Annotated in this window: 219 protein-coding genes, 2 pseudogenes, 2 riboswitches and 2 other annotated features (2 of these 225 running past the window's edge); of the genes and pseudogenes, 137 read left to right on the forward strand and 84 right to left on the reverse strand. The window is 45.3% G+C overall.

What is annotated here, in order from left to right; genetic code table 11:
- The 3 genes in view from ABSY64_RS01720 to lepB are tightly spaced (at most 50 nt apart) and all read left to right on the forward strand, a layout consistent with a single transcriptional unit that may run on beyond the window.
- Positions 1 to 1,154: the 3' portion of a PBP1A family penicillin-binding protein gene (locus ABSY64_RS01720; RefSeq protein ID WP_349641335.1), read on the forward strand. The gene continues 925 nt to the left of window position 1, outside the view; only the last 1,154 of its 2,079 coding nucleotides appear in the window; its start codon lies off the left edge, out of view; the stop codon is at positions 1,152 to 1,154.
- Positions 1,155 to 1,185: 31 nt separating this feature from the next.
- Positions 1,186 to 1,539 carry a YlbF family regulator gene (locus ABSY64_RS01725; protein WP_349641336.1) on the forward strand — a complete coding sequence of 118 codons (354 nt, stop codon included), beginning with the start codon at positions 1,186 to 1,188 and terminating at the stop codon, positions 1,537 to 1,539.
- A gap of 50 nt (positions 1,540 to 1,589) precedes the next feature.
- Complete coding sequence (lepB, locus tag ABSY64_RS01730) at positions 1,590 to 2,237, forward strand: signal peptidase I (protein WP_349641337.1); 648 nt, start codon at positions 1,590 to 1,592, stop codon at positions 2,235 to 2,237.
- Positions 2,238 to 2,270: 33 nt separating this feature from the next.
- Here the strand turns inward: lepB and ABSY64_RS01735 are convergent, their stop codons facing one another.
- Genes ABSY64_RS01735 through ABSY64_RS01745 form a run of 3 tightly spaced genes read right to left on the reverse strand, consistent with a single transcriptional unit; the run spans position 2,271 to position 5,737 of the window.
- Positions 2,271 to 3,626 carry an aspartate kinase gene (locus tag ABSY64_RS01735; RefSeq protein ID WP_349641338.1) on the reverse strand — a complete coding sequence of 452 codons (1,356 nt, stop codon included), beginning with the start codon at positions 3,624 to 3,626 and terminating at the stop codon, positions 2,271 to 2,273.
- A gap of 18 nt (positions 3,627 to 3,644) precedes the next feature.
- The gene (thrB, locus tag ABSY64_RS01740; protein WP_349641339.1) at positions 3,645 to 4,517 is read right to left on the reverse strand and encodes a homoserine kinase; all 873 of its coding nucleotides are present in this window, start codon (positions 4,515 to 4,517) and stop codon (positions 3,645 to 3,647) included.
- Complete coding sequence (locus ABSY64_RS01745) at positions 4,514 to 5,737, reverse strand: homoserine dehydrogenase (protein WP_349641340.1); 1,224 nt, start codon at positions 5,735 to 5,737, stop codon at positions 4,514 to 4,516. Before ABSY64_RS01745 ends, thrB begins: the two co-directional genes overlap by 4 nt.
- A 113-nt stretch (positions 5,738 to 5,850) precedes the next feature.
- Between ABSY64_RS01745 and thrC the strand changes: the two genes are divergently transcribed.
- On the forward strand, positions 5,851 to 7,302 hold the full coding sequence (gene thrC, locus ABSY64_RS01750; protein WP_349641341.1) for a threonine synthase: 1,452 nt from the start codon (positions 5,851 to 5,853) through the stop codon (positions 7,300 to 7,302).
- 44 nt (positions 7,303 to 7,346) lie between these two features.
- On the opposite strand, the gene lexA is transcribed toward thrC, so the two are convergent.
- Entirely contained in the window at positions 7,347 to 7,985 is a 639-nt protein-coding gene (lexA, locus tag ABSY64_RS01755; RefSeq protein WP_349641342.1) for a transcriptional repressor LexA, read from the reverse strand.
- A 167-nt stretch (positions 7,986 to 8,152) separates the two neighbouring features.
- Here lexA and ABSY64_RS01760 point away from each other — a divergent pair, with 167 nt between their 5' ends.
- On the forward strand, positions 8,153 to 8,374 hold the full coding sequence (locus ABSY64_RS01760; protein WP_349641343.1) for a YneF family protein: 222 nt from the start codon (positions 8,153 to 8,155) through the stop codon (positions 8,372 to 8,374).
- A 9-nt stretch (positions 8,375 to 8,383) separates the two neighbouring features.
- Here the strand turns inward: ABSY64_RS01760 and ABSY64_RS01765 are convergent, their stop codons facing one another.
- Positions 8,384 to 9,019 carry a lysophospholipid acyltransferase family protein gene (locus ABSY64_RS01765; RefSeq protein ID WP_349641344.1) on the reverse strand — a complete coding sequence of 212 codons (636 nt, stop codon included), beginning with the start codon at positions 9,017 to 9,019 and terminating at the stop codon, positions 8,384 to 8,386.
- Positions 9,020 to 9,080: 61 nt separating this feature from the next.
- On the opposite strand from ABSY64_RS01765, the gene ABSY64_RS01770 reads away from it, so the two are divergent.
- From ABSY64_RS01770 to ABSY64_RS01815, 10 genes are all read left to right on the forward strand, one after another.
- On the forward strand, positions 9,081 to 9,845 hold the full coding sequence (locus tag ABSY64_RS01770; RefSeq protein ID WP_349641345.1) for a tRNA1(Val) (adenine(37)-N6)-methyltransferase: 765 nt from the start codon (positions 9,081 to 9,083) through the stop codon (positions 9,843 to 9,845).
- Positions 9,833 to 10,126: a GIY-YIG nuclease family protein gene (locus ABSY64_RS01775; RefSeq protein WP_349641346.1), complete on the forward strand. Its 294-nt coding sequence runs from the start codon at positions 9,833 to 9,835 to the stop codon at positions 10,124 to 10,126. The genes ABSY64_RS01770 and ABSY64_RS01775 overlap by 13 nt, the downstream gene beginning before the upstream one ends.
- A 147-nt stretch (positions 10,127 to 10,273) precedes the next feature.
- Positions 10,274 to 11,053: a 30S ribosomal protein S2 gene (rpsB, locus tag ABSY64_RS01780; protein WP_349641347.1), complete on the forward strand. Its 780-nt coding sequence runs from the start codon at positions 10,274 to 10,276 to the stop codon at positions 11,051 to 11,053.
- 108 nt (positions 11,054 to 11,161) lie between these two features.
- Complete coding sequence (gene tsf / locus ABSY64_RS01785; protein WP_349641348.1) at positions 11,162 to 12,046, forward strand: translation elongation factor Ts; 885 nt, start codon at positions 11,162 to 11,164, stop codon at positions 12,044 to 12,046.
- 97 nt (positions 12,047 to 12,143) lie between these two features.
- Positions 12,144 to 12,869 (forward strand): UMP kinase, encoded by a 726-nt coding sequence (gene pyrH / locus ABSY64_RS01790; RefSeq protein WP_349641349.1) that lies wholly within the window; start codon positions 12,144 to 12,146, stop codon positions 12,867 to 12,869.
- The gene (gene frr, locus ABSY64_RS01795; RefSeq protein ID WP_349641350.1) at positions 12,869 to 13,414 is read left to right on the forward strand and encodes a ribosome recycling factor; all 546 of its coding nucleotides are present in this window, start codon (positions 12,869 to 12,871) and stop codon (positions 13,412 to 13,414) included. Before pyrH ends, frr begins: the two co-directional genes overlap by 1 nt.
- 209 nt (positions 13,415 to 13,623) lie before the next feature.
- Complete coding sequence (locus tag ABSY64_RS01800) at positions 13,624 to 14,967, forward strand: DUF2130 domain-containing protein (RefSeq protein ID WP_349641351.1); 1,344 nt, start codon at positions 13,624 to 13,626, stop codon at positions 14,965 to 14,967.
- 11 nt (positions 14,968 to 14,978) lie between these two features.
- The gene (gene glyQ, locus ABSY64_RS01805) at positions 14,979 to 15,923 is read left to right on the forward strand and encodes a glycine--tRNA ligase subunit alpha (protein ID WP_349641352.1); all 945 of its coding nucleotides are present in this window, start codon (positions 14,979 to 14,981) and stop codon (positions 15,921 to 15,923) included.
- Positions 15,923 to 17,980 carry a glycine--tRNA ligase subunit beta gene (gene glyS / locus ABSY64_RS01810; RefSeq protein WP_349641353.1) on the forward strand — a complete coding sequence of 686 codons (2,058 nt, stop codon included), beginning with the start codon at positions 15,923 to 15,925 and terminating at the stop codon, positions 17,978 to 17,980. The genes glyQ and glyS overlap by 1 nt, the downstream gene beginning before the upstream one ends.
- 141 nt (positions 17,981 to 18,121) lie before the next feature.
- Complete coding sequence (locus ABSY64_RS01815; RefSeq protein WP_349641354.1) at positions 18,122 to 19,867, forward strand: DUF262 domain-containing protein; 1,746 nt, start codon at positions 18,122 to 18,124, stop codon at positions 19,865 to 19,867.
- Between the two features lie 77 nt (positions 19,868 to 19,944).
- On the opposite strand, the gene ABSY64_RS01820 is transcribed toward ABSY64_RS01815, so the two are convergent.
- On the reverse strand, positions 19,945 to 21,582 hold the full coding sequence (locus ABSY64_RS01820) for a subtype B tannase (RefSeq protein WP_349641355.1): 1,638 nt from the start codon (positions 21,580 to 21,582) through the stop codon (positions 19,945 to 19,947).
- Between the two features lie 158 nt (positions 21,583 to 21,740).
- On the opposite strand from ABSY64_RS01820, the gene lepA reads away from it, so the two are divergent.
- From lepA to ABSY64_RS01870, 10 genes are all read left to right on the forward strand, one after another.
- Entirely contained in the window at positions 21,741 to 23,594 is a 1,854-nt protein-coding gene (lepA, locus tag ABSY64_RS01825) for a translation elongation factor 4 (protein WP_349641356.1), read from the forward strand.
- 17 nt (positions 23,595 to 23,611) lie between these two features.
- Positions 23,612 to 24,688 (forward strand): zinc-binding alcohol dehydrogenase family protein, encoded by a 1,077-nt coding sequence (locus ABSY64_RS01830; RefSeq protein WP_349641357.1) that lies wholly within the window; start codon positions 23,612 to 23,614, stop codon positions 24,686 to 24,688.
- Positions 24,685 to 25,566, forward strand: coding sequence for a 50S ribosomal protein L11 methyltransferase (gene prmA, locus ABSY64_RS01835; protein WP_349641358.1), 882 nt, complete (start codon positions 24,685 to 24,687; stop codon positions 25,564 to 25,566). Before ABSY64_RS01830 ends, prmA begins: the two co-directional genes overlap by 4 nt.
- Positions 25,566 to 26,306, forward strand: coding sequence for an RsmE family RNA methyltransferase (locus tag ABSY64_RS01840; RefSeq protein WP_349641359.1), 741 nt, complete (start codon positions 25,566 to 25,568; stop codon positions 26,304 to 26,306). The genes prmA and ABSY64_RS01840 overlap by 1 nt, the downstream gene beginning before the upstream one ends.
- Before the next feature lie 47 nt (positions 26,307 to 26,353).
- Positions 26,354 to 26,752: a hypothetical protein gene (locus ABSY64_RS01845; protein ID WP_349641360.1), complete on the forward strand. Its 399-nt coding sequence runs from the start codon at positions 26,354 to 26,356 to the stop codon at positions 26,750 to 26,752.
- A gap of 79 nt (positions 26,753 to 26,831) precedes the next feature.
- Entirely contained in the window at positions 26,832 to 28,457 is a 1,626-nt protein-coding gene (locus ABSY64_RS01850) for an ABC-F family ATP-binding cassette domain-containing protein (RefSeq protein ID WP_349641361.1), read from the forward strand.
- A gap of 14 nt (positions 28,458 to 28,471) precedes the next feature.
- A complete protein-coding gene (locus tag ABSY64_RS01855) occupies positions 28,472 to 29,635 on the forward strand; it encodes a hydroxymethylglutaryl-CoA synthase (protein WP_349641362.1) in 1,164 nt (387 codons plus the stop codon).
- Positions 29,636 to 29,646: 11 nt separating this feature from the next.
- On the forward strand, positions 29,647 to 30,090 hold the full coding sequence (locus ABSY64_RS01860; RefSeq protein ID WP_349641363.1) for a nucleoside 2-deoxyribosyltransferase: 444 nt from the start codon (positions 29,647 to 29,649) through the stop codon (positions 30,088 to 30,090).
- Positions 30,091 to 30,107: 17 nt separating this feature from the next.
- Entirely contained in the window at positions 30,108 to 30,377 is a 270-nt protein-coding gene (locus tag ABSY64_RS01865; RefSeq protein ID WP_349641364.1) for an ACT domain-containing protein, read from the forward strand.
- A 13-nt stretch (positions 30,378 to 30,390) separates the two neighbouring features.
- Complete coding sequence (locus ABSY64_RS01870) at positions 30,391 to 31,734, forward strand: PFL family protein (RefSeq protein ID WP_349641365.1); 1,344 nt, start codon at positions 30,391 to 30,393, stop codon at positions 31,732 to 31,734.
- 37 nt (positions 31,735 to 31,771) lie between these two features.
- Here the strand turns inward: ABSY64_RS01870 and ABSY64_RS01875 are convergent, their stop codons facing one another.
- Positions 31,772 to 32,011, reverse strand: coding sequence for a hypothetical protein (locus ABSY64_RS01875; protein WP_349641366.1), 240 nt, complete (start codon positions 32,009 to 32,011; stop codon positions 31,772 to 31,774).
- Between the two features lie 143 nt (positions 32,012 to 32,154).
- Here ABSY64_RS01875 and xerC point away from each other — a divergent pair, with 143 nt between their 5' ends.
- Complete coding sequence (gene xerC, locus ABSY64_RS01880; RefSeq protein WP_349641367.1) at positions 32,155 to 33,084, forward strand: tyrosine recombinase XerC; 930 nt, start codon at positions 32,155 to 32,157, stop codon at positions 33,082 to 33,084.
- A gap of 53 nt (positions 33,085 to 33,137) precedes the next feature.
- Positions 33,138 to 34,016: an aldose 1-epimerase family protein gene (locus ABSY64_RS01885; RefSeq protein WP_349641368.1), complete on the forward strand. Its 879-nt coding sequence runs from the start codon at positions 33,138 to 33,140 to the stop codon at positions 34,014 to 34,016.
- Positions 34,017 to 34,067: 51 nt separating this feature from the next.
- Here the strand turns inward: ABSY64_RS01885 and ABSY64_RS01890 are convergent, their stop codons facing one another.
- Complete coding sequence (locus ABSY64_RS01890) at positions 34,068 to 35,528, reverse strand: catalase (protein WP_349641369.1); 1,461 nt, start codon at positions 35,526 to 35,528, stop codon at positions 34,068 to 34,070.
- A gap of 446 nt (positions 35,529 to 35,974) precedes the next feature.
- On the opposite strand from ABSY64_RS01890, the gene aroE reads away from it, so the two are divergent.
- The 10 genes from aroE (at position 35,975) to ABSY64_RS01940 (ending at position 44,828) form a co-directional block, all read left to right on the forward strand.
- Complete coding sequence (gene aroE, locus ABSY64_RS01895) at positions 35,975 to 36,820, forward strand: shikimate dehydrogenase (protein WP_434063049.1); 846 nt, start codon at positions 35,975 to 35,977, stop codon at positions 36,818 to 36,820.
- On the forward strand, positions 36,817 to 37,809 hold the full coding sequence (gene aroF / locus ABSY64_RS01900) for a 3-deoxy-7-phosphoheptulonate synthase (RefSeq protein WP_349641370.1): 993 nt from the start codon (positions 36,817 to 36,819) through the stop codon (positions 37,807 to 37,809). Before aroE ends, aroF begins: the two co-directional genes overlap by 4 nt.
- Complete coding sequence (gene aroB / locus ABSY64_RS01905; protein ID WP_349641371.1) at positions 37,806 to 38,864, forward strand: 3-dehydroquinate synthase; 1,059 nt, start codon at positions 37,806 to 37,808, stop codon at positions 38,862 to 38,864. The genes aroF and aroB overlap by 4 nt, the downstream gene beginning before the upstream one ends.
- A 14-nt stretch (positions 38,865 to 38,878) precedes the next feature.
- Positions 38,879 to 40,057: a chorismate synthase gene (gene aroC / locus ABSY64_RS01910; RefSeq protein ID WP_349641372.1), complete on the forward strand. Its 1,179-nt coding sequence runs from the start codon at positions 38,879 to 38,881 to the stop codon at positions 40,055 to 40,057.
- A 13-nt stretch (positions 40,058 to 40,070) separates the two neighbouring features.
- Positions 40,071 to 41,378: a 3-phosphoshikimate 1-carboxyvinyltransferase gene (aroA, locus tag ABSY64_RS01915; RefSeq protein WP_349641373.1), complete on the forward strand. Its 1,308-nt coding sequence runs from the start codon at positions 40,071 to 40,073 to the stop codon at positions 41,376 to 41,378.
- Positions 41,375 to 42,244, forward strand: coding sequence for a prephenate dehydrogenase (locus tag ABSY64_RS01920; RefSeq protein WP_349641374.1), 870 nt, complete (start codon positions 41,375 to 41,377; stop codon positions 42,242 to 42,244). Before aroA ends, ABSY64_RS01920 begins: the two co-directional genes overlap by 4 nt.
- On the forward strand, positions 42,241 to 43,050 hold the full coding sequence (locus ABSY64_RS01925; RefSeq protein ID WP_349641375.1) for a shikimate kinase: 810 nt from the start codon (positions 42,241 to 42,243) through the stop codon (positions 43,048 to 43,050). The genes ABSY64_RS01920 and ABSY64_RS01925 overlap by 4 nt, the downstream gene beginning before the upstream one ends.
- Positions 43,047 to 43,601: a hypothetical protein gene (locus ABSY64_RS01930; RefSeq protein WP_349641376.1), complete on the forward strand. Its 555-nt coding sequence runs from the start codon at positions 43,047 to 43,049 to the stop codon at positions 43,599 to 43,601. Before ABSY64_RS01925 ends, ABSY64_RS01930 begins: the two co-directional genes overlap by 4 nt.
- A gap of 7 nt (positions 43,602 to 43,608) precedes the next feature.
- Positions 43,609 to 44,496 carry a type I 3-dehydroquinate dehydratase gene (locus ABSY64_RS01935; protein WP_349641377.1) on the forward strand — a complete coding sequence of 296 codons (888 nt, stop codon included), beginning with the start codon at positions 43,609 to 43,611 and terminating at the stop codon, positions 44,494 to 44,496.
- 227 nt (positions 44,497 to 44,723) lie between these two features.
- Positions 44,724 to 44,828 carry a putative holin-like toxin gene (locus ABSY64_RS01940; RefSeq protein WP_434063050.1) on the forward strand — a complete coding sequence of 35 codons (105 nt, stop codon included), beginning with the start codon at positions 44,724 to 44,726 and terminating at the stop codon, positions 44,826 to 44,828.
- Between the two features lie 149 nt (positions 44,829 to 44,977).
- On the opposite strand, the gene ABSY64_RS01945 is transcribed toward ABSY64_RS01940, so the two are convergent.
- Positions 44,978 to 45,832 (reverse strand): N-acetylmuramoyl-L-alanine amidase, encoded by an 855-nt coding sequence (locus ABSY64_RS01945; RefSeq protein WP_349641378.1) that lies wholly within the window; start codon positions 45,830 to 45,832, stop codon positions 44,978 to 44,980.
- A 116-nt stretch (positions 45,833 to 45,948) separates the two neighbouring features.
- On the opposite strand from ABSY64_RS01945, the gene ABSY64_RS01950 reads away from it, so the two are divergent.
- The 10 genes from ABSY64_RS01950 (at position 45,949) to menC (ending at position 57,746) form a co-directional block, all read left to right on the forward strand.
- Positions 45,949 to 47,838 carry an ABC-F family ATP-binding cassette domain-containing protein gene (locus ABSY64_RS01950; RefSeq protein ID WP_349641379.1) on the forward strand — a complete coding sequence of 630 codons (1,890 nt, stop codon included), beginning with the start codon at positions 45,949 to 45,951 and terminating at the stop codon, positions 47,836 to 47,838.
- Between the two features lie 44 nt (positions 47,839 to 47,882).
- The gene (gene dprA / locus ABSY64_RS01955) at positions 47,883 to 48,773 is read left to right on the forward strand and encodes a DNA-processing protein DprA (RefSeq protein ID WP_349641380.1); all 891 of its coding nucleotides are present in this window, start codon (positions 47,883 to 47,885) and stop codon (positions 48,771 to 48,773) included.
- 3 nt (positions 48,774 to 48,776) lie between these two features.
- A complete protein-coding gene (locus tag ABSY64_RS01960) occupies positions 48,777 to 49,400 on the forward strand; it encodes a pyridoxamine 5'-phosphate oxidase family protein (RefSeq protein WP_349641381.1) in 624 nt (207 codons plus the stop codon).
- 129 nt (positions 49,401 to 49,529) lie between these two features.
- Positions 49,530 to 51,614 carry a type I DNA topoisomerase gene (topA, locus tag ABSY64_RS01965; RefSeq protein ID WP_349641382.1) on the forward strand — a complete coding sequence of 695 codons (2,085 nt, stop codon included), beginning with the start codon at positions 49,530 to 49,532 and terminating at the stop codon, positions 51,612 to 51,614.
- Between the two features lie 28 nt (positions 51,615 to 51,642).
- Entirely contained in the window at positions 51,643 to 52,191 is a 549-nt protein-coding gene (locus ABSY64_RS01970) for a hypothetical protein (protein ID WP_349641383.1), read from the forward strand.
- Positions 52,178 to 52,981: a bifunctional hydroxymethylpyrimidine kinase/phosphomethylpyrimidine kinase gene (gene thiD / locus ABSY64_RS01975; protein ID WP_349641384.1), complete on the forward strand. Its 804-nt coding sequence runs from the start codon at positions 52,178 to 52,180 to the stop codon at positions 52,979 to 52,981. The genes ABSY64_RS01970 and thiD overlap by 14 nt, the downstream gene beginning before the upstream one ends.
- Before the next feature lie 58 nt (positions 52,982 to 53,039).
- Complete coding sequence (locus tag ABSY64_RS01980) at positions 53,040 to 54,233, forward strand: isochorismate synthase (protein WP_349641385.1); 1,194 nt, start codon at positions 53,040 to 53,042, stop codon at positions 54,231 to 54,233.
- Entirely contained in the window at positions 54,226 to 55,815 is a 1,590-nt protein-coding gene (menD, locus tag ABSY64_RS01985; protein ID WP_349641386.1) for a 2-succinyl-5-enolpyruvyl-6-hydroxy-3-cyclohexene-1-carboxylic-acid synthase, read from the forward strand. Before ABSY64_RS01980 ends, menD begins: the two co-directional genes overlap by 8 nt.
- Entirely contained in the window at positions 55,808 to 56,629 is an 822-nt protein-coding gene (gene menH / locus ABSY64_RS01990) for a 2-succinyl-6-hydroxy-2,4-cyclohexadiene-1-carboxylate synthase (RefSeq protein ID WP_349641387.1), read from the forward strand. Before menD ends, menH begins: the two co-directional genes overlap by 8 nt.
- Complete coding sequence (gene menC / locus ABSY64_RS01995) at positions 56,616 to 57,746, forward strand: o-succinylbenzoate synthase (RefSeq protein WP_349641388.1); 1,131 nt, start codon at positions 56,616 to 56,618, stop codon at positions 57,744 to 57,746. The genes menH and menC overlap by 14 nt, the downstream gene beginning before the upstream one ends.
- 45 nt (positions 57,747 to 57,791) lie before the next feature.
- On the opposite strand, the gene ABSY64_RS02000 is transcribed toward menC, so the two are convergent.
- A complete protein-coding gene (locus tag ABSY64_RS02000; protein ID WP_349641389.1) occupies positions 57,792 to 58,577 on the reverse strand; it encodes a glucose-1-dehydrogenase in 786 nt (261 codons plus the stop codon).
- 75 nt (positions 58,578 to 58,652) lie between these two features.
- Complete coding sequence (locus ABSY64_RS02005) at positions 58,653 to 59,207, reverse strand: helix-turn-helix domain-containing protein (RefSeq protein ID WP_349641390.1); 555 nt, start codon at positions 59,205 to 59,207, stop codon at positions 58,653 to 58,655.
- Between the two features lie 171 nt (positions 59,208 to 59,378).
- On the opposite strand from ABSY64_RS02005, the gene ABSY64_RS02010 reads away from it, so the two are divergent.
- From ABSY64_RS02010 to pepT, 11 genes and pseudogenes are all read left to right on the forward strand, one after another.
- Positions 59,379 to 60,650, forward strand: a complete 1,272-nt coding sequence (locus tag ABSY64_RS02010; protein WP_349641391.1) for a tetratricopeptide repeat protein — start codon at positions 59,379 to 59,381, stop codon at positions 60,648 to 60,650.
- Between the two features lie 20 nt (positions 60,651 to 60,670).
- Positions 60,671 to 61,894: a CCA tRNA nucleotidyltransferase gene (locus ABSY64_RS02015; protein ID WP_349641392.1), complete on the forward strand. Its 1,224-nt coding sequence runs from the start codon at positions 60,671 to 60,673 to the stop codon at positions 61,892 to 61,894.
- On the forward strand, positions 61,881 to 62,375 hold the full coding sequence (locus tag ABSY64_RS02020) for a dihydrofolate reductase (RefSeq protein ID WP_349641393.1): 495 nt from the start codon (positions 61,881 to 61,883) through the stop codon (positions 62,373 to 62,375). Before ABSY64_RS02015 ends, ABSY64_RS02020 begins: the two co-directional genes overlap by 14 nt.
- A gap of 8 nt (positions 62,376 to 62,383) precedes the next feature.
- Entirely contained in the window at positions 62,384 to 63,235 is an 852-nt protein-coding gene (locus ABSY64_RS02025; protein WP_349641394.1) for a DegV family protein, read from the forward strand.
- A 29-nt stretch (positions 63,236 to 63,264) separates the two neighbouring features.
- On the forward strand, positions 63,265 to 63,837 hold the full coding sequence (locus ABSY64_RS02030) for a YpmS family protein (RefSeq protein ID WP_349641395.1): 573 nt from the start codon (positions 63,265 to 63,267) through the stop codon (positions 63,835 to 63,837).
- Positions 63,830 to 64,057 carry a YozE family protein gene (locus ABSY64_RS02035; RefSeq protein ID WP_349641396.1) on the forward strand — a complete coding sequence of 76 codons (228 nt, stop codon included), beginning with the start codon at positions 63,830 to 63,832 and terminating at the stop codon, positions 64,055 to 64,057. Before ABSY64_RS02030 ends, ABSY64_RS02035 begins: the two co-directional genes overlap by 8 nt.
- Before the next feature lie 9 nt (positions 64,058 to 64,066).
- Positions 64,067 to 64,912, forward strand: a complete 846-nt coding sequence (gene ylqF / locus ABSY64_RS02040) for a ribosome biogenesis GTPase YlqF (RefSeq protein ID WP_349641397.1) — start codon at positions 64,067 to 64,069, stop codon at positions 64,910 to 64,912.
- Complete coding sequence (gene rnhB / locus ABSY64_RS02045; RefSeq protein ID WP_349641398.1) at positions 64,905 to 65,666, forward strand: ribonuclease HII; 762 nt, start codon at positions 64,905 to 64,907, stop codon at positions 65,664 to 65,666. The genes ylqF and rnhB overlap by 8 nt, the downstream gene beginning before the upstream one ends.
- A 24-nt stretch (positions 65,667 to 65,690) precedes the next feature.
- Entirely contained in the window at positions 65,691 to 66,392 is a 702-nt protein-coding gene (locus ABSY64_RS02050) for a tRNA (adenine(22)-N(1))-methyltransferase (RefSeq protein ID WP_349641399.1), read from the forward strand.
- Positions 66,389 to 67,174: a Nif3-like dinuclear metal center hexameric protein gene (locus ABSY64_RS02055; protein WP_349641400.1), complete on the forward strand. Its 786-nt coding sequence runs from the start codon at positions 66,389 to 66,391 to the stop codon at positions 67,172 to 67,174. Before ABSY64_RS02050 ends, ABSY64_RS02055 begins: the two co-directional genes overlap by 4 nt.
- 16 nt (positions 67,175 to 67,190) lie before the next feature.
- Positions 67,191 to 68,311 (forward strand): annotated as a pseudogene (gene pepT, locus ABSY64_RS02060) (peptidase T).
- A 24-nt stretch (positions 68,312 to 68,335) separates the two neighbouring features.
- On the opposite strand, the gene ABSY64_RS02065 reads toward pepT, so the two are convergent.
- Positions 68,336 to 68,533, reverse strand: a complete 198-nt coding sequence (locus ABSY64_RS02065; protein ID WP_349641401.1) for a YjzD family protein — start codon at positions 68,531 to 68,533, stop codon at positions 68,336 to 68,338.
- A gap of 114 nt (positions 68,534 to 68,647) precedes the next feature.
- On the opposite strand from ABSY64_RS02065, the gene ABSY64_RS02070 reads away from it, so the two are divergent.
- The 14 genes from ABSY64_RS02070 (at position 68,648) to brnQ (ABSY64_RS02135) (ending at position 83,623) form a co-directional block, all read left to right on the forward strand.
- A complete protein-coding gene (locus ABSY64_RS02070) occupies positions 68,648 to 71,980 on the forward strand; it encodes a DNA polymerase III subunit alpha (RefSeq protein ID WP_349641402.1) in 3,333 nt (1,110 codons plus the stop codon).
- Between the two features lie 95 nt (positions 71,981 to 72,075).
- Positions 72,076 to 73,497, forward strand: a complete 1,422-nt coding sequence (gene pyk, locus ABSY64_RS02075) for a pyruvate kinase (protein ID WP_349641403.1) — start codon at positions 72,076 to 72,078, stop codon at positions 73,495 to 73,497.
- Positions 73,498 to 73,586: 89 nt separating this feature from the next.
- Complete coding sequence (locus ABSY64_RS02080; protein ID WP_349641404.1) at positions 73,587 to 74,573, forward strand: PhoH family protein; 987 nt, start codon at positions 73,587 to 73,589, stop codon at positions 74,571 to 74,573.
- Complete coding sequence (gene ybeY, locus ABSY64_RS02085) at positions 74,573 to 75,055, forward strand: rRNA maturation RNase YbeY (RefSeq protein WP_349641405.1); 483 nt, start codon at positions 74,573 to 74,575, stop codon at positions 75,053 to 75,055. The genes ABSY64_RS02080 and ybeY overlap by 1 nt, the downstream gene beginning before the upstream one ends.
- Positions 75,033 to 75,428 (forward strand): diacylglycerol kinase family protein, encoded by a 396-nt coding sequence (locus tag ABSY64_RS02090; RefSeq protein ID WP_349641406.1) that lies wholly within the window; start codon positions 75,033 to 75,035, stop codon positions 75,426 to 75,428. Before ybeY ends, ABSY64_RS02090 begins: the two co-directional genes overlap by 23 nt.
- A gap of 14 nt (positions 75,429 to 75,442) precedes the next feature.
- Positions 75,443 to 76,354 (forward strand): GTPase Era, encoded by a 912-nt coding sequence (gene era, locus ABSY64_RS02095; protein WP_349641407.1) that lies wholly within the window; start codon positions 75,443 to 75,445, stop codon positions 76,352 to 76,354.
- Positions 76,355 to 76,369: 15 nt separating this feature from the next.
- Positions 76,370 to 77,158 (forward strand): DNA repair protein RecO, encoded by a 789-nt coding sequence (gene recO / locus ABSY64_RS02100; RefSeq protein ID WP_349641408.1) that lies wholly within the window; start codon positions 76,370 to 76,372, stop codon positions 77,156 to 77,158.
- On the forward strand, positions 77,155 to 78,117 hold the full coding sequence (locus ABSY64_RS02105; RefSeq protein ID WP_349641409.1) for an asparaginase: 963 nt from the start codon (positions 77,155 to 77,157) through the stop codon (positions 78,115 to 78,117). The genes recO and ABSY64_RS02105 overlap by 4 nt, the downstream gene beginning before the upstream one ends.
- 42 nt (positions 78,118 to 78,159) lie before the next feature.
- Positions 78,160 to 79,392: a serine hydroxymethyltransferase gene (gene glyA / locus ABSY64_RS02110; RefSeq protein ID WP_349641410.1), complete on the forward strand. Its 1,233-nt coding sequence runs from the start codon at positions 78,160 to 78,162 to the stop codon at positions 79,390 to 79,392.
- A gap of 48 nt (positions 79,393 to 79,440) precedes the next feature.
- Positions 79,441 to 79,968: a 5-formyltetrahydrofolate cyclo-ligase gene (locus ABSY64_RS02115; RefSeq protein WP_349641411.1), complete on the forward strand. Its 528-nt coding sequence runs from the start codon at positions 79,441 to 79,443 to the stop codon at positions 79,966 to 79,968.
- Between the two features lie 90 nt (positions 79,969 to 80,058).
- Positions 80,059 to 81,390 (forward strand): Y-family DNA polymerase, encoded by a 1,332-nt coding sequence (locus ABSY64_RS02120; RefSeq protein WP_349641412.1) that lies wholly within the window; start codon positions 80,059 to 80,061, stop codon positions 81,388 to 81,390.
- The gene (locus ABSY64_RS02125; protein WP_349641413.1) at positions 81,383 to 81,766 is read left to right on the forward strand and encodes a hypothetical protein; all 384 of its coding nucleotides are present in this window, start codon (positions 81,383 to 81,385) and stop codon (positions 81,764 to 81,766) included. The genes ABSY64_RS02120 and ABSY64_RS02125 overlap by 8 nt, the downstream gene beginning before the upstream one ends.
- Complete coding sequence (locus ABSY64_RS02130) at positions 81,759 to 82,019, forward strand: hypothetical protein (RefSeq protein WP_349641414.1); 261 nt, start codon at positions 81,759 to 81,761, stop codon at positions 82,017 to 82,019. Before ABSY64_RS02125 ends, ABSY64_RS02130 begins: the two co-directional genes overlap by 8 nt.
- Positions 82,020 to 82,285: 266 nt before the next feature.
- The gene (gene brnQ, locus ABSY64_RS02135) at positions 82,286 to 83,623 is read left to right on the forward strand and encodes a branched-chain amino acid transport system II carrier protein (RefSeq protein WP_349641415.1); all 1,338 of its coding nucleotides are present in this window, start codon (positions 82,286 to 82,288) and stop codon (positions 83,621 to 83,623) included.
- A 31-nt stretch (positions 83,624 to 83,654) separates the two neighbouring features.
- Here the strand turns inward: brnQ (ABSY64_RS02135) and ABSY64_RS02140 are convergent, their stop codons facing one another.
- Both ABSY64_RS02140 and ABSY64_RS02145 read right to left on the reverse strand, forming a co-directional pair.
- The gene (locus ABSY64_RS02140; RefSeq protein WP_349641416.1) at positions 83,655 to 83,852 is read right to left on the reverse strand and encodes an SHOCT domain-containing protein; all 198 of its coding nucleotides are present in this window, start codon (positions 83,850 to 83,852) and stop codon (positions 83,655 to 83,657) included.
- A 69-nt stretch (positions 83,853 to 83,921) separates the two neighbouring features.
- Positions 83,922 to 85,004 carry a PTS sugar transporter subunit IIC gene (locus ABSY64_RS02145; protein WP_349641417.1) on the reverse strand — a complete coding sequence of 361 codons (1,083 nt, stop codon included), beginning with the start codon at positions 85,002 to 85,004 and terminating at the stop codon, positions 83,922 to 83,924.
- A gap of 355 nt (positions 85,005 to 85,359) precedes the next feature.
- Between ABSY64_RS02145 and spxB the strand changes: the two genes are divergently transcribed.
- The 16 genes from spxB (at position 85,360) to ABSY64_RS02225 (ending at position 107,995) form a co-directional block, all read left to right on the forward strand.
- The gene (spxB, locus tag ABSY64_RS02150; protein WP_349641418.1) at positions 85,360 to 87,183 is read left to right on the forward strand and encodes a pyruvate oxidase; all 1,824 of its coding nucleotides are present in this window, start codon (positions 85,360 to 85,362) and stop codon (positions 87,181 to 87,183) included.
- Positions 87,184 to 87,468: 285 nt separating this feature from the next.
- On the forward strand, positions 87,469 to 88,815 hold the full coding sequence (gene brnQ, locus ABSY64_RS02155) for a branched-chain amino acid transport system II carrier protein (protein WP_349641419.1): 1,347 nt from the start codon (positions 87,469 to 87,471) through the stop codon (positions 88,813 to 88,815).
- 437 nt (positions 88,816 to 89,252) lie between these two features.
- A complete protein-coding gene (locus ABSY64_RS02160; RefSeq protein ID WP_349641420.1) occupies positions 89,253 to 90,047 on the forward strand; it encodes a 2-keto-4-pentenoate hydratase in 795 nt (264 codons plus the stop codon).
- Between the two features lie 99 nt (positions 90,048 to 90,146).
- On the forward strand, positions 90,147 to 90,869 hold the full coding sequence (locus ABSY64_RS02165) for a 2,3-bisphosphoglycerate-dependent phosphoglycerate mutase (RefSeq protein ID WP_349641421.1): 723 nt from the start codon (positions 90,147 to 90,149) through the stop codon (positions 90,867 to 90,869).
- A 206-nt stretch (positions 90,870 to 91,075) separates the two neighbouring features.
- Entirely contained in the window at positions 91,076 to 93,436 is a 2,361-nt protein-coding gene (locus ABSY64_RS02170) for a GbpC/Spa domain-containing protein (RefSeq protein ID WP_349641422.1), read from the forward strand.
- Between the two features lie 212 nt (positions 93,437 to 93,648).
- On the forward strand, positions 93,649 to 94,815 hold the full coding sequence (locus tag ABSY64_RS02175) for a hypothetical protein (protein ID WP_349641423.1): 1,167 nt from the start codon (positions 93,649 to 93,651) through the stop codon (positions 94,813 to 94,815).
- A 214-nt stretch (positions 94,816 to 95,029) separates the two neighbouring features.
- Positions 95,030 to 97,213 (forward strand): GbpC/Spa domain-containing protein, encoded by a 2,184-nt coding sequence (locus ABSY64_RS02180; protein ID WP_349641424.1) that lies wholly within the window; start codon positions 95,030 to 95,032, stop codon positions 97,211 to 97,213.
- 219 nt (positions 97,214 to 97,432) lie between these two features.
- Positions 97,433 to 99,844, forward strand: coding sequence for a GbpC/Spa domain-containing protein (locus tag ABSY64_RS02185; protein WP_349641425.1), 2,412 nt, complete (start codon positions 97,433 to 97,435; stop codon positions 99,842 to 99,844).
- A 428-nt stretch (positions 99,845 to 100,272) separates the two neighbouring features.
- On the forward strand, positions 100,273 to 101,466 hold the full coding sequence (gene trpB, locus ABSY64_RS02190) for a tryptophan synthase subunit beta (protein WP_349641426.1): 1,194 nt from the start codon (positions 100,273 to 100,275) through the stop codon (positions 101,464 to 101,466).
- Positions 101,459 to 102,484, forward strand: coding sequence for an anthranilate phosphoribosyltransferase (trpD, locus tag ABSY64_RS02195; RefSeq protein WP_349641427.1), 1,026 nt, complete (start codon positions 101,459 to 101,461; stop codon positions 102,482 to 102,484). The genes trpB and trpD overlap by 8 nt, the downstream gene beginning before the upstream one ends.
- Positions 102,481 to 103,281, forward strand: coding sequence for an indole-3-glycerol phosphate synthase TrpC (trpC, locus tag ABSY64_RS02200; protein WP_349641428.1), 801 nt, complete (start codon positions 102,481 to 102,483; stop codon positions 103,279 to 103,281). The genes trpD and trpC overlap by 4 nt, the downstream gene beginning before the upstream one ends.
- Positions 103,278 to 103,853: a phosphoribosylanthranilate isomerase gene (locus ABSY64_RS02205; protein ID WP_349641429.1), complete on the forward strand. Its 576-nt coding sequence runs from the start codon at positions 103,278 to 103,280 to the stop codon at positions 103,851 to 103,853. The genes trpC and ABSY64_RS02205 overlap by 4 nt, the downstream gene beginning before the upstream one ends.
- Positions 103,850 to 104,620, forward strand: coding sequence for a tryptophan synthase subunit alpha (gene trpA, locus ABSY64_RS02210; protein ID WP_349641430.1), 771 nt, complete (start codon positions 103,850 to 103,852; stop codon positions 104,618 to 104,620). Before ABSY64_RS02205 ends, trpA begins: the two co-directional genes overlap by 4 nt.
- On the forward strand, positions 104,613 to 105,980 hold the full coding sequence (gene trpE / locus ABSY64_RS02215; protein ID WP_349641431.1) for an anthranilate synthase component I: 1,368 nt from the start codon (positions 104,613 to 104,615) through the stop codon (positions 105,978 to 105,980). Before trpA ends, trpE begins: the two co-directional genes overlap by 8 nt.
- A complete protein-coding gene (locus ABSY64_RS02220; protein ID WP_349641432.1) occupies positions 105,977 to 106,552 on the forward strand; it encodes an anthranilate synthase component II in 576 nt (191 codons plus the stop codon). Before trpE ends, ABSY64_RS02220 begins: the two co-directional genes overlap by 4 nt.
- A gap of 69 nt (positions 106,553 to 106,621) precedes the next feature.
- The gene (locus ABSY64_RS02225; RefSeq protein WP_349641433.1) at positions 106,622 to 107,995 is read left to right on the forward strand and encodes an AbiH family protein; all 1,374 of its coding nucleotides are present in this window, start codon (positions 106,622 to 106,624) and stop codon (positions 107,993 to 107,995) included.
- A 28-nt stretch (positions 107,996 to 108,023) separates the two neighbouring features.
- On the opposite strand, the gene ABSY64_RS02230 is transcribed toward ABSY64_RS02225, so the two are convergent.
- The gene (locus ABSY64_RS02230; protein ID WP_349641434.1) at positions 108,024 to 108,239 is read right to left on the reverse strand and encodes a hypothetical protein; all 216 of its coding nucleotides are present in this window, start codon (positions 108,237 to 108,239) and stop codon (positions 108,024 to 108,026) included.
- A gap of 178 nt (positions 108,240 to 108,417) precedes the next feature.
- Between ABSY64_RS02230 and ABSY64_RS02235 the strand changes: the two genes are divergently transcribed.
- Complete coding sequence (locus tag ABSY64_RS02235) at positions 108,418 to 109,074, forward strand: nitroreductase family protein (RefSeq protein ID WP_349641435.1); 657 nt, start codon at positions 108,418 to 108,420, stop codon at positions 109,072 to 109,074.
- Between the two features lie 9 nt (positions 109,075 to 109,083).
- Positions 109,084 to 109,740: an SDR family oxidoreductase gene (locus ABSY64_RS02240; RefSeq protein WP_349641436.1), complete on the forward strand. Its 657-nt coding sequence runs from the start codon at positions 109,084 to 109,086 to the stop codon at positions 109,738 to 109,740.
- 23 nt (positions 109,741 to 109,763) lie between these two features.
- On the opposite strand, the gene ABSY64_RS02245 is transcribed toward ABSY64_RS02240, so the two are convergent.
- Positions 109,764 to 110,453 carry a YjjG family noncanonical pyrimidine nucleotidase gene (locus tag ABSY64_RS02245; RefSeq protein WP_349641437.1) on the reverse strand — a complete coding sequence of 230 codons (690 nt, stop codon included), beginning with the start codon at positions 110,451 to 110,453 and terminating at the stop codon, positions 109,764 to 109,766.
- 190 nt (positions 110,454 to 110,643) lie between these two features.
- Between ABSY64_RS02245 and ABSY64_RS02250 the strand changes: the two genes are divergently transcribed.
- From ABSY64_RS02250 to ABSY64_RS02265, 4 genes are all read left to right on the forward strand, one after another.
- Complete coding sequence (locus ABSY64_RS02250) at positions 110,644 to 111,225, forward strand: TetR/AcrR family transcriptional regulator (RefSeq protein ID WP_349641438.1); 582 nt, start codon at positions 110,644 to 110,646, stop codon at positions 111,223 to 111,225.
- Between the two features lie 96 nt (positions 111,226 to 111,321).
- Positions 111,322 to 112,314: a YeiH family protein gene (locus ABSY64_RS02255; RefSeq protein ID WP_349641439.1), complete on the forward strand. Its 993-nt coding sequence runs from the start codon at positions 111,322 to 111,324 to the stop codon at positions 112,312 to 112,314.
- 109 nt (positions 112,315 to 112,423) lie between these two features.
- A complete protein-coding gene (locus ABSY64_RS02260; RefSeq protein ID WP_349641440.1) occupies positions 112,424 to 113,629 on the forward strand; it encodes an AMP-binding protein in 1,206 nt (401 codons plus the stop codon).
- Positions 113,619 to 114,767 (forward strand): acetyl-CoA C-acyltransferase, encoded by a 1,149-nt coding sequence (locus ABSY64_RS02265; protein ID WP_349641441.1) that lies wholly within the window; start codon positions 113,619 to 113,621, stop codon positions 114,765 to 114,767. Before ABSY64_RS02260 ends, ABSY64_RS02265 begins: the two co-directional genes overlap by 11 nt.
- Before the next feature lie 25 nt (positions 114,768 to 114,792).
- On the opposite strand, the gene ABSY64_RS02270 is transcribed toward ABSY64_RS02265, so the two are convergent.
- Positions 114,793 to 116,073 carry an adenylosuccinate synthase gene (locus ABSY64_RS02270; RefSeq protein WP_349641442.1) on the reverse strand — a complete coding sequence of 427 codons (1,281 nt, stop codon included), beginning with the start codon at positions 116,071 to 116,073 and terminating at the stop codon, positions 114,793 to 114,795.
- 218 nt (positions 116,074 to 116,291) lie between these two features.
- On the opposite strand from ABSY64_RS02270, the gene purB reads away from it, so the two are divergent.
- From purB to ABSY64_RS02340, 14 genes are all read left to right on the forward strand, one after another.
- Positions 116,292 to 117,587 (forward strand): adenylosuccinate lyase, encoded by a 1,296-nt coding sequence (purB, locus tag ABSY64_RS02275; protein ID WP_349641443.1) that lies wholly within the window; start codon positions 116,292 to 116,294, stop codon positions 117,585 to 117,587.
- 236 nt (positions 117,588 to 117,823) lie between these two features.
- Positions 117,824 to 118,321: a 5-(carboxyamino)imidazole ribonucleotide mutase gene (gene purE, locus ABSY64_RS02280; protein ID WP_349641444.1), complete on the forward strand. Its 498-nt coding sequence runs from the start codon at positions 117,824 to 117,826 to the stop codon at positions 118,319 to 118,321.
- Entirely contained in the window at positions 118,308 to 119,423 is a 1,116-nt protein-coding gene (gene purK / locus ABSY64_RS02285) for a 5-(carboxyamino)imidazole ribonucleotide synthase (RefSeq protein WP_349641445.1), read from the forward strand. Before purE ends, purK begins: the two co-directional genes overlap by 14 nt.
- A gap of 3 nt (positions 119,424 to 119,426) precedes the next feature.
- Positions 119,427 to 120,173: a phosphoribosylaminoimidazolesuccinocarboxamide synthase gene (gene purC, locus ABSY64_RS02290; protein WP_349641446.1), complete on the forward strand. Its 747-nt coding sequence runs from the start codon at positions 119,427 to 119,429 to the stop codon at positions 120,171 to 120,173.
- Positions 120,174 to 120,182: 9 nt separating this feature from the next.
- On the forward strand, positions 120,183 to 120,446 hold the full coding sequence (gene purS / locus ABSY64_RS02295) for a phosphoribosylformylglycinamidine synthase subunit PurS (RefSeq protein WP_349641447.1): 264 nt from the start codon (positions 120,183 to 120,185) through the stop codon (positions 120,444 to 120,446).
- Positions 120,443 to 121,105: a phosphoribosylformylglycinamidine synthase subunit PurQ gene (gene purQ, locus ABSY64_RS02300; RefSeq protein ID WP_349641448.1), complete on the forward strand. Its 663-nt coding sequence runs from the start codon at positions 120,443 to 120,445 to the stop codon at positions 121,103 to 121,105. Before purS ends, purQ begins: the two co-directional genes overlap by 4 nt.
- Before the next feature lie 12 nt (positions 121,106 to 121,117).
- Entirely contained in the window at positions 121,118 to 123,343 is a 2,226-nt protein-coding gene (purL, locus tag ABSY64_RS02305) for a phosphoribosylformylglycinamidine synthase subunit PurL (protein WP_349641449.1), read from the forward strand.
- Positions 123,340 to 124,851: an amidophosphoribosyltransferase gene (purF, locus tag ABSY64_RS02310; protein WP_349641450.1), complete on the forward strand. Its 1,512-nt coding sequence runs from the start codon at positions 123,340 to 123,342 to the stop codon at positions 124,849 to 124,851. Before purL ends, purF begins: the two co-directional genes overlap by 4 nt.
- A 24-nt stretch (positions 124,852 to 124,875) precedes the next feature.
- Entirely contained in the window at positions 124,876 to 125,925 is a 1,050-nt protein-coding gene (gene purM, locus ABSY64_RS02315; protein ID WP_349641451.1) for a phosphoribosylformylglycinamidine cyclo-ligase, read from the forward strand.
- The gene (gene purN, locus ABSY64_RS02320) at positions 125,919 to 126,518 is read left to right on the forward strand and encodes a phosphoribosylglycinamide formyltransferase (protein WP_349641452.1); all 600 of its coding nucleotides are present in this window, start codon (positions 125,919 to 125,921) and stop codon (positions 126,516 to 126,518) included. Before purM ends, purN begins: the two co-directional genes overlap by 7 nt.
- Entirely contained in the window at positions 126,515 to 128,041 is a 1,527-nt protein-coding gene (gene purH / locus ABSY64_RS02325; protein WP_349641453.1) for a bifunctional phosphoribosylaminoimidazolecarboxamide formyltransferase/IMP cyclohydrolase, read from the forward strand. Before purN ends, purH begins: the two co-directional genes overlap by 4 nt.
- A gap of 9 nt (positions 128,042 to 128,050) precedes the next feature.
- On the forward strand, positions 128,051 to 129,301 hold the full coding sequence (purD, locus tag ABSY64_RS02330) for a phosphoribosylamine--glycine ligase (protein ID WP_349641454.1): 1,251 nt from the start codon (positions 128,051 to 128,053) through the stop codon (positions 129,299 to 129,301).
- 73 nt (positions 129,302 to 129,374) lie between these two features.
- Positions 129,375 to 129,752, forward strand: a complete 378-nt coding sequence (locus tag ABSY64_RS02335) for a TetR/AcrR family transcriptional regulator (RefSeq protein ID WP_349641455.1) — start codon at positions 129,375 to 129,377, stop codon at positions 129,750 to 129,752.
- Entirely contained in the window at positions 129,742 to 130,092 is a 351-nt protein-coding gene (locus tag ABSY64_RS02340) for a PH domain-containing protein (protein WP_349641456.1), read from the forward strand. The genes ABSY64_RS02335 and ABSY64_RS02340 overlap by 11 nt, the downstream gene beginning before the upstream one ends.
- Positions 130,093 to 130,116: 24 nt before the next feature.
- Here the strand turns inward: ABSY64_RS02340 and ABSY64_RS02345 are convergent, their stop codons facing one another.
- The gene (locus ABSY64_RS02345) at positions 130,117 to 130,593 is read right to left on the reverse strand and encodes a DUF2798 domain-containing protein (RefSeq protein ID WP_349641457.1); all 477 of its coding nucleotides are present in this window, start codon (positions 130,591 to 130,593) and stop codon (positions 130,117 to 130,119) included.
- Between the two features lie 144 nt (positions 130,594 to 130,737).
- Between ABSY64_RS02345 and proB the strand changes: the two genes are divergently transcribed.
- From proB to ABSY64_RS02395, 11 genes are all read left to right on the forward strand, one after another.
- Complete coding sequence (gene proB / locus ABSY64_RS02350) at positions 130,738 to 131,532, forward strand: glutamate 5-kinase (protein ID WP_349641458.1); 795 nt, start codon at positions 130,738 to 130,740, stop codon at positions 131,530 to 131,532.
- On the forward strand, positions 131,525 to 132,766 hold the full coding sequence (locus tag ABSY64_RS02355) for a glutamate-5-semialdehyde dehydrogenase (protein ID WP_349641459.1): 1,242 nt from the start codon (positions 131,525 to 131,527) through the stop codon (positions 132,764 to 132,766). Before proB ends, ABSY64_RS02355 begins: the two co-directional genes overlap by 8 nt.
- On the forward strand, positions 132,766 to 133,110 hold the full coding sequence (locus ABSY64_RS02360) for a GNAT family N-acetyltransferase (RefSeq protein WP_349641460.1): 345 nt from the start codon (positions 132,766 to 132,768) through the stop codon (positions 133,108 to 133,110). Before ABSY64_RS02355 ends, ABSY64_RS02360 begins: the two co-directional genes overlap by 1 nt.
- Positions 133,065 to 133,208, forward strand: a complete 144-nt coding sequence (locus tag ABSY64_RS02365; RefSeq protein ID WP_349641461.1) for an N-acetyltransferase — start codon at positions 133,065 to 133,067, stop codon at positions 133,206 to 133,208. The genes ABSY64_RS02360 and ABSY64_RS02365 overlap by 46 nt, the downstream gene beginning before the upstream one ends.
- A gap of 355 nt (positions 133,209 to 133,563) precedes the next feature.
- Positions 133,564 to 133,668, forward strand: a complete 105-nt coding sequence (locus tag ABSY64_RS07605) for a putative holin-like toxin (RefSeq protein ID WP_350339477.1) — start codon at positions 133,564 to 133,566, stop codon at positions 133,666 to 133,668.
- Between the two features lie 537 nt (positions 133,669 to 134,205).
- Entirely contained in the window at positions 134,206 to 135,201 is a 996-nt protein-coding gene (locus ABSY64_RS02370) for a uroporphyrinogen decarboxylase family protein (protein ID WP_349641462.1), read from the forward strand.
- A gap of 14 nt (positions 135,202 to 135,215) precedes the next feature.
- Positions 135,216 to 136,064 (forward strand): transporter substrate-binding domain-containing protein, encoded by an 849-nt coding sequence (locus ABSY64_RS02375; protein ID WP_349641463.1) that lies wholly within the window; start codon positions 135,216 to 135,218, stop codon positions 136,062 to 136,064.
- 11 nt (positions 136,065 to 136,075) lie between these two features.
- On the forward strand, positions 136,076 to 136,801 hold the full coding sequence (locus tag ABSY64_RS02380) for an amino acid ABC transporter permease (protein WP_349641464.1): 726 nt from the start codon (positions 136,076 to 136,078) through the stop codon (positions 136,799 to 136,801).
- Complete coding sequence (locus tag ABSY64_RS02385; RefSeq protein ID WP_349641465.1) at positions 136,798 to 137,511, forward strand: amino acid ABC transporter permease; 714 nt, start codon at positions 136,798 to 136,800, stop codon at positions 137,509 to 137,511. Before ABSY64_RS02380 ends, ABSY64_RS02385 begins: the two co-directional genes overlap by 4 nt.
- A gap of 10 nt (positions 137,512 to 137,521) precedes the next feature.
- Positions 137,522 to 138,280, forward strand: a complete 759-nt coding sequence (locus ABSY64_RS02390) for an amino acid ABC transporter ATP-binding protein (protein ID WP_349641466.1) — start codon at positions 137,522 to 137,524, stop codon at positions 138,278 to 138,280.
- 355 nt (positions 138,281 to 138,635) lie between these two features.
- A complete protein-coding gene (locus tag ABSY64_RS02395) occupies positions 138,636 to 138,743 on the forward strand; it encodes a putative holin-like toxin (protein WP_349641467.1) in 108 nt (35 codons plus the stop codon).
- Positions 138,744 to 138,955: 212 nt separating this feature from the next.
- Here ABSY64_RS02395 and ABSY64_RS02400 read toward each other — a convergent pair whose 3' ends face one another.
- Positions 138,956 to 140,284: an MFS transporter gene (locus tag ABSY64_RS02400; RefSeq protein ID WP_349641468.1), complete on the reverse strand. Its 1,329-nt coding sequence runs from the start codon at positions 140,282 to 140,284 to the stop codon at positions 138,956 to 138,958.
- A gap of 575 nt (positions 140,285 to 140,859) precedes the next feature.
- Here ABSY64_RS02400 and ABSY64_RS02405 point away from each other — a divergent pair.
- The 3 genes from ABSY64_RS02405 (at position 140,860) to ABSY64_RS02415 (ending at position 142,103) form a co-directional block, all read left to right on the forward strand.
- Complete coding sequence (locus tag ABSY64_RS02405) at positions 140,860 to 141,165, forward strand: hypothetical protein (protein WP_349641469.1); 306 nt, start codon at positions 140,860 to 140,862, stop codon at positions 141,163 to 141,165.
- A gap of 173 nt (positions 141,166 to 141,338) precedes the next feature.
- The gene (locus ABSY64_RS02410; RefSeq protein ID WP_349641470.1) at positions 141,339 to 141,626 is read left to right on the forward strand and encodes a hypothetical protein; all 288 of its coding nucleotides are present in this window, start codon (positions 141,339 to 141,341) and stop codon (positions 141,624 to 141,626) included.
- A 189-nt stretch (positions 141,627 to 141,815) separates the two neighbouring features.
- Complete coding sequence (locus tag ABSY64_RS02415) at positions 141,816 to 142,103, forward strand: YrdB family protein (RefSeq protein ID WP_349641471.1); 288 nt, start codon at positions 141,816 to 141,818, stop codon at positions 142,101 to 142,103.
- A 111-nt stretch (positions 142,104 to 142,214) separates the two neighbouring features.
- On the opposite strand, the gene ABSY64_RS02420 is transcribed toward ABSY64_RS02415, so the two are convergent.
- Both ABSY64_RS02420 and ABSY64_RS02425 read right to left on the reverse strand, forming a co-directional pair.
- The gene (locus tag ABSY64_RS02420; RefSeq protein WP_349641472.1) at positions 142,215 to 144,512 is read right to left on the reverse strand and encodes an ABC transporter permease; all 2,298 of its coding nucleotides are present in this window, start codon (positions 144,510 to 144,512) and stop codon (positions 142,215 to 142,217) included.
- Positions 144,509 to 145,210 carry an ABC transporter ATP-binding protein gene (locus tag ABSY64_RS02425; protein ID WP_349641473.1) on the reverse strand — a complete coding sequence of 234 codons (702 nt, stop codon included), beginning with the start codon at positions 145,208 to 145,210 and terminating at the stop codon, positions 144,509 to 144,511. Before ABSY64_RS02425 ends, ABSY64_RS02420 begins: the two co-directional genes overlap by 4 nt.
- Positions 145,211 to 145,337: 127 nt before the next feature.
- On the opposite strand from ABSY64_RS02425, the gene ABSY64_RS02430 reads away from it, so the two are divergent.
- Positions 145,338 to 145,661, forward strand: a complete 324-nt coding sequence (locus tag ABSY64_RS02430) for a winged helix-turn-helix transcriptional regulator (RefSeq protein ID WP_349641474.1) — start codon at positions 145,338 to 145,340, stop codon at positions 145,659 to 145,661.
- A gap of 61 nt (positions 145,662 to 145,722) precedes the next feature.
- Here ABSY64_RS02430 and ABSY64_RS02435 read toward each other — a convergent pair.
- Positions 145,723 to 146,638 (reverse strand): annotated as a pseudogene (locus tag ABSY64_RS02435) (aminotransferase class IV).
- 531 nt (positions 146,639 to 147,169) lie between these two features.
- Here ABSY64_RS02435 and ABSY64_RS02440 point away from each other — a divergent pair.
- From ABSY64_RS02440 to ABSY64_RS02450, 3 genes are all read left to right on the forward strand, one after another.
- Entirely contained in the window at positions 147,170 to 148,468 is a 1,299-nt protein-coding gene (locus ABSY64_RS02440) for a nucleobase:cation symporter-2 family protein (protein WP_349641475.1), read from the forward strand.
- Between the two features lie 14 nt (positions 148,469 to 148,482).
- Positions 148,483 to 149,067: a xanthine phosphoribosyltransferase gene (locus ABSY64_RS02445; protein WP_349641476.1), complete on the forward strand. Its 585-nt coding sequence runs from the start codon at positions 148,483 to 148,485 to the stop codon at positions 149,065 to 149,067.
- A gap of 225 nt (positions 149,068 to 149,292) precedes the next feature.
- On the forward strand, positions 149,293 to 150,249 hold the full coding sequence (locus ABSY64_RS02450) for a GMP reductase (RefSeq protein ID WP_349641477.1): 957 nt from the start codon (positions 149,293 to 149,295) through the stop codon (positions 150,247 to 150,249).
- Positions 150,250 to 150,280: 31 nt separating this feature from the next.
- On the opposite strand, the gene ABSY64_RS02455 is transcribed toward ABSY64_RS02450, so the two are convergent.
- The 8 genes from ABSY64_RS02455 to ABSY64_RS02490 form a co-directional block, all read right to left on the reverse strand.
- On the reverse strand, positions 150,281 to 150,826 hold the full coding sequence (locus ABSY64_RS02455) for a cadmium resistance transporter (RefSeq protein WP_349641478.1): 546 nt from the start codon (positions 150,824 to 150,826) through the stop codon (positions 150,281 to 150,283).
- 79 nt (positions 150,827 to 150,905) lie between these two features.
- Positions 150,906 to 151,826 carry an NAD-dependent epimerase/dehydratase family protein gene (locus ABSY64_RS02460; protein WP_349641479.1) on the reverse strand — a complete coding sequence of 307 codons (921 nt, stop codon included), beginning with the start codon at positions 151,824 to 151,826 and terminating at the stop codon, positions 150,906 to 150,908.
- On the reverse strand, positions 151,823 to 152,500 hold the full coding sequence (locus tag ABSY64_RS02465) for a type 1 glutamine amidotransferase domain-containing protein (RefSeq protein WP_349641480.1): 678 nt from the start codon (positions 152,498 to 152,500) through the stop codon (positions 151,823 to 151,825). The genes ABSY64_RS02460 and ABSY64_RS02465 overlap by 4 nt, the downstream gene beginning before the upstream one ends.
- Positions 152,497 to 152,835, reverse strand: coding sequence for an ArsR/SmtB family transcription factor (locus tag ABSY64_RS02470; RefSeq protein WP_349641481.1), 339 nt, complete (start codon positions 152,833 to 152,835; stop codon positions 152,497 to 152,499). The genes ABSY64_RS02465 and ABSY64_RS02470 overlap by 4 nt, the downstream gene beginning before the upstream one ends.
- A gap of 140 nt (positions 152,836 to 152,975) precedes the next feature.
- On the reverse strand, positions 152,976 to 153,137 hold the full coding sequence (locus tag ABSY64_RS02475; protein ID WP_349641482.1) for a hypothetical protein: 162 nt from the start codon (positions 153,135 to 153,137) through the stop codon (positions 152,976 to 152,978).
- Positions 153,138 to 153,149: 12 nt separating this feature from the next.
- Positions 153,150 to 155,921: a cation-translocating P-type ATPase gene (locus tag ABSY64_RS02480; protein ID WP_349641483.1), complete on the reverse strand. Its 2,772-nt coding sequence runs from the start codon at positions 155,919 to 155,921 to the stop codon at positions 153,150 to 153,152.
- Positions 155,922 to 156,073: 152 nt separating this feature from the next.
- On the reverse strand, positions 156,074 to 156,235 hold the full coding sequence (locus ABSY64_RS02485) for a hypothetical protein (RefSeq protein ID WP_349641484.1): 162 nt from the start codon (positions 156,233 to 156,235) through the stop codon (positions 156,074 to 156,076).
- Between the two features lie 170 nt (positions 156,236 to 156,405).
- Positions 156,406 to 156,567 carry a hypothetical protein gene (locus ABSY64_RS02490; RefSeq protein ID WP_349641485.1) on the reverse strand — a complete coding sequence of 54 codons (162 nt, stop codon included), beginning with the start codon at positions 156,565 to 156,567 and terminating at the stop codon, positions 156,406 to 156,408.
- A 119-nt stretch (positions 156,568 to 156,686) separates the two neighbouring features.
- On the opposite strand from ABSY64_RS02490, the gene ABSY64_RS02495 reads away from it, so the two are divergent.
- A complete protein-coding gene (locus ABSY64_RS02495) occupies positions 156,687 to 158,237 on the forward strand; it encodes a multicopper oxidase family protein (protein WP_349641486.1) in 1,551 nt (516 codons plus the stop codon).
- 46 nt (positions 158,238 to 158,283) lie between these two features.
- Here the strand turns inward: ABSY64_RS02495 and ABSY64_RS02500 are convergent, their stop codons facing one another.
- Positions 158,284 to 159,342: a YdcF family protein gene (locus tag ABSY64_RS02500; protein ID WP_349641487.1), complete on the reverse strand. Its 1,059-nt coding sequence runs from the start codon at positions 159,340 to 159,342 to the stop codon at positions 158,284 to 158,286.
- Between the two features lie 61 nt (positions 159,343 to 159,403).
- Between ABSY64_RS02500 and ABSY64_RS02505 the strand changes: the two genes are divergently transcribed.
- Positions 159,404 to 159,934, forward strand: a complete 531-nt coding sequence (locus tag ABSY64_RS02505) for a GNAT family N-acetyltransferase (protein ID WP_349641488.1) — start codon at positions 159,404 to 159,406, stop codon at positions 159,932 to 159,934.
- 33 nt (positions 159,935 to 159,967) lie between these two features.
- On the opposite strand, the gene ABSY64_RS02510 is transcribed toward ABSY64_RS02505, so the two are convergent.
- Complete coding sequence (locus ABSY64_RS02510) at positions 159,968 to 161,287, reverse strand: replication-associated recombination protein A (protein ID WP_349641489.1); 1,320 nt, start codon at positions 161,285 to 161,287, stop codon at positions 159,968 to 159,970.
- Between the two features lie 131 nt (positions 161,288 to 161,418).
- On the opposite strand from ABSY64_RS02510, the gene ABSY64_RS02515 reads away from it, so the two are divergent.
- A complete protein-coding gene (locus ABSY64_RS02515; RefSeq protein WP_349641490.1) occupies positions 161,419 to 162,159 on the forward strand; it encodes a DUF1003 domain-containing protein in 741 nt (246 codons plus the stop codon).
- Between the two features lie 12 nt (positions 162,160 to 162,171).
- On the opposite strand, the gene ABSY64_RS02520 is transcribed toward ABSY64_RS02515, so the two are convergent.
- A complete protein-coding gene (locus tag ABSY64_RS02520; protein WP_349641491.1) occupies positions 162,172 to 163,005 on the reverse strand; it encodes an alpha/beta hydrolase in 834 nt (277 codons plus the stop codon).
- A 16-nt stretch (positions 163,006 to 163,021) separates the two neighbouring features.
- Positions 163,022 to 163,894 carry an aldo/keto reductase gene (locus ABSY64_RS02525; RefSeq protein ID WP_349641492.1) on the reverse strand — a complete coding sequence of 291 codons (873 nt, stop codon included), beginning with the start codon at positions 163,892 to 163,894 and terminating at the stop codon, positions 163,022 to 163,024.
- A 106-nt stretch (positions 163,895 to 164,000) separates the two neighbouring features.
- Between ABSY64_RS02525 and ABSY64_RS02530 the strand changes: the two genes are divergently transcribed.
- Positions 164,001 to 164,441: a MerR family transcriptional regulator gene (locus ABSY64_RS02530; protein ID WP_349641493.1), complete on the forward strand. Its 441-nt coding sequence runs from the start codon at positions 164,001 to 164,003 to the stop codon at positions 164,439 to 164,441.
- Positions 164,442 to 164,467: 26 nt separating this feature from the next.
- On the opposite strand, the gene ABSY64_RS02535 is transcribed toward ABSY64_RS02530, so the two are convergent.
- Positions 164,468 to 165,100, reverse strand: coding sequence for an NAD(P)H-binding protein (locus tag ABSY64_RS02535; protein WP_349641494.1), 633 nt, complete (start codon positions 165,098 to 165,100; stop codon positions 164,468 to 164,470).
- A gap of 110 nt (positions 165,101 to 165,210) precedes the next feature.
- On the opposite strand from ABSY64_RS02535, the gene ABSY64_RS02540 reads away from it, so the two are divergent.
- A complete protein-coding gene (locus ABSY64_RS02540) occupies positions 165,211 to 165,519 on the forward strand; it encodes a heavy metal-binding domain-containing protein (RefSeq protein ID WP_349641495.1) in 309 nt (102 codons plus the stop codon).
- 50 nt (positions 165,520 to 165,569) lie between these two features.
- Here the strand turns inward: ABSY64_RS02540 and brnQ (ABSY64_RS02545) are convergent, their stop codons facing one another.
- From brnQ (ABSY64_RS02545) to ABSY64_RS02585, 9 genes are all read right to left on the reverse strand, one after another.
- Positions 165,570 to 166,937, reverse strand: a complete 1,368-nt coding sequence (gene brnQ, locus ABSY64_RS02545) for a branched-chain amino acid transport system II carrier protein (RefSeq protein WP_349641496.1) — start codon at positions 166,935 to 166,937, stop codon at positions 165,570 to 165,572.
- Positions 166,938 to 167,193: 256 nt separating this feature from the next.
- On the reverse strand, positions 167,194 to 168,354 hold the full coding sequence (locus ABSY64_RS02550) for an amidohydrolase (RefSeq protein ID WP_349641497.1): 1,161 nt from the start codon (positions 168,352 to 168,354) through the stop codon (positions 167,194 to 167,196).
- A 931-nt stretch (positions 168,355 to 169,285) separates the two neighbouring features.
- Positions 169,286 to 169,768 carry a GNAT family N-acetyltransferase gene (locus ABSY64_RS02555; protein ID WP_349641498.1) on the reverse strand — a complete coding sequence of 161 codons (483 nt, stop codon included), beginning with the start codon at positions 169,766 to 169,768 and terminating at the stop codon, positions 169,286 to 169,288.
- Positions 169,769 to 169,848: 80 nt separating this feature from the next.
- The gene (locus ABSY64_RS02560; protein ID WP_349641499.1) at positions 169,849 to 170,700 is read right to left on the reverse strand and encodes an alpha/beta hydrolase; all 852 of its coding nucleotides are present in this window, start codon (positions 170,698 to 170,700) and stop codon (positions 169,849 to 169,851) included.
- 60 nt (positions 170,701 to 170,760) lie between these two features.
- Positions 170,761 to 171,276, reverse strand: coding sequence for a flavodoxin family protein (locus tag ABSY64_RS02565; protein WP_349641500.1), 516 nt, complete (start codon positions 171,274 to 171,276; stop codon positions 170,761 to 170,763).
- Positions 171,277 to 171,293: 17 nt separating this feature from the next.
- Positions 171,294 to 172,127, reverse strand: coding sequence for an SGNH/GDSL hydrolase family protein (locus ABSY64_RS02570; RefSeq protein WP_349641501.1), 834 nt, complete (start codon positions 172,125 to 172,127; stop codon positions 171,294 to 171,296).
- A gap of 25 nt (positions 172,128 to 172,152) precedes the next feature.
- Positions 172,153 to 172,983, reverse strand: a complete 831-nt coding sequence (locus ABSY64_RS02575; protein ID WP_349641502.1) for a MetQ/NlpA family ABC transporter substrate-binding protein — start codon at positions 172,981 to 172,983, stop codon at positions 172,153 to 172,155.
- 254 nt (positions 172,984 to 173,237) lie between these two features.
- Positions 173,238 to 173,801, reverse strand: a complete 564-nt coding sequence (gene thiT, locus ABSY64_RS02580; protein ID WP_349641503.1) for an energy-coupled thiamine transporter ThiT — start codon at positions 173,799 to 173,801, stop codon at positions 173,238 to 173,240.
- A 46-nt stretch (positions 173,802 to 173,847) separates the two neighbouring features.
- Positions 173,848 to 173,949: riboswitch (TPP riboswitch) on the reverse strand.
- 55 nt (positions 173,950 to 174,004) lie between these two features.
- Complete coding sequence (locus tag ABSY64_RS02585; protein ID WP_349641504.1) at positions 174,005 to 174,631, reverse strand: ECF transporter S component; 627 nt, start codon at positions 174,629 to 174,631, stop codon at positions 174,005 to 174,007.
- A gap of 117 nt (positions 174,632 to 174,748) precedes the next feature.
- Here ABSY64_RS02585 and ABSY64_RS02590 point away from each other — a divergent pair, with 117 nt between their 5' ends.
- Positions 174,749 to 175,279, forward strand: a complete 531-nt coding sequence (locus ABSY64_RS02590) for a methylated-DNA--[protein]-cysteine S-methyltransferase (RefSeq protein ID WP_349641505.1) — start codon at positions 174,749 to 174,751, stop codon at positions 175,277 to 175,279.
- A 26-nt stretch (positions 175,280 to 175,305) separates the two neighbouring features.
- Here ABSY64_RS02590 and ABSY64_RS02595 read toward each other — a convergent pair whose 3' ends face one another.
- From ABSY64_RS02595 to ABSY64_RS02615, 5 genes are all read right to left on the reverse strand, one after another.
- The gene (locus ABSY64_RS02595) at positions 175,306 to 175,920 is read right to left on the reverse strand and encodes a response regulator (RefSeq protein WP_349641506.1); all 615 of its coding nucleotides are present in this window, start codon (positions 175,918 to 175,920) and stop codon (positions 175,306 to 175,308) included.
- Complete coding sequence (locus tag ABSY64_RS02600; RefSeq protein WP_349641507.1) at positions 175,901 to 177,112, reverse strand: sensor histidine kinase; 1,212 nt, start codon at positions 177,110 to 177,112, stop codon at positions 175,901 to 175,903. Before ABSY64_RS02600 ends, ABSY64_RS02595 begins: the two co-directional genes overlap by 20 nt.
- A gap of 34 nt (positions 177,113 to 177,146) precedes the next feature.
- Positions 177,147 to 179,336 carry an MMPL family transporter gene (locus tag ABSY64_RS02605; RefSeq protein ID WP_349641508.1) on the reverse strand — a complete coding sequence of 730 codons (2,190 nt, stop codon included), beginning with the start codon at positions 179,334 to 179,336 and terminating at the stop codon, positions 177,147 to 177,149.
- Between the two features lie 126 nt (positions 179,337 to 179,462).
- On the reverse strand, positions 179,463 to 180,932 hold the full coding sequence (locus ABSY64_RS02610) for a PH domain-containing protein (RefSeq protein WP_349641509.1): 1,470 nt from the start codon (positions 180,930 to 180,932) through the stop codon (positions 179,463 to 179,465).
- Positions 180,922 to 181,386, reverse strand: coding sequence for a PH domain-containing protein (locus ABSY64_RS02615; protein WP_349641510.1), 465 nt, complete (start codon positions 181,384 to 181,386; stop codon positions 180,922 to 180,924). Before ABSY64_RS02615 ends, ABSY64_RS02610 begins: the two co-directional genes overlap by 11 nt.
- A 190-nt stretch (positions 181,387 to 181,576) precedes the next feature.
- On the opposite strand from ABSY64_RS02615, the gene ABSY64_RS02620 reads away from it, so the two are divergent.
- Both ABSY64_RS02620 and ABSY64_RS02625 read left to right on the forward strand, forming a co-directional pair.
- Entirely contained in the window at positions 181,577 to 183,247 is a 1,671-nt protein-coding gene (locus ABSY64_RS02620; RefSeq protein WP_349641511.1) for a glycoside hydrolase family 13 protein, read from the forward strand.
- A gap of 31 nt (positions 183,248 to 183,278) precedes the next feature.
- Entirely contained in the window at positions 183,279 to 184,508 is a 1,230-nt protein-coding gene (locus tag ABSY64_RS02625) for an MFS transporter (protein ID WP_349641512.1), read from the forward strand.
- A gap of 45 nt (positions 184,509 to 184,553) precedes the next feature.
- Here the strand turns inward: ABSY64_RS02625 and ribH are convergent, their stop codons facing one another.
- From ribH to ABSY64_RS02675, 10 genes are all read right to left on the reverse strand, one after another.
- Positions 184,554 to 185,015: a 6,7-dimethyl-8-ribityllumazine synthase gene (gene ribH / locus ABSY64_RS02630; protein ID WP_349641513.1), complete on the reverse strand. Its 462-nt coding sequence runs from the start codon at positions 185,013 to 185,015 to the stop codon at positions 184,554 to 184,556.
- Between the two features lie 2 nt (positions 185,016 to 185,017).
- A complete protein-coding gene (ribA, locus tag ABSY64_RS02635; RefSeq protein ID WP_349641514.1) occupies positions 185,018 to 186,226 on the reverse strand; it encodes a GTP cyclohydrolase II in 1,209 nt (402 codons plus the stop codon).
- Positions 186,210 to 186,818, reverse strand: a complete 609-nt coding sequence (locus tag ABSY64_RS02640) for a riboflavin synthase (protein ID WP_349641515.1) — start codon at positions 186,816 to 186,818, stop codon at positions 186,210 to 186,212. The genes ribA and ABSY64_RS02640 overlap by 17 nt, the downstream gene beginning before the upstream one ends.
- Positions 186,818 to 187,852 (reverse strand): bifunctional diaminohydroxyphosphoribosylaminopyrimidine deaminase/5-amino-6-(5-phosphoribosylamino)uracil reductase RibD, encoded by a 1,035-nt coding sequence (gene ribD, locus ABSY64_RS02645; RefSeq protein ID WP_349641516.1) that lies wholly within the window; start codon positions 187,850 to 187,852, stop codon positions 186,818 to 186,820. The genes ABSY64_RS02640 and ribD overlap by 1 nt, the downstream gene beginning before the upstream one ends.
- A gap of 113 nt (positions 187,853 to 187,965) precedes the next feature.
- Positions 187,966 to 188,101: riboswitch (FMN riboswitch) on the reverse strand.
- Between the two features lie 44 nt (positions 188,102 to 188,145).
- On the reverse strand, positions 188,146 to 188,925 hold the full coding sequence (locus ABSY64_RS02650) for a pyrroline-5-carboxylate reductase family protein (protein ID WP_349641517.1): 780 nt from the start codon (positions 188,923 to 188,925) through the stop codon (positions 188,146 to 188,148).
- Positions 188,926 to 188,999: 74 nt separating this feature from the next.
- Positions 189,000 to 189,650 (reverse strand): carbohydrate-binding domain-containing protein, encoded by a 651-nt coding sequence (locus ABSY64_RS02655; RefSeq protein ID WP_349641518.1) that lies wholly within the window; start codon positions 189,648 to 189,650, stop codon positions 189,000 to 189,002.
- A 123-nt stretch (positions 189,651 to 189,773) separates the two neighbouring features.
- Positions 189,774 to 191,111, reverse strand: coding sequence for a carbohydrate-binding domain-containing protein (locus ABSY64_RS02660; protein WP_349641519.1), 1,338 nt, complete (start codon positions 191,109 to 191,111; stop codon positions 189,774 to 189,776).
- 157 nt (positions 191,112 to 191,268) lie between these two features.
- Positions 191,269 to 192,909: a glycoside hydrolase family protein gene (locus ABSY64_RS02665; RefSeq protein ID WP_349641520.1), complete on the reverse strand. Its 1,641-nt coding sequence runs from the start codon at positions 192,907 to 192,909 to the stop codon at positions 191,269 to 191,271.
- 244 nt (positions 192,910 to 193,153) lie between these two features.
- Entirely contained in the window at positions 193,154 to 193,519 is a 366-nt protein-coding gene (locus ABSY64_RS02670) for a hypothetical protein (RefSeq protein ID WP_349641521.1), read from the reverse strand.
- Positions 193,520 to 193,653: 134 nt separating this feature from the next.
- Positions 193,654 to 194,988, reverse strand: coding sequence for an amino acid permease (locus tag ABSY64_RS02675; RefSeq protein WP_349641522.1), 1,335 nt, complete (start codon positions 194,986 to 194,988; stop codon positions 193,654 to 193,656).
- A 115-nt stretch (positions 194,989 to 195,103) separates the two neighbouring features.
- Between ABSY64_RS02675 and ABSY64_RS02680 the strand changes: the two genes are divergently transcribed.
- Positions 195,104 to 195,982 carry a LysR family transcriptional regulator gene (locus ABSY64_RS02680; RefSeq protein WP_349641523.1) on the forward strand — a complete coding sequence of 293 codons (879 nt, stop codon included), beginning with the start codon at positions 195,104 to 195,106 and terminating at the stop codon, positions 195,980 to 195,982.
- A gap of 33 nt (positions 195,983 to 196,015) precedes the next feature.
- Here ABSY64_RS02680 and ABSY64_RS02685 read toward each other — a convergent pair whose 3' ends face one another.
- The 21 genes from ABSY64_RS02685 to ABSY64_RS02785 all read right to left on the reverse strand — a co-directional run bounded on the left by ABSY64_RS02685 (position 196,016) and on the right by ABSY64_RS02785 (position 219,361).
- Positions 196,016 to 198,004, reverse strand: a complete 1,989-nt coding sequence (locus ABSY64_RS02685; protein WP_349641524.1) for an ABC transporter ATP-binding protein/permease — start codon at positions 198,002 to 198,004, stop codon at positions 196,016 to 196,018.
- Positions 198,005 to 198,165: 161 nt separating this feature from the next.
- Positions 198,166 to 198,327: a hypothetical protein gene (locus ABSY64_RS02690; RefSeq protein ID WP_349641525.1), complete on the reverse strand. Its 162-nt coding sequence runs from the start codon at positions 198,325 to 198,327 to the stop codon at positions 198,166 to 198,168.
- A gap of 155 nt (positions 198,328 to 198,482) precedes the next feature.
- On the reverse strand, positions 198,483 to 199,391 hold the full coding sequence (locus ABSY64_RS02695) for an aldo/keto reductase (RefSeq protein ID WP_349641526.1): 909 nt from the start codon (positions 199,389 to 199,391) through the stop codon (positions 198,483 to 198,485).
- 105 nt (positions 199,392 to 199,496) lie between these two features.
- Positions 199,497 to 200,234: a 3-oxoacyl-ACP reductase gene (locus tag ABSY64_RS02700; protein ID WP_349641527.1), complete on the reverse strand. Its 738-nt coding sequence runs from the start codon at positions 200,232 to 200,234 to the stop codon at positions 199,497 to 199,499.
- Positions 200,231 to 200,791, reverse strand: a complete 561-nt coding sequence (locus ABSY64_RS02705; RefSeq protein ID WP_349641528.1) for a QueT transporter family protein — start codon at positions 200,789 to 200,791, stop codon at positions 200,231 to 200,233. Before ABSY64_RS02705 ends, ABSY64_RS02700 begins: the two co-directional genes overlap by 4 nt.
- A gap of 77 nt (positions 200,792 to 200,868) precedes the next feature.
- The gene (gene rpoD / locus ABSY64_RS02710; RefSeq protein WP_349641529.1) at positions 200,869 to 202,158 is read right to left on the reverse strand and encodes an RNA polymerase sigma factor RpoD; all 1,290 of its coding nucleotides are present in this window, start codon (positions 202,156 to 202,158) and stop codon (positions 200,869 to 200,871) included.
- 1 nt (position 202,159) lies between these two features.
- A complete protein-coding gene (dnaG, locus tag ABSY64_RS02715) occupies positions 202,160 to 204,019 on the reverse strand; it encodes a DNA primase (RefSeq protein WP_349641530.1) in 1,860 nt (619 codons plus the stop codon).
- Between the two features lie 225 nt (positions 204,020 to 204,244).
- Positions 204,245 to 205,300, reverse strand: coding sequence for an ATP-grasp domain-containing protein (locus tag ABSY64_RS02720; protein WP_349641531.1), 1,056 nt, complete (start codon positions 205,298 to 205,300; stop codon positions 204,245 to 204,247).
- Positions 205,301 to 205,307: 7 nt separating this feature from the next.
- Complete coding sequence (locus ABSY64_RS02725; RefSeq protein ID WP_349641532.1) at positions 205,308 to 206,594, reverse strand: F390 synthetase-related protein; 1,287 nt, start codon at positions 206,592 to 206,594, stop codon at positions 205,308 to 205,310.
- Positions 206,582 to 207,388: an MBL fold metallo-hydrolase gene (locus ABSY64_RS02730; RefSeq protein WP_349641533.1), complete on the reverse strand. Its 807-nt coding sequence runs from the start codon at positions 207,386 to 207,388 to the stop codon at positions 206,582 to 206,584. The genes ABSY64_RS02725 and ABSY64_RS02730 overlap by 13 nt, the downstream gene beginning before the upstream one ends.
- Positions 207,366 to 208,358, reverse strand: coding sequence for an NAD-dependent epimerase/dehydratase family protein (locus ABSY64_RS02735; RefSeq protein ID WP_349641534.1), 993 nt, complete (start codon positions 208,356 to 208,358; stop codon positions 207,366 to 207,368). The genes ABSY64_RS02730 and ABSY64_RS02735 overlap by 23 nt, the downstream gene beginning before the upstream one ends.
- Positions 208,358 to 209,359: a 3-oxoacyl-[acyl-carrier-protein] synthase III C-terminal domain-containing protein gene (locus ABSY64_RS02740; protein WP_349641535.1), complete on the reverse strand. Its 1,002-nt coding sequence runs from the start codon at positions 209,357 to 209,359 to the stop codon at positions 208,358 to 208,360. Before ABSY64_RS02740 ends, ABSY64_RS02735 begins: the two co-directional genes overlap by 1 nt.
- 441 nt (positions 209,360 to 209,800) lie before the next feature.
- Positions 209,801 to 211,183 carry an argininosuccinate lyase gene (argH, locus tag ABSY64_RS02745; RefSeq protein WP_349641536.1) on the reverse strand — a complete coding sequence of 461 codons (1,383 nt, stop codon included), beginning with the start codon at positions 211,181 to 211,183 and terminating at the stop codon, positions 209,801 to 209,803.
- A 3-nt stretch (positions 211,184 to 211,186) separates the two neighbouring features.
- Positions 211,187 to 212,404 carry an argininosuccinate synthase gene (locus tag ABSY64_RS02750; RefSeq protein ID WP_349641838.1) on the reverse strand — a complete coding sequence of 406 codons (1,218 nt, stop codon included), beginning with the start codon at positions 212,402 to 212,404 and terminating at the stop codon, positions 211,187 to 211,189.
- 19 nt (positions 212,405 to 212,423) lie between these two features.
- Complete coding sequence (locus tag ABSY64_RS02755; protein WP_349641537.1) at positions 212,424 to 213,170, reverse strand: amino acid ABC transporter ATP-binding protein; 747 nt, start codon at positions 213,168 to 213,170, stop codon at positions 212,424 to 212,426.
- Positions 213,160 to 214,626: an ABC transporter substrate-binding protein/permease gene (locus tag ABSY64_RS02760; RefSeq protein ID WP_349641538.1), complete on the reverse strand. Its 1,467-nt coding sequence runs from the start codon at positions 214,624 to 214,626 to the stop codon at positions 213,160 to 213,162. The genes ABSY64_RS02755 and ABSY64_RS02760 overlap by 11 nt, the downstream gene beginning before the upstream one ends.
- Positions 214,627 to 214,675: 49 nt before the next feature.
- Positions 214,676 to 214,892: a binding site (T-box leader), on the reverse strand.
- A gap of 106 nt (positions 214,893 to 214,998) precedes the next feature.
- On the reverse strand, positions 214,999 to 215,271 hold the full coding sequence (locus ABSY64_RS02765) for a SemiSWEET family transporter (protein WP_349641539.1): 273 nt from the start codon (positions 215,269 to 215,271) through the stop codon (positions 214,999 to 215,001).
- A gap of 209 nt (positions 215,272 to 215,480) precedes the next feature.
- Positions 215,481 to 216,305 (reverse strand): energy-coupling factor transporter transmembrane component T family protein, encoded by an 825-nt coding sequence (locus ABSY64_RS02770; RefSeq protein ID WP_349641540.1) that lies wholly within the window; start codon positions 216,303 to 216,305, stop codon positions 215,481 to 215,483.
- 5 nt (positions 216,306 to 216,310) lie between these two features.
- Positions 216,311 to 217,945, reverse strand: coding sequence for an ABC transporter ATP-binding protein (locus ABSY64_RS02775; RefSeq protein WP_349641541.1), 1,635 nt, complete (start codon positions 217,943 to 217,945; stop codon positions 216,311 to 216,313).
- A 12-nt stretch (positions 217,946 to 217,957) separates the two neighbouring features.
- Positions 217,958 to 218,512 (reverse strand): ECF-type riboflavin transporter substrate-binding protein, encoded by a 555-nt coding sequence (locus ABSY64_RS02780; RefSeq protein WP_349641542.1) that lies wholly within the window; start codon positions 218,510 to 218,512, stop codon positions 217,958 to 217,960.
- A gap of 3 nt (positions 218,513 to 218,515) precedes the next feature.
- Positions 218,516 to 219,361: an SAM hydrolase/SAM-dependent halogenase family protein gene (locus ABSY64_RS02785; RefSeq protein WP_349641543.1), complete on the reverse strand. Its 846-nt coding sequence runs from the start codon at positions 219,359 to 219,361 to the stop codon at positions 218,516 to 218,518.
- A 55-nt stretch (positions 219,362 to 219,416) separates the two neighbouring features.
- Positions 219,417 to 219,662, reverse strand: a binding site (T-box leader).
- A 188-nt stretch (positions 219,663 to 219,850) separates the two neighbouring features.
- Between ABSY64_RS02785 and ABSY64_RS02790 the strand changes: the two genes are divergently transcribed.
- Positions 219,851 to 221,290: an aspartate ammonia-lyase gene (locus ABSY64_RS02790; RefSeq protein WP_349641544.1), complete on the forward strand. Its 1,440-nt coding sequence runs from the start codon at positions 219,851 to 219,853 to the stop codon at positions 221,288 to 221,290.
- Between the two features lie 54 nt (positions 221,291 to 221,344).
- On the opposite strand, the gene ABSY64_RS02795 is transcribed toward ABSY64_RS02790, so the two are convergent.
- From ABSY64_RS02795 to ABSY64_RS02810, 4 genes are all read right to left on the reverse strand, one after another.
- Positions 221,345 to 222,397, reverse strand: coding sequence for a PTS sugar transporter subunit IIC (locus ABSY64_RS02795; protein WP_349641839.1), 1,053 nt, complete (start codon positions 222,395 to 222,397; stop codon positions 221,345 to 221,347).
- Between the two features lie 361 nt (positions 222,398 to 222,758).
- Positions 222,759 to 223,445 carry an ABC transporter ATP-binding protein gene (locus ABSY64_RS02800; protein ID WP_349641545.1) on the reverse strand — a complete coding sequence of 229 codons (687 nt, stop codon included), beginning with the start codon at positions 223,443 to 223,445 and terminating at the stop codon, positions 222,759 to 222,761.
- Between the two features lie 2 nt (positions 223,446 to 223,447).
- Positions 223,448 to 224,503 (reverse strand): ABC transporter permease, encoded by a 1,056-nt coding sequence (locus tag ABSY64_RS02805; RefSeq protein ID WP_349641546.1) that lies wholly within the window; start codon positions 224,501 to 224,503, stop codon positions 223,448 to 223,450.
- A 136-nt stretch (positions 224,504 to 224,639) separates the two neighbouring features.
- Positions 224,640 to 226,301 carry a formate--tetrahydrofolate ligase gene (locus ABSY64_RS02810; RefSeq protein WP_349641547.1) on the reverse strand — a complete coding sequence of 554 codons (1,662 nt, stop codon included), beginning with the start codon at positions 226,299 to 226,301 and terminating at the stop codon, positions 224,640 to 224,642.
- 226 nt (positions 226,302 to 226,527) lie between these two features.
- On the opposite strand from ABSY64_RS02810, the gene ABSY64_RS02815 reads away from it, so the two are divergent.
- Positions 226,528 to 229,758: the 5' portion of a S8 family serine peptidase gene (locus ABSY64_RS02815; RefSeq protein ID WP_349641548.1), read on the forward strand. The gene runs 1,068 nt beyond the window's last position; only the first 3,231 of its 4,299 coding nucleotides appear in the window; its start codon is at positions 226,528 to 226,530; its stop codon lies beyond the right edge, outside the window.

Consider the following 229,758-nt stretch of genomic DNA (forward strand, 5'->3'; position numbering starts at 1 on the left):
GTTACAAGATCTACACGACCTTGAACCAGACGGATCAGACCAATCTTCAAAACGACTTTAAGAACAACAATCTCTTCGGTAATCAAAACTCAGCACAAGCTGCCTCAATTCTTTTGAATGCCAAAACTGGAGGGGTACGAGCCGTAATTGGTGGTCGAGAAGATCAGCACATTTTCCGTGGTTACAACCGAGCAAACCAGTCAAACTTGCAGCCAGGTTCAATCATCAAGCCAATCGTGGTTTATGCTCCTGCTTTGACAGCCGGTTACACCATTAATTCGAAGTTGCCCAACCACACTTTGACCTTTGGAACCAACGGTTACTCACCGAATAACGCCTTGAACGTTCAGACTGGTGATGTCACCATGTACCAGGCCTTGGAGCATTCTTACAACATTCCAGCAGTTTACTTGCTAAACAAGCTAGGCGTTAACACTGGTTTCCAGAGTGCTAAAAACTTTGGTTTGCCAGTTACAAAGAACGACAAGAGTTTGTCCTTGGCCTTGGGTGGAATGGATAAAGGGGTTTCCCCTCAGCAAATGGCACAGGCCTACACGGCCTTTGCCAACGATGGAACAATGAGTCAGGCTCACTACATTACCAAGATTGTAGATGCTTCTGGCCACGTTGTGGTTAGCCAGCCAAAGTATGACCAAAAGAAGGTTGTATCGGAGAAGGTAGCCAACAACTTGACGCGGATGATGCTGGGAACCTACACCAATGGAACCGGAGCAGGGGCCGCACCAAGTGGTTACACGATTGCGGGTAAGACCGGTACGACCGAAAACCCTAACGATCCGAATAACGCCAACTCTTCCAAGGATTCATGGGCCGTTGCCTACACGCGTGACGTTGTCCAGGTCACTTGGATGGGACTTGAAGGAAATAGTGCGGCTTCCTTGCCAATTGGTTTGATGTCAACGATTGGACGGTACGTGAAGACTTCGATGGGACAGGTTATCCCGAATACGAGCGAGCACAGTTTTAGCGTTACGAATCCCAACCAAACGACAAACGATTCAGGTAGTTCCAACAGTAATTCTAATAACGACTGGATGGCCAATACGCAGCAAGCCATCAACGATGGCGTCGATAAGACGGTTGATGGGGCTAACAAAGTATGGGATACTGTAAAAAGTTGGTTTGGTAATTAAAACAATTTAGAAGCAAAGAAAGGCTTTCATCATGACAGTAAACATTTACGATAACGCCAATCAAATGGCAGAAGTTTTGAAGCAAACAGAACAATACGAAGCTTGGCAAAAGGCTTTTGACGCCGTTCAAGGCGATGCTGAAGCAAAGGACTTGTTCAAGCAATTCCAAGAGATCCAAATGACGGTGCAAAAGATGATGCAATCTCAGCAAAAGCCTGCTCCTGACCAGGAAAAGGAATGGGATGCCGTTGCACAAAAGGTCCAGAGCAACGATTTGATTAAGAACTTGATGGCCTCAGAACAGATTTTGAACAATCTTTTGGGTGAATTGAATGACTTGGTAACGAAGCCAATTTCTGAAGCATACGCTTCTGCCAACAAGTAATAAACAAGTAAAGCAATTCAAGTTGAATTGCTTTTTCTTTGGGGAAAATGATGAAACAATTATCAAATTGGAGCCGCTTGACCGCCTACTATCTAAAAGAATTCGTCCCGACCATTCTTTTGGCCGTTCTGATTGGCTGGGCGATTCACACCTTTCTTTTCACGGGTAGCCGTGTGGTGGGTAGCTCGATGGAGCCGACTTTACAAAATAACGATTACGTCTTTATCCAACGTCAAGCCAAAATTAAACGCGGGGACGTCGTCATTTTTGATGCGCCCAAGGTCGATCCAGATAATCAAGGGCAAAAGTACTACGTCAAACGCGTGATTGGACTGCCTGGCGATAAGATTCGCTTTGATAAAGGCAAGCTCTTCGTCAATGACAAAGCGGTAGCTCAGCCTTACCTGAATGAGGAAGAAGCATATAAAGGGACCGAAGCTGCTTTCGGCGATCCATGGGATTTGAGCTCCTTGTCGAAATCCTCAAGCTGGAATAAAACCAGTCAAAAAACGACAGTGGTACCAGCCAATTCGTACTTTGTTCTAGGCGACCATCGTAGTGTTGCGACCGACAGCCGCTACTTTGGCTACGTCCAAAAGAAATACATGCGTGGTCGGGTGCTTGTACCGTTCTGGAACGGTTCCAAGGCCACCAAGCAAAACGTTAATCATAGCCGTGATCATTTTTTTGACAAATAAAAAAGCCCGTTAAGGGCTTTTTATTTTGTGCTTTTACTTATCAAAGAAGTGGTGGTAGATGGCCTGGACGGCTGCATCGGCATCCTTGGGTTCCAGTCCTAGCATGATTGAGATTTCAGATGCTCCCTGGTTAACCATTCCAAGGGAAATGCCCGCTTCCTTTAGCGGCGTGACGATTTCAGTTAAGGTACCGACACGGCCAACCATTCCCTGACCAACAATCATGATCAAGGCAAAGTTATCGTGCCAAGTCATGGTGTCGGGATGAAATTCATTTTGGATATCAGTCTGGATGCCTTCAATTTGTTCATCATTTAGTTGATCACGGTCAAAAATGATGGTTAAATCATCGACACCAGAAGGCATGTGTTCATAGGAAACGTGGTGTCGGTTCAAAATTTGCAGCAAACGCAAGGTCACGCCAATGCCCTTGTTCAACAAGTAGCGGTGGATGTAAAGCGCGGCAAAGTGCTTCGATGCCGCAATTCCAGTAATTGGTTCTTCCGACTTTTGCTCCTTGCTAGGGCCAATCCAAGTTCCCGGTGCGGACGGATCATTGGTATTTTTAATGTTAATCGGGATTTGGCCCTTAATGGCGGGGATAATAGCTTCATCATGGAAGACGGCAAAACCGGCGTAGGAAAGCTCCCGCATTTCGTTGTAAGACATTGAGTGGATGGCACGGGGATGGTCAACCAAGTTTGGATTAACGGCATAAATGGCAGAAACGTCTGTAAAGTTTTCGTAGACGTCAGCCTTTAAGCCCTTGGCCAAAATGGCACCGGTAATGTCTGAGCCACCACGGTCGAAAGTGACCATGCGACCCTCGTGGTTATAACCGAAGAAACCAGGGAAAATGTAACGGACACCATCTTCGAGCTTGATTTGACCTAAAGCATCATAAGTTGCTTCTTCATCAAGAACAGTGTTGCGGCCTTCGAAGTGCAAGTGGATTTGGCGTGGGTCCATGAAACGGGCATCTTCACCCAAAGCCTTTAAAATCATGGTCAAAAGTTGGGCGTTCAGGTATTCACCGTGAGCTGCAAAAGCAGCGCGCAAATAACGGTAAGTAGGGTAGTGGTGATTATTTAAATCATCAATTTGGGCGTATAAGTCCTGGATTTCCCACTTGTCCACGTGAAAATACTGAGCAATGCTTCCGTAGCGGTTCTTCAAGGCCCGAACTGTTTCACTGAAATCCTCATCCGCAATCGCCTGGTCCGCATACTTCAAAAGCAAGTCGGTCACCTTTACGGGGAATTCCTTTGCTTTTCCTGGAGCAGATGTCACCACGACCTGTCGATCTGGATCAGCCTGCAAAATATCGATGACGCGCTGGAACTGTGGTCCCGTTGCAAGGGAAGAACCACCAAATTTAATAACTTTCATGGAAAACCTTTCTCTGAATTAATCTTTTGTGATTGTGAAGCCGTGTTGGTTGATTTGGAGTAAGCGAATCTGGCCCTTGAGCTTGGCCTTAGCTAGCAGTTCTTCTGCTTTTTGACCCTTACCAGCAGCGACCATGGTGATGATGGTTGGACCTGCCCCGGAAAGGTAGGTTCCCTTAATGTCATTGGCGTGGAAGAGCTGGCGAATTTCGCGCAATTCCGGAACTAACTCGGCCCGGTAGGGTTCGTGTAGCTTATCCTTTTCTAGTAGAACCTGGAAGGCTGCTAAATCCCGGTTCCAACCGGCGTTAATCAAGGCTGCAAGGTGTTGTCCTTGGCTAACGGCGTCCTGATAAGGGATTTGCTTGGGCAAAACAGCGCGGGCCTTCTTGGTTTCCAAATGGTAGTCTGGAATGAAGGTAAGGGCTTCCAGGTCTGGCAGGGGAACTGTCTGACTGGAAACCTGACCATCAAGGATTTGAGCTAACTGCAAGCCCCCATAAATGGCAGGTGCCACGTTGTCGGGATGTCCTTCGATTTGGTTGGCCTCTTCCAATAGCTGTGCCTGATCAATTTCGTCGCCCTTGATTAGGTGTCCGACAAGCAAGCCGGCCACGATAGCTGACGATGAAGATCCTAGTCCACGGGCAAGTGGAATGTCTGATGTAACTTCCAATTGATGCGCTGGCAAATCGGGATGGAGGTCCAGTGCGGTTTTGATAATTAAGTTTCTTTTATCAGAGGGGACGTCGGCACCGTATGGATGCTTGATGGTCCATTCGTCACTGGGGCCAATAATTCTAACCGTTAAGTTCAGGTCCAGGGCCAATCCTAGACAGTCAAAACCTAGTCCTAAGTTCGCTGATGTTGCGGGTACGGTAATGGTCATCATGAGTAGCAAGTAAACTCCTTTACGAGGCTAGCCTTTTGACTGAGTTCAGCCTTAAAGTTACTGTACTGCTTGGCTGTTAGGGCGGAAGTCAAAATGGCCTCGTAATAACGGCCGTCTTTGGCTTGGAAAGAAGAACCCTCTTCAACGAGGTCAGATTTTTCAAAATTATTACCGGTTCCAGCTAGGACGAAGACGTGGGCCTGCTTAGCTGGTTGCTTGAGCTGATAATCCTTTTGGATACTTGGTAAGGCTTGCTTTTGTCCTTGAATAATGGCGACAATATCGGCCAAAACGGCCTGGGCAGTCGCGCGGCCACCAGCACCGGGACCTGCAAAGAGGCTGGTGCCCAGGTTTTTACTTTCAATGGCGATGGCATTGGTTTCGTTTTCGATTGATGCCAAAAGATTCGACTTGGAAAGGGCGGCTGGTGCGACTTGAACCTGGTAATGTCGGTCGTCAAGTTCGCGAATTTCAAAGAGCAGCTTGGTGGTCATCTTGAGCTGGTCAAGGGCTTCAATATCAAAGGGCGTAATGGCTTCAATTCCTTCGATATGGAAGTCTTCCAAAGTAAGGTCCAAGCCGTAAACAGTGCGCGCTAAAATAATCGCCTTGTAAGCCGCGTCAATTCCCGCGACATCGTTGGTTGGGTCACTTTCGGCAAAACCGAGTTCTTGAGCCTGCTTTAAGGCCGTTTCGTAGGCCAAACCCTTGTTAGCCATCTGGCTTAAAATGTAGTTGGTCGTCCCGTTAACGATTCCGGCAAGTCCCGTAATTTGGTCCGAAAAGTAGTAGTTGTCCAAATTGGTTAAAATCGGAATTCCACCAGCAACAGCGGCTTCGTAGCGCAAAGGCAGTTGCTTTTCTTCAGCAAGAGCAATTAACTCCTGACCCTTGCTGGCGATTAAATCCTTGTTGGCCGTGACAACCGCTTTGCCATTTTCCAAGGCCTTCTTCAACCACTGATCCGTGGGTTCAATACCACCGGCGACTTCCACAATAATCTGGATGTCAGGGTCGGTTAGGATGTCATCAACTTGATCGGTTAAGGTGATGGTGCCAGGAACTCCAGGTCGTTTTTTGTCGAGGTTATGCACGAGGGCGCTTTTAACGCTCACGCTTTGACCGAGTTGACTTTGAAACTTTGCGGCTTGTTCGGACAGGATGGTGACTAAGCCACTCCCAACTGTTCCTAAGCCAAGTAATCCAATCTTAACTGTCAAGATAATCTCCTCCGTAATGAATATAGTATTGAGGTGATTTTAACATTTATTAAGGCAAAAAAGAATATTTTTGTTAGAATAATATTAAATACAAATGAGAGGTTGTTTGCACGATGAAATATATTTCAACTCGCGGTCAAAGTCCCGCTGTCGATGCCGCTGAAGCGATTTTGAATGGATTGGCACCCGATGGTGGTCTCTACGTTCCTAACGAATGGCCAGAAGTCGCCCTTAATTTGGCTGACCTGCCCGATATGACTTACCAAGAAGTCGCTAAGCAGATTTTTGCTGCCTTTTTGCCTGACTTTACTGAAAGTGAAATTGAAGATGTTGTCACCTCGGCCTACAACCAGCAGTGGGATGACGAAAAAATCGTGCCCTTAGCAAACTTTGAGCATCTGCACTTGCTGGAGCTCTTCCACGGACCAACCTTGGCCTTTAAGGACATCGCCTTGCAAGCTTTGCCATATTTGGTCGTTAAGGCCATGCAAAAGAAGCACAGTGTCAAGGACGTGGCCATCGTTACCGCTACTTCTGGTGATACGGGTTCCGCAGCCTTAGCTGGTTTTGCGGATGTAGCAAAAACCAAGATTGCCATCCTTTACCCCGAAAAGGGAATCTCTGACATCCAGCGTCAACAAATGGTTTCTCAAACGGGTGACAACGTCACGGTTATCGGCTTGAAGGGAAACTTTGATGATGCTCAAAAAAAGGTGAAAGAATTAATGGGATCGGCCGAATTCAAGGCCTTCTTGGATGGTGAAAACCTTCGTTTGTCTTCCGCTAATTCAATCAATATTGGCCGCTTGGTTCCGCAGATTGTTTATTACTTCTATGGCTATGGCCAGCTAATTGCTCAAAACGCCATTCAAGCAGGGGATGCCATCGACATCGCCGTACCAACTGGAAACTTCGGAAATATCTTAGCGGCCTACTACGCTAGCCAAATCGGCTTGCCCGTACACCGTTTCCGCGTCGCTTCTAACGAAAACCACGTTTTGACGGACTTCTTTGAAACCGGTCGCTACGACCGTAACCGGGACTTCGAGGTAACTAACGCACCGGCCATGGATATCTTAGTTTCATCGAACCTGGAGCGTTTGCTCTACTTTGCGGCCGACCGTGACAGTGCCTTGGTTGCTGAAAAGATGAAGGAACTCAACGAAGTTGGTTACTATCAGGTTGATGAAAAGCTGCGCGCCAACTTGGCGGAGTTCGCAGCTGCTTGGACGACACCCGAACAGGTGGAGGGCGAAATCAAGAAGTTCTTTGACGAACACCATTATTTGTTGGATCCGCACACTGCTGTGGCAGCCTACCAGTATCAAGACGACGGGCACCACACTTTAATGGCTGCCACTGCGTCGCCATTTAAGTTCCCACAGACGGTTTTGCAGGCATTGGGACAACCAGTTGAAAAGGGAGACGCCGCCCTTAAGGCCGTTGCGAAGTTGGCCAACTTACCTGAACCAAAGCCCGTTCGAGACCTCTTTGACAAGAAGGTTTTGCACAAGGCCATCATTGATCCGGCTAAGATTCAAGAATCCATTGAAAAAGCTTGGTAAATTAGAGCATAAAAAAAGCAGGACTTCAAAGTCCTGCTTTTTGCTTAATAAATGGCGTCACGGTAGAGACCGACGACCTTACCTAAAATAGAAACTTCATCTAGAATAATAGGGTCCATATGGTCATTTTCAGGCTGCAAGCGGTAATGACCGGCCTCTCGGAAGAAACGCTTAACCGTTGCTTCGTTATCAGCGTTCATGGCAACCACGATATCGCCATTGTCGGCGTTGCTTTGGCGGCGGACGATGACTTGATCACCATCAAGGATACCAATGTTAATCATTGATTCGCCTCGAACGTTCAACATGAAAAGGGAACCATCGTACTGCGACAAGTTATCTGGAATAGGGAAGAACTCAGTCGCTTCCTGTTCAACCGCTAAAATTGGTTGTCCAGCGGTAACGAGACCCAAGACCGGAATCTTACCGGCATTAGCGGAAACGCCCAAGATATCAAGTCCAGCTGGCGTCACTTCAATGGCGCGGGCACGGGGCTTGCTGACGTCCTTCGAAAGATAGCCCTTCTTAACTAGCCGTTCAATATGGCCATGAATGGTTGAAGAAGAGGAGAGGCCAATTGCTTCTCCAATTTCGCGCACTGTGGGCGGATAACCATTCTTGGACTGCGCATCATGAATGAAACGCAGTACTTGGATTTGTTTGCTGTCTGAACTGTTTACCATATGAATTAAATCCTTTATTGATACACTCATAATACCGAAAATCACTTGATAAATCAAACGTTTGTTCGCTTTTTTAAGAGAAAGTTAATCATAAAGCGAACAAATCTCACAGACAAGTTATGTTATAATTATTTTTAGAATTTTTTACACTAAAGGAGCTGGCGGAAATGATCATTTTAGTTGGTGTGTTGGCCTTGGTGGTTGGTTTAGTAGGTGGATTTTTCATCGCTCGTGGAACGATGAAGTCCTACTTGGCTAAGAACCCACCCATTTCAGAAGACATGATGAAGTCAATGATGATGTCGATGGGACAAAAGCCATCACAAAAGAAGTTGAACCAAATGATGGCTCAAATGAAGAACCAAACACAAAAAGCACAAAAAAAATAAGCCATTGGCTTATTTTTTTTCTTGCTTTGGATCATGGTAAACCCAGTTAGGATCAACTTCGTCATCCAACTTATCAAAGGCAGCTTGCATTTGATCGTTGTACTTTTCAATCATTTCATCGCTAAGTTTGTCCTTGCGGTCAACCACAATCGGTTCGCCGAAGTTGATGGTACAATTATTACGCTTGAAGAGATGGCTGAACTTGACTGGTCCTTGATAAACAGCGGGCACGATAACCTTGCCGGACATCTTGGCAATCAAGACCGTCCCAGACTTCAACTTGCTGGAGTGGCGTGAACCGGAAGGAAACATGATTAGTGAACGTTCTCCGGAGCGGAGCTCCTTAACCGGGTACTTGATCACGTCGGTGCCAACGTTTTTACGGTCAACCGGGAAGGCCCCCAGCTCCGTAATCAACCAGCGCAAGGGGCGGTGCTTGAAGAGCTCGGCTTTGGCCATGAAAATAAACTTCTTTGGGTATGCGGCAAAGGCATACCAAACGGGATCCCACCAAGTTCGGTGAGGGCCAACCAAAATATAGTTATCATCTTCGGGCAGGCGATCCTTATTCATTACCTTAATTCGGCCGGTAATCGACCAAATTAGGGCGCCCCCGAAAATCTTAGTTAATCGATAAATATCCATCTAAATCGTCCTTTCGATGCCTAATCGAATTAATTTTACTTAGTAATAGAAAGAAACGCAAATGACAGAGCCAAAATTACAGCCAGGAGAACGCATTGACGAGCTTCCATCGCAAAAAATTCGCATCATCCAAAATCCGGATATGTTTTCCTATTCTTTGGATGCTGTTTTGTTGGCTCACTTTGCCGGTGTGAAGGGGAAGGGCCGCGGTTTAACGGTTGATTTGGGTGCTGGAACCGGCGCCGTCGGGCTCTTCTATGCCCAGAAGGTGTTGGGACCCATTAAGCTGGTCGAAATTCAAGCTGATTTAGCGGCCATGGCAAAGCGTTCCGTTGCCTTAAACGATTTAACTGAACAAGTTGAAGTAATTCACAGCGACATGAAGACGGTCTTTGATCAAATTCGGCCTGGTTCCGCAGAAACGGTCTTATCGAATCCACCATATTTTCCCGCAGTGGAAACGACCAAGCAAAATTTGGATGAGCACTACAAGATAGCCCGACACGAAGTGGCCATTGATTTGCCTGAACTGGCTCAGGTTGCTAATAAATTATTGAAGAACAATGGAAAGTTTTACCTGGTGCACCGGCCGGACCGCCTAGCCGATATTTTCGCGGCCCTTGAGGGGCGTAAGCTGCGGATTAAGCGCCTGCAATTCGTATACGGTAAAGCGCAGCGGGAGGCTAACATGGTTTTGGTCGAAGCGATTAAGGCTGGCCGACCCGGCGGCGTGCGAATTTTGCCACCGATTGTGGCATACCAGGAAGACAACGAATACACGCCCCAGGTTAACGAGATTTTATATGGTGAACCATGGCAAGCGTAAAGAAATACTATTTTTATGTTTTGTATACGGCCGATGGCTACTTTTATGGTGGATACAGTGACGATGTCTTTCGCCGCTTTAAAACCCATCAAGCGGGGAAGGGAGCCAAGTTTACCCGGGTTAAATCCCGCCATCCACTGCAATTAATTCACTATGAAACCTTTGAGAATCAGCACGATGCCATGCACGCCGAAGCCTCTTTCAAAAAATTGACGCGTTCCAAAAAAGAAGCTTACTTAATTGCCGCCGGTGTGGACGCAAAAATTTGGAAAAAAGCCTAATAAAGCTTGTACTTTGCCAACTTTTCCAGTAAAATAACTTTTGTTGTGAAAACAACACAAAAATACACACGGTAAACGAGAACGCGTTGGTGCACTTGTTGTCACGCGAACCAAGAATTTACCGGAGGATTAACCAGGAGGCCTATAATGGCAGTTATTACTATGAAAGAACTCCTTGAAGCAGGAGTTCACTTTGGACACCAGACTCGTCGCTGGAACCCTAAGATGGCACCTTACATCTTTACTGAACGTAATGGTATCCACATCATCGACTTGCAGAAGACTGTTAAGTTGGTTGACGAAGCTTACAACTTTATGCGTAACGCTTCAGCTGATGGCGCTAACATCTTGTTTGTTGGTACTAAGAAGCAAGCTTCAGACTCAATCGCTGAAGAAGCTACTCGTGCCGGTCAATTCTACATCAACCACCGTTGGTTGGGTGGAACTTTGACTAACTGGAACACGATCAAGACTCGTGTACAGCGCATGAAGGATATCCAAAAGATGTCTGAAGATGGCACTTTCGAACGTTTGCCAAAGAAGGAAGTTGTTTTGTTGAAGAAGCAACACGCCAAGTTGGAAAAGTTCTTGGGTGGTATCGAAGAAATGAAGGATTTGCCTGACGTATTGTTCGTCGTTGATCCTAAGAAGGAAGAAATCGCTGTTAAGGAAGCTAACATGCTTAACATCCCAGTGGTTGCTATGATCGATACTAACGCAGATCCAGACGTTGTTGACGTTAAGATTCCTGCTAACGATGACGCTATCCGTGCCATCCGTTTGATCACTTCAAAGATGGCTGATGCTGTTATCGAAGGTCGTCAAGGTCAAGACCAATCATCTGAAAATGGTGAAATCTTCCTTGATGATAACGGTGACACTGAATCAATCGAAGAAATCACGAACATCGTTGAAAAAGATAACTAATTTTTGAATCGATTTGAACGCCGTTTTACTAGTTAAGACTAGTAAGGCGGCGTTTTTTTATGCTATAATATTTTTCGGAAAACTTTTTTAAATTTAAGGAGATTAACAATGGCAGTTACTGCAAAGTTAGTTAAGGAACTACGTGATAAGACCTCTGTAGGTATGATGGATGCCAAGAAGGCTTTGGTTGAAGCCGAAGGCGATATTAACAAGGCAATTGATTTGCTCCGTGAAAAGGGTATGGCAAAGGCTGCCAAGAAGGGTGACCGTGTCGCTGCCGAAGGTATGACTTACGTTGCCACTGACGGTAACAAGGGTGCCATCATCGAATTGAACTCAGAAACTGACTTCGTTGCCGGTAACGCTGAATTCAACGACTTGCTTTTGGCCGTAACAAACGCCATTGTTACTTTCGAACCAAAGGATGTTGAAGCCGCTTTGAAGTTGAAGATTGACGAATCAGGTCAAACTGTTAACGAAAAGATCATCAACGTTTCACAGATTACTGGTGAAAAGATTACTTTGCGTCGCTTCGCTGTTGTGAACAAGAACGACAACGAAACTTTCGGAGCATACTCACACATGGCTGGTTCAATCTCTGCCTTGGTTGTGCTTGAAGGTGGCGATGAAGAAACTGCACGTGACGTTGCTATGCACGTTGCCGCTATCGCACCTAAGTACGTTTCAGATGACCAAGTTCCTGCCGACGTTGTCGAAAAGGAAAAGCAAGTACAATTGGCCTCTGAAGACTTGAACGGTAAGCCTGACAACATCAAGGAAAAGATGGTTCAAGGACGTATCAAGAAGTTCTTGGCTGACATCTGCTTGCTTGACCAACCATTCGTTAAGAACGGTGACCAGACTGTTGAACAGTTCGTTGCTTCAAAGAACGCTAAGGTTAAGTCCTTCGTTCGTTACCAAGTTGGTGAAGGTTTGGAAAAGCAAACGACTGATTTGGCCGAAGAAGTTGCAAAGCAGTTGGGTACGAACTAATTAATTTTTGCAAAGGAGTGCACCGCCTGTCGATGCACTTTTTTTTCGAATAAAAATCGGGATTTTGCTATAATAATTAGAGATGAAAGAGGTAAACATGACGGACACTAAGTATAAAAGAGTTTTGATGAAGCTCTCTGGTGAAGCGCTTGCAGGTAAGAAGGGTCAAGGAATTGACTTGGAGACTGTTGGTGAAATCGCTCAAGAACTCAAAGATGTTCATGAGATGGGCACTGAAATTGCTGTTGTTGTCGGCGGTGGAAATCTCTGGCGTGGCGAACCAGCTTCAAAGGTGGGCATGGAACGTTCTCGTGCCGATTACACCGGAATGCTCGGAACCACGATGAATGCTTTGGTCTTGCAGGATGCTTTGGAACGTGCAGGTGTTGCTACCCGTGTTCAAACGGCGATTACTATGCAGCAGATTGCCGAGCCTTACATCCGCGGCCGTGCTATTCGTCACTTGGAAAAAGGGCGCATCGTTATTTTTGCGGCGGGAACTGGCTCACCATACTTCTCAACCGATACGACAGCCGCTTTGCGTGCTAACGAAATCAATGCTGATGCCATCTTGATGGCTAAGAACGGTGTTGATGGCGTGTACGACGATGATCCTCGCAAGAATCCAGCAGCACATAAGTTCACCACTTTGACTCACTTGGATATTTTGAAGAAGGGTCTTAAAGTTATGGATTCAACGGCTTCATCACTATCGATGGAAAACAACATGCCTTTGGTTGTCTTTAACTTGAATACACCTGGGAACATCAAGCGCGTCGTCCTTGGTGAACAAATTGGAACTACAGTTACAGGAGATAAATAATGGCTTTTGATTTTACAAATGCTCGCGAACGTATGCAGGGTGCCCAAGACGCATTGAAGCGCGAATTGGCAGACATCCGTACTGGACGTGCAAACCCTAACATTTTGAACCGTGTCGAAGTGGAATACTACGGTGCCATGGTTCCTTTGAACCAAGTGGCTTCAATTTCTGTTCCGGAAGCACGTATGCTTTTGATTACGCCTTTTGATAAGGGTGCTTTGGAAGCCATCGTGACTGCTATTAACATGTCAGACCTTGGTTTGAACCCAGCCTCAGATGGAAACATTGTGCGTTTGGCCATTCCACAAATGACGGAAGAACGTCGTAAGGAATTGGTTAAGGACGTGAAGGCTGAAGCTGAAAAGGCTAAGGTTGCTATCCGTAACGTTCGTCGTGATGTCATGGACGATATCAAGAAGGACAAGGAAATGACCGAAGACCAAGTTCACGATGCTGAAGATCAAGCACAAAAGTTGACGGACGATAACACGAAGGCCGTTGATCAAATCGCTTCTGATAAGGAAGCAGAATTGATGAAGATCTAAAGTTCTTGACCTTTGGGTCAAAGATATTCATAATTAAACCAGTTACTTTTTTGCAATGATCTGGCTTGGCAACCAGGGAGTAAGAAGCACTTTAAGGGTCGGGTTTTTAACCCGGAAATCAGGTGGAACCGCGCGTGAGCGTCCTGATGTCATTTTTTGACATTAGAAGACTGCTCCGGGCGGTTTTTTGATGTCTGAAGGGAGCTTGAATGGCAAAAATCAAATACCACTTACAATCGGACACCGTTCTGATTTTAGATGAAGATGCCCAAAAGGGTGACTTGATTGACTTGAAGGACAAGCAAGAAATTGATGTTAAGCAACTCAGTCAAGATGTGCAGGCCGGCCTTGAAAAGCAAATCCAGAATGCTAAAGCGCAGTGGGAAGCCAATCAAAAGCAACTCGAGCAAGCCCGTCTGAAAGAAGAGCAGCAAAAAGCGGCTTTAGCGGTTGAGCAGGCTAAACGGACACAAGCCGAAGCGGCCCAAAAGGAAAAGCAAGAGCTGCTGGAGAAGTTTAACCAGGTCCAGGCCGATTTGAAGGCCTTGCAATCGGGTCAGGCTGCCCAGCAGGAGTTGGCGCTAACCAAGCAAGAGGCTAGTTTACAAAAGAACTTCCAAGCACAGAAGGATGCCGAAGCCAAGCAGCAACAAGCCCTCAAGGAACAGTTGAATCAGCTGCAAAATCAGCTCCAAAACCAGGATAAGGACCAGGAATTGGCCTTGGTCAAGGTCAAAAACGAGTACGAGGCCCAGCTCAAGGTTGCCCAAGAGCAGGTTGAGCTATACAAGGACTTTAAGGCCCGCCAATCCACCAAGGAAATTGGTGAAAGCCTAGAAGTATATGCCCATCAAGAATTTGAAAAGTGGCGGCCCTATGCCTTTCCAAACGCTTATTTTGAAAAGGATAACGAAGTTTCGAAAGAAACCGGGTCTAAGGGTGATTTCATTTTCCGGGATTATGCCGACGGCATCGAATTCATTTCGATTATGTTTGATATGAAAAACGAGGCGGACGCGACGGAGAAGAAGCATAAAAACTCGGATTTTTTCAAGGAATTGGATAAGGACCGCAAGGAAAAAGGGACCGAGTATGCCGTTTTGGTTTCCTTGCTGGAAGCTGACAACGAACTCTACAACACAGGGATTGTCCAGGTGAACGAATACCCTAAGATGTATGTGATTCGTCCCCAGTTCTTTGTCCACTTCATTGGTCTGCTGCGCAACGCCGCGCTTGATTCCGTCGAGTATCGCAAGCAGCTCGCCATTGAACGAGATCAAAACATCGACATCACGAATTTTGAAAACAATATCAACACCTTCAAGGACAAGTTTGCAAAGAACTATCAGTCCTATTCAAAGAACTTCAGCGAGGCGATTGACCAAATCGACAAGGCCATTGCCCGCATGGAAGAGGTAAAGAAGAAATTGACGACCTCTGAAAACCAGCTGCGTTTGGCCAATAATAAGCTGGATGATGTTACGGTTAAAAAGCTGACCCGTGGCAATCCGACCATGCAGGCGAAGTTTGATGAATTGAATAAGAAGCAGTAAAAGAGGAAATTATGACGGATAAAAAATTATCACTACAAGATATCATTTTGACCTTGCAGGAATTCTGGTCTGAAAAAGGGGCCAATTTAATGCAGGCCTACGACAACGAAGTTGGTGCCGGAACGCAGAGTCCTTACACCTTCTTGCGCGCGAACGGCCCAGAACCATGGAGTGCAGCTTACGTGCAACCTTCACGTCGTCCTGCCGATGGCCGCTATGGCGATAACCCGAACCGACTCTTCCAGCACCACCAATTCCAGGTTGTTATGAAGCCATCCCCAGAAAACATTCAGGAATTGTACCTGGCATCTTTGGAAGCCCTTGGTTTGAATCCTTTGGAACATGACATTCGTTTCGTGGAAGATAACTGGGAAAACCCATCAATGGGTGCCGCTGGTATCGGTTGGGAAGTTTGGCTGGATGGAATGGAAGTCACCCAGTTTACTTACTTCCAACAGGTTGGTGGAATTGAAGTCGATTCCGTTACGGCCGAAATTACCTATGGTTTGGAACGTTTGGCTTCTTACATTCAGGATGTTCCAACGGTTTACGACTTGGAATGGGGCCACGGCGTTTTGTACGGCGATATCTTCAAGGAACCGGAGTACGAACACTCTAAGTATGCTTTTGAAGAATCCAACCAGGACATGCTTTTGCGTCACTTTGATGACTACGAAGGTGAAGCTACTCGCTTGCTGGATTTGGGCTTGGTTCACCCGGCCTATGACTACATCTTGAAGTCATCGCATACCTTTAACCTGCTCGATGCCCGCGGAACAGTTTCCGTTACGGAACGTGCCGGTTATTTGCACCGTATTCGTACCATGGCTCGTAAGGTTTCACGAGTCTTTATTCAAGAACGTGCCAAGCTTGGTTTCCCTTTGTTAAAGGATGAAGAGTTACGTGAAAAGTACCTCGGTCAAAACGGTAAGTACGCACCCAAGGAGGAAAAATAATGGCAAACTTTGTATTAGAAATTGGCTTGGAAGAAATGCCTGCTCACTTGGTGACGAGCTCCGAACAGCAATTGGTAGAACGGACGCGTGATTTCTTGCAGGAACACCGTTTGGCAGTGAAGAAAATTGTGCCATTTTCAACCCCACGTCGTTTGGCGGTCAAGTTGGAAGGGCTAGCCGATGGTTCCGAAAGCATTCAATCGGAAAAGCGTGGTCCGGCTATCGAACGCGCCAAGGATGACGAGAGCAACTGGTCAAAAGCGGCCCAAGGCTTCGCTCGTGGACAGGGTACGACACCGGATCAATTGGACGAACACGACGGCTACGTTTGGTATAACCAAACCATTCCTGGTGAACCAGCCGACAAGATTTTGGCTAAAATTGGGGATGAAGTCGTTACCCAAATGAAGTTCTCAACCTACATGAAGTGGGCTAACTTCGACTTCTTATACATTCGCCCAATCCGCTGGTTAGTGGCTCTTTTGGATGACGAAGTGATTGATTTCTCCATCTTGGATGTTACGACGGACCGCTTTACCCGTGGCCACCGTTTCCTTTCAACCGACCATGTTGAGATTCCAAACGCTGACAAGTATGCCGATACTTTGAAGGAGGCCTTCGTCATGGCTGATGCCGATGAACGAAAGGCAACTATTAGTCAGCAACTTCAGGACATCGCGGCTAAGAATAACTGGCACTTGGACCTTGATAGCGATGCTGCCCAGGACTTGTTGGAAGAAGTTAACAATATCGTTGAATGGCCAACAGCCTTTGCCGGTAATTTTGCGGACAAGTACTTGGCCTTGCCTAAGGAAGTTTTGATTACGTCAATGCGTGAGCACCAGCGTTTCTTCTTCTTGACCGACGGCGATGGTAAGCTTTTGCCACACTTCCTGTCCGTTCGTAACGGAAATGACCAGTACCTGGACAACGTTATTGCCGGAAACGAAAAGGTCTTGGTTGCTCGTTTGGAAGATGCCGAATTCTTCTATCACGAAGACCAGGAAAAGTCGATTGACGACTACATGGAACGCGTGAAGAAGCTGGTCTTCCACGAAAAGATTGGAACTGTTTACGAGCACATGCAACGCGTTGCAGGTCTGGCTAAGATTTTGGGTGAAAAGCTTGGCTTGGACGCTCAAGAGCAAAAGGACTTGGCCCGTGCTGCCCAAATCTACAAGTTTGATTTGATGACCGGTATGGTCGGCGAATTCGACGAATTGCAGGGCATTATGGGTGAGCACTACGCTAAGCTCTTTGGTGAAGACGACGGCGTTGCGCAGGCCATTCGTGAGCACTACTTGCCAATTTCGGCTAAGGGTGAAGTGGCCAAGACCAACGTCGGAGCAGTTTTGGCCATCGCCGACAAGTTGGATTCAATCGACACCTTCTTTGCGGCTGACATGATGCCAACTGGCTCAAATGACCCTTACGGTTTGCGCCGTGCGGCCACTGGAATTGTCCGGACTTTGGAAGCTAAGAACTGGCATTTGAACCTTGATGAAATCATCAGCCAGTACCAGGGTGAAAACGGTGCCGTTACGGAAACGAACCCACAGGGCATCATCGACTTCTTGACGGACCGTGTCCGCAAGCAAGCTCTTGATCAAGGCATCCGTCAGGACATCGTTTCTGCCGGTACCTCAAACATTTTGAAGGGCGACTTTGTTTACGTTGTTGACCGGGTGAAGGTCTTGAACGAACACGCTCAAGACAGCGATTTCCGTGCTGTGATGGAAGCCTTGACCCGTGTTGCTCGTTTGGCCGTTAAGGTGCCCGTTACCGAAGCGGTTGACCCTAAGTTCTTCGCCAACGACGCTGAAAAGGCCCTTTACGAAGCAACCAAGGATTTGCATTTGGAAGACTTGGAAGCCAAGGGTCCCGAAAGCTTGTACAAAGCATTGGCTGCTTTGCGCCAGCCAATCGACAACTATTTCGACAGCACCATGGTTAATGATGACAACGAAGATGTCCGTAACAACCGTTATGCCCAGTTGAACAAGACTTACGTCTTGATTTCAGGTCTTGGTGACTTGGAAGAGATTGTGATTAAGTAATAAAAATCATTGATTGTATAAAAAACCAGCCTTTTTGGCTGGCTTTTTTGTATTAATTAGACAAAATTGAATATTTTGTATTTACTACTTTGTTTATTAATGATCTAATAGAATTAAGGAAACAAGGGAGAGTACATAATAATGAAAATTGATTCAGAACCTCGGAATTTTCGTGAGCTATTTCCAATTGATGGTCCTACGAAATACGTTGTACCAGATTATCAACGTAATTACGCATGGAAAGAAGAACAAATTGAAGCTTTGTATAGTGACATGCGAGCTGAAGATGATGGCTATTACGTTGGTAATTTGTTGATCAGCGAAGAAGATGGGTTTGAAAATATTATTGATGGGCAACAACGGCTAACAACGTTGAACTTAATGTTGCTAGCTTTGTTTGCGAGAATGGAAGAGGAAAGCAAACAGGAAGGTATTTCCGAGGATGTTAAGGAGAAATTAATCCAAGATAAAGGAGATATTAAACGTCGACTTCTTGTTGATGAAGATACTTTCGAGCCAAGGTTAAAACTACTAAAAAAAGATCAGGAAATTTGGGAAAAACTTGTAAAAATCTTGGATGGGAAAACTGAATTACCAAGTAGTTATGGTCGATTTGCTTTCTTTAAGCGTTTTAACTATATACGCGAAACTTTGTTGGGTGATTTAAACGGGCTAGCATTGCATAGTTTTTATGATAAAAAGTTTATGCCCCTGACTTTACTGAAAATATCAGTTCCAGATTTGAATGATGCCTATCAAGTATTTGCTAGCCTGAATAGTAAAGGATTGCCACTTACACCTTTGGATTTGTTGAAAAATATGTATTTAGCTACCGCTGGTTCTTCTCCGGAAAAATGGATGGAACTAACTGAAGTTTTCACAGACGGTGACAATGCTGATAAGCAAAAAATGACGCGTTTTGTTTTGAATAGCTATGATGCATTTGAACAAAAAAGTGCATCAAGTTTGACTAAAGGGAAGATTGTTAAATCTTATCAAAAGCTGTTCAATGAGCATGGTAGTAAGTATATTGATGACCTGATTCAACGTGCTAAAGTTTATCGAACAATTGATTCAGATGATTACGACTACACCTATAGTCTTTCTGGTTTAGCAAAGCTTAATGCGACAACAACATATCCATTCTTACTTAATATGCTGGTTAACAAGGATGAGTATGAGCTCTCAGATGAACAAGTTCAGAAAATGATTGCAATGATTATTAACCTTTTTATTCGTCGTAATTTTGTTCTTAAACCTAAATCATCTAATTTACGAAGCTACTTCAATGGTTGGCGTAAAGAGATTGAGGAAGAGGGATATCGTGGCGATGAACTCATGGCTTTTCTTGAAAAGAAAATTCGGAAAGTTGCACCCGCTGATGACGAATTTATTCGAGCTCTTAAGGATGGTGTTTATGATGTTAATAAACAGACAACCCGTTTTATTTTGATTATGCTAGAGCGTCAAAATGATCATACCTATTTCAATCGAGCCAATCCCGATAACTTAGACGACTTTGAAGGAAATAAACTTCGTTGGACTATTGAACATATCTTGCCTCAAGGAAACTTACCACAAAAGTGGGTAGATGATATTGCTGATGGCGATCCTGAGAAAGCTAAAGACCTCCAGGAAAAGAATGTTCATCGCCTTGGAAATCTTACACTAACTCCTTATAATTCAGGTTTGGGTCAAAGAACATTTGAGGAAAAGGTTAACTATAAAGATGACCAATCAGAAGTCGGGTTTAATCTCCCCATTTTCTTGAACGAATCGATTGACAAAAATGCTGATAAATTCGATATTGAATCAATTAATAGGCGTGAGAAGATTCTAGAAGAAAAGCTGATGGATATGATTTCCTTCACGAATAATTATTCATAATCAATTATAAAAGGCGAGCTCAGCTCGCCTTTTTTCATTCCATAAAAAAAGACCATCCGCAGATAGTCTTTCCAAATTTACTTTGTAATCTTTTCGGCCCACTTGAACATGTCGTCCATGTCGTAATCGCCGGAGTGACCAGTGTCCCACTTGACCTTGTAGTCAACGTCGACACCAGCATTCTTGAGCTTTTGAGCCAGGATAGTTGGGATAGCCACAGAAGTGTTAGCATCCTTACCACCGTAACGGATATAGTAGTGCTTAGCCATGGTAGTACCGGACTTACCAATGTAGTTCATTGGGTTCATCATCTTGATAATTGATGAATCCGCCATGGTTGCACCGGACTTAGTATTGTTCTTCATACCAAAACTGGTGAAGTGCTTAGCCCTTGTTGTACTGGTTCCCATAATCTGGTTTTCCGCAGCGGATAGATCAACGCTATCAAAGGCAGTTGGTGTCTTCATTCGTCCGATAGATGCAAAGTACTTGGTCATATCGACATCCGTGGCCTTGCCATCTTTGATGGTTAACCATGGATACTTCTCGGTCGTCACGCTCGTGCCAGACTTGATGGCAGCATTGGCAGAGTCGATGACTTCTTGTTTAACGAAGTCAGAGAAGGAACCAGTGCCATCCTTCTTCAAGGTCAACTTTTTGCCGTTGTCGTCCTTCAAACCAAGGTTATTGATGTAGGTTACGAAGCTTGACTTAAGTTGCGTCGACATCTTTTTTTGCTTGTCCGTTAATTCGGTCGTTGATGAGGAAGTGCTTGCACCTGGCATACCAGATGAGGTAACGGTGTTGACCCCGTTGAACTCCCATTCATAAGCTGAATCAGCGTTGTCCAGGTTAGTAATTGGGGCAAAGCTATAGGTGGCGAAGATGTTGTCTGAGGTATCGGCTGCCCCAATAGCCTTCAAGTATGGATAGTAATCCTTGTTATTACCAGTACTTGCAAGCAAGGCAGACATGGCACCACCAGCAGAAGTTCCGTCAGCAATAATCTTGTTGGCATCGCCAGCCATCTTCTTGTCGTTGAGCTTTAAGTAACGAACGGCAGCCTTTAAATCGACAACGGTAGCAGGTGCGGCACCTGAATACTTGCCGTTTACCTTGCTATCACGTCCACGTGCACCGGCAGAAACAACGACAAAGCCCTTGGAAAGCGCTTCCTGCATAGCGTTACCTGATGAAGCGCCACCGTTTTGGTTCAAGTTAGCACCGTTACCGGCAGGGGCTTGTGACTTCTTTTGACCAGCATTCGGACTTGGCGTGTTACCGTGGTCGATTGTTGCGGCAGTGGCGGACATGTATCCTCCAACTGTGTTTGGCATGAAGATAGGTGCTGTATCCTTGGTATAGCCGTTAATCTTCTTGTTTTGGAAGTAGGCTTCGGGGATGTAGATATTCATACTCTCGTACTTAGTATCGACTGGCTTGGCCGTGTAAACCACGTTGGTATACTCGCGGACCTTGACCTTCTTATTGTTAATCGTCAGTGTTTTAGTCTTGTACTTCAACTTTGAAAAGTCCAAGTTATAGGTCTTACCAGTTTTTACACCGTTACGGTAATCGGTTGCATCTTTATCCTTGGCATACTTGGCATGGTTAATCGAATTTTCCTGGGCATGGGTGTAATAGGCGGTTGTGCCGACGCCGGCAACAAGGGCCAGGCCCACTACGCCAGAAATGATAGCGGTACTTCGTTTCATAGGGGCTCCTTTTAAATTAAATTCATGATTAAGGAAAGCTTAGTTCAAGCAGATTAAGTCAAAATAAAAGGGGCGACTCAGCTCGAAATCACTTGGTTGGCAGCTCTTTATCAGGTAAAATAGATAGAGAATTTAAACGAATAAAAATCGGGGGCACTATGCCAAAAATTAATTTAGAAGAACTTAAAGAGCGGCAAAAGCGCATTCGTAACTTTTCGATTGTGGCCCACATTGATCACGGAAAGTCGACGATTGCGGACCGGATTTTGGAGCAAACCCACACGGTGGCCGAGCGTGATATGCAGGCCCAGTTGCTTGATACCATGGATCTGGAACGGGAACGTGGCATTACCATCAAGTTGAACGCCGTCGAAGTGCACTACGATGCCAAGGATGGCCAAACTTACATTTTCCACTTGATTGATACCCCGGGGCACGTCGATTTCTCTTATGAAGTGTCACGTTCTTTGGCAGCTGCTGAAGGGGCTATTTTGGTTGTTGATGCGGCACAGGGTGTCGAGGCGCAAACCTTGGCCAATGTTTACTTGGCTTTAGATAACGACTTGGAAATTTTGCCCGTTATCAACAAAATTGATTTGCCGGCCGCTGATCCGGACAAGGTCAAAAAGGAAATTGAAGATGTGATTGGCTTGGATGCTTCCGACGCCGTCTTGGTTTCAGCAAAGAAGGGGATTGGAATTCCTGAGCTTTTGGAACGGATTGTTTCGGACTTTCCAGCACCCTCGGGTGACTTGGAAGCGCCTTTGCAGGCCTTGATTTTTGATTCCCAGTACGACTCTTATCGTGGCGTTGTGGTCAACATTCGTGTCCGCGAGGGAATTGTTAAGCCTGGCGATAAGATTCGGATTATGAACACCGGGGCCGAATACGAAGTTTCGGAAGTCGGGGTGATGTCACCTACGGCGCAGAAGCGCGATTATTTGATGGCTGGGGATGTTGGTTACTTGACTGCTTCAATCAAGGACATTTCCAAGACCCAGTCGGGTGATACCATTACCCTGGTCAATAATCCGGCAGATAAGCCTTTGCCTGGTTATAAGAAGATGACACCGATGGTTTATTCCGGACTTTATCCGTCCGATAACGCCAAGTACGGTGATTTGCGCGATGCCTTGGAAAAGTTGCAACTTAACGATGCTGCTTTGACCTTTGAGCCGGAAACTTCACAAGCCTTGGGCTTTGGTTTCCGTGTTGGTTTCTTGGGACTGCTTCACATGGACGTCATCCAGGAACGTTTGGAGCGAGAATTCGACCTTGACTTGGTGACGACGGCGCCTTCGGTTACCTACCGAGTTACGACCCACGATGGCGAAGTCTTGATGATCGAAAACCCATCTGAATTACCGGAAGCACAAGAAATCAACCAGATTGAAGAACCTTACGTGCACGCTCAAATCATGGTGCCCAATGACTATGTTGGGGCCGTGATGGAATTGGCGCAGCGCAAGCGTGGTGAATTTGACACCTTGGAATACTTGGATGAAAACCGAGTAAACGTTAAGTACTACATGCCACTTTCAGAAATCATCTTTAACTTCTTCGACCGTTTGAAATCATCGACGCGTGGCTATGCTTCGCTTGATTACGAAATTGACGGCTACCGACCTTCCGACTTGGTTAAGATTGATATCCTCTTGAACGGGGATAAGGTCGATGCCTTGTCCTTCATCGTTCACCGTGATTTTGCCGTTGAACGTGGCCGCATTATTACCGCCAAGTTGAAGGAAATCATTCCTCGTCAAAACTTTGAAATTCCAGTGCAAGCTGCGATTGGAAACAAGATTTTGGCCCGCACCAACATCAAGGCCTACCGTAAGGATGTGACGGCAAAGATTCACACGGGTGATCCTGACCGTCGTGCCAAGTTGCTCGACAAGCAGAAGCGTGGAAAGGCCCGTATGAAGGATGTCGGAACGGTTTCCGTGCCACAAGAAGCCTTCATGGCTGTATTGAAGACCGAGGACGACGAAAAGTTTGCCCGCGGTAACTAAGAAAAATAGGAGATATCATGTCATTTTTTAACCGTTTAAAAGAACAACTTACTTTGCCATTCGGACCGAAAATGACCGCCTTGGGTTTGCACCCTCAGCAAACTGGCGATCTGGAAACGATTGTGGCCAAAAAGGTTGCCAAGCCTAAGCCAGCTGATGATGAAATCCTGGTCCGAGTTTTGGCAAGTTCTGTGAACCCCGTTGACGTCAAAATGATGGCGGCCTATCCATTGGATGGACCTTTCCGTACTTTTGGTTTGGACGGCTTGGGGGAAGTTGTGGCTCGCGGTAAGGACGTCAACAACTTTGAAATTGGAGAACGGGTTTTCTATGTCGGACAGCAGCGTAAGCCGGGTGCCGATGCTGAATTTGAAGTGGTCAAGGCTGATTTCGCGGCGCAAGCGCCTGCTAATTTGTCCAACACGGATGCCGTTGCTATGCCGCTTACCTCTGTGACGGCCTACGACATCTTGCATCAAGCCTTTAATTTGGACGTGACGGCAAATGCCGCTTCGGGAAAGACTTTGTTGATTATTAACGGGGCCGGTGGCGTTGGTTCAGTTTTGACTCAATTGGCCAAATACCTTGGCTTGACCGTGATTACAACGGCTGGGAACGCTGATTCAAAGGCCTGGAGCAAAAAGATGGGAGCCGATTTTGTCCTCGACTACCACAAGTCCTTGACCGGCCAGCTTGAAGCTATCGGGCACAGCCAGGTTGACTTCATTGCTAACTTGCAAGACACGGCCGCATATTGGGACTTTATGGTACAAGTTTTGAAGCCCTTTGGCCGCATCGGCGCCATTGTGGGCACTGATGAAAACTTGCCGATTGGTGAGTTGAAAAACATGGGCGCTCAGTTTACTTGGGTCTTCATGCTAGCGCGTGGTAATTTCGACATGCACATGGAAGAACAGGGTCAGATTTTGACGGGAATTTCTGCCATGCTTGAGCAGGGTGTTTTGCATTCCACAACGACGGAAGTCTTTGATGGCTTTGAGCCAGAATCTGTTCAGGCTGCCGCTCAAATGTTAGGACAGGGCCACACCTACGGTAAGATTGTTTTGAACTTTAACAGCGAGGTCGGCCAATGACTTGGCGTTCGCTAGCCTATTTGGTCAATGATTCCGCTGTTGATTTGGTTAATACGACTATAGTCGAAGCCGGCTTATCGGGAAGTGAAATTCTTCCGGCCGAAAACGGGCAGTCCTGGGTTAAAGTTTATCTGGATAAAGATGATGATTACGAGGATAAAAAAGCTGCCTTGAGAGCAGCCTTGGAAGACCTAAGTAGTCGAGCTAATGACCTCGGGCCCTTGACGGTGCAAGAAGCGGACTTAGACCAAAGCGATTGGGATTCCAACTGGAAGCAGTACTACCACGCTGAGCGGATTACCCAGCAATTCACAGTCGTACCAGCTTGGGAAGACTACCAAAAAGAGCAAGCCAGCGAAAAGCTGATTGTCATGGATCCGGAGTTAGCCTTTGGAACGGGCACTCATCCGACCACGCGCTTGATGTTACAAGCCATTGAAACAGTTGTCCGCGGCGGCGAAAGTGTCATTGATGTCGGCACGGGTTCGGGTGTTTTGGCCTTTGCTGCTAAGCTACTCGGTGCTGAAAAAATCTTGGCGACGGACATTGACCAAGAGGCCGTCGAGGTGGCCCAAAAGAACTTGGCCCTTAATCCCGGTGGTGAGGACATTGAAGTTGTGGCATCCGATTTGCTGAAAGACGTGGACTGGCCGCCAGTTGATTTGATTTTGGCTAATATTTTAGCCGATGTCATCACACCCTTGGTGCCACAAGCCTATCAGCAGCTAAAAGTCGGTGGTAAATTCCTGGTTTCCGGGATTTATGACAATGTTGCTGAAGAAATTCGACAGGCGCTAACGGCGGCTGGCTTTACCATTTTGCAAAGTGCGCAGATGGGGGAGTGGCACGCCTACATTGCTGAAAAGAGTCAGGATTAATGCAACGATATTTTCTTAATCAAAAAATTGACCATCAATTTGAATTGCCAGCTGGCAGTGATACTTTCCAACATTTCGGAAAGGTCCTGCGGGCTCGCGAGGGTTCTAAGGCTGAATTCGTCGATGCAGACCAGCGGCTGTATTTGGCTGAAGTAACGGCGGTGACGCCCGATGCGATTGCCTTAAAGGTTTTGGAAGAACGAAAAGCGGACGTTGAGCTGCCTTTTTCAGTTCGAATCGTGGTTTCGCCCATTAAAAACGACCGCAATGACTGGCTCGTCCAAAAGGCGACCGAACTGGGTGTCGACGAAATTGTTTTCACGAAAATGGCAAGGACGGTTGTCGACTGGCGCAAACAGCAGGAAAAGAAATTGACTCGTTTCCAAAAAATTGCCCAAGCAGCCGCCGAGCAATCGCATCGTTTGAAAGTACCAAAAGTGCGTTGGGCGGATGATTTTAAAGAATGTATCGGGCCGGATGACGCCATTCGTTTGGTGGCCTGGGAAGAGTCCGCTAAAGAGGGCGAGCAAAGCACGCTGGTTAAGACGATTGCCGCAACCCAGCCTGGTCAAACCATTGTTTTGTGGTTTGGTCCCGAAGGTGGGTTGACGACAGAAGAAATTGACCGCTTGCAGTCAGTGGGATTTTTGCCATTAGGCTTAGGACCACGAATCCTACGTGCCGAAACAGCACCACTTTATGCCCTTAGTGCAATTTCGACCTTGTCGGAACTAGGCTAAGTCCTTATAATATAAAAGTTAATGGCTTTTAAAGAAGGTTACCAATGATGTCTACTGTAAAAAAGTTTTTGAAGCGCTTTGACGTCCAACAGGGCTTGTGGATTATTTTCCTGGCGTATCTATTACCTCAATTTGCCCAGTGGTTCCACTGGCGCTATCTTTTTATCCTGGTTTGGATTTGCTTTATTATTAACGGCCTTTACGCGCTGTACTTTGGTTACCAAATTCGCCGTCGTGGTCTAGCACCTTGGTGGTTGCTGGCCCAACCACTGCTTTTTGCGCTTTTGACGACTTGGCTTTGTGACCTGGTATCAACGAACTTTGGCTATTATTTCAGTATTTTTTATCTGATTTTGTCTCTTTTCACTTTCTTGGGTGATACTCGAGATGACCCGGATGAAAATCTGATTCCAATCGAAAACGGCTTCCATGATTTGGGAGACTAAGCTTAAAAGCGCCAATTAAGGCGCTTTTTCTGTTAGAATATTAAAAGATGATTTACCCGAAATTAGTGGAGGATAACCAATGATTACTGTTTCAGACATGAGTTTTTCTTTTTCCGGCCATAAGTTGTACCAAGACGTGAACTTGAAGTTGACGCCTGGTCATACTTACGGAATTATCGGTGCCAACGGGGCCGGTAAGTCAACCTTTTTGAAGTTGCTACAAGGGCAATTGGAACCAACTGAAGGTAGCATTCACATTGGCGAAGGCGAACGAATGTCTTCATTGCAACAGGATCACTTTGCCTTTGATGACTTTACGGTGATGGATACCGTTATTCAAGGGCACAAGCGCCTCTACGAGGTTAAAAAAGAAATGGATGCCATCTATGCCAAGCCTGATTTTGGCGACGAAGATGGGGTTCGTGTTGCTGATTTGTCTGCTGAATTCGAAGAACTCGATGGTTGGAATGCTGAAGCGGAAGCAGCCCAGATGTTGACGAAGCTAGGGATTGACGACCAAATGCAGCAGCAAATGATGGGGGACTTGACCGAAAACGATAAGGTTAAGGTCCTCTTGGCCCAGGCCTTGTTTGGTAATCCTGATATCTTGATTCTCGATGAGCCCACCAACGGTTTGGACGTGGCGACGATTTCATGGTTGGAAGATTTCTTGGCCGACTTTCCGAACTTGGTTATCGTGGTTTCCCACGACCGTCACTTCTTGAACGTGGTTTCGACCAATATCTTGGATGTCGATTACGGTAAGATTACGCCCTTCGTTGGAAACTACGACTTCTGGCGTGAATCTGCCGAATTGGCCCAGCGTTTGGCTTCTCAGCAAAATGCTAAGAAGGAAGAACAAATCAAGCAGCTGCAGGAATTCGTGGCTCGTTTCTCAGCCAACGCTTCTAAGTCTAAGCAGGCCACGGCCCGTAAAAAGCAGTTGGATAAGATTACTTTGGATGACATCAAACCATCTTCACGTAAGTATCCTTACATTTCCTTCCCCATGAACCGTGAATTAGGAAACGACTTGATTCGCGTGGAAGGTATTTCAAAGAGCATCGATGGTGAAAAGGTTTTGGACAACATTTCCTTTATCGGCCGTCCGGGCGACAAGATTGCCATTCTTTCCCGTTCTGATTTGGCCGCAACGACCTTGATGAAGATTATTGCTGGTCAAATGGAACCCGATGAAGGCTCCATTACCTGGGGTGTCACGACTTCTCGTTCTTACATCGCCAAGGATTTGAACGATAACTTTGATGACGAAAACGCCGTGGTTTTGGACTGGTTACGTGACTTTGCCGAAGAAGATCAGAAGGATAACACGACTTTGCGTGGCATGCTTGGTCAAATGCTCTTCAAGGGCGATGATGCTCTCAAGCAAATTAAGGTTCTTTCCGGAGGCGAAAAGGTGCGTATCGTCTTGGCAAAGATGATGCTCCTAAAGGCCAACGTGCTTTTGATGGATGACCCAACCAACCACTTGGATTTGGAATCCATTCAATCACTTAACGAAGCTGTTACGGCCTTCAAGGGTTCCGTGATTTTGACTTCTCACGATCACGAATTCTTGGAAACGACGGCTAACCATATCGTCGAAGTTTCAGCTAAGGGCTGTGTTGACCGTGTTGACACGACCTATGATGAATTTATCTCCAGCCCAAGTATTCAAGAAAAGGTCGAAGAGTTGTACAAGTAAAGCGAGGTATCCTGATGGAAGTCGGTATTGATAAAATTGCTTTCTATACGCCCAAGTATTACTTGGACTTGGTCGAATTGGCGCAGGCCCGTGACGTTGACCCGAACAAATTCACGATTGGCATCGGACAAGACCAGCAGGCCGTAATTCCTAACTATGAAGATGCCGTCACGATGGGGGTTAACGCCGCTAATCAGATTTTGACCGATGACAATCGTCAAAGCATCGGGCAGCTCTACTTTGGTACGGAATCCGGCGTTGATAATTCCAAATCAGCGGCTATCTTTGCCGCTAAGCTCTTAAATCTGTCGCCCTATATCCGAGCTATGGAGGTTAAGGAAGCTTGCTACGGCGGAACCTTTGCTTTAATGATGGCTCGCGATTACGTCAAGCTCCATCCGGACCAAAAGGTCTTAGTGCTGGCTGCGGATGTGGCCCGATATGGCCTTGATACACCGGGCGAAGTCACCCAGGGTGGTGGTGGAATTGCTATGCTCGTTTCGGCTCAACCTAAGCTAGCGGTCATTGAAGATGAATCGGTTTTTGCTAGTCGTGACGTTGCTGATTTCTGGCGACCGGTTGACCGAATGGCAGCCTTAGTTGATGGCCATCTTTCCACCGAAATTTACAAGGAAATGTTTGCTGATCTTTGGCAACGTTACCAAAAGCAGACGCAGGCTGAGATTGGTAATTTCGCGGCCTTTGCCTTCCACTTGCCCTACACCAAAATGGGTAAGAAGGCTTTGGATGAAATTATTGACCAAGCGGATGAACAACAGGCCGAGCGCTTGCTTGAAGCGTTAAAGGCGAGTCAAGCCTATGCCCGTCGAGTCGGAAATCTCTACACTGGTTCGCTCTACTTAAGCCTGCTCTCGCTTTTGCAGCAGGACGCAGCGCTGCAAGCCGGCGACCGTTTGGCACTCTTCTCCTATGGATCGGGTGCCGAAGCCGAGCTCTTTACCTTGAAGCTGCAAAAGGACTTCAAGCAAATCATTGCTCAGCAAAAGGTCGAAGAAGCCCTGGACGCGCGTCAGCGCTTGTCGGTGGCGGAGTACGAAGCTGATTTTCAAAAGCAGCTCTATGATTCAAGCCAAAACGTGGAATCGGATTATCCCAAGGATAGTCAAGATGCCGTCTTTACTGGTTGGCGTGATGGCCAACGCATTTACCGAGCCTGAGGAGGTCGAACATGGCAAAGAAAGTTTACTTAGCAGGTCCTTTTTTCAATGATGAGCAGCTGGAACGCGTTGATCGTTTGGAAAAAGTCCTGGCAGCACATCCCCAAATCGGCGATGTTTTTTCACCCCGTAAGCACCAACACGACCAGTTCGAACTCTTTAGTCCGGAATGGCGGGAAGCTGCCTTTAAGAGTGACGTCGACGCCATAGACGGCGCTGACGTTATGGTTGCTTTGATTGACGACCATGACCAGTTTGTTGATGCCGGAACGGCTTGGGAAACGGGCTACGCTTCCGCAAAGGGCGTACCGGTCATCATGATTAAGGAAACCGCCGGTTCCGTTAACTTGATGTTAGCAATGTCTCTGAAAGCTTATTTGACGGACATAGCTGATGTGGCCAACTATGATTTTGATAAGATGCCAAACATGCCTTACACAGGCGATACCTTCTAAAAGGGAAAGGAAGAATAATGATTAAAGCAGTTGTGACCGTTGTCGGTCAAGACCAAACTGGAATTGTAGCAGGCGTTGCCAACACCTTAGCTGACCAAAAAGTCAACATCTTGGATATGGCTCAGACCATTATGGAAAAGACTTTTACCATGTCCATGTTGGTCGCTTTGCCAGATGCTAACGACTTTAACAAGGTACACGATGCCTTGGCTGCCTGTGGTGAAAAGTTGGGTGTAACGATTCACATTCAACGCGAAGAAATCTTTGACGCCATGTCACGCGTTTAAGTAGGGAGTTTTCATGGAAACTAAGCAAATTCAAGAAACGATTCAGATGGTCGCTGATGACCACCTTGATATTCGAACGGTTACGATGGGAATTTCTTTGTTGGACACGGTTGGTGCCAATGTTGAGGAAACTGCCAAAAACGTTTATAAGAAAATTACGCACTATGCCAAGGATTTGGTGGCCGTTGCTCAGCAAATTGAACGGGAATACGGGATTCCAATCACCAACAAGCGGATTTCGGTCACGCCAATTTCCCTGATTGCCGGATCAGCCGATGAAAAGGAAATCTTGGTTTTGGCCCATGCCTTGGACGATGCTGCTGCAGAAGTCGGGGTTGACTTCATCGGTGGTTATTCCGCCTTGGTTCAAAAGGGCTTCTCACACGGCGACTTGGCCTTGATTAAGTCCTTGCCAGCTGCCTTGACAGAAACCAACTTGGTGATGTCATCGGTTAACATCGGTTCTTCCAAGGCGGGAATTAACCTGGATGCTGTTAAGCTGATGGGGGAAACGGTTAAAGCCATTGAAGCCAAGTCGGATACTGCCAACGCCAAGATGGTTATCTTTGCCAACGCAGTTGAAGATAACCCCTTCATGGCGGGAGCTTTCCACGGTGTTTCCGAACCTGACGTAGTCATTAATGTCGGGGTTTCAGGACCTGGAGTGGTTAAGCGCGCACTTTCTAAGATCAAGGGCCAGTCCATCACGGAGGTCTGTGAATTGATTAAGAAGACGGCCTTCAAGATTACTCGCGTGGGTCAATTGGTTGGTTCTTTGGCCGCCGAACGTTTGAACGTACCCTTCGGGATTGTTGACTTGTCCTTGGCTCCTACGCCTGCCCGTGGTGATTTGGTTGCTGAAATCTTGGAAGAAATCGGTTTGGAACAAGTTGGTACCCATGGTACCACGGCTGCTTTGATGCTCTTGAACGATGCCGTTAAAAAGGGTGGCGTGATGGCTTCTCAGCAAGTCGGTGGACTCTCTGGGGCCTTTATTCCTGTTTCTGAAGATGCCGGTATGATTGACGCTGCTAAGGCCGGTACGCTGTCCTTGGCCAAGTTGGAAGCCATGACGGCGGTTTGTTCTGTTGGTTTGGACATGATTGCCATTCCGGGAGACGTTGAAGCCACGACGATTTCAGGAATCATTGCTGACGAAGCAGCGATTGGAATTCAAAATAATAAAACCACGGCCGTCCGCCTTTTGCCTACTGAAGGCGCCAAGGTGGGGGACATGGTTGATTATGGTGGTTTGTTGGGAACTGCGCCAGTTATGCCAGTCGTTGATAAGTCTTCTGCAGACTTCATCAACCGTGGTGGCCACATTCCAGCTCCAATTCATTCCTTTAAGAATTAAATTAAAAAAGACGAGGATTTAATCCTCGTCTTTTTTATTAACGATTTGTACTTTGGAAATCGTAACGATCGTTACTTGCGTAAACACGCTTTGACTTCATGTCGATGAAGCTGTGGTGCTTAGGGACGAACTTTTCGCCCTTAGCGGCAGCAACACGAGCATCGCGGTTGTTCAAAATGTTATCGCGGTAAAGGCTCAAGAAACCAGCGAAACGAAGTTGCGTTTCCATGAAATAGTGGTGCAAGTAATCTGATGTAGAAGATACTGGTAAATTCATCTGTAATACACTCCAATCCTACTTTTCTGTCTGAATACAATATAAGCTTTTCACATCGCGATATGGTGCTACTTTGGGAAATCGTAAGCGACTTTAATGCTTCTTAATACTTTTTATTTTTGCCGAAGATTTATAATGGTCTTATGGCAATTCAGTACGAAAAACTATATCACGACTACCTGCATTCTGAGCGGCAGTATTCGCCTTTAACGATTCAGGCCTACTTAGCCGACATCGAAGAGTTCCGCCATTTCTTAGAGGAAAATGGGGGCTTTAAGGGTTATCCGGCGGTGCAAGCTTTGGATGTTCGGGTTTATTTAGGCCAACTATATGAAGAAGAGCTGGCTCGAACAACGATTAGCCGCAAGGTTTCTAGTCTCCGCATGTTTTACCAATTCTTGCTCAACCAAAAGTACGTCCAAGATAATCCCTTTTCACAAATTGCGCTGCGCAAGCACCAGAATCACTTACCGGAATTCTTTTATGAAGAAGAGATGGACCAACTCTTTCAGTCGGCTTATCAACAAGACAAGCATCCACTTTGGCAGCGCGATGCGGCCTTACTGGAATTTCTTTATGCAACTGGTGCTCGTGTGACTGAAATTGTTGAGCTTGAGCTGAGTCAATTAGACTTTAGTCAACGTTTGGTCTTGATTCATGGAAAGGGGAATAAGGATCGTTTCGTGCCTTTTGGCCACTACGCCCAGCGAGCTTTGCAGGATTATATTCAAAACTTGCGCCCCAAGCTCTTAACGGCCGCCGATCCAGATGAGCAGCGCGTTTTCTTAAATAACCGGGGTAAGCCCTTAACTTCGGCCGGAATTAGTTACATCCTCAACCAGTTGATGAAACGAACTTCTTTAACGGGCAAAATCCATCCCCACATGCTTCGCCATACCTTTGCAACGCAACTATTAAACCGCGGTGCTGACATGCGAACAGTTCAAGAATTATTGGGCCATGCGAATTTGTCAACGACCCAGATCTACACCCACGTTTCCCGGGCGACCTTGCAGAAGAATTATCAGGATTTCTTTCCCAGAGCCAAAAGTGAAAAAGATAATTTATCCTAGTTTCGTAGCGGGATTTGATTGTCTTAGACCCTAAAGGATAGTAGAATAAAAGCATGATTGTTTTAGAAAATGACAAGTTAAAAGTTCAAATTAATGAAGAGGGTGCCGAGCTCACTTCCGTCTGGAATAAGGAAGCCCAGCTAGAATATATTTGGGTTGGGGATCCTAAGTATTGGGGCCGCCATGCACCGAATCTTTTCCCAATTGTAGGCCGTCTGCGCGGTGATCAGTTCACCGTTGATGGCGAAACTTACTATATGAACCAACACGGCTTTGCCCGTAACATGCGCTTTGACGTGATTGAGCAAAGTGACCATGATGTTTTGATGCGTTTGACTGACAGTGAAGCCACGCATCGTATTTATCCTTTCAAGTTCTCCTTTGACGTCCACTTCACTTTGACGCAGGGCGATGACTTGAAGGTTGAATACATCGTCCATAATCCGGACGAAAAGGAGAGTCTATTCTTCTCAGTCGGTGGGCACCCAGCCTTTAACTTGCCGCTTGATGGGGGTAAGTTCTCGGACTATTACTTGTCAATTGAACCCGAAATCGTTTATGACCGTGTCCGTTTGGTCGGACCATATTCGAACCCCAATGTACCGACGCCCTTCAACGCTAACATCCCACTGCGGATGCGCCAGGAGGACTACCATGATGATGCCATCATCTTGAAGTTGGACCGTCAAAAGACTTCCTTCTTGCTTGCCCGTTTGGCTAACCAACACGGGATGAAGATGACCGTTGACAATGCTCAATTCCTCGGAATTTGGACGCCAGCTGGTAAGGAAGCACCCTTCATCGCCATCGAGCCTTGGTGGGGAATCGCTGATACAGTTGATGCCACTGGTAACTTTAAAGAAAAGTTCGGCGTGAATGTTTTGGCGGCTGGTGATACTTTCACTGGGTCATACGATATGAAATTCTTTTAAAAGCAAAATAAAAGAGCTGAACCATTTGGTTCAGCTCTTTTTGTGTGAAGATTACTTCTTTTCAGCAGCCTTGATAGCAGCAATTTTATCTTCAACACGCTTTCCATAATCAGGATCAGCTTGCTTCATCAAAGCAATTTCCTTCTTTTGGTTTTCTTCAGACTTAACGTGTCCAAGTGAATCGGCGATACCTTGCGTCAAGATTTCCTTTTGTTCTTCACTCATGATGCGGTAGAGAGCACCAGGTTGTGAAGTGTAGTCTTGGTCGTAAGCAGGGTAGGCACCAGTCTTACCTGAAACTTCGTCACCAGCGATGTCGCCGCGGTGATCTTCAACAGGTCCACCTTGAGTGTTTGGCTCGTAAACGACTGAGTCACCACCGTTGTCATTGGTCGTCATGTAACCATCGCGTTCGTAAGTGTCAACGTTGACACCCTTCTTTGGACGGTTAACAGGAATGTCTTGGTAGTTAGCACCCAAACGGTAACGTTGCGTATCGTTGTATGAGAAGAGACGACCTTGCAACAACTTATCAGGAGAAGCTTCGATACCAGGTACTAAGTTAGCAGGGGACATAGCGGCCTGTTCAACATCACGGAAGAAGTTGCCAGGGTTGTGATCCAAGACGAATTGTCCGACTTCAATCAATGGGTAATCCTTTTGTGAAACAACCTTGGTAACATCGAAGATGTCGTACTTGTAGTTCAAGCCTTCTTCGTAAGGGATGATTTGAACGTACATGGTCCATGAAGGGAAGTCGCCTTCTTCGATGGCATCGAACATTTGGTGACGGTGCCAGTCGGGATCCTTGGCCATCATAGCCGTAGCATCTTCAGGGCTCAAGTTCTTAACGCCATGGTTCGTCTTGAAGTGGTACTTTACCCAGAACTGTTCGCCCTTGGCGTTGACCCACTTGTAAGTGTGTGAACCATAACCTTCCATGTATGGATAACCATAAGGGAAACCACGATCAGAGAAGAGGATGGTTACTTGGTGAAGTGATTCTGGTGAATTGGCCCAGAAGTCCCATTGCATATCATCGGAACGCAAGCCAGTTTGTGGTTCACGCTTCTGAGAGTGGATGAAATCAGGGAACTTCAATGGATCATTGATGAAAAAGACAGGGGTGTTGTTTCCAACAATGTCATAATTTCCATCATTGGTATAGAAGCGAAGGGCAAAGCCGTGAACATCACGAGCCGTGTCAGGGTAACCCTTTTCACCAGCAACTGATGAGAAACGAGCGAAAGTGTCGGTCACTTTACCTTCACCGTTCAAGAAGTCGGCCTTGGTGTAGGCTGACATATCCTTGGTAAGGGTGAAGTGTCCCATGGCACCGGAACCCTTGGCGTGAACAACACGCTCAGGAATACGTTCACGATCAAAGTGGGCTAATTTTTCAATCAATTGGTAATCTTGTAGTAGGACGGGTCCGCGTTCACCAGCAGTGAGGCTGTGTTCATTGTTGGCAAATGGCTGACCACTACGAGTCGTTAATTTACGATCTGACATATATATCTCCTTTGGTATAGTTGATTATGGTTAAATCTTATCACTCGATAAAGTGAAATGCAAAGGGAAATTCAAATCTTGAATCTTTTGGTGGTGAAAATACATTAACTTTTTTTTAATAGGAAGAAAGGGTAGTTTATTAAAAAATATTTATTTTTCCTTGACTTATCTGAGTTGTTAAATTAGAATTAACTCATCAATTAAAACAAGAAAGATTTAAAGCAATGCAAGATTTGAACTCAACAATTCAAGCCTACTATTACTTCTGGTTTAAGTAGGACCGCCGCCATGTGCGTCGGTCCCCCGATGCACACGGCGACCAGAAATTTTTGAGTTGGTCACTGCGTGTTAAGTAATTTAACCAGTGACCTTTTATTTTGCCTTTATTTTGGCTAGTAGATCGCACTGGGAATATTCTCAGTGCGATTTTTTGTTTAGGAGAGCAAATGCAAGAAAGTCAAAATCAGATAAAAAAATACGGTTTGCTGGCTCATCCAGCCGGTCATTCCTTATCGCCCAGGATGCAAAACGCCATGATGAAGGCAGCGGGAATTGCTGCCCGTTATCAAGCTTATGATTTGAATCCCGAACACTTTGTGGAGGAAATTGAAAACTTAAAAGCAGGCGGTTTGGTTGGTTTTAATGTTTCGACCCCTTTTAAGAAACGGGTGATGGCCGAACTCGACGACTTGAGTCCCCTGAGTCAGAAGTTGCAAGCCGTTAACACGGTTGCTTATCGCAACGGCCGTTGGCAGGGGACTTCGACCGATGGCGATGGTTTTTGGCAGTCCTTGCCACAATCTTCTTATAAGAAAGTGGTTTTGCTAGGGACTGGTGGCGCAGCCCGAGCCGTTATTGCTTCCGCGCCGGAATATGGCGTAAGTGATTTAACGGTCTTTAACCGCAAGGGGAAGACTTGGCAGGATAAAGTTGAAATGATTGGTCTACTAAATTCCCAGGCCGACTTAGAGGATTTGGCAAATACTAGTGGACTAAAGAATCGGCTTGCTGAAGCAGACCTAGTGGTCAACGCCACTTCAGTCGGCATGGACAATGAAGGCAGTTTGCTAGATGAAGCAATGCTGGCTACCTTGCCCAAAGAGGCCTTTGTCGTTGATATGATTTATCGCCAAGCTCAAACACCGCTCCTAAAATTAGCAACTGAAGCAGGGCTAAGTACGCAAAACGGCTTGCCGATGTTAGTTGCTCAGGGGGCCTTGTCCTTTGAATACTGGTTCGGCCAAAAGGCGGACCGTGAACTAATGCAGAAAGCAATTGAGGTAAAACGATGATTATTGTTACAAAAAATGTTGAAAGTGCGAAGAACTTAGCGAGCAAGTTGGATTCTGGTGATCCAATCCATCCGGTTTTCGTCCACGAAAATCGCATCGCCCTGGGAGGCGTTAAGGAATTAGATGCCAAGATGCAGGCTGTGCTAGAAGGGCAAGCAGTCGACTTAATCAAGGACCACCACGGAGCCGTTAAGGCGTCACGTGCCTTTCATCCCGAAGATACGATTATTAAAACCAAGCACAGCGTAATTGGTGGCAAGCATCTGGTTTTGATGGCCGGTCCCGATTCCATTGAATCACCTGAACATGTTTTAGAGATGGGCAAGGACGTTAAAGCTGCCGGCGCAACCATCCTGCGTGGTGGCGCCTTCAAACCCCGGACTTCACCTTACTCCTACCAAGGAAATGGCGAGGAGGGACTAAAGGCGCATCGCGCTGCTGCCGACCAGCTTGGCATGGATATGGTCACCGAAATCTTGGATACGCGCGACGTGGACTTGGTCGATAAGTACACCGATATTTTCCAGGTGGGAACGCGCAACATGCAAAACTTCGCCTTGCTCAAGGCTTTGGGTAAGACTCGTAAGCCGGTTTTGTTGAAGCGGGGCATGTCAGCCACGATTGATGATTTGTTGAACGCTTCGGAATACATCGCCGCTGGTGGTAACGACCAAATCATGCTGATGGAACGTGGCATTCGAACCTTCGATTCGAAGTACACCCGCAATACCTTTGATTTAGGCGCCATTCCGGTTTTGCAAAAGTTGACGCACTACCCGATTATTGCCGATACGTCGCACGCTGCCGGGCATAGTGAGTTCGTCGCACCTTTGGCCCAAGGCGCCATCGCCGCCGGTGCACAGGGCTTGATGACGGAAATCCATAACGATCCCAAGCACGCTTTTGTCGATGGGGCGCAGGCTTTGACGCCGGAGCAATACAGTGCGATGGCAGCGAAGTTGAAAAAGATTCACGAGGTAATTCAATGAAAACCATTCCCGTTCAATTGAAAAGTAAAGACTACGATATTTTGATTGGCCGCGGTTTGAGAGCACAGATCGGAACAGAAGTTGCCAAGGTCTGGTCAAAACGGAAAATCGCCTTAGTTTCCGATAAAAACGTTGCGGAACTCTACCTAAAGGAAGTCCATCAATCACTAGAAGATGCAGGTTTTGACGTCTTAGACTTGGTTGTGCCGGCGGGCGAAAGTTCAAAATCATTGGCGCAGATGGGGGACTTGGTTCAGCAAATGGCTGATGCTGGCTTCACTCGCGCGGATGGTGTGCTTGCGCTAGGTGGCGGTGTCGTTGGCGATTTAGCTGGCTTTACGGCGGCTTCTTACATGCGTGGGATTGCTTTCATCCAGGTGGCCACTTCTCTAACCGCCCAAGTTGATTCATCCGTCGGTGGCAAAACGGCGGTCAACTTAAAAGAGGTTAAGAACATCATCGGGGCCTTTTACCAGCCCGACTTAGTTTTGGTTGATCCGGATTTTCTGGATACCTTATCGGACCGCGACTTGGTGGAAGGCTACGGCGAAGTGGTCAAAACTTCGGTTTTGCATGGACAAGACTTCTTTGCTTTAACTGGTAAAATTAAGTCAGTTCAAGATATACGTGAGCAGGCCGAAGAACTGTCCATCCATTCGATTCGCTACAAGGCCAAGATTGTCATGGCTGATGAAAAGGAAAGTGGGCAACGCCAGTTCCTAAACTTCGGCCATACTTTCGGGCATGCTATCGAATTGCTTTCCCATGGTAGTCTGCGACACGGTGAAGCCGTTTCGATTGGCATGGTGATGATTTCACAGCGCTTTGAAGCTGTTGGAATTACTGAAAAGGGACTGACGGACGAGATTGCGCAGCGCTTAGCAGCTGTTGGACTGCCCATCGATTCAGACTTGGTTGGAACGCCACTTTTCTTTAAGCATATCGTCAACGATAAAAAGAACCGTGGTGGAATTTTGAACTTAGTTGCTGTTAAAAATGTTGGAGAACCCGTCATTGTCGCGAAAGCGCTGGATGACATGCATGATTTTGTTTAATAAAGGAGAACAAGATGCGTTATGTAACTGCTGGTGAGAGCCATGGACCTGAAGAAATTGCTGTTATTGAAGGAATTCCGGCTGGCTTAGCCATTAGCCAAGAAGATGTTGACCGTCAATTGGCGCGTCGTCAACACGGTTACGGCCGTGGTGAACGTCAAAAAATTGAAACGGATAAAGTTAACTTCTTAACTGGGATTCGCCACCAAAAAACCTTGGGATCACCCATTACTTTGAACGTCCACAACGACGACCACAACAACTGGTCCAAGATTATGGCACCCAATGACCCCGCCAACGATGAAAATACCTTGCGTAAGGTCTTGCGTCCTCGTCCTGGCCACGCTGACTTGGTCGGTGGCATGAAGTACCGCCATCAAGACGATTTGCGCAATGTCTTGGAACGTTCTTCCGCTCGTGAAACGACGATGCGTGTCGCCGTCGGTGCCGTTGCCAAGAAGCTATTGGCAGAAATTGGGGTCGACGTACACGGCTTCGTCGTCAATATCGGACCGGCCTTTTCCGACTTGGACCAATTGACGAAGTACAAGAATTTGGATGAACTTCGTGAGGTAACCGAAGGTTTTGCCACCCGTGCCTTGGATGCTAAGGCTGATGAAGCTATGCAGGCTGTTGTGGATGCTGCTAAGAAGGATGCCAACACAGTGGGCGGCCAAGTACAAGTCATGGCCACTGGTTTGCCGGTTGGACTGGGTTCCTATGTTTCGGCTGATGAAAAGTTGGATGCTAAATTAGCCCGGGCCATTGTGGGCATCAACGCCTTTAAGGGGGTTGAGTTCGGTAATGCCTTCGCTAACGCCGATAAGTTTGGTGACCAAGTCATGGATGAAATTTACTGGGATAAGGATCGCGGTTTCTACCGTGGTTCCGATAATCTGGGTGGTTTTGAAGGCGGAATGACGACGGGGGAACCCATCATTGTTCGCGCCGTTGTTAAGCCAATTCCAACCTTGTATCGTCCAATGCAATCCGTCGATATTGATAGTCACGAAAATCACAAGGCTTCCATTGAACGCTCCGATACGACGGCCGTAACGGCGGCAGCGGTGATTGCTGAAGCCATGGTGGCCATCGAATTGGCTAAGGCCGTCTTGGATAAGTTCGATGCCGACAACATCGACCGGATGAAAGAACAAGTTGCCGCTTACCGGCAAGAAATCAAAGAATTTTAAGAGGAGTGACCCCATGCAGGCACTAGCAAAAGCAGGACAAAACGGATTACAGGGTACGGTACAAGTCCCTGGTGATAAGTCGATTTCACACCGTGCCTTGATGTTTGGCGCAATCGCCGCAGGGCAAACCGAAATTCATGACTTTTTACCTTCAGCCGATGTTTATTCCACAATGGCTGCATTGCGCGCCCTTGGCGTTCAAGTCGAGGAAAAGGAACACGATTTGGTTGTGACGGGACGAGGTGGTTTTCAAAATTTCCGTGCGCCTAAACAAGCGCTGGATTTTGGTAACTCGGGCACGTCAACTCGCCTGCTAATGGGTCTTTTGGCGGCTCAACCCTTTGACATGGCGATTGAGGGGGATGCTTCTTTGAGCAAGCGGCCTCTAAAGCGGGTCAGCGAGCCCCTTAACCAGATGGGGGCCCATTTCGACTTACGTGATGGCAATTACCTACCCGGGACAATCCGCGCTAGTGCTGGCTTAAAGGCCATTGATTACGACCTACCCGTTGCTTCAGCGCAGGTTAAGTCCGCCTTGATTTTTGCGGGAATGCAGGCTGAAGGCACGACCCGGATTGTTTCGCCGTTAATTTCGCGGGATCATACGGAACGAATGCTGCGGAAGTTTGGTGGCCAAATCAAGGTTGCAGGTAAGGTGATTGAAATCGCGGCCCAACCGCAATTAGAGGGGCAAGTCATCGACGTGCCGGGCGATATTTCATCAGCAGCTTTCTTCCTGGTTGCAGGCCTAATTACGCCGAATTCGAAGCTTCGTTTGAAAAAGGTGGGGATTAATCCGACCCGTACCGGTGTTATTACCTTGTTGGAACGCATGGGGGCTCAAATTAAATTGGACAAGTTCCAAGATGATGCCGAACCAGTGGCCGATTTGCTAGTCGAAAGCCAACCCTTGCACGGGATTGAAATTGGCGCCGCCGATATTCCAGCGGCAGTCGATGAGCTACCAATTTTGGCTCTGGCAGCTGCCTGCGCCCAGGGGCAAACGATTATTTCTGGTGCCGAAGAATTGCGGGTTAAGGAAAGTGACCGCATTGCCGAAATGGTCAAGGTTTTGCAGAGCTTGGGTGTTGATGTCGAAGAAAAGCCTGATGGCATGGTGATTAAGGGCGGCCGTCCCTTAAAGACCGCCAAGCCTGAAATCGCTTTGTCAGCCAACGGTGACCATCGTTTGGCCATGGTAATTGCTGTGGCTGCCTTGGTTACGGAGGGGCAAGTTAATTTGCTTGATCCGGAAGCCATGCGCGTTTCCTACCCCAATTTTTTGCAAGACTTAACGAACTTAATGAAGGTTAAAGAATGAAAACTTTAGTGCTTGGACTCGGTGAAATGGGGGCCTCTCTGGCTCTTGATTTAAAAAAGAATCCTGATAATCAAATTTATGGTTTGGATGCCAATTCCAGCAGCTTGGACTACGCCTTGGAAAAGGGCATCATTGATCAAGCGGGACAATCTTTAAGCCAGGTGGCGCCCGAAATGGATTTGATTATCCTAGCAACACCGGTTCAAGCCATTATTAACATCCTAAAAGAACTGGCTAACTTGCCCTTAAAGGACGGCCTCATCATTACTGATTTAGGCTCGACCAAGGTTGAAATTATGAAAGTTGCTAAGCAACTTTTTGCAGGAAAGCAGGTCGCCTTTATTGGCGGTCATCCGATGGCGGGGAGCCAAAAGTCGGGTGTGCAAGCTGGCCGAACAAGCCTTTACGCCCAGCAAACCTTTTTCTTGGTTTTAGCTAATAATCCTGTTAGCCGGGCCAGTTTAATGAAGCTTGAAGGCTTTTTACAACCGCTTGATGCTCGTTTTATCGTTTGCCAAGCAGCGGATCACGATCAATGGATGGCAGCTGTTTCGGATAGCCCTCATGTCATCGCTTTCGCTTTGATGAATGCCGCTGTGGCCAGTTTAGGTAAACCCGAAGCGTTTAAAAATTACACTGCTGGCGGTTTCAAGAGCATGACACGGATTGCCGGCAGTGACCCTCAATTATGGACGGACGCCTTGTTAAGCAACCCTGCGGGCACGCTTGCCGAACTAAATCAGTTTAAAGAAGAATTGGACCACTTTTACCAAGCTATCGCCAATGGCGACCGAACAGCACTCTTTCAAATTATCCAGCAGGCTGCAACAGCCCGACAGGAACTTATGTCAGGAGAACAAGAATGACAGAAGAACCACAGACCTTAATCTTAGTTGGCTTCATGGGAGCCGGAAAAACAACGGTAGGACGAGAAATCGCCCGCCAGCATCAGTCCCAATTTTTGGACCTTGACCTTGCCATCGAGCAAAAGGCGGGGATGACCATCCCTGAAATCTTCAAAAGTGAAGGAGAGGCGCACTTTCGCCAATTGGAAGAAGCGGTTGTTAAGGAAAGCGTGACTTTTCCTGGCGTTGTGGCAACTGGTGGTGGCGTCGTTGAAAACGAAAAAAATCGCCAAACCCTAAAGGACAGCGATGCGGTGGTGATTTATTTGCACGGTAATTTGGAGGGAACCATCGGCCGCCTCTTAGCGGATGGTCAACGGCCTTTACTGCAAAAAGAGTCCACGATTTCCTTCTTCAAACGATGGCAAAAGCGCGATCCTTTGTACCAGGAAGTTGCCGATTATGTCGTTGAAACGGTTGGTAAAACCCCGGCGCGAATTGCTGCAGAAATCGTAGCCCTATTTTCCGGGCAGGCCGATGACCTAACCCTGACGACCTTGCGTTCGCAAATTGATGCTCTAGACCGTCAGATTTTTGACACCATCGCGGAACGAATTGGGGTTGTTCGCGCAGTTGCGGCTTATAAGCAAAAGGTTAATCTCGCGGTGCGCCAGCCCGAACGGATGGTTAGTATGAAGGCAAATTTAAAGGCCGACTATCGTCAAAACGATAATATCACGGATGATTTAATTGACGCTCTGATGGCCACCTTGTTGGAATACTCCATGGCCCGCGAAGAGGAAGACATTCAGAAGGGGCAGCTATGAAGATCCATACCTTGGGCCCGGTCGGGACCGATTCCTATCAAGCCGCCCAACATTACCAAACAGACGAGGAAATCGTCTTACATAGTTCTTTTGAAGAGGTTTTAACGAATTTAGCGGCTTACCGAGGCGATCAGGTCTTGTTGCCGGTGGCCTTTCGTTCCAACCAAATCCAGAATTTGAATTTTGCAAACTTCAATTACAACAATTGGGATAAGGTGAAGATTCATACGACCTTTGTCCTGGATTTGATGCCCCTGATTGTTCTCGAAAACACGAAGTATCAGCGGCCCATCGCCACTTTGCACGCTGCAACCGAAACGCTGATGCGTGAATATTTGGCGCAAGTTGGTTTAGATAATATCCGCGGGCCTGAATTGATTTTTGCACCAAGTAAGCCGGAGGCCTTCCGGCGTTTTCGTATTGAGCAAGATTGGTTTACAATTGTATCTGCCCAGCAATATGAAAAAAGCGATCTCGCCGATGACGACCGCTACCAAGTCCGGCAAACATTACGGCCGGAGATGGTCTGGGTCCTATACGATATACTTTGAGGAAATTATGACATTACGCCAACTCTTAAACATTGATCCCACCAACCCCAAGCCTTTAATTGCGGTGCCCATGACTTTGGGACCCAGCGATAAGTTCGGCCCCTTTGCCCAAGCCTTGGACGAACAAAATCCTGATTTAGTTGAATGGCGGGCTGACTACATCGTCGATGCCTTCAGTCAAGACGTCATTTGGCAAGAAGTTAAAGCCGGTGCCCAAGCCGAAGTTCAAGCTAAGGAAGTCTCAACCTTAACGCAAGCAAAGTTGATGTCCGAGCTCGATACGGCCCGGGCCGAGTTCCTAGAAAACTGGCCATTGATGCAAGTCCAAATCGTCAAGGAATTGGTTGCCAACGCCTTTCAAACGGTTAATAACCGGCCCTTGATTTTGACCTACCGTTCTAAGGCTCAGGGGGGCATGGGGGAGTTAGACGAACCTGCCATCGCTTCTTTCTTAGTAACGGCCCTCAAAGCCGGTTTTCACTTTGCCGCCGTCGACTTGGAAGACAGCATGGATGAAGGCCTTAAGGCAAAGGTCATTGAGGCCGCTGAAAAGGTGAAGACGCCCGTCATTTTGTCCTATCACGACTGGCAAAATACGCCGAAAGATTTGGCTGATATCGTTAAGAAAATGAGTCAAGAAGCCGTTCAGGTTTTGAAACTGGCAGTCATGCCTGAAAATGAAAAGGATGTCGACTTTGTCCTTGAAACCTGCCAGCAAATGAATCAGCAAGTTGACCAAGACTTAATTATGATTGCCATGGGAGGCCTTGGGGAACGTAGTCGCATCGAAGGCTATCGCTATGGTTCGCAGTTAACTTTTGCCTCACTTGGTAAAAAGTACGAATCAGCCAGTGGCCAGCTTACGGTCAAAGATTTATTACGTGCCTGGTCCTAATGTGTTACAATATTTTTGACCAACTGGGTAGTATCTATCTACCTACCCGCCATCTTTCGAGGTGGTGTTTTTTTATACAAAAAGGCCCAATAGATATACGAACAAACGTTCCCATATATGCTATAATTTGACTAGCAAACAAGTTAAGACGGTGGCTATCCGGGAACGGGGGGTGGTGTCGATGGTAATCAACTATTAGCACAAATTCTGGGAAAGGAGATGCCTGTGTGTCCGTAGCGGACGCCATACAGCTGATGCTGGCATTTGGGACCTTTGTCCTGACCTTGCTAGCTTTGGTTGTTGAGCTGATCAAAAACAGCAATAAAAAATAACCCTCTTAGCTTTGCAGAGCTGAGGGTTATTTACTATCAAATAATTAAGGCCAGCCACCGTTTCACGGGTTTGCTAGAAGGTCGCAGTCACCGCTGCGACCTTTTCTATTACCCATTATAACACATCCAAGCGTTTTTCAAATCGGCTTTCAGTTATTCTGGCCTAAATAGCTGTTTAAGCCCTGTTTGATGTCTTTGGCAACCTTTTGCTGGTAGGAAGATTGGCGGATGTATCGGAAGTCCTTCTTGCTGTTAATAAAGCCTAATTCGAGCAAGACAGCGGGGCGGCTAACGTCCTTGATAACCAAGTAAGGCATCGTTTCATAACCGCGATTTTCCAAAGGCAAATTGTTCAAAGACTTGTTCATCGCTTTAACCAGGCCTAATGAATTGTGGTTGTAGTAATACTGAGAAATCCCACTAGCGGAGTTATTCTTATCCGATGAATCAAAGTGGAAGGAAATCTGGGCGTCAGCCTGGTATTTTTCGGCCGAGCGGGGAATGTAGAGTAGCGGCACAACCTTGTCACTATCACGAACCATGATGACTCGGGCCCCCGTTTCTTCCAGTGCATCTCGGGTTGCTCGTGCTGTTGCCAAAGTATAGGTTTTTTCGTAATGCTTACGATCAATGGAGAGGGCACCGGTATCGGAACCACCATGGCCAGGATCCAAAACGATGGTGGCTTCGGACAAGCGGGTGGGGGTCTTTAAGGTGGTGTTATTGGCTACCCAGGAAGCAATCCAGCCGACCTGGTCATCGCTACCACGGCGGACCTTCCACCAACCATGATCCTTTTGTAGAACCGTTAACTTGGTGCCGGATTTTAACTTAGTAATTTCGTGGGCGGTCATTTTAGGGCCTTCCCGGAGGGGTACCAAATTAGGTCGGGTTGTTAGTTGGTTCTGGTTCAGCAAGGAAGTAATTAAAACCATGGTTAACAATATGAAGCTAGCGGCAAGGATAATGCCGATGCGATTGTTTTTAATCCAGGGATTTTTCACGCAAATACCTATCGAGTCTTTTCTTATCAATCATTTTATCATGAAAAAACAAGAAACCGCATTCAAATCGCTTGCTTAGGCAGCATTTTACCCTGCTTCCCGGTATAATAAGGACTATGAAACAATTTCGAGTTGAACATTTAAAAAGTATTTACGGCGAAAAGACTTTATTTGACGATATTTCTTTTCTAATTAATGAAGGCGACCGGGTTGGTCTCATTGGCGTTAATGGTTCAGGTAAAACCACCCTGCTAAATGCCATTTCCGGTGACCAGCCGGCCGATTCGGGCCAGATTACTAAGCCCAACGATTATCAGATTGGCTACTTGAAGCAGAATCCAGACTTGGACCCCGAGGCTTTGGTCATGGATGCCATTTATGCTGGGGAACAACCGGTTTTCCAAACCATTCGCTATTACCAACGCGTCCTGGACCGCTACACGCAGCATCCAGATGACGGACAGGCTAGCCAGGATTTGCAAAAGGCTCAAGACGCCATGGACCGCGATGATGCTTGGACCCTGGAATCCCAGATTCGTGCCATCTTGACCCAGTTACATATGCCGGATTTAAACCGCAAGGTGAAAGAGCTTTCTGGTGGACAAAAGAAGCGAGTGGGTTTGGCGCAAGTTTTGATTCAAAATCCTGATTTGTTGATTTTGGACGAGCCAACTAACCACTTGGATTTTGATTCAATTGCCTGGTTGGAGAAGTATTTGAACTCTTACAAGGGTGCTATTTTGACAGTAACCCACGACCGTTATTTTCTGGATTCCGTGACGAACCGGATTTTCGAACTATCCTTTGGCTCCCTTTACGAATATTCTGGAAACTACCAGGACTATGTTGCCGCTAAAGCAGAGCGCATTGAACAAGACAAGTTAGCCGAACACAAGCGTCAAAAGCTCTATCAGCAAGAATTAACTTGGATGAAAAAGTCGGCCCGTGCTCGTACAACTAAGCAAAAGGGCCGTGAAAACGCCTTTGCCAAGTTGGAAGAAAGCTTAGGCCAGGTCAAAGAAGACGATAGCCTGCAAGTTAATTTGGGCCAAAAGCGCTTGGGTAAAAAGGTGATTGAGCTCAAGGATGCTTCACTTCAATTTGGCGACCGTCAGATTTTAAAGGACTTTAACCTCTTGGTTGGGCCAGGCGAACGAATCGGAATTACCGGACAAAATGGGGCGGGAAAATCCTCATTCTTGAATGTGATTGCCGGCCGTTTGCCTTTGACATCGGGAACAATCGAAATCGGAGAAACGGTTAAGCTGGGCTATTACACTCAGGTAACGGAACCCATCCCCGATGACAAGCGGGTCATTGAATACTTAACCGATGTGGCCAGCAAAATCACCGACTGTGATGGCCATGAAATTTCCGTAACGGACTTGCTCGAACAGTTCCTTTTCCCGCCTTTTATGCACGGTACTTTAATTCGGAAACTGTCGGGTGGTGAGAAACGCCGTTTGTATCTATTAAAGCTTTTGTTGGAAGAACCTAATGTGCTTCTGCTGGATGAGCCTACTAACGACCTAGACATTGACACCTTAACGGTCTTGGAGGATTTCTTGACTCGTTTTGCGGGGACCGTTTTGACGGTTTCCCACGATCGTTACTTCTTGGATAAGGTGGCCCGCCAGCTTTATATTTTCCAAGGGGATGCCAAGATTACTCGCTTTGATGGCCATTTTTCCGACTACCTCGATAGCCAGTTAAATCCTGAACCTAAACCTGTTGCTAAAACAGCAAGCAAGTCAAAGGCCACTAACAAGACTGAAAAGCCCAAGAAGCTGACCTACATGGAGAAAAAAGAGTGGGCGGTTATTGAAGATGAGATTGCTCAGTTGGAAAACCGTACCCAGCAGCTTTCCGACCAGATGGCAGCTGAGGGAAGCGACTACCAAAAAGTTGCGGAACTCCAAACTGAAATGGAAGCCGTCGAACAAGAACTCAGCGACAAGATGGACCGTTGGGCCTACCTAAGCGAAATTGTTGAGCAGGAATCATAAGAAAAAGCTTGTGACCTTCGTAAGATTGAGTACGGAGGTTTCAAATGAATTTAAGAACATTTTTACTCGCAATCGCTCATACAGCTGGCATCGGCAAAGTCCGTGCCAATCGAGTTTTAGAAGCAGTTTCGCACCGCTATGCCCCAGATATTTATCCCTGGTCTTGGGATACGCTGACCCACGTTTTAGAGCTTGAGCCCAGGGCGCGTGATTATCAGCAATTAGAGAGTGCTTACCAAGAAGGTTTGCTGCTGGCGCAGCACTTTAAGGGTAAGTTTTTAACCTATTTTGATGAGCAATATCCGGCGGCTTTGAAAGAGATTTACCAGCCACCCTTGGTGCTATTTTACGAAGGGCGTTTGGATGCTTTGCGTTTACCGCCGATTGCCATTGTGGGGACACGAACGGCAACACCTTATGCTTTGAGCGTGCTGCGGGACTTCTTACCCGCCTTAGTTAAGGAAGGGATTGGCATTGTTTCCGGCTTGGCCCGTGGCGTGGACGTCATGGCTCACCAGCTCACTTTTGGCCAGGGTGGGGTACCAATTGCCGTTGTCGGCACAGGACTAGATGTTGCATATCTCGGCCACCATCACCAGCTGCAAAAGCAAATTGGCCAACAAGGTTTGCTGCTGTCTGAATATCCACCCAAAACTGGTCCTCGCCGCCATCATTTTCCGGATCGGAACCGTATTATTGCAGGATTATCCCTGGGAACCCTGGTGGTCGAGGCTAAGGAACATTCTGGTAGTTTAATTACGGCCAATCTTGCCCTACAAGCTAATCGCCAGGTCTTAGCTGTACCGGGATCGATTTTTTCAACCGAATCAACGGGGACTAACCAGCTGATTCAAGCGGGCGCTTTGCCAGTTTTTCATGCCAGTGATATTATTGAGGCAATTAAAGCCCAAATTATTGTGAAGGAAGTAATCTAAGCTATGTATTTCAAGCGTTTTGTTCAGCTCTTTGTGGTCTTTTTAATTACGATTAGTATTTCAGAAGCCTTGGCAGCACTCTTTCATGTGCAGGCCTTGGGCTGGCGGATCCTTTTCATTACCATCGTTGGCTACATCTGCTTAACCATTCCTTTGACCATCATGACGGTCATGAAGAATCGCAAGAAGTTTGCCCAAGCCAAGTCAGGGGACAATAGTTCCAAGTTCCGCCAGGCAATGGAAGAATTACCTAATTTGGTGGCGCTTGCCACTGCTAATACTGCTGGACAAATGTCTGACAACATTATTACCTATAAGCTATCCAGGACTGAGGACAACGTTTTGTACATGGTTTCGGACTGGAAGGCTACTCGTGTAAAGAACTTACAGGCTAATTCGAATGCAGCCTTCACGACTTGGTTTGATGCCGATAAGGGCCTTCGCGTTCATTCCAACCAGCTCCATGCCCAGGTTTTGGACGCTAGCGAAAATGAACGGGAAATCAAGGCCCACCCCGAACTACTCGATTTGTCGGCCAATGCGCAGAATCAAGCCATCATCAAGCTTGAGCTTCAGTCAGCAGTCATTGAATCCTTCCAGGGGGCTCCCGAAGTGATTTCATGGTAAAACAATCGTTACGGCGATTGTTTTTTGACTTTCTGCAGAATTTTTTCTACTATATTAAATTGTATTTTTATTAAGCTTTAATGGGCTGTGCTATAATGCCCCTATAATCAGAAATGTGAGGACTAGTTCTTGGTAGCTACAAAAACTCCAAAAAAGACAACGAAGAAAAAGACTTCAAAGACGCGTAACCAGAAGAAGCTGGTTATCGTGGAGAGTCCTTCCAAGGCTAAAACCATCGAAAAGTATTTAGGTAGCACCTACAAAGTGGTTGCTAGTATCGGCCACGTGCGTGATTTGCCAAAGTCAACCTTAGGGGTTGATGTCGATGATGATTACAAGCCAAAATACATAAATATTCGCGGTAAGGGTCCGGTTATTAAGGACTTACGCAAGGCTGCTAAGAACGCCAAAACTGTCTATCTCGCGAGCGATCCGGATCGTGAAGGAGAGGCGATTGCCTGGCACTTGCAGCATATTTTGGAATTGAACCCTGAAGATGCTAACCGCGTAGTCTTTAACGAAATCACGAAGGATACGGTTAAGAACGCTTTTAAAACACCACGCCAAATTAACCAAGATTTGGTTGATGCCCAGCAGGCTCGTCGTATCATTGACCGCTTAGTGGGTTATTCGATCTCACCAATTCTTTGGAAGACCGTTAAGCGTGGCCTTTCAGCCGGTCGTGTCCAGTCCGTTGCTTTGGGTTTGATTATTGCGCGTGAACGCGAAATCCAAGCCTTCCAGCCAGAAGAATACTGGACGATTGATTCCGACTTCAAGAAGGGCCGTTCAAAATTCCAATCAAGCTTCTACGGCTTCGACGGTAAGAAGCAGGCTTTGCCAGACAATGAGTCTGTTCAAAAAGTGATGGCTCGCTTAGACAAGGATGCGCCTTTTAACATTACTAAAGTGACGGCCAAGGAGCGTAAGCGTCAGCCTCAGGCTCCTTTTACGACCTCAACTATGCAGCAGACGGCCAACACGCAGTTGAAGTTCCGAACGCGTAAAACCATGATGACTGCACAGCAGCTTTACGAAGGAGTCAACCTGGGTAAAGGTTTGGGCCAAGTTGGATTGATTACCTATATGCGTACCGATTCAACCCGTCTTTCATCAACGGCTAAAAACGCTGCGGCGCACTTTATTCACGATACTTGGGGTGAGGAATACTCTCGCCACAAGCCTATTCAACGAGCTTTGCAAGAAGGGGCCCAAGATGCCCACGAAGCCATTCGCCCGACGGATGTTAACCGCACACCAGATAGCATTAAGGATAAACTGACTCCTGATCAATTTAAGCTTTATTCACTGATTTGGTCACGCTTTGTGGCTTCATTGATGACTCCTGAAGTGCTGGATACCATGGCAGTCACGATTGAGCAAAATGGGGTTTTGTTCCACGCTAATGGTTCAAAGACGAAGTTCCCTGGATTTACAAAGGCCTATCCCGCTGCTAAGCAAAAGGATAATGCTTTGCCTGATTTGGCTGAAGGGGATCAAGTTTCTTTGGCGAAAACGAATCCGGAACAGCACTTTACCATGCCACCAGCCCGTTATTCTGAAGCCGCTTTGATTAAGGCTTTGGAAGAAAACGGAGTCGGTCGTCCATCAACTTATGCACCAACGCTGGATACCATCCAACGTCGTAACTATGTTCGTTTGGATGCCCGCAAATTCGTGCCCACTGAACTAGGTGAAATTGTTCAAAATATCGTGGAAGAAAAGTTCCCAGATATCACCAACACCAAGTTCACAGCCCAAGTCGAACATGAACTGGATGAAATTGAAGTGGGGGATGAACAGTGGGTACCCGTTGTTGATTCCTTCTATAAGCCATTTTCTAAGGAAGTTGATTCCGCCGAAAAGACTTTGGAAAAGATTACCATGCATGACGAATTGGCGGGTCAGGACTGTGAAGTCTGTGGTGCTCCAATGGTTATTAAAATGGGCCGTTACGGCAAATTCTACGCTTGTTCACGTTTCCCAGATTGCCGCAATACCAAGGCCATCGTGCAAGAAATCGGCTTGACCTGCCCCAAGTGTAAGAAGGGTCAAGTTGTTGAACGCAAGACCAAACGAGGTCGTAAGTTCTACGGCTGCTCACGTTACCCAGAATGTGACTTTGTAACTTGGGACAAGCCAACTGAAAAGACTTTGGCAGATGGGACCAACCCTGACCAAGATAAAAAGGGCAAGAAGAAGGCCAAAAGCTAATTCAGGTCGATGACGGAAGGATTTTTTTATGAAAGATTATGATAAAAGAGCGCAGGGCCAAAAGCATCTGCGCCGTAATCGCTTTTATATTTTTCTACTGACCCTCGCCATCATTGGTGTGGGCGCTTTAGTGATTTTTAAATACACTGAGGTATCGAATCCTCTTCCTCGTCGGACTGAAAGTAGCAGTAGCGAATCAAAGTCAGAAAAGAACCATAAAAACCACGCAAAGAAGTCTGAAAAGGCCAATCATTCGTCTAGCTCGACTAGTTCGAATTCTTCGTCTTCTTCATCCAGTGCGGCCGATACGGCTGCTGCCGAACAAGCCTTGAAGGGCAAGACTTTGGCTGAAGCCATTGCATGGGCCCAGGCGCATGGTAAGAGCTATACTTATCAGTCAACGGGTAGCTTGAGCGACAACAACATTGTGACTTCCGTGACAGACAATGGCAGCAGTTTGAACATTATTGTTGCCCCTGCAAATGGTAGTGCGACAAGTTCGTCAAGTGCTTCCTCGGCGCCTTCTTCGTCCTCTTCATCATCAGCAAAGGTTAGCTCTTTTAATGACCTCCGCTAAGCTTTTGACAATTGCAGGTTCTGATAGTCTTGCCGGCGGTGGTTTGCAATCGGATTTGGCAACTTTTTCGGAGCTAAATGTTTTCGGGCTAGCAGCTGTTACTGCTGTCGTTAGCATTGGCAAGGATGAAGTGCAGACCGATGCTTTGCCAGTCGAATTTTTAAAGCACCAATTAGCTTCGATTGGGCATGTCGAGGATTTGGCGGCCATTAAGGTTGGTTTTTTAGCCGATTTAGAGCAAGCGGAGGTCGTTGCAGAATTTCTGCAAGCTCATCCCAATTTACCCATCGTCTTGGATCCGGTTTTAAGTTTAAAAGAGGGTTCTTTGGCCGAAAATGAGCGCTTGCTGGATTTTTATCGCCAGCATTTGTTACCAGGAGTAACGGTTATTACGCCTAATGTTGGGGAACTAGCACTCCTAGCCAATCAAGCAGTGGGGGACTATGGCCAAGCCCAACGAGCAGCGAAACAGCTAATGGCCACTGCTGGTCCAGCAATCTGGTTGACCATTGGCGAGCGTTTTAAAAGGGCTTTTCCTGAAGATTTATTTTTATCTGAATCAAGTACGGTTGCCTTTGGGCAGGACAAGCTCTCGGAACCAATTTATAATAATGGTGCCGGTTGTACTTTTTCAGCAGCTTTAGCCGTGAACTTAGCCAAGGGCATGCCAGTTTTAAAAGCTGGTATTATTGCTCAAGACTTTGTTCATGCGGCAATTCGCAAAGGGGTTCCCCTTGGCGCTTATTATGCCGGCGGGTCAGTTTGGCCAGCTGGTCATCGTTTCAATTAGGCTAAACTAAGCAGCAAGACTTCGGATAAGCCTTGCTGCTTTTTTACTGGAGATTCACATGCAAAGCATTCAGCTTAAGAAAAATGAACAAATTATTCAGCAACTAGAAGCAAAGTTTGATCAATACGAAGAGGGCTTTTATTTTGCCAGTTCGGATAATCGAACGGTGCTCTATGCCTTTGAAGCCACCCAAAGCTGGCATAATTGGCCGACCGATTTTGACTCGGCGGAGCTGATTGTTGGTGGGCAAGCCTTCCAAAACTTCACTGGAAATGACACGGTAATGTCATCATTTTGGTTTGCGCCACGAATTTGGGCTGAATTTAAGGCCGAGACGATATCCTTGCACGTTCCTGAAGAATTTGATTGGCAAGAATGGTTAAGCAACGTTTCGACCACAGTCGAAAAAAGTGCAAATTCCATTGTGGCAGTTGACGATGAATCCGACTGGATTAAGCGAGTCGAAGTTCTAATTCAAAAACTAAATCATGATCAAAACCTAGATAAGGTTGTTTTTGGCCGACAGCGGCAAATTGTTTTGTCAAAGCCACTGGAATCAAGTTCTTTGTGGCAGCCATTGTCAGCTTACACATCCAATTACAGGATTGTTTTAAAGAATAAACAGCGTTATTTTGTCTCGGTTACACCGGAACGGCTTTTAAAGGTTGATCTGACTGGTAAGCTTTATACGGCTTCCTTAGCCGGAACCGCACCACGGGGAGAAGATGAAGCTGAAGATGCTAAGCTCGGGTCCGAACTCATGCACAGCCGCAAAAACCGGCTGGAACAGGATTATGTCACGCGCACGATTCGAAAAGCCCTGGGTCCTTACGTCAAGGACTTAACGGTGCCCTTTGTACCGAAATTATTAAAGAATCGCCGGGTTCAACATCTTTATTCACCGATTACCGCACAACTTCTTGAGGGACAAAATCCTTTGAAGGTTTTGCAAAAGCTGCATCCTACACCAGCTCTAGGTGGGATTCCCCGTCAGGAAGCACTCGATTACATCAGCGAAAATGAATGCTATCCGCGCGGCCTTTTTGCGGGTCCAATCGGTTATCTTAAGTCGGATCAAGCGGGAGAATTTGCGGTTGGCATTCGCTCCATGATGGTTGCGGATAATCGGGTTCGTTTGTTCGCAGGCGCTGGAATTTTGGCTGCTTCACAAGCAGAAGCTGAATATGCTGAAACGCAAGTTAAGTTAGAAGAAATGGGTAAAATTTTGGAGGAGGCCTTGCAAAATGACTGATACTTTAACCCTTAATGGCCAGCATTTGATTCTGGCCCTTTATCAGCAGGGCGTTCGTCATTTGGTTTTATCGCCGGGTTCACGGAGCACGCCGCTTGCTTTGCTTTTTGCTGAATTTGAGCGACAGCACGACGACTTCAAACTTTATGTCGACGTGGATGAGCGTTCGGCGGCTTTCTTTGCCCTTGGTTTGATTAAGGGGACTGGAGAACCGGTTGCGTTGCTGGCGACTTCCGGAACGGCCATTTTGGAATATACGGCAGCGGTGGGAGAAGCCTCCTTGTCACACTTGCCCCTAATCATTCTATCCACGAATCGTCCCCAGGAACTGCGCGGCCTGGGCACTCCACAAACTTTGCCACAACAAACAGTTTTTTCAGACTACGTTAAAGAGCAGGTCGAGATTACTTTGCAAGATGGCGAAAAAGATGTCAGCGAATACATTGACTTCAAGCTTCAGACCCTTGTTCAAAGGGCCAAGAATCACCCTGTTGGCCCAGTTCAAGTTGAATTGCCTTTGAGGAAACCCTTAATGCCCGAAATGGGAACGACTTGGCCCGCTATACAGCCAATTCGTTTTTATCAAGGAGAAAATCAAGCCCCACAGCCAATTGAAATCGATTTAAAGGACAAGAAGGTTTTAATTTTGGCAGGTCCAGCTAAAGGCGGGCAGACTGACACGGATTTGCTAGCTTTTGCTCAAGAGCATGACTTGCCGATTTTGACGGACGTACTGAGTCGCCAGCGGGGCGAGGGTGCAATATACGGTTATGATGCCCTATTGAAGGCTAAAAACATTGACGATTCCTACCGGCCGGACCTCGTCTTACGCTTCGGAGCAACACCAGTTTCAGGTCGGATTTTGAATTGGCTGAAGGCTAATCACTGTGAAATTTGGCAAATTGGTCCGGCTACTTACTGGGATCATAGTCGTCAAAGCAGTACCTTTTTTGATATGACCGATGCAGCCTTCTTAAAGGCGGTTCGCTTCAAAAAAGCTATTCAACAGCAGGACTTTAACCAGAAATGGCAAGCGCTAGCCCAGATAAAAGCTTCTAATTCTGCAGCAAAATTAGTTCAGATACTTGACGAAGCAGTTGATGAAGAGACACCGATTTTTGTTGCCAACAGTATGGCGGTTCGCGATTTTGATAATTACTTTACCGGGCGCCATAGTCGTCTCGTTTACGCCAATCGCGGTGCCAACGGCATTGATGGGGAAGTTTCCTCAGCCATGGGATTGGCCGCAGCAAGTGGAAAAAAGACGGTATTTTTTACCGGAGATTTGACTTTCTTTCACGATTTAACCGGTCTCAATCTTGCGAAGCGCTATAATTTGCCCATCGACATTATCGTAGTTAACAACAACGGGGGTAAGATTTTCAGTCATTTGCCTCAGGCCCAGGCCGTAGATTACTTTGAAGAGGTCTTCCAAACACCGCAGGACCTTGATTTTGAAAAAATAGCCGCTGCCTTCTCCTATGATTTTCATAGGCTGGCTGCTCCCGAAGAACTAGCTGAACTATTAAACGAAGCCGCGACAAAGCCCCGTATTTTTCTTTTGGACAGTCAAGATGATTGAAAAACGTATATTAACAGTAAATGGTTATCAGTATGAATTAACTGGCTACCAGGAAAACCCCGGTCAGCAGGTTTGGTTTTGCCTACACGGCTTTATGGGCTCGGGGTCAGATTTTAAGGCTTTGGCGCGCTATTTGCCGGGAACAGTCTGGACTTTGGATTTACCCGGCTATGGCTATCACGCGCCACAAGTATCGCGGCAGCGTTTGACAATGGCTACTCAAATTGCCGACTTAAAAGCTATTTTCAAAGAGATGAACTGGCAGCAATTAAACTTGTTGGGTTACTCGATGGGTGGCCGGCTTGCTCTTGGCCTTAGTTTGGCACTATCCGACGGGGTTGTTCAAAAGCTCATCCTTGAATCCAGTACCGCTGGTATTCAGGAAGTAAAGGGTAGGGAGAGGCGGCAAATTCTGGACCGCCAACGAGCCCTTAAAATCCGACAGGATTATGAGTCCTTTGTTAAAAATTGGGAGAATCTCTCACTTTTTGCTAGTCAAAAAAGGCTGAGCTCTTCCCAGCGTAGTCGGATTCGTCAGCATCGTTTAAATCAAAATCGTGAAAACATGGCACGGTCACTGGAAATGATGGGGACGGGCTTTCAAGATAATTTTTGGCCCCGCCTAAATGAAATCACCATTCCTGTTATTCTACTTACTGGTGAACTGGATTCCAAATTTCGAGCCATTGGAGAATCGATGGTCAAGCAACTGCCCAATGCGCATCAAGTGGTCGTGCCCAATCGCGGCCACAATATTTATTTGGAAGATCCGAAAAGCTTCTGCGAGGTCTTAAAGCGTTATGTATCAGATTAAAAAAATACAGATTCTGCCGTTTGCCTTGCCCTTGCAGGACAGTTTCAATACGGCCCATAGTGCCATGGCGCTGCGCCAACTTAGTTTGCTCACCGTTGACTTCCTTGATCTAGACACTGGCCGCATCGTGTCCGGCTTTGGTGAAATTGAAGCACTCGAGACACCGGGATATGCGATGGAAACACAGGCAACTAGTCGTGAAATTATCGAATCCTATTTGGGACCGGCGCTGATCAAGCAAAGCTTCGCCCAGCCCAAAGACTTGGCTAATTTTTTAAGACAACTGACACCCTTTTATTCCTTTGCTAAAGCCGGCCTTGAACTGGCTTTTTGGGATGCCGTGGGTAAATCAACCGGTCAATCACTGGTCCAGATGCTGGGTGCGCAGCTAAATGAAGTTCCAGTGGGGATTGCCATCGGCACCCAACCTTCCTTTGACGAGCAAAAGAAAAAAGTTCAAGCGGCAATAGAAGCTGGCTACCAACGGATTAAACTCAAGTTTTCTGGCAAAAATTTCAACGCTGAGCAACTAAAAAAGCTATTACATGCTTTTCCTGAACAGCACTTTTCGATTGATGCCAATGCCTCTTTCACTTGGTCACAGGCCCAGCAACTTAATTCCTTGCCCAGCAATCTACTTTTTGTGGAGCAACCTTTTGCTGCCGGGGACTTTGTTGAACATGCTCGTTTCCAAGCCACGAGTCCGAGACCAATTTCGCTGGATGAATCGATTAATAATTTGGATGACCTTAAAACCATGGCTGCTCTGCGGGCTGGCCAGGCGCTGACCCTAAAGTGGTCCAAAATTGGTGGCTTGACCGCTGCTCTGCAGGCCATTCAATACTGCCAGGCTCATCAAATTCAACCCTGGATTTCGGGCATGTTTTCATCGGATATTGGACGAGCCGTTGATTTAGCGCTTTCGGCGACTTTGCCCAATACTTATCCGGCTGATATTTCGGCTTCCGACCGTTATTTCAAAGAAGACATTGCCGATGAAGAATTTGTTGTTGAAGGGGGAAGCATTGCAGTACCACAAATTCCAGGCCTTGGAATTCGTCCCAATCCTACCAAAGTCGAAAAATTCCAAACAGGGGACCGCATCGAAATATTTTAGGCCACAAAAAAAGCACGCCGAAGCGTGCTTTTTGATTTGTGATAATTATCCACGTCCACCTTGGAAGTTGGCGTACAAACTCATACCACCATCGACAAACATCGTCGTACCAGTGACGTACTTTGATTGGTCAGATGCCAACCAAACCGCTGCATCCGCAACATCTTCAGGATCACCAATCTTCAACATTGGAATCATTGATTGAGTCGTTGCGTATTGCTTTGGATCAGCAAACTTCTTAGCGTTGATAGGGGTGTTAATTGCACCAGGTGCGATGTTGTTGACACGAATGTTCTTAGGAGCATACTCCATGGCAATCGTTTCAGTGAACATCTTAACGCCACCCTTAGCAGTTGCGTATGAAGCAAAGGTAGGCCATGGAATCTGTTGGTGAACAGATGACATGTTAATGATGTTACCGGCTTGGTTCTTTTCCAACCAGTAGTTCAAAGCAGTCTTGGCACCCAAGAAAACACCGGTCAAGTTAATGTCGATAACCTTGTTCCAGGATTCCAAAGTAATTTCGTGAGTAGGGGCTTGAGTTTCCATACCTGCGTTGTTAACCCAAATATCCATACCACCGAAGTTCTTGATAGCGGCATCCAAAAGCTTCTTGTTGTCTTCTTCCTTAGAGATGTCGGCTTGGACGGCAACAGCTTCACCACCGTTAGCTTCGATTTCCTTAACGGCCTTATCAGCACCAGCAGCATCGCTGTTGTAGTTGATAACAACGTTCATTTGTTCCTGAGCAAAGCGAAGGGCAATTGCATTACCGATTCCCTTTGAGCCCCCAGTAATGACGGCAACTTTCTTGTTTAAATCTTTAAACATAAATCGTTCCTCCTTGGAAAATTCTTGATTCATCGATTTGCCTATATACTAGACCAATCCAAAATAGAAAGCAAATTATTTTGAATTTGCTTTGCGGTATTGCGCAGCAGTTTGCCCATAATACTGCTTAAAGACAGTGTTGAAATAAGATAAGTTGGGAATCCCAACCTTCAAACCAATTAGCGCTGTGGAAGTGTTTTCCTTCTTGAGCATCTCTTTAGCGTGGTAAAGTCGAACCTTCAATAAGTAGTTCTGAGGGGACTCACCAGATTCCTGCATAAAGGCACGATGCAAAATGCCCGGGCTAATCTGGAAATGCTCACTTAATTGGTCTAGCGTAATGCGTTGACCGTAGTGTTCGGCTAAGTAGCTTTTAATCTTGATGACCAGCTGATCGCGTCCTTCTAACAGTCCAAAGGGTTTGCAGTCAGGGCAGGGATGGAAGCCGTTCATGAGGGCTTCATCCTCGTCTTTGAAGATTTCAACATCACTTTTATTGAAATCTTTTTCATAAGTACAACTTGGCTTGCAAACTCGGCCGTCAGTATCAACGCCATAGATGAAAGTTCCATCAGCGGCCTGGTTGGAATGGATAATTGCGTCCCAACGTTTCTTCGTTAGAGAATACACGGCTAAGCCTCCTTGCGATTACTAGAATTATCGTATGATAACTCCGTAAATTTAATTCTAGCACGAATTGGTCTATTTGAGAAATATGTGATATTCTTCGCGAGAAATTGACCCGCCCTTTAACCGCACTTTACGGTAAAATAAGGACAGTATCTAACGGAAGGAAACACCATGTCTGAAGAAAATACTTCCTATGCAGAGGAAATGTTGGCGGCCATCCATTTGGGGCAATTTGACCAGGCGGACAAGCTCTTTAAAAAAGCATTGGCCCACGATAGCGATGATTTGATTTATAGTCTGGGAGAAGAGCTCTATGCCCAGGGCTTTCTCGATCAGGCAAAAGCAGCCTACCAGCATCTTTTGGATAAGTTCCCACTTGAAGGAAGCTTAAAAGTTGCCCTGGCTGATATCGCCATTGACGAAGGACAGACGGACCAAGCGCAAGAATATTTGGCCGACGTTGAGGAAGACTCACCAGCCTTTTTGCAGGCTTTGATGGTGAAAGCTGACTTGTATCAGTCGGAAGGATTGACAGAATCAGCCGAACACTGTTTGAATGAAGCCCACCGCCTGGCACCTGATGACGATGTGGTTGCCTTTGCCTTGGCTGAATTTAACTTTTCAAACGGTAATTATGCGGCCGCTATCAAGCAGTATCGGGACTTACTCTTGAAGGGACAGCGCCACATTGCTCAGGTCGATATTGTCAGCCGGATTGGAAATGCTTATGCGGCTGTCGGCAATTACGACAATGCCATTGGGTATCTCGAACAAATCAAACCGGAATTACTCGATTTGAACACGAAGTTCCAGTTGGCCTTGCTCTACTTTGAAACTGATCGTACGGATGATGCCATCGACCTATTCAAGGAAGTTTTGGAACAGGACAGCCATTACACCTCCGTTTACCCACTTTTGGGCCAGGCCTACCAGCGTGAAGGTAATGACAAGGAAGCTCGACAAACTTTCCAGTTGGGCTTGTCAATGGATCAAACCAATCCCATTCTTTACCGTCTAGCCGCTCAGGCTGCCCAAAAGGACGGCGATAAAGAAGAAGCCTTGGAAGATTACCAAGCAGCCTTGAAGTTAGATGAATTGGACCCAACGAATTATGATTTGCTGGCGAAGTTCTACCTAGACCAACACGACTTTTCAGCCGTTGTCCAACTTTTGACGGAAGCTGAAGAAAATGACATACACGATGCCCACTTTGATTGGGATTTGGCCCGGGCCTACCATGCTTTGGAAAAGGAAGACTTGGCTCAAGAACGCTGGCAGGCTGCTCAGGCAGAACTGGCAGATGATGCGGCCTTTCTCTTGGATTTGGCTGACTGGCACCATGAAATGGGTCATGTTCACCAAGAAAAGGACAACTTGCAAAAGTATGTCCAGCTAGTTCCGGACGATTTTGAAGCTCAGGAACGCTTGAATGAATTGGATTAAGACGCTAAAGGAGGGCAAAAGTGGTGAAGCTTGATCACTTTCCACCCGAGTTGGAAGAAGCTCGGCCAATTTTAAAAAAACTTGATGATGCAGGTTACGAAGCCTATTTTGTCGGCGGTTCGGTGCGGGATACCTTCTTAGGTGACCCCATCCACGATGTTGACATTGCTTCCAGTGCCTACCCGCAGGAAGTTAAAGAAGTCTTTAAAAAAACCGTGGATACCGGCATTCAACACGGCACGGTCATGGTTTTAGATCACCACATCGGCTATGAAATTACGACCTTTCGAACGGAATCGACCTACACCGATTTTCGTCGGCCGGACAAAGTCACCTTTGTGCGTAGCCTGGAAGAAGATCTGAAGCGCCGTGATTTTACCATCAATGCCTTGGCTTTACGGCAAAATGGGGAAGTCGTGGACCTGTTCAATGGCTTAGGAGACTTAAAAGCCGCCATTGTTCGAGCCGTTGGCGATCCGGTCCGCCGCTTTACGGAAGATGCGCTGCGCATTATGCGAGCCGTCCGTTTTGCCTCTCAACTGGATTTCACGATTGAGGAGCAGACCCAATTGGCCCTTAAAGAATTGGGTCACAATTTGGCCAAGATTGCGGTAGAACGCAATCGGGTTGAATTTGAAAAGCTTTTGCAAGGCCAGGCTGCTGCTAAAGGCTTAAGCTTGACCTTTGAGGCCAATCTTTTACCTTATCTACCCGGTAAAATGGATGAATGGCCAGCTGCTAATTGGCAAAAGATTCAAGCAGAGTTGGATGGTGGTCGGGCTAAAACTGAAATGGCGGCCTGGGGTATTCTAACCATTCTTTCACCAATGGCTGACAATGAAATTGAACCATTCCTGCGCCAGTGGAAGCATTCCAAGCAAATTATGCAGACCTTAGCGGCAATTGCGCCCGTTTTGCGTCAGCACGCAGCCTTGAATAAGTGGAACCTTTATCGTTTATATGCTTACAAAGAAGATTTGTTGGCCTTAACCGATTTGATTTACGGTTCGGATTCGGACTTTAAAAAGCAAATGTTGACGATATTTGCAGAACTCAGTATCCATGACCGTTCTGAGATTGCTTTGAACGGTGGTGATTTGATTAAGGCGGGTCTGGCAAAACCAGGTCCCGCCTTGGGTGAATTGATTCATCAAATTGAATTGGCCGTGGTTAATGACCAAGTTGGCAATGATGCGGATGCCATCAAGAATTGGATTCAGGAGGGACATCATGCAAACGATTAAAATGGTTTGGGCCGAAGATGACCAACATGCAATTGGTCGTGACGGTCAGCTTCCCTGGCACATTAAGGCCGACTTAGCGCTTTTTAAAAAAGAAACGGTTGGTTCCATCATGATTATGGGACGGTCAACTTGGGAAAGCATTGGGCGTCCCTTGCCCAATCGGCAAAGTGTTGTTTTAACCCGACAAAAGGACTTTAAAACCGGATTTGACCAGGTTAAAATTTTTCATTCGATGCCGGAAGTGCTAGCCTATATAAAAGGACAACAGGATATGCCCATCACGATTGCCGGTGGGGCTGCAATTTATCGTGCCTTTATGCCTTATGCAACCGATTTGGTGGTGACCAAGGTTGCTGGCCAACACGATGGGGATACCTTCGTTGATCCGATTAACACCAATGATTTCAAATTAATTAGTCGTCAAGCCCAAGTTGAGGGTGAGTATCATTATCAAATCGAGCGTTACACGCGAGTAAAGTGAGGAAGAAAATGGCAAAGATTCGTATCGTGACCGATTCAGCGGCCCGATTAACTGCAGAAGAAATGGCAAAGTACCAAATCAAAGAAGTTCCTTTGACGGTGCAAATTGATGACACGGTTTATGAAGACGGTGTCACGATTAAGCCCAAGGAATTTTTGGAAAAGATGGCAGCCAGTGAAAGCTTGCCAAAGACTTCCCAGCCATCAATCGGTGCTTTTAAGGAAGTCTATGATGCTATCCATCAAGAAGACCCTGAAGCCGAAATTTTGAGCTTACATATTTCATCTGGCCTTTCTGGAACGGTTGGCGCTGCCAATCAAGCGGGATCACTTTCAAAGGCTGAAGTTGTTGCTTTTGATACCTTGCAAGCCGACCGAGCCGAAGGTTTTGTCGTTTTGGCAGCCGCAGAAGCGGCCCAGGCCGGTAAAAACATGGACGAAGTTCTCGAAGCAGCCAAGCAGGCCCGCTCGGAATCACACATCTACTTGTCCTTCCGTAACTTGAAGAACATGGTGGCCGGTGGTCGTTTGTCAAAGACCCAAGGTTTGATTGGAAACGTTTTGAACATTAAGGTCGGAGCCAAGGTTGATGGCGAAGGTAAGGTTGACGTGGTCTTGAAGGGCCGCGGCATGAAGACAATTACCAAGTTCAATGAAGACGTCATCGAAAAGATGAAGGGTTACAAGGAAATGTTGGCTATCGGTGTTTCCCATGCCGGTATTCCCGAAGAAGCCCAGCAGTTGGCTGACGAACTGAACAAGATTTGGCCGGATATCAAGATTTTGGTATCGACTACGACGCCCATTGTTTCAACGCACACTGGTTTGGGTGCTTTGGCCATCTTGTACCGTGCCCGTTAAGCATTAAGTAAAAAGGAGCATTTAAGACGATGAAAAAGCATTCAGGATTGTGGTTCTATTTATTCTGGCTATTGATTTTAGCTATTTTTGCCGGCGGGTTGTACACGGCTTACTTGGCTTTTGCCCCAACCCAGACAGTGGCCAACACTACTCAAGTTAGTGATGATACGAGTTTTGATATCAACTTGAACCGTGAACAGGTCAACGGTTTGGCTGCCACTTATTTGAATGATACTGGTAACGGTAACTTCCACTTTAAGGTTGGCGAGGAAAACGTAACGGCTTCAGGTGCTATTAGCATCTTGGGTCAAAAGATTAATGCTGTTATGACCATGACGCCAGAAGTAACCAACGACGGTAACATTGTTTTGAAGACCAAGTCCATTTCACTGGGTAAGATTGACCTACCAACGAAGGTTGCCATGGGATACGTCAAGCAGATGTATGATGGCCCCGAATACGTTCAAATCCAACCCGATCAAGAACAAATCACGATTAACATGTCCAAGGTTTCAAAGAACAAGCGGATGAAGTTTAAGGCAAAGCAAATCGACTTGAAGGACAACCAATTCAAGTTTATCGGTGTGATTAATAATGGCTAATAACCATCGCAGCTTTTACCACTGGCTGATGACGCAACGTAATCCGGTGGCTGCAAATGAAATTCAGCAATTTGCCAACAACGCTTTTCTGGACCATTCTTTTCCTAAGCAGAGCGTTGATTTTGATGAGATTTCACATTACTTAGAAGAAAACACAGACTACCTGATGAGTATGACGACATTTGATGATGCCTGGCAGGCTTTTCAGGCAAGTTTATAGGAGTAGACCGTGGCGCAGATTATTCAATGGTTCCCCGGCCACATGGCCAAAGCCTTCCGCTTGATGGGGGAGAATTTAAAGCTAGTCGACATTGTTTTTGAGCTGATTGATGCTCGCGTGCCGGCTTCTTCGCGTAATCCCGAAGTCGATAAGTTGGTGGCTGCCAAACCTCGTCTCTTAATCATGACCAAGGCGGACTTGGCTGACCCTGAACAAACGCGGCTATGGAAGGCGCACTACCAAAAGCTCGGCTATCAAGTCCTTGTTTTGGACACGCGTAACCATAAGACGCCGCAGTTGGTTACCAAGGCTGCCCAAGCTGCCCTCGCGGACCAAATTCAAAAACAGGCTGATAAGGGCATCCATAATCAGCCGATTCGTGCCATGATTACTGGGATTCCCAATGTCGGAAAGTCGACGCTTTTGAACCATTTAGTCATGAAAAATGTTGCCCCGACGGCCAACCGCCCCGGTGTGACGAAAAAAATTGCCTGGTTGAAGACCCCAACGCATTTGGAATTGCTCGATTCGCCGGGCGTTTTGTGGCCCAAGTTTGAAGACCAAACCGTCGGTCTTAAGCTGGCCCTGACCGGTGCCGTAAAAGACACGATCTTTGCCAAGGACGATGCGGCTCTCTTTATGATTAAGTTCTTCCGTGACTTCCGCCCCCAAGCCATTCTTGACCGCTACCATTTGGCCGAGAATGCTTTTGACCAATCCGATGTCGACCTGCTTTTAGACATTACGGCTAGGTTGGGCTTTAAGGATGACTACGACAAAGCTGCTGAGCGAATGTTAAATGATTTGCGCTCGGGTAAGCTTGGTACCTACACTTTGGACCGCCTTGATGACTGACAGCATTGCGACAATTAAAGCAGCCTTGCGCGATATTCAAGCTGACGATGCCCGCCTGAAAGCCTGGCAAGACGATTCCCGTAAGGGTGTTCAGGCGCTTTTAAAGGCTTATCGGCGACGAATCGAAAAGCAAGAAAAGGCAGAAGCGGCCTACCAAAAACGTTTCGCTTATGAACGAGGGCTCTGGCAAGCTGGCTATGCCAATATTGCCGGTATTGACGAAGTTGGCCGAGGCCCTTTAGCCGGGCCCGTTGTGGCGGCTGCCGTGGTTTTACCGCATGATTTTCATGAAGTAGCGGTTAATGATTCGAAGCAGCTATCTCAAACTGAACGTGAACGTTTGGAACCCTTGATTAAAGAAGAGGCACTTGCCTACGGCCTGGGGGTTGTTTCACCAGCTCGGATTGATGAAATTAATATCTATGAAGCTAGCCGCGAAGCCATGTTGCAGGCCTTGAATGCACTTGAAGTTCGCGTTGACCATCTTTTGGTTGATGCCATGGTGGTTGAAACTGAAATTCCCCAAGAGAAGCTGATAAAGGGGGATGCCCACAGCAATAGCATTGCTGCTGCCAGTATCTTAGCCAAGGTCTACCGTGACCGCTTGATGGCTGCCTACGATCAGCAATATCCCGGGTATGGTTTTGCTCATAACGATGGTTATGGCACCGCCGAGCACCTGGCCGCTATGGCTGAAAAGGGGATTACGCCCATCCATCGCCGTTCTTTTGCCCCCGTTAAAAAGTATTGTTAAAACACAGACCTAAGAGGAAATATTATGACTGCACCCGTCCATCTTTCACCCCGACTACAGGCGGTGTCCAATTACGTGAAACCAAAGGCTAGCTTGGCTGATATCGGCTCTGATCACGCCTACTTGCCCGCTTTTTTGCTTAGCCAAAAAGTGATTTCGCACGCCATTGCGGGCGAAGTTGCTTTGGGCCCTTTGGAAAATGCCCGTCGGGAAATTGTTGCGGCTGGGCTGCAGGGGAGCTTAATTGCGCGCCAAGCCAATGGTTTGGATGCCATCACGAGTGCTGATCACGTGGATACCGTTGTCATCGCCGGAATGGGTGGACTCTTGATCGCTGACATTATGGAACGTGACTTCAAGACGCACAATCAACGCCAATTTCCCTACTTAATTTTGCAGCCGAACAACAATGAACGGGCCGTACGTAAATGGTTGATTGAGCACCACTACTGCTTGATGAGCGAAACCATTGTGCAAGAGGATGAACACTACTACGAAATTATCTACGCCGTTCCTGGTCATCAAGAACTCGATCTGCTGGATTTGAAGTACGGTCCCTATCTACGTCGCGAACGTTCTGAGGCTTTCCAGCGTAAGTGGAATGGCGAAGTTAAGCGGATTAATCTAATTTTAGGTCGTTTAGCACAGGCCGAAAAGGAAGATTCAACCCCTTACCGCCAGTGGGCTGCTGAAGTCCGTCAAATTCAAGGAGTTTTGCAAGGATGATTAAAGCGCAAGATTTGATTAACAAAATCGAAGCCTTTGCTCCTTTGAGCATTGCTGAAAAGGGCGATCCAACAGGGCTTCAGTTAGGTAATCCTGACCAAGAAATTCATCGTGTCCTGACGACGCTAGATGTCCGTCCAGAGACTGTGGCGGAAGCGATTGCGGATGGCGTGGATTTTATTTGGGCGCATCATCCCGTTATGTTTCGCCCTGCTAAGAATTTGATTTTGGATAACCCGCAAAACCAAATGTACGCTGCCTTACTTAAGCACAGCATTGTTGTTTATGCCTCCCATACCAATCTTGATGCTGCTAAGGGCGGCCTTAACGACTGGCTTTGTCAGGCCTTTGGCGTGCAAAATGCAGAGCCACTATTGCCAAATGAAGACGGGCAAACCGGTCTCGGCCGGGTCGGTACTCTAGCGCAAAGCATTTCCTTAGCTGATTATGCGCTGCAGATTAAGCAGGCCTGTCAGGTGAAGGAAGTTCGGATTATTGCCAAAGATATCCAAAAGCCCATTAAAAAAGTCGCCATTTTAGGTGGCGATGGGGGACGCTGGTGGCCGGATGCACAAAAGGCTGGTGCGGATGTCTATATTACGGCGGATTTTTACTACCACACCGGCCATGATGTTTTATCAAATGATTTTGCCGTGATTGATCCTGATCACCATATGGAGGCCATTGCTAACAAGCCGATGGCGGCGAAGGTAGTGGACTGGTTCCCTGAAATAGCCGTACAAGTCACCCAAGTCAACACGGACCCCTATCAATATCTCTAAATAAAGAAGGCATAATATGACTGTTAAAGAAGAATTGTTAAATCGTTTTTTGGGCTATGTTAAGGTCAACACGCGCTCTGATGAAAGTTCCAAAACGGTGCCCTCAAGTTCGAACCAAGTCGCTTTTTTGAAGACTCTGGGGGAAGAACTGAAGGAACTTGGCCTAAATAATGTCCGTCACGAAGAGGACGGTTACTTATTTGCTGATTTGCCTGCTAATGAAGCTGATGTAAAGGCACCTAGCTTAGGTTTCATTGCTCACATTGATACAGCTGACTTTAACAGTGAAAATATTCAACCGCAAATCGTAAAGAATTATGACGGTCATTCGGTAATCAAGCTCGGCCAAAGTGGGTATGAATTAAATCCAGCAGTTTTCCCAAGCTTGAAGAAGTATGAGAATCAAACCTTGATTACGACGGATGGTAATACGCTTTTGGGTGCCGACGATAAGGCCGGCGTGACGGAGATCGTGACTTTGGCGCTGATTATGCCTTCACGGTTGATGGGGGACCCCTCGGTGAATTGGAATGGGAAACTTTCAATGCCGCATCGGCTTCAGTTAAGATTCAAGGACAAAACGTCCACCCTGGAACTGCTAAGGGCATGATGGTCAATGCTGGCCAAGTTGCCATTGATTTTCACAACCATTTACCAGCCGATGAACGTCCTGAAAATACCGAAGGACGCCAAGGATTTTGGCATTTGGATAAAATCGCTGGCACACCTGAAGAGGCACAGCTGCACTACATTATCCGTGACCATGATCGTGAACATTTTGAAAGTCGCAAGGATAAGTTGATCCAAATTGCTGACAAAATGAATCGAGATCTCGGCGTTGATCGCATTGTCGTCGATGTGCAGGATCAGTACTACAATATGGGGGATATCCTCGAAAAGGACATGTGGCCCGTTGATTTGGCCAAGAAGGCGATGCTGGAACTCAACATCAAGCCCGTCATTGAACCCGTTCGTGGCGGAACAGATGGTTCCATCATCACTCGACTTGGCCTGCCCACACCAAATCTTTTTGCTGGTGGTGAGAACATGCACGGCCGTTACGAATACGTCTCCTTGGATGTCATGGAACAGGCTTGGCAAACCATCTTAAAGATTGTTGAACTTTCAAATCAATAAAAAAAACGGCTTAAGCCGTTTTTTTTATTTCTCAGTACTTTCCTTTGGAGTTGCCATACCAGACAAGGCTGGAATCGCAATCAAAGCAATCTCACCAAGAATGATGGAAACAATGGCAATGGCCGTTGGATTGTAGCTTACTGAAGTCATCTGAGACACTAAGTAACCAACAATCTCACCAAAGAGGGCTGACCAAAATGCCGCAATAAGATATTTGAACATAAGTTCACACTCCTTTGTTACCTGCCATGATACGCTTTTCCATAAATTTCGCAATGGGGGAAAAGCAATTTTTAAGGTATAATGTGGACAGTTGAAAAGCATTCAGGAGGTCTTATGTACGCACCACTACAAGTTTCAAGTAGCTATAGTCTCCTAAAAAATCCCAATACTGTGCCCGATATCGTCGCGACCGTTAAAGCAGCAGGTTACGAGGCCGTTTCGCTAGCAGATACCAATGTCTTATACGGTACCATTGAGTTTTATTCGGCAGCCCGCAAGGCTCAGATTAAGCCGATTTTCTCACTGCGAGTTGAAATTGCTGGCCTGGTTAACCTAGCGACCACTTTTCCAGTGCTTCTCACGGCAATCACCCAGGAGGGCTACCAAAACCTGACTTGGATTTCTTCCAAGAAGATGGTTAATCCTGAAGAAAAGTTAACCTGGAACGATGTTAAAGGCCATTTGACTGGTCTGGCCATTACTTTACCGACCGACAGCGAGTTGACCCAACTATTAATCAGTCAGGGAACGGATTTGCAGGCCTACTGGGAAAAGCTGCAGGGGATTGTGCCGATTGCCCAGGTCTTCTTAGGGATTCATCCCCGGCTAGCACAGTCAAATCAAGAGGCGATTGCCGCCTTTGCCAAGCAATTTCAAGCTAAATTGGTTGCTCTTGACCGGGTCGATTACCTCCGTTCAGAAGATGCTTTTACCCGCGAAGTCTTGTTGGCCATTAATGCCAATACTCAGATTGATGATTTATCCTTTTTGGCCCAGCAACACGGCCAAAACTACTTGCGACCTGCCGACGAAGTTCGCCAATCTTACCAGGCTAGTCCCTATCTACAAGAGGCTTACGCAAACAACGAAAAGTTAGTTCAAGCTGCCAAAGTTGTCATTGAATTTAAAGATGTGACCTTGCCGGACTTTCCAAAGCCCGCCGGATTGACCTCGGCCCAATATTTGCGCCAACTTTCCGAACAAGGTTTGCAAAGCGTTTTACCCAAGCAAGCGGATCGACAGGTCTATCAGGAGCGACTGAACCGTGAGCTGAATATCATTAACGAACTCGGTTTCTCCGATTACTTCTTAATCGTCTGGGATATCTTAAATTACGCCCACCAAAACAAGATTCAAACTGGTGAAGGGCGAGGATCTGCAGCAGGCTCCTTGGTGGCTTACTGCTTGCAAATTACCGATGTTGACCCCATTGCCTTCGGTTTGCTCTTCGAGCGTTTCTTGAATCCTGAACGTGCCCAAATGCCGGATATCGATATTGATTGGCCGGATAATCGCCGTGAAGAAATCCTGAATTACTTGCACGACAAGTACGGCCAGCAAAACTTTGCCCAAATTATTACCTTTGGAACGCTGGCCACTAAGCAGGCTCTACGCGATACAGGCCGTGTTTTCGGCTTGTCGACCGCCAGTTTGGGACAACTCAGCCGTGCTGTGCCAGCTGGTAAGAATGGCCGTAAAGTTTCCATCGATCAAGCCTTGCAGGCTAGTCCTAAATTAGGCGATTTAATCCGTGACATTCCGCAAGGTGACTTGCTCTTGAGGACGGCTAAGGCGATCGAAGGACTGCCACGTAACTATTCAACCCATGCTGCCGGTGTCGTCTTGAGCCAGAAACCCTTGGTTGAAACGTTGCCCGTTCAAGAGGGGAGTGACGGCCGTTTGCTCACGCAATTTGAAAAAGAACCGGTTGAAGCGCTGGGCCTTTTGAAGATTGATATTTTGGGGCTAACGAACTTAACCATTTTGGCTCAGGCCCTTTACAATGCCCGTAAATCGCTGCCAGAAGATTTCGATATCAAGCGGATTCCACTAAATGACCCGGAAACAATCGCACTCTTTGCTCGTGGTGACACCAGTGGCGTTTTCCAGTTCGAATCGAACGGTATCCGCCATGTTTTAAAAGAGTTGCACCCCACGAATTTTGAACACATCGTGGCCGTCAATGCGCTCTACCGTCCCGGTCCAAGTCAAAATATTCAAAGCTTCGTTAAACGCCGCCACGGTCAAGAACCTGTCGCTATTTTGGACCCAAGTATCAGCGATATCCTGGCGCCGACCTACGGCATCATCATCTACCAGGAGCAAGTCATGCTGGTTGCGCAGCAATATGCTGGCTTTACCCTGGGACAGGCCGATGTTTTGCGCTCTGCCATGTCCAAAAAGAAGCTCGACAAGATGGAGAGCATGAAGCAACTCTTCTTGGCTGGTGCCCAAAAGAAGGGGCACGACCGGGAAGCGGCCGAAAAGATTTTTTCTTACATCGACGAATTTGCTAACTATGGTTTTAACCGTTCCCACGCCGTGGCCTACAGTAAATTGGCTTTCGAATTGGCTTATCTCAAAGCGCACTATCCTTTGGCCTTTTACGCGGCCGTCTTGAACGCCAACCTTGGTCGTTCGGATAAAATCCGCCAGTATATTTTGGAGGCAAAGCGTAAGGGCATTCAGGTTAAGGGACCGAATTTAAACCGCTCCCAGCGCTTTTGGTCAATTGACCACGGTCAACTAAGTATGGGCTTGCATGCTATTAAGGGCCTGCGGACTGACTTTGTTACGGCTCTGCTAGAAGAACGCCGTGCCAACGGAGCCTTCCAGAGCCTGCAATCATTTGTTTACCGTTTACCGGAGAAATTCCGTAATGTCGATACCTTGAAACAATTGGTTTATGCGGGAGCCTTGGATAATTTCGGCTATAATCGGGCCGAATTAATTGCCAACTTGCCCGACCTAATTGAGGCGGCCAATTTCGGGGAACTTATCCTAAAAGAAACTAAGATTAAGCAGCAGGCGGAATTTAGTCTCTCTGAAAAGCTAACCCAGGAAAAAGAGGCGATTGGCTTCAACCTGGCTTCGCATCCCTTGGACGCCTATCAGGAATTGATCAATCAGGAGCAAATTCCTGCCATTTCCGATGTGCAGGCACCCAATTTGCAGGTGAAATTAGTCGGCCTTATTGACCGCATCAAAGTCATTCGAACCAAGAAGGGTGATAACATGGCCTTCGTGACCCTTAGTGATCAAAGCGACCAGATTTCGGTCACGGTTTTCCCCAATCTCTATAAAAAGGTTGAAGGCCTTTTGAAGGCCGGCCAGGTTCTGCTGGTTAGCGGTAAAACGGAAGAGCGGCAGGGCATTTCACTCTTGGCTGCTCGTATTCAGGCCGCTCAAAACCCGCCCAAGCCAGCGCAAGCAAAGGGAACTTGGTTCCTACGAATCGACGAAAAGCATGATCAAGTCGACACTAAAAAAGCTCTCCTAGCGATTCTGGAGAGCACGCCAGGTCCTAATCCTGTTGTGATTTACTGGGAAAAAGATAAGCGTAAGCAAGTCCTTGAAAAATCCTATTGGTTAGGGGAAGAGGACTTAGCGCCACGGCTTGGCCAGCTAATTGGTCCAGACAATGTCGTTTTCCAAGAAAAAGCGTAATTCCGTCTTGTGAATTTGTTCCAATATGTTTACAATGAACTAAGGAATAGGTTGTGCAAACAACTAACCAAGATATCAAAGGAGCTATATTTACCATGAAAAAGACGAAAATCGTCTCAACCCTTGGTCCTTCATCATCTGATGTAGACACCATTGTAAAGTTAATTGAAGCCGGAGCAAACGTGTTCCGTTTCAACTTCTCTCACGGTGATCATGAAGAACACCTTGGCCGCATGAAGAACGTTGCGGAAGCCGAGAAGATTACTGGTAAGACTGTTGGTCGTATGTTGGACACTAAGGGTGCCGAAATCCGTACGACTAAGCAAGCTGATGGCAAGATTGAATTCCACACTGGTGATGTTTTCCGTATCTCAATGGACGCCAGCATCGAAGGAACTCACGACAAGATTGCCGTTACTTACCCTGGTTTGTATGACGATGTTAAGGTTGGCGGACAAGTACTTTTCGATGACGGTTTGCTTGCAACGACTGTTACTGAAAAGGATGACGCTACTCGCGAATTAGTAGTCAAGGCTGAAAACAACGGTTTGCTTGGTTCACGTAAGGGTGTTAACGCCCCAGGTGTTTCAATCAACTTGCCTGGTATCACTGAAAAGGATGCCGATGACATCCGCTTCGGTTTGGATCACGAAATCAACTACATCGCTGCTTCATTCGTTCGTAAGCCTGAAGATGTTTTGGATATTCGTGCCTTGTTGAAGGAAAAGAACATGGAACATGTTCAAATCATCCCTAAGATCGAATCACAAGAAGGTATCGACAACTTGGAAGCTGTTTTGGAAGTTTCTGATGGTTTGATGGTTCCTCGTGGTGACATGGGTGTTGAAATCCCTGCGCAAAACGTTCCTTTGATCCAAAAGGACATGATTCGCAAGATGAACAAGCGTGGTTTGCCAGTTATTACTGCCACTCAAATGCTTGACTCAATGGAAGAAAACCCACGTCCTACGCGTGCCGAAGTTTCTGACGTTGCCAACGCCGTCTTTGATGGTACTGATGCAACCATGCTTTCTGGTGAATCAGCTAACGGTGATTACCCAGTTGAAGCTGTTGCCATGATGGCTGCTATTGATGAAAAGGCTGAATCAGCTTTGACTATCGATGGTCACCACGAAGACACTTTCTACATGAACGATGACCCAGTTGAAGATGTTGCTTCAGCTGCTGCTCGTTTGTCAGACCGCGTTGGTGCTAAGGCAGTTGTTGTTTTGACTGAATCTGGCTACGAAGCACGTATGCTTTCAAAGCACCGTCCAGCTGCTAACATCATCGCTTTGACTGACTCAGTTCGTGTACAACACGGTTTGACTTTGAACAACGGCGTTGTTCCTGTCTTGGCTGACAAGCCAGCCACTGTTGATGACTTGGTTGACCAAGCCAAGAAGGCTGCTAAGGACCAAGGATTGGCCGAAGCAGGCGACAAGATTGTTGTTATGTCAGTTGCACCTATCGACTTCGGTAAGGCAAGCAACATGACTTCAGTTGAAACGCTCTAATATTCAATTTAAGTAAAGAAGACCAGCCTTTGGCTGGTCTTTTTTTGTGTTAAAATGGGATAAGATTAAAGCTTAGAGGTGCTCTTTTTTTGGCAGAACAAACACAAAAAAATTTTACTTTTGACAACATTGAACAAACCAGCAAGTTAACCGGTGTCCAGGATGATTATCTAAAGTTAATCGAGGATGCTCTTGAGGTTAAGCTAAGCCCGCGAGGAACCCAAGTGAATATTAGCGGGGAAGCCGAGCAGGTTTCTTTGGCCTATCAGGTTCTAAAGGCCCTCGTCCAGCTGGTAAAAAAGCAAATTTCGATTTCCGCCGCTGACATCGTTTCAGCAACGACGATGGCCAAGCGCGGTACCTTAGAGTACTTCGCGGATCTCTATTCTGAAACTCTGATTCGCGATTATAAAGGTCGCGCCGTTCGCGTTAAGAACTTTGGTCAGCGCCAATACATTCATTCCATTCGTCAAAATGATGTCACTTTTGGCATTGGACCGGCGGGAACGGGTAAGACTTTCTTGGCCGTTGTAATGGCGATTTCAGCCTTGAAAAAGGGCGACGTGGAACGAATTATTATTACCCGTCCTGCAGTTGAGGCCGGCGAATCGCTTGGCTTTTTGCCCGGTGATTTGAAAGAAAAGGTCGATCCTTACATGCGGCCCATTTATGATGCCATGAACACGCTGGTCGGCAGTGAACACACCGCCCGACTCTTGGAGCGGGGCACGATTGAAATTGCGCCTTTGGCTTACATGCGTGGTCGAACCTTAGATGATGCCTTTATTATTTTGGATGAAGCGCAGAATACCACCAACCAGCAGATGAAGATGTTCCTAACTCGGCTTGGCTTTGGTTCTAAGATGATTGTTAACGGGGATATTTCCCAGATTGACCTTCCCCGAGGAGCTAAGTCCGGCTTGATTTCAGCACAGCGTGTTTTGCGTAATGTTGACCACCTGAATTTCGTCAACTTCTCATCGGGTGATGTTGTTCGTCATCCAGTTGTTGGTCAAATCGTTAACGCCTACGAAGCAGCCGATGCTCGTTTGGCGGAGTTAAAGAAGGAGTCGTAATGGATTTAGCATTAATTGACCAAACCAAAGATGGCGTCAGTCAGTATCATTTGGATTTGGTTAAGTCAGTTTTGAATTATGCCGGGCAGTATTTGCACCTTGCCGACAATACCGAAATGTCTGTAACCTTCATGAATAACGATGAAATTCACCGTTACAACAAGGAATATCGTGGCATTGACAAGCCGACCGATGTTATCTCATTTGCCATTGAAGATGATGGTGATGACTTACCGGTTTTGCCGGATGAAGAAATGGACGCCGAGATTGCTGAAAACATTGGCGATATCTTGGTTTCTGTCGACATTATTGCCTCACAGGCTGAATATTTGGGCCACAGCTATGAACGGGAACTCGGCTTTCTAGTTGTCCATGGTTTCCTGCACTTGAACGGCTATGACCACATGCTGGGCGATGCCGAAGAAAAGGAAATGTTTGATCTGCAAAGGAATATCCTCGATGACTACGGACTCACGCGATAAGCAGCATCAGATCACTAGAAACCACTCTCTGGCCGCTGCCATTAAGAATTCCTGGAACGGAATTTGGACGGTTATCCGGCGAGAACGCAACATGCGGATTCACATTGCTGCAGCGCTTGTTATCGGCATTGCCGCTTTGTTTGACCACTTGAAACCAATCGAATGGCTTCCTTTGATTGCGGCGATTACCTTGGTCATTTGCCTGGAGTTCGTCAATACGATTGTGGAAGCCTTGGTGGACCTAATTGTTGGTCATCATTACGATATCAAAGCCGGTTTGGCTAAGGATGTTGCCGCTGGTTTGGTTTCCTTTGCGGTCTTCATCGAACTCTTAGTGGTCGCCATTGTTTTCTGGTCGCATTTTAAAGGATAAAAAGAGGAATTTTTATGGTAGCAGAAGGATTTAAGTCAGGCTTTGTCGCCATTATTGGTCGCCCCAACGTAGGGAAGTCGACTTTGTTAAACCGCATTGTTGGTGAAAAAATCGCCATTATGTCAAATAAGGCACAAACAACGCGTAACAAGATTCAGGGAATTTATACGACTGATAAGGCCCAGGTAGTTTTCATTGATACACCTGGTGTCCACAAGCCACAAAACTCCCTAGGGGACTTCATGGTTAAGTCCGCCTTTTCGGCCCTGCATGAAGCCGATGCCGTTTGGTTTGTTGTTGATGCTAGTCAGGAACGTGGTCGCGGCGATAACTTCATCATTGACCGCTTGAAGGAAGTTAAAAACACACCGATTTACCTGCTGATTAACAAGATTGATTTGATTGAAAAATCCGAACTTTTCCATGTGATTGAAAGCTACCAAGCCGATGCGCCGGAGTGGACTGAGATTTTCCCAATCTCGGCAACAGAAGGGGATAACGTTCCGGAATTGCTTGATTCGGTTATCGAACACCTGGACGAAGGACCACAGTACTTTGATTCTGACCAGTTGACGGATCACCCGGAACGCTTCGTCATTTCTGAATTGATTCGGGAAAAAGTCTTGCAGTTAACGCAGCAGGAAGTGCCACACTCCGTTGCCGTAGTTATCGATAATATCGAACAAGAGCCCGGCGACAAGGTCCACATTCAGGCTTCCATCATCGTTGAACGTCCGACCCAAAAGAACATTGTCATTGGTAAACAGGGCCAGATGATTAAGCAAATTGGAATTCGCGCCCGCAAGGACATTGAGCGTTTGCTAGGAAGCAAGGTTTTCCTTGAAACCTGGGTTAAGGTCGAACCACGTTGGCGTGATCGTCCGCAGGCCTTGCAATCACTTGGTTACCGTGAAGAAGATTACTAAAATATAAGGTAGATTATGGCCATTATGCACGGGGTCGTTTTATACACCCGCCCTTATCGTGATAATGATTTACTCGTCCGTATGCTAACTCAAGAAGCTGGTTTACGGACCTTTTTAGCACGTGGGGCTAAAAAAAATAATAGTAAATTAGCCGCTGGTGTCCAGCCCTACACGCTTAATTCCTTCGAGGGCAAGCTGCCTAAACAACAAGAGGGTTTGGGCTATCTGAACTCCATTCAAAGTAGTCACTACTTTCGCACGGTGGTCGAAGACTTAAACATTTCGGCCTACGTAGCCTTAATTGCCAAGTTAATTGACCTATCCTTCGAGGAGGGGCAGCCCATCGAAGATTGGTACGACAAGTTTTGCCAAGCTTTAGAGAAGTTAGATCAGGGCTTAGACCCACAAATCATTACCAATATTTTCGAGATTCAACTGCTAAAACCTTTGGGGGTTGAACCGAATTTGCGTGCTGATCCAATTGACGGACAGATGGACGGGCAGTTTGATTACTCGGAAAAATACAATGGCATCATTGCCGAAAACCACTACTATCTGGATGATAACCGCCTCCATCTCGATCAAAAAACAATTTTTTATCTTCGTCAGTTTTCCCAGATAAAGCTCAGTCAGATTAACCAAATTAAGATTTCACCGGCGACTAAGCGGAGTTTGCAGAAGGTGATTGATTACATTTACGATCAGCAGGTCGGTTTGAAACCAAAAGAGAAGGTCTTCATTCAAAGCATGGATCGCTGGCAGAGCGATTTAAGTCGATTGGTTCAAGAAAGGAATTTACCATGAAAAAGATTTTGGTCCTACATACTGGTGGCACAATTGCCATGCACGCTGATGACGATGGTGATGTGGAAACTGGTGCGGTTAACCCTCTCAATAACGTCAACATCGACTTGCCCGAAATGGAACTACAGGTTGAAAACGTTTTTAACTTGCCTAGTGAACACATCGGTCCGGAACACATGTTAAAAATCCAGCAACGCATTTTAGCTGCCGGAAACGACTTTGATGGGGTCGTGATTACCCACGGAACCGATACGTTAGAAGAAACGTCGTATTTCTTGGACGGAACCCTAGACGTTGATTTCCCAATCGTGATGACCGGTGCCATGCGTTCTTCAAACGAATTGGGATCGGATGGCCTTTATAATTACCAATCAGCTCTTCGTGTCGCTTTAGACGATCAATCCGCTGGACGAGGGGTCTTGGTCGTAATGAATGATGAAATTCACGCAGCCCGCTTTGTCACGAAGACCCACACAACCAACGTGGCCACATTTGCTTCCCCAGTTTCTGGAGCAATGGGCTTGATTACGAAGCGTCGTATTATTTATTTATACAATCTACCTGAACAGACGAAATACCCAATTCAGGCCGTTGAAAAGCGTATTCCAGTACTTAAAGCATATGCTGGAATGGATGGACAACTCCTTGAACTCTTATCACAAAGTGGAATTGATGGTATTATTATAGAAGCATTGGGTGCTGGAAATTTGGCGGAAGCCGCCGCACGCGGTGTACAAGTCTTGTTACAAGAAGGCATTCCCGTTGTCATTGTGTCGCGCAGTTTCAAGGGAGTGGCCGAACCGGTCTATGACTACTTAGGGGGTGGGATTCAGCTCGAAAAAGATGGTGCTATTTTCGCTAACGCAATCAACGGCCAAAAGGCGCGTTTGAAGCTCTTAATTGGACTAGAAAACAACCTTAGCGGCCAGAAGTTGAACAGTTTTATGCAGCAATTCTGAGTCTCATAACAGCCGCCTAGCGGTCATTTGAAGGGGGAACCTATGTCGTATCAAGATAACGATCCACTTGTATGGAGCGCAATTCAGCAAGAAGCCGCTCGTCAAAACCGTAACATTGAACTAATTGCCTCTGAAAACTTTGCTTCCCAAGCCGTTCGCGCGGCGCAAGGTTCTGTTTTAACCAATAAGTACGCTGAAGGTTATCCCTACAAGCGTTACTATGGTGGAACGGAATATGTTGATGTCATCGAACAGCTTGCGATTGACCGTTTGAAGGAACTTTTTGGTGCTGAATATGCCAATGTTCAGCCTCATTCTGGTTCCCAAGCCAACGCTGCCGCTTACATGGCTTTCTTGAAGCCTGGCGACAAGATTTTGGGTATGGGACTGGAAGCGGGGGGGCACTTGACCCACGGTGCGAAGGTATCCTTCTCTGGTAAGATGTACGAATCTTATGCCTACGGCTTGAACCCCGAAACGGAAGAATTGGATTACGATGCCATTACGCAGCAAGCACGTGAATTGAAGCCTCAGATGATCGTGGCGGGTGCTTCTGCTTATTCTCGCATTATTGACTTCAAGAAATTCCGCGCGATTGCTGACGAAGTGGGCGCTTACTTGATGGTCGACATGGCCCACATTGCTGGTTTGGTTGCTGCTGGTTTGCATCCTAATCCAGTGGGCATCGCCGACGTCGTCACTTCAACGACCCACAAGACTTTGCGTGGCCCTCGTGGCGGTATTATCTTATCTCAGGAAAAGTACGCTAAGCAGCTTAATTCAGCGATTTTCCCTGGTTCACAGGGTGGTCCTTTGGAACAAGTTATTGCTGCTAAGGCCATTGCCTTTGGCGAAGCTTTGCGTCCCGAATTTAAGGACTACGCTCGCCAGGTCATTGCCAATGCCCAAGCGATGGCGGAAACTTTCAACGCTAGCAAGAACATCCGTGTTGTCGCTGGCGGTACCGATAACCATCTTTTCAACCTCGATTTGACTCAGACCGAACTTAATGGAAAGCAAACGCAAGACTTGTTGGATTCCGTATCCATCACAACGAACAAAGAAGCTTTGCCAAATGAACAACTCAGTCCCTTCGTAACTTCTGGTATCCGTGTTGGAACGGCTGCCATTACCACGCGTGGCTTTAAGGAAGGTGATGCACGAAAGGTTGCTGAATTGATGATTGAAGCGATTGAAAATCCAAACGATGCTAAGGTTCTGCAGCAGGTTAAACGCCAAGCTGAAGAACTATCAATGCTTCATCGTTTTGCTTAATGAATAAAAAGAAAGCTGCTTAGCAGCTTTTTTTGTTAGGATGGATTCATGAATAAGAATGAATTACGGCAGCAGCAAAAGAAAGCGTTGAAGGCGGTCCCGGCTGACCAACGCAAAAGGGCGGAAGAAGCGCTCTATCAGCAACTGTGGCAAAGTGCTCTTTGGCAGGCTAGTCAAAGTGTCGCGCTAACGCTCAGTCTTCCCTTTGAATTAAACACGGAACCACTGATTAGAGCGGCATGGCAGGCTGGTAAACGAGTTTTAGTTCCTAAAATTACGGATGGGGAAATGCACTTTGTTACCATCACGACCGGCAGCGTCTTTGATCCCGGAGTAATGGGCATTGCCGAACCTAGCAGTCAGGATTATCAGGATCCAGCTGGCATTGATTTGGCTATAATTCCTGGTTTAGCCTTCACCAAAACAGGGGAACGGTTGGGTTTCGGTGCCGGCTACTACGACCGCTTCTTAAGCACCTTTCAAGGTCATTCCGTCGCACTGGCCCTGCCGGAACAGGTCCTCACAGAACTACCAATGGAGCCTCATGATCAGCTTGTGGAAGCGATTATTTTTTAAGAGCATTTTAATAAAAGTGCTCTTTTATTTTCTTGTCAAAACGAACAAATGTTCGTATAATATAAATATCAAAAAGAGGAGGTCACGAAGATGACAGGGTCAAGCTTGGCGGATATTTATGCTGACGAAGAACGGCGTGTTATTTTACTCATTGATTCCAAGAGTTTTTACGCCAGTGTTGAATGCGTGGAACGCAATTTGAATCCGCTGAAGGCCTTGCTCGTCGTGATGTCCCACCAGGAAAATGACACGGGTGGTTTGGTGCTGGCCTCTTCGCCGATGGCTAAGAAAACGTTGGGGATTAGCAACGTGACGCGTCAGCGTGATGTGCCCGATTTGCCAGGCTTAATTAAGGCCCAACCGCGCATGAATCTCTACATTCAAGAGAACCTCAAGATTAATAATATCTACCGCCAGTACGTTGATGACGATCACCTACTGCCTTACTCCATCGATGAGTCCATCTTAGACATAACCGATTTTTGGCATTTATTTGGAAAGAGTCCGGTTGAAGTCGCTCGTAAGATTCAGCACCAAGTTCGCAAGGAGACTGGGATTTACCTCTCTGTAGGAATCGGCGACAGCCCGGTTTTAGCCAAGATGGCCTTGGATTTAGATGCTAAGAGCCGCCCCGATTTATTGGCGGTCTGGCACTATGAAGATGTTCCTGAAAAGCTATGGCCAATTGATAATTTCCGTAAAGTCTGGGGAATCGGTTCTCAGACAGCCGCTAAGCTAGAACGCTGGGGGATTCATTCCATGGGTGATTTAGCTCAAAGTGACCCCTATATTATTCGTGATCGGCTTGGTTTAGTCGGTGAACAGCTGTATGCCCAAGCCTGGGGTATCGACCGTTCCCAGTTAGATGAGATCGTTAAGCCGAAGAATAAATCCTATAGTAACTCGCAAGTTTTGCCACGGAACTATCAATCTGCTGATGAAATTCGGGTGGTGGTCAAAGAAATGGCCGACCAAGTGGCCAGCCGGATTCGTGCCCATCATCAGACAACGAGTTTGGTTAGTCTCTACCTGGGTTATGCCAATCGTGGGACCAACTTCGGGAACCGTCACCGTGGCGGCCGGGGATTGCACCAGCAAGTTCGAATTGAACCCACGAATCAGAGTGCCGAATTGATTAAGATCATGAGTGCGATTTTTGACCGCTACTGGACGGGGGAAGCCGTTCGACACGTTGGGGTTAGCTATGATGACCTCCATCTCGAAGCGGCCCAGCAACTCGACTTTTTTAGCAAGAATGAAGTTCGAGAGCACCAAATTCAGATTGATCAAACGATGGACCAAATTCGCCAACGCTTTGGGACTGCCTCGCTTGTTCGAGCGATGTCACTCGAAAGGGGGGCGACGGCCATTAGTCGTGCCAATCTAGTCGGTGGTCATAATGGAGGAAATGCCTATGGATAAGCGCAATGATCCGGAGTTCTTGCGACAGGTAGCCGTTTACTTCAGGGAAGATTACCGTGAACGAGGCAAGATCAAGTGGAATGGTTTCTTTTTGTCAGACCACACGCTCAAAATGAAGGAAGAAAAGCGAGAGCGGCTCACGCATGAGAAGCTTAGTGGCACTTTGACGACAGCTGAAATGATGGCGATTAGTCAACACGCTTGGGCCAATAATCGCCTCATTTGGCTGCAACCGAATGTACAGGATCAAAACGGTAATTTAGCAGCCAGTCAGACTGGCCAGATATCGAGCTTTTCATCGGAAGGACTCGTCCTAAAAAAGACTGCTTGGGCTTGGGACGAGATTCGCTGTATTAAGGAGATTGAACATGGATAGTCAAGAAATCGTCCGGCAAATTGCTAAAGCGGTGGAACCCTTGTTTACTAAAGAAAAAAACACGCTCTATGAAGTCCACATTATCCAGCAATCCTACAGCGGTCGTATCAATGTTTTCTTTGAATGGCATCGCATGGGGCGGGCGACGGTATCGCGTCCCATCACCGTTCTACCTGACGATTACCGCCATAAACTTGATGTTATCGCTCGCCAACTTGAAGATGCTACCCAAATCAAGGTTACGGTTAGTTAAATTAATTTATTGACATATTTTATTTATTATGTTTTAATCAAAACAAGATAAAGAGAGTTTAATATGCAAATTTCAGAAAAGAACAACTTCATGATGATGTGTGCCATGGCTAAAATCCAAAAGGGGTAGTCACTGGTCTTTTCATGTTGTCTACCACCATCAGGCAGCGTAGACGAAGTTACATTTTCTCAAAAGAGGATAGCTGCGATTAGCAGCTATCCTCTTTTTGTGTCTTAGAGCTCATTTTCGAACATAGGAGATGAAATATGAAAGAACATAAATTAACAATTCGAGAACTAATCTTGTTGGCCTCGGTCATCTTTGGGATGTTTTTCGGAGCTGCTAACTTGATTTTTCCAGTTCAACTGGGCCAGGCGGCGGGAAATCATTGGGTTCCAGCCCTGATTGGTTTTCTGGTAACGGGAACAATCGTCCCATTTCTAGCCATGTTGGCGGTCAGCTTGACCAATAGTAAAAGTATTTACGATTTAGCCGCTCCGGTTGCCCCTTGGTTTGGTTTAGCCGTCCTCATTGCGGTTCACTTCACCTTGGGACCGCTAGCAGCCACACCACGTTCTGCCGCAACGGCCTTTGAAATGGGTATTGCGCCTTTACTAAAGAAATCCGATCAACCGTTAGCCATGTTGATTTTTTCGGCAATCTACTTTATCGCTCTTTACTTCTCGACTTTGAAGCAATCTCGCTTAATCAAGCTAATTGGAAAGTATCTCAATCCGCTTTTTCTGATTTTCTTAGCGGTCATTCTCATCTTAGCTTTCGTCTTACCAATGGGAAACGTTCATCATGCCAGCCAGGCCCTTTACCAAAGCCAGCCGCTCTTAAATGGAATTCTTGACGGTTACAACACTTTGGATGGTTTGTGCCTCTTAGGATTAACAATTTCCATCGTATATACGACTAAAAATTTAGGTTTCCATGACAAGGCTATTCCTAAGGCACTGGCGCAAGCCGGGTTACTAAGTATTATTCTAGAAGCCGTTCTTTATGCCGCCTTGGTTTGGCTAGGGGTAACGAGTTTAGGCAGTATCCCCTTGGCGGAAAACGGGGGCATTGCATTTGGCCAAATTATTGGCCATTATCTAGGGAACCTCGGCATCCTCTTCACCGGAATTTTGGTTGTCCTGGCCGTCTTCACGACAGCCATGGGACTATCCGCCTCATTTGGCCAAGATTTACACCGCGCCTTTCCAAAAATCCCATATTCAGTTTGGTTGGCCGTCGTAACAGGTGGCTCCTTTATCACGGCCAACGCCGGTTTAACCAACATCATTAAGTTCACGGTGCCGATTGTCCGCCTGCTTTATCCCTTGGCTTTGGTACTGATTATTCTAGGATTGTTCAACCATTGGATTAAGCAATCACCGATTATCTATCGAGCAGGGATTATCTTGGTAGTGCCAGAAGCCATCTTGGATTTCTTAATTGCGAGTCCTTTCCATAACTTAGGCTTTGTCCAAGATGCAACCAAGTTCTATTACCAGTTTATTCCATTTGCCGAACAAGGTTTTGGCTGGTTTGTGCCCGCAGTGATTGGTATCACAATTGGAATTATTTGGCAGCATAGCAAAGGCAAATTAGCATAATAAAAAGGATTTCCGTTGCTGGAAATCCTTTTTATTCATCATCATCGTCAACAAGTTGATCAAGGCCCCGTTCTTGCAACTTCATTTGGAAGTCTTCCTTGGAAATAGCGCCCTGGTCATACATTCGTTTTAGTTGATTATAATCTCTTTGTTGGCTTTGGGTTAACTGCCAATTACCGTTTGAAAAACTATCTTGGTTGGCTCCGGGCCACCAGCGCGCTTTTAACATCGGACTTGCCTCCGTTTCAATTTGCTTGTATGCAAACATTGTAACGCTTTTGGCCGCTTAGTGAAAAGCTTAGATGATATCAAGATGCAAATCACCAGGCTTTGACCAACCAAAGACACGCATCAAGCGGTAGAAAACAAGTGCGGCAACAACCGGCAATACAACGCCGAACACCGCCACTAAAAGTAGGGAAGTGGGATGGGCTGCCAAAGCGATTGGCGCGATTAAACCGTTTAGGCCCAAACCGGCAATGGTATAAGGAACCTTCAACTGGAAGAAACCAACGGCCAACATGGCTGAAACTCCTGCAATCAATGCAGGCCCAACGAACAACATTGGATTTTTCAAGAGGTTAGGGAACTGGATTTTAGGCGTAACAACAAGGGTAGAGAAGTTCGCCCCCATATCGTTTTGAGTCCAGCCCATCGCCGTGTACATGACAAAGCCGGCGGTCGTTCCAACCATGGCAGCTCCGCCTGAAAGTGGATCAAGGGCAACCGCGATGGCAAGGGCGGCAGAAGAGGCTGGGGTCATCATGAAGAGTAACCAGAATACGGAAACCACGAAAGCGCCCAAGAAGGGGTTAACCTGCATCGTCTCGGCCAACTTTTCAGAAACCCAGTTCAAGAATGGCGTGGTAAATGAAGCCAGGAATAAACCAGCACCCGTTCCAACTAAAGTTGCAAAAAGCGGAACCAGCAACATATCAAACTTCGTCCGGCCTGATAGCCAGTTTCCAACCAGCACGGCAACCAATGCTGCCAAAATTGCTGAAACCGGCTGTCCATTAGTCAAAACGAGTGATCCGGCAGCCTGATTTGCCGCCCAACCAGTAGCCGTGTGTGTAGCTGGCACAGCTGTACTAGTAAAGTAAACGGCGTTTGAACCAACCGTCGAAGCAATTAAGGCTGCTCCAGTCGTTAGCAAATTGGCATTCATCGTGATGGCAATGCCGACACCCAGCGCTGGGGCCAACATCTTTTGGCCCATCAAACCGGCTTGCACTAAGACGGGCACGTGGAACATGTTCCCTAAAGACCCGAGCAATAGTCCCATTCCTAGAACTGACAGAATCGAGTAAGAGATTCCTTGTGATACTTGATAGAGCATCTTTGGCTCATTTTTTTGACGTGGTCCTGCAGTTTCTTCCATAATTTCTCTCCTATGGGCTGTGTAAGGCCAAGAAAAAAGACGCCTAGAACTGGCGTCTTCGTCAAAAACACTGAGAAAGGGCATGCCAGCCTAGAATCAATTAGCTGGCATCCAAAAAGGTGACCAGCATTCGCTAAATAATAGCAATGCTAATCACAATAATTTGATTCAATTGAGTAGTGGTAGTTGTCTTCATTACACTTCTCCTTCAATCGATGGATTAATAATAATTAAATTACAGAAAAATGTCAAGTTTTTAATTTAATTATTTTCGTTCAGGCTGTTACTATAACCGATTTGCGTTATACTGTAGCCAAGAAGTTTTAATATCCTATATAGGAAGAAAGAGGTTTTCATGTCAGAGCAAAATACATTACCTGCCAGTGTGGCAATGCTTCGCGTTTTGGAAGCATGGGGTGTTAAGCACATCTATGGCTATCCTGGTGGTTCCATCAATTCAACTATGGCGGCCCTTGCAAAAGAAAAGGAACGCTTGCAATACATCCAAATTCGTCAAGAACAAGTGGGTGCCTTCGCGGCTTCAGCCGAAGCAAAGCTCACTGGTAAAATCGGGGTCGCCTTTGGTTCTGCTGGTCCAGGAGCAACCAACTTGCTAACTGGTTTGTACGACGCTCGTGAAGACCATGCGCCAGTTTTGGCCATCGTTGGCCAGGCACCAAGTACGGTGATGAACTACAATTTCTTCCAAGAATTGAACGAGGGGCCAATTTTCGATGACGTTTCCGTCTACAACCGCACGGTCATGACACCCGAAAGTCTGCCTCACGTCGTAGATCAAGCCATCCGTGAAGCCTATCAGCACAAGGGCGTTGCCGTAGTCATCATTCCAAACGACTTCGGTTACAAGGAAATTCCAGAAGAAAACTACGCCTCATTCTCACAAACTGATAACAAGCCCAAACCTGAACCAGTCGCTACGGACAAGGAAGTCGAAGAATTCTTGGCCATGGTCCAAAAAGCAAAGCGTCCGGTTATTCACGTTGGCCGTGGAATCAAGGATGGCGGCGACGAACTCGTCAAGCTTTCTAAGAAACTTCAAATTCCATTGGTCATGACCGGTTTGGCTAAGGATAAGATTCCGGACAGTTACGAAGGCAACGTTGGAATTGCCAACCGCGCGGCTTCAAAGGCTGCCGATGAAATCATGGCGGCGACGGATTTGTTGATTACAATTGGGGCTGATTTCCCATTTGCCAACCTAACTTACCAAACGCATCCATTCCAATTTGTTCAGATTGATAACCAGCAAGTTGAACTAGGTCGCCACCACAACGTGGACTTAGCTATCTGGTCGGATGCAACCCGCTTTGTTAAAAAGGCGTTGGAAAAAGCACTCGAACTGCCAGAACGACCATTCTTCCGTGCGGCTGTCGCCGACATGAAGAACTGGAAGGCCTACGAAGAAAAGTTGATGAATCAAGCCTCAGATCCGCTTCAATTCGAAAGCCTCTATAAGGAAATTAATGCCGTTGCAGATGAGGATGCCGCCTTTGCCATTGATGTCGGGGACAACATTATCAATTCCTTCCGTTATTTGAATTTGACGCCTAAGAATAAGTGGGTCATTTCGGCGCTCTTTGCTTCAATGGGAACTGGTTTGCCCGGTGCCTTGGCCGCTCAATTGAACTATCCAAAGCGCCAGGTCTTTAACATTGCTGGTGATGGGGCCTTGTCGATGGTTATGCACGATCTTGTTACCGAAGTAAAGTACAAGCTGCCCATCATTAACATTGTGACCGCCAACAATACCTTGAACTTTATCAAGAGCGAACAAGACGATGCCCCAATGGCCCATTCAGGGATTGATTTGCATCCTATTGATTTTGCCACGGTTGCGCGTGGAATGGGTATGGAAGCTGCCACAGTCACGAAGAGTGCCGATTTGAAGGATGCCTTTAAGCAAGCCTTGGCAGCCCAAAAAGCCGGGAAGCCATTCTTGATTGATGCCAAAATCACGGCCAAGCGTGGTATTCCAGTTGAAGAGCTCCTCATTAAGCACGATAATGGCGAATGGACGGAAAGCATTGCACCTGATTACGATCAGAACTCTGATGACAAGCCAGTTGCCAGCGTGCGTGAATTCTTCGACCGCTACCAGGGTGAGGACTTGAAGACTTTGCCTGAAATCTTTGCCGAATACGGAGTCGCTGCCGACTAATTCATAAAGTTCGCTTGACAGGGACCTCTCATTTTGCTTTAATATAAATAATAAATCACAGGAAGTTATCAAAATGATCAATTTTAATCAGCAATTGAAGCGAGTCGTCGTCAGCGTCACATTCTAAGGATGGACGTTGCTTTTCGCGCTGTCTATCTGCCCAAGAGGATAGACAGCTGATTAAAACTTAGTTTAAGCCAGCTGCTCGAATAGGTAGCTGGCTTTTTCTATGAGCATTTTGATTGTTTCCGTTTTTTATAAAAATCCCAATATGAGGTATGCATTATGCAAACAAAAAAACTCAGTAAGAAGCAACTCTTCTTACTTGCGTCTTTGATCTTCGGTATGTTCTTCGGTGCCGGCAACTTGATTTTCCCGGTTCAACTGGGACAATTAGCTGGTAAAAACTGGTTGCCAGCCACCGCTGGATTTCTTTTGACCGGAACAGTGGTGCCTTTCTTGGCGATGTTGGCCGTTTCCATCACCCGTAGTAAAAGTATTTACGACTTGGCGCGACCAGTTACGCCTTGGTTTGCAGCCATTATTGTGCTTGCCATCCACCTAACCTTGGGACCGCTGGGGGCAACGCCACGTACTGCCGCAACAGCCTTTGCAATGGGGTTTGCACCCTTAGTACCAGCAAGTAGCCAAAATTTGGTAATGTTGATTTTCTCAGCAATTTTCTTCATTTTGGCTTACTTCTTCACGGTAAAGGAATCCAACTTAACTAAGTGGATTGGAAAGTACTTGAACCCAATCTTCATCGTTCTCTTGCTGGTTGTCTTCTTGCTTGCGCTCTTGCTTCCAATGGGTGGCTTGAACCAAACTGTTAGTTCTGCCTATGCCAGTCACCCAACCTTTACCGGGGTGCTTGATGGCTACAACACAATGGACGGATTGGCCTTGCTTGGTTTTGCCGTTTCTGTTATTTATGCCACTCAAAAGTTAGGCTTTTCCGAAGCCCAAACACCAAAGGTTTTGGCCCAGGCCGGAACCATTAGTATTCTTTTTGAAGCCTTCATTTACATTGCCCTGGTTCTCTTAGGTGTTTCTTCCTTGTCAAAGTTTGCGCCTGCAGCAAACGGAGGGGTGGCCTTTAGCCAAATCATCACCCATTATGCCGGAAACTTCGGTATTATTTTGACCGCCATTATTGTTACGCTGGCCGTTTTCACGACGGCCATGGGTCTTGGCGCATCCTTTGCACAAGATTTGAACCGTCTTTTCCCTAAGATTCCTTACCATGCTTGGTTGCTGATTACCTTTGGTTCTTCATTCATCACGGCCAACGCCGGTTTGACCAATATCATGAAGTGGAGTGTTCCGGTTTTGATGCTGGTTTACCCATACGCCTTGACCTTGATTATCTTGGCCTTGTTAAACCCTTGGATCCAAAAGAGTCCCTTGGTTTACCGGACAGCTATGATCTTCATCACGCCAAGTGCTTTCTTGGATGCCTTGGCATCAACGCCTTTTGCTGGTGAAACCCACATCACTTTCATGGCTAAGTTCTACCATGCATGGATTCCACTTGCCCAAGAGGGCTTGGGTTGGATTATTCCCGCCATTATTGGCTTGATCATTGGCTTTATCTTGATGAAGCTGACGCAGAAATCAGCCCAAGCTGCCTAATAAATTAATAAAATCTAATTTATTTATCATTTTTACTTGACCTTTCGAATCGTATCGCTTACACTAAGAGCAATTAATAAAGAGCTACGATGATAAGAAAGGCTTCAGGACTGCTAGTTAAGCGAGTACCGTTTGGTGAAAGGGTACCTAGCCATCCTGATTAAGCTATCCTTCTTTAGTAGGTGAGCTGAACAATAGTAGGTTCCACCGGCTGCGACCGTTATCCTGCCAGTGCATCGCTTTCGAGCCGTGCATAGAGGCTAGTTTTTAACTAGTGTTGTAAGGTGGTACCGCGCAAAGCGCCCTTATTCTCAGAACTGAGAGTAGGGTGCTTTTTTATTTCACATTAAAGGGGGTGATGGCAATGGCCAGTGACATTAGCATTTTACCGATTCAGATTCTAACCATAAGTAACAGTAAATTTAGGAGAAATGATTATGACTACTCAAACCCAAACTTCAACCAAGACCCTTGCCCAAGCCCTCTTCGATGCCTATCAAAGTCGTAAGCCGCTCGACCGTGCGCACTGGGAAGATGAACTCAGCGATGATGACAGGGCCTACCAAACTCAAGACGCTTTGATGAAGCTCAAGAACCAAGGTGTTGGCGGCTATAAGGTTTTCTTGACCAGTAAGGAAACCCAGGACATGTTTGCTTCGAACGAACCATTGTACGGGGCGCAAGTACCGACTCATTTTTTGAAGGCGCCCGCCCGTTTGTCACTAAGCAAGGACTTAATGGATCCTTTGGCCGAAGTGGAATTGGTTTTCCACGCCCGTGAGGACTTAAAGCCAAGCGACACATTGGAAGAATTAGCTACTAAAACCACCGTTGCTGGTGGCTTGGAAGTGCCGGACAGCCGTTTTGCCGACTGGTTCCCAAAGTTGTCCAAGTACCTCGTCATGGCTGATGCCGCTGTCGGTGGCTACGTAGTTTATGGGCCAGAACGTGACAGTACCGACCTTGGCGTCGATAAGATGGCCCAGGTCGAAGCCAAGCTCTTCCACAATGGCGAGCAGGTGGCCGAAGGAAAGTCTTCTGAAGTGCTAGGAAATCCCTTGCTCTCCTTGCAATGGTTGGTCAAGAAGTTGGCCAGCCAAGGCAAGACTTTGAAGGCCGGCCAGCGCGTTTCTTCTGGAACCTTCCTCTTGCCACCAAAGCTAACTGCTGGTGAATGGAAGGTTACCTTCAATCAAGATTTCGACGATTTGGTCTTGGACGTCGTTGAATGACAAATATTTATTAAGAAAACACCCGAAAGGGTGTTTTTTATTTCACATGAAAAAGCTCGCGCGCTACAATATAAGGAAAGCTTTCAAAGGGGATGCGTGATGAGTCATTTAGTATTAATTCGACATGGACAAAGTGAATGGAATGCGGCCAATCGTTTTAACGGCTGGATTGACACGCAGCTATCTCCAACTGGAATTAAACAGGCACAGGCAGCCGGCCAAGCGCTAAAAGAGGAGGGGCTTGCTTTTGATGCAGCCTACTCTTCGGCTTTGTCTCGAACCATTATGACGATTGATGAGGTTCTGACAACCCTAGGACAGCTCTATGTGCCTCAAACAAAGACCTGGCGTTTAAACGAGCGCCACTACGGTTCCTTGCAGGGGGAGAATAAGGACGCTATGTTCGCCAAATACGGCCATGACCAAGTTCAGATTTGGCGTCGATCCTACGAGATTTTACCACCTAAAATTCATGTCTTTGAACCCGAAGTTACAATCGACGGCAAGCGCTATCCTGCTTTTGACCGGCGCTATAACAAGCTAAAATACGGCCAATTACCGGTTAGTGAAAACATCCAATCCACGGTTAAGCGCGTGCTACCCTTATGGCAGAAAAACATTCGCCCTGAACTAGAAGCAGGCAAAAATATTTTGATTGTTGCCCATGGAACTTCAGTACGTGCCTTAACCAAAATTATTGAGGGAACCGCGCCAGCCGACATTGTGAAACTCGAAATTCCGAATGCCGAGCCGATAGTTTACAATTTCGATAACAAATTGAACATTTTAAATAAAAAAGTCTTAAAGCAAAAAAGCCTATGAATAAAGCATTCTAGGCTTTTTTATTACGGTTAAGTAACAAGTGTTGCAGAAATAAAACAGTTTCAATACGTTTGTTCATTTCACTTGTTAAAGATTTTCCTAAATGTTTAAATTTAACTTAAAGAGGGACTATTGAAATTTTAAGCACAGCTCTGATTTTACCAAGATTTTAATCAGCCTCTTTGGACCCGAGGGAGGAATCGAATATGAATAAGGAATTTAATGCCAAGAACTTAAACAACAAGCTTGCCCTAGGTGTCTTTTCGATTGCTGGAATTGCGGCTGGATCAGCATTGTTAAATCAAAACAATGCCTCAGCTGACGATACCACGACGAGCAATCAGGAAAGCCAGGCACAGGCCAATCAGGTCAGTACCGAACAGCAAAGCGTTGTTTTGCCCAGCACAACTGCCGACAAGGTAACGGAAGGTACTTCAACCTTGCCAAGTCCTGCTTTGGATCAAGCGGTTAAGGATGCTCAAGCTGATGGTTTAAAGACTCAGCAAACCGACGGCAACCACTACACTGGTACTGCCGACCAATACGACCAATTTAAGCAGGAATCAGACGCTGATTACGCTAATCAGGTTTCCCAAATTAAAAAGCAAATCCAAAAGGATAAAGCCTACGATAACGACCTGCAATATGCTAAGGAGCAAAACGCTGCCGTTGATAATGCTGCAGCAAAAGCCCAAAGCCAAGGCGTCAACGTTATCAAGGATGCCGACCAAGATGGTCTCTCCTTTAACCAAATCGAAATCGATTCGGCTAAGCAGGTTAATGATTTAAATGCCGCAACAAGTGAACAACTTAAGCGCGCTTCCGAACACGCCCAAACTGATCAAAAGGTTAAGGTTGATAATCAGGAACTGACTGACAAGGCCAAACAAGCCGAAGACGCTGGCGTTACGGTTAAGCAGGCTGCCAACCAAAGTTCGGCCACTTATGCGGATGAATTGGCTGACAAGCAAAAGCAATTGACTGATTTGAACCAAGCCATTGCGGATCAATCAGCAGCCATGACCAAGTATCAAGCCGAAGTTGATCAGGTTAAAAAGGATAACGCTGCTAAGCAAGCCGATTACGAAGCTGCCCAAAGCAAATACGAAGCCGCTAAGGCAAAGAATCAAGAACTTCGTTATCAATTTGACCAAGAAATGTCGGACTACAAGAAGAAGCTTAACGCTTTGGAGAAGCAAGCCCAGGAGAGTGGCTATGCTAGTCAAGTCGTTAACCAGGCCTTGAAGTTGGATTCAGAACCAAACGCTAAGGTAGCTTTGACTGCCAGTCCCGACGTTCAATGGTATTACCAAGGCAAGGCCGACAGTAACGGTCCTACCTTCGATGACACTTTGCACCCCAATTTGAAGACGGCTGATGGCCAACCAACGCAGTGGGCTCAAGCGCATTTGAACGCTGGTCAAAGTATTACGGCAGTTTACACCAACTTGAACAATTCATCCTACGAAGGTAAGCCCATTAGCAAGGTCGTTAAGACCTTTACCTACGAAGAAAACAAGCTGGGTGAAGCCATCGAAGTTGACGTACCTACTGATCCAACCTTGGATGTTTGGTACAACGGTTTGACCGAAGGAGGTCAGCATACCCGTGCCTTGACCGAAGTTGATAAGTTCTACGATGCTGACGGTAAGCAAATTACTTTTGGTAACGATGCTGTCCTTACTATTGGTTCTTTGAACAACTATTACAACGGTCAAAGCAATTCCTACATCGAAAAGTCAAAGATTGACGGTGCTACCTTTATTCCAGTTAACAACGGAACCATCAAGGAACACGCCGATGGTTGGGCCTATGCTGACAAGGACAACACGACTTTCTATGACAACTGGGATAACGACAACAGCTTGGACTTTTACATTGGTTCAGCGATTTACCGCTTGCAGCCTGGTTCAAATGAAGTCACGATTCACTTGCAAACTAATTCAGGACCAAGCGATGGTAACCGCTGGACTTGGTCACAATCTTCAACCTCGGTACCTTTGACTGACATTCCAGCGATGCCTGCTGAACCAAAGTACGAAGCTGAAGTTCAACCGGTGGCACCAAGTTTGACGCCAGAACCAGCCAAGCCAACGACGAACGTGGCTTACCACTTGTACGACAATCCGGCGGATAACCAACCAGTGACGATTCACTATCACAACAACATTGCACCGGATAATGCCGCCTGTGAAGTCGTGCATTACCACTACAACACCGTAACGATTGAAGACAAGACCAAGCCGGTTAATCCGCAACCTAATCCTGTTAACCCTGTAAATCCAGGGGACAAGGAACCATTCCCAGGATCGGGTCCTTTGCCAGATCCTGCGCCAGATGTTGATCCGTTCCCAGGATATGGACCGGGCTACAATAACGTGCCGGGCGCTACTTATCCATTGCCACCAGTTGCTCCTGGTGATTACTCAACCGACATCAACGATAAGGCAGACGACCAAGCTAATACGAAGGCTGATGATCATGCAGATGACCAAGCCAACATTGCCACCAACGATGCCTACTTCGGTGGAATCAGTTCTGGCTTGTCATATTTGCAAGAAATCTAAAATGTTCACATGCTTTTTAGAACCTTTCTTAACTAAATCGGTTTATTTATTAAACTTTTTGAATTAATTAGTATCTATATCCAAATTATACGGTCTATACCGCTTGATAATTAAAAATTTAAAAGCTATATTTGACATATGGATGTTAAGGAATTCTTAATATTCGAACGATTTAGAATCTTTGGAGAGATCTATTTACGAGGGAGAACTCAATGAAAGAACAGACTAACATCGCTGCTAATAACAGCCTTAAAACGAAGTTAGCTCTAGGTGTCTTTTCAGTCGCTGGATTGACGGCTACTGCAGGATTGATGAATAACATCACTGCCAGTGCTGATGACACCACAACTAATGAAAACACTAGTCAAAATCAAGAGACTGCTAACGCAGCCAACACGCAGGCCTACGCACTACCTGCCAGCCAAGCAACTGCTGCACAAGCTGATGTACCAGCTGGTAAGAACATTTTGCCAAGCCCTTCACTTGACGATGCTGTCAAGAAGGCCCAAGATGCTGGAATCAGCACAAAGCAAGTTGACGGAAACACTTACAAGGGTACCCCTGCTCAATACCAAGATATTTTGGATGAATCTGATTCAGATTACGCTGACCAAGTCGGTAACATTCTTGCTCAAATCACTGATTTCAATGGTTACAACAAGAAGGCTGATGCCGCTACTGATCAGTTGGAAGATTTGAACAACTTGGTTGCCAAGGCACAACAATCTGGTGTTGATGTCAACCAAGACCCTCAAACGACTGGTTTGAACTTCACTCAAATCAAGGATGACTACAACGCACAAATCAAAGCATTGCAAGACGCAATCAACGCCAAGCATGCAAACGATTCTGACATTGCCCAAGACAACTACTTGATCGATCAGGCAGTTGCTGCAGCCAAGGATGCTGGTGTAAAGGTAAAGCAAACTGCTGATGTTGCTTTTGATGATTCAGATGCAATGTACAAGGATGTACTTAGCCAATACTCAGCATTGAACGCACCAGCTGGCACTACAGTAACCTTCCATCACTACACGGCTAAGAAGGTTGTCGTTAACTATCACGTTAACCAATTGCCTAAGAACGCTGCTGCTGACACCATCAACTATCACTACAATCAAAGTGATATTGAAGGCGGCGATGTAAAGCCTCAACCAGTTCCAACGCCAGCCCACCATGACAAGCACCACAAGCATGGTCAGCACTTTGCACCCGTTGCGCCAGTTTTCGTTGATGGTCATGGTCATCACGCCAAGTCAGCTTTGCCAGCAACTGCTAAGCAAGCTGAAACCATCTCAAACTCAGCTGCCTACTTCTTCGGAATCAGTGCAGCAATGTCATTGGTTGCTGCCTTCGCACTTCGTCGCAAGGAAAACTAATTTCATAAAGAAAAAACAGGGGATTCCCTGTTTTTTTATTGTTCTAATTCTATTTTAATCGACACATTACTTTTAATTGTTCAATCTTGCGCATTTTAACCAACTAATGCTTGATAAATAATATACTTTAGTCTAAATTATGACTAGGAACATTAAGATTTGTTTAATATTCTTAAGAATTTGGAATAGTACATGTTTTTGAGGGAGAAAATCGATGAAAGAGCAAACCAATGCCGCTGTCAATAACGGCTTAAAAAACAAGTTAGCTCTGGGTGTCTTTTCAATTGCTGGTTTGACGGCAACGGCAGGTATGATGAATACTCTGACAGCCAGTGCTGACGATACCAAGCCAGTTACGAATGTGAACCAGGATGCACAAAATGTAAGCGCAGCTGACGTTCAGCAATATGCTTTGCCTCAGCAAGCAGCTGATTCACAGCAGGGTGCTGCCAATGACGCAGTCCCAACTGGTAAGAATCTGTTGCCAAATTCAACGCTGGATGATGCTGTTAAAAAGGCCCAAGATGCTGGCATTAATACGAAACAGGTCGATGGCAACACCTACAAGGGAACTCCTGATCAATACCAGGATGTCCTTGACGAATCTGATTCAGATTACGCCGACCAAGTTGGAAACATCCTTGCTCAAATCACTGATTTCAATGGTTACAACAAGAAGCTTGATGCTACGAACGGCCAACTAGAAGATTTAAATAACTTGGTTGCTAAGGCACAACAGTCTGGGGTTGATGTGAACCAGGAAGCCCAGCGAAAGGGTCTTAATTTCTCTGAAATCAAGGATGACTACGCTGCTCAAATCCAAATTTTGCAAGATGCAATTAACCAAAAGGATCAAAAGGATTCAACGATTGCACAAGCTAACCACTCTGTTGACCAGGCTGCTAAGGCTGCCAAAGATGCGGGTGTGGATGTTGATCAAAGTGCTGACCAAGCAGGCGATGACATCAATTGGACCAACAACGATGCCAAGAGTCAAGTTGCTGCTTTGGTTGCGGCCAAGACTAAGCGTGACGCCGACATGGCTGCCTATAATAAGGCAGTTCAGGATTGGAACAACAAGTATGGTAACGGTAAGGTTGCCAGCTACACTTCTGAAGCGTTGAGCCAAGCTTTGCATTTGAACGCAGAACCAAACGCAACGGTAACGGTTAATAAAAGCGGCGATGCTGAATGGACGATTTACAGCGGAAGCGCTGATAAGCCTGACACGGTTTCAGATAAGGCAGTTGCCAATCCTACCTATGACAAAGTCGTTGATACCAATGGTAAGCCATTGCTATGGACTCGTGTAAATCTTGGACAAAATGGTACAGCTACCGCCGTTTACACTAACTTGAGCAACTCAACTTACCGCGGTCAAACCATTTCAAAGATTGTTAAAACTTTCAGTTATGATGATGATTCAACTGACCGCAACTTGGATATTGATATCCCGAATGATCCAAGCATGGACGTTTGGTACAACGACAGTTATGACACGATGAAAAACCATCCTTCAGCGCATACCCGTGCTTTGAAGGAAGTTGACCAGTACTTTGATGCCGACGGCAACCAAATTACTTTCGGTCCTGATGCTGTCATTACCATGGGTTCATTGAACAACTATACTTTTGCCGGTAGTCCAGATAATGGTCACATCGAAATGGCGAAGATTGATAATTCTCATTTTGTACCGATTAATAACGGAAATGTGACGATGCATTCCGATGGTTGGGCTTACCATGACAAGGATGATTCTTCTAACGAAAATGACCGAAAGGCATGGGACCAAGTCGGAGGCGATAACTTCTACAAGGGAACTGCAGTCTTCCGTTTGAACGAAGGTACCAAAGACGTTACTATCCACATGGCCACTAAGGTTGGATCAAAGGATGAAAACCGTTGGACATGGGGTCAGAGCTCAACGCTTATCCCAGGTGGTAAGAATGCAGAAGGTCCTGTATATCCTGTACCAGCAAAGATTTCCTTCCACCACTACAAGTCAACTAAGGCTGTAACAGCAAATTATCACGTTGATCAGTTGCCTAAGAATGATGCGGCTAACACAATCAACTATCATTATAACTACAGTGACATTACGCCGGATGGAAATGGCGGACATGGTGGTCACCACGATAACGGTGGCAACGGTGGTCATCACGATCACGGCGATCACCACGATAATGGTGGAAAGCACGGCCATGATCACTTTGATCCAGCAGGATTTAAGCACCTTGCTTTCGACACGAAGAAGGGCGCCAAGAATTCTGCTTTGCCTGAAACTGCTAAGACAGCAGCATCAACGCAAACTATTTCAACAGCAAGTGCCTACTTCTTTGGCATTAGCGTTGCTATGTCATTGGTTGCTGCTTTCGCATTACGTCGTAAGGAACAATAATACTTTCAAAAAACAGGGGAGACCCTGTTTTTTTATTGACTAAAAAGCACATTATAATAAACAAAAACACTAATATTGTTAATTTTTACTCCATTTAACCAACTAATGCTTGATAAATACGAGACATCCTGTAAGATTATGCCTAGGAAGCTTAAGAATCGGTAAATATTCTTAAGATTATAAAGTAGTGCGTGTTTCCATTTTGAGGGAGAATAGTAAATGAAAGAGCAAAATATCCAAGCTGCCAATAACAACTTGAAAAATAAGTTAGCTCTAGGCGTTTTTTCGGTTGCTGGTTTAACGGCAACCGCGGGTATGATGAATACCTTGACAGCCAACGCCGATGATACACAATCCGATGCAAGTGCTAAGCAAAATTCACAAAGCGTTGATTTGTCGCAGATTCAACAGTATGCTTTGCCACAACAAGTGGCAAGCCAGGCCAGCGCCGACAACAATGCTGTACCAACGGGCAAACATCTTTTGCCAAGTTCAACACTTGATGACGCTGTTAAAAAGGCTCAAGATGCCGGCATCGATACCCAGGAAGTCGACGGTAATACCTACCATGGAACTCCTGGTCAGTACCAAGATATTTTGGATGAATCTGACTCTGATTATGCCGACCAAGTTGGTAACATTTTGGCACAAATTACTGATCATAATGGCTACAACAAGAAAGTTGATGCTAGCAATGATCAGCTCGAAGACTTGCTGAATCTTGTTGCCAAGGCGCAACAGTCCGGTGTTGATGTGAATCAGGGTTCTCAAAAGACTGGTTTGAACTTCTCCGAAATCAAGGACGATTACGCCGCTCAAATCAAGGCCTTGCAAGATGCCATTAACAAGAAAAATCAGGGCGATTCTGACGCTGCCCAGAGTAATAACGTTGTTGAACAAGCTGCAAAGGATGCCGAGAATGCTGGTGTCGAGGTTACTCAAGATCCATCCCAAAATAGCAATGACGTCGTCAAGGATGCCCAGGACCAAGTTGCTGCTTTGAAGGCCATTAAAGCTCAGCGTGAAGCTGACCTTAAAAAGTGGCAGGCAGAAGTTGACCAGGTTAAGGCTGACAATGCTGCTGGACAAGCGGACTACGAAGCCAAGTTGAAGGAATACAATAAGGCCAAAGCTGACAACGAAGCGGCTGAAAAAGAATACCAAAAGGAACTTGAAGCTTATCAAAAAGCTGAAAAAGAATGGAACGACGAGAATTCTCATAAAGATGGCTTTACGGAAAAGGGCTTGAGCCAAGCACTTGATTTAAACAATGAACCAACTGCCACCGCCGTTGTGACTACTGCTGGTGACACACAATGGATCAAGAATAATCAAGAAGTCAATCAGGCCTACGCCGATCCAACATTGAACAATCAAGTTACCGACGTTAATGGCCATACGACGAAGTGGACTCGAGTTAAGGTCGGGAAGGGTGGTTCCGTAACCGTGACCTACACCAATCTTTCGAATTCAAAGTACGAAAACCATACTATCTCAAAAATCGTCAAGACCTTTACTTATGACGAAAACTATGATGATCAGCCAATGTACATTGACGTGCCTGATAATCCAAGTATGAATGTTTGGTATAACAGTCTACCGAACGAAACCCATACTCACGAATTCACACGTTCCGTCGTTGAATCGGATTCGTACTACGATAGCCAGGATCGGCAAATCACTTTTAACGATGATGCAATCATCACCGTTGGTTCTTTGAACAATTATTTTGGTAATCTTCCAAATAATGCCCATATTGAAAAGGCTAAGGTCGATAACGCCACCTTTGTGCCAATTAATAAGGGTACAATTAGCGGTCATGCCGATGGATATGCCTATTCCGACAATGACAATACAACGGCTGATTCATCATGGGATAATGGAAATTCGCCATTATTTTACAAAGGCACTGCCGTTTTCCAGTTAAATAATGGTACGAAAAACATTGTTACGCACTTGATTACTCATTCCGGTAAAGAAGATAATAATACCGAAACTTGGGCTCAAAGTTCGACGAAGGTTCCAGGAAGCACCATAAAGCCTGCCAAGCCTTATCCACCAACACCTGATCCAAAGGGTATCGGTGATGCGCCAACACCATATGTTCACAAAGAAGAACCTAAAAAGCCTGTCGAAAAGATTTCATATCATCTCTATAACACCTCGGCCAAGGTAACGGCTAATTACCACATTAACCAGTTGCCAAAGGATAGTACCGATTCGCTCAACTATCACTACAATTATAGTGATATTACGCCTAGCGGTGATGGTGGACATGATAATCACCATGACAACGGTGGCAACGGTGGTCACGACAACCATCATGACAACGGTGGCAACGGTGGTCACGATAATCATCCCGATAATGGTGGTGACGGCGGCCATAATGACAATGGTGGCAATCATGGTCATCCTGATAAGGGCGACAAGGACCGAAAGCACAATCACCATGGCTTTAAGCCCGCTAGCCCCAAGCCTGTGGTAGTTGACAGAAATAAGTCAGTCTTGCCTGAAACTGGCGAGACAGCAGCATCAACGCAAACTATTTCAACAGAGAGTGCCTACTTCTTTGGTATTAGCGCTGCTATGTCATTGGTTGCTGCTTTCGCATTACGTCGCAAGGAACAATAATACTTTCGAAAAACAGGGGAGACCCTGTTTTTTGTTTTTTTTTAATTTTATCCTTGACATATTATTAGGCTCTGGTTAGAATTAACTCGTAAATTAAATCGTCCTAATTAAACCGATGAGATGGAGATCAAACCAATCGTGCGCGCACAGGGAATCCGGGATACTGAGAGCCGGGTCGAACGCAGGTTGGCAAATGGACCATCGAGGGTCCGCTGAAAGCATTCGCAAGTAGGTTGGAACGTAAGACATACGTCAGTTGTCAGGCTTGTGTTGGCAGGTCGTGAGGGCAGTTTTCTGGGAGAGGTCTCTTTCTATCCTCTTTCTAGCAAGCTGAAAACAGGTGGCACCGCGGGAAACCGTCCTGATTTTTGTTTCGACAAATTTCAGGACGGTTTTTTGTCGTAAAAATGAGAAATTGGAGAATAATTATGACAAAGAACAAAGAAGCTTACTTTGGTGAATATGGTGGTCAATTCATCCCCGAACTCTTGATGCCGGCTGTCACGGAAGTTGCGGAAGCTTTCCATCATTACAAAGAAGACCCAGAATTCCAAGCTGAACTCCACAAGCTTTTTACAGATTATGCCAATCGTCCTTCACGACTCTACCATGCCAAGAACATGTCCGATGATTTGGGTGGCGCTCAAATTTACTTGAAGCGAGAAGATTTAAATCACACTGGTGCCCACAAGATTAATAACGTTTTGGGCCAGGCCTTAATCGCTAAGAAAATGGGTAAAACCCGTTTGATTGCTGAAACTGGGGCAGGGCAGCACGGTGTTGCGACCGCCACTGCCGCCGCACTCTTCGGCATGGAATGTGAAATTTTCATGGGGAAGGAAGATACGGATCGCCAAGCCTTGAACGTTTACCGCATGGAGCTACTCGGAGCAAAGGTCAACGCCGTTACCACCGGAACGCAAGTTCTAAAGGATGCGGTTAACGCCACTTTCCAAAACTGGACCCAACGGATTGACGATACTTTCTACGTGCTGGGCTCAGCGGTTGGTCCTTATCCTTTCCCAGAAATGGTGAAGTACTTCCAATCGGTTATTAGCCAGGAAGCGCGCCAACAGTTCCTCGACCAAACTGGCCGCTTGCCCGATGCCGTGTTGGCCTGTGTCGGTGGTGGTTCGAACGCCATTGGTTCCTTCGCTAACTTCGTTGATGACAAGGATGTCCGTTTGATTGGTGTTGAAGCCGCTGGTAAGGGAATTCACACCAGCCAAAATGCCGCAACCATGGCCGGTGGTTCCGTTGGAATTTTCCACGGAATGAAGTCACTTTTCTTGCAATCTAAGGACGGTCAGATTGATCCGGTTTACTCAATTTCTGCCGGACTTGATTATCCGGGAATTGGTCCTGAACATGCTTACTTGCGCGATATCCACCGTGCTGAATATGTTCCAGCCACTGATGATGAAGCCGTTGCCGCTTTTGAATACATTGCTAAAAAAGAAGGCATCATCGCCGCCATCGAATCTTCCCACGCTTTGGCCTATGCCATGAAACTTGCTCCAACCATGCGACCTGATCAACAAATTATGGTCACACTTTCCGGCCGTGGTGACAAGGACGTGGCTGCCATCGCGCGTTACAAAGGAGTTGATATCCATGAGTAATATCCAAACCGCTTTAAAAACTTTGTCCTTGCGACAAGACCTCAGCCAAGATTTGGCCCGAGAGGTCATGAATGACATTATGTCGGGGCAAGTTAAGGATCCTGCCATTTCGGCCTACCTTATGGGTTTGGCCGTTAAAAATGAATCCATCCCCGAAATCACCGGTTCCGCTCAAGCCATGCTAGCCCATACTTTGAAGATTCCTGCCGAACCCAATGCGATTGACATCGTTGGAACGGGCGGGGACATGGCCAACACCTTCAATATTTCAACGACCGCCAGTTTCATTTTAGCGGCCGCTGGCCTACCGGTTTCCAAGCATGGTAATCGCGCGGCATCATCAAAGTCGGGTACTGCCGATGCGCTAGAAGCCTTGGGCATCAAAATCGATTTGAGCCCTGAAGAAGCAACGCAACTGTACAAAAAGGCAGGCCAAACCTTCCTTTTTGCTCGCACCTACCATCCGGCAATGAAGTACGTTGCTGGGGTACGCAAGGACCTGGGAATCCGCACTGTTTTCAACGTCTTGGGTCCTTTGACCAATCCAACCCATCCCAAGCAAATGTTGATGGGGGTCTATAGCCGTCATCTCCTGAAGCCCTTAGCCCAAGTCCTAAAGGAACTCGGTATGGAACGCGCAATCCTCGTTAACGGGGACGATGGTTTGGACGAAGTTTCCCTGACGGGGAAGTCCCACCTAGCTGTTCTAAAGGATGGTCAGATTGAAGAAACAATCTTTGATCCAGCAGACTATGGTTTCAGCTACTGCCAGCTAAGTGACTTAGCTGGTGGCACCCCTGCAGAAAACGCCCAGATTACGGCCGATATTTTAACTGGTAAAATCACTGGACCTAAGCGCGACATCGTCGTTTTGAATGCCGCTCTTGCCATCTATCTCGGCCAAAAGGCGGATAGTGTTGCCGCTGCAATTAAGCTCGCTCAAGAAATCTTGGATTCCGGTGCCGCTGCAGAACAACTCAACAAGGTTCGTCGAATCAGCCAGGAGGTTAGCCAATGATTTTAGATGATTTGGTTGCGGCAACCAAGAAGAACATGGCGACTCGCCAAGCAACTTTGCCCTTCGAAGAATTAAAGAACAAGGTAACTGACTTACCTAAGAAAAATCCAGACGACTTGTTAAAGAATTTACGCGCAAAGGGCATGTCGGTCATTGCCGAAATTAAACAGGCTTCGCCATCAAAAGGTCAGATTGTTCAGCCCGAGAATTTCGATTACAAAGGTATTGCTAAAGAATACAGTACTGCCCAAGTCGACATGATTTCGGTTTTGACAGAAGAGGATTACTTTAAGGGCTCCCTTGAAATCCTAAAAAAAGTAGTTGCCGTGGCGACCCGGCCCGTTTTACGCAAGGATTTCACGATTGATCCTTACATGATTTACGAAGCTCGTTACTACGGTGCCAGCGCCATCCTCCTAATCGTTGCCATTCTCAGTGACCAGCAATTAGCAGAATACTTGGCCTTAGCAAAGAAGTTGGGTTTGGTGGCCATTGTGGAAGCTCACGATGAAGAAGAAGTGCAACGCGCTATCAAAGCCGGTGCTGAAATCATCGGCATTAACAACCGTAATCTCAAGAACTTTACCGTTAACATCCAAAACACTTTGAATCTGGCGGAACACGTACCGAACGACCTCATTTTAATTGCCGAATCTGGCTTGAAGGATGGTCAGGACATTCCGCTACTTGAAAAAGCCGGCGTTAACGCCGTTTTGGTAGGCGAAAGTCTCATGCGGGCCAAGGATAAAGCCGCGCTCATCAAGGAGCTGAAAGGAGCTGAAAGGAGCTTAAAATGACGAAAATTAAGCTCTGTGGCAACTTCCGTCTCGAAGACGTTACTTATCTCAATCAAGTACGGCCTGATTTTGCAGGGATTGTTTTATCACCAGGTTATCGCCGTTCGGTTTCGGCAGAATTAGCAAGGCAAATGCGAGCCACATTAAATCCAGCCATTGCGCTCGTGGGCGTTTTCGTAAATGCCGATTTGGACGAAATTTTAGCTTACCGGGACCTGCTTGATTACGTTCAGTTGCACGGTCAGGAAAGCGAAGAGCTCGTCGCCGACCTACAAAAAAATGGCCTGAAAGTGATTCAGGTCATGCAGGTTGACCAACAAGTACCCACCCGAGCAGATTATCGTTTACTCGATGCAGGTAAGGGAAGTGGGCAGACCTTTGACTGGAAAAAAATAAAGACTAGCAGCACGCCAACCATTCTTGCCGGCGGCCTAAAGCCAACGAACTTAAAAGAAGCCATTGCAACCGTTCAGCCGGATGTTGTTGATATTTCATCTGGTAGCGAAGTCGATGGCCTTAAAAATCTCAAGCAAATGCAAACCCTCGTTTCAATCGCAAGGAGTCAAATATGAAAGATTTAGCAAATAGTTTACAGGGTCATGACCACTTCATCGGCTTTACCGTTGCCGGTGATCCCGATTATGACCAAACCATCCAACAAGTCCTGGCTATGGAAAAAGCAGGGGCCGACGTGGTCGAGTTGGGCATCGCCTTTTCCGATCCATCCGCGGACGGGCCAACCATTTTAGCGGCTGACCAACGGGCCTTGAATAACGGCGCGAACACCGCCGCCTTCTTTCAAATGGTGGCCAAGTTGCGCCAGCAAAGTGACATTCCTTTGGTCATTTTGACCTACACCAACATCGTCTTTAAGTACGGTTACGAAGCCTTCCTAGCCAAGATGAAGGAACTCGACATTCAAGGCATCATCCTGCCGGACTTGCCCCTTGAAGAGCAGGACGAATTCTATTCACTTAGCCAAAAGTACGGCCGTCACTTGATTCAGCTCGTCACCAGCCAATCAAAAGGCCGTCTGCCCGAAATCCTGAAGTCCGCCTCAGGTTTCGTCTACGTCGTTTCCTCACTAGGAATCACCGGAACCCGTGCCGAACTTTCCAACGAAGCCAACGACTTGATTAAAGCCATTCGCCAACATTCCGATATTCCGGTTGCCGTTGGTTTTGGAATTTCCAAGCCTGAACAGGCCAAGCAGTTCCACGAAGCGAATTCCATCATTGTCGGATCAGCCTTAGTCGATATTATTGCCCAGCATCCACATGATTCAGAAAAGTACTTGATGGACTTCATTCACGCCATGAAGGAGGGGAGCCATGCGTAAAAGTAAAACCATTATCGCCGATACGATTACACCAGTCGCCGCCTATCTGCGTTTAAAGAGCAAGCAAAGCTTTATTTTGGAGTCGATGGGCAACCAAGACCAGAAGTCACGCTACTCCATCATCGCCTTGGACCCTGTCCATGATTTCAAAGCAATGGGGCACGAAGTTACGTTGGACGGCAAGGCCTATCAAAGCCAAGACCCGCTCTTAGACTTGCAAAAGCTAGTCGTCAAAACGGACAAAGTCATTCCGGGCTTGCCCTTTCAAGGTGGAGCAATTGGCTATGTCGGCTTTGATACTTTGTCCCTTTACGAAGACTTTGGGCCACAACCCAAGGACGATTTGGGCATGCCCGACATGCACCTTTTCCTATACGAAACTTTTTTGGTTTTCGACCAAGCCGAACAAAAGGTGACCATCGTCGCCGACGACGTTTACTCTGGCCGAAGCGATTTAGATGCCGTTATCGCCAAGATTGAAAAAGTTTTGAGCCAGCCAGTTGCGGCTGAACACGTGGCGCCAAAGCTTAGTCCCATCGAACCAAAATCCAACTTAACTTTGAAACAATTCGAGGACATGGTTCACCGAGCTCAGGACTTGATCAATGCCGGGGATATGTTCCAAATCGTACCATCCCAGCGTTTCTCGTTTGACTTTGAGGAAAATCCATTCGACTTTTACCGTGAATTACGCCGTACAAATCCATCGTCCTATATGTACTACCTCGACTTTGGCCCTTACCAGATTATCGGCGCTTCACCCGAAAGTTTGGTTGCCGTCCGCGAAAACGAAGTCATGACCAACCCAATTGCTGGAACTCGCAAACGCAGCCTGGATCCCGTTAAGGACCAAGAAATGGTGGACGAATTGGCCCACGACGAAAAGGAATTGGCCGAACACCGCATGCTAGTCGACCTGGGTCGTAACGACCTCGGTCGGATTGCTGAATACGGGTCCGTTAAAGTCACCCGTTTGCTGGAAATCGAAAAATATCGCTACGTTATGCATTTGGTTTCTGAAGTGCGGGGTCAGCTTAAGCCCGGTACGGCCGCTATCGAAGCTTTGAAGGCTACTTTACCAGCCGGAACAGTTTCCGGAGCGCCCAAGGTGCGTGCCATTAAGCGATTGTATGAACTCGAACCCGTTAAACGTGGCGTTTACGCCGGTGCCATCGGTTACTTGTCCCAGGACAACCAGCTTGATTTTGCCATTGCCATTCGTACCATGGTCGTCAAGGACGGTAAGGGCTACGTCCAAGCCGGTGCCGGCATCGTCCACGACTCAATTGCCAAAAACGAATACCAGGAAACGAAAAACAAGGCCCGGGCCTTGCTAGCAGTTGGGGGAGGTAAAGCATGATTTTACTCGTTGATAACTACGATTCATTCACCTATAATTTAGCCCAAATCGTTGGCCAGTATGCCGATGTTGAAGTACTCCGTAATGACGATCCCAAGCTTGCTGAAGCCGCAAAGGAGGCGGATGGCATCATCTTTTCACCAGGACCTGGGGCACCTTCAGAAGCGGGTCAGATGGAAGACTTGATTCGCGAACACCAAAATGACAAGGCCATGCTGGGAATTTGCCTGGGTCACCAAGCGATTGGCGAAGTCTTCGGTGGCCGAGTGGACCGAGCCGATGAAATTCGCCACGGGAAGGTTTCCGAAATGAAGACGCAAGGGGGTCAGCTCTTTGGTGGCGTTTCAGAATTACCCATCATGCGCTACCACTCACTAATCATTGACCGTTCGCAGATTCCTGAAGGATTCAAAATCACCGGTTTGTCCGAAGATGACGACGAAATCATGGCCATCGAGCACAAGGACTTGCCCATCTATGGCTTGCAGTTCCATCCTGAATCCATTGGAACACCAAGTGGAGAAGCCATGATTAAGCGCTTTATTGAGATTTGTAAGCAACAACAGGCATAAAAAAACAGCCCAACTGGGCTGTTTTTTTATATCCTAAATTATTTATTTAAACATTGTATAATTATGTTTATGGATAATAATGAAGAATTAAAAGACACTTTGCTGGTCATTGGTAATGGATATGATTTGGCTGCAGGATTAGGCTCAAGCTATTCAGATTTTTACAAAAGCGAGGAATTCAAAAAATTTCCTTCGATTTGGAAAGAAATTATTCCTGCTCCCCGGGACAAGAGTACCACTGAAGATAGATGGGGTGAGAAGCCAGAAAACTGGCGTGATGTCGAGACTGCAATAGAAAATGTTTTAATCGGGGAGAAAAATAATGGATTAGTAAATTTATCTTATGAAGATTACATTGGGTATTTAGATAAATTAAACCAAATATGTAACTCCCTTACAGATGAAGAAGATGTTTTAGTGAATGGTAAATCCGGATTATTCCTTTCGGATATTTCTCCCAAAATTATGCAAGCTCTTCAAGAAAATTTTAATGGGGAAACTGATAAAATCAGTCAATTAGAATACAAACGTTTATTTGAAAAATTGAAAAGTTGTTCTGAACAAGAGAAGACGTTCATCTTAATTTTCTTTTCTTGCTTTCGAGATTCACACCAAACATTTGGACACTCATTCGATGATTTACAAAGTGATTTCGTCCAGTATATAATGCCAAGTATTTTGAATTTAAAGGGTAAAGATACCAAAACTTCTGAAGCAAACAAAATTAGAGTAGATATCGCAAATCATTTTATTAAAATTTTTCCATTTTATATTAAAGCTTTACTAGACGAACTACGTTCATTAGAGAATTCATTCGAATCATTCTTAATTAATCAATGTGAGAATCCATTCTATATGAGCTACCAGTTAGCTAACTGGCCATTAAAAAAATTAGTTAATCCTGACAAACTACATGGTGTTTTGGACTTCAATTACACTCAGTTAGGAAGCATTGAAGGAAAAGTAAAAGTTCGACACATACATGGAAGCTTATCAAACCACGATATTATATTTGGAATAGATTCCCACGAATACGTCGATGATGACAACGATCATAGCAAATATCAATTTGATAGTTCTTTATTACTGCCTTTTACGAAAAATTCACGAAAATTTCGGATTAAACCTACCGGTAATTTTAAAATCAATGATCAAATCAAGACCATCATTTTCTTTGGTCATTCGCTAGGCGATGCAGATTTTTCGTATTTCCGTTACCTTTTCGACGAAGTTAATCTTTACGATTCTGATTGCACAATAATTTTTAATTATTCAGTGTACAACGATTCCAAAAGGCTATTGATTGAAAATGATATTTTCCAAGCAGTTGAACATCTTATGCGTAAATATCAAAGTACTCTTGAAACAAGAAAAGAAAGAGTAAACCTAATCGATAAACTTGAATTTGAACAGCGAATCCGAATCGAAGAAGTTAAACTCTAAAATAAAAACAGCCCAAATTGGGCTGTTTTTATTTTTTCTTTTTCTTATAACCACTAAAAGTCCAGTGGTAGGACAGAATGGCATAGACCAAAAAGAGGGCCATGATGACGGCTGTAATAATAAAGCCCAGGATGGCCCTGTTCAACATAAAGGCAAAAACTTGAACGGGCATTAGCAAAAAGCCTACATAAAAATAGGGGACTGAATGCAGGTAAATCTGGTTACGCTCCTCAATCGGAGTCATTTCTTTTTCTTCATTTTCCATAGGTCTTATTCTAGCAGAAAGTACGAATTATCAAACGATAAGTTACATATATGAAATCAAACTATACCAAAGTGTTACATCCTTGTAATTTTTGTAATAAAAGTTCATAATTGGATAATAGTTTAGAGATAAAAACGCAACCAGCTGGAGGTTACCAATGGATTTTGAAAAAGTAGTTTATGATCGGCGCTCAAGCCGTGGTTTCACGGATCAGAAGATTTCCAATGAAGTCTTGAATAAAATCGTGGAAACTGCTCAGCAGGCGCCATCATGGGTGAACAGCCAACCAGTTCGCGTCCGTATCGCAACTGGTAAGACCCTCGACAAAATCTGTCAGCAACACGGTGAACTCAACGAAGATCCAATGGTTCACACGGATTCAATTATCCCTTACCGTTCCGTTGGCAAGTGGGACCAGGAATCACAAAAGAACATGAATGCCTGGTTTGAAGGCAACATCATGCAGGTCGGCATCGACTGGTCAAATCTTTTGGCCGAAGCAGCTTCCCACTTGTATAACGCCCAAGCAGTCGTTTACTTGACGCTACCGAAGGACTACTCGGAATGGTCTTTGGTTGATTTGGGTTCCTTTGCTCAAACTTTGATTTTGGCGGCAACCAACGCAGGTCTGGGTACTTTGCCAGCCTTCGAATTCGTCAAGTATCCCGAACCATTGGCCAAGAATTTGGATTTACCGGCCGACCGTTTGCCAATTTTTGGTATCGGTCTTGGCTATGTCGATGACGCGGATTCACTCAACAAGATTCACACGCATCGCATGCAAGAAGATGAAATTTTGAAGATTTTAGATTAAGGAGGACCTATGTCTGAAAAAGTCTTAGTAATTGGTGCTCACGGAAAAGTGGGGCGCATTATCGTTCAACAGCTCGGTGAAGCGGGCAAGCAGGTTTTCGCTGGCTTTCGCACGGAAGACCAGTTTGGCGGCGTTACTGGACAAAAGAATGTCACGCCAATTCTCTTTAACTTGCAAATGCTGAAAGAAGAGATGGTCAAGATTTTCAAGAAAAACAATTTCGATGCCATTATCTTTTCAGCCGGTGCTGGTGGTGCAAGTGATGCGTTGACCACCCAAATTGATTTGGATGGGGCCATTAAGACGATGGATGCGGCTGAAGAAGCCGGCATCAAGCGATACCTCATGGTTTCCGCTGCTGGAGCAGATATCCGCGATGTTTGGGTAGGATCCGGAATTTACACTTACTTCATGATGAAGCACTACGCTGATCGTATCTTGAAGGATTCTGATTTGGATTACACCATTGTGCGTCCGTCGACTTTGTCCGATGAAGCGGGTAAGGGCACGGTTAAGAACAACTTCGTCTTTGGCCAAGATGCTAGTTCCATTTCCCGTGAGGATGTGGCAACTTTCGTTACCACGGCTTTGGATGCCAAGACGGCATACCGCAAAATCTATGCCATCACTGCTGGTGATGAACCCATTCAAGAAATTTTCAATTAAAAAAGCGCCCTGAGGCGCTTTTTTTATACATACTTTTCGATGTCGAGTAAGTGATTGACTTCCTGTGTGACCGAAATATTGTCAGGCAGTTTAGCCTGCTTATCGTTAAACCAAATCCGGTCCAAGCCCGCTTTTTGAGCGCCCTGCATATCGGAATTGACGCCATCACCAATCATGACGGTATTTTCACGCGTCATGTCGGGATTTTGCGCAAAGATATGTTCAAAGAAGGCGGGATCCGGCTTGCCCACACCAATTTCATCCGAAATATAGACCTGATCAAAGTACTGGTCCAAACCGGTCCCGGCCAAGCGCGACTTTTGCATATCCGTTTGACCATTGGTACCAGCAATTAAAGTGTGCTGGCCCTGCAAGGCATCAAGCAATTCCTTGGCGTGGGGGAGCAAGCGGAAGTTTTTCACTAATTGCGCATAATAGCGTTCTTCCAGCATCTTACCATCGGCAGCGTCCATCTTCATTTCCTCTAAGGTATCCGGGAAACGGCGCTTAAAAATATCGTGACGGGAAATTTCGCCATCTTCGAAGGCCCGCCAAAGTCCTTGGTTGACTTGATCATAGGTCACAAGAAATTGGTCCAGCTCCGCATCCGAAAGCCCAAAATCCTGCAAAGCAGTCTTCAAGCCAGCATCTTCACCACCTTTAAAATCAAAAAGGGTATCATCAAGATCAAAAATCAAATATTGGTAGGTCATCGTTAGGCTCACTTTCCTGCTTTTTAAACTAAGAAACATTATAACATCTCTTTTCGCCACTCTCATTTTTGGCTCAAAATGGACAGTTAAAGCAGAGATTTTAAACAATTCATAAGGTTAAAGTCTTTAAAATCGGGCGAGAACGGCCTATAATTGGTTACAGTTAGATGAGAATGTTGAGGGCTAAAAAATGGACAAACGAGTAATCAAAACACGGCAGGCAATCCAAAGTGCCTTTATTACTTTGATGAAAGAACGCCCCCTCGATAAAATTACCGTCCAGGAGATTACGCGCCAGGCTGAAATTGGTCGTGGCACTTTCTACTTACACTACAAGGACGTTAATGATTTATACCAGCACATCGCCCAAGAGGCAATGGCGAGTATCGAAGGCGTTTTAGATGCCGATTACACGCAGGGGATTCCCAATCTCGATTTCGTAAGCCTTTGTCAGCAGATTATCGAAAAGGTCCTCGAAAACAAGGACATCTACCAGGGCATTATCAAGTCTGATACCGACAGTTACTACATCAACAATGTTAAAAAGTTCTTCATCAAGAAGATTTGTGAGTTGGAAGGCTTTGACGAAACCAGCGTCGACCACTATGTCGAAGTTGTCTTCTATATTTCTGGAATTGTTGGTTTGATTGAATCCTGGTTACGCGATGATTTGCCCAACTTCACGGCCCATGATATCTCCGCCGGAATCGACCTGCAGTTGAAGAACTCAGTCTTTCTGCGTGCTTCTCAGAAAAATCAGGACAACAAATAAAGACCGATTACCTTTCGGCTTTTTTTATTGCGGAAAAAGTTCTATTGGGCCGGTTCAAAGTGATATAATCAAGGTGCCAATTAAAGGAGAAGAAGAATGCGAATTAAATCAAAAGATTGGTTGGGGCTCATTCTAACCCTAATCTGGTCAATCATTGCGATGGGTCTAGCAAAGTTCCTGCCACAATTTGGTGCTGAAAGTATTGCTATGCTCGGCGGAATTGTCCTTGGAAATACCTTTTTCAACGCTGATAAGTATGCTTCCGGAGTGAAATGGGCCGAGAAATATCCGATTGAAATCGGAATTGCCTTGTTAGGGGCGACTCTAACTTTTTCAACTATCGGAAAATTGGGTTGGCAGGGGATTGTCTTCATTATCCTCAACATGGCGCTAATCATTCTGGTCGTTGATTTGATTGGAAAGTATATTTTTAAAGTGGACCTAAAGAGTCGAATGCTGATGTCCGCTGGAAATGCAGTTTGTGGGTCTTCCGCGATTGCTGGTGTGACACCCGCAATTGGCGCTAATGATAATCAGCGTCGTACGGCAGTTGCTACGGTTTCACTGACAGGTATGCTTTTGCTTTTCACCTTGCCGGAATTGAGCCACTTTCTTTTTGGTTCTAATAACTTCTTGGCCGGGGCATTAATCGGTGGAACGGTTCAATCAGTTGGTCAGGTAGTCGGAACCGCCGCCTTGATGAACCAGTCGGTTGTCACTTACGCCACACTCTTTAAGTTGCTCCGTGTGATTATGCTGGCCGCTGTGGTTGTTTTCTTCGCTTACCGCGCCCGTCGTCAGGGGGGTGAAGAAGTTCTTCAACAAAGCAAAAAGTCGTTGCTGCCTTGGTACATCATCGCCTTCGTTTTCTTGCTCGTTATCAATTCATTTTGGTCCTTTCCAAAATTCATCAACACTTCCTGCCATGAACTAACCGCCTTCTTTGGGGTGGTTAACTTGGCCGGAATTGGTTTGAACCTTAAGTGGGAAACCATTAAGAAGTCCGGAGTAAAGTTCCTATTGTATGGCGCTTTGACCGGTATCTGCCAGGTAATCTTGGCAGTCTGCTTAATCCATATCTTTTTCTAAAACACCTGCGGGTGTTTTTTATTTTTACTATTAGTAACCATTAATAATTATTTTGGTTTACAAATAGCAGAATAGCTTTTAGAATAAAAGAAAAACGAAAGTAAAGACCATGTCCTTTGATTTAAACCAGTTGAATTTTGCCAGTGAAGATAGCTTGGCCTTAGTCCTGCCTAAGGAAAAGCTGACCTATGGCCAGTTAAAAACCGCAGTTCAAAAAAGAATGGGGGACTTTCCGCAAAAGCAGGAGCTTATTTCCGTTCTTGCTGAGGAAGATAAAGGGCTCATTATTTATCTTTTGGCGATTATCCAGTCGGGCAATTATCCAATATTTGGACAGTTAGATTGCCAGAAACAGGAGTGGAATTTTCCTAAGGAGCCGCTTTTCATTGGCCAAACTTCGGGTTCGACCGGCAAAGCGAAACACTACCTGCGTGACTGGGCTTCTTGGGAAGCGGGCTACCAAGCCATGCAAACGGTATTTCCCATTAACGAAGCAGATTTGATTGCTACGGCTTCACCGTTGGCCACTTCGCTAGGCTTACACACGCTTTTCTTAGCCTTGTTTTTAGGCAAGCCCTTTGTCCATTTGAATAAAAAGACACCCAATTGGTCAGGGAAGACAGCCCTTTTTGCTGTTCCAACCTATCTCTTAAAACACTCGGACTGCCCGCTAGATTTGGATCAAATTTACCTTGGAGGTGGCTCTTTATCAGCTTCGGGACTAAAGCGAATTATCGAATACTATCCCGAAGCGGAACTGTTTGAATTTTACGGCGCATCTGAAAGTAGCTTTATCTCCTGGCAAAATCTTAAGACAAGTAAGCCGGCGGGATCCGTCGGTCAACTCTTTCCTCAGGTGCAAATCAACGTTACTGCTGACCATTCACTGACCGTGCGCAGTCCCTATCTTTTTCCGGGTTATTTAGGCCAGACTGAAGCACCAGTTGAATGGCAGCTGGATGATTTGGCGGAATACAAGGAAGGTCTGCTCATCTTGCTCGGCCGGAAGGCTGATTTGATTGATCACGGTGGCAATCAAGTTTCGCCAGCCGAAATCGAAAAGCCCTTGCAAGCGCTTGGTCAAGAAGCGATTGCTTTTGGCATGCCTGACGAACTTTACGGTCAAAAAATTGCGTTATTTTGCATTCAACCACTTGACCTGAAGCGTATTCAAGCTGTTTTATTGAAACTTCCTGCTTACAAGCGGCCAGAGACAATTTATACGGCCAAAGAAGTACCCCTCACTGCTAATCAGAAAGTCTCACGGCACTACCTTGCCCAACTCGCCCAAAAGGGGAAACTCCATGAAATATGATTCCGCAGTCGCCATTTTGTCGGCCAAACGCCTACCAATCGGAAAAATTCACGGGCAATTCGCTGACGAAAGTCCAGAAAATTTGTATGCCGAATTAATTCGAGGACAGTTCCAAGAACTCGAACTTGGACAAGAAAAAATTGAAGGGCTCTATCTAGGAAACGTCACCAATCAGGGTGGTAATTTGGCTCGTCGCGCTGGACTCGCAGCCGCTTTTCCCGTTTCCATTCCGGCCCAAAGCATCGATTGTCAGTGTGGGTCGGGCTTGGCGGCGATTATCAATGCTGCTAATGCCATTAAAGCCGGCGATGCTACTTACCTTGCTGCGGGTGGCATCGAAAGTACTTCGACAGCCCGCCTGGTTCTCGACCAGGATAAGCAGCCTTTGAAACGCTTCCCCATGGCGCCAAATGGCTTTGAAGACCTGGACATGGGCCTCCTGGCGGAACGCGCCGCACTCACTAATGGCATTAGCCGTCAAGCAATGGATCAATACGCTTTAAAGAGCCATCAAAAAGCCAGCCAAGCGATTGCTTCCGGACAAATTGCTGAAGAATTGATTCCTTATAAAGGAATCAATCGTGATGAAACGGTCCGCCCGAATTCCTCATTTGAAACCCTTAGCAAGTTAAAGCCAGCCTTTAAAAAAGAGGGCACGATTACGGCCGGAAATGCCTGTCCAATTAACGACGGTGCTTCGTCCGTGATTTTAGGGTCGCCAACCCAGACAGACTTTCAATCAGCCATCGGTTACTATCTGGGCCAGTCCTCGCTGGGCCTTTTACCCAAAGACTTTCTACTGGGACCAATCCAATCGACGGAAGAACTCCTCAAAAAGTACGAACTCAATCTTGATGAAATTGACTGCATTGAACTAAACGAGGCCTTCGCTGTTCAAGCCATCCTTTTCCAAGAGCACTTTAATTTGGATGATGCCAAACTCAACCAATTTGGTGGAGCATTGGCTTTTGGCCATCCCTACGGGGCAACGGGTGGCATTCTGGTCGCTCGCCTGCTTAACCGTTTAAATCGAATTGATCGGCCCGCACTAGGCATCGCCACTATGTGTGTTGCTGGCGGCATGGGCATTTCCTTACTAATCGCCAACCGTCATTGGCAAAATAAAAAGACAGACTAAGCGTCTGTCTTTTTTAATTTAATGATTACCAAATCTTGGTCAAAATATGAGTTGCTTCACGTTCTGGGCCGACCGCAAAGGTGTGAAGCGGGATGCCAACCAATTCCGAAACCTTATTCAAGTAGTTGCGGGCATTTTCCGGCAGTTTATCAATGCTTTGCACCTTGCTGATGTCTTCTTGCCAGCCTGGCAACTCTTCGTATATCGGTTCGCAGCGGGCGAGGTCACGATTGCTAGCAGGGTAGTGGTCAATTACTTGGCCATCCAAACGATAGGCTGTGGCGATTTTGATGGTCTCAATGCCCGTCAAAACGTCCAAACAGTTCAAGGACAACTGAGTCATTCCCGAAATTCGAACGGCGTGGCGCAAAACAACCGTATCCAGCCAGCCAATGCGGCGAGGACGCTTGGTGACAACGCCGTATTCGTGGGCAACTTCGCGAATGTGATTGCCCGTCTCGTCAAACAATTCCGTCGGGAAGGGCCCTTCACCAACGCGAGAGGTATAAACCTTGGCAACCCCCACGACTTCGTTGATCCGCTTTGGACCTACGCCGCCACCAACAGTGGCACCACCCGCGATGGGATTGGAAGAGGTCACGAAGGGATAGGTTCCCTGGTCAACATCCAACATGCTCCCTTGGGCACCTTCGAAGAGGACCTTCTTGTTGTCATCCAAGGCTTTGTTAATTAAGTAAGAAGTATCCGTTACCATGGGCTTCATACGCTGGCCAAATTCACGGTATTCTTCGTAGAGAGTATCGAAATCAAATGGTTCAGCACCGTATAATTTGGTTAACAATTCGTTTTTTAAGGCAAGTGTTGTTTGCAAACGTTCTTTCAAGGCTTCCGGATCAATCAAATCGCAAACCCGAATGCCGATTCGTTCCACCTTATCCATGTAGGCTGGGCCGATTCCCTTTTGAGTAGTGCCCAGTTTGTGGGCCTTCTTTTCTTCTTGAAGACGGTCCAATAGGCGGTGATAGGGCATGATGACTTGGGCGCGGTCCGAAATTTTCAAATTATCGGCCTTGACGCCATGTTCATTTAAGTAAGCAATTTCCTTAAACAAAGTTTCCGGGTTCAAAACGACCCCGTTTCCAATCACGTTCGTCACCTGGGCTAACAGAATTCCAGATGGAATCAACTGGAGGTGAATTTTTTCATCTCCCAGCATCAATGTATGACCGGCATTGTCGCCACCTGAATAGCGGACGACGTAGTCGGCCTTTTGGCTGAGAAAGTCGGTAATCTTACCTTTACCTTCGTCACCCCATTGACTTCCGACAATAACTGTTGCTGGCATATGTTGAACTCCTCAAAAATATTATCGGCCTCAGCCGACCACAAGTAATCATACAGGTTTTTATCGCTAAGTACAAATTATTTTTATTTATTGTTCGTATTTTCGTCTATTTATAGGGTAATAAAAAGAAATATAAACAAATGAATAAGATTATTGTTCGGAATAAATGTATTTTTTGTTATACTGTCACTATAGTTCGCAACTAAAAGGAGATTGAAATGCTTGATCGTTATAGCCGTCCGGAAATGCGCCAAATTTGGTCCTTGGAAAACCAGTACCAAACTTGGTTGGATGTCGAGATTGCCATCGACGCCGCCTGGTCGAAGTTAGGCCATATTCCTGCCGAAGACGTTGAAAAAATTCGTAAAAACGCGAAGTTTGACGTCGAGGGAATCGCTGAAATTGAAGCCAAGACCCATCACGACATCGTGGCCTTTACTCGTAACGTTTCCAAGTCACTGGGTCCGGAAAAGAAGTGGGTGCACTTCGGCATCACGAGCACGGATGTTGTTGACACGGCTTACGGTGTCCGCCTCAAGCAAGCCAATGCCATCCTTGAAAAAGATCTCGAAAACTTTATTGAAATTCTGGCGACACAGGCCAAGAAGTATAAGGATACGGTGATGATTGGCCGCACCCACGGTGTGCAGGCCGAACCAACGACTTTCGGGCTCAAGCTCGCTCGTTTTTATGCAGAAATGAAGCGCAATAAGGAACGTTTCGCCCGTGCAGCCCGTGGAGTGGAAGCCGGTAAAATTTCAGGTGCAGTGGGTACCTTCGCCAACATTCCACCTCAAATCGAAGAGGACGTTTGTCAGCAATTAGGTTTGCGCGCACAGGACATTTCTTCCCAGGTCTTACCACGTGATTTGCATGCTGAATACATGGCCACCATTGCTTTAATTGCCAGCAGCATGGAATCCTTTGCCATTGAAATCCGTTCTTTGCAACGTTCGGAAATTCATGAAGTCGAAGAACGTTTCGAGCCGGGCCAAAAGGGCTCGTCTGCCATGCCACACAAGCGCAATCCCATTGGCTCCGAAAACATTTGTGGTCTTTCCCGTGTTTTGCGTGGTCACATGGTCACGGCCTACGAAAACATTCCGCTTTGGCACGAACGTGACATTTCCCATTCTTCGGCGGAAAGGATTATTTTGCCCGATTCGACCATGTTGCTTGATTACATGCTGAACCGCTTTGGCCGCATTATCGACCGCTTGACGGTTTTCCCTGAACGAATGAAGGCAAACATGAATCTGACCCATGGCTTGATTTACAGCCAGCGTGTTTTGTTGAAGCTTATTGATGCTGGGATGGCCCGTGAAGCGGCCTACGATACCGTACAGCCCTTGACGGCCAAGTCCTGGGACGAAGGACTGTCATTTCGCAAGCTAGTCGAGGAAGATCCAACCATCACGGCTAAATTATCTCCAGCTGAGATTGCCGATGCCTTTGACTATCATTTCCATCTCCAGCAAGTCGACGAAATTTTTAAGCGACTTGGCTTAGCATAAATCCAAAAGAAAAGAGCAACTTCGGTTGCTCTTTTTTTGTATAAAATTCGAACGATTATTGTTCGGTAACGGCATAAAAGGGTTAATTTAAGAACATTATCATCAAAAAATAAGGGAATTGTTAATAATAACCATACATTATTTTTATTTTTTTGTTATCCTAGCAATATAAACGAACATTGTTAGTGCCAAGAACTTTTCAAATTAAGAAAACACGAACATTTCATGGAGGAACGATGGAAACGAAAGTTGCCGTAGTGATGGGGTCTAAAAGTGATTGGCCTTTGATGCAGGAAAGTGTCAACTTGCTTAAGGAGCTGGGAATCAGCGTGGAGGCGAAGATCATTTCAGCCCACCGTATGCCCGACGAACTCAGTAGTTTTGCCAAGCAGGCCCGCCAAAAGGGCTACGCAGTCATTATCGCTGGGGCAGGGGGCGCCGCTCACTTGCCTGGTATGTTAGCGGCCAATACTGCTCTGCCGGTTATCGGCGTGCCGGTGCCGTCCAAGCACTTACAGGGCATGGATTCCTTACTGAGCATCGTTCAGATGCCGGCTGGTATCCCGGTCGCCACCATGGCCATTGGCAAAGCCGGTGCTAAAAACGCCGCACTCTATGCCGCTTCAATCCTTAGTGACCGTGACCCAATTATTTTACAAGCATTAGAAGGGTACCGAAAGCAGGCCAGCGAAGCGGCGATTGCCAGTCAGGAGGAAATCGATGCAGACATCTAAGCGACCTTTTAGCCGGGTTGGCATCATCGGTGGCGGACAGTTAGGACAGATGATGACTTTCTCAGCCAAAGAAATCGGTTGTGAGGTTACCGTCCTGGACCCAACACCTAATTGTCCCGCCGGCCAGGTTGCCGACAAGCAAATCATCGCTGCTTACGACGATCGATTGGCCTTACAGCAATTAGCCCAGCAGGTCGACTACATCACCTACGAATTTGAAAACGTTAATCAGGAAGCGCTCACTCAGTTAGATTCCAAAAAAATTCCACAAGGCATCGACTTACTTCGGATTACCTCCAACCGACTTTTCGAAAAGAGTTTCATCGCCGAAATAGCACCAGTAACTGAATTTCGCGCGATGAACTCAGTACAGGAACTCAAAGCAGTGGTAAAAGCATTAGGCTTGCCCGGAATTTTAAAAACCACGACCAGTGGTTACGACGGTCACGGCCAATATGATCTTAACTACGAAGAAGATATTGAAAAGCTCGAAAAAAACTGGCCCAATCGGGAAATGATTTACGAAAAGCGGATTAACTTCACCCACGAACTTTCCGTCATGGTCGCGCGAGGGGGAGACGGTGCAATTCACACCTGGCCCGTGGCTGAAAATATTCATGAGCACCATATTTTAAAAGACAGCATCGTGCCGGCAAGGGTGCCAGCCAAAATCCAAGAAAAAATTCAAGCCATTGCCATCAAAATTTGCAAGGCTTTTGGCGTAGCCGGCGTGTTGGGAATTGAATTTTTCTACGATGCCAACAGCAAACAAATTTGGGTCAATGAAATTGCGCCGCGACCCCATAATTCCGGTCACTACACGATTGAAGCCTGTAATCTTTCCCAGTTTGCCGGTCACATTTTATCCATCATGGGACAAGCTTTACCGGAGATTAAGCTGTTCGATACCGCGCGCATGGTCAATCTTTTAGGTGATGAATTACTAAGCGGAAAAAAGGCCTGGCAGCAGCATCCGGATTGGTACTTCCACGATTACGGTAAAAGCGAAATGCGCTTACACCGCAAGATGGGCCACATCACGGCAGTAGGCGCTCAAGCCGTTGAGACACTTACAGAATTTAGTCGAACTTTGGAGGAATAAAGGATGCCAAGCAGCACATACAAGGATGAAGAAATTCAACAAGAGGACCTGCTTTACACGGGTAAGGCTAAGCAGTTGTTTTCCACTAGTAACCCAGATATTTACTGGCTGCACTACTTGGATTCAGCCACGGCCCTCAATGGCAAAGTTAAGGAAGAATACGCGGGGAAGGGCGAACTAAACGCCCAAATTACCCGTCTGCTTTTTCAGGCCCTAGACCAAGCGGGCATCACGCATCACTTGCTCAAAACGGTTTCTCCCAGGGACCAGCTGGTAGAACGCGTCGAAATTATTCCACTTGAGGTGGTGACCCGCAACGTTGCCGCCGGTCACCTCGTCAGCCGTTTTGGTTTGAAGGGAGGCGAAGTCCTGACACCGCCAATCCGAGAGATTTACTACAAATCTGATCCACTTGACGACCCCTTCATGAACGACTCACAAGCCATTTCTCTTAAGATTGCTAGCCAAGAAGAACTCGAAACGCTCTATCAAATGGCTGACCAAGTGAACGACTGTTTAAAAGCAGTTTTTGACGAGATTGGAATCACTTTAGTTGACTTTAAACTTGAATTTGGTCGCCGTAGTCGGGATGGGAAACTGATTTTGGCCGACGAACTATCGCCGGACAACATGCGCCTCGTTGACCATACCAGTGGTCAATCACTGGACAAGGACGTTTTCCGTCAGCATAAAGGTGATTTGCGCGCTGGCTATCGTGAAATTTTGAACCGTTTAGAAAAATTATTCTAGGAGTTGGATATGTACTTAGCAAAGATTTATGTGACCTATAAGCCTTCTATTGTTGACCCCCAGGGGCTCGTGATTAAGTCAGCCTTGGAACGCTTGCATTTTGACGGCATTGAAAAAGTAAACCAAGGCAAGTACTTCCAAATTCATTTGGACGGCGAAAGCGAAGAAGCCGTTAGCCAAACCGTTGAAAAGATCGCCGAGACGGTCCTTATCAACCACAATACCGAAACCTTTACCTATGACATTCAGCAAGTGGAGGGTGACGCACAATGAAGGCTGCTGTGATTACTTTTCCTGGTTCAAACTGTGATTTTGATATCTACCATGCTCTTGAAAATGTTGGGGCCGAGGTTGATTTGCTTTCTGCCGACGTTACGGATTTATCGGCCTACGATGCCATTTTCCTACCTGGGGGCTTTTCCTATGGCGATTACCTTCGGTCCGGCGCTGTTGCCAAGTTCTCACCAGCAATGGCCGCTGTTAAGCAGGAAGTCGCAGCAGGCAAAATCGTTGTCGGCATCTGCAATGGTTTTCAGATTTTAACGGAGGCCGGGCTCTTACCTGGACAGCTAATGGTCAACGAGCAACCCGATTTTATCTGCGATGAAGTGGAATTAACGATTGAAGACTACGACACGCCCTTCACGAATGCCTATGCTCAAGGGCAGAGTATCAAGATTCCGATTGCCCATGGCGAAGGCAACTACACGATTGATGATGCTGGTTTAGCGGAATTAGAGGCCAACCAGCAAATTCTTTTCCGCTATCAGGGCAATGTCAACGGCTCTGATCACCGCATCGCCGGAATATGCAATCGGGCCGGGAATGTCTTGGGCATGATGCCCCATCCAGAACGGGCCACCGAGGCACTAACTGGCAATCTAGATGGCCGCCCGTTTTTTGAAAGTTTACTGAAGCAGCTCACAGTCTGAGGGGAGAAAAGCATGCAACAGTCACAAGAAGCAAGCCCGCAAGAAATCAAAGCTCAAAACCTCTACCAGCAGTGGGGCTTGACCGATGAGGAATATCGCTTAATCTGTGAAAAAATGGACCGCTTGCCCAATTATACGGAAACCGGGATCTTTTCTGGCATGTGGTCTGAGCACTGCTCATACAAAAAATCCAAGTCAGCCTTACGCAAGTTCTGGTCGAAAAACGAACGTGTTTTGCAAGGGCCCGGCGAGGGGGCGGGTATCTTGGATATCGGTGATAATCAAGCCGTCGCCTTTAAGGCTGAGAGCCACAACCATCCGTCCTACGTCGAACCCTATGAAGGAGCTGCGACTGGCGTGGGTGGCATCCTCCGCGATATTTTTTCCATGGGGGCTCAACCGATTGCAACCCTGGATGCCCTCAGCTTCGGTAATCCTAACTTGCCCAAAACTCGACAAATCATGGACGGCGTTGTGGCTGGGATCGCTGGATATGGTAATGCCATTGGAATTCCTACTCTAGGGGGCTCCGTCAATTTTGATGCTTCCTACAATGCTAATCCACTGGTCAACGTTATGGCGGTCGGCTTATTGGACCAAAAGCTCATGCAGGTCGGACAAGCTCAGGGCGAGGGGAACTTGATCCTTTATGTTGGGGCAACAACCGGTCGCGACGGTGTTAACGGCGCCAGTTTTGCCTCCAGTGAATTTTCTTCGGAAAAGGAATCCGACCGTTCAGCCGTTCAAGTTGGCGATCCCTTTCTTGAAAAACTCGTCATGGATGCCACTATCAAGGCCGTTAAAAACTATGGATCTAGTATCGTCGGCATCCAGGACATGGGCGCGGCTGGCATTCTCTCGTCCAGCGCTGAAATGGGGGACAAGGCCGGCAGCGGCATTTACCTCAATTTAGATTTAGTTCCCAAACGCGAAGCGAGCTTAACGCCTTACGAGCTAATGCTTTCGGAGTCCCAAGAGCGCATGTTATTAGTGATTAAGGCCGGTGAAGAAGTTCCAATTATCGAACTCTTCAAGCAAGCTGGCTTGGAAGCCGTTGTGATTGGCAAGGTGACCAACGACGGGCGCTACCGCTTGGATTTTGACGGCAAAGAAGTCACTAACGTCGATATTGAATTCTTGACGCACGCTCCCGAACCTAAATTGGAACAAAAACAACCAGAACGGATTTCCGAGGCCAGCGCCGAGCAATTCCAGCCTCAAATTAAGGATTTAAAAGAAACCTTTCTCGCGATGTTAAAGCAGCCCACCATTGCGTCAAAACGAGCCCTTTTTCGCCACTTTGACAGTCAAGTTCGCGCTGACACGGTCATCAAACCCGGCAGTGATGCCGGGGTCGTCCGGATTCGAGGTAGTAAAAAAGCATTGGCCATGACAACCGACGTCAATAGCCGTTTCGTTTACCTCAATCCCAAACGCGGAGCAGAGTTAGCAGTTGCTGAGGCGGCGCGAAATCTTGTTGTCACTGGAGCAAAACCAATCGGCATGACGGACTGTTTGAACTTTGGCTCGCCCGATAATCCTGAAATCAATTATGAGCTACACCAAAGTGTGGAAGGGTTGACTGAAATGGCTAAGCGTCTTAACACGCCGGTCGTTTCCGGAAACGTCTCCCTCTATAACGAAACCGATCACACGGCCATTAAGCCCACTCCATTGGTTGGCATGGTTGGTCTAATCGAGGATAACCGTTGGATTACACCGGCTGCCTTCCAAAAGGCCGGCGACTTGGTTTACCTCATCGGCAAAACCGAAGATTCCTTCAACGGTTCCGAAATTCAAGTCATGCAAAAGGGTGCCATTGGCGGACAACTTTTTGACTTCAATCAGGAAGAAGAGGCCGCTAATCGGAATTTCCTCCACGCAGCTATCCGCGCCGGATTGATCAGCTCGGCCCATGACTTGAGCGAGGGCGGCCTGGCAGCTGCCCTAAGTGAAGCCCTTCTTTTGAACCACTTCGGCGGACACTTCAACATCCCCCTCAGCGATGCCCTGCTCTTTTCAGAGACTGCTAATCGTTATTTGATTTCCATCCACCCGGAACAACAAGCCGCTTTCGAAAAGTTAGCCCAGGAAAATCGCATTTATGCCCAAGACATCGGGAACGTCATCAACGGCGAAGAAGTTTTCCTAAACACAAAGGACAGCAAGATTCGCCTCAGCCTCTTTAAAATGAGCCAAGCCTACAACGGAAATTGGCAGCAGGGAGAAAGAAAATGAGCAAAGCAATCATGCCAGCTTTTGAAAAGGACAAAAGTCTAAACGAAGAGTGTGGAATTTTTGGTGTTTGGGGACGCGATGATGCCGCTTCCTTAACCTACTACGGCCTACATGCACTTCAACACCGTGGCCAAGAGGGGGCCGGCATCGTTGCCAATAATGCAGGTCGCCTCTGGCAGGAACGTGGCCTTGGCATAGTTGCCGAAGTTTTTCATAATCCCCAACGGTTAATGAACCTTAAAGGGCAGGCTGCCATTGGACACGTTCGTTATGCCACGGCCGGTTCCCACGGAATCGAAAACATTCAGCCTTTAATGGCCAACTTCAGTGACATGCAGCTGGCCTTGGCCCACAACGGTAATTTAACCAATGCTAAAACGCTGAAAAAAGAACTGGAAGACCAAGGGGCTATTTTCCAGTCTTCCTCTGATTCAGAAATTCTTTTACACCTGATTCGCCGCTCAAAAGCGGAAGCCTTCGAGGATAAAATCAAGGAAGCCTTAAACCAGATTCGCGGTGGTTTCGCCTTCCTTCTGATGACACCAACTGCCATTTATGCCATGTTGGATCCGCACGCTTTTCGTCCTTTCGTCATTGGTCAAATGCCAAACGGTTCTTACGTTGTGACTTCGGAAAGTGCAGCCTTAAACGTCGTTGGTGCCAAGCTAATTGAGGATGTTCGCCCTGGCGAACTACTTCGCATTGATGACGAAGGGCTTCACCGTGACCACTTTACCGACAAAACGACGCTGAACTTAGACGTGATGGAATACATCTACTTTGCACGGCCCGACTCCGTCATTTATGGACAAAACGTGCACCAAATTCGCAAAAAATTAGGGGCTAATTTAGCCGCCGAAGATCACCACCAAAATGCTGACATTGTTGTCGGCGTGCCAAATTCTTCGCTTTCTGCCGCTTCGGGTTACGCCGAAGCAGCCGGCCTCCCCAACGAAATGGGTCTGGTTAAAAATCAATACGTGGCGCGCTCCTTCATCGAGCCTAACCAGGACAAACGCGAACGAGCGGTCAAAATGAAGCTTTCCGCCGTGTCATCGGTAGTTAAAGGCCGCAGCGTCATCCTCGTTGATGATTCCCTGGTCCGTGGTACAACCGCCAAGTTTATCGTCCGCATGCTCAAGAAAGCCGGCGCCCGTGAAGTCCACGTCCGGATTGCCTCGCCAGTTTTCAAATTTCCAGCCTTTTATGGCATTGATGTCCAAACCCGGGCCGAATTAATCGGAGCCAATCACAGCCTAGAAGAAATCCGTCAAATCATCGAAGCCGACTCTCTTGAGTTTCTTAGCAATGCTGGACTGCAAAAAAGCATTAACCTAGGTTTGGAAAACGGCCAAAGTGGCTTAACCACGGCCTATTTCGATGGTCACTATCCGAGTCCTATCTACGATTATGAACCCGAACTTGACGAAGATTTTAAAAAGGGACTAGTTACTTTTAGCCCTGAGCCAAGCGGTCCCTTAAGCTCTTGGCCAAGAAACGTTGATTGATTAGGAATAAAAGGAGAGGACTCCATGACGAACAAATCGCAAGCCTATTCCGAGGCAGGAATTGACATCGCAGCTGGTAATGAAGCCGTTGAACTGATGACCGATGCCGTCCAAGCCACCTACACGCCCAATGTCTTATCCGGCATCGGTGGTTTTGGCGCCAGTTATGCCTTACCCCAGGACCTAAAGGAACCCGTTTTAATTAGTGGAACCGATGGCGTCGGCACGAAACTCTTAATTGCTTTGATGGCACAGCGCCACGACACTATTGGCCAAGACCTAGTTGGCATGGTCGTCAACGACATCTTGACTCAGGGGGCATATCCAGCCTTTATGCTGGACTACCTCGCTGTTGAAAAAATGCATCCCCGCCAAGTCCAAACCATCGTAACGGGGATTGCCAAAGCAGCCAAAGAATCCGGTCTAGCCCTGATTGGTGGGGAAAGCGCGGAGATGCCCGATATCTATTCCAAAGGCCATTACGACCTAGCCGCCTTCGCAGTCGGCACGGCAGAACGCTCCCAGCTCTTAAATCCTGAAGACGCACAAGCAGGGGACTACTTACTCGGCCTACCATCATCCGGCATCCACTCCAACGGCTATTCACTGGTGCGGCGAGTTTTCCAATTAGACGAGGAAGGGCAGACATGGCGCGAGCTGGATCAAGAAACTCAAAACGAATTCATCGAACCCACCAAGCTCTATACCCATGCACTATTACCTCTTCTAAAAAGTCATCTCATTCAAAGCGCAGCCCACATCACCGGCGGAGGCTTGCAAGAAAATTTGCCCCGCTCCTTTGGCAAAAATCTACAGGCGGAACTAGAGTGGGGGACTTGGCCCATTCTTCCCATCTTTGACAAAATTCAAGCCCGCGGTCAATTAAGCCTCGATGATATGCTAGAAACCTTCAATCTAGGCCTCGGCATGGTGCTTACCGTCAAACCCGCCGATTTAAAACAGGTCGAGGCCAAGCTGCAGGCACTGGACGAACCCTACTATCGCATTGGCGAACTAAAGTCACGTCCCGAAAACCAAAGCGGCTTAACTTTTAGGGGGCCGGCACCTTGGTAAATGACAAAAAATTGACCCGCCTTGCCGTTTTCGCATCCGGAAAGGGATCCAACTTCTGGGCGCTAAGCCAAGCCATGCAAGCTGATGACTTTCCTGCCGAAATTGTTTTTCTTGTCGTTGACCATCAGGATGCACCCGCTGTTGCCTTGGCCCAGCAACTCAACCTGCCCGTTCATTACTTAAACTATGCGAATTTTAAAAGTCGACAAGCAGCGGAACAATCCCTTTTAACAACCTTACAGGCCTATCGCGTTCAAGGTATTTTACTAGCAGGCTACATGCGAATCCTTGGCGAAACCTTGATTAAGGCCTATCCCGGTCGAATCGTTAACATCCATCCGGCCCTCCTGCCGAATTTTCCCGGACGAGAGGGGATTAAGGATGCCTATGAAGCCGGAGTAGCAGAAACTGGCGTGACCATTCACCTGGTCGATGCCGGCATTGATACCGGACCAATTGTTGCCCAAGCGCCCGTCCGGCGCTATCCCAGGGACAGTTTGGCAGATTTAACCGAACGAATCCACGCAAGTGAACACGAACTATATCCCAAAACTGTTCAACAGTTAGTCGAAAAAGGAGTATTTAACCCATGAAAAAGGCCCTGCTAAGCGTATTTGATAAGACCAATTTGATTCCCTTTGCCCAAGGTTTGGTGGCATTAGGCTATGAACTCATTTCAACGGGTGGCACGCACCGCACCTTGGTTGAAGCCGGGGTTCCGGTCGAGGAAGTTTCTTCAGTAACGCAGTTTCCTGAAATGCTAGATGGTCGTGTCAAAACTTTGCACCCCATCATCCATGCCGGCATCTTGGCCCGTCGTGACAAGGATAGCCACATGGCCACCTTAAAGGAACACGGTATCTCACCGATTGATTTAGTCGTCGTCAACCTTTACCCCTTCAAGGAAACCATCCAAAAAGATGGCATCACTGACGAGGAGGCGATTGAAAACATTGATATCGGTGGCCCAACTATGCTTCGTTCTGCCGCCAAAAACCATGCCGCCGTTCTGCCAGTGGTTGATCCTGCAGATTATGACAAGGTTTTGGCATATCTAGCAAAGGATGAACAGGATTACACCTTTAAGCGCTACCTTGCCGCCAAAGTTTTCGGCCACACCGCCAATTACGATGCCTTGATTAGCCAGTATTTGACCGAAGAAGAATTTCCAAGCGAATTCGCCGAAGCCGGTGAAAAGCTCATGGACCTCCGCTACGGTGAAAACCCACAGCAAAAAGCAGCCGCCTATCGCAGTCCTTTGACTGAAAAATACTCCGTCTTAGAAGCCGAAGTCTTGCACGGTAAGGCATTATCCTATAACAACATTCGTGATGCCGACGCCGCTTTGCGGACCATTGCCGACTACGCCGAAACGACAGTGGTCACGGTTAAGCACATGAACCCGGCTGGTATCGGTCAGGGGGCCACGATTGAAGAGGCATGGGACCAGGCCTCTGCCGCCGATGACATTTCCATCTTTGGTGGCATCGTAGCCTTGAACCGTGAAGTCGATGCGGCCACAGCCGAGAAAATGCACCAAATTTTCCTAGAAATCATTATCGCGCCTAGCTTTAGCAAGGACGCCTTTGAAATCTTGTCCCAAAAGAAAAACTTACGTCTCTTAACCTTGCCTTTTACCAACGAACTAGCTCAAGATCGCGAATTAACATCCGTACTGGGTGGCTTCGTGGTCCAAGACCGCGACCTGTTGACAGAAGGTGCCGACGACTTTGAAGTGGTTTCAAAACAAGTGCCAACACAAGAACAAATCGACGCCATGGTCTTTGCTCAAAAAGCGGTTAAGCACGTCAAGTCCAACGCCATCGTTGTTGCTCGTAAGGGACAAACATTGGGAATTGGTGCCGGTCAGCCCAACCGTATCGACTCCGTCAAAATGGCCATTAACAAGGCCCAGGAAAAAGAGGGTTATGACCAAGCAGTTTTGGCTTCGGACGCCTTCTTTCCAATGGCAGATTCCGTCGAATACGCTGCCCAGCACAACATTAAGGCCATCGTTGAGCCAGGTGGTTCCATCAAGGATCAGGACTCCATCGACAAGGCCAATGAACTGGGCATTGCCCTCGTCTTTTCAAAGCAGCGTCACTTCAAGCACTAAGGAGAAAGTATGGCTCAGGTATTAATTCTTGGCAAGGGTGCCCGTGAGCATGCCTTAGCCCAAACTTTCATTGCCAGTCCCCAGGTTGATCAAGTCTACGTCGCACCCGGCAACAGCGGCATGGAAACAAAGGGCATTCAGATTTTAAGCGACATCGAACTTGATGATTTCGCTGCCATGCTAGCCTTTGCAAAAGAAAAAGCAATTGATTTGACTTTTGTTGGGTCAGAAGAACCTTTAATTGGGGGAGTCGTTGATATATTTCAAGAGGCCGGTCTTAAAATCTTCGGTCCCAGCCAAGCCGCGGCCCAGCTCGAAGGTTCCAAGGATTTTGCGAAGTCGATCATGGCCGCCGCGAAAGTTCCAACGGCGCATCATCGTACCGTCACTTCGCTCCCAGAGGCCCAAGCCTTTCTCACCCAAGCCTCCTGGCCTCTGGTTTTTAAAATCGACGGACTAGCAGCAGGGAAGGGCGTTTCAATTATCGCTGAGGAAGAACAAGCTCGGAATTACTTGCTAGAAGTCTACCGCACGAATCCAGCGCAAAAGCTGGTAATCGAGGAATTCTTACAGGGTCCTGAATTTTCAATCTTCTCCTTCGTTGGACCTGATGGGCAGATTCAGCACGTGCCTCTTGCCCAGGACCATAAACGCCGTTTTGACGGAGACCGGGGACCAAATACCGGTGGCATGGGGGCCTATTCGCCCTTGCCTTGGCTGAATGAAAAGGACAAGAACCGTGCCATTCAGGAACTCGTCTTACCGGTACTTGCTGAAATGAACAAGCAGGGAATGCCATTCACTGGTGTCCTCTACACCGGCGTTATTCTGACAAAAGCAGGCCCAAAGGTCATCGAATTCAACGTTCGCTTAGGCGATCCTGAAGCCCAAGTGGTGCTGCCACAGTTGCAATCTGATTTTTACCAAAACATCTGCGATTTGCTAGCCGGTCGCCCAGCCAACTTTATCTGGCAAAAAGAAGCGTACTATCTTGGCGTCGTACTCGTTTCACCGGCCTATCCGGCCAAGTCAGAAGAAAAGCTACCGGTTCCATATTACAAAGATTTGGCTCCCTTAATCGTCAATTATGCCACGGTTGAAAAAGACGGCGAGCAGCTGGTTTCAGACGGTGGCCGCATCCTGACTGTCGTCGGCCACGAGGCAAATTTGCAAGCAGCGCGAGATGAAGTTTACCGCACCATTTTGGCCAACAATACCGCCTTGGCCTACCGCAAGGATATTGGCCATGCCGCCCTCTAAGTAAAAAAGCCCAGCAGGGCTTTTTTTCTAAAATTATATTTGACTATTTGGTCAATAATTATATACTAAGGGCATGGGACGTAATAAGAAATATGATTCAACCAAAACCCTAGCAGCCATTACCGACGTCTTCATCCAAAACGGCTACAATGGTACTTCCTTAGACGACCTAGTCAAAGCCACCGGGCTGCTGCGAGGCAGCCTGTATAGTCAGTTTGGCTCGAAGCAGGGGATGTTTAACGCCGCCCTTGCCGAGAGTTTAAGACAGCAAAACGACCAGTTATGGGGTCTGCTACTCGTCGCCATGCTAGAAGTCACCAGCAAGAACAAGACGGCTTTTGACCTCGTGCAAAAGTGGTACCAGCATAACCATGATGGTGAAATCGCAGAACAAATCGGACTCGCCCTCATCAAACGATCGGGCATTCAAGGAGATGAAAATGGAAAATAAAGTGACGATTCAAGATCAGAATTTAATTGTCGAACCAACCGGCCTCAGCAAGTTGGCTAGCTTCAAGAACAAGTTCATCATTCCCTTGTCCCACGTTGCCGGTGCAACCGTTGACCCTGGCATCATGAAGGAAAGCGCTGGCTGGCGTAATCCTGGAACCGGACTACCAAACTACCGCGGCGGTACCTTCGAAAAAGACCACGAAAAGTCATTTTTCAACGTTACCACGAAGGAAGAACCGCTGGTCATCCAGCTTAAAGAGGAAAAGTTTATCCGCCTAGTTCTGGGTGTCGAAGACCCTAAGGCTTTGGCCGAAGAAATTAATAATCAGATTAACTAAAAAAAGCAGCCATTCGGCTGCTTTTTAAATTTCAACATCCCCCTGATCAGGCAATTGCCCTTGGAACTTTACCAAAACGAAACGGGCAATTGGGGCCACAACCAATAACTGCAAAGGCAGTGCCACCACAACGTTGAGTAGCCAAGCCTTTGGGTAGGCCGAAAGTGAATTTCCGTTAATTAGGACGCCAAAGAGTGACATCAAGGTTACCATTCCTGCCACCATCAGCAGTGAAATTGTAATTGGAATCCGCAAGCCAGATTTGTTCTTAAAGCGTGGCACAATCACTTTAAAGGCCAAACCCTTGGCAATCGGTCCGACAATCAAACCATCACAGAGCATGGCCACCAGCAAGGCGAGGGGATAGCCGACGATAACTTCAGCCAAGAAGCCAGCCGACATTCCCTTGGCAAGGTAAACGTTGTAAGCCGCCATGCCCAATACCATCAAGCCAGCCATCACCAGCATAAATAACAATTCTTCTTTTAAATTACGAGGCATTTCTTTTCTCCTTTTTCTTCATTTTCAACATAGCACAAAAAATTTTTCTTCATAAGTAAGAATTTGATGAGAAAAAGCGCTAACTTCCTGCTGCGACAGCTTTCTTTCTTGCTATAATAAAAGAAAACAGTTAAGGAAAATAAAATGAAAAATTGGCAACGAATCGTTGTAAAGGTTGGGACGAGTACCATTGTGGACGACAGTGGAAAAGTCAATTATCCCGTCATTAACCGCCTAGCTCAAGTGCTAAGCTCACTCCAACAGGAGGGGCGCGAAGTGCTCTTTGTCACTTCTGGTGCCATTGGCGTTGCCATCGACCAAATGGGCTTGGCTAGCCGTCCTAAGCAAATTCCCGAGCAACAAGCGCTGGCAGCCATTGGCCAGGGATACCTAATGTCGATTTACCACCAAGCCTTTGCCTTTTATAAGCAAGAAGTCGGCCAGGTGCTCTTGACTTATGATGTTTTCGAACAGCCGGCCATGCTGGAACACACCAAGCAGGCGATTCAAGCACTCTTCAATCACCACGTTATTCCCATCGTTAACGAAAACGATGTCATTGCCGTTGACGAATTGGATCACCAACATTCTTTTGGCGACAACGATCACTTAGCTGCCTTAGTCGCTCAGCAAATTGACGCCGACCTCATTATTTTGTCTGACGTTGATGCCCTTTATACCGCCAATCCAAATTTGGACTCAAACGCTAAGCCACTCCACAAGGTAAATAATATTACCGCCGAGATTCGCCAAGCAGCTACTGGTTCAACCTCTGGACTGGGAACCGGCGGGATGACGACTAAATTAGGAGCCGCTGAGTACATGATGCAGCACGGCAAACAAATGGCCCTTATCAATGGTGCTAATCCCGATAACATTCTCGCCGTTATGGCTGGAGAAAAGATTGGAACTCATTTCCAAGGAGAAGCAGATGACTAAAATTGAAGAAATTGGACAAAAAGCCAAGGCCGCTTCACTAGAAGTCGCTCAACTTTCAATCGAGGAACGTAACCGTGTTTTGCGAGCAATGTCGCAAGCCTTAACAGCTAATCAAGCCGCAATCATCAAGGCCAACCAAGCTGACCTGGCCAAGGCTGAAGGCTTGTCAAAACCAATGATGAACCGCCTAACCTTGGACAAAAAAGTTCTCGATGGCATTGCCGAGTCCTTGGAAGCCGTCGCTGAACTCAAGGATCCTTTAGCCGGTCCTTATGAAAACTGGGAACATCCATCTGGTTTTAAAATCATTAAGAAGACTGTGCCACTCGGCGTCGTCGCCATGATTTACGAAGCCCGTCCCAACGTCACAATTGATGCCGCTGCCTTAACCTTTAAGTCAGGAAACGCCGTCATCTTGCGTGGTGGTAAGGAGGCCATTCAATCCAACATCGTTTTGGCGGAAAGCTTGCGCAACTGCTTGAAAGAGCAGGGGCTCAATCCCGATATCATCCAACTTATCGAGGATACCAGCCACGAATCCGTCAATGAGCTCCTGCATCTACGCGAATACGTTGACGTTCTAATTCCCCGTGGTTCGGGTTCCTTCATTGACTTTGTCGTTAAAAATGCCACCGTGCCCGTCATCGAAACCGGGGCGGGGAACACCCATATTTTCGTTGATGAATCAGCAGATTTTGACAAGGCCATTCCGGTCATCGTCAATGCGAAAACTCAAAAACCCGCTGTCTGCAATGCGGCCGAAAAGCTACTTATCCACGAGAAAATTGCTGCTAATTTCCTACCTAAGATTGCTGACGCTTTGCTTGCTAAGGGCGTTGAACTCCGCGGTGACAAGGCTGCCCAAGCAATTGAATCCCGTATCACTACTGCTTCTGAAACCGACTGGGATACCGAATACAACGACCTGATTATGGCCATCAAGATTGTTAAAGATGTTGATGAAGCCATCAACTGGGTCAACGCGCACACCACCCATCATTCCGAGACCATTTTGAGTCAAAACAAGGACAACGTCGCAAAGTTCATGCAGGCCGTTGATGCTGCTGTCGTTTACCAAAATGTTTCCAGCCGCTTCACGGATGGTTTTGAATTTGGCTTCGGCGCTGAAATTGGTATTTCGACTCAAAAGCTACACGCCCGTGGCCCAATGGGTCTGCCAGCCTTAACGACGCTTAAGTACGAAGTCTTTGGTGACGGGCAGGTGCGTTCTTAATGATTCGACCCGCTAAGCTAAGTGACATCAAAGCCTTAAACGCCCTCAACAAAAACGAAATGGGTTATGATTTTCCTTTGGAAGATGCTCGCCAGCAACTAGCCCTCATTCTGGCAGATTCGGAGCACCACGTTCTTGCTGTCTTTGAAGACGAGCAAAGTAGTGCGGTCCGCGGCTACATCCATGCCGAACTCTACCGAGAAATTTACGCAGAGGACGCCTTCAATTTGTTAGCGCTGGCCGTTGATTCCAGCCAACAAGGGCAGGGGATTGGCTCTGCTCTGCATTGCTGGCATGGTTGGAAAAGGAAGCGCAGCAGCGTGGCATCCATTCAATTCGCCTAAACTCTGGCATGAACAGAACAGCCGCCCATCATTTTTACGAGAAAAATGGCTATCAAGAAATCAAAGAACAGAAGAAATTCAGTAAGAAATTAATGTAAAAGAAAAAAGCGAATTTTTCTGAGATCCGCTTTTTGTTTGGATTAATTAATTTGACGCTTATTGGACATCAAGTTAAAAACAACTCTCCCCGTTTTCGCACTTAATGGTTGCGTAATCCAAAATAAGTGTCCGTCACCGGCCAACCTATGTACTTAGTATAGCACTAAATTTAACATATATTTAAATATTATTATTTATTTTGAATAGTTATACTTTCATGGTGAAAAAGTATTATCATGATTTGATATAATTTAATGAGCAAACAAGTGAAGATGGTGGCTATCCCGGAAAGGATGGTGGTTCCTATGGTGTTAAAACTATAGCAGCAACATATCCTAGGAAAGGAGAGGCCCGATGTCCGTAAAGGATGTCATCACGTTGTTGTTAGCGTTTGGGATGTTTATTCTAACGCTGATCATCGTGGTAATTGACTTAATCAAATTAAGCCAAAAAAAATAACCATCTTTGCTTAGCCGGCCTAGGTGATTATTTTTTAAGTAATTAAATTGGGTTAGCCACCGTTTTACGGGTTTGCTAGGAAGGCATCGCAGTTCCAGCTACGATGTCTTTTCTTATGCATTTAGTATAACACTTATATTTGATTTTTGTCTATCTATAGCCGTATATTTTAATAATTTTGATTTCTTGTTTAGTCGTCAAAATTAATATTTTATGATAAATAGTTTACAAAGTACTCATTAATTGTTATAGTCAAAACATTCAATCACGAAATAAGGAGAATCAAGCATATGAAGATGACTTGCATGATGTGTCAAATGTTGAAGGAATAAATGAGATTCGGCGATTATCTCATTTATTCCTTTTGGATAATTAAATGAGATAATCCATATTTGACAAGGCAAGTTCATCCATATAATTGATTAACAATTATAGATAGGCTCTGTGTTGATATGGTTTTACTGTATTAATGCGGAGCCTTTTTCTGTACAAAAAATCCGGATGAACAGGCTGAGTCAGTGAAAAGGGGAAAGAATTATGAATGCTAGTGAATTAATTTTCGATAAAAAAACAAATCAGATTCCAGTTAGTTTTTGGCGCCATTTCGCTGAAAATGAATTAATTGACGGACTTCAACATCCAGAAGTTCAACAAATTAACCTGGACGGCCATAAACACTATCTTGCTGAAACGCAACCAGATTTCGTCAAGCTCATGAGTGATGGTTACTTTAATATTCCGCTCAAAGGCGTTAAGGACGTACTCAACCTAGATGATCTCAACAATATCGAAGCCATTGATGCTGACGACGCCTGGTTAACCGAGCAGATTAGGCTAGTACAACAGCAAGTTGCCTTAGCCGGTAAGCGCAAAACTTTCTACAACATTTTTTCACCAGTTAGCAGCTTAAAGTGGCAGTTGACCTCACACGGCGTTAAAAATCCAGACCATCTTGTTGCTAAGTGGTACCAAGAAAATCCAGAAAAAATCAAACATATCCTAACCGTTTTAGCCAACGACACTATTCAGCAAATTCATGCTGTTGTAAAAGAGGGGGGAGCCAGCGGAATATACTTTAGCACTCAAGAACTACAAGGAACTTCAATCACCGAACAATTCTTCCGAGAAGTTCAAAAAGAAATCGATCAAAAGGTTATTACTGCGATTATTCAAACAGCTAAAATCAATATTCTACATATCTGTGGTTTTGAAGGGGCTACTAACCACCTTGACTGGTTTAAAGATTATGATTTGTCAATCGTCAATTGGTCAGTCAAAGCTGAAAAAATCTCTTTACGAGAAGGGCAAGCTTTATTCTCAAACAAAGTCGTTTTAGGTGGTTTTGGCAATGGTGAAAATGATGTGCTTTATTCCGGTAGCGTTCAACAAATCAAAGAAACAGTCAACGACATTTTAAATGGAATCGACAAAAACCGAATTATTATCGGCGCTGACTGTACCATTCAACGAACGACGCCCATTGAAAATCTAAAGGCTGCAATCGTTGCAGCCAAACAAGTTGTCGCGGAATAAGAGGGGGAAGTAAAATGAATAAAAAGCAAGTTAAAATTACAGCATGGACCGTCGGAATTCTAGTCGTTATTGCGGGTATCCTGGTCATACGTAATCAAAATTCCGGTAAAAGCACATCTGGTCATAAAAGAGTCGTTAACGTCGCCCACACTCAGGATTATGTTCCTTACGACTATGTCAAAGACGGTGTTTCACAAGGCTATGAAGTCGATGTTTTAAAAGCTGTTAACAAGTTATTACCGCAGTATGAATTTAAGTATCATCCGACTTCTGACGAAGATCTACTTGTCGGACTCGATTCTGGCAAGTACGATATTGGAACCAAAGGCGCTTGGAAAACAAAAGAACGTGCTAAGAAGTATATTTTACCAAAGCAAGCTGATGGTGCCTCAATCATAGGTATTACATACCGTAAAGACAGTAATTATCAAAGCTTCGAAGATTTTGCAAAGCAATCCGGTAAATTGGTGCCAATTTCACCGCAAAATGGTCAATATAATGTTATTCAACAATGGAACAAAGACCATCCAAAAGAAAAGATTGACTTGAAGTCCGCTGATCAGTTTACAGTCGGCGATGCCTATAACTGGGTTAAAGAAGGACGCTACGATGCCTATTTAGATGTTAAAGTTAGTTACCAAGAATCCATTAAAAAGAATGAAAGTGATGCCCAACAATTAGCTTACCTGCCTTATAAGGGTATTGAAACGTATCCCATCATTAGCCGCAGTAATCCCAAGAATAAGCAGCTAGCTGACGACTATGACAAGGCCATTGAAAAGCTAAAGAAGAATGGTACCCTTGCCAAGCTTTCACAGAAATACTTCCACGAAAATGTTTGGGATTTTGTTGGTAACAAGTAACAGGAGGAAATATGCCCAGTTTTGATTTTGACTTTTTCAAGAGTAGCTTTTCATACGTTTTACCATTCCTACCTGTAACCCTAACCATTATTTTCTTTTCGATTTTATTCAGCTCTTTATTTGGCCTTATTCTCGCTCGAGCTGAACTAAGGACGAATACCATCGCTGCCAAAATTGCATCCGCCTACGTCTTTGTCTTACGCTCAACACCGCCAATCGTTCTACTTTTCTTAGTATTTTACGGAATCCCAAAGTTATTTTTATTCACATTAAACGTGAATATTAACAGATGGAATCGGACAATTTTTGCTATTCTAGCACTGTCCTTACTGTATGCTTCAAATTTGTCTGAAGTATTTAAATCAAGTTATCTAGCAGTTGGCTCAGCACAATCAGAAGCTGCTGAAATGGTAGGTCTGTCACCCTGGCAAAGCTTCATTCGAATTACCATGCCACAAACAGCAGTCATTGCCTTACCCAACTTTACGAACACAGTTGCCGCGTTGATTAAAGACTCAGCCTTAGCCTACATTATTGGCATCATGGACATTGTTGGCGCAGGGAACAACTTGATCGCACGGAACTATGGCCACTTTGCCTTTGAAACCTACTTAGCACTAGCAATCATTTATTGGGTATTTTTCATTCTTGTCGAACAGGCCGCTAAATTCTCGGAACAAAGACTAAACAAAAAGCAGGCAGCACCAGTAATTTGGAAAAGTGGGGAAACAATATGAACATCGATTTCTTGGTAAAAACCCTTATCAAAGCTTTTCAAGCCATCCCAATTACGCTATTAATCACTGCCGTTGCCTTGTTGATTGGTTTAATCTTTGGCGGATTATTGACTTGGATTAAGATCAAGCGTTTCCCAGTGCTATATCAATTGGCACAGTTATATACAACCATAATCCGAGCGACTCCAATGGTTTTGATTATTCTAATTTTCTACAGCATCTTACCAAGCATGGCCAATGCAGTTTTGAATCAACAACTCCACTGGAAAATTAAAATTTTTGACATTAATCCAATTTTCTACGCTTTTTTGATTTTTGGTTTAATCGCAACAGCCAATCTATCGGAAGTTTTCCGTTCAGCCCTAACAACTGTTGATGAAGGGCAGGGGGAGGCCGCCCAGATGGCTGGCCTTTCCACCTGGCAAAGCTACAAGCGGATTATTATCCCACAGGCATTAGTAGCCGCCATTCCAAATGTCGGTAACTTAACGCTCAACATTATGAAGGGAACTTCCTTAGCATTTTTAATGACTGTTTCAGAAGTTACGGCGGTAGCAAAAATTCAGGCTTCCTATACCTATGACTATACCGAAGCTTACCTGGATATTTTTCTAGTTTACTTTATCCTAGGCGCAATTCTACAGTTCATTTTCAAACTTATGATTAAACACTTTTCAAAAAGTCAGTCTGCTAAACAAGTGGCAGCATAAGGAGGGTCACATGCTAAAAATCCATAATTTTCAGAAAAAATTTAATAATCGTGAGGTACTAAAAAGTATCAACCTTGACGTTGATAAAGGTGAAGTTCTGGCCTTGCTAGGTCCTTCTGGATCAAGGAAAACGACCTTCTTGCGTGGACTTGCTTTCTTAACGCCTGGTGACGCAGGTGAAATCACCATCAATGATAAGCAAATTAACATTGATAAAATTACAAAGGCTGAAATCAAACAGCTGCGTGATAAAATGGGATTTGTTTTTCAGAACTTTAATCTTTTTCAGAACAAAACTGTTCTTCAAAACTTAACAGAAGGGTTGATTTACGGTCACCATTTTTCGAAGGATGAAGCCGAAAAATTAGCAAAAAAAGCGCTCGCTAAAGTAGGATTGTTAAAGTTCATCAACCATTATCCGCATCAGTTGTCAGGTGGCCAAGCACAAAGAGTTGGTATTGCCCGAGCAACGGTTTTAGATCCAGAAATTATTTTATTTGACGAACCAACCAGCGCCCTAGATCCAGAACTCGTTATTGATGTTCTTAAGGTAATCAAGCAGTTGGCTGATGAAGGTAAAACACTAATCGTTGTAACACATGAAATGGCTTTTGCGAAAGAAGTCGCTGATCAAGTCGTCTTCATGGATGGTGGTGTGATTGTTGAAAAAAATCACGCCAAACCATTCTTCGAAGAACCAAAATCACAACGTTTGAAAGATTTTCTTAGTCGAATCGACGTTGCTAAGTCATTGGCAGCAATCCAATAAAGTAAAAGGCCCGTTGGCGCGGGTCTTTTTATACATAAATTTGATTAATCAAATTAAGCCAAAAAAAATAACCATCTTCGCCTGGACGCCTAGATGATTATTTTCCAAAATAATTAAGATGGTTAGCCACCGTTTTACGGGTTTGCTAGGAAGGCATCGTAGTTCCAGCTACGATGCCTTTTCTTATGCACCTAGTATAACACAAACCAAAACAATACTTAATAAATAATAAAGTATTACGTTATTTTGCTACAATTTAAACAGCAAACAAGTGAAGATGGTGGCTATCCTGGAAAGGATGTGGTGCTTATGGTGTAAGTCATAAACAAACAGATTCTAGGAAAGGAGACGCCCGATGTCCGTCGCGGACGCCATCACGTTGATCATCGCGTTTGGAATGTTTATTCTGACGTTTATTGGCCTCGTGATTGAGCTAATCGATAAAATTAGCAATAAAAAATAACCATCTCCGCTTCGCTAGCCTGATGGTTATTTTTAAATAACAAGAATGGGTAGCCACCGTTTTACGGGTTTGCTAGGAAGACATCGTAGTCATCAGCTGCGATGTCTTTTCTTATGCTTTGATTATAACACTAATATTTTATATTTCATCATATTAAAATGATTTTTTTATATTTACCAAAAACCACTTGATACACACTCCAGTTTTCTACCTTAGCGATTGACCGATGCTTCCAGTGCATGCACTTTGCGCTCTTGGAAAACCAAAATAACAAGCAGAACAAGAGCGAAAATAGCAGCGGCATAAATAACATTTGAAGCCATTGACCAGCCATATTGACGAACCAATGAACCAATCACGGCAGTTGCAATCGTTTCCCCAAAAATGTATTGGAAGAAGCCCATAAAGCCAGTCGATAATCCCAAGGCGTAGTTTGGTACCGCTTCATTGACCATTAAGCCAACTAGTGACAACGGTGTATAAATCAGTGTTCCAAGCAAAAAGAGCACAACAACCAAAGTTAAATGACTACTTGTCGTGAAGTAGAGGAAGAGACAAGTTAGCATGCCAAGCACCGATAGCAAGCAAATCATTGCTCGACGACCATTAAAATAATCAGATAGGGCGCCAAGCGCAATGACACCAGGTACGGCAGAAATTTCAAAGATACCAACAAACCATTTTGCCCAGGTAACAGAGAAGCCTTTGGTTGGCAGGTAAGACGGAATCCAAGACAGGATACCGTAGCGGACAATGTAAATCGACATCGAGGTTAGGGTAACCAACCAGACCACCCGGTTTAATAAAATACTGTGAAGGAAAACTTGAACAAAAGACAGGTTAGTCTTGCTTTCGTTGGAAGCATTTCCGTTACCGTCGAGTTCGACATAGCCGGAATAAGTGTTGATATCCGGTAAGCCGACACTTTCCGGAGTATCCGTGTTGATCAGAAGCATCAAGGTTGCAATCAGTGCAGAAAAGACGGATGCAACAACAAAGACCATTGTTAGTGATCCAGAAAAGAGGAAGGTTGCCAACTGAATCGAGGCAACACAGAAGAATGCACCCGCATTATGAGCAGAAGCCCAAATCGAGAAGGTCGTGCCACGCTTTTTCTTTGAAAACCAAAGGGAAATTTGACGTTGGCAAGCCGGTGCTCCCATCGACTGCGTCACCGCAATCAGGAGCATCAAGGCCAAAATGACATAGAAGTTATCCGTAAAGCCAATTAACAAGTTGAAAAAGGCTGACAGATAAAGGCCAATGGCCAAAAACCAACGGGCATTTAGTCGATCCACTAAAGCACCCATGAAGATCTTCGCAATTCCATAGCCAACGCCAAATGTCGACAAAATTAAACCAATTTGCCCAATATCAAAGCCATAAACGTCCATGATACGGACTTGTTCAGTCGTGAAAACTAGTCGAATAATGTAATAGCCGATATAGGAAAAAGAAGTTGCTAGAAGCACTCCAATCTGGCGGCGACGATATTCACTCTTTTGGCTGGTATTCCTCACAGCCCTGTTTGTTCCAAACATATCTAAACCTACTTTCTCTTAAAGAGGCCTGAATTCTGATTTATTTTGAATTAAACCTCTTTGAATATTTTCTTATGGAAACGCTTACATTTTCCATCTGAGCTGATTATATAGAATCTTTAAAAATAAAGTCAAGCAGCAATATGATGGTTTTTGATAAAAATTTTGCCATTAAATGTCAGTACGCATAAAGAATAATTAGAAAGACGAATTTGATTTTTTAATTAGAATAGTCGTCGAATACGGCTGCATTAGCATAGAATTTGGATTGATTTAAGCGATATTCCCAGAAGAAAACTAGTTTACGTCAGGGATAAATTGTAGGAAAAGCATAATTGAATACAAAATAAAAACACCGAGTTGATTCGGTGTTTTCAAGAGAGTGATTAATCATACTTTTTAATTTTTGTATGAGAGAGATATAAATTTAGTTACTGCGTTTCCAGATACATTACTTTCGATAATATATATTATGTAAACTAAATAAAAATGCTTAAACATAAAATATAAAAACCTATGTTAAAATAATGTGTTTCTAAATAAATCAATTTTTTATAAAAGTAAGGAGTGTTTACGTGGAAGATGCAAAAGAAATAATGAAAAAATGGGCTAATCAAGAAACTACTTGGTATCCCACAAGAATTGAAAGTTTCCGAAATTCATTTAAATTGGCTCCCAAATTTCCAAATGGTGCAGATACGTATGATATACAATCTAATTTATCCTATAATTTTCAAAGTTTACAGTACATACTCCTTCAAATTGATGGACTTGTTCTATCAGAAGTCTTAAAAAAAAATTTGATTAAGTCTTTCGTTATTACCGGGATGTCAATTATTGAAGTTTCTTTCTATTCAATTTTAACTAAAAATCAATTTTAACTAAAAAAAATAAGATTCCTACAACTGCACCTGAGTGGATTCCATCCAAAGAAAAATTCAATCATATTGTAGATAAAGACAAAGGTCTGGGATCAATAAAAATCGAAACAACTATTTATATAAAAAACGCAGATACTAAAAATCCAGTTCTAACACCTCCAACGTTAGACTCCATGATTAAAAAAGTAAAAGACCTAAAAAGCAAAAAACAAATCGTCTGTTTGACTAGTGATGATTTTCCTGTCTTAAAAAGATTAAAAAACAAGAGAAACCATGTACATTTACAAGGTGGAGTTGATATTGACACTGATTACAAATCTTTTAATATTGATGACCTAAAACTTATGAAGCGCGTTTTATTCAATTTATTTGGAAAAATTATTGATGAAAAGAATGGTGAATCAGAAATGAGCAATACCCCTTCTTTATTCGACTTTCTTCAAGACGCTGACCCTGAATAATCTTCTAATTGACATTTATAACTGTACGCGAAAATTATTTGTATCATACTGATAAACTTTATATTTTTCACATTGACGATTATCAATGCATCGTCAAAACTTTTATTCAATTCGATATTGCAAGAGAAAATTTATTATCAATCTAAAATTAAGAACATGAAACCTTTCAACGACACAATCCGTTTCCTCATGGAAATTATCACTGATGTTCTGCTCATCATGACCGGGCTATCCTTCAGCAATCCCCTGCTAAAAATCACCTTTGCTGGAATTATTCCCGTTTTACTATTAGTCATCTGGGCCATCTACATGGCACCTAAATCCAACAAGCGCCTTCCCGAAGCGCAACGCTTAGTCGTTGAAATCATAATCTTCGGCTATACAACCATCATGACTTGGCTCTTTTTCGCACCAACAGTGGCCTTGATTTACCTCGTCGTAATAACCATCAACACATATTTCGATCATAAACTATAAAAAGCAGACCCGTTTGGGCCTGCTTTTTACATTAAATTATGCTTTGTCTAGTAAATTATTTGTAAAAAATTAACTCAGATATACAATGAAATTTCCAAGTACGAGTTTTTGTCACTCTATCCCTTTAGTAGCGGCAATCATATCTAAGTTTCTGAGTCGTTTTCCAAACATAAATATTGTTGAAGTAGAAGCCAAAACAACGATTATTGATGAAAGAATAAAACTTATAATACTAATTGACGGATAATAAATTACTTCGGCGGAGTTAAAAGTCGTAATGTATTTTGATAAGAACCAGTAACCGAAAGGAACTCCAATTATCCAACCAATTATCGTAATCGTAAGATTTTCTTCAATAGTTAGCTTTCGAATGTTACGAACTGAAAAACCTAAAATTTCCAAGGTGGCATAACTTCGAGTTCTTTCAGCAAAACTAAGTGAACCGATATTATACAGAATAACAATGGTCAGAAGAATACCAAAAATTTGGATTAATTGGAAAATACTGTTCAGGTTCGTAATCATTTCATTTGCGTTTTTACGTTGTTGACCAATATTTACGATTTTAAGATGATCACCATCAAATTTCTGGTTGATAGTTTCCTTAGATTTTCTTGTCAGAATACTTGTTGCTTTATACTTGAATCCGTGTTTTTGCCAAACAGTTTTTGAAATATAAATGGACTGAGGAGAATTTGTCTTTAAAATACCACTGATCACAAATTTTTCGGAATTATTCGCTAATGAAGGGGAAATTGTGATTTTTTGTCCCTTTTCAAGCTTGAATTCTTTTGCAATTCCTTCCGAAATATAAACACCATTCCCGGAAATTGTTTTATTATTCGACATTCTCATTTTCAAATACTTTTGAGAATTATCATCAAAAATTACAATAGGTTTTTCAAAATTGTGTTTATCTATTTGACCGTAAACCGTTTCAATTGTCCCGGCATTCAAATACCTCACAAGATCAGTAACTTTTTGCTCAGAAACTACTGAATCCAAATTGATTTTATTGCTATAGGTATATTCTCTGCCATAAGTGGTATTAACTTGATTTTGCATCGAATCTTTTGTCCCAAAACCGGTCATAATCAATGCCAAGCCACCGATGATGCCCAACAACCCCATCGACATTTGAATTTTGTTGCCAAAATTATCCCTTATTGACCACTTATTTCCATATGGAATTCTTAACCACAATGAATGGAATTTTTCCAAAAGAACGTGTTGATTCATCTTTTCAGAATTGCCGGACTTAAACAGAGTCGCAGGTGTGCTCCGTTTGGTTTTATTAGTAGCAAAATAAGCCGAAGATGTACAAATTAGAACAACAAATAGTGCAACTAGCAAAGAAATAGGAGTAAAACTAATATTCCAACTAGGCAATGAAAACATTTGTTGCTGCGTATTCATAATAAACTTAGCTAGAAGGGGCGAAAGTACAAGTCCTAAGCTGGCACCACTAATTCCGACAAGCAAACCGTATAAACTGTAATAGAAAGCAATAGAACTTTGTTTCATCCCCAATGAGGTTAATGTGGCAATGTCGTTTTGCTGTTGATTGACCACTTTTTTTATAGTTGTATACATAGCTAAAATCGCAAGCAAAATGAAAATAACAGAAAAAAGAATTGATAAATTACGAATTTGGTTAACTCGATCAAAAGCAGTTGAAACACCAACATTACTATCACGATTTTGAATCGTAATATATTTACTTTGGACAATGTTTCGAATTTGCTTTTTGCTATAGCCACCTTCTTTAATAGTAAAATCAACAACATTATTAATGTCAGGTATAGCAAAATATTTCAACAAAGTTTGGCTGTCAGTGAAGACATAACCATAGTTTTCTGACTCGGGAGCTATGTAGTCAGAGGTTCCGGTGTAATACATTCTATCCGGGGATTCAATCTCGCCAGCAATTTTCAATGTAGCATTTCGTCCATTGACAGAAACGTCTATTTTGTCGCCTTTTTTAAGATTATTTTCTTGAATAAATTTATCATTCAAATAAATATAACCGAGTTTAGAGCTTGGAAGATTCCCATTCGTTTCCAAAACCTTAGACACCTTCTGATTACCAAAAGTATTAATTTCTATATTTTTCTGTTTTCCATCTAACAGTAAATTCCCGTTAACTTTTGTCCTGGCGGAAAGATTTTTAACACCCTTTACATTTGCAATCTCCTCAATCTGTTGGTTAGATAAACCAGTCGTCACAAGTTCTGAATCAGCTAAATTAGATCTTTGCGCATAATTTGAAATATTAACATGCAATCCGTTCCAGACGCCTTCAAGTGCCGTATAAAACAAGACACTTAGCATTGCCATTAAAAATACAGAGAAAAATTGAGTCCAATTTTTTGTTACAGTTCGAACAAGTTTTTTTAGTAAATATTTCATTCCCAATCTATCTCCTCAACTTCAAGGGGATTTGAATTTTCAACTGTTTCTTCAATTCTCCCATCTTTAATTTTAATTACTTGATTAGCGATACCAGCAACAAGTGGGTTGTGCGTCACAATTACAACAGCCGTCTCTGCATCAACACTCTTTTTCAAAATCCCAAACACTCTTTGTGATGTTTGTGTATCAAGTGCACCTGTTGGTTCGTCGCAAAGTAAAAGTTTTGGCTTCTTAGCTAATGCACGTGCAATGGAAACTCTTTGCATTTCACCACCAGATAATTGATCTGGAAAATTATTCCTTCTTTTGTAAACATCAACCTGTTTCATATAATTCGGAACTTCTTTTTCAAATTGCTTTCCACGTAAGCGAGCAGAAATAGCCACATTTTCTTCCACCGTTAAGTTCGAAATCAAGTTATAAAACTGGAAGACAAAGCCAACAATATTTTTTCTATAACTTGTTAAAGCTTTCAAGGAAGATGTTTCAATTCGCTCCCCTTCATAAATAACTTCTCCGGATGACGGATTATCCATTCCACCCAAAATATTTAACGTTGTGCTTTTTCCAGAACCGCTTGGTCCCAAAATAACAGTAAGTTCATTTTTTCTAATGGTTAAATTAATATCTTTAAGAGCGACCGTTACTTCACTACCATTCTTGTATTGTTTGTTGATATTTACTAATTCAAGCACGATATTGTTCCTTTCGATGAATCAAGTTTGTAAAATAAATAATAAAGTTATAATATGATGGTTACTGTGAAATAAAAAGTAGGCTCTTTTTTTACAGATACTGTATTTTTTTAAAGTGAGGATCAACATGACTCCCGAAATTGACCAATTAGAATGTCCTGTAAACCCCTTCATGAACATTATTAATGGGAAATGGACTATCCATATTCTTTGGGAACTTTACCAAGAAAATAATCACTATGGCAGCCTTTTAAAATCCTTACCTGGAATTAGCACAAGGACCCTTTCAACGCGACTTAAAATGTTGGAAAACAACAATATTATTACGAGAAAGGTAATTACGGAAACAAATCCCCCAATGGTTTCATATCCTTTCACAGAAAAAGGATTAAGTTTAGTACCTATCTTAATGTCAATGAAAAACTGGTCGGAAGAATATTCTAAACACTAATTTTGATTTGTTTTTCATGATATATAAAAAGCAGACCCCGCGGTCTGCTTTTTTCTATACATTATTCTTCATCCACATCAACCACCCAGCCTTCGGGTGCTTCCACGTCACCAAACTGGATGCCTGAAAGCTCGTCGTAAAGCCTGCGCGATACGGGTCCAACCTCGCTTTCGAAGTAAAAGACGTGCTTCTTGCCCTTGTATGTTACGGACCCGGCTGGCGAAACAACGGCAGCATTTCCCATCGCTCCAGCTTCGGCATACTTGTCCAATTCGTCGACCTTGACGTCACCTTCTTCAACTTCCAAACCCAAACGATTTTTGGCCAACCACAGCAAAGATTTCTTGGTCACGGATGGCAAAACGGTGTCTGATTTGGGCGTGACAAATTTGTTACTGCCTTTTTCAACAGCGAAGAAATTAGCCGATGAGAATTCATCCACCTTGGTATGCGTGGCGGGATCCAAGTAAAGCACGTCATCAAAACCGGCCTCACGCACCTTCTTAGCTGTAGCCAAAGTTGAAGCATAGTTTGCCGTTGCCTTGATGTTACCAGTGCCGTCAGCGGCTACTCGATCATGGTCGTCATCCACCACGTAATTATGCGGCGCTAAACCACCCTTGTAGAGGGCCCCAACGGGCGTCACGTAAATCGTAAAAAGGTATTCCTCGGCTGCGGACGAACTCCTCGACCGGTACTTCCGGCATCGCCATGCGGCGAGCTCCTACGTTCATTCGCTTGGCAAATTCGTCGGGCCGGAACAAGACAACTCGTCCATCCTTAGTGCCGTAGGCCTTGTTTCCTTCGAAAACACCTTGGCCATAGTTGACGATTGGCGAAGCTTCGCGGACCGGCAACTGCGGATCCGTTTCCAAGCCAGCCTTGTACCACTTACCGTCCTTCCAATAAGCACGCCAGCGATATGGCATCTCAGTATAAGAAAAATCTAATTTATCCCAATCCATCTTCTTTGTCATCATTTCATCCTCCAAAATTATCCTGTCAGTTATGTATTAGAAAAAGAAAAGGCCTCCCACACGCCGATGGGAGGCCTTAAGTCCCATTCAGCTTCAAAATCACGCGTGAATAGGACTTACGATATAACTTCGTTAAAAAATCACGAATTCGTAAAATCCTGTTTATTAATAATAATGATAGTGGTTGATAGTTGCTTATTCATTAGAATATGCTCCTTCTTCTAATCTTTTTATAATCTAACACGGAAGCTGAAGGAAGGCAAGTCTTAATTTCAAAAAACATTACTGCATGATAGGCGAATTTTACTTATCAAGAAAAACAAAAGATACCATTAAACCCGAACAACTGTTATAATTTTTGTATCGTATTGGAGTTATATCCGGTTTTTAATGCTAACCGAGTCTCTACCGTCCGGCAAAAAGGACGACTAACACCAATCTCTTTTAGACGCTTTTCGCGTTCTTTTTGGATGAGACTCTCCGCATTAACTGGATATGGCCATACAATCTTATGCCTTCCAAGGAGATCTCATGGACACACCCAATCAACCCCTACCCAAGTTTCAAGCATTGCTACTGGGTCTGCAGCACGTTCTGGCGATGTATGCCGGATCAATTCTGGTTCCCCTCTTAATTGGAACTGCACTGCATTTTTCACCCAAGCAGCTAGCCTATCTAATTTCTGTTGATATTTTCTGTACGGGTATCGCGACACTCTTCCAGTTAAAGCAAACGCCTTTGACCGGAATTGCCTTGCCTGTAGTTCTCGGCTCTTCCATTCAGGCCGTTTCGCCCTTAATCAACATCGGTTCAACTCTCGGTTGGGGTGCCATGTACGGAGCCACCATCGTCGCCGGGCTCTTTGTCGTTTTAATTGCTGGTTCCTTTGCCCGACTACGCGCCTTATTCCCACCGGTCGTGACTGGTTCTCTTATCACGGTCATCGGACTGAGCTTAGTTCCGATTGTCTTACAAAATTGGGGTGGCGGTAACTTGACTGCCGCTAGCTTCGGTTCCCTACAAAATCTCCTAATTGGCTTTGTGACCGTTGCCATTACCTTGCTTTTGATGAAATTCGCCCATGGCTTTCTGAAAGCCATTGCTGTTTTGCTGGGGATTATTTTGGGTACAATTTTTGCAGCTTTACTCGGCTCGGTTTCGCTAAAACCTGTTAGCGATGCAGCCTGGTTCCACCTACCACAGCCCTTCTTTCTGGGGACACCAAGCTTTTCTTGGTCGGCCAGTCTAACCATGATTGTCATTGTCCTGACGGCCATGGTGGAAGCAACAGGTGTTTACTTTGCCCTTGCTGACTTAACCGGCAAAAAGCTGGAACGAAAGGACCTAGCTCGTGGTTACCGCGCCGAAGGATTGGCCGTCGTTCTTTCTGGAATTTTCAACACCTTCCCCTACTCGACCTTTTCGCAAAACGTTGCCGTTGTGCGTTTGTCGGGTGTTAAAACGAAACAACCCATTTACTACGCAGCCTGTCTCCTAATCTTGTTGGGCCTGTTACCCAAGTTCGGTGCGCTGGCAACCATCATTCCCAGTCCTGTCCTTGGTGGTGCCATGATGGTCATGTTTTCAACGATTGCCATCCAGGGCTTCCAGATCCTTGGTAAAATCAATTTGAATCAGGAAGGTAATTTGCTCACAGCAGGATTATCAATTGGCGCAGGCCTTGGCATTACAGCTGTTCCCAGCTTCTTTGGCCAATTACCAGAGGCGCTGAAGCTCGTCTTTAGCAATGGCGTGGTCGTGACCACGCTAGTTGCGGTCCTCCTAAACCTCCTGCTTAATGGCTGGCCAAAAGAAAATCAAAATATTTAAGGAGCTAAATTCTCATGAAAGAATTAGAAGCACGCATTCAATCGGAAGGCCACGTTCTAGGCGAAGATATTCTAAAGGTCGATTCCTTTTTAAATCATCAAATCGACCCCAATTTAATGCAAGCCATGGGCAATGAATTTGCCCGGCTCTTCGAAAGTCAAGGCGTTACCAAAATCATCACCGTTGAAGCTTCCGGAATTGCCCCTGCCGTCATGGCGGGACTAGCATTGGATGTCCCCGTCGTTTTTGCCCGCAAGAGCAAATCACGTATTCTTTCCGATGAGGCCTTTACGGCAGATGTTTATTCCTATACTAAGCAAACGACTAACCAGATTCGTATCGAAAAGCGCTTTCTTTCGGCCAGTGACCGGGTTTTAATCATTGATGATTTCTTAGCTAACGGCCAAGCCTTGTTGGGCCTCAAAGCCTTGGCCGATGAGGCTGGCGCAAGCATCGTTGGTGCTGGCATTGTCATCGAAAAAGCCTTCCAGCCAGGTCGTAAAGCCGCTAATGAGGCTGGCTTAAATAACATTCAATCCTTAGCGCGCATCGCCGCTTTTGAGGATGGACAAGTCATTTTCGTTGATGAAGAGAAGTAAAAAGAGTTGGTAGAAACCGACTCTTTTTTGTTTGGATTAATGACGAACGAAGGACCGATCATAAAATCTTTTTATTCGGATTATTCGCTTATTTTGGATTAAACCACGACCTATTATTAACATTTTCTTGCATTCATGACCAAAAACACGTATATTATCCTTTGGTTAATTGTTAATTAACTCTAAACACGATTATCCCAATCGAATCGGAAAAGGAAGTACCACATGAAAACATTTGATTACGATGCTATCCGTCTTTTGCCCAAGAAAAGTGTCTTGAAGAGCCGCCGCGAAGCCGATACCAGCGTTATTCTTGGTCAGCACCGTTTCAAGCTACCAGTTATGCCGGCCAACATGGCGACGGTGATTGATGAAAATCTCGCCGAATGGCTTTCAGCACGTGGCTATTTTTACGTGATGCACCGTTTTCAGCCCGAAACTCGTTTTGATTTCGTAAAAAAAATCCAAGCCAAGGGACAAATTGCTTCCATTAGTCTTGGTATTACTGATGATGAATACAAATTAATTGATCAATTCCAGACCAACAATGTTTGCCCAGAATACATCACCATTGACGTCGCCCACGGCCACTCCGACTATGTGATTAAGATGGTTCGCTACATCAAGGAAAAGCTGCCTAACACTTTCCTAATTGTCGGCAATCTTGGTACTCCTGAAGCCATTGTTGAAATTGAGGCAGCCGGTGCCGACGCAAGCAAGGTTGGAATCGGCCCTGGAAAAGCCTGCATCACCAAGGACAAGACCGGTTTTGGTACCAATGGTTGGCAGTTGGCTGCTATCGCTCAGTGTGCCCAAGTCGCCAACAAACCCATCATTGCTGACGGTGGCATTCGTCATAACGGCGACATTGCCAAGTCCATTCGTTTTGGTGCAAGCATGGTCATGATTGGTTCCATGTTTGCCGGTCACGATGAAACTCCCGGTGACATCATTGAGGAAGACGGGCAAACTTATAAGGCCTATTATGGTTCAGCCTCTGCTGCGCAAAAGGGCCACCAGCATAACGTCGAGGGGCGCAGTCTCAAGGTCGAGTACAAAGGCAGCATTCAAAGTACTTTGACCGCCATGGAAGAAGATTTACAGTCCGCCATTTCCTATGCCGGCGGCCGTGATTTGACCAGTTTGAAGACGGTCGACTATGTTGTGCTAACTGATTACTAAAGGAAAAAGCAGACCTTCATGGTCTGCTTTTTTATTCAAAGAATATCCAAATTCCAATCGCAAAATAAATCAGCGCAACTGCCAGATGTTCACGTTTATTGATTACCCGGCGAATGACCGACCAACCGCCGATTTGCTTGCCAATCAACCACCAGAGCGGAATCATCACCACGAAGCCCGATGCAAAAACTAAGGTCTGATCAAGACTTTGTTTGACAATGATTGGGATATAAATGCCCAGATTGTCGGCCCCGCCCGCGATGGTTAAGGCAGCTACCTGAGCAACACTGATTTTACTTCCGGTTGATTCCTTAAGCTTATTTTTCTCAAATAGCTTCTTAAGCGCCAAGATAATCGGCACAATCCCCAACCACTTAACCGGAAAATCAGTGGCGGCCGACAGAAAAGTCGCAATGCAAAAACTGACGAAGAGCAAGGTGAAAACGCCAATGTACTGACCGGCCAAAATGTTGCGCCGATCCTTCTTGCCGGCCGCTTGAGCAAAGAGAACGGTCAAGACCACGATGTCATCCATATTGCTGCTGATGAAGGCAATGATGCTGATTATAATAGTCATGGCATTCCCTGTCCAAGTATCGATTACAAATTTGTTGTTTTTATTTTATCATGTTGAGCAATTCACCTGATAATATGCTTTATTGTTCGAAAATTTTTGCGATTCCTTCTTGAATTGTAGTTACCTTAAAATTCGGAAAAGCATTACGGAACTTCGCATCTGAAAAAATGTTATCCTCTGCGTAACGTGGCAATAACTCCATTAACTCTTTAACCGATTTACTAAAGTGTGAACCAAATTGAAAAATCCAGTATGGTAATACCCGATATGATACTTTGCCTCCGGTAACGTCTTTAATAGCTTCAATTAACTGTTGATACGTCAGTGGACGGTCAACGGGCAAATGCCAAGTCTGGTTATATGCTGAAGCTGTATTAGCTAACAATGCCATCGCTCTACTAGCATCAGGTGTCCAAATTAAAGTCCTTAATTTATCGGCTGACAAAGGAATTAGAGCTTTCTTATCTCGCTTAATACGGTTAAATATCATGGTGTTTGTAATACTTTGCGTTTTGCCCGGTCCATAAAATTCAGGAGCACGACAAATCATAGTATCTAAATCTGAAGAAGTCATTAACTCTTCAATTTGGCTAGCCATTTTTGACCTTACTTCAGATTTAAGACCCTTAGGAGAATATTGCATCTGTTCCGTTTGAATTTCATTATTCTTAGGGTACATATAAGTATTATCGAAGAAAACAAGCTTTGCTCCAGTTTGTTCACAGGCCCGAACAACATTGTTCAACATCGTTGGAAAATCCCTATGCCAGATTTTACCGTCCATTGGTAAGCCGGCCGTAAAATATACAATCTGACTGCCCTTTACGGCCTTCAATGTTTGATCATAATTCGTTAAATTTGCGGGTACAAGCGTATCATCCTCATTAATTTTCTTTGGATGGCGACTTACTAAACGAATATCTTTCGTGTAATTTCGATTCAACTCCTTTGCTAATTCTTGTCCAATTTGTCCATTACTTCCTAATATTGCTTGTGTCATGATAATGCCTCAATAAATTTGTTAGCAACTGCCCGAACAGAAAATGGATTCTGACCAGTAATGAATTGGCCATCTTGCACGGCGAATGAAGCATAAGCACGTTTTTTCTCATATTTACCACCGCGTGCTTCCACCATTTTTTGGTTAAGAAAAGGCACAACCTTACGCTTTCTTGCCAAAATTTCTTCAGTGGCAGTGAAGCCAGTAATCTTTTTATTTTTAATTAAATAATTTCCTTCGGCATCATGTAAATTCAGCAAACCGGCGATTCCGTGACAAACTGACATAACGTAACCATTATTTTGATATATCGCTTCTGCAATTGTCTGCAATTCTTTGTTATCAGGAAAATCCCACATCACACCGTGTCCACCGGTGTAATAAATTGATGCATATTCGCTGGGGGTAACCTGACTAGGCTTCAAGGTATTTACCAGAGCATTATTCACAAAATTATCATCACGATATAGCTTCATCGTGGCATCATCTAAATAAGACATACTACGCGGATCTAAGGGTACAAAACCACCTGATGGACTAGCATAGTCGACTCCGATTCCGTTTTTCTGCATTTCATCAACAAATTCTGCACTCTCACCGAGCCACAATCCTGTTGCTTCATCACGGTTACCATAGCTTTTCACATTGGTCTCAACTACTAATACTTTGGTCATGATTCCTCCATTCGGTCAGTGTATTGAATAACATCGCCGATAAAATTCTGCAATTGTGTTAACTTTTCATTCTTAGGACAAACATAGTAGAAATTCTTCCGTGCTTCAGAACGATAATCAACTAGTTCAGCATCCCGCAAAATCTTTAAATGATGCGAGACCGCCGGCCTCGACAATCCTGTTGCGCTCGTCAGTTCCCCTACTTGCAGTCCAGAACAACTCTCGTCACCCAGCAATTGGATGATTATTTCCTGACGTTTTTCGTCACCTAATGCTTGTAATAAGCCGGAGAGATTCTGAAAATCAGATTTTAGCGCTGAAATATTTTTATCCATGGGACACCTTCTTTATTTATATGGTTTAAATATTTAAACCATTAAAACACAAACCATTTTAAAGAGCAAGATTTTTAATCAAACATTTTTTAATTAATTTCTACAAAAAAAGCAGTCTCACTTAAGGACTGCTTTTTGCTTTACTTATACAAAATCAAGGCTGACAAATGTCGAGCCCAACGGTTGAATTTAACATCAACAATCTCGTGATCTTGGTTTTGGAGGTCTTCCAAAACCTTGTTCAACTCGCTTTCAAAATACTCGTCTGATTTAAAACGGGTCGAAAATAACTTCGTTAACATTTCAAATCTCCCTTAGCTATTACGCTTCAAAAAATACTTCCGCACTACCCACTTACGCAATTCTTCCAAGAGAATCAGCGGAATGGGAATAGCAATCAAGAAGAGCCATTCTTGCACGCCCAGAGCGTGTGTGTTGAAGACACCCTGTAGGAATGGCACGTAGATGATCAAGGAAATCAAAATCACTTCGAAGATGATTCCTGTCACGATGTGCTTGTTACTAAAGAGGCCAATCTTGAAGACGGACGTGTACTTTGTCCGGGCGTTCATCGCCGCCGCAATCTGACAGAAGACGATGGCGGCCAAAGTAATCGTCGTCGCTTCCGCATAAACTGCACCGGATGCTGACAAGGCGTGTTTTGGCCAGCCATAAGCATAGTTGACGAAGAAGTAAGCACCGGCTGAAATAATCGAAGCTACCAAACCATAAAGACCAAAGGCCTTCCAAATAATGGACTTATTGAGCAAGTGCGCCTTGCGTGAACGTGGTGGCTCCTGCATGACACCGGGTTCGCTCTTTTCGGAACCAAGGCCAAGGGCAGGTAGCATATCAGTTCCCAAATCGATGGTCAAAATCTGCATCACCGTTAGTGGCAACGGAATCAAACCACCTGAGAAGAGGAAGAGCACGGATGGAAAGGCTTCCGGCACGTTACTGTTCAAAATGTAGAGAAGGAATTTTTGGATGTTGCTGTATACGGTTCGACCCTCTTCGATGGCCGCAATGATTGAGGCAAAGTTATCATCCGTCAAAATCATGTCTGCCGCTTCCTTGGCAACATCGGTTCCGGTGGCACCCATGGCAATTCCAATGTCGGCCTGTTTCAAGGCAGGCGCATCGTTAACACCGTCGCCTGTCGAAGCCACGATTTCGCCATTGGCCTGGTTAGCCTTAACGATCCGGTACTTCTGTTCAGGGGCAACACGGGCAAAGATAACTTCGCCCTTCACGGCCTGACGCAAGTCTTCATCGGCCATGGCAGACAACTCATCCCCCGTAATCACGCGCGCTTGATCGGAAACCAAACCGATTTTAACGGCTACGGACTTGGCAGTAATCGGACCGTCCCCGGTAACCATGATGATGCGAATTCCGGCTTGGTGAGCCTTCTTGACGGCGGCATAGATTTCAGGACGTGGTGGATCCGCCATGATGGTCAAGCCAACAAAGGTCAAATTCTGTTCCGTGTTGGCTGCCGTCGCTTGGGACAAATCTTCGCTGGCATCCAGGTCCCGGTAGGCAACCGCCAAGGAACGCAAGCCCTGTTTAGCATATTCTTCGTCGGCAGCCTGAATCTGCTTAATATCGTCATCTGTAATGGCGCGAACCTGGCCGTTAACCAAAATCGACTTCGTAATGCTTAAGATACCGTCTAGAGCACCCTTGGTATATAGGGTCAGCTTGCCATCCTGGCCCTTATTGACCGTTGACATGCGCTTACGAACAGAATCAAAAACCAATTCCTTTTGCCGTGGATTGGCATTGGCTAGCTGCTTACTTGCTAATTGGTACTTCTCCGCCAAAATAACCAGAGAAGCTTCGGTCGGTGTTCCCACGATTTTGGCTTGTGCACCCGGTTGGTTGTTCGGGGTAACGGTCGTGTCGTTGTTTAATGAAATCGCCTTCATCAAGAGGTCAAGATCGGCGTTTTGACCGGGCTTAACCGCTGCTTGGCCGTCCATGACTTGGCCATTATTAACGTAGCCTTCTCCGCTGACGGTAAAGACCTTGTCAGGTAGCCAAACATGGTTGATGGTCATTTGGTTTTGCGTTAGGGTTCCGGTTTTATCCGAAGCAATTACGGTCGTTTCGCCCAACGTTTCGACACTATTGAGGTTCTTCACCAAGGCATTTTTCTTGGCCATGCGCTGAACACCTTGTGCCAGTGATAGCGTGACCGTTGGCAGCAAACCTTCTGGAATGAAGGCAACAACCATCCCCAAGGCAAAGATGAAGGACTGAGCGACTGGGTAGTGCACAAAGAAAATTGCAGCTAGGAAGAAAGCAATTCCAATTGAAATCGCGATGATCGAAAGCTGACGGGTCAAGCGGTTCAATTCCAATTCCAAAGGAGAAGGCTTGGCTTGCTGGCTTTGGGTCAAACTAGCAATCTTACCGAACTCGGTGTTCATTCCAGTGCTGAGCGCCACCGCTTTAGCAGAACCCGCAGAAGCAACCGTCCCAGCGTAAATTAGATTTTCCTCGTCGAACTTGCCTTCGCCATGATGGTAGTCCGGTTTCTTATCCGTTAAATCAGACTCCCCCGTTAAGGCCGATTCATCAACTTGAAAGGAATCAGCGGAGATAATTCGTGCATCGGCAGAAATACTATTTCCCGCAGCAATCATCAAAATATCGCCGGGCACAATGTCGGCCGTATCAATCTGCTCCGACTTGCCGTTGCGAATGACAGTTGCCTGCGTTGGCAACATCTTCTTCAGGGCATCGGAAGCCTTGTGAGCTTGGTTTTCCTGCCAGTAAGAGAAAAGACCGTTGATGATGTTGACCGCCCAAATGGCGATTCCCAATTCGACCATCTTGGCAAAAATAGCAATAAATCCGGATACCCAAAGCAAAATCGCCATCAAACTCGTAAAATTCTTTAGGAAGTGCAGCAATTTATTTTCGCCCTTGGCTGCAGTGATGACGTTATCGCCGTACTTCGCTTTCTGGCTTTGTACTTGTTGATCCGTAAGACCATTCGCACTCGTCCTCAAGCTTTGATAGAGCTGGTCGATTGGCATTTGTGCCAGTTGGTCTTTGTCTTGTTTATCTTGCACCATCGCTTTGCTTTCCCTCCAATTAATCGAATGAAATTTCGCCTCAATTATAACACTATTGTGCAATACGCTCAGCGAACTAAAAAAGCCCACAGGACGAGCCAGCATCTTGGGTAAGATGACGAATCATTCTGTAGGTTTTTTCAAATTAATTTTTAGCAACCCTTGCCGTCAAAGATAACGGCATAAATGGCCTGGATGAGCATCCCCACCGCCATGACATACATGGCTGGCATCATTTGCATGGTCGCCACCAAGTAAATGTCAAAAATCCAAACTAATGCCATAATCATGTGAAAAGTTCGATTGAAAGTCATTTTCTACTCCCTTAACGTGATTCTTTTCGTATTCTTGCTTGTTTAAAGCATAACATAAATAATTACCAAATTTAGAATGATTCTTGTATACTACAGATAAAGAAGCACAGGACGAGCCAGCATCTTGGGTAAGATGACGAATCATTCTGTAGGTTTTTTCAAATTAATTTTTAGCAACCCTTGCCGTCAAAGATAACGGCATAAATGGCCTGGATGAGCATCCCCACCGCCATGACATACATGGCTGGCATCATTTGCATGGTCGCCACCAAGTAAATGTCAAAAATCCAAACTAATGCCATAATCATGTGAAAAATTCGATTGAAAGTCATTTTCTACTCCCTTAACGTGATTCTTTTCGTATTCTTGCTTGTTTAAAGCATAACATAAATAATTACCAAATTTAGAATGATTCTTGTATACTACAGATAAAGAAGCAAAGGAGAAAATGATGTCAGAAGCAAAAAAACCAATCTATGACGATTATTTCTTTAATAAGTCGGCATATGACTATCATGATGGTGGCTACATTCCCTTGGAAGTTTACGATGCACCGGCTCAACCGCTCAACATCCCTTCAATCTTGAAGCCGGATAAAGAGACGGACACTGATGTTTGGTTAACGGTCCATGCCCAACCTGGGGAAACGCAAATTGTACCCGGTGCTAAGACCAAGACCTGGGGTTACAATCAAAGTCTATTGGGACAAACTATTGTTTTTCAGAGCGGGAAAACTTATCACGTTACGTTAAAGAATAGTCTGCCCGAATTGACCACTTTCCACTGGCACGGATTGGACGTTCCCGGTCCCTTCATCGATGGTGGCTGCCACGCCCCCGTCTATCCTGGTGAACCCAAGGAAATTACCTTCAAGGTTAACCAACCAGCTGCCACAACCTGGTTGCACGCCCATCCATGTCCTTTGACTGGTTGGGACGTCTGGCATGGTTTGGCTGCCATGGCCTATGTCAAAGACGAGCACGAAGAAAGCTTGCCCATTCCTCATAACTACGGCATTGATGATATTCCGGTCATTTTGCAAGACCGTCGTTTCCATGAAAATAATCAGTGGGATTACGATGCGGACTATGATCCCGATGGGGTCGCTGGCCCAACCGCATTGATTAACGGGACCGTTAATCCTGAATTTGATGTGACGACCCAAAAGCTGCGTGTTCGCTTCTTGGATGGTGCCAACCGCCGCGAATGGCGTTTGCACTTGTCAGACGATTTGGTCATGACGCAAGTCGCTTCCGACGGCGGCCTCTTGCCTAAACCAGTTAAGATGACCAAGTTCATGATTACTTGTGCTGAACGTGCTGAATTCATCCTGGATTTCAAGGACTACAAGGCTGGCGATAAGGTTACCTTGTATTCAGACGACACACCAATTTTGACCTTTAACATCAAGGAATTTGCCGCCGATAACACGGAATTACCTGCTACCTTAGCCGACACTTCTTATCCTGACCCAGAGCCTGACGCTCATATTCACCAAGTCGTGATGTCAGGCACTGATGAAGAAGTCATGTTGAACGGTCGTAAGTTTGGCATGATGCGCATTGATGATCGCCAGGAACTTGGTAAGTCCGAATATTGGGACATCACCAACACCAACGATTGCTGTGGCGGAATGCTCCATCCCTACCACATGCACGGCGGTTCCTTCCAAATCGTTTCCCGTGATGGCAAGGCCCCTTACCCTAACGAATTGGGTTACAAGGACACGGTTAGCGTCAACCCTGGTGAAACCGTCCGAGTGAAGATGCGCTTTAACTACGAAGGTGTCTTCATGTATCACTGCCACATCATCGAACACGAAGATGGCGGTATGATGGCTCAAATGCAAGTTTGGACCAAGGAAGAGCCTGAAAAGAAGTATGATTTGATGGCAATGGATACCTTGATGAACGCGCTCGCAAAAGAACGCGGCTGCAAGGTTGATGAATTGAAGATTAGCAATATGGAGCCCTATAAGAAGATGGGCATGGATATGTGCTAAGCGTATAAGAAAAGCAGGCCAAATGGCCTGCTTTTTTAATTTATTTTTATAGGAAAACACTCAAATTCAAGACAACAATCAAGGCCGCCATCACCATGTGAAAACGCTTATGATTGAGCAAAATGGCAATGTATTCGCGAATCAAAGCATTGGGCAAGAAATAACGGCTGGTCTTGGAACCAATCCCATTAATATTAAGTCCAACCAAGCGGGCATAGCCTGCTGCTCGAAAGACATGATAATCGTTAGTCGTGAAAATACCGTTATTAATATCAATGCCCTTTGCTTCAAGTAATTGCTTTGAAAAAAGCATGTTTTCGTAGGTGTTCTTCGATTTATCATCCACCAAAATATCGTCCGCCGGAACGCCTTGTTGGACAGCATACTCCTTCATGGCAACGCCTTCTGCTAATTTTTCGTCGCCGCCCTGGCCACCGGACATCAAGATTTTCATCGAACGGCCAGTCTTTTCGAACTGGGCAATTTTGAAGTCAATCGCCGCTTGAATTCGAGAAGCAAGCAAAGGTGAAACGGTCGTGCCGTTAATTAAGCCGGCACCTAGGACGATGGCGTAGTCCTTATCATACTTTGGCCGCACAACTTTGGTAATGATAAAGGAAGTCAAAAAGGTCAGCACCCAGAAAACCAAGTAGATCAGGAAGAAAAAGGAAACGTTTTGCAAAAAGATGAAAGGCTTAAAATCCGGCAACCATTGATTTAAGAGCTTAAAGCCAGCCGGAACCAGAATCAACAAGGCCCCAATGATTAGCGTAAGAACATTTCCCAAGGTGTGGCTTTCCCGTCGCCAAACAATCAGGCCATTCAGGATGAAGAGATAAGCCGACATCACAACCAAGATTAAAATTGGAATGGCAATAGCTGCCAGAACAATAAAGTAGACAATCATCACGGTTGGCTGATTAATGGCCACCAAAATGAAAGTCAAAGTCAAAAAATAAGAGATTATGGTTAAATTGGCGACCATTCCGCACAACAAACGGTAGCGGTTCTTTCGAATCAAACCATACGAAAGAAGTGTTAAAATAGCCGAAACCGCCAAGAAGAAAATACTAGTTGCGATTCCAGAGTTAAAATTTTGTGTCATAAGCTCCCCTAACGATACATTACTAAGGGTATTATATAACATCTATCCGTGAGGCCACACCATGTTTCCCTACCAAATCAACGACAAAATCACATTAAAGCTTCCTCAACCCCAAAACGATGCGCCAGCTCTTTTTCACTTAATCGATAGCAGTCGCAAGGAAATGCTGCCCTGGCTTCCTTGGGTTGAAAAAATGACAAACGAACACGAAGAAGCTGACTTCTTAATAAGCGTTTTAAAGCAAACTGCTCTTCAAAAAGCGCTGCACACCGTGATTCATTACGAACATAAGCCAGTAGGAATGCTCTCCTTTAATACCCTTGACCATGAAAAGCATTCCGCTGAAATCGGTTACTGGTTGGGCACACGCTATACCAGCATGGGCATCATGCATACAGCAGTAGAAGCCCTTTGCCGAATTGGCTTTGAGCATTATCAACTCGACACGATCGAAATTCATGCCGCTTCCGACAATTTAGCTAGTAACCATGTCGCTGAAAAAGCCGGCTTCCAACTTGTCGAAGTTCGTCCAAATCAGGAAGATTTGCCAGACGGACATCACGATCAAAATATTTGGTTGCTGAACAAGTAAGCACAAAAAAGAGCAGCAAACGCTGCTCTTTTTTCATCCATGCATTTGATGCCAGTGCTGTATTTCTTCAAGGCGTTCTTTGAAACGACTTTCATGACCTTGGGAGGTGGGTTTGTAATAGCGATGTCCCTCTAGCTTTGCCGGCATCGTTTTCATGTCGGTCAATTTATCTTCAGCATAGTGGGCTAACTGATAATTTTTCCCGTAACCTAAGTCCTTCATTAACTTCGTAGGTGCGTTGCGGATTTGCATTGGAACGGGCTCACTGCCAGTTGCCTTAACATCTTTAGCAGCTGCAAGTCGAGCCTTATAAACGGCATTCGATTTAGGTGCCAAAGACAAGTAAGTCACCGCCTCAACCAAATGAACATCACATTCTGGCATGCCAATCATCTGGCAGGCCTGGAAAACATTGATGGCCACGTTAAGAGCATTGGTGTCCGCCAGGCCAATATCTTCACTGGCAAAACGAACTAGGCGCCGGGCAATGTATATTGGATCTTCGCCACCATCTAACATCCGTGATAGCCAATAGATTGCGGCATCGACATCACTGTTGCGCATCGATTTATGCAAGGCCGAAATGATGTTGTAATGCTCCTCGCCATTCTTGTCATAAAGAACGAACTTCTGACTGATAAGCTGGCTCAAAGTTGCCATTGTAATAACGGTTGTGCCGTCCTTTTCAGGACTGTTCAAAACGGCCATTTCAAGCGTATTCAAAGCCTTACGAGCATCCCCATCCGCGAAGTTCGCAATCGCCTGAATCTCATCATCACCAATTTCAATTTTTTGCTTGCCAAAGCCCGCTGGACTCTGCAAAGTATGATGAAGTAATTCAACCAAATCGCTCGGTTGCAATTCATGCAGCACAAAAACCCGACAACGGGAAAGCAAGGCTGAGTTCACTTCAAAAGATGGATTCTCAGTCGTTGCCCCGATCAAAATGATGCTCCCCTGTTCCACGTAAGGTAGAAAGGCATCCTGTTGGGCCTTGTTAAAGCGATGAATTTCATCAACAAAAACTAGCGTCCGTTGTCCCAGCGCGCGATCATTTTCAGCTTCTTTCATGACCTTTTTGATTTTAGAAATACTGCTGTCCACGGCCGAGAAACTCAAAAATGCCGATTGAGTCTGACGGGCAATAATTTCTGCCAGCGTGGTCTTTCCCACTCCTGGTGGACCCCAGAAAATCAAGGAGGATACTTGGTCATTTTCAATCATCCCACGCAAAATTTTTCCCTGCCCAATCAAATCCTGTTGGCCCACGAATTCATCCAGATTTTGTGGACGAACACGGCTAGCCAAGGGTTCGCTAGCCTGATTATTCTCAAATAGTGATGCTTGCTTCATGGCAGCTCCTTGTGACGAACATTTGTTCCCATTATACATGAATGCAGTTAAAAATCATAGATTCCACCAATCCTATAGGCCAATTTTGCTATAATACACAGTGATTGAATTTTTCCGAAAAGAGAATGAATATGACGAATAACCAAGACAAGCAATTCCAGTGTCTCGTAGACAAAGAAATGTATGCAATGACGGATGGGACCTTCATTCACGAACTCGATCCCGCTATCCGCAAAGAAATTAAGCGCGATTATCCCGATTTGCACAAGGATAACTTCATTTGTAGCGAACACCTCGTGCGTTATCGTTTGAAGCGCATGAATCGAATGATTCGTGACGACTTACATAAGAATGAATTGATCCACGAAAAGATGGCCAACGTTTCCAAAAACGACAACTATCAAATCATTGATGTTGATAAGAAGCTGGAAGAAACATTAACCTTTGGCCAAAAAATCGCGGACGGCGTTGCCCGTTTTGGTGGTTCATGGACCTTCGTCCTTACCTTCGTCGGCTTTATTGTCGGTTGGATTCTCATCAACGGGATGCACCTCTTCGGTGTGCATTTTGACAACTTCCCCTTCATTCTCTTGAACCTCTTCTTATCGATTGTTGCCGCTATTCAAGCGCCATTAATCATGATGAGTCAGAACCGTTCAGGATCATATGACCGCATGGAATCACGAAACGATTACCACGTGAACTTACGATCTGAAGAAGAAATTCGTCTTTTGCATTCCAAGATGGACCACTTGATTCAACAGGATCAACCCGACGTGATGCAGGTACAAAAGATGCAGATGGAAATGTTGGCATCCATCAACGAACAACTTGCCATTGTCATGAAACAGCAAAAAAAAGATGAGGAATAATCCTCATCTTTTTTATTTGGTCAAGAAATCATAGATAGCTTGATCAACTTCCTTGTTTTCATGGAGCTTGGAATGTTGGGCCTGCTTACCAGTAATAAGCTTTTCTTGGTAAGTTGAAGGCTGGCGCACAAAGTAACGCAATGACTTCGATGAATTGTTGGGAACGGTCGTGTCCGAACCATTGCCGGTACTGTCACCGTAGATGTTTAATACCTTGGTTTTGTTATTCTCGTAGTACTTTTCTAGACCGGCCAAACTGCGGTAGCTATCAGTTTCCTTGCTTGGCATGCCGTTGGCTTCGAGTCCAGCGCTGGCATCATTTTGGAATCGCAAACCATTAAAGTGGCCGGCGATGTCAATCGTGCGTTCCACGCGCGGCAAGTTATCCGGATACTGACTGTGACTCTTCAAATAGTAAACAATGGCCATGTTGCCCATGGAATGCCCAATCAAGTTCACTTTCGTAATTCCTTGCTCATGTAACTGGGTCATAATGGTGTCCACCCAGTCCGTCGTCTTAGCAAAATCAGTGTTGCTGTTGTCGTTGAACTGAACCAAGTAGATTGGGTGCTTATCCCCTGCTGCAGCTTTGCGATTGAAGCTAACCTTGCTATCTTTTGAAACCGTCACATTAATTCGGCGGTTAGAATAGCCCTTGTCAACAAGGTAACGGCTCATGCTCTGTTCGGCGTTGCGCGAAGAGCCGTATCCGTGGAAAAAGACGGTAGCCTCAGTTGGTTTCACATCGGTCTGTCCACTGGCTTTTTTATAAGTAACAAGCGCCAAAGCAATCACGACAATCGCGACCAGAACCGCTAAAACCGTATATATTGTTTTTGGTTTCATATTTATATTTCTCCAATTAGTCCAGACTGGTTACGACCGGATTATTCAAATAATCATAAAGTCGTTCGACTTCGGAAAGTTTGTTTGTATCTAACATTGATGGACGTTTACGATCAAGCTTACTAATTGCTTCGAATTCATCAGAACTAAGCTCAAAATCCCAAATATCAGCATTTTCTTGCATACGGTTTTCATGAACAGACTTTGGAATAACACTGATACCTTGCTGCACATTCCAACGTAAGATAACCTGAGCAACAGATTTACCATGCTTCTTGGCAATTTCCTCGAGGGTTGGTTCTTCAAACATGCCATTCATTCCTTCTGCAAAGGGTGCCCAGGCTTCAGCATGAAGACCCCTTTCCGCCATTAACTTCAATAATTCAGGTCGCTGGAAATGAGGATGATGCTCAATTTGATTAACCTGAGGAATAAAGTCGAAATTATAAAGCAAATCCGTTAATTTAGAAGCATCAAAATTACTAATTCCAATCGCACGTACTTTACCAGCCTTATACAAATCAATCATAGCGCGATAAGCACCATAATAGTCGCCCAATGGCATGTGGATTAAGTACAGGTCAATATAATTAAGACCTAATTTATTTAAAGATTGATAGAAAGCTTGAATCGTACGCCGATAGCCCATTTCATTGACATAAGCCTTAGTCGTCACAAATAATTCCTCTCGGGGAATATCTGATTCTGAAATGGCAGCACCAACAGCTTCCTCGTTCTTATATGATGAAGCAGTATCCAACATACGGTAGCCATTTTTCAATGCTAATTTTACTGCTGTTTTTGCTTCGTCTAAATCCGAAACCTGGAAAACACCAAAACCTTCAAGAGGCATCTCAATATCATTATTTAATCGAATTGTCTTTTGCATAAATATCTCCTTCATTTTCTATCTGCGAACAAAATTGCTTTGTCCACTAATTGATGCTAAACTCATCTTACAATCTAAACCTAACTTTAAGTAAAGGAAGAATTTGATGTCTTACTCAATTGGTCAAGTGGCCGAAATGTACAAATTACCTGTCTCAACCGTTCGCTACTACGACAAAATGGGACTTTTTCCGGGTCTTAAACGTGAATCTGGCTTCCGTCGCTTTTCCAATGTGGACGTGCAGGCGCTAAATCTCATCGATTGTCTAAAAAAATCGGGCCTATCGATTACTGATATCAAAGATTTTATGGACCTAACAACCAAGGGCCCCTCGACCTTTGAAGAGCGCCGCGAACTTTTCATTGAACAGGAAGCAACCGTTGAAAAGGAATTGGCGGAAATTAAAAAAGTTCAGGCCATGCTTCAGTTCAAGCATTGGTACTATGATGAAGCCATCAAACTCGGCAACGAAGAAGCTGTTCAAGCCATGATTCCTGATCAATTACCAAAAGAAATTCGAGCAGCTTATCAATTGTCGCATAACTAATAAAAGACGCCTCTTCGGCGTCTTTTTTAATAGAAACTAGGTTTATCCAACTTTTCACTGCCGGGTTCGTATACACCCACTGAAGCCTTAACATCACGCCCTGGGTTATTCAACAAGTCAATCACGTATTGCACGACGGCCTCGCGAGTCACCTGAGCACCAACGAAGGGTTCGCCCTTTTGCGTCAAAGCATATTTTGTATTCCCAGACTGGTTATAAAGCCAAGACATGCGCATGTAAGTGTAATCAAGTCCTGAATTTTCCAAATCACTCACCCACTGTTTACGTTGGGCTGACGCATCTCCTATCATGGCGCGGTTCCAGTCACCAAATTTTCCACCGACTTCGTTGTAGACACCTAAAACACCGGCAACAATAATTCGCTTAAGGCCTGTTGCTCGCATCGCTGCCACAATCGTGCCCAGTTCATGGTCCGAGCCTTCAAAAACTGCATCCTGACCCGTCATTGCTTTTTCGAGTAAAGCTTGATCAGAGAAATCGCCGTCAATCAAGGTCACGCGATCATTGTCGGCATACTGACCCAAACGTTGTTTCGCATCACGAGCATATAGTGTTAATTCATCGTCACTTTCATTGAGTAATCTTTCCGTGAGCATCCGTGAGATTTGTCCAGCTGCTCCTAAAATCAATAATTTCATATTGTGCTCCCTTCAATTTCCTTCTATTGCCATTAAACACCTTAAAGTGGGCTTTAGGTCAAACAAATCCGCTTCTGCTATAATTAGAAAAAAGCAAAAGGATGAATTAAATGCTAATTAGCACAACAGAAAACATCGGCAAAGACTACGAAGTACTTGGCGAAGTCTTTGGCGTAACAACGCAATCACGTGACATGTTTAGTAACTTCGGCGCTGGTTTAAAGAACCTCGTCGGCGGTGAAATCAAGGGTTACACCAAGATGCTGCACACTTCCCGCGAAGAAGCCATTTCTCGAATGACGGAAGAAGCTGCCAAGAAGGGTGGCGACGCCATCGTCATGATGCGCTTTGACTCTGGTTCAATCGGAAACGATATGCAAAGTGTCGTTGCCTATGGTACAGCCGTGAAGTTTAAGTAAACTAACGAAAAAAGGATGACGCGAGTCATCCTTTTTTATTTTTCATGTTGTCATTTGACGACTTCATTAACCGTTTTACGATAAGCAGAAATCATTTGTGACAAGCGCCAGCTCATGGCAATGACCGCACCAACCATGGCTGGAACGAACCAACCAAAGCCTTCTGATGCTAGGGGTACATATTGTTGGTAAAGGGTTGCCAAATGGCTTACCCAATCAGTTTTTGCCAATGGTGAGGCGATTAAGGCGTCCAAAACTGCGGGAACAGCGACAAAAGCCATGACCCAGCGGTAAAGCACACGATCCTGTTGAACCCACTTGTTCAATACGCCCAAAACGGTCAAGGCCAAGGCGAATGGGTAAAGCAACATCAATACAGGCGCTGACCAAGCCACGATTTTCGTCAAACCAGCATTGGCCGTGACAAAGGAACCAAGCGCGATAAGGCGCAACCACCATAGATAAGAAACCTTGGGGAAGACCCGGTGCAAATCCTGGGCAAAGGAAACAAAGAGGCCCATGGCAGTCGTGAAGACGGCCAAAGTTACGATAAGCCCGGTAGCCAAAACGCCGACGTTACCAGTATAATGTGTCACGATTTGTGAAAAAGCAGTTCCACCATTATCCGCCACCTTCATTGCGCCTAGAGAAGAAACACCCAGCAAGGTGATGGCGACGTAGATTAATCCTTCCAACAAGATAGCGAGAAAGCCTGATTTTGCTAGTACGCGGGATACGTTTTTCCCTTCAAAACCAAGACCGCGCACGGCATAAACAACAGAAACAGCCAGGGCCAAGAGCGCCAAGCCATCCATGGTGTTGTAGCCGTCAAGGATGCCCTGAAAAGCGGCTTGTCCTTGATAAGCAGCACTGGCCTTCTGGTTCAAATCCCCCATCGGCAAGAACAAAGCCAAAACTAGGATTAAGGCCAACAAGGCCAAGAAGAGTGGGTTCAAATACTTACCAACCCACTTCATCAAGTCGGATTGCTTCACCGTCAAGAAGTAGGCCAAACCAAAGAAAACAGCGGTAAAGGCTAACATGGCGACTTGCTGATAGGCGGCCGGAACAAAGGGTGCGACGCCCATGGCATAAGCAGTGGCAGCCGTACGCGGCGTTCCAAACAAAGGACCGATGGTAAAGTGGATGGCAACCAAGATAGCCGTTCCAAACCAAGGAGCAATCGGCTTAGCAACGTCATAAAGTGACTTTGAGTTCGTCATCGAAACCGCCAACATGGCCAAGTATGGCAAGAGCGCCCCTGTTAAAAGAAAACCAATCACCGCCGGGAACCAATTGTGTCCGGCTAATTGGCCCAATTGAACAGGAAAGATCAAGTTCCCTGCTCCGAAGAACATCCCAAAGATTAGGGAGGCGACCAAGAATAGTTGACGTCGACTTAATTTCTGCTTTTCCATTTGAAAAACTCCTTCTATTTTCATCGCCTTAAGTTTGGCAAACAAAAAGACCAGCTACTCACTGTAGCCGGTCTTAAACATTCTCACAGCTACCTATCATTGATGGATAGGTAGCACAAAACGTCAGCACCTATCCCTATGGAATAATGCTGATAATAATGGCTGAATTGTTTGAGAATGAATGCGTCATGTGTCTTACTCACTTAATTTGATAATATAATTAAAACAGAATGAGAGTTATCTGTCAAATACTAATTTAAACGACCTGTTCCTGTGCGATTTCATGTGTCTGGGTCAACAATTCCGAAAGTCCCTCGACGGCAGTCGTATACCAAGTAGCGGCCGTTTCTAGGCCGGCATCATCCAAAATCAAATCTGAGTGGTGCAAACTGCTGTTACCACCAGAACCAATCTCGGCAAAGATGGCCGGAATGGTTTGCGTGTAGAGCGCAAAGTCTTCCCCTCCTGTCGTTGCTGGCAAGTCAATCAATTCGACTTTATCTTGAATCTTAGCCGCCAACAATTGGGCCAAGTCAGCGCGGTTGTTCAAGACTGCGGGTCCTTCTTCCCAGTCAATTTCAGCTTCCAAGTCAAAAGCGTCAGCCTGTCCTTGAACAGTTTGGTAAAAGCGCTTCTTGATCCCTTCGCGATCCTCATCAGTAAAGGTACGGATTGTACCTTCAAACCAGGCTTCGTCCGGAATAACATTCCAAGTGGAACCGGCTTCAATGTGCGTGACAGACAGCACGGCGGGATGGAAAGGATTCGTGTTACGAGAAATAATGGTTTGTAGCGCTGAAATCAAGGTCGTTGCGGCCACAATGGGATCATTGTTTTCATGGGGACGAGCGGCGTGGCCACCCTTACCCTTTAAACGCACGGAGAAACGATCAACGGCAGCATTACGAGCGCCGGCCTTAACGGCCATCTGCCCTGCATTCAAGCTGGGCTCATTGTGGAAACCAGCAATATAACTGACATCGGACAAAATACCGCTGGCAATCACCTGCTTGGCCCCACGGTTAATTTCTTCAGCGGGCTGGAAAAGCAAACGAACTCGTGCAGTCAAATTATCGGCCTTTTCAACCAAACGTTCAGCCGCCAAAAGCAAGGAAGTCATGTGAAAATCGTGGCCACAAGCATGCATCACGCCCTCGTTTTCGGAGGCGTAGTTCAGGCCAGTTTGTTCCTTAATCGGCAGTGCATCAATATCGGCACGCAGGACGATAACCGGTGCATTTTCCGGTCCGATTTCGGCCACTACACCAGTTTTTAGGCTTGCAGGTGTAATAATGCGGTAGCCCAAGTCTTCCAAGCGGGCCTTCAAAAAGGCAGTGGTCTTGAATTCTTGGTTGGACAGCTCTGGATGCTGGTGTAGATAGTGACGAATGGCGGTGGCATCTTGTAATTGTGACATATTATTTCTCCTGACTTCATCAATAAAAAACAGCTTCAGTACCTTACATACTGAAACTGCTTCCAAAAATGGTCTGACACCAAATTGCGCAAATGATCCAATATGAAGGTCTGAGTAACACAGGGAACAAGCCCAATCAAACCTTCATTTGGTAAGAATTAGCCTTGTTCCTTCTTCATCATTGACATCATCTGCATTTGTGACATAATTTTTGCTCCTGAATAGTTAAGACGAGATAATTATAACAGAAATCTCATAATTATCAAATCTTTTTAATATTATTTTTCAAGCAAGGCTTGACAGGACGTAATTAAGCTCCTGTATGATATTAAACATGGCGCTGTAGTTAGGCGTCGGGAAAGGAGGGCAAAAACTTGAATTTCCTAAATATCCTTCTGCAACTGCTTCAAGCCATACTAATACCTGTATTAACCACTGTGTTATCAGATTTAGTACTAACTAAGTTGCATAAGTGGTCAAATCGAAAGAAATAGACCGCATGTGCCTCAACTCTAGCCCGTTGAGGCTTTTTAAAATACAAAAAAGCCCCGCTAGCCCGCGGGGCTTTAGGAATGAGAGCAAAGACTCTTTCCTAAATATCCTAAAAGAATTATATCATGTTTTATTACAGATAAACACTGCATCCAAAAGACAAATACTTCTCACTTCCGACGGCCACCCAGTAGCCACTGAAGTCCGATCAAGAACAGCCGAAATGGCAGAGTCAGAATCAGAAATAAGCTCCATTCCAGAATCAGCGGAATTGAAACCCACATCATCCAAATAAAGAGTAAGAATAATAAAAACAAAAATCCTTCAAGCATCGAATACCCCTACCTAATTTTTCTCTCCACTCGCTAAGAACAAGTAGTCTTATTGTAGCAAAATTAGGCAAAATGTCTAAAAAATATTATGCAGAAGTCACTCCTCGTTACAAATCCAAAATATAAAACTTATCCATCGCACTATGTTCGCCAGCTTTAATTGGCCTTTCAAGTGCTTTAAAACCATACTTTTCATAGATATGAATGGCTGGTGCAAGGTTATGATGCGTCTCCAAGTATAATTGCTCGTAACCCTCTTTTTGGGCGAATTCAACCGTTTTATCTAAAAGCTGATAGCTCAAACCTTTTCCACGTGCATTCGGGCTAAGGTAGAGCTTTTGAAATTCAGCAATCTTTTTATCTAAGTCATATTCGCCAACACCGGCGCCACCGAGCAATTCACCCGAATCATCAACCGCAACGAAGTAATGCCGATATTTTTCAGCATCGTAGTATTTGCTCAAATAATCCAACTGCGGATCAAAGTAAGCCGTCCCCTTAATCGCCAAATCATTTGCCATTAAGGAAGACTGGATAATCGTCTTCATTTTTGCATTGTCACTTGCCTGAATCGTTCGAATTGCTACCATAATGTCCTCCTAAGATTTTTCTAATTTTAACATAATCAATAAAAAAACACCGCTAATGCGATGCTTTTCCGAAATACAAATTACTGTTCTAAAAAGTCCAACATAGCAGCATCTACCTCTGAGTTTTCATGCAGTTTGGAATGCTGACCAAGTGCGCCAGTGATTAGCTTTTCCTTGTAACTTGAAGGTGATTGGACAAGATATTTAAGCGACTTCGACGATTTGTTGTAAACGGTCGTGTCCCCCGCCGGATTGCCCTGTGAATTTCCGAAAATGTTCAAGACCGCTACCTTATGTCGCTTATAAAAGTCGCGTAAAGGTAGAATCCGCTGGTACAAAATCGTTGGCTGACTCGGCTCACCATTGCTCTTCAGCGTTGAACCAGATTCTGGTCCGACCACGATCACACCGTTAAAGGGTGCCGCGATGGCAATCTGCTTTTTAACGATTGGCAAGGGCTGCTTAACCGAATCACTTTTCATCAAGTAGTAGGCAATTTCCTGATTACCCATGGAATGACCAACCAAATTAACGGAGTCCACGCCCTCTTTTTTGAGCTGCTCCATAATTTCCGTGGTCCATTTGACCGATTCGTTAAAATTCGTGTTGGTATTATCGTCGAATTGCACCAATACCAAGGGATTCTTATCATTCTTGCTGATGGCCCGTCCCATCGAAACCTTGCCATCCTTGGAAACCGTAACATTGATGCGCCGGTTCGAATAGCCGTGATCAACCAGGTACTGAGCCATCGATTTTTCGGCATTGCGAGATGAACCGTAGCCGTGAAAAAAGACGGTTGCGGTCTTACCCGAAACACTTGCTTCTTTTTGGGGCTCGTCATTTTGCTTCAAAGAATGAATGCAGAAAAACGCCAGCACAATCACTAGCAAAGCAACGAATCCAGATAGTAATACTTTATTTTTTTTCATGTTTAATCCCGAATTAATCCAAAATAAAAGGCAGGAGCACTGCTCACTGCCTATATTTTATCATTGAACTTGTGCAGGCGTGGTCATTTTCACGCGTAGGTCGGCCAACTCATCCTCATTAGAGGCAATCCCGACAAAATTAAGCTTTAGGCGGTCGGTCAGCTTGGTTAAGCCTCCGTAGGTTGCGACAACTGGAATGTCCTGATTAGGTCGCGAACCCTGCACAATGGCGTAAAGGTCGGCCCCGGCCAAAGCTTCACTGCGAACAGTGTGCTCCAAAAAGTTCTTAAGATGGGCCGAAATATTAAGCCAGTACACTGGCGTACCAATCACCAGCGTTTGCGCTCCTGCTAATTTTTCAAAGACTTGATCATAGTCACCACGGTGCCCCTGGCCTAGCAAAGGAATCTGATAGTCAACTAAGTTAACTTGCTCAAAATCTTTACCTTCCAACAACTCGGTAGCCATTTCGACCGTCTTACCGTCGGTGTGCTGGCTAGCATTTAAGAAAACGGTCTTACCCGTTGAGGCAGCGTGCTGTGGCGCCATAAAATCTAATTCGATATTTTTGATCATAGAATAGCTCCTATTCTTTACTTGATAAAGCCATTTTGAACATAGCCGGCCAAGGCCTTTTCAAAGTATGGCAACCACAGTTGTTCATAACCAGCACGGGTTGGATGAATGGAATCCGCCATGTATTCGGGATGGGCAATGGTCTCTTGGATGACTTCGGGATCCTGTCCCAAGTTAATCAAACCAATCCCCCACTTTTGTTGCAGCTGCTTGACGGTTTCAATTTGCTTTTGGTAATAGGATTCTTCACTGGGGTCAAAGCAAGTGTAGAAAATAACGGGCACGTGCCAGGTTTCTTGCGCATATTTGATAATGTACTCCATCGCACCCACCGTTGTCTTGGTATTAAAATCCGCTAAATTCTTACTACTTGAAATTTGTCCTTCCGGCACGTTGAAAGTCTTATCGTTGGTTGACAGCTGAACCACCATGGCATCCGGCTTCAAGTCTTTTGGAATTTCGGTCTTCATCCGGTTAACAAAAGTCAAGGGGTTCGAACCCCCCATGGTTGTCCCTGTGACGGCGTACTTATAGGATTGAATACCGTCGGCAGCCTGCAAATAATCCGGTGTTCCTTCTCCATAAGCGCGAAAACCATCCGTAATCGAAGACCCTAAGAAAATAATTTTCTTGCCGTTTAACTGATCATAGTAAGGCGAGCGCTGAACGTTTTTGACGCTGTACTTGGCATCATTTCCCTGCAAGCGCCAAGCAAGGTTTTGCATGAAGGAAGCATTCGCATGAACTTGGTTAGTGTTTGGAAACGAGTCTGCGGATGCACCGGGCGTTACTGTATAAAAAGCCAACAAGGCCGCTCCGGTGCCCAATACTTCTTTTGTCCAAGTTTTCATCAATCTAGTCCTCCCATGCAATCCCTTAATACTTTGGAATTTCCCAATAATTATCACTGTTGTGTTTCTTCATGTAGTCCGCAAATTCCTTTGATTGGTAGGCCTTCGTAACGGCCTTTGCCCAATCGGAATTTGCATTCTTTTGGTTCGTTGCGGCCACGAGGAAGTAGTCACTTTGCACAGTTTCGGCTAACAACATCTTCTTAACTGAAATCTTTGCCGCGTAGGCCACCGAACCAGGAATAATCGTATAGTCAAAGTCCGAAGCTATCCGTGGAATTGTTGATGAATCAACTTCGATTAAGTCCAAATTATAGGGGTTCTCGGCAATGTCACGCTTCGTGGCCTTCAAGGGATTAACGCCCGAACGCAACTTAATCCAGCCGGCTTTTTCCATCAAGCGATAGGCACGCGCCGCATTTGATGGATCATCCGGAACCGCAACCTTGTTACCCCTGCTAACTTCAGCCAAAGTTTTCTTTTGGGCGGGGTAAATTCCCATGTGACTAGTTGGAATCTTAGTTAGCGCAACCAAATGCCCCTTCTTTTCAGCATTAAAATTGTTCAAATAAGCCGTGTGCTGGTCGACATTCAAGTCAACTTCATTGTCATTCAAAGCAATATCGGCATTCAACAAGTTCGAGAAGGACTTAACCCGCACCTGGTAGCCTTCCTTAACCAGAATCGGCTTAATCCCCTTCAAAAACAAGTCGGTAAAGGGCGCTGGTGTCGAACCTAGCACAATGGTTTTGTTTTGACTGGAATGGTGTTGGGCAGGCTTAATAAAGGAAATATAAGCGAAAAAGCCCAACAGAACCACCAAAGCTAGTGGCCAGAACTTCTTAATTTTTGACATCTTAACCTCTTTTCAAATGAAAGGTTCAAAAAAAGCAGCATCCCCTGGATCCTGCTTTTGGTTGAGTTTACCTATCCCAAATACTGTTACCAGAAATGAATTGCCTCGTTCAAACCGCCAAATATCGAACAGTTTGCAGGAGGACATTACGCCTCCCTACTTGTTAGAACAGCAACACAACATCATTTGGTAAACTCGCTTTCGTCGTAAATTTATTTATATTCTAACAATAATCTCATAATTGTCAATTCCAATCACTGAACCCGCACTAGGTTTGGATAAAGACGGACAATCAAAGCAACAGCGACAATCGAAACCACCGTTGATGGCAAAACATAGGATACGTTATAAACAAAGGAATAAAGCCAAACATTCTCCCCCTTCGGTGCATAGGAGCCAAAGAAAATAATTGCCGAAGCGAAGTGCGCCAGAAAACGCAAAGTGCCGCCGAATAAGCCCCCTAGTGTCAAATAGAGGCTGGCTTTCCCAAAAGTACGCTGACTCAAAGCCTTTTGAAATGGGCCAGCGACAATTGCTGTATAACCAACCAGCATAAAAGCCATGGGATAGTCCAGGACAGCTTGCACAGGATGAACAATGTAGGCCCCTAGCAAAAGTTGGATTAGGCCAAAAAGCAGCCCCGTCGTCAGGCCGCCCTTATAACCATAGCGAAGGGCCATAATCATGGTTGGTACCATTTGCAGGGAAATATCGCCGCCCTGCCCCCAAGCCGAAATAGCGAAAAACTTTAAAATCACCGACAAAGCGACAAAGAGCGCGACTTCGGTAATAAAAAGCAAGTTACTTTTAGATTGCATTCTTAAATCTCCAATAAAAAATCTGGCAGTCATAGGAAAGACCACCAGATTAGCTGGCTGTTTTCCCTACGCGTGCTTTATCACAACAGGTTCAAAGGGTTGGCCCACGGCCATCTCAGCTTTTTAAAAAGCACCCCTAAACAGAAAAGATATTTAATTTACAGCTCGTATTATACTTCGAGACCTTTTCAGGTGGCGTCAGTCTACTTGCGTAACACCTTCATCAAGATTCCGGTAATGGCCGCCGTAACTACACCGGCCAAAATGGCTTCAGAAACCCCAGAAGTAAAGATAATCCCCAGGACGACTTGGTTAATAGTCTTGGCTGAATGGCCGATTGCTTGGGCGTACTGCTTGGAAAAAATGGTATCAATCAAGCCCGTAACCATCAAAGTGTGGCAGAAAGCAGCCAGCAAGGCAGACGTGAAAAGATTGAAGAACTGTCCCTTCTTGTGCCAGAGCTTTTCACCGACTTTATATAGGTAGTAGGGCAAGATTCCCAAAATAATTCGCGGAAGCAAAGCAATCACCAGGGCCCAAAGAGAACCATGTGTCGTACCAATCACGGGAACAAAGGGTGAAAAGACAAATCCCAGTACCGTGGGTGCCACTGTCGAATGAAAGAGTGATGAAAGGCCGAAGACCAATCCGAGGAGTGCCCCACGTTTTGGCCCCAGTAAGATTGATCCGATAATAACGGGGATGTGCACTGTGGTGGCGTTAATTGGCCCAATCGGTACAAATCCTAGTGGCGTGAAGGCAAACAAAATAATAATGGCGGCAAAAATTGCTGTCACCACCATCTCCTTAATTCGTCCAGAACGTGACATTTTAATTCTCTCCTATACGAAAACTGATAAAATCAGGTTACCAGATTCTGTAAAAAACAACCAGCCATTTTACCTATAAATCCCAGTAATCCAGCTTTTTGAACAGGAAGTTCGAACATGTATTATTTTACAAAGGCAGCATCGCCCCTCGGTGACCTAACCTTAGTCAGTGATGGTCAAAGATTGACCGGATTATACTTACCCAATCAAAAATATTTCTTAGCAGGTATTGCAACAGACAAGCTTCAACAAACTGATTCACTACCAATTTTTCAGATAAGTCGGGATTGGTTGACCAACTACTTTACTGGTCAGTCTCGGGACACGAAGCTGCCACCATTAAGTTTAAAAGGTAGTGATTTTCGTCATCTGGTTTGGCAGGAATTACTGACGATTCCCTTTGGCGAACTGCGCACCTATGGCGAAATCGCTAATGAAGTTGCTGACAAGATGGGCCGAACTTCAATGTCAAGCCAGGCTGTCGGCGCTGCTATCAGCCACAATCCCATTAGCATCTTAGTGCCCTGCCATCGTGTTATTAGCACCAGTAATAATTTGACGGGCTACGCCGGAGGTATTCCAGCTAAAATTAAACTCTTAGAAATAGAGGGACACACCCTTTCTGATTTTAAGCTACCCAAGAATTAAAAAGCAGATGCCTAGGCACCTGCTTTTTAAACGATTTTATTTTTGATTGCAAAGGCCACCGCCTCAGAACGTGAAGACACCCCGAAGAGATTATAAATACTGGTCAATTCATTTTTAATTGACCTTTCCGAAAGATGCATTTTTTCTGCAATTTCCCGATTACGATAGCCGTCCGTCAAAAGGTGTAAGACCTTTTGCTGTCGTGGTGAAAGTTCCATATTATTCAAACGACTCTTTTTGAAAATTAGGGGTGCAATCTCCGCTGGAATCACAGTGTCACCGTCTAAAACCTGATCAATAGTACTTAAAATCTGTTGGCTGTCCGCATCCTTGAGTAAGTAGGACCGAGCGCCCAACTGGAACATCGTTTGAACCGTTCGGGCCTCGTTAAAGGTCGTTAAAACCACGACGGGAATATGGCTATGACTATCATTTAACTGCCGCATGAAGGTTTCACCATCCATAACGGGCATTTTAATATCCAAAAGAATTAGATCAACATTTTCTTCTCGGCTCAAAATATCCAATGCTTTCTTCCCGTTTTCGGCAAGAAGTACTTGAAAATGACAATCTGTGTTTTCTAAAATCAACTTCAAACCTTCGCGAACAATGCTGTGGTCATCAACGATTAAAATCTTCATCTATTTTCTCCATTGGTAAGCTGATATCCACGCGACTTCCTTCACCTGGTTGGCTATCAATGGTCACCCGACCACCAATATCTGCCATGCGGCTCATCATCCCCGCTAAACCAAAATGAGCGATCTTTTGCTTACCTTTTTTCACTTCAAAACCTGGACCAAAATCAATCACAGTTATGTGTAGTGTCCCGTTCTTCTGTCCCACTCGAATTATTGCTAACTCACCATCCGTGTGCTTAACTACGTTCATCAACGCTTCAGAAATTACTGAAATAATTTGTTGACTAATCATCGCCGGTAATTTGTAGGAACCATCAAATTTCAACTTAACTTGTAGATGATATCGATGAGCAAAAACATCTGACAATACTTTTAAACGAGCTTCTAAATCCTGGCTGCTTACATTCTTTTGTTCATGTAGATTGGTCAGTGTTTTTCGACTTTCGACAATTGTTTTTTTAGCCAGTAGAGAGACTTTACTCGTTATATTCTGAGCAGCAGTTAATTCGCCTCGGTTCAGCACTTGTTCTAAAACTTCAAGTTGCAGCGATAAACCAGTCACATCCTGTAAGAGCGTATCATGCAGGTCACGAGCAATACGATCTCGTTCACTTTTTACCAGCATCTCATCAATTTGGCTCTGTGCAATAGCTTGCTCATCATAAGCCTTTTTGAGCGCCACACGTTCGTACACACTTTGCCGGTATGAGCGCCAATAAAAATAAACAATGAGAATGATAAAAAGATAGATTTCAAAATATAAAATTGCAAGAATTAATCCCGATTTCGACCATACTAAAATCCAGGATATAATTTCTAATGACAAAATAATTGCAATTCCAATCCAAGAACGTTTTAAGTAGACCAAACTTTCAAGCATTAATATCGGCATGAGTGAAACAAAAAAAGTTACCGTGCCAGATTGATAAAAATAAAGGCTGGCGATTATGGATAAAATAATCTGCCCATACAAAGAAAGAGGTAAATACTTTTTTGGGAAACGTTTGGCCAGTAAGAAAACATTCATGAATCCTACTATGAAAATGCCGTAACAAGCAGAAGTTTGAAATAGCTGTAAATTTGTGAATATTCCCAATACGTAGGCCATGATGGTCCAAAAAATAAAGGGCCAACGTAACCCTTTTAATGTTGCTGACTGAATTTCTTCTCTTGATACTTCTTCTATGTTCATAACCTAAAAAACTAGCACTAGGCTAGTCTCCTGTTTATTCAATGTCAATTTTAGGCAAAATTCGGTCCAACCACTTTGGGAAATACCAATTTGCCCGACCAAATAGACTAATCGCTGCCGGTACAATAATCATTCGGACCAGTAAACCATCAAAGATGACGCCTGAAGTAAATGCCAATCCAATTGATTTAATCATACCATCTCCAGCAAAGATAAAGCCGGCAAAAACAGATGCCATAATAATTAATGCTGCGATAACGATTGGACCATTATCCTTCAGTCCCTCACGAACAGCTTCATTTGTATCACCAGTTTGACTATAAATTTCTCGAATACGACTTACTAAGAAAATCTCATAATCCATAGCCAGTCCAAACAAAATTCCAATAATCAGAATTGGTAAGAATCCAAGGATAGCTGCTTTTGACGGAATTTGGAATAGATCTAATAAATGTCCATCTTGCAATATCCAAATCAAGAAACCAAAAGTTGCTCCAAGAGAGAGAACGAATCCAGAAACAGCAACCAAGGGAATCAACAAGGAACGAAAGGCCATCATCAACAGGATGAAAGCAAAAATTACGATAATACCTGCAAAGATTGGTAATGCTTTCGATATTGCCTCCAAAACATCAACGTTCACAGCAGTCGAACCAGTTACATATAGATGCGGAAGGTCTGAATCGTCCTTTGATAATTTACGAACATCACTGACTAATTTCTTAGTTTTTTGATCGTTTGCATCACTTTTCGGAATGATAGTGAGCATCATGTACTTTCCATTTGTCGAATTAGCACCTGGAAGAACCATGGCAACATCTTTTAACTGGCTAATCTTCCCCATGACTTTTTGGGACTCGTCACTAGATGAAGTTTCAACAAGAACAACCAGTGGGTTATTAATTCCTTCCCCGTATGCCTCCTTTTGCAAATCATATGCCTTGCGTTCGGTGAGATGAGGGTTGGCTTCCCCGTCATTAGGAAGGCCTAAATTAATATGCATGATTGGCGAAGCAATCACTACCAAAATCGTGATAACGGGAATCAACCAACACAAGCGATGGTGAGTAATAATTTTTCCCCAACCACCGACCTTACGAAGTTTTGACATCTTCTTCAAAGCTGAGTTCTGATGACTTGGCGTGACAAGTTTTTTGAAAATGGTCAACAGAGCAGGCAGTAAGGTCATAGAAACTAAGACTGCAATAAACACGCCCAATGCAGCGGCATTTCCCATTGCGGAAATGAATGGAATTCCCAACACATTCATTGCCAACATGGCGACAACAACAGTCATTCCCGCGAAAATAACAGCTGTTCCTGCAGAGCCCATCGCATTTTGTAACGCTTGCAAGCGCACATTTGAACTATCAGCCGTCATCTTTTCACGATCAATTCGATTAGCGACTGACTGTTCGGCAAATGCATCGATTGTTTTTTGCTTTAGTTTAGCTAATTCCTGACGGTAACGTGAAATAATAAAGAGCGCATAGTCAATTCCAACAGCCAAGCCCATCATGGAAACCAATGAAGTGGCCAATGAAGGCATTTTGATCACATTACTCAACACAATGATCAATAACATCGTAATTTCCAACGATATCAATGCTGTCAAAATTGGCAAACCAGCTACAAATAGTGATGCGAACGTAATTGCCAAGACAATAAAGGCAACAGCAATACCGACAATTTCTGTGGAATTTTCAGATTTTGGTGCCTCAATAACATCCCCTGAGAATTCCGTTTGAATCCTATTTTGACGTGTTAAATTAGCTTCTTTTTGAATTTTCTTTACAGTTGAATTAGCTACTTTACTTTTCTTTGTTGTGAAAGTCACCTGAGCATACGCTGTTGTTTTTTTGTTATCAAAATTCTGCAATTGATCTGGATGGGCTACCTGAGCCACGCCGGGTTCTTGACTTACTTTATCTAGGTAATCATTAATGTCTTTTTGATGATCACCCTCTGAAAGCTGTTTTCCGTCTTTTGCATGAAAAACAATTTTCATTTGTGCCAAATCAGGCGCTTTCCCAAAATTTTTATCCATAATTTTGGATGCTTTCGTTGATTCGGCCTTAGACAAAGTCAAGTTAGTTGCCGTAAAGTCCGACCCGATTGTCATAGCCCCAACACCTAAGGTACCAAGTATTGCTACAACAATTGCTATTGTTAAATATGCATGTCGAAATATCCATGCAGTCATTTTATGTATAAATTTTGCCATATCTTCTACCTCGATTGTTAATACAATAAGTGTAAAGACTATTCCAAACGAAAAGCATAACTTCAGGGCATACATTTTTGCCCTTTTGGGCAAAATAAAAAGCAGACCCACTTGTCTGCTTTTTGATTACTTTTGATTTGGAAATTCACGGTACCACTGGTAAAGTCCCTCGGCCTGCTTAATTGGCAAATAGCGACATTCAACGTAATTGACGCTTTCACCATTTCGGACTGCAATCACGAAGTGAGCGTATCCAGCTTTCGCCATAAAAATCGATTGCCGTAGATTAATACTTTGGATTTCGTGCCAGCCAGCATAGGTAATGCTGCGCCGGAAGAAATGGGCATTTTGTAGGGCAAGATATTCACCAGCAAAAACTTGTGCGCCAGTATGGCGGGCCTTGTATAAGCCCATGGCAATCGCGAGGATCAGGAGCATTGCGGCAAGCGGCCAAAACCAGATTTGGCTATAGCAGAAATAAGCGGCCATAGCAATTGGAAGTAGCATCAAAACGAAGGCATTCCGGGCCAAGAACCAGTAAGTTCGCTTCTTAGCCGGCTGAAAAGCAATTCCCTTTTCCGGAATGAAATTAATGAATTTATGCAAAACGTCATAAGTTTCATTCTCTTTCAAAACCGGGAAAAGCGTGACGGCCTTATCACTATCCTCCACCCCCTTACCAGCAATCAAATCGACTTGAACCGTCACTAAGTGAAAGATTTTGCGGAAGATATTTTGCTGGATTTTAACGGCTTGGATACGGTTCTTATCGAAATGTAGGCGGCTGGTTTGCAAAAGGCCCTTCGAAATTTCGAACTTTTCACCGTCTTGTTTCAAAGTGAAGCCATAAAGCATGAAGACGATTCGCAGTACATTAGCCCCTAAAATTAGGATAATCACCAAAAGGGCTAGGAGAATAAAGACAATCATGCCGTAACGAGCATAACCTAGTGAAGCTTGTGCGCCAAGCCATTCAAAAACCTTACCAATTGACGGCACGTGGTTCAAAAAGGCCCAAAGAATAAAGAGCTGGGACACAACCCGAAAGTCAGTAACCGCATACTCCACGAGCTCCCCGGTAGTCACCCGGTGCTGGTTGGGATCATCTTCAGCCCGATACTCAACGGCGGATTGGTCTTCAGCAGGTGTCGAGTCTCCGCCCAAACTAAGTCGACGTTTTTCTTCAATTATGTCGGCGACTTGATCGTTAACGGCTGCTAAATCAACCGCTTCTTTTTGGGCATTACTGGCCCCAGAATCCACCGTAACTTGTTCAACGTGGAAGGGTTTTAAAAAGAACCACTGCTTGCGGTCAACGTTTTGAATTCTTTGATAAGGCAAGTGGTGCATGGTTTTGAAGAAGAAGCCGCGCCGTAAGATCACTTCCTTCTCCCCGATTTCATAGGTAGTAAAGCAATAGGACCAGATTGTTGACCCAATGATGAAAGCCAAGAGGACGAAACCAAGATAGAAAGTAAAGCCATGTTCCTTACTTGAAATAAAGACAATTGACAAAACAATCGAATACCAAGCTTTGGCCAAATCGAAGATAACGGCGAGAAAGTTAAAATGTTTTGGTCCTTGATTAGAAGGCATTGCGGGCCTCCAATGCCAAAGCCATCACCTGTTCTTTCAAGCGCAAAGCTTCCTCATGGTCCAGTGCTTCGATTTCGTGAGTCGAGCCACCGGTCGCAATTTTCACCTTGTAAAGCTTTTGTAGGCGAAGCAAAGGTCCCTGGTGCAAGTCGACGTTTTGAACACGAGCAATGGGGATGGCCACGTGATGGCGGAAAAAGTAGCCGTGACGAATTTCAACGTCCGTATCGCGCACTTCGTATTCATAAATGGCGTAGCGGTAAGGAATCAAGATAATTTCGGTCACAATTTCGACTACCATGCCTGCCCCTACAAAGTAGAGCAGCCAGAGAGGTAACCAATTCCAAAAATGATGGGCAATGATAATTCCCGCAATCAGCACTAACCACAAAAATAAGTTAAAAGCGGTAATCTGCCACCAGATGATTTTGATTCGTTTCGGTAAGTGTTGCATTAATTTTCTCTCCTTAAATAGCGCATTAATATCGTTAAAGCAGCGGTCTCTAAAATAACATATAAATGTAACAACCAATTTACAGTGATATTTCAATTCTTTTCGATAAATTTCACAATTTTTATTTGTTTGAAAGCGTTATCAGTGCTAAGCTTAGACTAGTTATTTTTAAAGAAAGGGAGAATATGAAATGACAGAACAATGGTTCAAGGATTCCGTCGTCTACCAGGTTTATCCGATGAGTTTCCAAGACAGTAACGGCGATGGTATCGGAGACTTGCCCGGCATTACTTCCCGTTTGGAATACATCAAGAAGTTGGGTGCTGACGTCATTTGGCTCAACCCAATTTACGTCTCTCCTAACAAAGATAATGGCTATGATATCGCTGATTATGAAGCCATCAACCCCACTTATGGAACGATGGCTGACTTTGATAACTTGCTTGAAAAAGCCCACGAATTAGGTCTTAAGATTGTGATGGATTTGGTGGTTAACCATACTTCCGACCAGCACAAGTGGTTCCAGGAAAGCCGTAAGAGCAAGGATAACCCCTACTCTGATTACTACATTTGGCGCGATCCAGTCGATGGCCACGAACCCAACAACTGGGTGGCTGCCTTCGGTGGATCCGTTTGGGAATATGACGAAGGACGTGGCCAGTACTACTTGCACATGTACGCACCAAGTCAACCAGATTTGAACTGGACCAATCCAAAATTGCGCGAAGCTGTTTACAGCATGCAACGTTTTTGGTTGGACAAGAGTGTTGATGGTTTCCGTATGGATGTTATCAACGAAATTTCAAAGCCAGATGGCTTGCCAAACATGACTGGTGAAGTCACCGCCGGTACGACGCAGGACTTTATCGCCGATGGCCCTCACTTGGGTGAATACTTGAGTGAAATGAATGAAAAAGTGCTTTCAAAGTACGACATCATGACGGTTGGTGAAATGCCTGGCGTTACGACTGAGGATGCCATTGAATACACTGGCCTCAAGAGTAACGAATTGAACATGGTCTTTGAATTTGAGCACGTTGGTTTGACCAACAACCCGGACACTCGTTTGGGCCGTTGGAACGATGTGCCCGTTAAGTTGACCGATTTGAAGCACGCCCTTAACCGTTGGCAAATCGCCTTGGATGGTAAGGGTTGGAACTCACTTTACTGGAACAACCACGATCAACCTCGTGCCGTTTCCCGTTTTGGAAATGATTCCGATGAATTCCGCGTGCGTTCAGCGAAGGCTTTGGGAACCACCCTACACTTCTTGCAAGGAACACCATACGTCTTTGAGGGTGAAGAACTGGGTATGACCAACGGCCACTTTACGCGCGTTGATCAATACGAAGACGTTGAATCCGTTAACGTTTATAAGGAAATGGTCGAAGACAAGAAGATTGTCGACGGTCCAACCATGTTAAAGTACTTGGCCAACATGTCGCGTGATAACGCTCGTACGCCAATGCAGTGGGATGCAAGCGAAAACGCAGGCTTCACCACCGCAACCCCTTGGTACGCTGTTAATCCTAACCACAAGGAAATCAACGTCCAAGCTAACTTAGAAGATCCAGATTCAGTCTTCTACCACTACCAGAAGTTGATTAAGATTCGTCATGAATCTGAAACCATTCGTCGTGGTACTTTTGAAGCCTTGGATGAAGATGACGACCAAGTTTATGCTTACCGCCGTCACGGCGAAGACGGTACTTACCTGATCATGACCAACTTTACTGATCAGACCGTTACGCGTGACTATCAACAGGCAGATGCTAGCGAATTGGTTATCAGCAATTACCAAGATGATCAAGGAACTACTTTGCGCCCTTATGAAAGTAAGGTCTATCGTTTCGCCAAGTAATTTGGTCTGTAAAGGATAAAGAGTTAAAGAAATGACACAAGATAAACAAGCAAATACAAATTCAAAAACATTCTTAACGGCCATTCTTTCGGTTTCCGTTATGATTACCACTGGGCAGGCTGTTTCTTCAGCCGTGCCTGAAATGGCGAAGAGTTTCCCAGATGTTCCGGCATCTTTGATGAACTCCGTCGTTACTATCCAGCAGTTAACCGTTGTGATAACCCTGCTATTGTCTGGTTGGATTTCAAAGAAAATTGGAATTAAGAAGACGATTGCCATTGGTTTGATTACCGTTGGTATTGCAGGTGTGATTCCCGCACTTGTCCATAGTTTCCCAATTATTTTCATTTCCCGACTATTCTTGGGAGCCGGAATTGGGTTGTTTAACTCGCTAGCCATCACGATTATCGACCTCTTTTACAAGGGGGCAGAACAGTCGAAGATTCTTGGTTACCGTACCGCGACTGAGCAATTAGGAACTTCCGCCTTGACCCTTTTGGTCGGTGCCTTAGTTTTGATTAACTGGGAAGCTTCCTTCTTGATCTACTTGCTAGCCTTCCCATTCTTAGCCTTCTTCTGGAAGTTCGTTCCTGAACCACCAGTTGACAAGCATGCTAGCGCGCAAAAGCAGAAGATTAACTTGCCAGTGCTTGGTATGGCCGCCTTGTTGATGGTCATGGTTATGTGTTCAACTTCAGTTGTTGTTCAAACGCCTAACATCGTTGTTACTGATTTGGGCTTGAACGGAACTGTCGCTTCATTAATCGTTACTTTGAACACCTTCGTTGGAACAATGACTGGTTTCGTCTTCGGTAAGATTTATGCCGAATTGAAGAACTTCGTTGTCCCAACTGGAATGGCCTTCATGTCCTTGGGTTCATTGGTCATCGTTGCCTTCCCTAACATTTTCACCGTTGCTTTGGGGGCTGCCATCTGTGGTGTTGCTTACCCATTAGTTGGTTCATACCTCTTCTCAAACGTTGATAATGTTGCGCCAGAAGGTTCACAAAACTTGGCCAACTCAGCCATGTTGGTTGGCGCTAACTTGGGGGCTACGATTGCTCCTTCTGTTTTGACGATGTTCTCAAACTTGAACAACGCCCACACTCAGTCAGCACCGTTCTTCACTTTGTTCTTGATGTTGGCAGCCTTTGCAGCCATTGCTTTGGCTTACCTTCTCGGTTTGCAAGGAGCTAACACAGCGAAGACTTATACGACAAAGTATCGTCGCGCACGTCGTAACAACAACATCAATAAGTAATTGAATGCAAATTAAAAGCACGCCGCTTGGCGTGCTTTTTTGTGCTTAGATTTTTTGATAAAGGGAGCATAATTCCAGCAGACTGAGCGCAACTTCGCCTCCTTTGTTCCCTGCTTTACCACCTGCACGTTGCTGGGCTTGTTCCAAAGTGTCGGTCGTTAAAATACCAAAGACGATTGGACAAGCTTCATCCAAACTAACGCGAGCGACCCCTTGCGCCACACCGTTAATCACCAAGTCATAGTGATCTGTATCACCCTTGATCACAGCACCCAGCGTGACAATCCCTGTATATTTTTGGCTTCGTGCTAACTTTTGGGTCATCAAGGGGATTTCCAAAGCACCGGGTACCCAGCATACATCGACTTGTTCTTTTGGCACGCCGACCATCTTCATGCTAGCTAAGGCACCCGACAGCAAACGTTCCGTGATGGCACTATTAAAACGGCTTACCACGATAGCAAATTTACCCTGGTTTTGGTCAGTCAGTTGTCCTTCATAAATCATTTTCAATTCTCCTTTAATAAATGGCCAAAGCGAGTGGCCTTGGTGTGCAAGTAATTCGCGTTATTCGAGTTTGACTTAATTTCCAGGGGTACTCGTTCTACAATTTCAATCCCCGCAGCTTCTAGTTGCTGAATTTTATCCGGATTGTTCGTCAGCAAGCGAATTCGCTTCAAACCGGCAAATTTAAGTAGCTTTGCTGCCCGTTTATAATCACGCTGATCGGCTTGGTGGCCTAGATTCAAGTTCGCATCATAGGTGTCATAGTGATTTTCCTGTAGAATATAGGCTTTAAGTTTTTCCAACAAGCCAATTCCACGCCCTTCTTGGCGTAAGTAGAGCACAGCTCCACCTTCTTCATTAATTCTAGCCAGGGCCTCGTTAAGCTGGGGACCGCAGTCACAACGCAGCGAAGACAGCACATCTCCCGTAAAACATTCTGAATGAATCCGAACTAGCGGTGCCGCCGTGCTTGCTTTTTTGCTTTGAATTAGAAGATCGGGTTGTCCCTTTCCTCTACTCGGAAAGCTGTGTAGTTCAAAATTACCTTCAGCGGCTGGTAGCTGCACTGAGGGCCCATATTCGATATCTTCCTGATCCAAGTAGGTTTGAAATTCGACCAAGTCCGCAATCTGCAAGCGAATTAAATCATGTTCTTGCGCGAAGAGCGCCAAGTCTTCGGAACGGGCCATGCTGCCATCGGCCTTTAAAATCTCGATGATATAGGCGACCGGCACAACTCCTGCCCATTTTGCCAGAGCGACCGCTGCTTCAGTATGGCCCGTTCGTACACGTAAGCCCTCTTTTTCTGCCACAAGGGGAAAAATGTGCCCGGGCCGTTCAAAATCTTGAGCTGGAATACTACGATTGGCCAAAGCTTGCAACGTTTGTGCTCGATCATTTGCGGAAACACCGGTTACAGTCGCTTTATAATCCACCGATTGCGTGAATTTAGTACCAAATTTTTCCGTATTGTCTTGCACCATAGCTGGCAAGTGTAATTCTTCGGCTCGTTCCAAACTCATTGGCGCACAGAGTAAGCCACGAGCAGCTTGTAAAGCAAAGTTAATTGTTTCCGGTTGGGCAAAGGTTGCTAAACCGACTAAGTCGCCTTCATTTTCCCGGTCTTGATCATCTTGTAAGACAATTAACTTCCCCTGCTTTAGGGCCGCCAAGGCTGCCTGTATTTTTTCAATCTTACTTCGTTCCAACATCTTGTAGTCCTCCTTGAACATACTTTGCCAAAATATCAGTTTCAAGATTGACCCAGTCACCCGCTTTTAATTGGCTTAGATTCGTATGATCTCGCGTGAAATTCACCAGGGCCAAGACGAAATGACTTTCGTTAGTTGATACGATGGTCAGGCTTACACCGTTAATGGCCACGGAACCCTTGGCGACGATTTCTTTACCCCAAGTCGGATTATCAAAACGAAAGGTGTAAAAGTGTGTTTCCCCCTGGATATCAATTTTTTCCAGTTGCGCTTTCCCGTCAACGTGGCCTAGGACAAGGTGACCATCTAATCCCTGCTGGAGCGTCAAGGCCGCTTCCAAATTCACCATTTGGCCCAGCGTATAATCAGCCAAAATGGTTTGCTCATAAGTCGAAACCATGACATCAAAATCCAACAAATCATCGTGATAGTCAGCTAAAGTCAAACAAACACCGTCCACCATGATACTTTCGCCCAAAATAAAAGCTTGCTTCGCCCACTGAACTGGTTCAATCGTCAATCGCAATTCAGCTTTCCCGCGCTCTTCAATGCCTTTAACTTTTCCTTGAGCTTGTACAATTCCTGTAAACATTAGAGCACCTCATTTCGATAAATATAGCGAATCGTGTTTCCAACCGGTACTTGCTGCCTTAACAAAGCTGGTTCAGACGCAGGTAGGACTGCCGAAAGACCTTCATCAGGAAAATCACTGTCAGATTGGTAATGCCAAAATTCCTGCCAAGCGCTTTCTTGCAAAAAAGCTGCATGGACTATCGGTCCTCCTTCAACCAGTAGAGATTGAATCCCCAACTCAGCCAGGATAGCTAATAAGTCAGCGATGCTACCGTCATATAATTTTACGCGCGGCGAAGTCTCGGCAAAGCCCTCGTCGCTGGTAAAAATCAAATAATTATCCCGCCATTGGATTGGAAGATCTTTGAACCGACCAGATCGATCCAGAACAATCCGTAACGGTTGCTCGTGCTGCAGCGCTATTTTTCGAACGGTTAAATTCGGTTGATCAATTAAAAAAGTTTCACTACCGACTAAAATAGCGGAGGAGGCTGCCCGCAATCGATGAACATCTTGATCAGCGATGGAATCAGTGATTTTAGTCTGCTGACCTGAACCAGCGTTAACCTTGCGATTGGCACTCGTGGCAACCTTCAAACGAACATAGGGTAAGTTCTTTTCGAAAAAATAGTGAAAAGCTGGGTTTAACTGACGACTGGCACCATCATTCAAAACGATGACTTCAATCCCATGTTCACGTAGCAGTTTCAAGCCTTTCCCATTTGTGCTCGGATTAGGATCAAGCGAACCTATCACGACCCGCTTTAACCCCCAAGTCAGCATTGTTTCGGCACAGGAAGATACTTTCCCCCGGCTCGCACAAGGTTCCAACGTGACATAGATACATGCCCCCTGAATGTCACTGGGCTTTGCCAGAGATTGGTAGGCTTCAATTTCGGCGTGATGACCACCAAAACGATGGTGGTAGCCACGACCGAGAACTTTGCCGTCTTTGACGATGACAGCCCCAACCCGTGGATTTTCATAGGTTAAATCAGCTTCCCCCTTTCCGGCTTCATCAATGGCAATTTGCATCAAAACATTATCATTCATTTTTTCCTCCTGTTGTTATCAGGACATAAAAAAACCGATGTGACACTATCACATCGGTTGCATTTATTATTCGAATGATTCAAAAAATAGGCAGTCTGAGACTCCCAGAATTTTTAAATCTTCTCCCATCCAGACTATACTGTCGGTTACAGAATTTCACTGTATCAGCCGCACCGGAGTGCAGGTCACGGACTTTGGCACAAGGCCATCACCGTCGGTCGGGAATTTCACCCTGCCCCGAAGATTAATAATGTTGTTTTAAGCGTAGCAAGTAAAAAGGATTTTGTCAAAGCTTATGAATTCGAAGCCAATAAAGCCTTGATGACAGCCGAACGGAAACCGTTGTCTTCGAGTGCAAGCACACCCTTGATAGTGGTTCCGCCTGGCGAAGTCACTTCGTCCTTTAATTCAGTGTAAGACTTGCCGCTTGCTTGCGCCAATTGAGCACTGCCTTTAACCATTGAGGAAATAATTTCACGGGCAGTTGCTCGTGAGAGACCTTCACTAACAGCGGCATCTTCCATGGCAGCCATAAAGACGTCAACAAAGGCTGGTGCACAGCCACCAACCACACCAGCGAGGTCCAGCTGATTTTCCTTAACTTCGAAGACATCCCCAAGGGTCTTGAGCAAATTAACAACTTGATCCAATTGGCCATTTACGAGATGCTTTCCGGGTGCATAGGCAATCGTTCCAGCATTGTAGGCCACGGCAGTGTTGGGAATCAAAGCAGCGGTGGGTACGTTACCCGCCGTCCTCAAAATAGCTTCATTGCTTACGCCAGCTGCAGCCGACAAGACAATCGTGCCACTAGGAATACTCAAATTGACGAATTCTTGCATGATGGCAAGGGTTTGCTTGGCTGGTGTCACGAAGAAGAGCAAATCTGGTTGTTGCGCCAGTACATCCTTGGGTTCGCCGAAAACTGGAATATTCAGTGTTTGGGCGTGGTGGCTAGCCGATGCCGTCGAAGAACTTTGACCAATCAGTTCCACTGGAACCACTTTTTGACGGTTTAATCCTTCTACAATGGCAGAACCCATGCTGCCGACACCGATAATGGCAATTTTCATAACGCTGACCTCCTATTTTCTCAAAAGAAAAAGGCCGACCGAAATCGACCTTTCTCTGTATAATTTACCAGATATTACTGGAAGTTTGAAGTGATGTTTCCTGAGAACTTGTCACTTGCAATTGACATGTGTCCGGCTGAATCAACGCCCTTCATAGTTGAGCGAACGTTCAAGACACCACCGTCTGATGATGCATCGAAAGTCAAGTCGCCAGTTGAGTAGATGGCTGACTTAGTTGGTTGTGCATCCAATTCTGCTTGGTCAGCGATTGGCTTTGCATCAGTAACTGAGTTCGTACCAGCAGCGGTAATCTTCATCGTACCGTATGACTGACCGTTGATAACAGTACCTTGAGTTGAACGCAAATCAGCGTTGTTCAAAACAATGTTAACATCAGCATCAGCAGGAGCTGCAACAACGATTTGTACGTGGTCGCTGCTTCCAGTTACAGTGTAAGTTCCGCCCTTCTTGATGGTGATGGTGTCACCAGAAACGCTGGCAGCGTTTTCGTTATCAGAGACGATACCTGAGTTATCAAGAGCGATAACAACGTTAACCTTAGTAGCCTTAGCAGCCATGTCTGAGAACAAACCAGAGATAGCAGTTGAAAGGTCAGCAGATGCGCTTTGGTGAGCAACAGCCATACCACCCATTGCGGCAACAGCTGCGGCAGCGATAACCCATTGCTTACCTGACTTGAACATACGAGCATTTTGCTTATTCATTAAAAAGATCTTCTTTCTATTAATACGGATTATTATTACAAAAACATTACAATTTTCGTAAAAATCAATACGCACTAATACTAACAAATAATGAACAAAATGTCAGCATTATTCCCGAAAAATTTATTCAGCTGCTGGTGTTTGACCTTGCTTCATTGCTTGGTCCATTGGTGGCATGCCTTGTCCACCGCCCATTGGACCACCTTCACCGGTCATTCCGGAGCCACCGCCTTGACCGGCAACCACGTCGGAACTCGTCCCGTTAATGGACACTTGATAAGTATCCCCAGCAGTAATGCCTGGGAAGGAGATGTTCATATAGTCGGTGTTTTGTGGCGATTCAAAGGAAGTCAAATCTTGCCCATCCTTAGAAACGGTGACCGTATCACCCTTAGTAGTTGCGCCAATTTTTACGTAAGACTGGCTAGAAGTATCCGCATCAGGCGTTCCTTCCGTTCCGGTACCACCCCAGATGACATTACCGCCCTTAAAGGTGATGGTGCCATCACCATCGATAGCGCCGTTATCCGGTGTTGAATCAATCATGGAAACGATGTTACCACCATTGATGTTAATATCGCCGTTAGAATCCAAACCGTCTCCCGCACCATGCATCACAAGGTTACCCCCATTAATGTTGATGGCTTGGGTATCTTTCGAACCAGCGTCATATTTGCTTTGATCCAACTGGGCATTGATGATATCGTCATCGGCATTCAAAGAAAGATTTCCTGAATTAACGTTCACTACTTCAGCTTCCAAAGCTTCATAAGACTTCGTCACATTCAAATTCAAATCATTAACATCCATGCTGCCGTCGGCTGAAATTCCATTCATAGTTGAATTGATGTTTAATTCCCCGGAACCGTTAACCGTCAAATTCCCATTGGCATAAATTGCACCATTGGGGTTAATCGTGTCCAAACTTTCCGGATCGTCGATGCTTGGCGTTGCTGAAATCGAATTTGTCCCATTGGCCGTCAAGGTCAAAGAACCGTAGCTTTGTGCTGCGATGGCCGCACCCTTGGTCGTAGACAAGTTCGCATTATTTAAAATCAAGTTGACGGCTGCATCGCTAGGCGCGTTAACCAAAATTTGAGCGTCGTCACTTGTGCCAGAAACCGTGTAAGTCCCCGCTTGATTGATGGTTACCGTATTGCCATCAACCGTGGCCGCTTGGCTATTATCGCTGCTGATACCACTATTAGCCAAATTGATGCTGGTTCCAGCTTGGTCGGAAGCTGTTTGCTTGCTCGTCGTTGTCGTATTCTGTCCCATCGTGTAGGCTGCCAATGTTTGAACAGTGTTGTCCGACAAGCTATCGGCGCTAGCGGAATTGTGTGCAAGAGCCCCATATAGGCTAAGGCCTGCCACTGCCATCGCAGCAATCACCCACTGCTTACCGGATTTGTACATTTTAAAAGTACGGCTATTGTTTTGCTTCAGTCGTAGATTATTCATTCGAACTCCTTCTTGTCCTCTGACCATCTTGGTCAGTTGCGTATCTTATCGATGTTTACAGTATAGGAAGTCCAAATAAAACCCTGATTAAGCCAAATTAAATTGAAAATTAAAAAGTGAACAAGGTTAAAACCCCACTCACTTTTAAGAAGCTTATTTAGTTAAATGGCTTAACGACCTTAGCCGTCAAAGTTGATTCCAATGAATCATCGGCCAAAGAAACCGACAAATCCTGCTTATCAGAAACGCAGAAACGACTCAAGGTATAGAAAGAACCATCGGGCAAAATGAATTCGATTGAAGCCTGGTCAGTAATCACTTCAAAGTTCAATGATTGCAACTCTTTCGCATCTGATTGAACGGTATATGAACGACTGTAATAATCAAAAGCATGGTTGGCTTGATTATCATTTTCGAATTCCCAGTTCATCCTCATCACGTGGTAAGTACCCGACTTAGGATCAAAATCAAGTTGAGCGAAATCCTTACCTTGTTCAAAACGAATTGAAACTGTTCCTTCGACCTTCTTGCCCGCTGCAGCTTGAATCTTCAAATTATAAATAGAGTGATTCAAGTCCTGCTTGATTTCATAACGCTTATGCATCAAGTCAGGAATATCGGTTGAGTTACTTTCTGCTGGTGCAGCACTAATCTCACGTTCTTCTTCGTAGACAAGATTCAACATAATTTCTGATGAAATCGTTAAGTCATTATTCAAAGTTAAGCGACGAGGCGTTGAATAGGGTCCCCAATGCTTAACGAACTTGCTCTGCCCACCTTGATCCAAATGAATCCCTGCGGCGGCATAGTTCCAGTTTCCAGTCCAACCCAAAACAACAATGTCTTTATCGGGCTTTGACAAGTCATCCGAACCTGTGTAATTAACACCATAGAAATCTGAACCTGCATCCAAACGGCGTGGTGCTTCATCCAATTGGAACATACCATGCTTATTCAAAGTACCAACTGCATAGTATGAACCGGTCGTTTCGATTGGTTCTTCTTTTGCCGCAAAGAACAAAACAACCTTTTCCTGCCCGTCTGGTGTAACCATCGGACGCAAAACCGGACATTCAATTTGAGCATTGGCAGTCCACTTGTGCCCCGCAAAGAAAACAGCCGGCGCAATCTTAGAAAGGCGTGGATTTTCATTCATGCCCCGCCATTCAATACCGTCTTCAGATTGGAAAACAGCTATTTCCTTGTCTTCAGACGTATACATAATCAAACGGTCATTCCAATACATTACGCCTGGGTCACGTTCGCTCATGTCGTCAGCGGCCGTGTAGTCCCAGTCACAAGAAAGGACTGGTTGACCATCATTTAGTAAGTTAGCAAAAGTTTGGCCATTATCATCAGACCAAGCCGCCCAAATATGCTGGTTAAGCTTGGGATCTCCCTGCATTAAACCAGAGAAGTAAGCCACAAGGGCACCATCAGGCACGCCTTTAATCTGATTATTCTTGTTACGAATGACTGTTCCAGTCCAGGCGGAGCGCCAAGAACCTTCCCCTTTAGGTCCAAAGGCTGGAATAGCAATATTTTGTTCTGAGAAATGAAGGAAATCCTTCGTCGTGGCGTGGAACCAATCCTGCCCTTGCTCGCCAAATGGTCGTTCAGGTCCTTCAACGGAGTGCAAGAAATAAACATCATAGTATTGGCCAGCTTCATTCCAAACCATCGTTTGCAAATCGTTCGACCAACCGTGCTTGGTGTTCAAATGGAATTTTTGACTCAATTCATTTGAGGTAAAAGTCCCCATTTCAGCTAAGTTCATACGGGAATTATTATCTGCCATGAAAGTCACGTCCTTTTCTGTTCTACAAGTAACAATAAAAACTTATAACTATATTTTATCGACTGATGACTGATAAGTAAACACGTGCCAATTATCACAAAGTTAAAATCCTATTAACTTTCTAGACTTATCCGCTTGCTTAAGCTCTTCTGTACCACTATTTTTACAGGAATTTCTTTTTTGGGAAAGCCTTTTGGCAAAAACTGACAATTTTCTGGCATAAATAAAAAACTAGTCCAAAGGACTAGTAGATACGATCATATTTTGCACGATTACGGAGATAGAAAAAATAAGAAATGAATTCAGCCAATAAGGTACCAGCAATCAGCCAGGTGTTCCCCACCCCATTTAAGTGAAGTGAATTAATGACCAAACTGCTAAAGGAAAAAACAATAATGAAGAAAATGAATTCCTGAAAAGAAGTGACTTCCCGTTCTTCTTTTTGACGGTCATGTGCCCAGAGGTCAAAAAAATAGTAGGCCACCCAGGCAATTTGAACGACGACAAAGGTCAAAGTAACTTGGTGTAAATGGGTATAAGTGCTCAACAAAAGCAAAGCCACCACGGCAACAAGGCTGACAACTAAGGCCTGCTTGATTCGGTAATTCATAGTCAAAATCTCCACAATAATCTGTAAACCATTCTATATTACGAATATTACGAAATTGTTTTATGAAAATTACAATGTGAGGTCAAAATAAAAAAGCATCAAGATTTTTTCAAAAAATCTTGATGCTTTCACTTTTACTTAAATGATTTGCGGTAAAAAGCAATCACAGTCAACACGATGAACCAGATGATGGCGAGCACTGTCGTCACCGTAGTTGCTGGTGTGAAGAGCAAAATCAAGAAAATTCCGAATAGGAAAATTAAAGTTAGATAGTTGGTATATGGCGCACCCGGCAAGCGGAAATAGTGCTTGCCCTTGCGGTAATTAGCTGACTTACGGAACTTAAGGTGAGTAACCATCAAGGCACCGTAGATGACTAGGAAGGTCGCTGAAGCTGTTGAGGTAACCAAGCTAAAGGCATCATTTGGGAAAATATAATTCAGGACAATCACCAAGCCAATAATCACAGCAGAAAAAGAAATGGCCTTCATTGGGATGGCATGGCGGTTCAACTTTGCAAAAGGTCCCTTCCCTTCTGACAAGGAGTAAAGCATTCGACCCGTCGTAAAGAGCGATGAATTCAAGGATGAAGCTGCTGCCGTCAAAACAACGAAGTTAATAATTCCAGCGGCTGACGTAATGCCAATACCAGAAAAGACTTGCACGAAGGGTGACATCTGACCAGAATAGTCCGTCCAAGGCTGGATGATCATGATGGCCGACAAGGCCCCGATATAGAAAATCAGAATTCGAATAACAATCGAATCAATGGCCTTTGGAATCGTCTTCAAGGGATCCTTGGTTTCTGCTGCCGTAATCCCGACGAATTCAACGCCCAGAAAGGCGAAGAAAGCCATCTGGAAAGCCGCTAAGAGTTGATGACCATGATGGGCCACCAAACCGTGTTGCCATAGTGTTGAAAAATGGGTAACGCCCACAGAAGTTTTCATCTGGAAGGCTGCCATAATGAAGCCAACCACAATCATGGCCACAATGGCAAAAATCTTGATTAGTGAGAACCAGAATTCAGTTTCACCAAAGGCCTCGACCGCCGTGATGTTGATTCCATAGAGAATAACTAAGAAGGCTAACTCCCATATCCAGACGGGCGTGGTCGGAAACCAGAAGTGCATGTAGTTTCCAATGGCCGTCAACTCTGCCATGGCGATAATAATCCAACCCAGCCAGTAGGTCCAGCCAAGAACAAAGCCTGCGCGCTGGCCAAGGTATTGCTCCATAAAGTCGATAAAGACTGGCTTTGATGAATCTGAAACTAGTAATTCACCGAGGGCCCGCATCATGGCAAAGATAAAGAAACCCGTCACGATGTAAATCAAAAGAATAGCCGGCCCAGCCTTTTGAATCGATTCACCAGCACCCAGGAAAAGTCCGGTTCCGATCGTTCCCCCCAGCGCAATCATGCTGACATGGCGCTGTGATAAATTACGTTCTAGCTTTTCTTTAGCCATAAAAGTCTCCCGAATTTGTGATTAAACTATTATTAGCATATACTTATGGCTTAGATAAGTAAAACTCATTTTTTTCAATTTAAGATGAGTTATATTCAACTAACGAGGAAAAACCATGAAAACCTTCGCTTATGAAATCTTTACCACCGTCGCTAGCCAAAAATCTTTTCGCAAGGCGGCTAACGAACTCAACATCACCCCGTCAGCCGTAAGTCACGCTATTAGCCAGTTAGAGGAACAATTAGGTTTTCCCCTCTTCATTCGTAATCGTTCAGAAATGACCTTGACGCAAGACGGAAAGACTATCCTGCCAAGCGCCGAGCGCCTGTTAAATGAAGAACGGCAACTTTATCACCTCGCCAGCAATATCCGAGGGTTAAATGCTGGAAAAATCACGATTGGTGCCTTTTCTTCCGTCTGCATTAACTGGCTGCCAGAAATTATCACCAATTTTTCTAAAAATTATCCACAAATTGAAATCGCCATCGTCCAGGGTAATTTCGCCGAACTCGAACACGCCGTTGAACTCGGTAAAATTGATATTGCCTTCACTACTTTGCCAGTTTCATCGCGCTTAGAAGCTTTACCACTTTTACAAGACGAAATTCTTTGTGTTACTAGGGCAGATTTTAAGCCTAAAAACAGCAAAACTATTACAAAGGCCGACTTGCTCGATCAGCACTTTATTCTGCAAAAAAGCGATTACGACCTGGATACCAAAGCGGCCCTTGATTATTACGAAGTAACGCCAAAGGGAATTAATTTTTCAATTGATGACCAGTCGATTATTGCCCTAGTCGAAGCTGGTTTGGGCCTTGGAATCTTACCTCAACTTGCCCTCCGCAAATTGCGTGGTGACGTTAACATTTATCCCTTTGACCGCCCCTATTACCGCCACGTTGGGCTAGCCATTAACCCTAGTCAATTGGCGCTACCGGCTGTGAAAGCCATGAAAAAAGAAATTTTAGATTACTTAGCTAAAAATGAGCAGTAAAAAAGACCTTCCAATTGGAAGGCCTTTTTTTAATTAGTTGGATGCCAAAGCATCGATTGTATTCAAACGAGCGGCTTGACGAGATGGCACATAGGATGCCAGCCAAGCAATCACAATCGCAATGATAACGGTGAAGATAATGTTACCAAAGGAAATTTGAACAATATTGTAGTGAATCAAGCTGTTCAAGGCAAGGTTCATCAAGGCTTGAACTAACAAGGCAACTACAATGGCGATCACTGCAGCAATCAGCCCCATCAACAAAGCTTCGTTGGTAAAGAGACCACGCACATCCTTGGCACGACCACCTAGGGCTCGAAGCACGCCAATTTCTTGAGTACGTTCGGCAACAGACATATAAGTCGTCACGATGATCATGATGGCTGAAACAATCAAAGAAATTCCAGCGATAGCGGCCAACAACTTAGAAGCAAGACTGGTAATCGTGTTGATTTGACTCAAAATATCACCAGCAGAAGATGCTTCAAAGATTTGATTCTTATTACTATCCTTGAGCTTCTTGATGGCAGAAGTGACCTGCTTAACGTTTGTTGTGCTATCGACTTTAACGGGTACGTAGTTTGCATCGGCATTTGCACCGGCACTAGTCAAAGCAGACTTAATGTCACTGGCATCCGAAGCAAAAATACTACTGTTGGCCTTGGTAATACCAACAACCTTAGCTGAGGAGTTAACCGTTACCGGCTGGTTATTCGTGTCATAACCCGTAAAGGAAATCTTCACGGTTTGGCCAATAACGGACTTCCACTGCTTATTAATCTTTTCTGCAAAGTCTTGTGGAATAACGATTTCATCAGTCTTCGTTGGCTTAGTACCAGCCTTGATCATGCTACTTTGGATAGCTGGTGACCATGATTGGTAACTAGAAGTCTTCTTTTGATCACCGACAGTGAAGTTAACTGAAGAGAAAGTGTAGCCAGGATAAGTGGCTTCCACGTGGTTAATCTTACCCAGCTTTGCCACCATGTCGGAAGACATCGTCAAGGCTGAATAATTGTTCTGCCAAGCTTCCTGTTCAGCTTCAGATTCATCGTCTGAACTGGCGTTCTTTTGCGTCGAAACGTGCTTGGTAACGGTTGGATAGTTCGGGTTAACCGAGTCAGTAATTTGCTTGGTCATGTAACCCTTAACCCCGCTTCCCAAACCAAGGAAGAGGATAACGGCACCCAGACCGATTGAAGACCCCAAAATAATCATGAAGTTTTGGAATCGCTTAAACTTCAAATGATCATAGGCCATATCCCAAATTGTTCGACGGGATAGTGGACGAGAACGAACACCGCGGTCGCGACCACTGAAAGCTGGTGCTGGATATGCAGGCTTCAAGCGCTGCGTGCTACCAATTTGACCATCTTCCATGTGTACGATTTCGGTACCAAAATCAGCAACTTCTTGAGAGTGGGTCACGACGATGACCAACTTACCTTCTTTAGCAATTTGGTCCAACAATTCGAGCACTTCGCGAGTGTTAACCGAATCCAGTGCACCAGTTGGTTCATCGGCGATCAGAATTTCAGGATCACCAGCCAAGGCACGAGCGATGGCAACACGCTGCTTTTGTCCACCAGAAAGTTGCGATGGATACTTGTTGGCGTGTTCCCCTAGGCCAACTTTTTCAAGCAAAGCCATAGCGCGCTTTTTACGTTGACCACGACTCAAGGTGGTCATGTTCAGTGAAGTTTCAACGTTTTCCAAGTTGGTTTGGTAATTAATCAAGTTAAAGGATTGGAAAATATAACCAACGGTTTGTCGGCGGTACAAATCCAAATCCTTGGCATGATGGTGATTAATTTCCTTACCATTCACCTTAACCGTGCCGGAGAAACGGCGGTCCAAACCACCAATGATATTCATCAAGGTCGTTTTTCCACCACCGGATTCACCGAGAATGGAAACGAATTCACCTTTATCAAAGGAGAGATTAATCCCCTTTAACACTGGAAATTCTTGTTGACCTAAGAAATAAGACTTATAGATGTCTCGTAGTTCCAAAAAAGCCATAGTTTGACTAGGCCCCCTATTGTTTAATTTATGTCTCTGACAGCTTTTTAAACAAAGCCACTATACTTTGTTACTATACGGACAAGGGGCCTAAAAGTCAAACTAACCCGCCTTGTAGCAACAAAAAAGGACTAACCCAAAGATTAGTCCTGTTCATTAAATTAGTACTTACCGTTCTTCGTGTAAGCAACCTTTTCAGCTGCTGAACTTGAAGAGAAATTTTCGTGATTCAAACGGCTAGCCGAGAAAATCATTAATAACATCATTGTTCCAAAGCTTCCCAATGAAATTAGCAAGATAATTGAAATAATTTGCGCCAACATCAAAGTCACCGTCCTTTCATCAAAGTGTGTTACATCGCTGTAATTAAGTAACCTAATTGTAACATAGCGGTAAAAGTAATGACAAGTGATTTGAGATAATTGACAAATATTTATCAAGTGACTTAAAAGCACCTGATAAATGTAACAAAATTATTTCAGGCGAGGAAATCCTTCACATCATCCCAGTGGTCAACAGCATCTGAAACGGCGTCATCGGTATGTGGCGTGTGCCACTGGAACTTGTCATACCAGAGACTACGCTTTTCCTTGTTCAACGCCTTAATTTGGTCCATTTCTGCTGCAGACAGCTCGAAGTCGTCAATCTGGCTATTTTCAACCAAACGTTCTTCATGAATGGACTTAGGAATGGTGATAACACCCATTTGATAGTCAAAACGCAAGATAACCTGTGCAGCCGTCTTGCCATGATCCTTGGCAATGGCCTGAACAGCTGGATCGCTCAAAGCTTCCCCACCACCAAGTGGTGACCAAGCTTCCATCGTCATTCCGATGCTGTTCATCTTGGCCATAATATCCTTTTCTTGGACCAAAGGGTTAAATTCCATTTGGTTAACTTGTGGCATGATCTGCGTGTGGTCCAAGAGATCTTGAATTCGCTCTTCATCAAAGTTCGAAATTCCAATAGCACGAACTTTGCCTTCATGATAAAGCTTTTCCATCGCGCGCCAAGTGTCAATATACTTGCCGTCTACCGGCCAGTGAATCAAGTACAAGTCAACATAGGTCAAACGCAACTGCTTTAATTGTTCTTCAAAAGCATCAAGGGTTGATTGATAACCTTGGTCACCATTAAAGACCTTAGTCGTGATGAAGAGGTCCTTACGGTTAAGGTTATTTTCAGCCAAGGCCTTTTGGATACCGACGCCAACACCTGGTTGGTTACCGTACTGCTTAGCAGTATCGATCAAACGATAGCCGTGCTTAATTCCTGCTCGAACCGCGTTGCAAGCATCAGTGTTGGAACTCTTCCAAACACCCATCCCCATCACGGGCATGTCAACGCCGTTACTCAAGCGAGTCGTTTCGCTTAAAATCTTGGTCATGTTTCAAAATCCACCTTTCTTTATGCTACAAACCCAGTCTAAAACAAGAAGGTTAAATAAACAAATAAAGCGCCCCTTTTTGGCATAAAAGGAGCGTTTTTTGGCTTAATGGCCCAAGGACCAACCACCATCAATCGGAATAACGTTTCCATTAAGATAATCAGCCTGCGGACTCGTAAGATATAGTGTCAGGTCAGCAACCTCCTGTGGTTGTGCCCAACGCCGAGCCGGAGTCTGTTGGGCAACCTGTTTGGCCATGAGTCCTTCACCAGCAAAGTCAGCAGCGTTCATCGGTGTTTCAATGGCACCAGGAGCAATGGCTTGAACGTGAATCCCCTGATTGGCGTAGTCGAATGCTAGTTGCTTTGTGTAACCAACAATGGCGTGCTTGCTAGCCGTATAAGCGGCCCCACCCCCACCGGCGATAAGACCGGCAATTGAAGCCATGTTGATGATGTGTCCAGATTTGCGAGTCAACATGCCGGGTAAAAAGGCGTTGGTCAAAAGATACATGGGGGTCACATTCACGTCAAAGACATGTTGCCAAGCAGCTAAATTGGTTTCCAAACTCGGCTTAAAAGCGTCAAGGATTCCGGCCGTGTTTAATAGGGTATCAATTTTATCCCTTGCCTCAAAATTCGCCAACCAATCCAAAAGTTTCTGATGCTGACTCAAATCCAACTTTACTTTGTGTAAGTTTGGATGTTCAAAGTTGATTTGGTCGCGGTCAAGTGCCCAAACCTCTGCACCAGCTTCTAAGTAGGTGGTCATTTGACAAAAACCGATGCCAGAAGCGGCACCGGTTACAAAGACGATTTGATTGTGATAGTCTTGATCAATCATTTTTTAAGATTAATTACCTTACTAAGCGCATAAATAATTACCCCACCAAGTAAGAGTGAAGCGAGTTCGCCAGGAACGACCAGGACGTAGAAAGAAAGCCACTGGCCAAAAATTGAGGCATGTACATCGGCAGGTGCACTAGCCCCCGAAGCGTTAATATGAAAGGCAAAGGTAAACTCTGCAGCTAAGATACCCATTCCAATGGTAATAACCGTGATGGTTGAAATGGCAATCTTAAGCAAGGCACTTTCAATATTGCGGCTAAAATAGTAGGTCAAAGTCGTCATAATCAGAGTGCCAAGGGTTCCAAAAACCCAGTCAATCCAACCAAGGGGTGACCATAAATTGGCGATAAAAACACCTAGGGCAACCGCTACAACGTAGCGCTTATTCCAGGCAGCCAAGTGATTCAGCCCTTCCGACAGACGTAACTGAACAGTGCCAAAAGCGAAGGGGGCAACCATGAAAGTCACCACGACGTACAAAGCAGCGACTAGCGCCGTAGCTGTCAAATTATAGGTACGCCTAACTTTTGAGCCTTGGGGGGTATTATTCATTTTAATTCTCCTAGTTTTGTTAAAGCGGGATGGTCGACGAACCGCTTAGAATTGTTGTTCAATGTTGGTAAAAAGATTTAGCCTTCGTCCATGAAGTCCTTCAAGTGCTTTGAACGGCTTGGATGGCGCAACTTACGCAAAGCTTTGGCCTCGATTTGGCGAATACGCTCACGCGTAACTCCAAAGACACGGCCAACTTCTTCTAAAGTACGAGTGCGACCGTCTTCCAAACCAAAGCGAAGACGCAATACGTTTTCTTCACGGTCTGTCAAAGTATCCAAAACAGATTCGAGTTGATCTCGTAACATCTCATAGGCGGCTGAATCCGCAGGTGAAACGGCTTCATTATCTTCAATGAAGTCACCCAAGTGGGAGTCGTCCTCTTCGCCAATTGGCGTTTCCAAAGAAACGGGCTCTTGGGCAATCTTAAGAATTTCACGAACCTTTTCAGCAGTCAAATCCATTTCGGCACCAATTTCATCAGGAATAGGTTCACGACCCAAATCCTGAAGTAATTGACGCTGAATACGAATCAACTTGTTGATAGTTTCAACCATGTGGACAGGTACTCGAATCGTACGAGCCTGATCAGCAATGGCACGTGTGATAGCCTGACGAATCCACCAGGTTGCATAAGTTGAGAACTTAAATCCCTTGGTGTAATCGAACTTATCGACGGCCTTCATCAAGCCCATGTTTCCTTCTTGAATCAAGTCCAAGAACTGCATACCACGACCGACATAACGCTTGGCGATTGAAACAACCAAACGTAGGTTGGCTTCGGCCAATTCTTGCTTGGCCTCCAAGTCACCCTGTTCGATGCGCTTGGATAATTCGATTTCTTCGTCACCCTTCAAAAGGCTGACCTTACCGATTTCCTTCAAGTACATCCGAACGGGATCGTTAATTTTAATTCCTGAAGTGTCCTCAGCCTTTTCAAGTTCATCCTTAGATGGCTTGTTTTGCTTGGCCTTCAAGACTTCTGGAGCAGGTTCACCAGATTCATCCACAATGGCAATTCCGGCATCTTCAACCTTTTCCATCAAACGTTCAATGTTTTCTTCGTCCAAATGGAAAGGTTCAGCAATGCGCTCTGACAACTGCTTGTATTGGATTTGCTTGGCAGGCTTGTATTCCTTAAGCAGTTCCCGAACAGCCTTGTCATAGGCAGCACTCTTGATTGGGCCTGACTTCTTGGCTACATGGTGCTTGGCATTGCGGCCTGCTTCAGCAGCTTCTTCAGGGGTCTTACCTTCAGCCAAAGCCAAAAGCTCCGCCTTACGTGCGCGACCATTATATGAAATGTGTTGCTCATCAAGATACTTCTTGATGTCAGCAATCTTACTTGAACTAGTAATCTTAGTCATGTTATCTCCTTTTTTGCTGCTGGCGTTTTAACTTAATTAATTCAGTTGTTAATTCAATCAAACGAGCGTCATCATGCTGTTGCTTAGCAATCCGAATCCCCTGTCGCAGATTTTCAACGGCTTGGTCAAAGGGCGCTTCTTTCATGATGATATTGAGGTAATCATCCACGGCCTCCCGTTGAACCGCCAAATCACCATATTCTTGATCAATACGAATCAGCTTCTGATTCAGTTCCGGTTTTTGAATAAAATCCATAAAGGATGCTAAGTTAAAGTCGCCACCCACTGTACTTTGATAAACCTCAATCAGCATCATAATCAACTGATAGTCGGGATGGACAAAGGTAAAATCAGGCAAAGACTTGACGTGGCTCATCACAGCAGGTGATTTAATCATCGCCATGATTAGGCCCCGTTCAGCTTGTTCAATCCGGGTGACGCTATCTTCAGCCGTTATATCGGATAAATCCGGCGTGTCCTCAATAGCAGGCATCGGTTGAGAGCGATATTGATTACCGCCGCCTCCTTCTCTGCTAGCCGGCGGATTCTTGGGTAAAACGACTTCAGCCAACTGTGCCTTTAAGGCCTCTTTACTTGTCCCAAATTCTTCCGTTAGCCGATTTAATTGCGTTTCTTGCTCAATTGGTCCGGCTTTTTTGAGAATGGGTAGAATTTCTTTTAGAAAATCTAAGTACTGTGCCTGGTTCGATAAATTGCGTCCCGTCCGGGCCGCCTGTACCAAGAATTCAGTCGGTGTCAGGACGCCCTGCTCCATTGCCTTTTGCAAGGCAGGTAAGCCCCGTTGCAGGCGCATTTCGTCTGGATCAAGGTCATCGGGCAAAACGACGATACCAATTTCAACCTTAGGCGCTTCCTCATTGATCAAGGCAATCGAGCGTTTAGCCGCTTTCTGACCAGCTTCATCACCATCGTAGAGCAAAAGTATCTTTTGGGCAATTCGTGCAAGTTGGCGAACATGGTAGGCCGTTAAGGCCGTGCCCATCGTTGCTACGCCGATTTCTTCACCGGCTAGATTAGCCGAAATCACATCCATGAAACCTTCCAGAATCATGGCCGTCTTCGTTGTGCGAATTGAACTCTTGGCCTGATCGAAATGGTAAAGCAACTGACTTTTATTAAAGAAAGAGCTTTCGGGGCTATTCATGTATTTGATTTGGTTATCTGGGTCCAAAGTTCGGCCCGAAAAACCAACAACTTGTCCTTGCGCATTGGCAATCGGCCAAACGACGCGGCGGGCAAAGCGATCGCGCGTTTGACCACTGTCGTTAGTCAAAAAGAGGTTCGACTCATCGCGCAACTTTGAATCAATATTTTGCTCCTCAACGTAATGGAGGAAGGCGTTATCCTCTGGCACATAGCCAATGCCGTATTTTTGAATAGTGGCCTGATCCAAACCACGCTTTTCTTCCAAATACTTTAAGGCTTCTTCACCAGCCGTTGTATTCAACAAAATATGCTGGTAAAGGCGCTGGGCCGCGGTGTAGAGTTCGAAAACTTTGGCAAAACGCTGACCGTATTCATTTGAACCACCGCTGGTATAGCGTTGATCAATGCTAATCCCCGCTTCCTGAGCTAACTTAATAACGGCTTCCGGATAAGACAAGCCTTCCTTTTCCATGATGAAGGAAAAGACAGTGCCTGAACGGCCGCAGGAAAAGCAGTGAAAGACCTGCTTCTTGTCGTCAACGAAAAGCGAGGGTCTTCGGTCTTCATGGAAAGGACAGGAACCATTCCACTCGCGACCACGCTTAGAAAGTTGGGTGTACTGGCCAATCACATCGACGATGTTGACCTTTTGGCGAACTTCATCAATCACAGCGGTTGGTATTCGTTCTGCCATTTGCCCCCCTTTCAAACAATAAAAGCCGCAAACAGACAGTCTGCGACCAAAGAACATTTACATACTTGTTATTATACGATTTTGGCATAGTTTGTCAAGGGGCCTAGAAAACGTAAAAAGGCTTAAGAATGGGCTTTTCAAATGCTAATTTAATGTTTACAAAAATATTATGTAAACTAAATTAAACGATCAACATCAAAAAAAGCTGACCAAGTCAGCTTTTTTTCATTCTTTATCATCAACGCCTTCGCCATCCCACTCAATGTCATAGACGGTAGCTTGACGGAAGTTGATGTGTTCACGCTTTGAATAGCGCCACCAGTTCCAAACTTGATTCAACTGCAAGAAGAATGGATGCTTGACGGCAATCCCCTTAAAGTAAGATTCTGAATTAGCAAAAATCTTTTGCGTTTGGAATGGATGCTTGAAGAAATACGGTAGCAAAGCGATATTTGTTCGACGTGGTTTCTGGAAAGTTAGCTTCCCTTCGGACCAAAATTCAGGCGTCAACAGGACCAATCCTGAAGTCCCACGAGGGTTAATATCGATAAAATAAAGCTCCCCATCTTGGTCCGACTCAATCACATCACAACCGATTAAACCAGTAAAGTCAGTAAAGTCGATCAACTTTTCCAAGGCAGCCAGAATATCAGGTCGATCATGATTTCCAATTAAAATAGAAGAAGAACCACGGAAATTGATTTCCTTATCGTAAACGATGCCAACCTGCATCTTCCCCTTCTCGGCTACTGCGGAAAGGCACCACTCCTTACCAGAAATTTTTTGCTGGTAAAAATGAGGCAACTGGTCATTACCGTCACCCAAAGCTGTAAAACGAGAATAATAATCCTTCAAAATACGGTCTTCACCGTGCTCATCATAGGCCTTCGGCGTTTTTAAACCAGCAGCGTTCAAGACACGAGCATAGTGCTCCTTGTGGTGCAAAACGGCCATAATTTCAAAGTCGGCGGCAAAAAGCGGCGCTTCTAGGTCAGCACGAAAACGGCTCAACCAGAAAGTTTCTTCGTTGGTTGGAATAATTAAATCAATGCCAAAATCTTCAATTTGTTCATTAATATCGGCAATGAAGGCGTGTGGATCAAAGCGACATGGTGCCGTCTGCGTAAAGCCCTCGATTCCAGCCAAGTGTTTTGAAAGGGCAAAGGGAACAGAATCCGTTGTCCAAACTCGATTACCCGCTTCGATGAATTGCTGCATCAAAGCTAGCGCAATCGGTGAGCGTGCGCCTGTTACGAGCAACTTTTTTCCTGTTAATTGCATTGGAAGCCTACTTTCTATGAATAATTTTCCGCCGCTTGCCGTCCTTGAAATCATAACGGTAAGTTTGGTAATGCATGGCTGGGGCCACGAGGCCTTCGCGGTTAAAGAACTGTTTAAAATTGGCTTCGACAGCTGGATACAAACCTTCATTTTCCAGTGAAATCGTCAAAGTGCCATCCTTTTCCTGAACGACTTGATAGTTTTGAATCCGGTTATCAGCCTCCAAAACAATTTTACGAACGAAGTCAGGAAAAAGCTTACGAATGCCCGCTTGATTGGCCTTTTCAAAAGTTAAAACATCGTCTTCGCGACCAATAATCCGCTCCAAGGCTAGCATTGGCGATCCGCAAGGACAGGGCGTGGCCCGCTTTTGCAAAACGTCGTTTAAGCGATAGCGGATAACGGGTTGGGAATGACGGTAAAAGTCGGTAATGATGGGGACAAAGAGCCCATCTTCTTCGTCCACAACTTCCTGCTCGAATAGGAGATTATCTTCATTCAAATGCAGGGTACCGTATTCACAGGTCGCCCCTAGGAAGCCTTCCGTGGCTTGGTAAACCTGGTGGATCGTTTGCCCGGTTACCTCTTCCAAATAGGCCTTGTCTTCGGGTTCCAAAGTCTCAGCAATCGAGATAATCTTGCTAAAAGGTAACACCAAGCCCTTCTTTTGGTAAAAAGCCACAATCTCCAGCAACATGGCTGGTGGCGCAATCAAAATGTCGGCCTGAAAGTCTTCGAGTTTAGCTAAATTCTCCTCAACATCGGCAAAGAGATCAAAAAAGCGAAAGGCCAAAAGACTGGAATTTGATGATTCGTACAAATTATTATTGGCCCGCATAAAGAAGGCGACCTTCTTTTGCTTTTTTGGCAATTTTGGCAAGAGCTTGGCTAAAATAGCACCAAGCCAGAGCGACTGTTCACGCTGGCTCGTTAAAAAGACCCCCTGATTGCCAGAGGTACCAGATGACAGGCCAACGGAAATACCTGGCCGCAATTCGTCATCAAAATCACGAGTTCGTTCCTGTTCACGGGCGAATTCTCGCGTTTGATCAAAGTCTAAACCGAGGGTATTAATTTCATTGAAGTGGCCTAACCAGGAAGCTTTATCCGCAATCGGAATCTCCTGCCAAGCAGTCTTTTTATAAGGAGCATAGTAATTATCTGCTGGTAGCCAGTTCAAAAGGCGCTTAAGACGGCGCTTTTGAATACCTTCTAATTGCGCACGACTTTTAATGTGCTTGGCATCCCAGCGAGTTTTGAAATAAGTTGTTGCCACACGGCCTAGTTGAACCATTGACTTTCCCTTTCTTCGTGGGACAAAATCACCCGGACACCTTCGGCTTGAATTGCCCGAACTTTTTTAAGACTTTCCTTTTGAAGTGGCCAGGAATACATAATTATCCCCGCAATTCGGAGCGGCCCGTTCTGGACCTCGTCAATTTCGGCGTGGGTCCAAGCTGCATCAGCAGCGAGGAGAATTTCTTCTTGTGTACTTTGATCGACAAAACGCAGTCCCACCATGCCACGACTATGTCCCGGTAAGTCGACAACGGTCAGACCGCCCTCATCAAAGGGGGCTTGCTTTTGATAACCAGCTAGGTCTTGACCCTGACTGTTCACCTGAACTAACAAGTTGCGCAAGTAGCCGTGACGAACCTGGTCAAAGTGCTTCAAGTCATTCACATAACGGCCTTCAGCCTTTGGATAGAGCAATTTCGCTTGCGGAAAATCGGGCAAACCGGCGACATGATCAGCATGCAAGTGCGACAGAATGACCAATTTAATATCAGCTGCAGTTAGACCGTGCTGCTTTAATTGCTCAATGACCAGCTGTTCGGGCTTCATTTTGACCGGCGTAACCCAGCGGTAAAAACGATCCAGAAAAGGTTTCGTTGCAGCCTTAAAAGCCGGCCCATAGCCCGTATCAAAAAGGATGTAACCGAGGTCGTCATGATGGAGCAAGAATACTAGGGCCGGAATTCGATTTGTCCGAAGATGAAAGGTACGACGGTTCATCAAAAAGGATGGCGCCAAGGTGTGTCCACTATCTAAAATGGCCACCAATTTAATTTTGCTGGGCGTGGACATACTCCTCAATCCCTTCTTCCGTTGACTCAATTGGTTGATAGTTCAGTAAAGTTTGTGCTTTTTTAATTGAAAGGGTTTGGCTGTGGCCCAAAACCGAAGCAACGTAACGCGTTAGCAACGGTGCCCCCTTCAAATGAAAAATGTGATAGATTTTTTCCGATAGGAAACCCACCGAGTAAAGCAGCCAGTAAGGAATTGGCTTGATTTTCAGTGGTTGTCCGAGTTGCTGGGTCAAATCTTTCAAAAGTGCATACATTTGCGCCGGTTGACCGTTCGTAATGTTATAAGCCTGATTCAAAGCGGCGGGATTAGTCGTTTGGATGGCCAAATCAATGGCATGAACGACGTTGGCAACGTTGGTTACGTCAATCCACTGTTTCTTACCATAGTTGGGCAAGGGAATGCCACCATGGGCGTTACGGTCCAATAGCGGCTTCACAATGGTCTGGTCATTAGGTCCAAAAATCGCTCGAGGACGCAAAATAATATAGTTCAAATGACTAGCCATCACTGCTTTATCGGCAAGATACTTTGTCCGCGCATATTCGTTGGCAAAATGACTAGGAATCGGATAATCTTCCGTGGCCATTTCTGCCTTTTCATAATGAAAATAGATTGAGGGCGATGAAATCTGGATAAAACGCTCCACCCCAGCTAACTGGCCAACAGCCAGCATATTTTCAGTTCCCATGACATTGGCCTGGTAAAATTCCTGCTTGCTGCCCCAATATTCAGAGCGAGCAGCGGCATGGACAATCACATCGGGTTTAGTGTCAGCAAGAAGCTGGCGGTCCGCCGGCGTCATGTCACCCAGATCCATGGCAATAAAATGAATACCGTACTGACTTTCCAGCTTGCGGCCAATTTCCTGATTGCGACCAATTCCGGTGATTTTATATTTTTTTGCTAACTGAGCAACAAAAGCCTGGCCCAATAGACCGGTAACCCCAGTTAATAAAAGATTTTCCATTAGTATTCAAAAACCAATCCTTGCATTGAAAGACCAGCAGCCGTTCCAATCAAAAGAACCTTGTCGCCGCGCTTAACATCGCCGCGTTCAATGGCCAAGGCCAAAGCGGTCGGAATCGAAGCCGAAACCATGTTACCGTGATCTTCAATAATGTTATAAAACTTGTCATCGGGGATATCGAGATGCTTCTTCATGATCTTCATTGCCAAACCTGAAGCTTGGTGAGGAATGACCATGTCCAAATCCTGCATCTTCAAATCCGCTTGTTGCAATAGTTCATCCACGAAGGCTGGCACCTTACGCATGGCCAATCGGAAAGTTGCTTCCCCGTCCATGTGGAACATGAAGTCCGTCTTAGGGCGGTCGGGATAAGTCTTAGGTGGAATGGCTGAACCACCACCGCGAATTTCAGTGTCGTGGGCACCCAAACCATAAGTTGCCATCTTGTTAACATGGATGGCATCCGGATGTTCTTCAGAGGCTTCCAAAATAGCAGCAGCTGATCCATCACCGAAAAGCAAGGCGTTCTTAGGTTCGTCATAGTTTAATGACAAAGATGGCAAATCCGTTGACACGATTGCGACGCGCTTGTACTGTCCCATTTCAATCATGCGATTCATCAAATCAAAGGCCGTCACGAAAGAAAGGCAAGTCGCGTTAATATCAAAAGCAGGAATTCCAGCGGCTTCTTCGCCATAAGCGGCCTGCAAAAGTGGCGCCGTAGCAGGAATGGCTTGGCTTGGAACCGCTGAGGCGCAAATAATCTGATCCAAATCCGTAATCTTCAAGCCGGCGCGTTGCAAGGCTTGATCAAGGGATTGCTTGGCAAGTTGAACACCTTCTTCGTTAACCCCGTCAATCTTTGCCTGACGACGTGAATGGATACCAGTCGTGCGTTCTGCCCACTTTGGGTCAACGTGCATGGCCTCCGCCAAGTCCTTTGTATAAACAACGTTGTCGGGTTCTGCCGTTCCCATTGAAATTAATTTTGCTCGAAACATGTGTAGCTCCTTTAATTGGTAATCATTAAAAATTGATGGGCCAAGTTGCTGGCCAATTATTTGTGACGCAAGGTCAAAAGTTGATACTCTTTTTTAAAAATACCAATTATTACAAACAACTGTTCTAAATCTACCCGATTTTTAAGGGCAAAGCAAACGAAGAACTGATCAAAGTCCTTGATTTCAAGCGCTTTTGGCCGCTTTTTTATTGAACAGGTTAAAATTTTAAAGTAATAAAAAAAGCCGCTTCTCCTAAAAATAAAGAGAAAGACAGCTTTTAAGATATTGAACAAATTCTAGTGAACATGTTCACGCATTTTTATAAAAATATTTTTCAACATAACTACTAGTTAGTAGTATATCGGATTATTTTTGCATTAATGTTTAAATTGTGTAACAGTATCGTGACAATGTTACACAAAGATTACAAGATACCCGATTTCACTCAGCTGCAAGCTCCTGGCGAGCCTTTGCAATGGCCGCCTTAACTTGGCTAAGTCCCGTTCCACCTTGTGATTGACGGCGGTTAACGGCCGTCATCGGATCCAAGACCTGATAAACATCCTCTTCAATCATGGGGTTAGCCGCTTGAAAATCAGCCAAACTAAGTTCCCCAAGGCCCTTTTGGGCTTCAATGGCCTTCAAGACCAAATGCCCCACCACGGCATGTGCTTGACGGAAAGGCAGACCCTTTTCAGCCAAGTAATCGGCTAATTCAGTGGCATTGGAGTAGTCCTTTTCTAGGGAAGCTGACATCTTGTCGGGATGAATTTCAAGGGTCACCAGCATATGGTCGAAGATTGGCAGAGCGGCCAAAACCGTGTCCATCGTGGCAAAGACCCCCTCCTTGTCTTCTTGCATATCCTTATTATAGGCCAAAGGCAAGGACTTCATTACCGCTAACATCCCCATCAACTCGCCGTAAACACGGCCAGTTTTACCACGAATCAGTTCGGCATAATCGGCATTCTTCTTCTGAGGCATGATGGAAGAACCCGTCGTATAGGCATCGGATAGCTCCAAGTAATTGAATTCATATGAACCCCAGAGAATTAATTCTTCGGCCATCCGCGACAAGTGCATCATCAGAATTGAAGCGTTCGAGAGGAACTCTAAAGCAAAGTCACGATCCGAAACAGCGTCCAAACTGTTGGCATAAACGGCTGAAAAACCGAGTTCCTTGGCCACCATTTCACGGTCAATCGAAAAAGTTGTGCCGGCTAAAGCCGAAGCACCCAAGGGCAAAATATCAATGTGCTTCTTGCTAAATTCAAAACGTTCATAATCCCGCTGGAACATTTCAAAGTACGCCATGAGATAGTGACTGTAAGCAATCGGTTGGGCATGTTGGAGATGGGTATAGCCCGGCATAATCACGCCCAGGTACTTTTCAGCCAAGTCTAGCAAGGTCGTTTGCAAGCCCTTCAAACGGTCAAAGATTAGGGGCAAACGGTGCATTAACCAAAGATGGAAGTCCGTTGCAACTTGATCATTACGGGAACGTGCCGTGTGTAATTTACCCGCAACCGGTCCAATTTTATCAGTCAAAAGCTTTTCCATATTAAGGTGGACATCTTCATTTTTAACATCAAAGTGAAGTTTTCCGGCTTCTAAATCAGTCATCAATGCCTGCAAACCGGCTTCGATTTGTTGCGCTTCATCGGGGGCGATAATCCCCTGCTTACCCAACATTTTAACGTGGGCGATGGACCCTTCCAAATCTTCCTTGGCCATGGCCTGATCGACTTGAATTGATGCCCCAAAGGCTTGAACCCATTCCGGTGCTGATGCGGTAAAACGGCCGCCCCATAATTTATCTGTCATAACTTACTCCTTATTTGAGTGAACGTGGTTAACTTCCTCGTAAACGGTCGTTGGCAAAGTCCAAAGCTTGATGAAACCGACCGCAGCTTCTTGATCAAAGGAATCAGCGGCGGTGTAAGTTGCCAAATCCTCATTGTACAAGGAGTTCTTAGCTGACTTCCGGGCCACGGCGTGTACATTGCCCTTATAGAGCTTCAACTTGACATCCCCATTGACCATCTTCTGGGATTCATCGATAAAGGCCATCAAGGCGTCGAAAAGCGGTGAAATCCAAAGGCCGTTGTAGATCAAGTTGGTCAACTTCCCTTCAATAATTGGCTTGAAGTGAGCCAAATCACGTTCAAGGGTCAAGTCTTCCAAGTCCTTGTGGGCCGTCATAATGACCGCTGCGGCAGGTGCTTCGTAAACTTCACGGGACTTGATCCCCACTAAACGGTTTTCAATCTTATCAATCCGACCAATCCCGTGCTTACCGGCAATTTCGTTTAAGGTCACAATCATATCGGACAACTTCATCGCTTGACCATTCAGGGCAACCGGCAAACCAGCTTCAAAAGTTAAAATCACTTCTTCCGGCTTATCAGGTGCCTCTTCCGGTGAAACGGTCATGCCCCAGGCATCGTCGGGTGCTTGGTTCCATGGTTTTTCCAAAATACCGGCTTCATTAGCACGTCCCCAAAGATTGGCATCGATTGAATATGGTGATTCCTTACCAATTGGCACCGGAACGTTGTGCTGCTTGGCGTAATCGATTTCTTCTTCACGCGACCAGTGGAAATCACGAATCGGTGCTTCAATGGACAAGTTCGGATCCAAGGCATGAATAGCGGCTTCGAAACGGACTTGATCATTCCCCTTACCGGTTGAACCATGGGCAATGGCCGTTGCGCCATTTTCATGGGCAATTTCAACCAACTTCTTAATAATCAAGGGCCGAGAAAGGGCAGACACCAAGGGGTAAGCTCCTTCATAGAGGGCATTGGCCTTGATAACGGGTGCCACATAGTCATCCGCAAACTCATCCTTGCCATCAACCACAATCGATTGACTAGCGCCGACCTGGAGGGCCTTCTTCTGGATACTATCCATATCCTTCCCCTCTTGGCCGACGTCTAGCACAACAGCAATTACATCGTAACCTTTATCCTTTAACCAAGGAATTGCCACAGAGGTATCCAAACCACCTGAGTAAGCCAATACAATCTTCTTCAATTCAGTCATCATTAATTCTCCTTTATTCTTATACGCTTAATACTTTGTTCAAAAAACTTGCCGTCTTGGGATTTTGCGGTTGCGTAAATAATGCTTCCGGTTCACCCTTTTCCTGAATGACACCCTCATCCATAAACCAAACTTCATCGGCCACCTTGCGGGCAAAATTCATTTCGTGGGTAACAATCACCATGGTCATGTCTTCTTCCGCCAGTTCCTTAATAACGGTCAGCACTTCGGCGACCATTTCCGGATCCAAGGCTGAGGTTGGTTCGTCAAAAAGCATCACTTTGGGTTTCATGGCTAGCGCTCGGGCAATGGCGACACGCTGTGCTTGTCCTCCTGACAGCTGCTGTGGATAGGACTTAGCTTGTTCGGCTAAGCCCACTCGGTCCAAATAGTGTTCGGCAAGTTGGTTGGCTTCGTCTTCGGATAACCCCTTCACTCGCATCGGCGCCAAGCAAACATTTTCCAGAACGGTTAGATTTTCAAATAAGTTATAGCTTTGAAAAACCATGCCAACTGCCGGGGTTTGATCATCCTTGCTGCGGCTTTGACTTAAATCCAGTTTCTTACCGAAGTAGTCGATTTCACCAGAATCGGGCAATTCCAATTGATTCAAGCAGCGCAGCAAAGTACTTTTTCCTGAACCGGAAGGCCCGATTAGCGCGATGACTTGGTTTTGAGCCACCGTAGCGTTGATGTCTTTTAGCACCGGCTTATCGCCGAATGCCTTTTGTACATGTTTAATTTGGTAAACCATTTCAGTTGCCATACTTCATCTTCCTTTCGAAATGTCCGAGCAAACGACCTAAGCCGAAGGTTACGATGAAGTAAATCACCATGACCACCACGATTGGAGCAACCCCACGGTAGGTATCAGCCTTGACGATGTTCAATTCGTAAACCAAATCGGTGACTCCAATAATAGAAACAATCGAGCTTTCCTTAATAATTGAAATAAATTCATTGCCTAACGCCGGCCAGATGTTTTTAATGGCCTGCGGGAAAATAACGAAACGGTACTGATCCTTTTTTGAAAGACCCAAACTTTGTGCCGCTTCAAACTGGCCCTTGTTAACGGCGTTAATACCGCCACGGATGATTTCGGCCACATAGGCTGCAGAATTAAGCGTCACCGCGATAATTCCGGCTGTTAAGGCTGGAATGTTAATCAAGAGCCCTAAGCCAAAGTAAACTAAGAGGATTTGCACCATGATGGGCGTGCCCCGGACGACTTCGATAAAGGAAACAGCTGGCCAGTTCAAGACCTTCCAAGCCGACATCTTCATCAAGGAAAGAATGGCGCCGAGAATCATGCCGCCGATAATGGCCCAAACAGAAATATAAAGCGTGTACAGTAACCCATTTAAGAAATACTGCCAGTAGTGCAACATTGAAGTGTTGGCCGTGGTGTCCTTTAGCTTATGGGCGGCATTCTTCAAGTAGGTCTTCATCAAATTCTGCGACTTAATTTCATTAATACTCTTGTTAACTTCGTTGATGAGCTCGTCATTGCCCTTAGCCGCAGCAATGGCAGCGCCGGTTTCATCAGCCGACAAGTTGTAATCAGCTGGAATCATGGTCAAACTATGATCATTTTCGATGTAAGCTTCGGCAACGGGTTTTTCAATGCCCATGGCATCAATTTTCTTGCCCTTAAGCGCCAAAACCAAATCGGAACTCTTATCCATTCCGACGACCTTGCTATCGGTGTACTTATCCTTGGCCAGCTTGTATTGCAGGCTCGATGACTGTGCCCCGATGGTTTTACCGCTCAACTGGCTGGCTTTTTTCAATTGCTTGGCACCTTCCTTAGTTAGAAGGAAAACTTGCCCACCGTTGTAGTAGTAATCTGAGAAAGCTACGTTTTGCCGACGTGCAGGTGTTGGATTGATACCGCCAATTGCCAAGTCCGCCTTACCGATTTCAACGGCAACCAAGACTGAAGCAAAGGACATATTCATGATTTGCAGTTTAACGCCCAAGTCCTTGGCAATCTTTTGTGCCACCTGGATATCAATTCCGGCATCCTCGGATTGACCGCCTGCCTTCGATTGAAATTCAAAGGGTGGATAATCCGGTGACAAAGCCACCTTCAGTACGCCACGCTCTTTAATGCTAGCGACAGAGCTATCCGCCTGCGCACTTGACTGACCAATTAAAATCGCTAATGCGATTAAAACAGTCCCGATAATTAGGGCCCAAGCCCGATTCAACTTCTTTTCCATAGGGTTCCTCCCGATTTTAAATAATAAAAAAACGCCCTTTAGTTTCTAACTAAAGGACGTTTGCACGCGGTACCACCTTACTTATGCTCAAAAAGCATCTCTCACAGTCTAACAACCGTTGGCTCTGTAATGGGAGCTTCCATCAAGTGTTGGGTCCACCTGCACTCGTAAGACACGTTCAATTCTCTTCTAACTGATGCTTCACACTAACCAGCACCTCACTGGGAAAGAAAGAAAATTTACTACTTCTTACTCAACGTTTTATCATTTAATTATCATAATCATATCATGGTTTTTTTATTTGGCAACCTTTTTTCGAAAAAAAGGAGCAGGAATCTGAAATCCCTGCTCAACGAATTAATTCAATTATTATTAGATAGCGGTTGCAAAGGCAACGATTCCGAAGAAAATTCCGGGCAAGTTCGCTGCGGCAACGGCATAGTCACGGTGTTCCTTGAAAAGCGCATAGAAAACCCAAAGCGTGCAGTTCATGGCAGCGACCAAAGGCTGCAATGGTTCACCCTTGTGACCTGCAAGGTTAGCCTGAATTTGAGGAATGTAAGAAACATACATCAAAACCGCCAAGACCGTGGCAACCCAAGAAACGTACTTAATGAACTTGTTCCAATCAACTGACTTTGTCATCGCGATATCCTTCTTTCTTTATCTCGCTTACAAGGATATTATATGTGAACTATATAACTAATGTCAAGTGAAAAATAGAACAAATTGAAAATTCTTTTTAAAACGCCTTTATATCAAGATAAAATCAAAATAAAAAGCCCTTATTTATTTCACTCGGCAAAGTATTAAGCAAAATAAGAAAAGGCTTTCATTATTTAGTTTGATTATTTTTACACAAAGGGATTCCAGTACTGGCTGCCATTCCAGTAGCAAAAAGTAAGATTTAACAGAATCAAAAGGATGGTAATGATCAAACTGAAAAGATCCCTTCCCTGCCACTTTTCTTGATAGTACCAAGAACGCTTTTTTAGTTGGCCAAAGCGCCTAAGTTCCATCGCCTGACTAATGGCATTGATGTCTGCCAAGGTTGCAAAGACCAGCCGGGATAAGATTCGCGTCACGGTTTTAACACGGGCACCAATCTTAGTCCCTTTCCCCAGCGGATAACCGCGTGCCTCGGCAACTTGTTTTTGCATGATGAAATTACTTTGAATGTTGGGCAAGTAGCGCAAGGTAAGATTCAGAGCATACGCAACCCGATAGGGAACGCCAATCTTGTTCAAACCAGCAGCAAGCTGGCTGGGATTAGTCGTCAGCAAGAAAACGAGAGCTAACGGCAAGGAAAATAGATATTTAAACAGCACAATACTTTCATATAAAAGCTGCTCCTGGGTTAAGGCAAAGTACCCTGAACCAAACAGAACATGCTTACTGCCATAGAGTTGAGCACCGTATTGTGGCGCCAGCAAATAGATGACTAAGAGATTCAAAAGAGCAAAAAGAAGGGCAAATTTAACGATTAAAGCAATTTGTCGCCAGCGAATCTGACTAATTTTCAAGGCCAGAACTGCCACCAGGGTCAGAATGACTAGGTAACGCAAATCAAAGGACAGCATCCCAGAAATCGTTAAGAGAATAAAAATGAGAAATTTATTGCCCGCACTCAAACGATGAAAAAAACTGTCCCCCGCTTGATAAGCCAAAATAGAATCCATTATTATTACCCTCCTTTCGCTGAATTTTTTTGGTACCAGGTATAGTCGCTGGGTTCAACCAAACGAGCAGCCTGACGCAAATCCTGATTAGCAAACAGCGCGCTAGGCGTCGTATCGGCAACCAATTTACCCTGCTGTAATACCAACAAACGACCAACGTGATGATAAATTAAATTCACATCGTGGCTAATCATAATAATGGTGGTGCCGCTTTCCTGCAATTCTCGAATCAAGTGCCAGAGCAGGTCAATATGATGAGCATCCTGCCCGGCAGTGGGTTCGTCTAGAATCAAAATCTTACTGTTCAAAACCGCTTGGCTAACAATGGCCAGGCGCTTTTTCTGTCCGAATGACAGGGCTGAAATTGGCCAGTGACGGTAGGCCCAGAGATTGGCAGCCCGAAGATATTTTTCAATGCGACTTTCGACTTCGTCGTCACTGATTTGTTCCCAGCTCAGTGACAGAGCAAGTTCCTGCCATACCGTACTTTCTAGCAGGCTCAATTCGGGATTTTGGTGAACATAGCCAATTAAGGGGCCACGTTTTGCCAGGGATAAACCTGTAATGTTCTTGCCGGATAAATCAATTTGACCAGCTTGAACAGGCAAGTAACCCGCCAATAACTTGGCCAAGGTGGATTTACCAGACCCATTTCCGCCGACCAACGCCAGCAATTCACCCTGCTTGATGGTAAAGGAAATGTCTTTTAATACTTCACGCTGGCCGAAGTGCTGAGAAATTCTGTCAACTTTCAACAAGTCGTTACTGCTGGAATTTTCCAATTCAACTTTGGGTGCCGGAAGATTATTCTCGTTCTGAAAAACAGCTCCATCCAGTAAGGCAGCAATGGTTTCATCCCCCAAACCGCTTTCTTTCCAATAGCTCAGGTAAGCCGGTTCGGCTAAGCCCCACTCTTTTAAATCACCTTGTCGTAAGAGTTCTTTTGCATCTCCGTCGTAGACCAAATCACCATCATCAAGAATCAGAACTTGATCCAGTCGATGGCTCAACACTTCCTCTAAACGATGCTCAATAATAATGATTGTTAAGCCATACTTAGCCTGAAGTTCATCAAGTAAAGCGAGGAGTTCTTGAGCAGAAAGCGGGTCTAATGCTGCCAAAGGCTCGTCCAAAAGAAGGACGGGATCTTCTTCCGCCAAAACGCCAGCCAAGGCGACGCGCTGCTTTTGCCCGCCGGAAAGCACTTGAGGCGATAATTCCAGTAAATCTTCAATCTGCAAACGTTTGGCCCAAGTTTGGACTCTTTGCTTCAAATCCACCTGGGCTAAATTATCATTTTCCAGGGCAAAGGCAATGTCTTCAGCAGCAGTCAGACCGACAAATTGTTGGTCCGGATTTTGTAGGATTGTACCCAGCTGCTTTGACCGTTCAAAGAGACTGCTGGTTGTGATATTTTTGCCCTTTAGATAGATGTCACCGCTAAGTTCGCCATCGGCCCCTGCCTGCAAGAGGCCGTTAATTAAGGCTGCCAATGTACTTTTCCCTGAACCGGAAGCCCCGGCAATTAGCGTTCGTGAACCAGTTGGAATTTCAAAAGAAAGTTCTCGTAGAGTTGCTTCCTGCTGGGCATGGTAACGGAAGGTTAAGTTTTGAATTTTCAGAGCTGTTGGCTTTGTCATAAGCTCACCTTCCTAATCTTCTTTCTTTAAACTGGCTTCCGCCAAGTTGTTTCGGGTAAATAAGTAAAGCAAGGTCGTTCCGATAAGCGCCGTCGAAAGCACGTTAATCACGGTACTAACGCCTCCCTGCAAAAAAACTTTGAGCGCCGGTTCCCGATAAAAAAAGATATCCAAACTCGGTGCGACCAAGCCCCAGGCCAGTGCGTTGGCAATCATTTGTCCTAGGTTAAAAACAATGACCTTAACAGCAGTCAATCGTCCCCGCAACAGGTGAAAGGGTCGCAATCCCGCCGCCAAAATAAAGCCATACAGGCCATCAGCCAAAACCCAGGACCACCAGACAGAGCCATAGGAAATCGCATCGTTAAGGCTGTGCCCAATAAAAGCCGTTAAAAAACCGACAGCCGGACCAAAAATCAAGGCCAATAGTGAAAGCCAAGATTGAGCCACGTTAACCTGGGTATTGGGAATTCCAGTTGGAATGGCTACGAATTTGAAAAGGACTAGGAAAACGGCCGCCCCAATCCCAGTTGCCACAACCTGCTTTGTTGTTAATTTCTTTTTCAAGGATCAATTCTCCTTTTTGATTTTAATCGACCAGTCCTGCCCAGCGCCCAGACGATAAGCTTCTTCAAAGGAACCCGTTCGAATGGCAAGACCTAGGGTGTAAACCGAATTGATGTAAAGCAGGGGCTGACTAACCGCAACTTCCGCAAAGGTCTTCACATAAGGCAAACGGGCCTGGTAACGTAACTGATTCTGATGGTAGATTTCAACCAAGAATTCATCGCCGTACTTCGCTTGGAATTCTTTTTCCCAGTCTTCGTTACTAATGTTCGTCCAAAGTGAACCGAAGTTAACATCGGTAATGTCAATGTTTCCTTCCAAGTACTCGCCATCGACCTTAGGTAAGTTCAAAGGCAACTTTTCGACCTTATCCGTTGGCAAAACTGGTCCAACCTCTTCAAAGCTAATCTGTCCAACGGCCAAACGCGCTCCGTTATATACATAGATATCACGTCCATGGAAAGTCGCTGATTTTTCTGAACCCGGCAGACGATCAATCTTTTCATCAATAATTCGCACCTCTTCCAAACCGTAGGCCTGTGCTAAGTGAGTCAGTGTCCCGTTGTCCGGCGTCACAACATAGTGTCCAGTCTTCAACTTGGCAACCAGTGAAAGACGTTTAGAACCAACCCCCGGATCAACAACCGAAACAAAAACCGAACCCTTAGGCCAATATTTAACTGTTTGGGCCAAGCGAAAAGATCCTTCAAAGATGTTAAAGGGCGTGATGCCGTGGGTTAAATCAAAAACCCGTACCGCTGGGTCCACCTGGTTGGCCACACCGTACATGGTTGACACCGCCCCATCCTTTAATCCAAAATCCGTTTGTAAAACTAGTGCATTTGACATACTTTTCCTCATTTCTTTTTTAGCAATAAAAAATCCCAGGAATTCCAATTAGAATTCCTGGGACGTCTTAAAGCCGTGTTACCACCCAGTTTCGGTGAAGGCTTACGTCGTCACCCTCATAAGGTACTCCCATTGGGAAGACCCGTCCGCTATATCGGGCGTACCCGGATTCCACTTACGCTCAGGTTCGCAGAATCAAAAGCTCCAAGACCATTTTCGAAGACATCTTTCCGTTGATTCACACCAATCATCAACTCGCTGGGCGAAATCTATCTTGTACTTATCTTTTCATCACTTAAATTATGAAAATAATTATAATATGCTCATTTACACCTGTCAATAATTAAATAAATTTAAGATTACCTTATCAAACCAAATTATTCCGGCAAAAGCCCTGTAATGCCTGTCATATAAGCTTACACTTAATTACTTTTTTCACTTTTATCCTGTTAAAATACTCTAAACGTAAAAGTCAAAAAGGAGTAAATCATGCGCACAGAACACGACTCGATTGGTACTCATTCAATTCCGGACGATGCTTACTATGGTATCCACACCGCCCGCGCGATTGAAAACTTCCCCATTTGTGGGGAACAGACTTCCTTGGAACTGGTACGTGGCTTAATTGAAGTTAAATTGGCCGCTGCCAAAACCAATCTGGCAGCTGGCGAACTCAATCCAGAAGTTGGGCAGGCCATTATCAACGCTGCTCAAGATCTACTAAAGCATGATTTAAACCCCAAAGATTTTCCCACTTGTGCCATTCAAGGTGGTGCCGGTACTTCCACCAACATGAACGTCAACGAAGTTTTGGCCAACTACAGCCTTGAAAAAGCCGGACATAACAAGGGTGACTACCAATTCATTCACCCCAATGACCACATCAACTGTGGTCAAAGTACCAATGATGCCTACCCTACTGCTGGTAAAATCGCCCTCGTGCGCATGTTAGATGAGTTATTTACTGCACTAAGCCAGCTCGACAAGTCCCTAACAGCTAAAGGTTTGGAATTTTCAAAGACTTATAAACTCGGTCGTACCCAGCTACAGGATGCAGTACCCATGACTTTGGGCAACAGCTTTCATTCTTGGCAAGCTCCTCTTCGCCGCGATTTGAAGCGCTTAAAAGAAACGCAAAAAGAACTAGAAGTCATCAATCTAGGCGGTTCAGCCATCGGTTCGGCCATTAACGCCAGTGCCTACTATGAAAACCACATTGTCGAAGAATTAGCGGCTGTCACTGGCCTCCCCCTTCGTCAAGCGCCCGACCTCTTTGATGCAACGGTTAACCTGGATGGCTTCCTTTCACTATCAAGTCGCCTCAAGTCTTTGGCCATTAACCTATCAAAAATGGCTAATGATTTACGTTTGATGAGTTCTGGACCCCGGTCCGGTTTAAACGAAATTCATTTACCAGCCAAACAAGCCGGTTCGTCAATTATGCCGGGTAAGGTTAACCCCGTTATCCCCGAAGTCGTCAACCAAGTTGCTTTTGAAATGATGGGCTTTGACACGACCATCTCCGCTGCTGCTGAAGCAGGTCAATTTGAGTTAAACGCCTTTGAACCCATCATCTTTAAAAGTCTCTTTGCCGGTATCAAACATTTGACCGCTGCCATTGAAACGCTGCGCGTCAACGCCATTGATGGCATTACCGCTAACAAGAAGCAATTAAAGGAAGATTTGGAACACTCCGTTGCCTATGCAACCGCCATGGTGCCCATTCTTGGCTACCAGGACGCTTCTGACCTTGCCAAGGAAGCCATCAAAAGCGGTAAGTCATTGAAAGAATTGGTAACAGAACGCCAACTCTTCACTCCTGAACAAATGGAAAAGATTTTCGATGTTGAGACCCTGGTCATTAACCAACGTAGCGCTAACCACGGCTTGATTTTCAACACTAAGATTGAAAAGGATCCCAATCACTAATTCATATAAAAAAAGTAGCAGTCGAATTGAATCGACTGCTGCTTTTTTGTTGTATTAAATTAATTCAAGATGCATGTCACCTGGCTTGATCCAGCCGGCCTTGCGAAAGGCCCAGTACATCACAAAGGAAATGGCAAAGGATACTACAACCCCGGCAATGACGTATACTACACAAATCATTGGGTTTTGAGCAAGTAAGGCCAGCGGCACAATCAGTGAGTTTAAGCCAATTCCGGCCATGGCATAAGGAACCGTTAGGTGGAAAATGATGGTGGAAATTGGCGCCGTTACAGCGGCCGCAACAAGGGGTGGCACAATGATAATCGGATTTTTAACAATGTTGGGGAACTGAATCTTTGGCGTGACCAGTCCCTGAGCAATTACAGCACCAATCTTGTTTTCATGGAAGGACATCGCCGGAAAACCAGCGTACATCGCCGTCGTTCCAATCACCATGGCCCCGGCAGCGATTGGCGAAGTGATGCCAGTTGCTCCAATGGCAATGGCCAGAGCAGCAGATGATGATGGCGTGACAAGTAAGATGGCAAAAGCGACAGCGACGATGGCTGTTCCAAAGACTGGTGAAAAGTTAACCGTGGCAACGATTCCCTTCCCCATGCCTTCTAGGATGGGCGTTGTGAAGATGGCCAGGTAATAACCTGAAATGGTTCCAACCAACACCGTTGAAGCTGGTACCAGCACCATATCAAGCGGGGTCTTCCCCGAAATCCAGTTTCCAAAGAGCACGGCCACTACACCCGCCAGAACGGCTGAAATGGGTTGCCCCGTCGTAATAATCGTTGATCCAGCCGCCTGCATACCAGTAAAACCAGTAGCAGTCGTAGCAGCCATACCAGCGGAACTAAAGAAGACGGCGTTGGCCCCGACGGTTGACGCCGCCATGGCTGAAACCAAGACCATGGTGTTGGACTTCATTTGGCTGGCAATCGTAGCGCCAAAGGCTGCCGGCAGCATAACCTTGGTAATGGCGCCGAACTGGGCCATGGGTCCCCAGTGGATGAAAGTGGCCATGGTTTGTAGAAGCAGGCCCATACCTAAGGTAACGAGAACGGCATTTGAAACGGCAGCCAAGGTGTTATAGACCATTTCACGGGTATCTTGTTTGCTGGGGGCACTGTGCAGGGCGACGCGGGTAGCTTCCTCAAAGTCTTGCAGATTGGGGTTGGGGTTACGAGTTACGTCCATTGAAATTCTCCTATTCATCAAAAAAGGTCCCAGCTGATAACAGCTAGGACCTTTTCCCTTAGCGATTACCAGTGATTGACCTGGTAATCGGCAACGTAAAACCGACTCACCAGTTAGATTCTGGCAAGCCCAACAAGAGTGCAGTTACATTCTTGGCAGTAAATTGTGATGGATTCATTTGCTTTGACATGATGCTGCTCCTCTCGTTTCGATGTTTTTTATTATAAAAATTAGAATTCAATGAGTCAACACTTAATTTGAATTAATTTTGATTACCCTTTTCCAAGCTTAGCTTTCCATCTTCCAAGTGGTAAATTCGGTCGGCATCTTCTTTGAGACGCAAATCGTGCGTGACGATAACAACGGCCTTATCCTGTTCCTTGGCAATGTCCTTGAAGAGTCCGCCAACAACCTTAACTCGTTCTGAATCCAAAGCTGCCGTAGGTTCATCCGCCAAAATAAAATCAGGATTCGTGTAAAGAGCCCGCGCAATGGCCACCCGCTGATTTTGTCCACCTGACAATTGACCAGGATACTTATTCATCAAAGGACGAATACCCAACTTGTCAATGTATTCTTCAAAAGTCTGCTTGTCCAAATTTCCCTTTGGCTTAACCTTGTTGACGAGGTCGAATTGTTCCTTAACCGTCAAGTAGGGCACAAGGTTATAGGACTGGAGGACGAAACCAATACGCTTCAAGCGGAAATCATCCGATTGCTTTTGCGTGAGGTTTTCAAAATTCTGACCATTTAACAAAACTTCCCCATCGGTCGCCTTTTGCAAGTTACCCAAAATGGTCAACATGGTACTCTTTCCAGAGCCTGAAGGGCCCAGAATCAAAGTCAACTCGCCTGAGCGGGCTTCAAAATCAATGCCATCCAAAGCCGTCACTTGGTTTAAACCATGACCGAACTGCTTACGCACATTTTTTAATTCAAGCTTTTGCATCATTAACCTCCGATTACAGTAACAGGATCAATCTTGGTAATTAGGCGAATTGGAATAAGCGCACCAAGTGCTCCCATCACAATCAAGCCCAATCCAGCCAAGGAAATTAGCGTGAAGTCAAAGTACATCGGTACTTGGCTTGGAATCGTCATACTCATGACGAGTGCCAAAATCATGCCAATGACCACGGCTGACAACATAATTAAGAGTGTTTGGCTCAAGGTATTTAGCACCAAGTAACGGGCTGGAATACCCTGAGCACGCAGAACAGCAAAGTTTTCCATCTTTTGAATCGTCAAGATGTAAAGGAAGATTGCCACAATGACCACTGAGATAACAATCAAGAAAGCAATCATCAAAATAAAGGTTGAGTTCTGGGCCGAATAACCAGGTAGATTATTCAAGTAATCAGCCTTGTTAAAGGCCTTTAACTGACTATTCTTGGCACTGATTTGCTTATCTGAAATTACACCAGATGCGACAAAATTATTTTGAACGCCCTTAATTCCGGCCCATTGATTAATGTCACCATAAGCGACCGGCTGCATGTTATAAGAAGCGTTCTTGGCAAAACCAACAATCTTAAAGGACTGGTTTTGAATACCAAGCTGGACCTTTTCACCTAACTTGAAGCCCTTTTGCTTCAAAGCCGAAGAAACCACAATTTCCGAACTATTTTCTGCCTTACGACCAGATTGAAGTTTGATACTTTTGTCGATGCGGTCGTTTTTGGTTAAACCAATGAACATGACTGAATCACGGGTGTCGCCCTTTTTCATGATGGCTGGTGTCAAAGCAAGCTTCGACTGATCGGCATCATTGCCGTATTCCTTCAAATCGTCTGCCGTTAGCATGGACTGACTCAAATTTCCGTTGGCATCCTTGCTCATCACAACGGATTGCGTTTTCCAAGAATTGATGGAAGACACGTTTTCATTAGCCAAGCCCAAGGCCAAGGCCGAGAGGATAAAGATTAGGAAAGACACCATCGTGATGACCGCAATCACCAAACCATAGCGTAGCTTTTCCTTTTTCATTTCATTAATCGCTAAGAACATTTCAAGATCTCCTTACGTTTACTTATCAGTTGATAAGGATAGTATAGGACCTTTTATTTTGTTTATCAAGTGATAAGTGAATTATTTTTCACTTTTTATTTATCAAAAAAGCAATCCGAAAAGATTGCTTCCTATATTAAAATAGTCCGGTAATCTGACCATTTTCATCAATATCAATTTTAGTTGCAGCTGGTACCTTCGGCAAGCCAGGCATCGTTAGTACCTTACCCGTCATAGCGACGATAAAGCCGGCGCCTAGCTTTGGGATAAATTCCCGAATATGGATGTCAAAGTCCTTTGGTGCCCCAAGGCGCTTCGGATCATCCGTCAAGGAATACTGGGTTTTAGCCATGATGACCGGCAACTTATCCCAACCGCGTTGCTTAAATTCTGCTAATTGCTTTTGCGCCTTGTCGGCCAGAACTGCCTGACGACCACCATAAATTTTTTTCACAATTTTGTTGATTTTGACCATCAAATCATCATCGTCTTCGTACAATTTAGTGAAGGTGCTCTTCTCTTCAACTGCGTCTTGCACGGCCTCAGCCAGCTCAGTAGCTCCTGCGCCACCCTTCGCCCAAACTTCGGTCAAGAAGGCTTGAGAACCCTGCTTGGCCACGAAGTCCTGAATGAGTTTAATTTCGGCTTCAGTATCGGAAGTAAAGCGGTTAACTGAAACCAGTACCGGCACGCCGTACGACTGCATGGCTTTCAGATTTTGACCCAAGTTGGCCAAGCCCTTTTCAAGGGCGTCGAGATTTTCATTTTGTAAATCGGCAAGGGCCTGTCCACCAGTGTGCTTCAAGGCACGCACTGTCGCGACAACCACGATGGCATCCGGATGCTTTCCCAATCGAGGAACCTTAACATCCAAAAACTTTTCGCCACCTAAGTCAGCGCCAAAGCCAGCCTCGGTCAAGACATAGTCTGCTAAGCGCAAAGCCGTCTGTGTTGCCAAAATTGAGTTCGTTCCTTGCGCAATATTGGCAAAGGGACCCCCGTGAATAATCGCTGGTGTGTGGGCAAGGGTCTGAACAAGATTAGGTTTAACGGCATCTTTTAAGAGAACCGTTAAAGCACCCGCCACGCCCAAATCATCAACCGTCACCGGTTCTTTATCATAGGTATAAGCTACGACAATCCGCTTAATGCGAGCCTTTAAGTCCATCAAGTCCGTTGATAGGGTCAGAATAGCCATTAGCTCGGAAGCGACCGTAATATCAAAACCATCTTCACGAGGGACTCCTGAAGTTGGTCCGCCTAAACCAATTGTCACGTGGCGCAAAGCGCGATCGTTGATATCCAGCGCGCGCTTCCAAATCACCCGGCGAGGGTCGATCTTTAATACATTACCTTGATAAATGCTGTTATCCAGCGTAGCAGCCAAGAGATCGTGGGCAGCTGTTAAAGCGTGAAAATCCCCGGTGAAATGCAAATTAATATCGGCCATCGGTACAACCTGGGCATAACCACCCCCAGTGGCACCACCCTTCATCCCCATGACAGGGCCAAGTGAAGGTTCCCGTAAAGCAACCATAGCGGACTTTTCACCAGCATTTAAAGCATCGGCAAGGCCAACCGTAACCGTCGACTTTCCTTCTCCTGCAGGTGTTGGGTTAATCGAAGTTACCAAAATCAACTTTCCCTTCATCGGGCGGTTCGTTAAATGATCAAACTTAATTTTGGCCTTATCAAATCCATAGGGTTCAATATCGCTTTGCTGCAAACCCGCAGCTTCAGCAATTTCACTGATTGGCTTCAATTCAGCCTCTTGGGCAATCTCGATATCACTTTGCATGGCTTAGCTCCCTCTAAACATTTATTTTCTATTATAGCGGATTTTTAGAGTGAATCGAAAAGAAGGTCATCCCCTGTTTAAAATGCTCCTCGTGAAAAACAAGACAAGTGGCCCCTGAATTGTATAAAAGCCCGGTAAATTAGTGGTTTCAGCATTTTTTTGGTATCATTAAGAGTGAATATATTGATTTAGACAGCACAGTTTTTTACGAAAACCGAGGAAATAAATGCTAATTCAAAAGAACTTTAATTCAAGCAAAAGTAAGCTCCATTACCTTTTTGGTTCAAGCTTACTCGCACTGACCGGAAGTATGGCTTTGTCGGCCAATGCCTCTGCTGATTCATTAACCACGCAAACGACCACAACGACTACTGGCAAGCACAGTCGCAACACAACCAAGATTGTTGTTAAGCAAGATGGAAGCGATTCGACTGATCAAGGAACAATTAGTCACAAAGAGCCGGCTAGTTCCACTGCTAGCAGTTCAAGTCAAAGTGACAGCGACTCGGCTAACAGTTCAAGTTTGAACTTGACTAGTGCTCAGCCAAAGGAAGCAACGACCACGGAAAATCCAGCCGCTAGCAACCTTACCGCTTCCAACATTGCTGCCCCTGCTAACCAAGCCGATTTGACAAAAATTAATGCAAATCAAGCTTGGCAAAATGGTTACACCGGTAAGGGACAAGTTGTAGCCGTTATTGATACAGGAATTGATGCTAGCAACCCTGCTTTTACTTTGGCGGACCCTACGACTGCTGCCATTACCAAGGAAGCAGCCCAAGCCCGTATTAAGGAATTGGGCTATGGCGAATATCTTTCCGAAAAGATTCCTTTTGCTTATAACTATGTCAGCAATTCATCCGACAACATTACCAACAACGCCAACCAGCACGGCCAGCACGTTGCCGGTACTGTTGCCGCAAATGGCCCTGTTGGTAATAAAGAATATACGATGGGAATTGCGCCGGATGCCCAAATCTTGGCCATGCGCGTGCAAGACGACGGCAACAACATTGATGCCATTGCTAAGGCTATTCACGACGCCGTTGATTTAGGTGCGAATGTTATCCAGATTTCTTATGGAACCAACTACGCTGCCCAACAAAAGCAAAATGAATTGCAAGCTGCAGTTAATTATGCCAGCCAACACGGTGTCCTCGTTGCCGTTTCATCAGGTAATGATGGAAATTCAGGTTCAATCATTTCGGCCGACAATGCCACTCCAGGTACTGATACTTTGGCTTACCAGCCCGTTAATTCTGGTACTATTGGGGATCCTGGAACTGCCGACACGGCCATTACGGTTGCTGCCGAAAATAGCCTGACGGGCGACCAGGATGCCATGTTTAATGGTTCGTCTTGGGGTCCTATGCCTGACCTAACTTTGAAGCCTGATATTTCCGCTCCCGGCGTTGGTATCGTTTCAACTTACGGTCAAGATGACTACAAGAAAGCCATCGGAACTTCAATGGCGGCGCCCCACGTTTCTGGCTCTGCCCTTCTCGTTAACCAGCACCTTAAGACTTTGAACATGCCTAGCTCAGCTAATTTGGCCATGGTCGAAAAGTTAATGTTGATGAATACGGCCACGCCAAAGGTTGACTACGCACACAACACTTACATTTCTCCACGCCAACAAGGTGCTGGAGGTTTGAACACGGGTGCTGCGGTTGAAAACACTGTCACGGTTAACAGTGCGAACGGTCAGGGAAGCGCCTCTCTCTATGCAATTGGTGAACAAACTAATTTCGACCTCACTCTAACGAACTACAGTGACCAAGATCACAGCTACTCGATTAGTAATTTAGGTGGTCCAATGACGGACTTAGTCGACCCTTCAACTAAGCAAAGTTATGACCAGTACCTTTCTGGGGCTAGCCTCACTGCCGGCAAGCAAACCGTAACGGTGCCTGCGCACAGTCAAGTCACGGTGCCCTTCAATTTGAACTTGACTGATGTCAGCAAGCAAAAGAACGTTGAAGGTTTCGTCCAATTCAAGAGTCTTGATGGTCAACCAGATCTAAGCGTTCCTTACTATGGTTACTATGGCGATCCAACGCAGCAAAGCGTTTTTGATGCATCAGCAAACCAAGCAGATTCATATTTTGGTGGTAATTACTTACTCGATAACCAAAACTTCCCAATGGGTGTCACGGATACTTATTCCTTGAAGTCCATGGTTTCTGGTCAAGAAAAGTATGACTGGCAGCAGGTCGCCAAGTTAGTTCAAGATGGCAAGGTCGCCTTCTCACCTAAGTTGAGCAACGGCCCAAGCATTATGCCTTACGAATTTACCAACCAAAACTTGCAAGATTTGAAGGTTGAAATCCTTGATAAAACTGGCCGTGTGGTTCGCACGATTTCAGATAACAAGGATGTCAGCAAGTCTTCTTACCGCCCAGATACCTTAGGAACCAACAACATGGACTTGGCACTCTATGCCAAGGATCTTAGTTGGGATGGAACCCTTTACAATAGCCAAACCGACACCAACTATGTTGCCCCAGATGGTGAATACACTTACCGTTTGACAGGTACCCTTTGGACGGATGGCAGCAACAAGGTTCAATCAGTTGACTATCCGGTCATCATTGACACGACTGCGCCTGAAGTCACCGATTTGACTTACGACCAAAATAGCCAAACGATTGATATTCACTACAAGGATGAAGGTTCTGGCTTTACCGATTATTCGGTGGCCAAAGTCTTAATTAACAACCACGTTAAAACCGTTCCAATGGCCGGCTCATTTACTGATGCCAGCCGTACCACGGGTGACTTGAAGGTTAAGTTAGATGCTGATGATTTGGCAGCTATGGGTGACACCCACAACGTCATTAACGTTGTCTTGAGCGATGTTGCCAACAACACAGCTGGTCGTTCTCTTATTACAGATGCTGTTGCCTCTGGTAATCCGGTGGTCTTGTACAACGCGGTTCCTAACGTTCCATTGAATAAAGACGGTGGCGTATACGACGCTAAAACCGACATCTTCCAACTTTATGGCGCCACTAGCCTTCCTTCAATCGACGTAAATAACCAAATTGTTTATCCCGATGCTGATGGTTACTTCACCGCTAACTTGAAGTTGGCCGATTCGCCAAGTATCAAGGTAACGAATCCCGCCAACGGCCAAGTTTTGACGGAATTCTCTTTGGCTTATCCACAAGCTTCGTTTGAATGGGCCAGTGTCGCTGCTGATCCAAACGATAGTTCACAAATGATAGTGACGGCTCAGGTTCCACAAACTGAAGGTGGCACGACAAACGCCTTTATCCGTAATTACGCCACAAACGACGTATACACTGGGCAAGTTCAAAACGGGGTAGCTACCTTTACAGTGCCAAAGCCAGCAACTGATTCCAATGTCATTTTGGATGGTTGGTCCACACTTTACATGGCTGACGGAACTGCTATTCATTCGGGTACGAACACGGTTAATGTTCAGGGCAACCAA

Source organism: Eupransor demetentiae (assembly GCF_963930865.1).
Classification (GTDB): Bacteria; Bacillota; Bacilli; order Lactobacillales; family Lactobacillaceae; genus Eupransor; species Eupransor demetentiae.

What these genes read in the sequence shown, in the direction of transcription:
- ABSY64_RS02810 (WP_349641547.1), bottom strand. Translation starts at nt 226,301, where the DNA reads ATGCAAAGTGATATCGAGATTGCCCAAGAGGCTGAATTGAAGCCAATC.
- ABSY64_RS02205 (WP_349641429.1), top strand. Translation starts at nt 103,278, where the DNA reads ATGACGAAAATTAAGCTCTGTGGCAACTTCCGTCTCGAAGACGTTACT.
- ABSY64_RS02510 (WP_349641489.1), bottom strand. Translation starts at nt 161,287, where the DNA reads ATGAAGCAAGCATCACTATTTGAGAATAATCAGGCTAGCGAACCCTTG.
- purL (WP_349641449.1), top strand. Translation starts at nt 121,118, where the DNA reads ATGCAACAGTCACAAGAAGCAAGCCCGCAAGAAATCAAAGCTCAAAAC.
- ABSY64_RS01735 (WP_349641338.1), bottom strand. Translation starts at nt 3,626, where the DNA reads ATGAAAGTTATTAAATTTGGTGGTTCTTCCCTTGCAACGGGACCACAG.
- ABSY64_RS02025 (WP_349641394.1), top strand. Translation starts at nt 62,384, where the DNA reads ATGGCAAAGATTCGTATCGTGACCGATTCAGCGGCCCGATTAACTGCA.
- ABSY64_RS02595 (WP_349641506.1), bottom strand. Translation starts at nt 175,920, where the DNA reads ATGAAGATTTTAATCGTTGATGACCACAGCATTGTTCGCGAAGGTTTG.
- ABSY64_RS02625 (WP_349641512.1), top strand. Translation starts at nt 183,279, where the DNA reads ATGACACAAGATAAACAAGCAAATACAAATTCAAAAACATTCTTAACG.
- ABSY64_RS02220 (WP_349641432.1), top strand. Translation starts at nt 105,977, where the DNA reads ATGATTTTACTCGTTGATAACTACGATTCATTCACCTATAATTTAGCC.
- ABSY64_RS02640 (WP_349641515.1), bottom strand. Translation starts at nt 186,818, where the DNA reads ATGTTTACAGGAATTGTACAAGCTCAAGGAAAAGTTAAAGGCATTGAA.
- trpC (WP_349641428.1), top strand. Translation starts at nt 102,481, where the DNA reads ATGATTTTAGATGATTTGGTTGCGGCAACCAAGAAGAACATGGCGACT.
- ABSY64_RS02455 (WP_349641478.1), bottom strand. Translation starts at nt 150,826, where the DNA reads ATGACTATTATAATCAGCATCATTGCCTTCATCAGCAGCAATATGGAT.
- purE (WP_349641444.1), top strand. Translation starts at nt 117,824, where the DNA reads ATGGAAACGAAAGTTGCCGTAGTGATGGGGTCTAAAAGTGATTGGCCT.
- ABSY64_RS01885 (WP_349641368.1), top strand. Translation starts at nt 33,138, where the DNA reads ATGATTGTTTTAGAAAATGACAAGTTAAAAGTTCAAATTAATGAAGAG.
- ABSY64_RS01870 (WP_349641365.1), top strand. Translation starts at nt 30,391, where the DNA reads ATGGAAACTAAGCAAATTCAAGAAACGATTCAGATGGTCGCTGATGAC.
- ABSY64_RS01930 (WP_349641376.1), top strand. Translation starts at nt 43,047, where the DNA reads ATGAAGATCCATACCTTGGGCCCGGTCGGGACCGATTCCTATCAAGCC.
- ABSY64_RS01765 (WP_349641344.1), bottom strand. Translation starts at nt 9,019, where the DNA reads ATGGATATTTATCGATTAACTAAGATTTTCGGGGGCGCCCTAATTTGG.
- ABSY64_RS02690 (WP_349641525.1), bottom strand. Translation starts at nt 198,327, where the DNA reads ATGTTGGCGCAAATTATTTCAATTATCTTGCTAATTTCATTGGGAAGC.
- recO (WP_349641408.1), top strand. Translation starts at nt 76,370, where the DNA reads ATGGCCATTATGCACGGGGTCGTTTTATACACCCGCCCTTATCGTGAT.
- ABSY64_RS02620 (WP_349641511.1), top strand. Translation starts at nt 181,577, where the DNA reads ATGACAGAACAATGGTTCAAGGATTCCGTCGTCTACCAGGTTTATCCG.
- brnQ (WP_349641496.1), bottom strand. Translation starts at nt 166,937, where the DNA reads ATGGAAAAGCAGAAATTAAGTCGACGTCAACTATTCTTGGTCGCCTCC.
- lexA (WP_349641342.1), bottom strand. Translation starts at nt 7,985, where the DNA reads ATGGTAAACAGTTCAGACAGCAAACAAATCCAAGTACTGCGTTTCATT.
- ABSY64_RS02615 (WP_349641510.1), bottom strand. Translation starts at nt 181,386, where the DNA reads ATGCAACACTTACCGAAACGAATCAAAATCATCTGGTGGCAGATTACC.
- ybeY (WP_349641405.1), top strand. Translation starts at nt 74,573, where the DNA reads ATGGATTTAGCATTAATTGACCAAACCAAAGATGGCGTCAGTCAGTAT.
- ABSY64_RS02395 (WP_349641467.1), top strand. Translation starts at nt 138,636, where the DNA reads ATGTCCGTCGCGGACGCCATCACGTTGATCATCGCGTTTGGAATGTTT.
- thrB (WP_349641339.1), bottom strand. Translation starts at nt 4,517, where the DNA reads ATGATGACCATTACCGTACCCGCAACATCAGCGAACTTAGGACTAGGT.
- ABSY64_RS02485 (WP_349641484.1), bottom strand. Translation starts at nt 156,235, where the DNA reads ATGACTTTCAATCGAACTTTTCACATGATTATGGCATTAGTTTGGATT.
- ABSY64_RS02370 (WP_349641462.1), top strand. Translation starts at nt 134,206, where the DNA reads ATGAATGCTAGTGAATTAATTTTCGATAAAAAAACAAATCAGATTCCA.
- ABSY64_RS02565 (WP_349641500.1), bottom strand. Translation starts at nt 171,276, where the DNA reads ATGATCAAAAATATCGAATTAGATTTTATGGCGCCACAGCACGCTGCC.
- ABSY64_RS01960 (WP_349641381.1), top strand. Translation starts at nt 48,777, where the DNA reads ATGTATTTCAAGCGTTTTGTTCAGCTCTTTGTGGTCTTTTTAATTACG.
- ABSY64_RS01800 (WP_349641351.1), top strand. Translation starts at nt 13,624, where the DNA reads ATGGCAAAAATCAAATACCACTTACAATCGGACACCGTTCTGATTTTA.
- ABSY64_RS02445 (WP_349641476.1), top strand. Translation starts at nt 148,483, where the DNA reads ATGAAAGAATTAGAAGCACGCATTCAATCGGAAGGCCACGTTCTAGGC.
- ABSY64_RS02010 (WP_349641391.1), top strand. Translation starts at nt 59,379, where the DNA reads ATGTCTGAAGAAAATACTTCCTATGCAGAGGAAATGTTGGCGGCCATC.
- ABSY64_RS02470 (WP_349641481.1), bottom strand. Translation starts at nt 152,835, where the DNA reads ATGGATAAAAATATTTCAGCGCTAAAATCTGATTTTCAGAATCTCTCC.
- ABSY64_RS02515 (WP_349641490.1), top strand. Translation starts at nt 161,419, where the DNA reads ATGACGAATAACCAAGACAAGCAATTCCAGTGTCTCGTAGACAAAGAA.
- ABSY64_RS02540 (WP_349641495.1), top strand. Translation starts at nt 165,211, where the DNA reads ATGCTAATTAGCACAACAGAAAACATCGGCAAAGACTACGAAGTACTT.
- ABSY64_RS02450 (WP_349641477.1), top strand. Translation starts at nt 149,293, where the DNA reads ATGAAAACATTTGATTACGATGCTATCCGTCTTTTGCCCAAGAAAAGT.
- ABSY64_RS02790 (WP_349641544.1), top strand. Translation starts at nt 219,851, where the DNA reads ATGCGCACAGAACACGACTCGATTGGTACTCATTCAATTCCGGACGAT.
- ABSY64_RS02180 (WP_349641424.1), top strand. Translation starts at nt 95,030, where the DNA reads ATGAAAGAGCAAACCAATGCCGCTGTCAATAACGGCTTAAAAAACAAG.
- ABSY64_RS02345 (WP_349641457.1), bottom strand. Translation starts at nt 130,593, where the DNA reads ATGCCTCGTAATTTAAAAGAAGAATTGTTATTTATGCTGGTGATGGCT.
- ABSY64_RS02795 (WP_349641839.1), bottom strand. Translation starts at nt 222,397, where the DNA reads ATGGTCTATAACACCTTGGCTGCCGTTTCAAATGCCGTTCTCGTTACC.
- ABSY64_RS02050 (WP_349641399.1), top strand. Translation starts at nt 65,691, where the DNA reads ATGACTGCACCCGTCCATCTTTCACCCCGACTACAGGCGGTGTCCAAT.
- ABSY64_RS02775 (WP_349641541.1), bottom strand. Translation starts at nt 217,945, where the DNA reads ATGACAAAGCCAACAGCTCTGAAAATTCAAAACTTAACCTTCCGTTAC.
- ABSY64_RS01925 (WP_349641375.1), top strand. Translation starts at nt 42,241, where the DNA reads ATGACAGAAGAACCACAGACCTTAATCTTAGTTGGCTTCATGGGAGCC.
- tsf (WP_349641348.1), top strand. Translation starts at nt 11,162, where the DNA reads ATGGCAGTTACTGCAAAGTTAGTTAAGGAACTACGTGATAAGACCTCT.
- aroA (WP_349641373.1), top strand. Translation starts at nt 40,071, where the DNA reads ATGCAGGCACTAGCAAAAGCAGGACAAAACGGATTACAGGGTACGGTA.
- ABSY64_RS02660 (WP_349641519.1), bottom strand. Translation starts at nt 191,111, where the DNA reads ATGAATAATCTACGACTGAAGCAAAACAATAGCCGTACTTTTAAAATG.
- ABSY64_RS02145 (WP_349641417.1), bottom strand. Translation starts at nt 85,004, where the DNA reads ATGGAAGAAACTGCAGGACCACGTCAAAAAAATGAGCCAAAGATGCTC.
- ABSY64_RS01725 (WP_349641336.1), top strand. Translation starts at nt 1,186, where the DNA reads ATGACAGTAAACATTTACGATAACGCCAATCAAATGGCAGAAGTTTTG.
- ABSY64_RS02685 (WP_349641524.1), bottom strand. Translation starts at nt 198,004, where the DNA reads ATGGCTTTTTTGGAACTACGAGACATCTATAAGTCTTATTTCTTAGGT.
- ABSY64_RS02270 (WP_349641442.1), bottom strand. Translation starts at nt 116,073, where the DNA reads ATGCCAGCAACAGTTATTGTCGGAAGTCAATGGGGTGACGAAGGTAAA.
- glyS (WP_349641353.1), top strand. Translation starts at nt 15,923, where the DNA reads ATGGCAAACTTTGTATTAGAAATTGGCTTGGAAGAAATGCCTGCTCAC.
- aroF (WP_349641370.1), top strand. Translation starts at nt 36,817, where the DNA reads ATGATTATTGTTACAAAAAATGTTGAAAGTGCGAAGAACTTAGCGAGC.
- ABSY64_RS02335 (WP_349641455.1), top strand. Translation starts at nt 129,375, where the DNA reads ATGGGACGTAATAAGAAATATGATTCAACCAAAACCCTAGCAGCCATT.
- ABSY64_RS01775 (WP_349641346.1), top strand. Translation starts at nt 9,833, where the DNA reads ATGGCAAGCGTAAAGAAATACTATTTTTATGTTTTGTATACGGCCGAT.
- ABSY64_RS01920 (WP_349641374.1), top strand. Translation starts at nt 41,375, where the DNA reads ATGAAAACTTTAGTGCTTGGACTCGGTGAAATGGGGGCCTCTCTGGCT.
- ABSY64_RS01935 (WP_349641377.1), top strand. Translation starts at nt 43,609, where the DNA reads ATGACATTACGCCAACTCTTAAACATTGATCCCACCAACCCCAAGCCT.
- ABSY64_RS01980 (WP_349641385.1), top strand. Translation starts at nt 53,040, where the DNA reads ATGCAAAGCATTCAGCTTAAGAAAAATGAACAAATTATTCAGCAACTA.
- ABSY64_RS02490 (WP_349641485.1), bottom strand. Translation starts at nt 156,567, where the DNA reads ATGACTTTCAATCGAATTTTTCACATGATTATGGCATTAGTTTGGATT.
- ABSY64_RS02235 (WP_349641435.1), top strand. Translation starts at nt 108,418, where the DNA reads ATGGATTTTGAAAAAGTAGTTTATGATCGGCGCTCAAGCCGTGGTTTC.
- purK (WP_349641445.1), top strand. Translation starts at nt 118,308, where the DNA reads ATGCAGACATCTAAGCGACCTTTTAGCCGGGTTGGCATCATCGGTGGC.
- lepB (WP_349641337.1), top strand. Translation starts at nt 1,590, where the DNA reads ATGAAACAATTATCAAATTGGAGCCGCTTGACCGCCTACTATCTAAAA.
- pyk (WP_349641403.1), top strand. Translation starts at nt 72,076, where the DNA reads ATGAAAAAGACGAAAATCGTCTCAACCCTTGGTCCTTCATCATCTGAT.
- glyQ (WP_349641352.1), top strand. Translation starts at nt 14,979, where the DNA reads ATGACGGATAAAAAATTATCACTACAAGATATCATTTTGACCTTGCAG.
- dnaG (WP_349641530.1), bottom strand. Translation starts at nt 204,019, where the DNA reads ATGGCAGAACGAATACCAACCGCTGTGATTGATGAAGTTCGCCAAAAG.
- ABSY64_RS02750 (WP_349641838.1), bottom strand. Translation starts at nt 212,404, where the DNA reads ATGACTGAATTGAAGAAGATTGTATTGGCTTACTCAGGTGGTTTGGAT.
- ABSY64_RS02160 (WP_349641420.1), top strand. Translation starts at nt 89,253, where the DNA reads ATGACTACTCAAACCCAAACTTCAACCAAGACCCTTGCCCAAGCCCTC.
- ABSY64_RS02525 (WP_349641492.1), bottom strand. Translation starts at nt 163,894, where the DNA reads ATGCAAAAGACAATTCGATTAAATAATGATATTGAGATGCCTCTTGAA.
- ABSY64_RS02070 (WP_349641402.1), top strand. Translation starts at nt 68,648, where the DNA reads ATGTACGCACCACTACAAGTTTCAAGTAGCTATAGTCTCCTAAAAAAT.
- ABSY64_RS02420 (WP_349641472.1), bottom strand. Translation starts at nt 144,512, where the DNA reads ATGAAATATTTACTAAAAAAACTTGTTCGAACTGTAACAAAAAATTGG.
- ABSY64_RS02360 (WP_349641460.1), top strand. Translation starts at nt 132,766, where the DNA reads ATGATTCGACCCGCTAAGCTAAGTGACATCAAAGCCTTAAACGCCCTC.
- ABSY64_RS02390 (WP_349641466.1), top strand. Translation starts at nt 137,522, where the DNA reads ATGCTAAAAATCCATAATTTTCAGAAAAAATTTAATAATCGTGAGGTA.
- ABSY64_RS02185 (WP_349641425.1), top strand. Translation starts at nt 97,433, where the DNA reads ATGAAAGAGCAAAATATCCAAGCTGCCAATAACAACTTGAAAAATAAG.
- ABSY64_RS02120 (WP_349641412.1), top strand. Translation starts at nt 80,059, where the DNA reads ATGACAGGGTCAAGCTTGGCGGATATTTATGCTGACGAAGAACGGCGT.
- ABSY64_RS01770 (WP_349641345.1), top strand. Translation starts at nt 9,081, where the DNA reads ATGACAGAGCCAAAATTACAGCCAGGAGAACGCATTGACGAGCTTCCA.
- ABSY64_RS02105 (WP_349641409.1), top strand. Translation starts at nt 77,155, where the DNA reads ATGAAAAAGATTTTGGTCCTACATACTGGTGGCACAATTGCCATGCAC.
- ABSY64_RS02125 (WP_349641413.1), top strand. Translation starts at nt 81,383, where the DNA reads ATGGATAAGCGCAATGATCCGGAGTTCTTGCGACAGGTAGCCGTTTAC.
- ribD (WP_349641516.1), bottom strand. Translation starts at nt 187,852, where the DNA reads ATGAATGATAATGTTTTGATGCAAATTGCCATTGATGAAGCCGGAAAG.
- ABSY64_RS02355 (WP_349641459.1), top strand. Translation starts at nt 131,525, where the DNA reads ATGACTAAAATTGAAGAAATTGGACAAAAAGCCAAGGCCGCTTCACTA.
- purD (WP_349641454.1), top strand. Translation starts at nt 128,051, where the DNA reads ATGGCTCAGGTATTAATTCTTGGCAAGGGTGCCCGTGAGCATGCCTTA.
- ABSY64_RS02720 (WP_349641531.1), bottom strand. Translation starts at nt 205,300, where the DNA reads ATGCAATTAACAGGAAAAAAGTTGCTCGTAACAGGCGCACGCTCACCG.
- menH (WP_349641387.1), top strand. Translation starts at nt 55,808, where the DNA reads ATGATTGAAAAACGTATATTAACAGTAAATGGTTATCAGTATGAATTA.
- ABSY64_RS02520 (WP_349641491.1), bottom strand. Translation starts at nt 163,005, where the DNA reads ATGAAACCAAAAACAATATATACGGTTTTAGCGGTTCTGGTCGCGATT.
- thiT (WP_349641503.1), bottom strand. Translation starts at nt 173,801, where the DNA reads ATGCAATCTAAAAGTAACTTGCTTTTTATTACCGAAGTCGCGCTCTTT.
- ABSY64_RS02055 (WP_349641400.1), top strand. Translation starts at nt 66,389, where the DNA reads ATGATTAAAGCGCAAGATTTGATTAACAAAATCGAAGCCTTTGCTCCT.
- ABSY64_RS01855 (WP_349641362.1), top strand. Translation starts at nt 28,472, where the DNA reads ATGGAAGTCGGTATTGATAAAATTGCTTTCTATACGCCCAAGTATTAC.
- purC (WP_349641446.1), top strand. Translation starts at nt 119,427, where the DNA reads ATGCCAAGCAGCACATACAAGGATGAAGAAATTCAACAAGAGGACCTG.
- ABSY64_RS02755 (WP_349641537.1), bottom strand. Translation starts at nt 213,170, where the DNA reads ATGGCAACTGAAATGGTTTACCAAATTAAACATGTACAAAAGGCATTC.
- xerC (WP_349641367.1), top strand. Translation starts at nt 32,155, where the DNA reads ATGGCAATTCAGTACGAAAAACTATATCACGACTACCTGCATTCTGAG.
- ABSY64_RS02670 (WP_349641521.1), bottom strand. Translation starts at nt 193,519, where the DNA reads ATGAATTACCGAATCAAGCAGGCCTTAGTTGTCAGCCTTGTTGCCGTG.
- argH (WP_349641536.1), bottom strand. Translation starts at nt 211,183, where the DNA reads ATGACAGATAAATTATGGGGCGGCCGTTTTACCGCATCAGCACCGGAA.
- rpoD (WP_349641529.1), bottom strand. Translation starts at nt 202,158, where the DNA reads ATGACTAAGATTACTAGTTCAAGTAAGATTGCTGACATCAAGAAGTAT.
- ABSY64_RS02175 (WP_349641423.1), top strand. Translation starts at nt 93,649, where the DNA reads ATGAAAGAACAGACTAACATCGCTGCTAATAACAGCCTTAAAACGAAG.
- purH (WP_349641453.1), top strand. Translation starts at nt 126,515, where the DNA reads ATGAAAAAGGCCCTGCTAAGCGTATTTGATAAGACCAATTTGATTCCC.
- ABSY64_RS02115 (WP_349641411.1), top strand. Translation starts at nt 79,441, where the DNA reads ATGAATAAGAATGAATTACGGCAGCAGCAAAAGAAAGCGTTGAAGGCG.
- ABSY64_RS02240 (WP_349641436.1), top strand. Translation starts at nt 109,084, where the DNA reads ATGTCTGAAAAAGTCTTAGTAATTGGTGCTCACGGAAAAGTGGGGCGC.
- prmA (WP_349641358.1), top strand. Translation starts at nt 24,685, where the DNA reads ATGACTTGGCGTTCGCTAGCCTATTTGGTCAATGATTCCGCTGTTGAT.
- ABSY64_RS01865 (WP_349641364.1), top strand. Translation starts at nt 30,108, where the DNA reads ATGATTAAAGCAGTTGTGACCGTTGTCGGTCAAGACCAAACTGGAATT.
- ABSY64_RS01970 (WP_349641383.1), top strand. Translation starts at nt 51,643, where the DNA reads ATGAAAGATTATGATAAAAGAGCGCAGGGCCAAAAGCATCTGCGCCGT.
- ABSY64_RS02570 (WP_349641501.1), bottom strand. Translation starts at nt 172,127, where the DNA reads ATGAAAACTTGGACAAAAGAAGTATTGGGCACCGGAGCGGCCTTGTTG.
- ABSY64_RS02680 (WP_349641523.1), top strand. Translation starts at nt 195,104, where the DNA reads ATGAAAACCTTCGCTTATGAAATCTTTACCACCGTCGCTAGCCAAAAA.
- ABSY64_RS02230 (WP_349641434.1), bottom strand. Translation starts at nt 108,239, where the DNA reads ATGACTCCGATTGAGGAGCGTAACCAGATTTACCTGCATTCAGTCCCC.
- ABSY64_RS02260 (WP_349641440.1), top strand. Translation starts at nt 112,424, where the DNA reads ATGTCCTTTGATTTAAACCAGTTGAATTTTGCCAGTGAAGATAGCTTG.
- ABSY64_RS02035 (WP_349641396.1), top strand. Translation starts at nt 63,830, where the DNA reads ATGGCTAATAACCATCGCAGCTTTTACCACTGGCTGATGACGCAACGT.
- ABSY64_RS02165 (WP_349641421.1), top strand. Translation starts at nt 90,147, where the DNA reads ATGAGTCATTTAGTATTAATTCGACATGGACAAAGTGAATGGAATGCG.
- ABSY64_RS02250 (WP_349641438.1), top strand. Translation starts at nt 110,644, where the DNA reads ATGGACAAACGAGTAATCAAAACACGGCAGGCAATCCAAAGTGCCTTT.
- ABSY64_RS01840 (WP_349641359.1), top strand. Translation starts at nt 25,566, where the DNA reads ATGCAACGATATTTTCTTAATCAAAAAATTGACCATCAATTTGAATTG.
- menD (WP_349641386.1), top strand. Translation starts at nt 54,226, where the DNA reads ATGACTGATACTTTAACCCTTAATGGCCAGCATTTGATTCTGGCCCTT.
- purM (WP_349641451.1), top strand. Translation starts at nt 124,876, where the DNA reads ATGACGAACAAATCGCAAGCCTATTCCGAGGCAGGAATTGACATCGCA.
- ABSY64_RS01815 (WP_349641354.1), top strand. Translation starts at nt 18,122, where the DNA reads ATGAAAATTGATTCAGAACCTCGGAATTTTCGTGAGCTATTTCCAATT.
- ABSY64_RS02805 (WP_349641546.1), bottom strand. Translation starts at nt 224,503, where the DNA reads ATGTTCTTAGCGATTAATGAAATGAAAAAGGAAAAGCTACGCTATGGT.
- rnhB (WP_349641398.1), top strand. Translation starts at nt 64,905, where the DNA reads ATGACTGACAGCATTGCGACAATTAAAGCAGCCTTGCGCGATATTCAA.
- ABSY64_RS02465 (WP_349641480.1), bottom strand. Translation starts at nt 152,500, where the DNA reads ATGACCAAAGTATTAGTAGTTGAGACCAATGTGAAAAGCTATGGTAAC.
- ABSY64_RS02700 (WP_349641527.1), bottom strand. Translation starts at nt 200,234, where the DNA reads ATGATTGATCAAGACTATCACAATCAAATCGTCTTTGTAACCGGTGCC.
- ABSY64_RS02225 (WP_349641433.1), top strand. Translation starts at nt 106,622, where the DNA reads ATGGATAATAATGAAGAATTAAAAGACACTTTGCTGGTCATTGGTAAT.
- ABSY64_RS02410 (WP_349641470.1), top strand. Translation starts at nt 141,339, where the DNA reads ATGATTAAAAAAGTAAAAGACCTAAAAAGCAAAAAACAAATCGTCTGT.
- aroE (WP_434063049.1), top strand. Translation starts at nt 35,975, where the DNA reads ATGCAAGAAAGTCAAAATCAGATAAAAAAATACGGTTTGCTGGCTCAT.
- ABSY64_RS02440 (WP_349641475.1), top strand. Translation starts at nt 147,170, where the DNA reads ATGGACACACCCAATCAACCCCTACCCAAGTTTCAAGCATTGCTACTG.
- purQ (WP_349641448.1), top strand. Translation starts at nt 120,443, where the DNA reads ATGAAGGCTGCTGTGATTACTTTTCCTGGTTCAAACTGTGATTTTGAT.
- ABSY64_RS02590 (WP_349641505.1), top strand. Translation starts at nt 174,749, where the DNA reads ATGTATTATTTTACAAAGGCAGCATCGCCCCTCGGTGACCTAACCTTA.
- ABSY64_RS02650 (WP_349641517.1), bottom strand. Translation starts at nt 188,925, where the DNA reads ATGAAAATTGCCATTATCGGTGTCGGCAGCATGGGTTCTGCCATTGTA.
- era (WP_349641407.1), top strand. Translation starts at nt 75,443, where the DNA reads ATGGTAGCAGAAGGATTTAAGTCAGGCTTTGTCGCCATTATTGGTCGC.
- ABSY64_RS02605 (WP_349641508.1), bottom strand. Translation starts at nt 179,336, where the DNA reads ATGGCAAAATTTATACATAAAATGACTGCATGGATATTTCGACATGCA.
- ABSY64_RS02735 (WP_349641534.1), bottom strand. Translation starts at nt 208,358, where the DNA reads ATGGAAAATCTTTTATTAACTGGGGTTACCGGTCTATTGGGCCAGGCT.
- ABSY64_RS01830 (WP_349641357.1), top strand. Translation starts at nt 23,612, where the DNA reads ATGTCATTTTTTAACCGTTTAAAAGAACAACTTACTTTGCCATTCGGA.
- ABSY64_RS02030 (WP_349641395.1), top strand. Translation starts at nt 63,265, where the DNA reads ATGAAAAAGCATTCAGGATTGTGGTTCTATTTATTCTGGCTATTGATT.
- ABSY64_RS02385 (WP_349641465.1), top strand. Translation starts at nt 136,798, where the DNA reads ATGAACATCGATTTCTTGGTAAAAACCCTTATCAAAGCTTTTCAAGCC.
- ABSY64_RS02665 (WP_349641520.1), bottom strand. Translation starts at nt 192,909, where the DNA reads ATGGCAGATAATAATTCCCGTATGAACTTAGCTGAAATGGGGACTTTT.
- ABSY64_RS02415 (WP_349641471.1), top strand. Translation starts at nt 141,816, where the DNA reads ATGGAAATTATCACTGATGTTCTGCTCATCATGACCGGGCTATCCTTC.
- ABSY64_RS02000 (WP_349641389.1), bottom strand. Translation starts at nt 58,577, where the DNA reads ATGTTTAAAGATTTAAACAAGAAAGTTGCCGTCATTACTGGGGGCTCA.
- ABSY64_RS02475 (WP_349641482.1), bottom strand. Translation starts at nt 153,137, where the DNA reads ATGTTAACGAAGTTATTTTCGACCCGTTTTAAATCAGACGAGTATTTT.
- ABSY64_RS02610 (WP_349641509.1), bottom strand. Translation starts at nt 180,932, where the DNA reads ATGCCTTCTAATCAAGGACCAAAACATTTTAACTTTCTCGCCGTTATC.
- ABSY64_RS02600 (WP_349641507.1), bottom strand. Translation starts at nt 177,112, where the DNA reads ATGAACATAGAAGAAGTATCAAGAGAAGAAATTCAGTCAGCAACATTA.
- ribH (WP_349641513.1), bottom strand. Translation starts at nt 185,015, where the DNA reads ATGATTTATGAAGGACAACTGACTGACCAAAACCAGGGTAAATTTGCT.
- ABSY64_RS02655 (WP_349641518.1), bottom strand. Translation starts at nt 189,650, where the DNA reads ATGAATAAGCAAAATGCTCGTATGTTCAAGTCAGGTAAGCAATGGGTT.
- ABSY64_RS02560 (WP_349641499.1), bottom strand. Translation starts at nt 170,700, where the DNA reads ATGAAAAAAAATAAAGTATTACTATCTGGATTCGTTGCTTTGCTAGTG.
- ABSY64_RS02130 (WP_349641414.1), top strand. Translation starts at nt 81,759, where the DNA reads ATGGATAGTCAAGAAATCGTCCGGCAAATTGCTAAAGCGGTGGAACCC.
- ABSY64_RS02460 (WP_349641479.1), bottom strand. Translation starts at nt 151,826, where the DNA reads ATGACACAAGCAATATTAGGAAGTAATGGACAAATTGGACAAGAATTA.
- trpB (WP_349641426.1), top strand. Translation starts at nt 100,273, where the DNA reads ATGACAAAGAACAAAGAAGCTTACTTTGGTGAATATGGTGGTCAATTC.
- thiD (WP_349641384.1), top strand. Translation starts at nt 52,178, where the DNA reads ATGACCTCCGCTAAGCTTTTGACAATTGCAGGTTCTGATAGTCTTGCC.
- ABSY64_RS02555 (WP_349641498.1), bottom strand. Translation starts at nt 169,768, where the DNA reads ATGGTAGCAATTCGAACGATTCAGGCAAGTGACAATGCAAAAATGAAG.
- glyA (WP_349641410.1), top strand. Translation starts at nt 78,160, where the DNA reads ATGTCGTATCAAGATAACGATCCACTTGTATGGAGCGCAATTCAGCAA.
- ABSY64_RS02090 (WP_349641406.1), top strand. Translation starts at nt 75,033, where the DNA reads ATGACTACGGACTCACGCGATAAGCAGCATCAGATCACTAGAAACCAC.
- menC (WP_349641388.1), top strand. Translation starts at nt 56,616, where the DNA reads ATGTATCAGATTAAAAAAATACAGATTCTGCCGTTTGCCTTGCCCTTG.
- ABSY64_RS02585 (WP_349641504.1), bottom strand. Translation starts at nt 174,631, where the DNA reads ATGTCACGTTCTGGACGAATTAAGGAGATGGTGGTGACAGCAATTTTT.
- ribA (WP_349641514.1), bottom strand. Translation starts at nt 186,226, where the DNA reads ATGTTGGAACGAAGTAAGATTGAAAAAATACAGGCAGCCTTGGCGGCC.
- thrC (WP_349641341.1), top strand. Translation starts at nt 5,851, where the DNA reads ATGAAATATATTTCAACTCGCGGTCAAAGTCCCGCTGTCGATGCCGCT.
- ABSY64_RS02740 (WP_349641535.1), bottom strand. Translation starts at nt 209,359, where the DNA reads ATGTTTCGAGCAAAATTAATTTCAATGGGAACGGCAGAACCCGACAAC.
- ABSY64_RS02265 (WP_349641441.1), top strand. Translation starts at nt 113,619, where the DNA reads ATGAAATATGATTCCGCAGTCGCCATTTTGTCGGCCAAACGCCTACCA.
- ABSY64_RS02770 (WP_349641540.1), bottom strand. Translation starts at nt 216,305, where the DNA reads ATGGATTCTATTTTGGCTTATCAAGCGGGGGACAGTTTTTTTCATCGT.
- aroB (WP_349641371.1), top strand. Translation starts at nt 37,806, where the DNA reads ATGAAAACCATTCCCGTTCAATTGAAAAGTAAAGACTACGATATTTTG.
- ABSY64_RS02375 (WP_349641463.1), top strand. Translation starts at nt 135,216, where the DNA reads ATGAATAAAAAGCAAGTTAAAATTACAGCATGGACCGTCGGAATTCTA.
- trpE (WP_349641431.1), top strand. Translation starts at nt 104,613, where the DNA reads ATGCGTAAAAGTAAAACCATTATCGCCGATACGATTACACCAGTCGCC.
- ABSY64_RS02705 (WP_349641528.1), bottom strand. Translation starts at nt 200,791, where the DNA reads ATGAATAATACCCCCCAAGGCTCAAAAGTTAGGCGTACCTATAATTTG.
- brnQ (WP_349641419.1), top strand. Translation starts at nt 87,469, where the DNA reads ATGCAAACAAAAAAACTCAGTAAGAAGCAACTCTTCTTACTTGCGTCT.
- ABSY64_RS01875 (WP_349641366.1), bottom strand. Translation starts at nt 32,011, where the DNA reads ATGAATTTACCAGTATCTTCTACATCAGATTACTTGCACCACTATTTC.
- frr (WP_349641350.1), top strand. Translation starts at nt 12,869, where the DNA reads ATGGCTTTTGATTTTACAAATGCTCGCGAACGTATGCAGGGTGCCCAA.
- ABSY64_RS02675 (WP_349641522.1), bottom strand. Translation starts at nt 194,988, where the DNA reads ATGGCTAAAGAAAAGCTAGAACGTAATTTATCACAGCGCCATGTCAGC.
- ABSY64_RS02530 (WP_349641493.1), top strand. Translation starts at nt 164,001, where the DNA reads ATGTCTTACTCAATTGGTCAAGTGGCCGAAATGTACAAATTACCTGTC.
- ABSY64_RS02695 (WP_349641526.1), bottom strand. Translation starts at nt 199,391, where the DNA reads ATGACCAAGATTTTAAGCGAAACGACTCGCTTGAGTAACGGCGTTGAC.
- proB (WP_349641458.1), top strand. Translation starts at nt 130,738, where the DNA reads ATGAAAAATTGGCAACGAATCGTTGTAAAGGTTGGGACGAGTACCATT.
- ABSY64_RS02800 (WP_349641545.1), bottom strand. Translation starts at nt 223,445, where the DNA reads ATGCAAAAGCTTGAATTAAAAAATGTGCGTAAGCAGTTCGGTCATGGT.
- ABSY64_RS02730 (WP_349641533.1), bottom strand. Translation starts at nt 207,388, where the DNA reads ATGTCCACGCCCAGCAAAATTAAATTGGTGGCCATTTTAGATAGTGGA.
- ABSY64_RS02340 (WP_349641456.1), top strand. Translation starts at nt 129,742, where the DNA reads ATGGAAAATAAAGTGACGATTCAAGATCAGAATTTAATTGTCGAACCA.
- ABSY64_RS01820 (WP_349641355.1), bottom strand. Translation starts at nt 21,582, where the DNA reads ATGAAACGAAGTACCGCTATCATTTCTGGCGTAGTGGGCCTGGCCCTT.
- ABSY64_RS02575 (WP_349641502.1), bottom strand. Translation starts at nt 172,983, where the DNA reads ATGTCAAAAATTAAGAAGTTCTGGCCACTAGCTTTGGTGGTTCTGTTG.
- ABSY64_RS01845 (WP_349641360.1), top strand. Translation starts at nt 26,354, where the DNA reads ATGTCTACTGTAAAAAAGTTTTTGAAGCGCTTTGACGTCCAACAGGGC.
- ABSY64_RS02495 (WP_349641486.1), top strand. Translation starts at nt 156,687, where the DNA reads ATGTCAGAAGCAAAAAAACCAATCTATGACGATTATTTCTTTAATAAG.
- ABSY64_RS01890 (WP_349641369.1), bottom strand. Translation starts at nt 35,528, where the DNA reads ATGTCAGATCGTAAATTAACGACTCGTAGTGGTCAGCCATTTGCCAAC.
- purS (WP_349641447.1), top strand. Translation starts at nt 120,183, where the DNA reads ATGTACTTAGCAAAGATTTATGTGACCTATAAGCCTTCTATTGTTGAC.
- ABSY64_RS02380 (WP_349641464.1), top strand. Translation starts at nt 136,076, where the DNA reads ATGCCCAGTTTTGATTTTGACTTTTTCAAGAGTAGCTTTTCATACGTT.
- ABSY64_RS02725 (WP_349641532.1), bottom strand. Translation starts at nt 206,594, where the DNA reads ATGGTTCAACTAGGCCGTGTGGCAACAACTTATTTCAAAACTCGCTGG.
- spxB (WP_349641418.1), top strand. Translation starts at nt 85,360, where the DNA reads ATGTCAGAGCAAAATACATTACCTGCCAGTGTGGCAATGCTTCGCGTT.
- ABSY64_RS02760 (WP_349641538.1), bottom strand. Translation starts at nt 214,626, where the DNA reads ATGGAAAAGAAGTTGAATCGGGCTTGGGCCCTAATTATCGGGACTGTT.
- purF (WP_349641450.1), top strand. Translation starts at nt 123,340, where the DNA reads ATGAGCAAAGCAATCATGCCAGCTTTTGAAAAGGACAAAAGTCTAAAC.
- trpA (WP_349641430.1), top strand. Translation starts at nt 103,850, where the DNA reads ATGAAAGATTTAGCAAATAGTTTACAGGGTCATGACCACTTCATCGGC.
- ABSY64_RS02500 (WP_349641487.1), bottom strand. Translation starts at nt 159,342, where the DNA reads ATGACACAAAATTTTAACTCTGGAATCGCAACTAGTATTTTCTTCTTG.
- ABSY64_RS02020 (WP_349641393.1), top strand. Translation starts at nt 61,881, where the DNA reads ATGCAAACGATTAAAATGGTTTGGGCCGAAGATGACCAACATGCAATT.
- ABSY64_RS02140 (WP_349641416.1), bottom strand. Translation starts at nt 83,852, where the DNA reads ATGTTAAAAGCGCGCTGGTGGCCCGGAGCCAACCAAGATAGTTTTTCA.
- ABSY64_RS02550 (WP_349641497.1), bottom strand. Translation starts at nt 168,354, where the DNA reads ATGTCACAATTACAAGATGCCACCGCCATTCGTCACTATCTACACCAG.
- ABSY64_RS01760 (WP_349641343.1), top strand. Translation starts at nt 8,153, where the DNA reads ATGATCATTTTAGTTGGTGTGTTGGCCTTGGTGGTTGGTTTAGTAGGT.
- ABSY64_RS01950 (WP_349641379.1), top strand. Translation starts at nt 45,949, where the DNA reads ATGAAACAATTTCGAGTTGAACATTTAAAAAGTATTTACGGCGAAAAG.
- ABSY64_RS02785 (WP_349641543.1), bottom strand. Translation starts at nt 219,361, where the DNA reads ATGTCAAATGCACTAGTTTTACAAACGGATTTTGGATTAAAGGATGGG.
- ABSY64_RS01850 (WP_349641361.1), top strand. Translation starts at nt 26,832, where the DNA reads ATGATTACTGTTTCAGACATGAGTTTTTCTTTTTCCGGCCATAAGTTG.
- pyrH (WP_349641349.1), top strand. Translation starts at nt 12,144, where the DNA reads ATGACGGACACTAAGTATAAAAGAGTTTTGATGAAGCTCTCTGGTGAA.
- ABSY64_RS02765 (WP_349641539.1), bottom strand. Translation starts at nt 215,271, where the DNA reads ATGACAAAGTCAGTTGATTGGAACAAGTTCATTAAGTACGTTTCTTGG.
- aroC (WP_349641372.1), top strand. Translation starts at nt 38,879, where the DNA reads ATGCGTTATGTAACTGCTGGTGAGAGCCATGGACCTGAAGAAATTGCT.
- ABSY64_RS02430 (WP_349641474.1), top strand. Translation starts at nt 145,338, where the DNA reads ATGACTCCCGAAATTGACCAATTAGAATGTCCTGTAAACCCCTTCATG.
- ABSY64_RS07605 (WP_350339477.1), top strand. Translation starts at nt 133,564, where the DNA reads ATGTCCGTAAAGGATGTCATCACGTTGTTGTTAGCGTTTGGGATGTTT.
- dprA (WP_349641380.1), top strand. Translation starts at nt 47,883, where the DNA reads ATGAATTTAAGAACATTTTTACTCGCAATCGCTCATACAGCTGGCATC.
- ABSY64_RS02480 (WP_349641483.1), bottom strand. Translation starts at nt 155,921, where the DNA reads ATGGTGCAAGATAAACAAGACAAAGACCAACTGGCACAAATGCCAATC.
- ABSY64_RS01860 (WP_349641363.1), top strand. Translation starts at nt 29,647, where the DNA reads ATGGCAAAGAAAGTTTACTTAGCAGGTCCTTTTTTCAATGATGAGCAG.
- ABSY64_RS02065 (WP_349641401.1), bottom strand. Translation starts at nt 68,533, where the DNA reads ATGTTCAAATATCTTATTGCGGCATTTTGGTCAGCCCTCTTTGGTGAG.
- brnQ (WP_349641415.1), top strand. Translation starts at nt 82,286, where the DNA reads ATGAAAGAACATAAATTAACAATTCGAGAACTAATCTTGTTGGCCTCG.
- ABSY64_RS02255 (WP_349641439.1), top strand. Translation starts at nt 111,322, where the DNA reads ATGCGAATTAAATCAAAAGATTGGTTGGGGCTCATTCTAACCCTAATC.
- ABSY64_RS02505 (WP_349641488.1), top strand. Translation starts at nt 159,404, where the DNA reads ATGTTTCCCTACCAAATCAACGACAAAATCACATTAAAGCTTCCTCAA.
- lepA (WP_349641356.1), top strand. Translation starts at nt 21,741, where the DNA reads ATGCCAAAAATTAATTTAGAAGAACTTAAAGAGCGGCAAAAGCGCATT.
- ABSY64_RS02245 (WP_349641437.1), bottom strand. Translation starts at nt 110,453, where the DNA reads ATGACCTACCAATATTTGATTTTTGATCTTGATGATACCCTTTTTGAT.
- trpD (WP_349641427.1), top strand. Translation starts at nt 101,459, where the DNA reads ATGAGTAATATCCAAACCGCTTTAAAAACTTTGTCCTTGCGACAAGAC.
- ABSY64_RS02535 (WP_349641494.1), bottom strand. Translation starts at nt 165,100, where the DNA reads ATGAAATTATTGATTTTAGGAGCAGCTGGACAAATCTCACGGATGCTC.
- purB (WP_349641443.1), top strand. Translation starts at nt 116,292, where the DNA reads ATGCTTGATCGTTATAGCCGTCCGGAAATGCGCCAAATTTGGTCCTTG.
- ABSY64_RS02400 (WP_349641468.1), bottom strand. Translation starts at nt 140,284, where the DNA reads ATGTTTGGAACAAACAGGGCTGTGAGGAATACCAGCCAAAAGAGTGAA.
- rpsB (WP_349641347.1), top strand. Translation starts at nt 10,274, where the DNA reads ATGGCAGTTATTACTATGAAAGAACTCCTTGAAGCAGGAGTTCACTTT.
- ABSY64_RS02170 (WP_349641422.1), top strand. Translation starts at nt 91,076, where the DNA reads ATGAATAAGGAATTTAATGCCAAGAACTTAAACAACAAGCTTGCCCTA.